General features: G+C 43.5%; 208 protein-coding genes, 2 pseudogenes, 2 riboswitches and 1 other annotated feature (1 of these 213 only partly in view). Of the genes and pseudogenes, 169 read left to right on the top strand and 41 right to left on the bottom strand.

Translation table 11 applies throughout. The features are described from left to right. The 14 genes from AC58VC_RS08175 to AC58VC_RS08110 all read left to right on the top strand — a co-directional run. A protein-coding gene (locus AC58VC_RS08175) for a creatininase family protein (protein WP_497368341.1) crosses the window boundary here: on the top strand, positions 1 to 597 show its 3' portion. Its footprint begins 189 nt before the window's first position; 597 of the gene's 786 nt are visible here — the last part of the coding sequence; the start codon falls outside the window, past its left edge; the stop codon is at positions 595 to 597. Next, entirely contained in the window at positions 597 to 1,703 is a 1,107-nt protein-coding gene (locus tag AC58VC_RS08170) for a hypothetical protein (protein ID WP_497368340.1), read from the top strand. Before AC58VC_RS08175 ends, AC58VC_RS08170 begins: the two co-directional genes overlap by 1 nt. Before the next feature lie 17 nt (positions 1,704 to 1,720). Then, a complete protein-coding gene (locus AC58VC_RS08165; RefSeq protein WP_497368339.1) occupies positions 1,721 to 3,277 on the top strand; it encodes an FAD-dependent oxidoreductase in 1,557 nt (518 codons plus the stop codon). Positions 3,278 to 3,325: 48 nt separating this feature from the next. After that, on the top strand, positions 3,326 to 4,636 hold the full coding sequence (locus tag AC58VC_RS08160) for an ABC transporter substrate-binding protein (RefSeq protein ID WP_497368338.1): 1,311 nt from the start codon (positions 3,326 to 3,328) through the stop codon (positions 4,634 to 4,636). A 6-nt stretch (positions 4,637 to 4,642) separates the two neighbouring features. Continuing rightward, a complete protein-coding gene (locus tag AC58VC_RS08155) occupies positions 4,643 to 5,545 on the top strand; it encodes a carbohydrate ABC transporter permease (protein WP_497368337.1) in 903 nt (300 codons plus the stop codon). Next, positions 5,538 to 6,368: a carbohydrate ABC transporter permease gene (locus tag AC58VC_RS08150; protein ID WP_497368336.1), complete on the top strand. Its 831-nt coding sequence runs from the start codon at positions 5,538 to 5,540 to the stop codon at positions 6,366 to 6,368. The genes AC58VC_RS08155 and AC58VC_RS08150 overlap by 8 nt, the downstream gene beginning before the upstream one ends. A 56-nt stretch (positions 6,369 to 6,424) precedes the next feature. Beyond that, on the top strand, positions 6,425 to 8,413 hold the full coding sequence (locus AC58VC_RS08145) for a putative phage tail protein (RefSeq protein WP_497368335.1): 1,989 nt from the start codon (positions 6,425 to 6,427) through the stop codon (positions 8,411 to 8,413). Positions 8,414 to 8,450: 37 nt separating this feature from the next. Further along, positions 8,451 to 8,551: riboswitch (TPP riboswitch) on the top strand. Between the two features lie 98 nt (positions 8,552 to 8,649). Beyond that, positions 8,650 to 9,912 (top strand): acetylornithine deacetylase, encoded by a 1,263-nt coding sequence (locus AC58VC_RS08140; protein ID WP_497368995.1) that lies wholly within the window; start codon positions 8,650 to 8,652, stop codon positions 9,910 to 9,912. 35 nt (positions 9,913 to 9,947) lie between these two features. Then, positions 9,948 to 10,616, top strand: coding sequence for a thiaminase II (gene tenA / locus AC58VC_RS08135; protein ID WP_497368334.1), 669 nt, complete (start codon positions 9,948 to 9,950; stop codon positions 10,614 to 10,616). A 149-nt stretch (positions 10,617 to 10,765) separates the two neighbouring features. After that, on the top strand, positions 10,766 to 11,104 hold the full coding sequence (locus tag AC58VC_RS08130; protein WP_497368333.1) for a DoxX family protein: 339 nt from the start codon (positions 10,766 to 10,768) through the stop codon (positions 11,102 to 11,104). 145 nt (positions 11,105 to 11,249) lie between these two features. Then, complete coding sequence (locus tag AC58VC_RS08125; RefSeq protein WP_497368332.1) at positions 11,250 to 11,735, top strand: MarR family winged helix-turn-helix transcriptional regulator; 486 nt, start codon at positions 11,250 to 11,252, stop codon at positions 11,733 to 11,735. Between the two features lie 141 nt (positions 11,736 to 11,876). Continuing rightward, positions 11,877 to 12,650 (top strand): pirin family protein, encoded by a 774-nt coding sequence (locus tag AC58VC_RS08120; protein ID WP_497368331.1) that lies wholly within the window; start codon positions 11,877 to 11,879, stop codon positions 12,648 to 12,650. Between the two features lie 134 nt (positions 12,651 to 12,784). After that, complete coding sequence (locus AC58VC_RS08115; protein WP_497368330.1) at positions 12,785 to 14,317, top strand: spore germination protein; 1,533 nt, start codon at positions 12,785 to 12,787, stop codon at positions 14,315 to 14,317. Positions 14,318 to 14,359: 42 nt separating this feature from the next. Next, positions 14,360 to 15,508, top strand: a complete 1,149-nt coding sequence (locus AC58VC_RS08110; protein ID WP_497368329.1) for a Ger(x)C family spore germination protein — start codon at positions 14,360 to 14,362, stop codon at positions 15,506 to 15,508. Positions 15,509 to 15,753: 245 nt separating this feature from the next. On the opposite strand, the gene AC58VC_RS08105 is transcribed toward AC58VC_RS08110, so the two are convergent. Beyond that, the gene (locus tag AC58VC_RS08105; protein ID WP_497368328.1) at positions 15,754 to 16,854 is read right to left on the bottom strand and encodes a GerAB/ArcD/ProY family transporter; all 1,101 of its coding nucleotides are present in this window, start codon (positions 16,852 to 16,854) and stop codon (positions 15,754 to 15,756) included. Between the two features lie 131 nt (positions 16,855 to 16,985). Here AC58VC_RS08105 and AC58VC_RS08100 point away from each other — a divergent pair, with 131 nt between their 5' ends. The 16 genes from AC58VC_RS08100 (at position 16,986) to AC58VC_RS08025 (ending at position 32,937) form a co-directional block, all read left to right on the top strand. Then, complete coding sequence (locus tag AC58VC_RS08100) at positions 16,986 to 17,966, top strand: hypothetical protein (RefSeq protein ID WP_497368327.1); 981 nt, start codon at positions 16,986 to 16,988, stop codon at positions 17,964 to 17,966. A 177-nt stretch (positions 17,967 to 18,143) separates the two neighbouring features. Beyond that, a complete protein-coding gene (locus tag AC58VC_RS08095; RefSeq protein WP_497368326.1) occupies positions 18,144 to 18,626 on the top strand; it encodes a DUF2975 domain-containing protein in 483 nt (160 codons plus the stop codon). Positions 18,627 to 18,636: 10 nt separating this feature from the next. Next, the gene (locus AC58VC_RS08090; RefSeq protein WP_497368325.1) at positions 18,637 to 18,864 is read left to right on the top strand and encodes a helix-turn-helix domain-containing protein; all 228 of its coding nucleotides are present in this window, start codon (positions 18,637 to 18,639) and stop codon (positions 18,862 to 18,864) included. A gap of 3 nt (positions 18,865 to 18,867) precedes the next feature. After that, positions 18,868 to 20,112 carry a DUF4153 domain-containing protein gene (locus tag AC58VC_RS08085; RefSeq protein ID WP_497368324.1) on the top strand — a complete coding sequence of 415 codons (1,245 nt, stop codon included), beginning with the start codon at positions 18,868 to 18,870 and terminating at the stop codon, positions 20,110 to 20,112. A gap of 227 nt (positions 20,113 to 20,339) precedes the next feature. Next, complete coding sequence (locus AC58VC_RS08080) at positions 20,340 to 21,482, top strand: acyltransferase domain-containing protein (protein WP_497368323.1); 1,143 nt, start codon at positions 20,340 to 20,342, stop codon at positions 21,480 to 21,482. Positions 21,483 to 21,615: 133 nt separating this feature from the next. Next, positions 21,616 to 23,040, top strand: a complete 1,425-nt coding sequence (locus AC58VC_RS08075) for a spore germination protein (protein WP_497368322.1) — start codon at positions 21,616 to 21,618, stop codon at positions 23,038 to 23,040. Positions 23,041 to 23,054: 14 nt separating this feature from the next. Then, positions 23,055 to 24,170, top strand: a complete 1,116-nt coding sequence (locus AC58VC_RS08070) for a Ger(x)C family spore germination protein (RefSeq protein WP_497368321.1) — start codon at positions 23,055 to 23,057, stop codon at positions 24,168 to 24,170. Positions 24,171 to 24,180: 10 nt separating this feature from the next. Beyond that, complete coding sequence (locus AC58VC_RS08065; RefSeq protein WP_497368320.1) at positions 24,181 to 25,272, top strand: GerAB/ArcD/ProY family transporter; 1,092 nt, start codon at positions 24,181 to 24,183, stop codon at positions 25,270 to 25,272. Beyond that, positions 25,269 to 25,469: a hypothetical protein gene (locus tag AC58VC_RS08060; RefSeq protein WP_497368319.1), complete on the top strand. Its 201-nt coding sequence runs from the start codon at positions 25,269 to 25,271 to the stop codon at positions 25,467 to 25,469. Before AC58VC_RS08065 ends, AC58VC_RS08060 begins: the two co-directional genes overlap by 4 nt. A 76-nt stretch (positions 25,470 to 25,545) precedes the next feature. Continuing rightward, complete coding sequence (locus AC58VC_RS08055; protein WP_497368994.1) at positions 25,546 to 27,066, top strand: spore germination protein; 1,521 nt, start codon at positions 25,546 to 25,548, stop codon at positions 27,064 to 27,066. Next, the gene (locus AC58VC_RS08050; RefSeq protein WP_497368318.1) at positions 27,059 to 28,144 is read left to right on the top strand and encodes a Ger(x)C family spore germination protein; all 1,086 of its coding nucleotides are present in this window, start codon (positions 27,059 to 27,061) and stop codon (positions 28,142 to 28,144) included. The genes AC58VC_RS08055 and AC58VC_RS08050 overlap by 8 nt, the downstream gene beginning before the upstream one ends. Before the next feature lie 19 nt (positions 28,145 to 28,163). Continuing rightward, positions 28,164 to 29,276 carry a GerAB/ArcD/ProY family transporter gene (locus AC58VC_RS08045; protein ID WP_497368317.1) on the top strand — a complete coding sequence of 371 codons (1,113 nt, stop codon included), beginning with the start codon at positions 28,164 to 28,166 and terminating at the stop codon, positions 29,274 to 29,276. Positions 29,277 to 29,372: 96 nt separating this feature from the next. After that, positions 29,373 to 30,551, top strand: coding sequence for an MFS transporter (locus AC58VC_RS08040; protein WP_497368316.1), 1,179 nt, complete (start codon positions 29,373 to 29,375; stop codon positions 30,549 to 30,551). Between the two features lie 46 nt (positions 30,552 to 30,597). Continuing rightward, a complete protein-coding gene (locus AC58VC_RS08035; protein ID WP_497368315.1) occupies positions 30,598 to 31,155 on the top strand; it encodes a TetR/AcrR family transcriptional regulator in 558 nt (185 codons plus the stop codon). A gap of 204 nt (positions 31,156 to 31,359) precedes the next feature. Continuing rightward, the gene (locus AC58VC_RS08030; RefSeq protein WP_497368314.1) at positions 31,360 to 32,430 is read left to right on the top strand and encodes an alpha/beta fold hydrolase; all 1,071 of its coding nucleotides are present in this window, start codon (positions 31,360 to 31,362) and stop codon (positions 32,428 to 32,430) included. Positions 32,431 to 32,463: 33 nt separating this feature from the next. Further along, positions 32,464 to 32,937 carry a DinB family protein gene (locus AC58VC_RS08025; RefSeq protein WP_497368313.1) on the top strand — a complete coding sequence of 158 codons (474 nt, stop codon included), beginning with the start codon at positions 32,464 to 32,466 and terminating at the stop codon, positions 32,935 to 32,937. 61 nt (positions 32,938 to 32,998) lie between these two features. Here the strand turns inward: AC58VC_RS08025 and AC58VC_RS08020 are convergent, their stop codons facing one another. Next, positions 32,999 to 34,282: an esterase-like activity of phytase family protein gene (locus AC58VC_RS08020; protein WP_497368312.1), complete on the bottom strand. Its 1,284-nt coding sequence runs from the start codon at positions 34,280 to 34,282 to the stop codon at positions 32,999 to 33,001. Positions 34,283 to 34,469: 187 nt separating this feature from the next. Between AC58VC_RS08020 and AC58VC_RS08015 the strand changes: the two genes are divergently transcribed. Continuing rightward, positions 34,470 to 35,810, top strand: a complete 1,341-nt coding sequence (locus AC58VC_RS08015; protein WP_497368311.1) for a hypothetical protein — start codon at positions 34,470 to 34,472, stop codon at positions 35,808 to 35,810. A 6-nt stretch (positions 35,811 to 35,816) separates the two neighbouring features. Here AC58VC_RS08015 and AC58VC_RS08010 read toward each other — a convergent pair whose 3' ends face one another. The 4 genes from AC58VC_RS08010 to AC58VC_RS07995 form a co-directional block, all read right to left on the bottom strand. Beyond that, complete coding sequence (locus AC58VC_RS08010) at positions 35,817 to 36,356, bottom strand: cupin domain-containing protein (protein WP_497368310.1); 540 nt, start codon at positions 36,354 to 36,356, stop codon at positions 35,817 to 35,819. 280 nt (positions 36,357 to 36,636) lie between these two features. Then, positions 36,637 to 37,704 (bottom strand): Ger(x)C family spore germination protein, encoded by a 1,068-nt coding sequence (locus AC58VC_RS08005; protein WP_497368309.1) that lies wholly within the window; start codon positions 37,702 to 37,704, stop codon positions 36,637 to 36,639. Then, complete coding sequence (locus tag AC58VC_RS08000; protein WP_497368308.1) at positions 37,694 to 38,794, bottom strand: GerAB/ArcD/ProY family transporter; 1,101 nt, start codon at positions 38,792 to 38,794, stop codon at positions 37,694 to 37,696. The genes AC58VC_RS08005 and AC58VC_RS08000 overlap by 11 nt, the downstream gene beginning before the upstream one ends. 22 nt (positions 38,795 to 38,816) lie before the next feature. Further along, positions 38,817 to 40,133 carry a spore germination protein gene (locus AC58VC_RS07995; RefSeq protein ID WP_497368307.1) on the bottom strand — a complete coding sequence of 439 codons (1,317 nt, stop codon included), beginning with the start codon at positions 40,131 to 40,133 and terminating at the stop codon, positions 38,817 to 38,819. A gap of 160 nt (positions 40,134 to 40,293) precedes the next feature. Here AC58VC_RS07995 and AC58VC_RS07990 point away from each other — a divergent pair, with 160 nt between their 5' ends. The 3 genes from AC58VC_RS07990 (at position 40,294) to AC58VC_RS07980 (ending at position 43,064) form a co-directional block, all read left to right on the top strand. Next, positions 40,294 to 40,947: an HAD family hydrolase gene (locus AC58VC_RS07990; protein WP_497368306.1), complete on the top strand. Its 654-nt coding sequence runs from the start codon at positions 40,294 to 40,296 to the stop codon at positions 40,945 to 40,947. 231 nt (positions 40,948 to 41,178) lie between these two features. Further along, positions 41,179 to 41,994 (top strand): alpha/beta hydrolase, encoded by an 816-nt coding sequence (locus AC58VC_RS07985; RefSeq protein WP_497368305.1) that lies wholly within the window; start codon positions 41,179 to 41,181, stop codon positions 41,992 to 41,994. A gap of 38 nt (positions 41,995 to 42,032) precedes the next feature. Next, on the top strand, positions 42,033 to 43,064 hold the full coding sequence (locus AC58VC_RS07980; protein WP_497368304.1) for an NADH:flavin oxidoreductase/NADH oxidase: 1,032 nt from the start codon (positions 42,033 to 42,035) through the stop codon (positions 43,062 to 43,064). Between the two features lie 197 nt (positions 43,065 to 43,261). Here AC58VC_RS07980 and AC58VC_RS07975 read toward each other — a convergent pair whose 3' ends face one another. The 5 genes from AC58VC_RS07975 to AC58VC_RS07955 all read right to left on the bottom strand — a co-directional run bounded on the left by AC58VC_RS07975 (position 43,262) and on the right by AC58VC_RS07955 (position 54,478). After that, the gene (locus tag AC58VC_RS07975; RefSeq protein ID WP_497368303.1) at positions 43,262 to 48,319 is read right to left on the bottom strand and encodes an OmpL47-type beta-barrel domain-containing protein; all 5,058 of its coding nucleotides are present in this window, start codon (positions 48,317 to 48,319) and stop codon (positions 43,262 to 43,264) included. 117 nt (positions 48,320 to 48,436) lie between these two features. After that, entirely contained in the window at positions 48,437 to 50,110 is a 1,674-nt protein-coding gene (locus tag AC58VC_RS07970; protein ID WP_497368302.1) for an extracellular solute-binding protein, read from the bottom strand. Between the two features lie 42 nt (positions 50,111 to 50,152). Beyond that, on the bottom strand, positions 50,153 to 51,028 hold the full coding sequence (locus AC58VC_RS07965; RefSeq protein WP_497368301.1) for a carbohydrate ABC transporter permease: 876 nt from the start codon (positions 51,026 to 51,028) through the stop codon (positions 50,153 to 50,155). 18 nt (positions 51,029 to 51,046) lie between these two features. Continuing rightward, positions 51,047 to 51,985: an ABC transporter permease gene (locus tag AC58VC_RS07960; protein WP_497368993.1), complete on the bottom strand. Its 939-nt coding sequence runs from the start codon at positions 51,983 to 51,985 to the stop codon at positions 51,047 to 51,049. A gap of 261 nt (positions 51,986 to 52,246) precedes the next feature. Then, positions 52,247 to 54,478, bottom strand: coding sequence for a helix-turn-helix domain-containing protein (locus AC58VC_RS07955; RefSeq protein WP_497368300.1), 2,232 nt, complete (start codon positions 54,476 to 54,478; stop codon positions 52,247 to 52,249). 218 nt (positions 54,479 to 54,696) lie between these two features. Here AC58VC_RS07955 and AC58VC_RS07950 point away from each other — a divergent pair, with 218 nt between their 5' ends. The 4 genes from AC58VC_RS07950 (at position 54,697) to AC58VC_RS07935 (ending at position 58,295) form a co-directional block, all read left to right on the top strand. Beyond that, a complete protein-coding gene (locus AC58VC_RS07950; RefSeq protein ID WP_497368299.1) occupies positions 54,697 to 55,479 on the top strand; it encodes an SDR family NAD(P)-dependent oxidoreductase in 783 nt (260 codons plus the stop codon). Positions 55,480 to 55,532: 53 nt separating this feature from the next. Beyond that, positions 55,533 to 56,303, top strand: a complete 771-nt coding sequence (locus tag AC58VC_RS07945) for an SDR family NAD(P)-dependent oxidoreductase (RefSeq protein WP_497368298.1) — start codon at positions 55,533 to 55,535, stop codon at positions 56,301 to 56,303. 139 nt (positions 56,304 to 56,442) lie between these two features. Beyond that, positions 56,443 to 57,333, top strand: a complete 891-nt coding sequence (locus AC58VC_RS07940; RefSeq protein ID WP_497368297.1) for an ABC transporter permease subunit — start codon at positions 56,443 to 56,445, stop codon at positions 57,331 to 57,333. Between the two features lie 2 nt (positions 57,334 to 57,335). Beyond that, on the top strand, positions 57,336 to 58,295 hold the full coding sequence (locus tag AC58VC_RS07935) for a hypothetical protein (RefSeq protein WP_497368296.1): 960 nt from the start codon (positions 57,336 to 57,338) through the stop codon (positions 58,293 to 58,295). 56 nt (positions 58,296 to 58,351) lie between these two features. Here AC58VC_RS07935 and AC58VC_RS07930 read toward each other — a convergent pair whose 3' ends face one another. Continuing rightward, positions 58,352 to 60,835, bottom strand: coding sequence for an S-layer homology domain-containing protein (locus AC58VC_RS07930; RefSeq protein ID WP_497368295.1), 2,484 nt, complete (start codon positions 60,833 to 60,835; stop codon positions 58,352 to 58,354). Between the two features lie 335 nt (positions 60,836 to 61,170). Between AC58VC_RS07930 and AC58VC_RS07925 the strand changes: the two genes are divergently transcribed. From AC58VC_RS07925 to AC58VC_RS07895, 7 genes are all read left to right on the top strand, one after another. After that, positions 61,171 to 61,881: a metallophosphoesterase family protein gene (locus AC58VC_RS07925; RefSeq protein ID WP_497368294.1), complete on the top strand. Its 711-nt coding sequence runs from the start codon at positions 61,171 to 61,173 to the stop codon at positions 61,879 to 61,881. An 85-nt stretch (positions 61,882 to 61,966) separates the two neighbouring features. Then, the gene (locus AC58VC_RS07920) at positions 61,967 to 63,196 is read left to right on the top strand and encodes a cache domain-containing protein (protein WP_497368293.1); all 1,230 of its coding nucleotides are present in this window, start codon (positions 61,967 to 61,969) and stop codon (positions 63,194 to 63,196) included. 8 nt (positions 63,197 to 63,204) lie between these two features. Next, positions 63,205 to 64,200 (top strand): helix-turn-helix domain-containing protein, encoded by a 996-nt coding sequence (locus tag AC58VC_RS07915; RefSeq protein ID WP_497368292.1) that lies wholly within the window; start codon positions 63,205 to 63,207, stop codon positions 64,198 to 64,200. Between the two features lie 201 nt (positions 64,201 to 64,401). Further along, positions 64,402 to 65,301 carry an ABC transporter permease gene (locus AC58VC_RS07910; protein WP_497368992.1) on the top strand — a complete coding sequence of 300 codons (900 nt, stop codon included), beginning with the start codon at positions 64,402 to 64,404 and terminating at the stop codon, positions 65,299 to 65,301. 12 nt (positions 65,302 to 65,313) lie between these two features. Continuing rightward, complete coding sequence (locus AC58VC_RS07905; RefSeq protein ID WP_497368291.1) at positions 65,314 to 66,189, top strand: carbohydrate ABC transporter permease; 876 nt, start codon at positions 65,314 to 65,316, stop codon at positions 66,187 to 66,189. Positions 66,190 to 66,219: 30 nt separating this feature from the next. Beyond that, positions 66,220 to 67,845, top strand: a complete 1,626-nt coding sequence (locus AC58VC_RS07900) for an extracellular solute-binding protein (RefSeq protein ID WP_497368290.1) — start codon at positions 66,220 to 66,222, stop codon at positions 67,843 to 67,845. A gap of 12 nt (positions 67,846 to 67,857) precedes the next feature. Continuing rightward, a complete protein-coding gene (locus tag AC58VC_RS07895) occupies positions 67,858 to 68,754 on the top strand; it encodes a family 43 glycosylhydrolase (RefSeq protein ID WP_497368289.1) in 897 nt (298 codons plus the stop codon). A gap of 76 nt (positions 68,755 to 68,830) precedes the next feature. Here AC58VC_RS07895 and AC58VC_RS07890 read toward each other — a convergent pair whose 3' ends face one another. The 6 genes from AC58VC_RS07890 to AC58VC_RS07865 form a co-directional block, all read right to left on the bottom strand. Further along, positions 68,831 to 69,940 (bottom strand): GerAB/ArcD/ProY family transporter, encoded by a 1,110-nt coding sequence (locus tag AC58VC_RS07890; protein ID WP_497368288.1) that lies wholly within the window; start codon positions 69,938 to 69,940, stop codon positions 68,831 to 68,833. Between the two features lie 17 nt (positions 69,941 to 69,957). After that, entirely contained in the window at positions 69,958 to 71,109 is a 1,152-nt protein-coding gene (locus AC58VC_RS07885) for a Ger(x)C family spore germination protein (RefSeq protein WP_497368287.1), read from the bottom strand. 1 nt (position 71,110) lies between these two features. Next, entirely contained in the window at positions 71,111 to 72,598 is a 1,488-nt protein-coding gene (locus AC58VC_RS07880) for a spore germination protein (protein WP_497368286.1), read from the bottom strand. 159 nt (positions 72,599 to 72,757) lie between these two features. Further along, positions 72,758 to 73,366 (bottom strand): class I SAM-dependent methyltransferase, encoded by a 609-nt coding sequence (locus AC58VC_RS07875; RefSeq protein ID WP_497368285.1) that lies wholly within the window; start codon positions 73,364 to 73,366, stop codon positions 72,758 to 72,760. Positions 73,367 to 73,378: 12 nt separating this feature from the next. Beyond that, the gene (locus AC58VC_RS07870; protein WP_497368284.1) at positions 73,379 to 74,041 is read right to left on the bottom strand and encodes a class I SAM-dependent methyltransferase; all 663 of its coding nucleotides are present in this window, start codon (positions 74,039 to 74,041) and stop codon (positions 73,379 to 73,381) included. Positions 74,042 to 74,130: 89 nt separating this feature from the next. Further along, on the bottom strand, positions 74,131 to 74,364 hold the full coding sequence (locus AC58VC_RS07865) for a hypothetical protein (RefSeq protein WP_497369030.1): 234 nt from the start codon (positions 74,362 to 74,364) through the stop codon (positions 74,131 to 74,133). A gap of 222 nt (positions 74,365 to 74,586) precedes the next feature. Between AC58VC_RS07865 and AC58VC_RS07860 the strand changes: the two genes are divergently transcribed. From AC58VC_RS07860 to AC58VC_RS07850, 3 genes are all read left to right on the top strand, one after another. Further along, complete coding sequence (locus tag AC58VC_RS07860) at positions 74,587 to 76,032, top strand: FAD-dependent oxidoreductase (protein ID WP_497368283.1); 1,446 nt, start codon at positions 74,587 to 74,589, stop codon at positions 76,030 to 76,032. A gap of 14 nt (positions 76,033 to 76,046) precedes the next feature. After that, positions 76,047 to 76,640, top strand: a complete 594-nt coding sequence (locus AC58VC_RS07855) for a TetR/AcrR family transcriptional regulator (protein ID WP_497368282.1) — start codon at positions 76,047 to 76,049, stop codon at positions 76,638 to 76,640. A gap of 183 nt (positions 76,641 to 76,823) precedes the next feature. Then, a complete protein-coding gene (locus tag AC58VC_RS07850) occupies positions 76,824 to 78,557 on the top strand; it encodes an S-layer homology domain-containing protein (protein WP_497368281.1) in 1,734 nt (577 codons plus the stop codon). A 224-nt stretch (positions 78,558 to 78,781) separates the two neighbouring features. Here the strand turns inward: AC58VC_RS07850 and AC58VC_RS07845 are convergent, their stop codons facing one another. After that, complete coding sequence (locus AC58VC_RS07845) at positions 78,782 to 79,549, bottom strand: class I SAM-dependent methyltransferase (RefSeq protein ID WP_497368280.1); 768 nt, start codon at positions 79,547 to 79,549, stop codon at positions 78,782 to 78,784. Positions 79,550 to 80,018: 469 nt separating this feature from the next. Between AC58VC_RS07845 and AC58VC_RS07840 the strand changes: the two genes are divergently transcribed. The 6 genes from AC58VC_RS07840 to AC58VC_RS07815 all read left to right on the top strand — a co-directional run bounded on the left by AC58VC_RS07840 (position 80,019) and on the right by AC58VC_RS07815 (position 92,488). Then, the gene (locus AC58VC_RS07840) at positions 80,019 to 87,464 is read left to right on the top strand and encodes an S-layer homology domain-containing protein (protein ID WP_497368279.1); all 7,446 of its coding nucleotides are present in this window, start codon (positions 80,019 to 80,021) and stop codon (positions 87,462 to 87,464) included. A 208-nt stretch (positions 87,465 to 87,672) separates the two neighbouring features. Beyond that, positions 87,673 to 88,422 carry a hypothetical protein gene (locus AC58VC_RS07835; RefSeq protein ID WP_497368278.1) on the top strand — a complete coding sequence of 250 codons (750 nt, stop codon included), beginning with the start codon at positions 87,673 to 87,675 and terminating at the stop codon, positions 88,420 to 88,422. Positions 88,423 to 88,532: 110 nt separating this feature from the next. Continuing rightward, positions 88,533 to 89,240 (top strand): response regulator transcription factor, encoded by a 708-nt coding sequence (locus tag AC58VC_RS07830; RefSeq protein WP_497368277.1) that lies wholly within the window; start codon positions 88,533 to 88,535, stop codon positions 89,238 to 89,240. A 2-nt stretch (positions 89,241 to 89,242) separates the two neighbouring features. After that, a complete protein-coding gene (locus AC58VC_RS07825) occupies positions 89,243 to 90,694 on the top strand; it encodes a sensor histidine kinase (RefSeq protein WP_497368276.1) in 1,452 nt (483 codons plus the stop codon). Further along, complete coding sequence (locus AC58VC_RS07820) at positions 90,691 to 91,845, top strand: TolB-like translocation protein (protein ID WP_497368275.1); 1,155 nt, start codon at positions 90,691 to 90,693, stop codon at positions 91,843 to 91,845. The genes AC58VC_RS07825 and AC58VC_RS07820 overlap by 4 nt, the downstream gene beginning before the upstream one ends. A 91-nt stretch (positions 91,846 to 91,936) precedes the next feature. Then, positions 91,937 to 92,488: a dihydrofolate reductase family protein gene (locus AC58VC_RS07815; RefSeq protein WP_497368274.1), complete on the top strand. Its 552-nt coding sequence runs from the start codon at positions 91,937 to 91,939 to the stop codon at positions 92,486 to 92,488. A 78-nt stretch (positions 92,489 to 92,566) separates the two neighbouring features. On the opposite strand, the gene AC58VC_RS07810 is transcribed toward AC58VC_RS07815, so the two are convergent. Then, on the bottom strand, positions 92,567 to 92,905 hold the full coding sequence (locus AC58VC_RS07810; RefSeq protein WP_497368273.1) for a glycoside hydrolase: 339 nt from the start codon (positions 92,903 to 92,905) through the stop codon (positions 92,567 to 92,569). On the opposite strand from AC58VC_RS07810, the gene AC58VC_RS07805 reads away from it, so the two are divergent. After that, positions 92,906 to 93,352 (top strand): ATP-binding protein, encoded by a 447-nt coding sequence (locus AC58VC_RS07805; RefSeq protein ID WP_497368272.1) that lies wholly within the window; start codon positions 92,906 to 92,908, stop codon positions 93,350 to 93,352. On the opposite strand, the gene AC58VC_RS07800 is transcribed toward AC58VC_RS07805, so the two are convergent. Further along, positions 93,329 to 93,991, bottom strand: coding sequence for a class I SAM-dependent methyltransferase (locus AC58VC_RS07800; protein ID WP_497368271.1), 663 nt, complete (start codon positions 93,989 to 93,991; stop codon positions 93,329 to 93,331). The genes AC58VC_RS07805 and AC58VC_RS07800 overlap by 24 nt on opposite strands. 200 nt (positions 93,992 to 94,191) lie before the next feature. Here AC58VC_RS07800 and AC58VC_RS07795 point away from each other — a divergent pair, with 200 nt between their 5' ends. The 11 genes from AC58VC_RS07795 to AC58VC_RS07745 all read left to right on the top strand — a co-directional run bounded on the left by AC58VC_RS07795 (position 94,192) and on the right by AC58VC_RS07745 (position 103,239). Continuing rightward, complete coding sequence (locus AC58VC_RS07795; RefSeq protein WP_497368270.1) at positions 94,192 to 94,704, top strand: LysM peptidoglycan-binding domain-containing protein; 513 nt, start codon at positions 94,192 to 94,194, stop codon at positions 94,702 to 94,704. A gap of 191 nt (positions 94,705 to 94,895) precedes the next feature. Then, positions 94,896 to 95,060, top strand: coding sequence for an NUDIX hydrolase (locus AC58VC_RS07790; RefSeq protein ID WP_497368991.1), 165 nt, complete (start codon positions 94,896 to 94,898; stop codon positions 95,058 to 95,060). 71 nt (positions 95,061 to 95,131) lie between these two features. Continuing rightward, positions 95,132 to 96,031 (top strand): SDR family oxidoreductase, encoded by a 900-nt coding sequence (locus tag AC58VC_RS07785; protein ID WP_497368269.1) that lies wholly within the window; start codon positions 95,132 to 95,134, stop codon positions 96,029 to 96,031. 142 nt (positions 96,032 to 96,173) lie between these two features. Continuing rightward, positions 96,174 to 96,836, top strand: coding sequence for a carboxylesterase family protein (locus tag AC58VC_RS07780; protein WP_497368268.1), 663 nt, complete (start codon positions 96,174 to 96,176; stop codon positions 96,834 to 96,836). A 36-nt stretch (positions 96,837 to 96,872) separates the two neighbouring features. Continuing rightward, positions 96,873 to 97,415, top strand: coding sequence for a GNAT family N-acetyltransferase (locus AC58VC_RS07775; RefSeq protein WP_497368267.1), 543 nt, complete (start codon positions 96,873 to 96,875; stop codon positions 97,413 to 97,415). Between the two features lie 108 nt (positions 97,416 to 97,523). After that, a complete protein-coding gene (locus AC58VC_RS07770; protein WP_497368266.1) occupies positions 97,524 to 98,462 on the top strand; it encodes an alpha/beta hydrolase in 939 nt (312 codons plus the stop codon). A gap of 142 nt (positions 98,463 to 98,604) precedes the next feature. Then, positions 98,605 to 99,141: a GNAT family N-acetyltransferase gene (locus tag AC58VC_RS07765; protein ID WP_497368265.1), complete on the top strand. Its 537-nt coding sequence runs from the start codon at positions 98,605 to 98,607 to the stop codon at positions 99,139 to 99,141. Then, entirely contained in the window at positions 99,141 to 100,151 is a 1,011-nt protein-coding gene (locus tag AC58VC_RS07760) for an AraC family transcriptional regulator (RefSeq protein ID WP_497368264.1), read from the top strand. Before AC58VC_RS07765 ends, AC58VC_RS07760 begins: the two co-directional genes overlap by 1 nt. A 182-nt stretch (positions 100,152 to 100,333) precedes the next feature. Continuing rightward, positions 100,334 to 101,125: an SDR family NAD(P)-dependent oxidoreductase gene (locus AC58VC_RS07755; protein ID WP_497368263.1), complete on the top strand. Its 792-nt coding sequence runs from the start codon at positions 100,334 to 100,336 to the stop codon at positions 101,123 to 101,125. 345 nt (positions 101,126 to 101,470) lie between these two features. Continuing rightward, on the top strand, positions 101,471 to 101,971 hold the full coding sequence (locus AC58VC_RS07750; protein WP_497368262.1) for a CBO0543 family protein: 501 nt from the start codon (positions 101,471 to 101,473) through the stop codon (positions 101,969 to 101,971). A 64-nt stretch (positions 101,972 to 102,035) separates the two neighbouring features. Beyond that, positions 102,036 to 102,115: riboswitch (ZMP/ZTP riboswitch) on the top strand. 50 nt (positions 102,116 to 102,165) lie between these two features. Further along, positions 102,166 to 103,239, top strand: coding sequence for a GNAT family N-acetyltransferase (locus AC58VC_RS07745; RefSeq protein ID WP_497368261.1), 1,074 nt, complete (start codon positions 102,166 to 102,168; stop codon positions 103,237 to 103,239). Between the two features lie 75 nt (positions 103,240 to 103,314). On the opposite strand, the gene AC58VC_RS07740 is transcribed toward AC58VC_RS07745, so the two are convergent. From AC58VC_RS07740 to AC58VC_RS07725, 4 genes are all read right to left on the bottom strand, one after another. After that, positions 103,315 to 105,174 carry an FtsX-like permease family protein gene (locus AC58VC_RS07740; RefSeq protein WP_497368260.1) on the bottom strand — a complete coding sequence of 620 codons (1,860 nt, stop codon included), beginning with the start codon at positions 105,172 to 105,174 and terminating at the stop codon, positions 103,315 to 103,317. After that, on the bottom strand, positions 105,164 to 105,919 hold the full coding sequence (locus tag AC58VC_RS07735; protein ID WP_497368259.1) for an ABC transporter ATP-binding protein: 756 nt from the start codon (positions 105,917 to 105,919) through the stop codon (positions 105,164 to 105,166). The genes AC58VC_RS07740 and AC58VC_RS07735 overlap by 11 nt, the downstream gene beginning before the upstream one ends. A gap of 152 nt (positions 105,920 to 106,071) precedes the next feature. Further along, the gene (locus AC58VC_RS07730) at positions 106,072 to 106,902 is read right to left on the bottom strand and encodes an ATP-binding protein (RefSeq protein ID WP_497368258.1); all 831 of its coding nucleotides are present in this window, start codon (positions 106,900 to 106,902) and stop codon (positions 106,072 to 106,074) included. 181 nt (positions 106,903 to 107,083) lie between these two features. Next, positions 107,084 to 107,776 carry a response regulator transcription factor gene (locus AC58VC_RS07725; RefSeq protein ID WP_497368257.1) on the bottom strand — a complete coding sequence of 231 codons (693 nt, stop codon included), beginning with the start codon at positions 107,774 to 107,776 and terminating at the stop codon, positions 107,084 to 107,086. A gap of 144 nt (positions 107,777 to 107,920) precedes the next feature. Here AC58VC_RS07725 and AC58VC_RS07720 point away from each other — a divergent pair, with 144 nt between their 5' ends. The 9 genes from AC58VC_RS07720 to AC58VC_RS07680 all read left to right on the top strand — a co-directional run bounded on the left by AC58VC_RS07720 (position 107,921) and on the right by AC58VC_RS07680 (position 117,794). Further along, positions 107,921 to 109,018 (top strand): Gfo/Idh/MocA family protein, encoded by a 1,098-nt coding sequence (locus AC58VC_RS07720; RefSeq protein WP_497368256.1) that lies wholly within the window; start codon positions 107,921 to 107,923, stop codon positions 109,016 to 109,018. A 23-nt stretch (positions 109,019 to 109,041) separates the two neighbouring features. Then, positions 109,042 to 109,851, top strand: coding sequence for a class I SAM-dependent methyltransferase (locus AC58VC_RS07715; RefSeq protein WP_497368255.1), 810 nt, complete (start codon positions 109,042 to 109,044; stop codon positions 109,849 to 109,851). A 333-nt stretch (positions 109,852 to 110,184) separates the two neighbouring features. Beyond that, entirely contained in the window at positions 110,185 to 111,264 is a 1,080-nt protein-coding gene (locus AC58VC_RS07710; protein WP_497368254.1) for a metallophosphoesterase family protein, read from the top strand. 302 nt (positions 111,265 to 111,566) lie between these two features. Further along, entirely contained in the window at positions 111,567 to 112,241 is a 675-nt protein-coding gene (locus AC58VC_RS07705) for a Crp/Fnr family transcriptional regulator (protein ID WP_497368253.1), read from the top strand. Between the two features lie 255 nt (positions 112,242 to 112,496). After that, positions 112,497 to 113,891, top strand: a complete 1,395-nt coding sequence (locus tag AC58VC_RS07700) for a spore germination protein (RefSeq protein ID WP_497368252.1) — start codon at positions 112,497 to 112,499, stop codon at positions 113,889 to 113,891. After that, positions 113,891 to 115,051 (top strand): Ger(x)C family spore germination protein, encoded by a 1,161-nt coding sequence (locus tag AC58VC_RS07695; RefSeq protein WP_497368251.1) that lies wholly within the window; start codon positions 113,891 to 113,893, stop codon positions 115,049 to 115,051. Before AC58VC_RS07700 ends, AC58VC_RS07695 begins: the two co-directional genes overlap by 1 nt. Next, positions 115,048 to 116,145 carry a GerAB/ArcD/ProY family transporter gene (locus AC58VC_RS07690; RefSeq protein WP_497368250.1) on the top strand — a complete coding sequence of 366 codons (1,098 nt, stop codon included), beginning with the start codon at positions 115,048 to 115,050 and terminating at the stop codon, positions 116,143 to 116,145. Before AC58VC_RS07695 ends, AC58VC_RS07690 begins: the two co-directional genes overlap by 4 nt. Positions 116,146 to 116,277: 132 nt before the next feature. Next, complete coding sequence (locus AC58VC_RS07685; protein WP_497368249.1) at positions 116,278 to 117,096, top strand: SDR family oxidoreductase; 819 nt, start codon at positions 116,278 to 116,280, stop codon at positions 117,094 to 117,096. Between the two features lie 95 nt (positions 117,097 to 117,191). Beyond that, positions 117,192 to 117,794 carry a TetR/AcrR family transcriptional regulator gene (locus AC58VC_RS07680; RefSeq protein ID WP_497368248.1) on the top strand — a complete coding sequence of 201 codons (603 nt, stop codon included), beginning with the start codon at positions 117,192 to 117,194 and terminating at the stop codon, positions 117,792 to 117,794. 111 nt (positions 117,795 to 117,905) lie between these two features. Here AC58VC_RS07680 and AC58VC_RS07675 read toward each other — a convergent pair. Next, positions 117,906 to 118,220, bottom strand: a pseudogene (locus AC58VC_RS07675) (MarR family winged helix-turn-helix transcriptional regulator); the annotation flags it as partial. Between the two features lie 59 nt (positions 118,221 to 118,279). On the opposite strand from AC58VC_RS07675, the gene AC58VC_RS07670 reads away from it, so the two are divergent. The 9 genes from AC58VC_RS07670 to AC58VC_RS07630 all read left to right on the top strand — a co-directional run bounded on the left by AC58VC_RS07670 (position 118,280) and on the right by AC58VC_RS07630 (position 129,374). Further along, complete coding sequence (locus AC58VC_RS07670) at positions 118,280 to 118,705, top strand: hypothetical protein (RefSeq protein ID WP_497368247.1); 426 nt, start codon at positions 118,280 to 118,282, stop codon at positions 118,703 to 118,705. Between the two features lie 244 nt (positions 118,706 to 118,949). After that, positions 118,950 to 121,556: a phosphoenolpyruvate synthase gene (ppsA, locus tag AC58VC_RS07665; RefSeq protein WP_497368246.1), complete on the top strand. Its 2,607-nt coding sequence runs from the start codon at positions 118,950 to 118,952 to the stop codon at positions 121,554 to 121,556. Between the two features lie 311 nt (positions 121,557 to 121,867). Next, complete coding sequence (locus AC58VC_RS07660) at positions 121,868 to 122,344, top strand: Lrp/AsnC family transcriptional regulator (protein ID WP_497368245.1); 477 nt, start codon at positions 121,868 to 121,870, stop codon at positions 122,342 to 122,344. Positions 122,345 to 122,369: 25 nt separating this feature from the next. Beyond that, complete coding sequence (locus tag AC58VC_RS07655; RefSeq protein WP_497368244.1) at positions 122,370 to 123,953, top strand: ABC transporter substrate-binding protein; 1,584 nt, start codon at positions 122,370 to 122,372, stop codon at positions 123,951 to 123,953. Positions 123,954 to 123,981: 28 nt separating this feature from the next. Then, positions 123,982 to 124,929 carry an ABC transporter permease gene (locus AC58VC_RS07650; protein ID WP_497368243.1) on the top strand — a complete coding sequence of 316 codons (948 nt, stop codon included), beginning with the start codon at positions 123,982 to 123,984 and terminating at the stop codon, positions 124,927 to 124,929. 5 nt (positions 124,930 to 124,934) lie between these two features. Next, positions 124,935 to 125,762: an ABC transporter permease gene (locus AC58VC_RS07645; RefSeq protein ID WP_497368242.1), complete on the top strand. Its 828-nt coding sequence runs from the start codon at positions 124,935 to 124,937 to the stop codon at positions 125,760 to 125,762. A gap of 15 nt (positions 125,763 to 125,777) precedes the next feature. Next, entirely contained in the window at positions 125,778 to 126,797 is a 1,020-nt protein-coding gene (locus AC58VC_RS07640) for an ABC transporter ATP-binding protein (RefSeq protein ID WP_497368241.1), read from the top strand. Continuing rightward, complete coding sequence (locus tag AC58VC_RS07635; protein ID WP_497368240.1) at positions 126,745 to 127,764, top strand: ABC transporter ATP-binding protein; 1,020 nt, start codon at positions 126,745 to 126,747, stop codon at positions 127,762 to 127,764. The genes AC58VC_RS07640 and AC58VC_RS07635 overlap by 53 nt, the downstream gene beginning before the upstream one ends. Before the next feature lie 2 nt (positions 127,765 to 127,766). Beyond that, entirely contained in the window at positions 127,767 to 129,374 is a 1,608-nt protein-coding gene (locus tag AC58VC_RS07630; RefSeq protein WP_497368239.1) for a gamma-glutamyltransferase family protein, read from the top strand. 451 nt (positions 129,375 to 129,825) lie between these two features. Here AC58VC_RS07630 and AC58VC_RS07625 read toward each other — a convergent pair whose 3' ends face one another. Further along, the gene (locus AC58VC_RS07625; RefSeq protein WP_497368238.1) at positions 129,826 to 130,629 is read right to left on the bottom strand and encodes a phosphodiester glycosidase family protein; all 804 of its coding nucleotides are present in this window, start codon (positions 130,627 to 130,629) and stop codon (positions 129,826 to 129,828) included. A gap of 109 nt (positions 130,630 to 130,738) precedes the next feature. Continuing rightward, entirely contained in the window at positions 130,739 to 131,641 is a 903-nt protein-coding gene (locus tag AC58VC_RS07620) for a LysR family transcriptional regulator (RefSeq protein ID WP_497368237.1), read from the bottom strand. 262 nt (positions 131,642 to 131,903) lie between these two features. Between AC58VC_RS07620 and ilvB the strand changes: the two genes are divergently transcribed. The 3 genes from ilvB to AC58VC_RS07605 are packed head-to-tail and all read left to right on the top strand — an operon-like array spanning position 131,904 to position 134,361. Continuing rightward, complete coding sequence (gene ilvB / locus AC58VC_RS07615) at positions 131,904 to 133,649, top strand: biosynthetic-type acetolactate synthase large subunit (protein ID WP_497368236.1); 1,746 nt, start codon at positions 131,904 to 131,906, stop codon at positions 133,647 to 133,649. After that, positions 133,646 to 134,158 carry an acetolactate synthase small subunit gene (ilvN, locus tag AC58VC_RS07610; RefSeq protein WP_497368235.1) on the top strand — a complete coding sequence of 171 codons (513 nt, stop codon included), beginning with the start codon at positions 133,646 to 133,648 and terminating at the stop codon, positions 134,156 to 134,158. The genes ilvB and ilvN overlap by 4 nt, the downstream gene beginning before the upstream one ends. Next, positions 134,155 to 134,361 (top strand): hypothetical protein, encoded by a 207-nt coding sequence (locus tag AC58VC_RS07605; RefSeq protein WP_497368234.1) that lies wholly within the window; start codon positions 134,155 to 134,157, stop codon positions 134,359 to 134,361. The genes ilvN and AC58VC_RS07605 overlap by 4 nt, the downstream gene beginning before the upstream one ends. Before the next feature lie 91 nt (positions 134,362 to 134,452). Here the strand turns inward: AC58VC_RS07605 and AC58VC_RS07600 are convergent, their stop codons facing one another. Beyond that, positions 134,453 to 135,364 (bottom strand): LysR family transcriptional regulator, encoded by a 912-nt coding sequence (locus tag AC58VC_RS07600; protein WP_497368233.1) that lies wholly within the window; start codon positions 135,362 to 135,364, stop codon positions 134,453 to 134,455. A gap of 354 nt (positions 135,365 to 135,718) precedes the next feature. Between AC58VC_RS07600 and AC58VC_RS07595 the strand changes: the two genes are divergently transcribed. From AC58VC_RS07595 to AC58VC_RS07545, 11 genes are all read left to right on the top strand, one after another. Then, the gene (locus AC58VC_RS07595) at positions 135,719 to 136,702 is read left to right on the top strand and encodes an SLAC1 anion channel family protein (protein WP_497368232.1); all 984 of its coding nucleotides are present in this window, start codon (positions 135,719 to 135,721) and stop codon (positions 136,700 to 136,702) included. Positions 136,703 to 136,899: 197 nt separating this feature from the next. Then, the gene (locus tag AC58VC_RS07590) at positions 136,900 to 137,595 is read left to right on the top strand and encodes a DUF7002 family protein (protein WP_497368231.1); all 696 of its coding nucleotides are present in this window, start codon (positions 136,900 to 136,902) and stop codon (positions 137,593 to 137,595) included. Between the two features lie 95 nt (positions 137,596 to 137,690). Further along, a complete protein-coding gene (locus tag AC58VC_RS07585; RefSeq protein ID WP_497368230.1) occupies positions 137,691 to 138,593 on the top strand; it encodes a hypothetical protein in 903 nt (300 codons plus the stop codon). A gap of 77 nt (positions 138,594 to 138,670) precedes the next feature. Further along, entirely contained in the window at positions 138,671 to 138,997 is a 327-nt protein-coding gene (locus AC58VC_RS07580) for an ArsR/SmtB family transcription factor (RefSeq protein WP_497368229.1), read from the top strand. 67 nt (positions 138,998 to 139,064) lie between these two features. After that, positions 139,065 to 139,318: a binding site (T-box leader), on the top strand. A gap of 70 nt (positions 139,319 to 139,388) precedes the next feature. Then, positions 139,389 to 141,074 carry a glutamine--tRNA ligase/YqeY domain fusion protein gene (locus AC58VC_RS07575; RefSeq protein ID WP_497368228.1) on the top strand — a complete coding sequence of 562 codons (1,686 nt, stop codon included), beginning with the start codon at positions 139,389 to 139,391 and terminating at the stop codon, positions 141,072 to 141,074. A gap of 127 nt (positions 141,075 to 141,201) precedes the next feature. Next, positions 141,202 to 142,068 carry a phosphotransferase gene (locus AC58VC_RS07570; protein WP_497368227.1) on the top strand — a complete coding sequence of 289 codons (867 nt, stop codon included), beginning with the start codon at positions 141,202 to 141,204 and terminating at the stop codon, positions 142,066 to 142,068. A 138-nt stretch (positions 142,069 to 142,206) separates the two neighbouring features. Next, the gene (locus AC58VC_RS07565) at positions 142,207 to 142,926 is read left to right on the top strand and encodes a helix-turn-helix transcriptional regulator (protein ID WP_497368990.1); all 720 of its coding nucleotides are present in this window, start codon (positions 142,207 to 142,209) and stop codon (positions 142,924 to 142,926) included. Between the two features lie 105 nt (positions 142,927 to 143,031). Beyond that, positions 143,032 to 144,027: a quinone oxidoreductase family protein gene (locus AC58VC_RS07560; RefSeq protein WP_497368226.1), complete on the top strand. Its 996-nt coding sequence runs from the start codon at positions 143,032 to 143,034 to the stop codon at positions 144,025 to 144,027. Positions 144,028 to 144,179: 152 nt separating this feature from the next. Beyond that, positions 144,180 to 145,130: a 5,10-methylenetetrahydrofolate reductase gene (locus AC58VC_RS07555; RefSeq protein WP_497368225.1), complete on the top strand. Its 951-nt coding sequence runs from the start codon at positions 144,180 to 144,182 to the stop codon at positions 145,128 to 145,130. 185 nt (positions 145,131 to 145,315) lie between these two features. Then, on the top strand, positions 145,316 to 146,230 hold the full coding sequence (locus AC58VC_RS07550; RefSeq protein ID WP_497368989.1) for an SDR family oxidoreductase: 915 nt from the start codon (positions 145,316 to 145,318) through the stop codon (positions 146,228 to 146,230). A 15-nt stretch (positions 146,231 to 146,245) separates the two neighbouring features. Next, complete coding sequence (locus AC58VC_RS07545) at positions 146,246 to 146,833, top strand: TetR/AcrR family transcriptional regulator (RefSeq protein WP_497368224.1); 588 nt, start codon at positions 146,246 to 146,248, stop codon at positions 146,831 to 146,833. 89 nt (positions 146,834 to 146,922) lie between these two features. Here AC58VC_RS07545 and AC58VC_RS07540 read toward each other — a convergent pair whose 3' ends face one another. Further along, positions 146,923 to 147,534 carry a TetR/AcrR family transcriptional regulator gene (locus AC58VC_RS07540; RefSeq protein WP_497368223.1) on the bottom strand — a complete coding sequence of 204 codons (612 nt, stop codon included), beginning with the start codon at positions 147,532 to 147,534 and terminating at the stop codon, positions 146,923 to 146,925. Between the two features lie 121 nt (positions 147,535 to 147,655). Here AC58VC_RS07540 and AC58VC_RS07535 point away from each other — a divergent pair, with 121 nt between their 5' ends. The 7 genes from AC58VC_RS07535 to AC58VC_RS07505 all read left to right on the top strand — a co-directional run bounded on the left by AC58VC_RS07535 (position 147,656) and on the right by AC58VC_RS07505 (position 157,373). After that, positions 147,656 to 148,222 carry a cysteine hydrolase family protein gene (locus tag AC58VC_RS07535; protein ID WP_497368222.1) on the top strand — a complete coding sequence of 189 codons (567 nt, stop codon included), beginning with the start codon at positions 147,656 to 147,658 and terminating at the stop codon, positions 148,220 to 148,222. Between the two features lie 44 nt (positions 148,223 to 148,266). Next, entirely contained in the window at positions 148,267 to 149,478 is a 1,212-nt protein-coding gene (locus AC58VC_RS07530; protein ID WP_497368221.1) for a multidrug efflux MFS transporter, read from the top strand. Positions 149,479 to 149,497: 19 nt separating this feature from the next. Further along, positions 149,498 to 150,148 (top strand): MBL fold metallo-hydrolase, encoded by a 651-nt coding sequence (locus AC58VC_RS07525; RefSeq protein WP_497368220.1) that lies wholly within the window; start codon positions 149,498 to 149,500, stop codon positions 150,146 to 150,148. Positions 150,149 to 150,256: 108 nt separating this feature from the next. Continuing rightward, on the top strand, positions 150,257 to 150,526 hold the full coding sequence (locus AC58VC_RS07520; protein ID WP_497368219.1) for a hypothetical protein: 270 nt from the start codon (positions 150,257 to 150,259) through the stop codon (positions 150,524 to 150,526). A 683-nt stretch (positions 150,527 to 151,209) separates the two neighbouring features. Continuing rightward, the gene (locus AC58VC_RS07515) at positions 151,210 to 151,863 is read left to right on the top strand and encodes a SurA N-terminal domain-containing protein (RefSeq protein WP_497368218.1); all 654 of its coding nucleotides are present in this window, start codon (positions 151,210 to 151,212) and stop codon (positions 151,861 to 151,863) included. Positions 151,864 to 151,869: 6 nt separating this feature from the next. Further along, positions 151,870 to 155,844 (top strand): beta-L-arabinofuranosidase domain-containing protein, encoded by a 3,975-nt coding sequence (locus tag AC58VC_RS07510; protein ID WP_497368217.1) that lies wholly within the window; start codon positions 151,870 to 151,872, stop codon positions 155,842 to 155,844. A gap of 26 nt (positions 155,845 to 155,870) precedes the next feature. Continuing rightward, the gene (locus AC58VC_RS07505) at positions 155,871 to 157,373 is read left to right on the top strand and encodes a cohesin domain-containing protein (RefSeq protein ID WP_497368216.1); all 1,503 of its coding nucleotides are present in this window, start codon (positions 155,871 to 155,873) and stop codon (positions 157,371 to 157,373) included. A gap of 130 nt (positions 157,374 to 157,503) precedes the next feature. On the opposite strand, the gene AC58VC_RS07500 is transcribed toward AC58VC_RS07505, so the two are convergent. From AC58VC_RS07500 to AC58VC_RS07490, 3 genes are read right to left on the bottom strand one after another with little or no spacing between them, the layout of a single operon-like run. After that, positions 157,504 to 158,481 (bottom strand): sugar ABC transporter substrate-binding protein, encoded by a 978-nt coding sequence (locus AC58VC_RS07500; RefSeq protein WP_497368215.1) that lies wholly within the window; start codon positions 158,479 to 158,481, stop codon positions 157,504 to 157,506. Next, complete coding sequence (locus AC58VC_RS07495) at positions 158,465 to 160,114, bottom strand: response regulator (protein WP_497368214.1); 1,650 nt, start codon at positions 160,112 to 160,114, stop codon at positions 158,465 to 158,467. The genes AC58VC_RS07500 and AC58VC_RS07495 overlap by 17 nt, the downstream gene beginning before the upstream one ends. Next, on the bottom strand, positions 160,114 to 161,922 hold the full coding sequence (locus tag AC58VC_RS07490) for a cache domain-containing sensor histidine kinase (protein WP_497368213.1): 1,809 nt from the start codon (positions 161,920 to 161,922) through the stop codon (positions 160,114 to 160,116). The genes AC58VC_RS07495 and AC58VC_RS07490 overlap by 1 nt, the downstream gene beginning before the upstream one ends. A gap of 264 nt (positions 161,923 to 162,186) precedes the next feature. Here AC58VC_RS07490 and AC58VC_RS07485 point away from each other — a divergent pair, with 264 nt between their 5' ends. From AC58VC_RS07485 to AC58VC_RS07440, 10 genes are all read left to right on the top strand, one after another. After that, positions 162,187 to 163,221, top strand: coding sequence for an ABC transporter substrate-binding protein (locus AC58VC_RS07485; RefSeq protein WP_497368212.1), 1,035 nt, complete (start codon positions 162,187 to 162,189; stop codon positions 163,219 to 163,221). A gap of 81 nt (positions 163,222 to 163,302) precedes the next feature. Beyond that, complete coding sequence (locus AC58VC_RS07480) at positions 163,303 to 164,811, top strand: sugar ABC transporter ATP-binding protein (protein ID WP_497368211.1); 1,509 nt, start codon at positions 163,303 to 163,305, stop codon at positions 164,809 to 164,811. A 6-nt stretch (positions 164,812 to 164,817) separates the two neighbouring features. Next, positions 164,818 to 165,849: an ABC transporter permease gene (locus AC58VC_RS07475; protein WP_497368210.1), complete on the top strand. Its 1,032-nt coding sequence runs from the start codon at positions 164,818 to 164,820 to the stop codon at positions 165,847 to 165,849. Then, entirely contained in the window at positions 165,839 to 166,810 is a 972-nt protein-coding gene (yjfF, locus tag AC58VC_RS07470) for a galactofuranose ABC transporter, permease protein YjfF (protein ID WP_497368209.1), read from the top strand. Before AC58VC_RS07475 ends, yjfF begins: the two co-directional genes overlap by 11 nt. A gap of 173 nt (positions 166,811 to 166,983) precedes the next feature. Then, positions 166,984 to 168,024, top strand: coding sequence for an ABC transporter substrate-binding protein (locus AC58VC_RS07465; RefSeq protein ID WP_497368208.1), 1,041 nt, complete (start codon positions 166,984 to 166,986; stop codon positions 168,022 to 168,024). 196 nt (positions 168,025 to 168,220) lie between these two features. After that, entirely contained in the window at positions 168,221 to 169,672 is a 1,452-nt protein-coding gene (locus tag AC58VC_RS07460; RefSeq protein ID WP_497368207.1) for an MDR family MFS transporter, read from the top strand. A 77-nt stretch (positions 169,673 to 169,749) separates the two neighbouring features. Further along, entirely contained in the window at positions 169,750 to 170,181 is a 432-nt protein-coding gene (locus AC58VC_RS07455) for a zinc ribbon domain-containing protein (RefSeq protein ID WP_497368206.1), read from the top strand. A 96-nt stretch (positions 170,182 to 170,277) separates the two neighbouring features. Beyond that, positions 170,278 to 171,051 carry an FHA domain-containing protein gene (locus AC58VC_RS07450; protein ID WP_497368205.1) on the top strand — a complete coding sequence of 258 codons (774 nt, stop codon included), beginning with the start codon at positions 170,278 to 170,280 and terminating at the stop codon, positions 171,049 to 171,051. Positions 171,052 to 171,069: 18 nt separating this feature from the next. Beyond that, positions 171,070 to 172,362 (top strand): UDP-N-acetylglucosamine 1-carboxyvinyltransferase, encoded by a 1,293-nt coding sequence (murA, locus tag AC58VC_RS07445; RefSeq protein ID WP_497368204.1) that lies wholly within the window; start codon positions 171,070 to 171,072, stop codon positions 172,360 to 172,362. Between the two features lie 174 nt (positions 172,363 to 172,536). Then, a complete protein-coding gene (locus tag AC58VC_RS07440) occupies positions 172,537 to 174,123 on the top strand; it encodes a stalk domain-containing protein (protein ID WP_497368203.1) in 1,587 nt (528 codons plus the stop codon). A gap of 147 nt (positions 174,124 to 174,270) precedes the next feature. On the opposite strand, the gene AC58VC_RS07435 is transcribed toward AC58VC_RS07440, so the two are convergent. Further along, on the bottom strand, positions 174,271 to 174,813 hold the full coding sequence (locus tag AC58VC_RS07435; RefSeq protein WP_497368202.1) for an NAD(P)H-dependent oxidoreductase: 543 nt from the start codon (positions 174,811 to 174,813) through the stop codon (positions 174,271 to 174,273). Positions 174,814 to 175,061: 248 nt separating this feature from the next. Here AC58VC_RS07435 and AC58VC_RS07430 point away from each other — a divergent pair, with 248 nt between their 5' ends. After that, positions 175,062 to 175,436: a winged helix-turn-helix transcriptional regulator gene (locus AC58VC_RS07430; protein WP_497368201.1), complete on the top strand. Its 375-nt coding sequence runs from the start codon at positions 175,062 to 175,064 to the stop codon at positions 175,434 to 175,436. Positions 175,437 to 175,528: 92 nt separating this feature from the next. On the opposite strand, the gene AC58VC_RS07425 is transcribed toward AC58VC_RS07430, so the two are convergent. Continuing rightward, positions 175,529 to 175,957, bottom strand: coding sequence for a MarR family winged helix-turn-helix transcriptional regulator (locus AC58VC_RS07425; protein ID WP_497368200.1), 429 nt, complete (start codon positions 175,955 to 175,957; stop codon positions 175,529 to 175,531). A 119-nt stretch (positions 175,958 to 176,076) separates the two neighbouring features. On the opposite strand from AC58VC_RS07425, the gene AC58VC_RS07420 reads away from it, so the two are divergent. After that, positions 176,077 to 176,664: an NAD(P)H-dependent oxidoreductase gene (locus tag AC58VC_RS07420; RefSeq protein ID WP_497368199.1), complete on the top strand. Its 588-nt coding sequence runs from the start codon at positions 176,077 to 176,079 to the stop codon at positions 176,662 to 176,664. A 26-nt stretch (positions 176,665 to 176,690) separates the two neighbouring features. Here AC58VC_RS07420 and AC58VC_RS07415 read toward each other — a convergent pair whose 3' ends face one another. Then, positions 176,691 to 178,121, bottom strand: a complete 1,431-nt coding sequence (locus tag AC58VC_RS07415) for a hypothetical protein (RefSeq protein WP_497368198.1) — start codon at positions 178,119 to 178,121, stop codon at positions 176,691 to 176,693. A 109-nt stretch (positions 178,122 to 178,230) separates the two neighbouring features. Between AC58VC_RS07415 and AC58VC_RS07410 the strand changes: the two genes are divergently transcribed. The 4 genes from AC58VC_RS07410 (at position 178,231) to AC58VC_RS07395 (ending at position 182,617) form a co-directional block, all read left to right on the top strand. Next, complete coding sequence (locus AC58VC_RS07410; protein WP_497368197.1) at positions 178,231 to 178,992, top strand: SDR family oxidoreductase; 762 nt, start codon at positions 178,231 to 178,233, stop codon at positions 178,990 to 178,992. Positions 178,993 to 179,182: 190 nt separating this feature from the next. Further along, a complete protein-coding gene (locus AC58VC_RS07405; RefSeq protein WP_497368196.1) occupies positions 179,183 to 180,496 on the top strand; it encodes a spore germination protein in 1,314 nt (437 codons plus the stop codon). Continuing rightward, positions 180,415 to 181,572, top strand: coding sequence for a GerAB/ArcD/ProY family transporter (locus AC58VC_RS07400; RefSeq protein ID WP_497368195.1), 1,158 nt, complete (start codon positions 180,415 to 180,417; stop codon positions 181,570 to 181,572). The genes AC58VC_RS07405 and AC58VC_RS07400 overlap by 82 nt, the downstream gene beginning before the upstream one ends. Beyond that, positions 181,559 to 182,617, top strand: coding sequence for a Ger(x)C family spore germination protein (locus tag AC58VC_RS07395; protein ID WP_497368194.1), 1,059 nt, complete (start codon positions 181,559 to 181,561; stop codon positions 182,615 to 182,617). Before AC58VC_RS07400 ends, AC58VC_RS07395 begins: the two co-directional genes overlap by 14 nt. Before the next feature lie 68 nt (positions 182,618 to 182,685). On the opposite strand, the gene AC58VC_RS07390 is transcribed toward AC58VC_RS07395, so the two are convergent. Further along, positions 182,686 to 182,958: a hypothetical protein gene (locus tag AC58VC_RS07390; RefSeq protein WP_497368193.1), complete on the bottom strand. Its 273-nt coding sequence runs from the start codon at positions 182,956 to 182,958 to the stop codon at positions 182,686 to 182,688. A 109-nt stretch (positions 182,959 to 183,067) separates the two neighbouring features. Then, positions 183,068 to 183,688 (bottom strand): flavin reductase family protein, encoded by a 621-nt coding sequence (locus AC58VC_RS07385; RefSeq protein WP_497368988.1) that lies wholly within the window; start codon positions 183,686 to 183,688, stop codon positions 183,068 to 183,070. 125 nt (positions 183,689 to 183,813) lie between these two features. Between AC58VC_RS07385 and AC58VC_RS07380 the strand changes: the two genes are divergently transcribed. From AC58VC_RS07380 to AC58VC_RS07300, 17 genes and pseudogenes are all read left to right on the top strand, one after another. After that, complete coding sequence (locus tag AC58VC_RS07380) at positions 183,814 to 184,521, top strand: ArsR/SmtB family transcription factor (RefSeq protein WP_497368192.1); 708 nt, start codon at positions 183,814 to 183,816, stop codon at positions 184,519 to 184,521. A 42-nt stretch (positions 184,522 to 184,563) separates the two neighbouring features. Beyond that, positions 184,564 to 185,328 (top strand): cyclase family protein, encoded by a 765-nt coding sequence (locus AC58VC_RS07375; protein ID WP_497368191.1) that lies wholly within the window; start codon positions 184,564 to 184,566, stop codon positions 185,326 to 185,328. A 19-nt stretch (positions 185,329 to 185,347) separates the two neighbouring features. Next, positions 185,348 to 185,509, top strand: coding sequence for a hypothetical protein (locus AC58VC_RS07370; RefSeq protein WP_497368190.1), 162 nt, complete (start codon positions 185,348 to 185,350; stop codon positions 185,507 to 185,509). A 192-nt stretch (positions 185,510 to 185,701) separates the two neighbouring features. Then, positions 185,702 to 186,304, top strand: coding sequence for a hypothetical protein (locus AC58VC_RS07365; protein ID WP_497368189.1), 603 nt, complete (start codon positions 185,702 to 185,704; stop codon positions 186,302 to 186,304). Positions 186,305 to 186,338: 34 nt separating this feature from the next. After that, a complete protein-coding gene (locus AC58VC_RS07360) occupies positions 186,339 to 186,863 on the top strand; it encodes a P-loop NTPase family protein (RefSeq protein ID WP_497368188.1) in 525 nt (174 codons plus the stop codon). Positions 186,864 to 186,965: 102 nt separating this feature from the next. Continuing rightward, positions 186,966 to 187,295 (top strand): PadR family transcriptional regulator, encoded by a 330-nt coding sequence (locus AC58VC_RS07355; protein WP_497368187.1) that lies wholly within the window; start codon positions 186,966 to 186,968, stop codon positions 187,293 to 187,295. Positions 187,296 to 187,311: 16 nt separating this feature from the next. Continuing rightward, positions 187,312 to 188,178: a pentapeptide repeat-containing protein gene (locus AC58VC_RS07350; protein ID WP_497368186.1), complete on the top strand. Its 867-nt coding sequence runs from the start codon at positions 187,312 to 187,314 to the stop codon at positions 188,176 to 188,178. Positions 188,179 to 188,191: 13 nt separating this feature from the next. Then, positions 188,192 to 189,436, top strand: a complete 1,245-nt coding sequence (locus AC58VC_RS07345; protein WP_497368185.1) for a serine hydrolase domain-containing protein — start codon at positions 188,192 to 188,194, stop codon at positions 189,434 to 189,436. A 216-nt stretch (positions 189,437 to 189,652) separates the two neighbouring features. Then, the gene (locus tag AC58VC_RS07340; RefSeq protein ID WP_497368184.1) at positions 189,653 to 190,018 is read left to right on the top strand and encodes a DUF2089 domain-containing protein; all 366 of its coding nucleotides are present in this window, start codon (positions 189,653 to 189,655) and stop codon (positions 190,016 to 190,018) included. 12 nt (positions 190,019 to 190,030) lie between these two features. Beyond that, complete coding sequence (locus AC58VC_RS07335) at positions 190,031 to 190,462, top strand: hypothetical protein (RefSeq protein ID WP_497368183.1); 432 nt, start codon at positions 190,031 to 190,033, stop codon at positions 190,460 to 190,462. A 6-nt stretch (positions 190,463 to 190,468) separates the two neighbouring features. Further along, positions 190,469 to 190,813 carry a hypothetical protein gene (locus tag AC58VC_RS07330; RefSeq protein WP_497368182.1) on the top strand — a complete coding sequence of 115 codons (345 nt, stop codon included), beginning with the start codon at positions 190,469 to 190,471 and terminating at the stop codon, positions 190,811 to 190,813. Positions 190,814 to 190,835: 22 nt separating this feature from the next. Further along, positions 190,836 to 191,648 (top strand): P-loop NTPase family protein, encoded by an 813-nt coding sequence (locus tag AC58VC_RS07325; RefSeq protein ID WP_497368181.1) that lies wholly within the window; start codon positions 190,836 to 190,838, stop codon positions 191,646 to 191,648. A gap of 184 nt (positions 191,649 to 191,832) precedes the next feature. After that, positions 191,833 to 192,294 carry an MEKHLA domain-containing protein gene (locus tag AC58VC_RS07320; protein WP_497368180.1) on the top strand — a complete coding sequence of 154 codons (462 nt, stop codon included), beginning with the start codon at positions 191,833 to 191,835 and terminating at the stop codon, positions 192,292 to 192,294. Positions 192,295 to 192,494: 200 nt separating this feature from the next. Beyond that, positions 192,495 to 193,046 carry a hypothetical protein gene (locus tag AC58VC_RS07315; RefSeq protein ID WP_497368179.1) on the top strand — a complete coding sequence of 184 codons (552 nt, stop codon included), beginning with the start codon at positions 192,495 to 192,497 and terminating at the stop codon, positions 193,044 to 193,046. A gap of 124 nt (positions 193,047 to 193,170) precedes the next feature. After that, positions 193,171 to 193,857 carry a nucleoside/nucleotide kinase family protein gene (locus tag AC58VC_RS07310; RefSeq protein ID WP_497368178.1) on the top strand — a complete coding sequence of 229 codons (687 nt, stop codon included), beginning with the start codon at positions 193,171 to 193,173 and terminating at the stop codon, positions 193,855 to 193,857. Between the two features lie 618 nt (positions 193,858 to 194,475). Beyond that, complete coding sequence (locus tag AC58VC_RS07305) at positions 194,476 to 196,014, top strand: peptidase G2 autoproteolytic cleavage domain-containing protein (RefSeq protein WP_497368177.1); 1,539 nt, start codon at positions 194,476 to 194,478, stop codon at positions 196,012 to 196,014. A 178-nt stretch (positions 196,015 to 196,192) separates the two neighbouring features. After that, positions 196,193 to 196,328: pseudogene (locus tag AC58VC_RS07300) on the top strand (NUDIX hydrolase); the annotation flags it as partial. Positions 196,329 to 196,397: 69 nt separating this feature from the next. Here AC58VC_RS07300 and AC58VC_RS07295 read toward each other — a convergent pair. Continuing rightward, positions 196,398 to 197,333 carry an acetamidase/formamidase family protein gene (locus tag AC58VC_RS07295; RefSeq protein WP_497368176.1) on the bottom strand — a complete coding sequence of 312 codons (936 nt, stop codon included), beginning with the start codon at positions 197,331 to 197,333 and terminating at the stop codon, positions 196,398 to 196,400. Between the two features lie 145 nt (positions 197,334 to 197,478). On the opposite strand from AC58VC_RS07295, the gene AC58VC_RS07290 reads away from it, so the two are divergent. The 13 genes from AC58VC_RS07290 to AC58VC_RS07230 all read left to right on the top strand — a co-directional run bounded on the left by AC58VC_RS07290 (position 197,479) and on the right by AC58VC_RS07230 (position 206,896). Next, positions 197,479 to 197,925, top strand: coding sequence for a GNAT family N-acetyltransferase (locus AC58VC_RS07290; protein ID WP_497368175.1), 447 nt, complete (start codon positions 197,479 to 197,481; stop codon positions 197,923 to 197,925). 137 nt (positions 197,926 to 198,062) lie between these two features. Next, a complete protein-coding gene (locus tag AC58VC_RS07285) occupies positions 198,063 to 198,650 on the top strand; it encodes a TetR/AcrR family transcriptional regulator (RefSeq protein ID WP_497368174.1) in 588 nt (195 codons plus the stop codon). 181 nt (positions 198,651 to 198,831) lie between these two features. After that, entirely contained in the window at positions 198,832 to 199,260 is a 429-nt protein-coding gene (locus AC58VC_RS07280) for an organic hydroperoxide resistance protein (RefSeq protein WP_497368173.1), read from the top strand. Between the two features lie 54 nt (positions 199,261 to 199,314). Further along, positions 199,315 to 199,743 carry an organic hydroperoxide resistance protein gene (locus AC58VC_RS07275; RefSeq protein ID WP_497368172.1) on the top strand — a complete coding sequence of 143 codons (429 nt, stop codon included), beginning with the start codon at positions 199,315 to 199,317 and terminating at the stop codon, positions 199,741 to 199,743. A 12-nt stretch (positions 199,744 to 199,755) separates the two neighbouring features. Then, positions 199,756 to 200,208, top strand: coding sequence for a peptide-methionine (R)-S-oxide reductase MsrB (msrB, locus tag AC58VC_RS07270; protein ID WP_497368987.1), 453 nt, complete (start codon positions 199,756 to 199,758; stop codon positions 200,206 to 200,208). A gap of 164 nt (positions 200,209 to 200,372) precedes the next feature. Further along, a complete protein-coding gene (locus AC58VC_RS07265) occupies positions 200,373 to 201,071 on the top strand; it encodes an ankyrin repeat domain-containing protein (RefSeq protein WP_497368171.1) in 699 nt (232 codons plus the stop codon). 133 nt (positions 201,072 to 201,204) lie between these two features. Then, the gene (locus tag AC58VC_RS07260; RefSeq protein ID WP_497368170.1) at positions 201,205 to 201,492 is read left to right on the top strand and encodes a hypothetical protein; all 288 of its coding nucleotides are present in this window, start codon (positions 201,205 to 201,207) and stop codon (positions 201,490 to 201,492) included. Positions 201,493 to 201,649: 157 nt separating this feature from the next. Beyond that, positions 201,650 to 202,345: a YjgB family protein gene (locus AC58VC_RS07255; protein ID WP_497368169.1), complete on the top strand. Its 696-nt coding sequence runs from the start codon at positions 201,650 to 201,652 to the stop codon at positions 202,343 to 202,345. Between the two features lie 214 nt (positions 202,346 to 202,559). Then, positions 202,560 to 203,864 carry an epoxide hydrolase family protein gene (locus AC58VC_RS07250; RefSeq protein WP_497368168.1) on the top strand — a complete coding sequence of 435 codons (1,305 nt, stop codon included), beginning with the start codon at positions 202,560 to 202,562 and terminating at the stop codon, positions 203,862 to 203,864. Between the two features lie 143 nt (positions 203,865 to 204,007). Beyond that, complete coding sequence (locus tag AC58VC_RS07245; protein ID WP_497368167.1) at positions 204,008 to 204,319, top strand: DUF1806 family protein; 312 nt, start codon at positions 204,008 to 204,010, stop codon at positions 204,317 to 204,319. Further along, positions 204,316 to 205,041, top strand: coding sequence for a PIG-L family deacetylase (locus AC58VC_RS07240; protein WP_497368166.1), 726 nt, complete (start codon positions 204,316 to 204,318; stop codon positions 205,039 to 205,041). Before AC58VC_RS07245 ends, AC58VC_RS07240 begins: the two co-directional genes overlap by 4 nt. Before the next feature lie 17 nt (positions 205,042 to 205,058). After that, complete coding sequence (locus AC58VC_RS07235) at positions 205,059 to 205,916, top strand: MerR family transcriptional regulator (RefSeq protein WP_497368165.1); 858 nt, start codon at positions 205,059 to 205,061, stop codon at positions 205,914 to 205,916. A gap of 53 nt (positions 205,917 to 205,969) precedes the next feature. Beyond that, positions 205,970 to 206,896 carry an NAD-dependent epimerase/dehydratase family protein gene (locus tag AC58VC_RS07230; RefSeq protein WP_497368164.1) on the top strand — a complete coding sequence of 309 codons (927 nt, stop codon included), beginning with the start codon at positions 205,970 to 205,972 and terminating at the stop codon, positions 206,894 to 206,896. 30 nt (positions 206,897 to 206,926) lie between these two features. Here the strand turns inward: AC58VC_RS07230 and AC58VC_RS07225 are convergent, their stop codons facing one another. Then, positions 206,927 to 207,805 carry a LysR family transcriptional regulator gene (locus tag AC58VC_RS07225; protein ID WP_497368163.1) on the bottom strand — a complete coding sequence of 293 codons (879 nt, stop codon included), beginning with the start codon at positions 207,803 to 207,805 and terminating at the stop codon, positions 206,927 to 206,929. Between the two features lie 110 nt (positions 207,806 to 207,915). Between AC58VC_RS07225 and AC58VC_RS07220 the strand changes: the two genes are divergently transcribed. The 18 genes from AC58VC_RS07220 (at position 207,916) to AC58VC_RS07135 (ending at position 229,951) form a co-directional block, all read left to right on the top strand. Next, positions 207,916 to 209,196, top strand: a complete 1,281-nt coding sequence (locus AC58VC_RS07220) for an adenylosuccinate synthase (protein WP_497368162.1) — start codon at positions 207,916 to 207,918, stop codon at positions 209,194 to 209,196. Between the two features lie 77 nt (positions 209,197 to 209,273). Beyond that, on the top strand, positions 209,274 to 209,882 hold the full coding sequence (locus AC58VC_RS07215; protein WP_497368161.1) for a TetR/AcrR family transcriptional regulator: 609 nt from the start codon (positions 209,274 to 209,276) through the stop codon (positions 209,880 to 209,882). Between the two features lie 262 nt (positions 209,883 to 210,144). Next, a complete protein-coding gene (locus AC58VC_RS07210; protein WP_497368160.1) occupies positions 210,145 to 211,101 on the top strand; it encodes an ABC transporter permease in 957 nt (318 codons plus the stop codon). A gap of 18 nt (positions 211,102 to 211,119) precedes the next feature. Further along, positions 211,120 to 211,995 carry a carbohydrate ABC transporter permease gene (locus AC58VC_RS07205; RefSeq protein WP_497368159.1) on the top strand — a complete coding sequence of 292 codons (876 nt, stop codon included), beginning with the start codon at positions 211,120 to 211,122 and terminating at the stop codon, positions 211,993 to 211,995. Positions 211,996 to 212,104: 109 nt separating this feature from the next. Further along, on the top strand, positions 212,105 to 212,929 hold the full coding sequence (locus tag AC58VC_RS07200) for a hypothetical protein (protein WP_497368158.1): 825 nt from the start codon (positions 212,105 to 212,107) through the stop codon (positions 212,927 to 212,929). 33 nt (positions 212,930 to 212,962) lie between these two features. Next, positions 212,963 to 214,525: an extracellular solute-binding protein gene (locus AC58VC_RS07195; RefSeq protein WP_497368157.1), complete on the top strand. Its 1,563-nt coding sequence runs from the start codon at positions 212,963 to 212,965 to the stop codon at positions 214,523 to 214,525. Between the two features lie 22 nt (positions 214,526 to 214,547). Continuing rightward, positions 214,548 to 215,459 (top strand): hypothetical protein, encoded by a 912-nt coding sequence (locus AC58VC_RS07190; RefSeq protein ID WP_497368156.1) that lies wholly within the window; start codon positions 214,548 to 214,550, stop codon positions 215,457 to 215,459. A gap of 100 nt (positions 215,460 to 215,559) precedes the next feature. Further along, the gene (locus AC58VC_RS07185) at positions 215,560 to 217,857 is read left to right on the top strand and encodes a helix-turn-helix domain-containing protein (protein ID WP_497368155.1); all 2,298 of its coding nucleotides are present in this window, start codon (positions 215,560 to 215,562) and stop codon (positions 217,855 to 217,857) included. 20 nt (positions 217,858 to 217,877) lie between these two features. Next, positions 217,878 to 218,933, top strand: a complete 1,056-nt coding sequence (locus AC58VC_RS07180) for a tartrate dehydrogenase (RefSeq protein WP_497368154.1) — start codon at positions 217,878 to 217,880, stop codon at positions 218,931 to 218,933. Between the two features lie 64 nt (positions 218,934 to 218,997). Then, positions 218,998 to 220,218 carry a mandelate racemase/muconate lactonizing enzyme family protein gene (locus AC58VC_RS07175; protein ID WP_497368153.1) on the top strand — a complete coding sequence of 407 codons (1,221 nt, stop codon included), beginning with the start codon at positions 218,998 to 219,000 and terminating at the stop codon, positions 220,216 to 220,218. A gap of 441 nt (positions 220,219 to 220,659) precedes the next feature. Continuing rightward, positions 220,660 to 221,298, top strand: a complete 639-nt coding sequence (locus AC58VC_RS07170) for a GOLPH3/VPS74 family protein (protein ID WP_497368152.1) — start codon at positions 220,660 to 220,662, stop codon at positions 221,296 to 221,298. Positions 221,299 to 221,333: 35 nt separating this feature from the next. Next, complete coding sequence (locus AC58VC_RS07165; RefSeq protein WP_497368151.1) at positions 221,334 to 221,588, top strand: MerR family transcriptional regulator; 255 nt, start codon at positions 221,334 to 221,336, stop codon at positions 221,586 to 221,588. 243 nt (positions 221,589 to 221,831) lie between these two features. Beyond that, positions 221,832 to 223,181 (top strand): ABC transporter substrate-binding protein, encoded by a 1,350-nt coding sequence (locus tag AC58VC_RS07160; RefSeq protein ID WP_497368150.1) that lies wholly within the window; start codon positions 221,832 to 221,834, stop codon positions 223,179 to 223,181. Between the two features lie 111 nt (positions 223,182 to 223,292). Next, entirely contained in the window at positions 223,293 to 225,125 is a 1,833-nt protein-coding gene (locus AC58VC_RS07155) for a cache domain-containing sensor histidine kinase (RefSeq protein WP_497368149.1), read from the top strand. Then, the gene (locus AC58VC_RS07150) at positions 225,122 to 225,952 is read left to right on the top strand and encodes a response regulator transcription factor (protein ID WP_497368148.1); all 831 of its coding nucleotides are present in this window, start codon (positions 225,122 to 225,124) and stop codon (positions 225,950 to 225,952) included. The genes AC58VC_RS07155 and AC58VC_RS07150 overlap by 4 nt, the downstream gene beginning before the upstream one ends. Before the next feature lie 130 nt (positions 225,953 to 226,082). Then, complete coding sequence (locus AC58VC_RS07145; protein WP_497368147.1) at positions 226,083 to 227,408, top strand: ABC transporter substrate-binding protein; 1,326 nt, start codon at positions 226,083 to 226,085, stop codon at positions 227,406 to 227,408. Between the two features lie 38 nt (positions 227,409 to 227,446). Beyond that, positions 227,447 to 228,784 (top strand): ABC transporter substrate-binding protein, encoded by a 1,338-nt coding sequence (locus AC58VC_RS07140; RefSeq protein ID WP_497368146.1) that lies wholly within the window; start codon positions 227,447 to 227,449, stop codon positions 228,782 to 228,784. A 60-nt stretch (positions 228,785 to 228,844) separates the two neighbouring features. Further along, on the top strand, positions 228,845 to 229,951 hold the full coding sequence (locus tag AC58VC_RS07135; protein WP_497368145.1) for a glucuronyl esterase domain-containing protein: 1,107 nt from the start codon (positions 228,845 to 228,847) through the stop codon (positions 229,949 to 229,951). 136 nt (positions 229,952 to 230,087) lie between these two features. On the opposite strand, the gene AC58VC_RS07130 is transcribed toward AC58VC_RS07135, so the two are convergent. Continuing rightward, positions 230,088 to 230,606 (bottom strand): S26 family signal peptidase, encoded by a 519-nt coding sequence (locus tag AC58VC_RS07130; protein ID WP_497368144.1) that lies wholly within the window; start codon positions 230,604 to 230,606, stop codon positions 230,088 to 230,090. Positions 230,607 to 230,686: the final 80 nt, after the last annotated feature.

The raw sequence follows: 230,686 nt of genomic DNA, 5'->3' as shown, positions 1-230,686 counted from the left end.
CTTCTATTAGCCCCAACGCTTGTAGTTGGGTGTTCACAGCATCATTTGGCTTTCGGCGGCACCTTATCCTTCACTTCATCTACTTATCTTGTCATGTTGAAGGAAATAGGTGAAAGTCTAGTGAGCGGTGGTTTTCGCAAAATCATTTTTCTCAACGCACATGGAGGCAACGAGCCTATGATGCATCAGGCGGCTCAGGACCTTGCCGTGCAGCATGACATTTGGACCGCTTCCGCTTCTTATTGGAGTTTATCTCGATCAGCTCTTACAGAGCTTGGGGCACAAGAGATGGGGATGGTCCCGGGGCACGCCGGAGGCTTCGAAACCTCACTTATCGCTTCTCTTACGCCGGATCTGCTACGTAATGAGAGATCAGATATCCCGGCACATCCGCAAAGGTCTTGGATTAATGCCGGCCCGCCAGGTTCTTTCATCGGCAAACACAGTTACTTAACCGGCGTAGATGGTTATACGGACTCCGCTCAGCAGGCTGATGCGGCTAAGGGAGCTGTATACTTGCAAGCAATCATTGAATCGACAGCACAATGGCTTGTGCAAGTCGGCAATTGGATGAATGAAGGAGTGGAACTGGCCTAATGAGCGCACGGACTGAGCGGAAAAAAGTAGCTGTCATCGTTACGGAATACCGGCCTGATTCCCATGCGGAAGTTATCATCGGACGGCTGCTGGGCATGTTCGGGTATACCCCGCAGATCGAAGTGGTTTCGCTGTATCTGGATCAGGTTCCTTCTAACGATATTGGTACTGCAGAAGCGCAAGCTCGAGGTATTCCAATCTACGCTTCCATTTTGGATGCCATTGCTGCTCCGCATGTTGGGAGTCCGATTCATGGCGTTCTTTTGATAGGCGAACATGGAGACTACGCTTGGAACGAGAAGCGTCAAAAGTTGTATCCACGCCGCTACTTTTTCGAAGAAACGTTCCGTGCTTTGGATCTATTAGGGCTGAGTGTACCTATATTTAATGATAAACATCTGTCTTATTGCATGCAGGATGCGGAGTGGATATACAGCGAGCTGATGAAGAGAGGACTGCCTTTTCTGGGGGGATCCTCTATTCCGCATACGCCTCAAGTGCCGGCTTATTCTTCAGAGAAGTTAAATCAAGTCAAGGAGATTTTCGTTGTCAGTTGGCTTGGCATTGAATCGTATGGCTTTCATGGCATCGAGGTGCTGCAGGCAGCAGCTGAGCAAAGAGCAGGCGGTGAGACGGGAATTCGGTCCGTTCAAACGCTAGAAGGCAGGTCAGTGTGGGCGGCAATGGATCGGGGAGAGGTTCCCGAGGATCTCATGATTCAGGCTCTTGGCTCATTAAGAGATGTTCTGCCAGGGCATCCGAGGGATCATGTTGATGTGCCTGTGTTGTTCATTATTACCTATACCGATGGTTTAAAAGGTTACGTGCTTCAGCTGCAGCGTTTTATACGAGAGTGGGCACTTGCTTTCCGGGAAGGAAATGGAGAGATGACAGCTGCTCGCTGTGATAGCGGAATGGGGCGTCCCTATAACCATTTTGAGAAGCTAACTAAACTGATTGAGCAGATGGTAGTGACTGGCCGTTCACCTGTCTGTGCGGAACGGACATTTCTGACAACCGGAATGATCAATCTAGCCATGGAATCTCTGCATCTAGGAAGGAAGCTAGACACACCGCAGCTGTGTTCTATCTCATATACCAATTGAACCGAGGAGGAGATCACATGAGTGCTTTTTCAAATTTACATTATTATAAGCCAAAGCAGGCTCAACCTCGACAACCTCATCGCATCGAAGCTGATCTTTGTATTTATGGAGGTACTCCTGCTGGTGTGGCAGCAGCTATCCAAGCAAGTCGCATGGGTCTTAAAGCGGTGATTGCCGAATTCAGCCAGCATGTAGGCGGAATGACGTCAAGCGGCCTAGGACGTACGGATGTCGGTAACACGATGGCTATTGGGGGAATTTCCAGCGAGTTCTATCAAGCATTAGGACAGCACTATGGCAGCGATGAGCCTGATGGGAGGACTTGGGCGTTAGAACCTCATGTGGCGGAGCGGATCTTCTCCGAGTGGTTGCAGCAAACAGGAGTGCCGGTCTATTTTGAGCAGCATTTAGAAGCAGTAGAGCTTCAATCAGGACGTATTATACAAATCATAATGGAAGACGGAAATGTGTATACAGCCCCTATGTTTATAGATGCTTCCTATGAGGGAGATTTGCTCGCACGAGCTGGCGTTTCCTATCATGTGGGCAGAGAATCCAATACTGTTTACAAAGAGATATTGAACGGAATTCATTTGGGTCATCCCAAACACAACTTTATGGCTTGGGTAGACCCGTATGTGATTGAGGGGAAGATGGATAGCGGGCTGCTTCCAGGAATAACCGATGCAGCACCCGGCGTGCAGGGACAGGGAGATGATTCGGTTCAGGCGTACAATTTCCGAATCTGCTTGAGCAGCAACCCGGATAATCAACTTTCCTTCCCAGAGCCGCCTAACTACAATCGCGATGAATTTGCCTTACTGGCGAGATATATTCGCAGCGGCGTCTGGGATGCCTTGAAGCTCAACAAGGTGATGCCTGGCGGCAAAAGTGATTTGAACAATTGGGGGGGGATTTCGACCGATTATATTGGGCGTAACTACGCTTGGCCAGAGGCGAGCTATGCGGTTCGCGAAGAGCTCTTCCAACAGCATCTTCACTATAATATGGGAATGCTTTATTTTCTGGCGAATGATGATACGATTCCAGCAGCTATTCGAGCGGAGGTTAAGACTTGGGGGCTTCCAGCTGATGAGTTTACCTCTACGGGCGGATGGCCGCATCAACTTTACATCCGTGAAGCGAGGCGTATGATTTCAGACGTAGTTATGACCGAACATCATTGTCGCCATTATCGAACAGAGGAGGATTCAGTTGGGCTAGCTGCTTACACCATGGACTCGCACAACTGCCGACGATTAGTACTAGACGGTAGGTGTATCAATGAAGGAAACGTTGAAATCAGTCCAAATGGACCCTACCCGATTTCGTATAAAGCTATTATTCCAAAAGGAGAGGAGTGTACGAATCTCGTAGTGCCCGTATGCTTGTCTTCCTCGCATATCGCTTACGGGTCCATTCGAATGGAGCCAGTGTTTATGATTCTTGGCCAATCCGCGGCCACGGCAGCTGCACTAGCGCTGCAGCACCAATGTGCATTGCAAGATCTGGATTATGGACTGCTGCGAAAACAACTGCTGCTAGATGGTCAAATCCTTCACGTGAATTCATAAAGAGATGTGTAATTGATTCGAAATTGTTCTTAATGGGAGGTCATACTCATGAGTAAAAAGACAACAGTTATAGGAGTTATGGTAGCTTTATCTCTACTCACAGCCTGTTCAACTGGTAAACCTGCGGCTACTGTACCTGGTGATTCAGGCGGAACAGCAACAGCAGCCCCCTTGAAGGATGTCACGTTGAAAATTGGCTTACCCGGTGGTTATGACATCACTAGTCAGAAGATCATTACGAATTTTCAAGCTAAGTATCCGAACATTAAGCTGGAAATCGAGGAAACGCCTTGGGCGGATTTTGTCACGAAAATCGTTACTCGCATTGCAGGGAATAATCCCCCTGATCTGTGGCTGCAAGAAAATGCAGTTGTGCTTGGTTACGGCAAACGCGGGGTTGCTGAGAATCTTGAGCCGTACATCAAGCGCGATTTGAAGACCGACGACTATGTGAGTGCTCTTACATCCGCCAAATTAGATAACAAAATATACGGGATTCCGCACGGCATTAACCCAGGCGCGCTAGCCTTTAATAAGCAGATTTTTAAAGAGAATAACATTCCGTTACCAACAGACGACTGGACTTATAATGATATGATCGAAACCGCCAAGAAGTTGACGAAAGATACGAATGGTGATGGTAAACCGGATATTTATGGCTTCCAGGCAGGAAGCAATATCACATTAGGATGGCTTCCTTGGATGAGGGCATACGGCGGTTCCGCTCTCGATTCGACATTAACCAAATCAAATTTCACAGATTCCAAGTCGATTCAAGGACTGACGGCGTGGGCCGATACAATCAATAAGCTGAAAATCAGCCCTACGCGAGAAGCTGCAACTACTGGCAAATTTTTCGAAAATGGGAAAGTAGCTATGACATTTTTCCAGTACGCAACGCAAGTCTCTCTCAATAAAAATAAACCGGACCTTGATTGGGACACCGTCAAAATGCCCATCGGTATGGATGGCAAACGCTTCGTTCCGATGGTTGTGAACCAATGGATCGTTTATTCCAAGGCGAAGCCCGAAGTGAAAGAAGCCGCATGGACATTCCTCAAGTACTATTTGAGTGATGAGGGTCAAGGCTTGTTATCAGAAAGCGGCACAAGCTTGCCTGTTAAGAAAACAGCGCTGGCTGAACTCGAGAAATCTACTAGTAAACCGGTCAACAAGAAGGCTTATACGAAAGGAATTGAAGAAGCGGGGGGTACGCTGGATGAGAACGCGTCCTGGAATGAATGGCGTGCAGCTGCAGGTCCAATCTTGAACGATATTATGGATGGTAAGCGAACGCCGGAAGAAGGCGCTAAAGAAATTCAGCAGAAGGTCCAAGGCGTACTCGACGAAAACAAATAAACCGGATTGGACTTGAAAAGAGGTGCTCCGATGCGCAAACAAGGCTGGTGGGGCTTCGCCTTCACCGTACCATTTGTCCTGCAACTGCTGATTTTCTTCTTGTTTCCCTTCGTATTTTCACTCTATTTAACCTTTACGAAGTGGGATTTATTCAACCCGCCGCAATGGATTGGACTGCGTAATTGGAACCAATTCCTACATCTGAAAGTCTTCTGGCTTTCGATGCGCAACGTTGGTTATTTTGCTGTATTGTTCGTGCCGCTTCAGACGTTCACTGCACTCATTCTTGCGTATCTGCTCAATCAGCAGATTCGTGGCAAATCCTTGTTCCGGATGATTTACTTTCTCCCTGTGATCACGCCATGGGTCGCAGGGGGGATGATCTGGCTGTGGATTTATAATAATGAATACGGCTTGCTGAATTGGATTTTACATATACTGGGACTCCGACCTATCGATTGGATACGCAGTGGGAAATGGTGGTTAGTCATTGGTTCTATTGCACTTGTGAATATTTGGAAGGGTGCCGGGTATTCGATGGTCCTTATTTTGGCAGGCATGCAGAATATATCCGAAGAAATGCTAGAAGCGGCACGGATGGATGGAGCGACAGGGTGGACGTTGTTTACGAAAATAACGATGCCAATCGTGTCCCCAATGGTGTATATGGTCATGATCTTATCCACCATCTCTGCCTTCCACGCTTTTGATGTGTTTCTAGTCATGCTGGGTGACGTCATTTCTGTAGCTGACCGCAATATGGTGCCAAACATCTTGATTTACCGCGATTCCTTCCTGAATTTCAAAATGGGCAGTGCATCCGCGATGGCTTGGGGACTGTTCCTCGTTATTCTGGCTATTACCATTGTACAGAAGGTAACGGAAAAGAGGTGGGTGCATTATGAATAATTCCTACACCACTCTGAAAGTTACTGCTTATGCGATATTAGGAATCGGGTCCGTTCTCATGCTTGTGCCTTTCTTATATATGCTCTCGACATCATTGACAGCAGCAGGCTCGGAGTTAACCTTCCCTCCCAAATTGATTCCGGAACCGTTCGTTTGGAAAAATTATCAGCAGGTATGGATTGAGGTCAACTTCCTGCAGTTCACCATGAACAGCATCTTTGTCACGATCATGGATTTAATCGGAACCGTAGTATCCTGTGCGATCGTAGCCTACGGGTTAGCATTTTTCCAATTTCGCGGCAGGAACCTTATATTTATAGCCATGCTTGGCACGATGATGCTTCCCTCCCAAATCACCATGATCCCAACGTATTTTATATGGAAATCCGTCGGTGCGCTCGATACGTACTATCCGCTCATTCTGAGGAGCTTCCTCGGTGGGGCATTTGGCATCTTCCTGCTGCACCAATTCTATAAAACCTTGCCGAAGGAACTGTACGATGCGGCTTGGGTAGATGGAGCGAACCCTTGGAAAATCTTCTATAAGATCTATCTTCCTTTAGCGAAGCCTGCCTTGTCTGCACTTGCTGTTTTTACCTTCATCAGCGCTTGGAATAACACGTTAGAACCGCTAATTTACCTACAGGACAAACAGATGTTCACGCTGCCTCTAGGGCTCCTTTTTCTGAAAAACGAAGTTCAAAACCGTATGACGCTTGTTATGGCTGGTGCCGTCATCACCATTGTCCCCGTTCTTGTCGTCTTTTTATTTGCTCAAAAATATTTCGTCCAAGGAATCGCTTCAACGGGATTGAAAGGCTGACTTAACTGAACTCCAACTAATGACCCGAATGCGGGATAAGGAGAGTGACTACAGCTATGTCCAAACCATCTAACCAATCAAATGAAATGGAAGAAGCAGCTATTCCAGTAGACACAGAGGGAACAGCGGAGAGGAAAGGACAGAAGGAGCCATTAATTAGCCGAAGGAAATTGTTAGCTACGCTAGGAATAGGAGGAGTTGCTGCTGTTTCTAGCGGTTTATGGGGGGTTGCAGGTAAGTCTACTGTATTTGCCAGTGATCAATCCGTTACAAGTTCCGTTTACGGAGTGGCGATCGGAAAACGTAGAACTGAGTTGCTTGAGATCCTGGACATGAATTTCTGCGTCGCCGTCAAGTTGGAGGAGCTGAGGGTAGAACTCGAACCTGATCCGGCACTAGCTTATTACGTAACAAACGAGATGCAGGAGGGCTTCTTTCGTTATGACCCGAATGACAGTACATCTGTAGATAACACGGGAACCGTACTTGTGTCCACTAACGGCAAGCGGTTCAAACGGATCTATGGGGATACGCTGATTGCTTCCTGGTTCGGTACGAAAGGAGATGGCGTAACGAACGATACGTTGGCTTTGCAGATGGCGTTAAATACAGCATCTGGTCACAAGTTGTTTATTCCCAAGCAGCGAGCTGGCTTTTACTTAACGGGTCAATTGTTCATTCCAAGCCAAATTGCGATTGAAATAGAGCCGGGAACCATCCTACAAGCAGTAGACACGCTAAGCAAAGTAGGGCCTGTTTATGAACGATTAATTCGTATCAAAACTGTTAAAGACGTGTATATCAACGGCAATGGTTCCACGTTGCGTATGAACAAGGCGGCGTATACGACAGGCGAACAAGCCCATATCTTCGACATCAGCGGTTCAGAGAACGTTGTGCTCGAGAATATCAACGCCAACGACAGCGGCGGAGACGGATTTTACATCGGATATTTCGAATCGACCGTGGGCTTTTGCCGAAATATTGTGCTTCGTAACTGCCGTGCGGATAATAATCGAAGACAAGGGCTATCCGTTATTTCCGTAGATGGTCTCACGGTAGAGAACTGCCGCTTCTCCAACACGAAAGGGACAGCTCCGCAGAGCGGAGTAGATATTGAACCGAATGGCCAGCTTGATCTGCTCAAAAATATTCGATTCATTCAATGTGTGGCGGATGGAAATACAGGGCGAGGTTTCCTTGTCACTTTGTTGAAACCAACTGCTGCCAGTGAGCCTATTGATATCCTTTTTGAGAAGTGTAAAACGAAGGGGAATTCATTTGGTTTCTCCATGAACTACGGAGGAGATGCTGCCAAAGCCGTACAAGGCGAAATCAAACTGATCGATTGTATCGCTGAAAGCGAGCAGTTCGCTGGATTCTCGGATTTATCCTTCTCGGCTGATAGCGCAAAGCGTTCTTATACTCGCTGCCGGGCGATTAATTGTAACACGGTTAATCAGCCGGAGGACCCCTACGGTTATGGCTCCTCGTTCATCCTCACAACGGTGCCATCACAAGTTAGAACCGTCATCGGAAATGCCGTCTATATGGACTGCGAATCCGTTGATACACGCCAGGCTCCGCTGATTAAACGTGGATTCTCACTAAAGAAAAACAACTCCGAATTATTGCGGAACGTGGCCTATTTGGGCTGCAGCGTCAAAGGTGGAGGACAAAAGCTCTATTCGATAGCACCCACAGCCGAAGATATCTATGCGGCTAAACAACCGCTGCCTATTCAAGCTTATCCTTCTTCCGGATCTGTCACCTTCGATTACATAGGCTTCAAAATCACCAACGCAGGCGCATCTGGTGAGGTTAATCTGCTTCTGCCAACAGCTAAGGCAGCCGTCACTTATACTTTTTTTGTAGAAGCGCCGTATCGGCTAAATCTGCAAACACAACCAGGGAAGACGATTCTGTCACCAAATGGAGGAAAGACGCTCATTGGAACCGACGTGCAAGGCAATTCCATCGTACTGCTGGGTCGTTCAGATGGTCAGTGGGAAATTGTAAGTATGGTAGGGGATTGGCTGATATAGAATGTTGTGGTAAGATTTGACTAGACAATTGAATCGTATTGAACACTAGGGGTGCTGTAATAGCTGAGAAAGACTTTGGTCTTAACCCTTACACCTGATCTAGGTAATGCTAGCGAAGGGAAGTGGTTGTATGTCGTTTGGATTCCTATATCATAACGCAGCCGCTTTCTATCAGAAAGCGGTTTTTTGTTTTTGAGCTGCTAGGAGGAGATCATGTGGCAAGCTTGGCCAAGGAACTGGATGTAGTGATCCAGCAAGTAGAGAAGCGTCAAGCGGAGTTGATCCAGCTTGTAGAACGTTTGGTACGGTTCGAAACGCCTGCCCCCCCAGCCAGAAATACGGCTGAAGCCCAAGGGTTTATCGCTGAATTCCTTAGGGAAAGAGGCTTTCAGATCGATCAGTGGGAGGTGTATCCGGGAGACCCGAATGTCGTTGGTACCCTGAAAGGACAAGCACCTGAGTTGTATAAAAGTCTTATCATCAACGGTCATATCGATGTGGCTGAGGTGAGTTCGGATGAGCCTTGGGAAGCTGGACCCTTCACGCCAATTGTCCGCGACGGAGTGATCATAGGCCGGGGTGTGGCGGATATGAAGGGTGGTCTCGCGGGTGCGCTCTTTGCCATTCAACTACTGGGAGAAGCGGGCATCCGACTGCCAGGGGACCTCATCTTCCAATCGGTGATTGGGGAAGAGGTGGGGGAGGCAGGGACGCTCGAATGCTGCAAACGCGGGTACCGGGCGGACTTTGCGGTTGTCGTGGACACCAGTGATTTGCATCTCCAAGGACAAGGAGGTGTCATTACCGGATGGATCACGGTGAAGAGCCAACAAACCTGGCACGACGCCACTCGCAAAAGCATGATCCATGCAGGCGGCAAGCTGTTTGGGGCAAGCGCCATAGAGAAAATGATGAAAATTGTACATGGACTGCAAGAGCTGGAGCGGCACTGGGCCGTTATGAAGAGCTATCTCGGCTGTTCGCCAGGTACTACTACGATTAATCCTGCTGTTATCGAAGGCGGTAGACATGCGGCTTTTATAGCCGATGAGTGCCGTTTATGGATTACCGTCCATTTTTACCCGAACGAAACTTATGACGAAGTGATCCAAGAAATTGAAGCGCATATTGACCGGGTTGCGCAAAGCGATGTTTGGCTGAGAGAGCATCCTCCTATATTCACATGGGGCGGCTCATCCATGATCGAAGACCGCGGGGAGATCTTCCCTTCACTTGAGGTGGACCCAGAGCATCCTGGCGTGAAAGCTTTGAAAGCTTTCCATGAGCTCGTTATAGACAAACCGGCGATGATCGATGTCTCAGCGACTGTTACGGACGGCGGTTGGTTCGGTGATGCGGGAATTCCGGCTGTCATCTACGGACCTGGCCGTTTAGAACACGCGCATGCGGTCAATGAGCAGGTTTCCATCGCGCAATTGATCGATTTTACCAAAGTGATGCTGAAGTTCATTTATGAATGGTGCCGCACGGAACGATAAGGACTAACTAAATCCATAAAAAAGGGGATACGATTATGACTTTTTCTAAGCGTTTATATGAGCGATTGCAACCGGTATGGCGGAGAAATCACACCCATCCGTTTGTTCAGGAAATGGGCGAAGGCACACTGGATTTGGAGAAGTTTCGCTTTTATATGATTCAAGACTATGTATATTTAAAAGATTATGCCAAACTGTTCGCATTAGGAGCAGTAAAGTCGGACGATTTGGCGGTAATGGGCATGTTTGCCAGTCTGCTGGACGCGACATTGAATGAAGAAATGTCTCTTCACAGAGCGTATGCGGCTCGGTTCGGCATCACCGAGGAAGAGTTGGAACTGGCGAAACCATCACCTGTTACACTAGCTTACACGCATTATATGCTGCATACGGCGCAAAATGGATCGTTAGCTGAGCTAACTGCAGCGCTCCTTCCTTGCATGTGGAGTTATTCCGAAATTGGTAAAGAGCTAAGCCGATTACCTGGAGCCAGCGAACATTCCTATTATGGAGCTTGGATTAAGATGTACAGCTCGGAGGAGTTCGGGGGCTTAGCGCAGTGGTGTATCGGGCTGCTGGATCAGCTGACCGAAGGAAAGCCGGAATCCGAGTTGATTAGGCTGGAAGAGATATTTCTAAACACGACGCGATATGAATATTTGTTCTGGGAGATGGCTTATCGTATGGAAACTTGGCCTGACTAGCTAGCACTTGGAAAGTATGCAAGGAGATTGCCACGTGGCAATCTCCTTTTTTGTTCATCTGAGGCTTAACTAAAATTATATCTTGACTAACAGATATTCTAATATTAGAATAAATAACGTTATACAAAATATATATAGGGGTGTTTCGAATGCATATTTTATCCATCGTGCTTCAAATTATTTTAGGGATTGGATTTCTGCTATTTGGTTTCATGAAGTTCGGCAAACAGATGGTAGCAGAATTCAAGAGATATCGGCTATCGTCGGGAATGAGGATTTTTACGGGTTTAGTAGAAGTGCTATCAGCCGCTATCATTATTATTGGCATTTGGGTTAGTCCGTATGCCTTAGTTGGTGCTATTCTTATGGCAATCACCATGTTTGTTGCAGCTCTGGTCCACTTGGTTCGTGTGAAAGATCCCGTTGCTAAAGCAATGATGCCTATCATTCTGTTCATCCTAGCTGTTATTGTCATCATTTTGAACTGAAGTAAGGGATAAATAAGAGCAATCATCTATTCAATTTTCTTAAGCTTTTGTGCTGAAGCAGAAGACCTTCGATTTTTTCTAATTGAAATTCCTACAGAAGTCGAATATCCTTGTGTATAAGAAAGCAAGATAAGGTGGTTGAAGTATGACTGAACGCGATAAAGAGGGTAAAGAGCTTGATTTAAGGCTAATACGCGTCATAAGAAACATGGTGAAAGAATTGTATGGCAGCATGGAGCGCAGCATTGATAGCTATGACCTGAGTATCGAAACTTTCCAAATTCTTGAGTTTCTATACAATAAAGGTCCGCACCCTATACAGAAAATTAGTGACACCTTCTCGATTCCAAGTGGGAGTATCACTTATGTAGTAGATAAGCTTGAGAAGAAGGGGTACGTGGAGCGCCTTCCAATCCCTGGTGATCGTCGTAAAGTGAATGTAGCATTAACTGGAGAAGGACGGAGCTACTTTGATACTATTTTCCCGCATCATGTACAAGCGATCTCCGACAATTTGTCTTTTGTGACGGATGAAGAGAAGGTCGAACTCATTGTGCTGCTTAAGAAAATAGGGTATGGTATTAAGAATCGTCAAAGCGATGCAAAAGAACATGAGGCTGAAAATGATTGAGATCCAATAGTATGACGTAAAAAGGCGGCCCTCACTCCAGAAGGAATGGGGATCGCCTTTTCCTTTGGCAAAAATTTATCCTATTATTATAATATCTAATGTTATATTATATAAGTATACTATAGGTGGGGAGAGATTAGAATGAATATTCAGGTTCTTGGTCCAGAGTTTCAAGGGAAAGAATCATTTGACGGAGGGAAAATTTTCGCGCAGAAACCGCTAGGTTTTTCTGGTCAAGGAGCTGCCACCGTTCGGCTTGGCCCTCTTTTTTATTGGGCATGGGGTCAGGCGCTTAAGGAAGGCGGCATCGGCTTTCATCCTCATAAGGGCTTTGAGATTCTTAGTTACGGTATAAGCGGTAAAGGTACTCACCGCGACACACTCGGCACCGAGAGTACGCTCGAATCAGGTGACGTTCAATTGATGCAAACAGGATCGGGCATGCAGCACGCTGAGAACGTCACCCCGGGGTATGAAGGCTTTCAAATCTGGCTGGAACCCTATCTCGATGATGCATTGAATCGCAAACCGATATATACCTTTTTCCAAAACGAAGATTTCCCTCGAAATTCCCAGGGGGGTATTAACGTGAAGACGATAGTAGGGGAAGGTTCTCCCATTCAAAAACTCGTAACCGACGTAAAAATGTACGATATCGAAGTTGAAGTTGGGGCAACTTACGTTCACCGACTTATGCCAAACCGTACATTCGCAGCATTAGCGTTTCGCGGGGAGACGGGTGCCATATGGACAACAGAAGCAAATCGTGTTTCCTTTAAAAATAAAGACTTTTCGATCGTACAAACCGAAGGAGAAGTAGAAGTGAATGTTCGCGCTGAAGGTGAGAAGCTCCGAATGTTTATCATTGAAATCCCGACGAATGTCGAATATCCTTTGTATAATAAAGCAAGATAAGAATAAGGGACGGAGTAGCAGCGATGTTACTCTGTCTTTTTTTGCTAACCGCCTACTGCTCTGTAAGGACATTCGTATAGGTTTTCCTCGATTCGGAATAATAGCATTGATTGTGTTAACTAGGGGGATCGTGCATGGGCTGGTTAAAATTAGGGAAATTCAGTACACACAAATATCCTCCTAGTATGAAAAATTCTTTGCTGGAGGAAGACAATCATACCCAATTCTCAGCAGATATCGAGCAAAACGAAAAGTTGTTGCAAGAAACATTTCAAGATTGTGCTGACCTGGCATACAGAAGGATCGCTGTTGACCAGAACATGCATTGGCTCATTGTTTACATAGATAACTTGATCGATAAAAAAACACTTGAAGAGAATGTAATAAAACCATTGTTAACGAGCGTAACAAGTGATACATATCCGAAAGAATTTGGGGATCTGAAAAGTGAGATGATCTCTATTGGTACCACGAGTCGCACGACAAAAGTATCTGAAGTCATTAGTAACATCCTAGAAGGTCATGCTGCTATTCTTACGATGGGCAGCAGTATTGTGACGACAGTTTCCATTCTTGGTACATCCAAGAGAAGCATTGACGAAGCGTCATCCGAGCCCGTTATCCGCGGTCCAAGGGATGGATTCATTGAAGATATTTCTACTAATGTTAGTTTGATTCGCTCCAGACTCAAAACTTCAAAGCTCAAAATTGAATATATAACTCTAGGCGAGCTTTCCAAGACTCGAATCGCCATTACCTACCTCAAAGGGATTGCACTCGAAACCGTTGTTGACGAAGTAAAAGCAAGACTGAAGCCAATAAAGCTGGATGGTGTCCTTGACTCAGGGTATATTGAAGAGTTTATTGAGGATCAACCTTATTCACCATTTCCCCAAGTCCATAGCACAGAACGCCCAGATGTCGTGGTTGCTGAATTACTTGAAGGTAAAGTAGCCATTCTTGTTGACACAACCCCTTTTGTAATCGTGGTACCGATGACATTCTGGACAGGACTCCAGGCGAGTGAAGATTATTATATTCGTTGGCCAATCGCTACCTTTGTACGTTGGATACGATTCCTCTTTATCATTTTTGCTATATTTGCTCCAGCCATGTACGTAGCTATTACAACCTTCCACCAGGAGATGATCCCCACTAATCTCGTGCTGAGTATTGCCTCTTCACGGGATGCTGTTCCCTTTCCAGCGATGATTGAAGCTTTATTAATTGAAATCATATTTGAAGCACTAAGAGAAGCTGGAATTCGTCTACCTAAACAGATTGGCCAAGCGATCAGTATTGTTGGGGGTTTAGTCATTGGTCAAGCCGCGGTTCAAGCAGGATTCATATCTGCTCCTGTCGTCATTATCGTGTCCATTACGGGGATTTCTGCGTTTACGATTCCTCGATACAGCTTCGCAAATGGGATCCGTTTACTTCGTTTTCCAATGTTATTCTTAGCTGGTACGTTAGGCCTCTATGGCATTGTTCTGGGACTTCTAGCCATTATGCTGCATGTGACCAACCTTCGTTCCTTCGGGAGTCTTTATTTTTCGCCAATTGCTCCTCTTAAGCTTTCGGCTCTGAAGGATGTCCTAATCCGGATACCGATTTGGGCGAAATTCCGCCCTTCACTAAGACCTAATCAAGAGGGGGAGCAGAAGTAACCATTCAGAGATTGAGGCGACACATGGATTGGGGGGAATGAGATGAGAATACCAAAATATATCATTCTTCTAGTACTCATCTTCATTAGCGGGTGTTGGGATCGTACGGAAATGAATGATATTGCCTTTGTTACGGCTACTGCGCTAGACCTAGCGGATAATGGGAACATCATATGTTATCTGCAAATCGCTGCGCCTTCCTCTTCCAAAGGTGGAATGAGTGGTGGAGAGAGCAGTAATAATCAAAATTCTTATGTGATATTCGCAGAAGGAGAAACGGGTAATGAAGTTCATCAAAAGCTGCAAAAGAAAAGCTCACATAGTTTGTTTTACTCTCACCGCAGTGTTGTGTTTATTAGTGAACGCTTAGCGAGACATGGGACTGATGGTTTATTGGATATCTTTACGCATGACCCAAGAAATCGTTTGAAAGCCTATATCATGGTTGTGAAAGACGGCGATGGGAAAAACGATCAGAAGATGGAGTCTCTTTTAAAGCAAATCCCAAGTGAAGTGTCCAAAGAATTGCAACTTTCGGGAGATGATGTAGCCGTAACCTTGCGAGATTTTTTTATTTCATCTGATAGTGAAGGGGTTAACCCTGTTGTAGGCTTAATTGAACCTGAGCTCGGCTCTAATCAGACGCATAAGCAGATATATAGGGTTGCAGGCGCCGCTTTTTTTAAAGGTTACAAATTATCCGGTTTATTAGATATTAACGAAACATTCGCATTCATGTGGGTGACTGACAAACTGAAGTACGGCACAATCACGGCAAAAGTACCTCAAAGTTCTGGGGAAGTCGGGATGATGCTAATCCATACCAAAGGTAAAATAATTACGCAAACGGAGCAGGAGTCCGTTCATTTTAAAATCAAGCTGGAGGGTCAAGGAAGTTTGGTTGAGAACACTTCCTCGCTGGATATCAATGATCCAAACAATATGAAACTAATTAAGAAGGCGCTGGAAGATACAGCCAAAAAACAAGTTCAAGATTTGGTATCTAAAATCCAAAAGAAATATAAAGTTGATAGCGTGGGCTTCGGCCAAGAAATTTATAAGAATAGCCCTAACAAGTGGGCTCTTTTGAAGAGTGAATGGGATACGCAATTTCCTGAGGCAGATATATCAATCGAAGTTCATTTAAAGTTAAAAGGAGCGGGAATGGTACATTCTTCCTTCTATGAATAGGAGATTCTAGAATGATCTTACTAATAGTGATACATATTATTGTGATGTTCGGCTGGACTTTCTATAAAGTTCAGACATTTATGACGAAAAACCAGCCGAAAACAGCTGGTATTTATAGTTGCTTAATGGGGATATGTACAATCCTAGGCATATTAATGCTAGCCCATATTGATATTTCAAGCACAACAGTTCCAATAAGTATTATTTTTCAGCCGATTGGTAATTTTTTTCTAAAACACTGAATGTTAACGCATGAACTTCTTCCAGCGCCTCTTCGTTGTATCAATCAGGAGTAAGGCTAGGGGCAATAAGAAATGTGAAAATAAGGCATAGCTAGGGTACGTATAATTAAGATAGTTTGACAAGTCTGTTGAATAATTGACAAAGACTGAAATCGAACCAATCACTGATAAAATCGTTATGGGGATTATAAAGTCCTTATAATTTTTAATGTTAAAAAGATGACCTAAACTTAGACATATGACAAAAAACGTCAGAGATATTTTAATAAAACACCCCATAACCCATATGGCTACCGCCAAAGCCTCTAAGCGCTCAAAGCTACCTTTTAAACCAATATACTGAATGACACTGAGTACTGGAAAAGTCAATTTTTTCGTTAACGGTCCAAAGACCATAATCAGCGGTAAAATGGTAATGGCGAGAAGGCCAGAGATAATAAACAACGAAACGAACGAAGCTTTGGTTGCTTTATTCGGTTGATTCAAAAATGGAAGAAGCCACCCCAATATAAAAAATTGACTTAAGTAAGCTGTCGGGAAAAAGGACCCTTGAAGGACGGGAACAATTCCTTTGCTCAGTATTGGACGGAGCCGCTCCGGATCTGACTCCGAGAGCATGAGGATCAAGAGGGGAATCAACAAAACAAGAATGAGCAAGGAGAGAGACTCATTACATCTTGCGATAGCTTCTATCCCCATATAGACGGCTATCCCGCATAAGATTGCTAGCGTCAGACTGATAACGATGGAAGGAGTTCTCATGAGCAGCACCGTATTGATAAACTGTACGTGCTGATTCAGAATGATGAAATCAAAATTAATCCAGTAATAAATATAATAAAAGCCTATGCATCTACCCGGCCATTTACCAAGGATTTGACAGCTGTACTGAATAATCGTTTGACCCGGGTAACGTTTCGATAAAGTTGTCATCACCCAGATACTTAATGCTCCGATCATAATCGCAGGAAAAATCGTTATCCAAGCATCTTGCTTTGAGATTGCTGCCATCAAGCCCGGTATGATAAGAATGACCGTAGGGGCTATAAAAGAAAAAATTAATAAGCTTAATTGAGTTCCTGTTATTTTTTCAGTGGACTCCATTGGTGTGCTCCTTGCAAGTCAGATCTTTCCATTATGCCCTCTTACCTCTAATAAATAAGTGAACATTTTCCAATAAATAAGGTATAATTTTCTGTGAAATGGAATCTTTATTGAGGAAAAGGGGCTAAATAATGAGTTTAGCGGGAAGTCAACATACAGCGCGGCAAATAAGTATATCTAGTCCTTCTAACAAGTCCATGGACGCTACAACAACTTCCGATCAACCAAGTTATGATAAGAAATCCATGGCGAGTGTATCGCAAATGATGATGCTTCAACGCACGATTGGCAATCAAGCTGTGGCAAATATGGTTCAAAGAAAAATCACGCCGCAAACTGCTCAAGGGACTGTCATTCAACGATCGCTTGATGATGATACCAAAGAGACCTGGTCGCATATTAAGCTTAGTGCCCTATGGACGAAAATGAGGGATCGAAGTGAAGGAAAAGATGAAATGCCGAATTACGCGGGAATAGTAAAGGAAAATATGGCGGTTTACGTGGACACATCACATACCGAAAGGGAGCTCGCAGAAATCATTGTAAATCGAGCACCTTTCAAAGCTATGTTCCTGAACCCAAGAAAAAACCAGGCTACCGATACGATCGCCGATCCCGGAGGAGCTATTGAGGTAGCGATTAAAGCGGTGTTAGCTGGAACGATCTTCTATCATGCAACGTTTGAGGAAAATGTCGCTAATATTCTTGCAGGCGGCATAAAAGCGAGTAAAGGCGGCAAAGGTTCAGGGATCAGCACGCATGGCCGTGACAACGCAGCTGCCAACGCTACTTACAATAAGTGGAGTAAGGGCCATTCTTTTATCACGAAAAGTAAAAGCGAAGCAAATGGTTACAAGGAGAAGATGGCGCTTAAGAAACCAGCAAAAATCATTCATATTTTCTCAATGCCCGCTTTTATTGATGATGATTCAATGAAAGTTGATATCGACAGCAAGGCAGGACTGAAATATGAAGGAGATCTGGACATGATTGGGGATGGCGCTCAGTTGAATGATAAAGCCCTCCGCATCATTCATACGGGATTGAAACAAATGAGTCGAACGGCGCTGGATGCCAAAATTCTGGAAGTGTACACGGCTAACTATGGGTGATAGTGAGTATGAAGGACTGAAGAGCATTTCCTTATAATGAGGAGTGCTTTTTTTTGTTTATCAACATGGAATTCAAATAAAGAATAAATATATAGCTATATTCAGCAATTATTTATTGAAAAACGATAAATTATATGTTAAATTAAGAATCGAAAATAACGAAGTGAGGTGCATGTTATGAAACGAGGATCAACGCTTTTTTTAAAGATAGTATTAATTCTGATTGGAATTCCAGTGCTGGCATTGTGCATATTTTTGGTGCCGAAGATAGCGAGTTATGCCGTAGAATTATATCCTGATCATGGTTATTTGAATTATTTAGTTTCGATTGATTTGTATGCAACGGCTGTTCCATTTTACTTTGCTCTGTATCAAGCATTTAAACTTTTAGACTACATTGATAAGAGCAAAGCCTTCTCTGAACTATCGGTTCAAGCTCTTAAGATAATCAAATACTGTGCAATTACATTCAGTGGCTTGTACGTGATTGGTTTGCCGCTTTTCTATCTTATAGCAGAGAAAGATGATGCCCCAGGTATCATTGTGATCGGGTTGGTCATGATTTTTGCTTCTATGGTAATTGCCGTTTTTGCAGCCGTTCTCCAGAAGCTTTTGAAAGAAGCTATTGATATAAAATCTGAAAATGATTTGACGGTCTGAGGTGAACCTTATGGCAATTATTATTAATATTGATGTGATGTTGGCGAAAAGAAAAATGAGCGTTACCGAACTTACGGAGCGGGTTGGCATCACAATGGCGAATCTCTCCATATTGAAGAATGGAAAAGCTAAAGCGATTCGATTCTCAACTTTAGAGGCGATTTGTAAAGCTTTAGACTGTCAGCCTGGCGACATTTTAGAATATCAAGATAGCGGCGACACGGAAGAGGAGGACTAACACATGGAGTTTAGCAATGTTATTATACAAAACTTGGCTAACCCTCATGAATTGGAGAGCATGTTCAGAAAAGATCCTGAAGCTTTCAGAAAGTCTTTCTCACACGCGTGGGAGCTAAACCCCGATTCACAAGTTCTCGCGATTTGGTATGAAAGACTGAATTTCAAGGAATCTACGCATACAGTGAAAGCATCGCTGTTCCAAAAAGATTTCATTTCCATGGGCATTTTGGCCATTCTGGCGGGGCTAGTCACCAGAATCATTTTTCAGTTTGCTGAACAGCAATCCATCGCCCATTTGAACATTGTTTTTGGAATTCTTCCTTTTGTGGCTGCCTATTTTGTATACAATAATTTCCCTAGAAAAAGTATTCTGTATATCCTTGCAGCGCTATTCATCATCTCAGGGGTTTACCTTAATATGCTGCCACTCGAGCAAAATGACAGTATTATCTTGGCTTATATCCACCTTCCCATTTTCTTATGGGTATTAGTAGGTCTGGCTTTTACTGGAAATGAATTTGGCAGAGGCCAAACAAGATTAGCCTTTCTTAAGTTTAATGGGGAATTTGGCATCCTCTATGCCATCATGGCAATCAGCGGCGGTCTGTTAACCGCATTAACCATGCAGTTGTTTCGATTTGTCGGAATGGATATAGCGGACTTCTATTTTAGAAACGTCGTACTATTCGGTGCTGCCGCGCTCGCAATCGTGGCTACCTATCTGGTATCAAGAAATCTAAAACTTGCTAAAAATATTGCACCTTATATAGCCAAAATTTTTAGTCCTCTTGTATTGGTCACTTTGTTAGCCTATCTTGTAACGGTGATTTGGGTTGGGAAAAATCCATTCATGGATCGCGATTTCCTCTTATCTTTCAATGGAGTACTTCTCATTGTTTTGGCTGTCACCATATTCTCGATTACGGAGAGTGGCAAAGACGAGAGAAAGAACATTTCTGATTATATCAATTTTGCGCTAATTATCCTTGCGCTTATCATTGACAGTGTGGCTTTATCTGCCATTGTGTTCAGGCTTTCTTCGTATGGGATTACGCCGAACAGGATTGCTGTTCTTGGCGTAAACATCCTTGTCTGGGCTAATCTAATATGGATTATGATCTCGTATATGCGTTTTCTGCAAAATAAAACAGGGCTTTCAGCCATCCAAGACGCGGTTACGAAGTATTTGCCGATCTACGGACTTTGGGCAGCTTTCGTTGCATTTACTTTTCCTTTGTTTTTTTAGTAGAAGACTCTATTATCCAAGAAGTGTATGAAATTTCATTGGTGATAGAACAAGTAGTTTGCCGCGGCAGGCTGCTTATCATTAGATCTTATTGCGAGCAACCTCCTACATGCTGTAAACTTGTTAGTTAATAGCTGTATCAACGAAGAGGTGGTTACAGCTACAACTACATACAAACACTGCTTACTGGCTAATTTGCAATTGTTTAATAGGAGAGGTGTACATTCATGGAATTTTTATTATTATCACCAGACTTAACACAACATTACTGCAGGAAAATTCTCATGCCTGAAGGAGCTACCGAAATATTGGTGGACATCGCCAATAAATTGAACAATGATCAAAAACTTTTGGATATTTATATGGAATTTTACAAACAAAATATAGAAAGTGGCTACTGGACGACAGTTTGGGAACCATTGACCCTTCATCCTTACGTGGAAGAAACCTTCGGTAAAGAAGCTTCCTTATTTTATCTGCATGCAGCCTTACAAAGACTGCCACTTGCCGAGCAGAAGTATTCCGAGTGGGGACTAAGTGAGGAGTTATTTGTAGAAACCTTAAGGGATATCGGAGTTTGGGTGCAAAATGCCTATAATCTAGTGGGCTACTATGCGATTAGAAATTTCAGCTGGATCTGGAGGCATCTCGAAGCCAGAATGTTTCGGATTGGCGGCATGCAATTTATAGCTACCAAATTTTCGGGAGTCGTCAAAGGCTTTTATAATGCCAAAGAAGAAAGTTTTGTGCTCTTATGTGGTGAAGGAATGGAGTTAAGAGCAAACGGTGATATGCAAGGTGTATGCAAAAAAGAGAAGACTTCCGATGGTTTTGTGACGAAATATGAGGAAACGGAAGATGATTTCATTGGCCATCCGATTACTCCCATTGGTAAAGGCTCACGAGACCAAGTAAAGCTTAAAAGGGATGAATGGGCAAAAGTCTTAGACAAGGATGACACTCTGCTTGAAATCCACATCCCAAGAGATACTGCTTTTAGTATGGAATCTATCAAAGAGACCTATTTAAAAGCGAAGGAATTTTATGCCACCTACTTTCCAGAGGTCCAGTACAAAGGGATGGTTTGCCATACATGGCTCTTTACTCCCCAACTTCGGGAGATGTTGCCGCCTTCCAGCAATATCATAAAGTTCCAGCAGCAATTCTACCTGTATCCGACTGCGGGTTCAGTACGTTTCCTATGGAATTTTGTATTTAATGAATTGACTGAGGTACAAGATGCCAAACCTGACACATCGCTAAGGAAACAAGTTCTTACTTATTTAGAAGAAGATAAAGAGATATTTGATATGAATGGGATCTTTCTTGATTTATGCGGTGATTTTGGAACAGTATCCTATGATAAATGAAATGCCATCTTGCTATAGAATTAGATATGAAAAAGGAGTACTGACTACTGTCGGTACTCCTTTTTCATATCTGGGAATTTATGAATGGAAGAAATGGGGATAGGGAACCTTAGCTAAAGAAGGGGGATTCTGGATGGATCAATACATACAAAGTATCTCGACAATCATTCGAAAAAGACTGAACGATTCACCTGATCTTGTTATAAAAACATACACCGTTCAGGAACAAATCGAAGTAACGTGCATGTATTTGAATACGATTACGGATCAAAAGCAGATAGATAAATTGGTCATATCTGGCATTATGGCGCCATACTCCCCGCTGATGGCTAGCCAAGACCCCTTTCATTGGTTACTTGCAGCATTTAAACAAGCGGATATTAAAGAAGTGAGCGGCGCGGATACGTTTGTTAAAGAATTGCTAAAAGGGCAATGTATTGTGGCCTTACCCGGACAAAATGGAGTATCCATAAGTGTCTGTAAGCAAGAACTCCGCAGCATAACAGAGCCTGAAACAGAATCTGTCGTCCGGGGACCGCGTGAGGGCTTCGTCGAGGATTGCTGGCGCAATGTTTCGCTCATTCGTAAACGCCTTAAAAGCGAAAAATTGGTGATTGAGGAGATGGTGATTGGCACCGAAACCAATACAACGATTTGTTTCCTCTATATGAGTGGGATTGCTAAGCCTGCATTAATTGATGAATTTCGTAAAAGATTGAAGGCCATCCAAACAGACAGCATTCTCGAGAGTGCCTACGTTGAAGAATTTATTCAGGATAAGACGCTGACGCCATTTCCTCAGTTCATGTCATCAGAAAGGCCCGATGCCATCGTTGCAAGATTGCTTGAGGGACAGGCTGCCATCATTACGGACGGGACACCTAATGTTTTAGCAGGGCCTATTACTTTTTTTCAGTCATTTTCCACGTCCGAGGACTACTACCAACGAGCTGATATTGCGACCTTATTACGCTGGCTCCGTATGCTTGCCTTTGTTATATCTGTTTTTACGCCTGCTTTATTTATTTCCCTGGCAAGCTATCATCAAGAAATGCTCCCCTCGTCGATGCTTGCTAACCTATCATCCCAAAGGGAAGGAGTGCCATTTCCAGGCGTAGTAGAAGCTTTCGGGATGATGGTTATCTTTGAAGTCCTTCGGGAAGCCGGACTGCGCATGCCAAGAATATCCGGTCAAGCGATATCCATTGTAGGCGCACTGGTGCTTGGCCAAGCAGCGGTAGAGGCAGGTATCGTGTCGGCTGCAATGGTCATTGTTGTATCGTTAACCGCGATTGCTAATTTCGTTGCTCCGAATTATGGGTTTGGTATTGCTCAGCGGCTCATTCAATTTGTCTTTATGTTTTTAGCTGGTATATTAGGCTTTTTTGGCATCATGTGCGGCGTTTTTGTACTGCTCATCCATTTGGTATCGCTTCGGTCCTTAGACGTTCCGTATTTTTCGCCGGTTGCACCGCTGAAGATTTCGAAATGGAAAGACACCTTTATCCGTATAAATCGGCCATTAATGAACCGTAATCGAAGTAAGGGGAATGGGTAAGGTGATTTGATGTGATGAAAAAACTCCTAATTCTTATATCCGTCTTGTTAGCTTGTCCAGGATGCTGGGATATGAAAGAAATTAACCAACTAGCTATCGTCGACATGATCGCCATAGATCGGGATGAGGAAGGAATCTTCCATGCTTTTTATCAAATTCTTAATCCACCCAGTATTGAAGCCCGTAGATCAGGCCCGTCTAAAGCAGCTGTTTACACGTATGAGACTGTCTCCCCAACCATGGGGCGTACATTGGAACAAACCGGCGCAGTCATGTCCAGAAATTTATATACCTCGCATCTGCAGTGTTATGTCGTATCAGAGCGTATGGCAAGAGAAGGCTTATTCAAAATGGCTAATTATTTGGAAAATTACAAGGAACGGCGAACGAATGTTTATGCGATTGTATCTGAAGATCCCGTTTCCAAAGTGATAAATACGTTCACCTTATTAGACCGGGTTCCAGGGAGAAATATCCGTTTATTATTGGATTGGCATGCTAGAAGACTGGGAATTAACAAGTTGCCAACGAGGATGAAGGATATTGTTGCAGGAATTCCTTTCAGCAGACCGACCATTATACCCATTATTCACTATACAGGGGATGCTTCTGCCTCTCTATCGGATCGTCTGGAAGACATCAATGCAACGAAGCAAAGTTTAAAATTTAGTGGGGGAGCCGTATTTATAGGGGCTAAGATGGTCGGAAAGGTCAGTGATGAGATCAAGACCGATTATTACGTATTAAACGGATATGCGAACCGTAAACCAGAATCGTTTAAAGTAAATGGCGAAACAATTGCGGTAGAGATACGTAATATTCAAATCAAGCGGAAATGGTTAACGAAAGACAGACTTCAATTTCGAATGCATACCAAAATGGGCTTAATAAATAATGAGCAGGACAAAAAATTAACCGTCCAAAACATTAGGGAAATCGAGCAAGAATTTAACAGATCATACCAAAAGAAGTGCGAAGAGTTCGTTAAGCTCGCTATAAAGAAAGATTGGGACATGCTTGGAATCGGCGACACGGAACAAGGCCGAAACAGATGGAAAGATATTCAAGTCGAATTTGAAATCCGTTCAAAGCTTAACTTTGTAGGAAACACCATTACACCGTATGAATAGGAGAATTGCGTTGGAACAAACTGCATTAAGCCCATTCCAAATGTTTTGTGTTGTGACATGTTTTGTCGTGGGGACTACCTTTATTATGCTGCCAAACGCCACGATCGCAGATGCAAAGCAATACGGATGGCTTGTTCATTTATGGGGTGCGGCTTTTGGTGTTCTTGTTGGGACTGTCTGGATTTACATTTCTGGAAAACATCCGGGTCTTTCTCTTGTACAAATATTGAACAAACTATTTGGTAAGTATACAGGCGGTTTCATCTCCGTCTGCTATATTATTTTCTTTCTCCAGATTGCTGCGTGGATAACGAGAAATGTAAGTGATTATTTACATGTGACGATGATGCCAAGGACACCTCAAACGGTCTTTCATCTTATGACCCTTGTGGTGTGCGCTTATGCGGCAGTGAAAGGGATAAGATCGATATCGCTTGTTAGCATCTTTATCGTACCCTACATATCCATTTCCTTCTGGCTTCCTTATGCCGTCATGTTAAAGGAATGGGAGTGGCGAAATTTTCATATTCCTGCTGATTTTCATTTTTGGCAAACGCTTGTTGAAACCAAATATGCCCTTGGCTTTCCTTTCTTGGAGACAGTTGCTTGTATGATGATATTCCCACTAGTTCGATCAAAGCTGAAGTTAGCCGTTCTGGGCGGGACGCTCTTTGGAGGCTTTCAACTCGCACTTTCTGTTTTTTTCGCGATTGGAATTCTAGGTGTCTACAGGTCGTCCCATCTCCTTTATCCGAAGTATACAATATTTCGTGAAATGGAGTTTTCCAGCTTTATTGAGCATCTTGAATCCATCATTTCCATGAACATGCTGTTAGTTGTCTTTGTAAAATTGAGTGCCATATATTACTTTGCTGTAACGGCTATTTGCCAAGTATTTGCCATCCGTAGTCGTGCCGTTGTTGCCTTCCCTTTGATAGGTTTTATCTCCGCTTATTCGCTATTGTTCTCAAACATAGCTGAGAATGCGTTGTGGATTCATGATTATTTGTTTATTTATTATGTTCCGTTCGGTATCGGTTTCCCCATTCTAATGCTAGTGTTTACTTGGATGCGCAAAGGAAGAGGTGAAAGTGCAATATGATTGGTCTCGTTGGAACGTTTACAGCATTTTTAGTTGTGGGATTCATAGTCTTGCGATATCTGCGCATGCATGCCAGAGAGGTGTGGGTATTCACTATTATTACGTGTATTGGCTTCGTGCTGTGGGCAAGCATCGTTCTCCATTCTCCTCTTGATCTGAACAGAGCAATTGGCTGGATGATTGATAGCATACAATAAAAATACGGAAAGGGATGTTCTCAGAACATAATGGTTGGTGTTAACTCACATTACAGGTGTACGCAAGGAGCAGAAGATGAAGCGGCATAATGAACCTGTTAGGGATTCAACTGAACAAAATAAAGATCCCCGGCGAACGATAGCCGAGGTTTTCCAATTGGCAAGCAAGTCCAGTGACTTTCATCAATTTTCCCCGCTTGAAAGTGACTTTGCTATTCAGATTCAAATCAGTTATTTTAGAACACTTGTGGATTGTCATAAAATAAACCGTTACATCGTTGCGGAAATCCAAAAAAATATCGCAGATATTCATAAACTGGCAGATATTCAAAACATCCTTCCGTTTGAAGATGTGAAAGTGACTGATGATGCGGCTGAGGTAGAGAAAAAGCTAATTAAAGGTTACGTGGTCATCCAGCTTAATGATTCCGATCACGAGTTCTTCTTGGTAAACGTGAACCATTTAGAGCTTGGCCATCGCCAAAATAATGAAACAGAAAATGAATTTAGCGTTGTTGGACCTAAAGTAGGGTTTGTGGAGAACATAGAGCTTAATATTCATCTCATACGGCAGCAAATTGCTGTGCCGGAATTGGTGTTTGAAGAAATAACGGTCGGGTCCATCTCAAGAACGAAAGTGATGATCGTGTATCTGGAAGGAGTGACGAACGACCAGCATGTGCAGACGGCTCGGCAGCGGCTTAAAGCGATAGATATGGATATCGTTTTCGACAGTTCGTTTCTAGACCAAATCATTTCGGATCACACCAATACACCGTTCCCACTGTTTTTATCTACGGAAAGAGTAGATCGGGTGGCCTATGCGATAACATCTGGACAAGTCGCCATTTTCGCTGATGGATCGCCTTATGCGATTACAGGGCCTTCTGGTTTTCTGGATTTTTTTATGTCGCCAGAGGACTATTATGTGCCTTGGATCGTTGGGTCCTTCTTTCGAATTATTCGAATAAGCAGTGTCTTTTTCTCCATATTCGCTACTCCCTTATATGTTGGCGTATTAACCTATCATTACGCAGTGCTGCCAGAGTCCCTGCTTGAGCCACTAATCATATCGCGAAGCCACGTGCCATTCCCACCTGTTTTTGAAGCTATCTTTCTAGAAATCACGATCGAGCTGCTGCGGGAAGCAGGGGCCAGGCTTCCGACAAAAATCGGACAAACGCTGGGAATCGTTGGCGGGATTGTCATCGGACAGGCAACCGTACACGCGGCGTTGACTAGCAATATTTTGTTAATCATTGTCGCACTAACCGCTTTAGCCTCGTTTACGACTCCAATATTCAAAATGGCGAATACGATCCGGCTATTAAGATTTCCCTTTATCCTGCTTGCAGCTTTATGGGGCGGCTTGGGTATTGCTGGCGGGTTTCTTTTACTCGTAGGTCACTTACTACGACTGAAATCATTAGGGACACCGTATTTGGTTCCGCTATTCCCGTTTCGCACCGGTAACTTTGCAGATAGTTTCATCCGTGCTGCACTGCCATTTATGACGAGCAGAAGCAAGCATTTAAAGCCGAAATCAGTTGAACGTTTTCATCCGAAGGAAGATAAGGAGGATATTAATAATGAGTAGTGTGAAACGACTTCTATTTCTTCCTGTAATGACCATGTTTGTTCTTACTGGATGCGGGAATGAAGTTGTAGTCGATCATATCCGCAGCGTAACCCTACTCGGTTTCGATAAAAATGAATCTGGCTATCAGGCATCGGCTTTGTATTCGGACTATGAGGAGAAAGGGAAAATAAAAATACTTCAAGGTAAATCGAAGCAAACAAGGATTATGTTGAACGAAATCGCGTTCCAATCCGCACAGCCAATTCGGATGGATAAGTTGAAAATGTTAGCTTTTAGCAAGGAAGTAGCTAGTGGAGGCATCGCGACATTTTTGAAAACAATTTGCAGAGACCCTATCATCAGTTATTACATAATCATGGCTATTTTTGATGACTCGATGGCATCTGCATCCGAAAGTCTGGTAGGTAAAAATAGTCTAGAGTTTCCACATCATTTAATTGAGCAAAATATGAAGCAAGAAATGATTCCTAGAACGAATGTTTCAAATATTCTGTTTGAATATTACGGCCTCGGACGGGACGTATCGATGCCTTATCTCAAGTTAAACTCGAAAAAAGAGATTGAAATTGCCGGATACGGAATCTTCAAGGAAGACCGGTTGAAGCTCATCTTAAGTCAGGAAGAAATGCTATTTTTCAAATTGCTGCAAGGTGAAGCATTGCGTGGAGATGTTCCCTTTGTCATAAACAAAGGCTCGAGTCAATCACCAGCTATATTTAGCATTACTTCCGGCAAGATGAATAGGCATGTATCGTTTGAGCAAAATGAGACGAAGGTTACCTTTAACTTTGTGTGGAGCGGGATGGCCAATGAATATCCGGATTGGTTTTCATTAAATGATGAGGAAAATACACAATTGTTTGTTAAGCAACTGAATAAGCAAAGTGAAAGCCACCTTGTTTCCCTGCTGCGCAAGTTTGTGAAGGAGGGAGTTGACCCGCTCGGAATTGGTGATTTGGTGAGGTCTCGCCAAAGAGACTGGACGGAGGAGAAATTCTATGCGTCTGATTATGAAAACATGACATTCGATGTTCATATCGAAACACATTTAAGTAAATCTGGAATCGGAGAATAATTCATTAGGGGGATATCCGGTGGGAAAACAGGTAAAGGCTAGCTTAACTCTTTCTCCATATCTTCTATGGATTCTATTACATTGTACGCAAATGCGCATCACCTTGATCACTTTCCAAAACCACATCATTCAAGGGGCTGGGACTGACTCTATATTTTCTTTGGCGGTTGTGGGGATAAGCTTGCATTTGATTGTTGTCATGATGTATTTTCTGCTGCAGAATACACCTGATGGCGATATTATATCACTGCACAGACTGTTATTCGGCAAATGGTTGGGTAGCCTACTGACTTTTGTGTTCTATGGTTATATCCTTTTATTCATCGTAAATGAATTAAGATCCTACCTAGAAGTTATACATGTTTGGCTTTTCCCTAATACACAGCTGTGGAGTTTGTCGGTCTTGTTACTACTGTTTGCCGCGTATATTGTTTCTGGAGGTTTGCGAGTGATCACTGGGATTTCTATTATTTGCGTCATTATCCCGACAATGATCATTCCTTCACTATCTTTCCCGCTAATGCACGCACATTGGACGAACTTTCTACCTTTGTTCAATCATAATGGCTATCAATTTGCAGAGTCGGGCTATCACTCGTTAAGCACGTATTTGGGCATTGAATTTTTGCTTCTTGTATACCCTTTTATTAAAAATCAAGAAAAATCTAAGAAGTGGGCTCATATCGCCGTTGCTCATTCCACTTTAATTGTCTTAATTTTAGCCTGTGTAAGCTTTGCATATTTTAATATTCAAGAGCTGGAGCATACGACCTGGCCAACGCTTATTTTGTCCAAAATCATACGGTCTCCCATCCTTGAACGTTTTGATTACATATATATTTTTATATGGTTTTTTGTTGTTATCTCTGCTAGCTGCGTTGGATTGTGGGGAGGGGTACGAATTTTAGTAAGAACAGTAGGATTGAAGGCAAGACCTTCCTTATGGATTACCATCTGTCTTGTGTTTATTGTTATGCTTCCATTGAATAGTCCAATGACTATCGATAAGCTGGATTCTTTATTGAACTTATCGGGGTGGATCCTATTGTATGGTTACATTCCACTTTTATGCATATGGTTAGGCCTGAGGAAAATGTTAGTTAAAAGTGAGAGCGTCCACACAGAGAGTTAGGATATTCTATTGACAACTTACCAACTAGTAAGATAGTATGTAGCCATTGCTCAGAAACTTATCAACTAGTAAGTAAAATTAGAGAGGGGTTCTTTTATGAAAAAAATGCTTTGGGTAGTTCTTATGATGTCTTGTGGGGCTACATTTATCTCGTCGTTATTCCCATTGTATGGCGAACATTTCCGGCTCAGTAGTCTGGAAATTACGATATTATTTGCCGTTTATGCCGCTGTGTTGCTGCCAACTTTGCTTGTCGTGGGGGCAAGAGGGGGCGCATGGGGATTGAAAAAAGTGCTTCGCTACAGCATTTGGATCTCTATTGCATCAACGTTACTCTTTATAGTCAGTTCTAACGTAATGATGCTTTATGGGGCAAGGATTTTGGAAGGTATCGCATATGGAGCTTTTACGGGTACTGCCAGCGCATTCTTATTAAAACAAACCGCACAAAATAAAGTAGGTACGGCTATTAAGTTATCAGGTATCATCGTAAACATTGGTTTTGGACTAGGGCCTGCTATTTCAGGTTTAATCATTCAGTATGTCCATATGATGCCGCTTCGTTTGCCTTATTGGTTTCTGCTCGTTATGTTAGTGAGTTCTTTGGTTGTACTGGAGATATTACCGAATCATGAAGAAACTCAATCCCAGAAACCAGTTAAAGCCAAAATTTCATTAGGTGTACCCGACAACATTCGTTCCCAATTTTGGTCATTTGTTGGACTTCCTATCTTTACTGTTTTCACGTTGGGCGGGATTGTATTTTCGCTTATTCCTTCATTCGTCAAAAATGTCATTCACACCAATAATCTCTCCACTTCGGGGTTATTAATTCTTGTACTTCTAGGCGGCGGAGCTTTCATGCAGTTTTTTCCTTGGCCGCGCAATCCCGTCACACGGATGCGTTTGGGAATCCTAGCTCTTATTATCGGATCGTGGATCATTGTATTTTCTGGTCAGCAAGGGAGCTTGTTTTTGCTATGGGCAGGTATTCTCATTCAAGCAATAGGCGCGGGATGGACATTCCAAGTTGCATTGAGGTTTGCCAGCCAGCTGCCGAAACCAGAAGAACGTCCGCGAGTTATTTCGGCCTTTTATTTTAGCGCCTATTCCGGGTTCATTGTTCCACCTATTGGTGTTGGCGTGCTGACACAATTTTTTAGCTTGAACTTTTCGTTGGTACTTTTAAATTTGTTTGCTGCACTAATCGTTATCTACGTGTTAATGTATTCGGTCAAGTTTAAACGTTATTATTCACGAATTACTTCACAATAATCTTAGCAGCTTGACACCTTATCAACTAGTAAGTTAGAATGTCCGTATGAAAAATAGAAAAACTCAAATACTTGATTTGTTTCTGGATTTGATTCGCGAAAAAGGGTATGTTGCCATTAGTTATGACGATATATCCAAGCAACTAGGGGTAACGAAGGCTAGCATACATTACCACTTCGAAAAGAAGGAGGATTTAGCTGTCGCTCTAGCGGATAGAATTCATCAGTTTTTGGAGCGTTTAGTAGTTTCTCTGAGACATGATGCTGTATCTGTTGAAGAGAAAATTAAAAGCCTGATGACTAGACAGTGGGAGCTGGGCGGGAATGGCATATGTCCAATTTCATCACTTCAAACGGATTTTGAGTCGCTCCCGGAAGTCGTTCAAGGAAAAGTGCAAGAATTAAGCCACTTTGAATGGAGCAGTTGGATGGAGCTACTTGGAGAAGCGCAAAAAGAAGGCCTAGTGAAAAGTTCGGTTGATGTCGAAGCTTTGGCCTATACGGTTTTGTCAGCGATAAAAGGTGGATTGCAGTACAGACGTGTGGTAAAAAAAGACATATTCCCTATAATCACTGATCAAATAGAAAGATTAATTAAGTGCTAAATTTTTTTTGATAAATACTTATCAACTAGTAAGTAGAATAATTGAAATATCATTGCTGCTTATGTATGTCTTGTTCAAAGCAGGAGAACATAATCCAAGCAGGTTAATCCTATTCGATTTCCATTTCCTTGTCTTTGGGTTATTCGACAAAAACCAGCGGAGTCGTAATTTTAATATGGAGGGATTGTTATTTCCAGAAATAAATTGAGACTATTCGAGTTCATGGCAATTACGGTGATTATAGCGTTGCTTCTCTCAGCTTGCACAGGAAACAGCCTCTGGCAAGGTCAAGATGAAACGGCTTCAACCTTACAAGTTTCACCGGTATCGTATTCACTGAATTCGAAAAGTGAACCTGTCGTTGACAACAAGGCATATTCTGATGAGGAGCTTGTCAAGACTCTTTCAGGTTTCAAAAATGGCTATAAGAAAGTCAATGGAATTACGATTCACTATGTTGAAGGTGGAAAGGGCGAACCGTTATTCCTTCTTCCCGGCTGGCCGCAAACATGGTATGCCTATCATAAAATAATGCCGGAACTAGCAATGAAATATCATGTTTATGTTGTTGAGTACCGAGGCATGGGCAGTTCCGACAAGCCTGCATCAGGTTATGATAAGAAAACAATGGCTTCAGATGTTTATGCATTGGTAAAAGAGCTTGGCTATGACAAAGTAAATATGGCAGGACATGACATTGGGGCAATGGTCGCTTACGCTTATGCAGCGAATTACCCTCAAGCGACGACAAAACTAGCGATGCTGGACGTTCCTCATCCATTTGAAGGTTTCCTGGAAATCGCACTTTTGGCACCGCCAGGCGCATACGATGTGAGTACGAAAGATCATCAAATTTACCCTTGGTGGTTTGCGCTCAATTCTGTGCCGGAATTGCCGGAGAAATTGCTAGCGGGAAAACAAATGCGTGTTTTTCAAGATTGGCTATTTGACTATTTAGCCTATGACAAGCCTCCTATGACTAATGAGGTCAAAGAAATTTACTATGTAGCATATACAAATGCGGATGCGATTCGTGCAAGTAACGGCTGGTACAAAACGTTTAGACAAGATATTGAAGACTTGAAAAGTTATCCAAAGGTGACGGTGCCCGTTCTAGGAATCGGAGGGTTTGACTCCACTTTGCATACCCTAGATGCATTTTTGAAACTGCATGCAACGGATGCGAGAACGGTGAAATTAGATAAAGCTGGTCACTGGATTGCCGAACAGAAGCCTCAAGAAACGGTTAAGATGTTTGCAGACTTTTTCCAATAAATCAATCAAAAATACACCTAAGGAGACTACAAAATGAGAAAAGAGTTTGTCTTTCATTTATATAATGTTGAACATGATAATTTTATAAAGCTGCTTGAGAGATGCCCGGAGGATCTGCGCAAAGTGGCTCCTAATGGTTTTAACACCAGTCTATATTGGCATTTGGGCCATGTCCTTCGTATCACGGAGTTTCATGTGTTTGGTCTTTCGCAGCAACCTCTGACACTTCCGGAAAATTATACAGAACTATTCCATTATGGGACGAGTTCCAAAGGCTGGACGGATGAGCAATTGGCTGAGCATCCTGAATGGGATTACATGATTACTCAGCTGAAAGAACAACGTGACTATATGTACAAAACATTGAAAGATAGATTGGAAGAGCCCGTACCTGAAAACTTCAAAAAAGGTGAAAATTTCGGAGAATTGATTCTTACAACTGCCACGCACTTATCGAATCATAATGGTGTTGTTGCTGCAATGCTGCAGGTGCTTCAACAAAAATAACACAAGCGGGGAAACATGTGAATGAAAAAAAGACCGCTGAATGCGGTCTTTTTGCTGTAAGTCACTTCTTCTCGGGTGAAACGTCGAAGGCTAGAAGCTGAGTGACTTGTGATGCGCCGAAATTGTTGTCAGAGACAAGGATAAGGCTGTCATGCCCATTTTGCAGCTTAGGTCCCCAAGCCATGCCTTCCACGTTATCAAGCTTGGGCAAGCTGAGTGTATTCAGATCAAGGACGAGCTTCTTGGTAAGAGGCGTAAATTGACCGGCTGGTAAAGAGTCAAGATTGTTCACATTGGTCGCTTGAGCGGTTTCCGCTTCATAAATGCGAATATAATTGGAATAATTACCATCGGCAGCTTGCACGCCGGACCGTTCCAAGATGAGGAACTGATGATCATTTATCGCAAGCATTTCCGAAACACCGTTATCTGCGCTTTTGCCTTGTCCGGGCTTAGCCGGGATGGCGTCAATCGGATAAGCATACTGCGCGATAATGTCGCCACTTCGATTGTACTTCGTTATACGGGAATAAGAGCCAGCATCAACCGTCGAGATTTCGCCGTCTTGATAGAGCGCGGCTTCCATGGAAGTAAAGTAGTATTTGCCATCGGGAGAGAAGCTGCTACCCTCCAGAGCCAGATTGTTGCGGAAGCCTTTCTGTGTGGTACTACCGCTGGTTTCATCCATTTGGAAAGCTTTAGGAGTCAGGATCGAAGACAAGTATTTGCCTTTTAATGTTGCTTGGCGGATGAAAGGGTTCAAGTTAAGGCTGCGATCGCCTTCGCTCGTATACCAGATCGTTTTGCCGCTGGGATCAAAGCGAATCGATTCCAGATCAGGGACAATACCTTGTTTATTAGCGGTGTAATCTTTCTTGTTCGGATACGTTGTGCCATCCTCTTGCTTGAACTGCGTCATCCCCGTAAATTCGACCCCGTAGAAACTTTTGGTATCGTATTTCAGTTTAGCACTGTAAAAACGAGCAGGAGCGTTGTCCGAACGATCATCGCTGATAAGTATCCACTGATGCGTCCTGGGATTGTAATCAATACCGGATAATCCGCCTACTAGCGTTTCCTCGAACTTTAGATCATTTGCAATTCGTTGCTCACCGATAAAAGTAAGTTGTCCGACAGTGTGATTTTGAGCATGCTTATCTTGCTTATGAGGCTTCGCTGCTTTTCGTTGTTGGCCTTCAGCCATTGGAGCTTGTCCAATTGGTTCTGTCGTGGCGGCCGAAGCGGCAGCGAGTGGTACGGAGGCCAGCAACAAACCAGCGACTGTACCTGCGGATATGAGCTTTCTTACCTTCACGTCAACACCTTCTCTCCCAAATTCATCCATCAGTAACGATGACACTCTCATTATATAGAAGTGCTTCGGAACGGGACAATAGGATATAGGGAAATTTACATAAGCTTAACGGGCATACGACAATCATGCTAATAAGTGCAGCTCTAGCGTGGTAAATTGTGGTACTATAAATGATATCAGACCTATTGCAATCCATGTAAGGAGGCTCGAATCCCGTATGCATGCCCGTGCATCTTCCAAATCAACTCGAACGAGCAGTTCGTCGTTCGAGAAGCAATCAAATTCCTCAAAAAATGCGGACCAGCCTTCACCATATGGCATGTCGATGAACACTGCGTCTGTTCTTCAGCTTCAGAGAACGATTGGCAACAAAGCGGTAACACGCATGATGTCGCAAGAGCAGACAGCGCCTGCCATCTCGACTAAGCAACCTGTTATTCAACGAAAACTAGTAGCACAGTACAGTGACAGTTTGAAACGCGGCGCAACGACAAGCGACTTATTGCAGGCTTTCGAGCTGATTGGGATGAAGAGCCAAATCCTTTCGGCCAAAGCAAATGCAGGCGTGAATCCTTTTACGTTTAATGCGGTATTGGAGCAGGAAATTGATGAAGCGGACTTCACCGTGCAATTGGCGAAAGATAAATTCGAACAGTCCAGAGACCAAATTAGCCAAATGGCCAGCAATGTGCTGCAAAAGCTGTACCTGGACCCATCTGTCTCTAATGACGATGGTGAGAACGACATCTTCTATGATGCGGTTGAAGATCATACAAGTAAGGAAGATATACTGCCTCGCTTGGAAGATTTGAAATTGCATATGAACATTCTTCCCGGTGATATGAAAACACGGCTACTCAGTTACTATTCCATGGCTTCTTTATCCAAGCCTGATACGCTTTTGACTATTGACACGGCAGCCATTGATGAGATGGACTTATACGTGCTGGACTTCTCGAAGGATATTCTACAAGAAGTGAAAAGGTTGACCAGCCGAATTGCCCAAGATACGATGCTTGCAGAGCTGGCTCCTCAGCTTCAAGATTTTTTAAATACCTATCTATATGTAAAAGCTGAGGATTTAAGCGCATTTCCTCTGAAGGAACTGTCAGATAACTTGGCATTCCTCTCCCGGCGTATTGAGATCTTAGAAGCGGATTTCAATGCTGAGCCAAAACCGGAGGTTTATATTCATCAGGATGCAACAGATGAAGCACTCGATAAATATGTTTCCATGGTCCACAATAACTGGAATGCCGGACGAAACAATCCAACCCGTGATACGCCGGCCAAGCATACACATGTTGATGGCTATAGCACAAGCATGATTTTCTCCATGCAAAATGGCAGCAAAGATCTATACATACATGGCGTCGCTGCCTTCCATATGGACAGCAGTATGTCCTCCTCTGATGCAAGGAGCGCATCGGATATGGAAGATCGATCTCAGACATTGGCGAACTTCATTCCTTACATGCCGTCCGGCACTTCATGGATTACGAAAGAGCAGTGGTATCTAAATAAAATAAAGCAGTATTTTACAGTTGAGTTTTTATAATGGTTGTTACTCATATTTCTCTTTAAAACCAAGCAACCTAGCAAGGGGAGATAGGATAGTAAAGACGATTTTCTGCACGGACCATGGAGGATTTACAACCTGAATTTCATTCTGATAATTGAGCATAGGTAGAGACATCCGGACCAAGTTAGGCGTGCCTTTCGCGTTAAGCCTACCGTCTCTTGCAAGAGCGAAATAGGTGCGGAAAAATCCTTCAATTTCCAGTGCTGGTGTAAACTTCTGAATCGTGTGAGCTTCTGCAGCATCTTCATTCCAGAAATAATGGGGGACCCCAGCAGGAATCTCCAAGAGATCTCCTGGTCCTAGAACCCGGGTCTCGCCGTTTATATAGAAGTGGATTTTGCCAGTAATCACTTCTAATGAACTTATTTGTTTCGGATGAATATGTTCGGGTTCTTTCTCTTTTGATGAGGGATTAAAGCTTTCAATTTCCAAAAGGGCACCACTCGTCTCTTTCCCGGTTATACGGAAAATCATCCTCTGACCGTTGCGGGGATTCGTTATTTGCCTGTCCAAAGTTGTCATGACAGCCTCCTTATTTAATGGTTCAAAGTCAGCTAACGCTGGGAGTCATTCCGCTTCGATTTCCAAGAAAAGAGACATCCCAGCTTCATGGTAGCCTTCCAATTGTCTATCGTCAATACGCTGAATCAATTAACAAAATTAAAATAATCAGGGGGACGATTGCTGCTTATGCTAATCAATTCTCATGATTTACATTGTCGAGAAAAACTAATGGACTGTTTGGATAGCCACAGAAAAATAGAGGCTTAAAAAGCCTCTATTAGGTATTTGCAGCTCAGATTTAATTTTCTGACACATCTCCGCTATTTGTGATGATGCTTCCAACTGTCAGATCGGTTTCCAACTTCGGATAATAATCTTGACGCCAATGCTGGAGCTGATCGAAGGGAAGCTTGTTTCTGAAATATTGTCCTGTACCTAGAGCATCGGATCCAATCGTTTTTAGCTGATTAAATAGTACCTCGTACCGTTCTTTCATATCTTTTGAGAAGGCTTCCTCGATTTGTTTTTCATTCAAACTACCATTATTTTCAATAAGATGTAAGGAAAGTTGCATATCCATTCGAAGTACGGGATGCTCGTCACGCCAATCGGTATGTATCCGGTTTTTACATTTTACAATAGCTACGCTCGCCCGATTCGTTACTTGAACAACCGAGCCTTGAAACAATTCTTCATATAAATTGATTAACAGAGATTGTTCTTTTTTAATTTCACCTTTCATCTTCCCTTTGGCCATTACGGCAGAGCCTTGAAACTCCAACATCGTTGATTTCCCCGACCGCAGAATGGGTATGGTGACGTCTTCCGTGTCAGAGTGGATTGCCCCATAGATTTTCCAAACATACGCTAAATTAATCTCAGGACTCCACCCCGCATTTTTATTGAAAAAATTCATGAGTGCGCTTCCGTCAGTTTGAATGACACGCCCAGTATGAGCTAGAAAAGCTCCTATTTCTTCGGAAGTGATGGCCACGAGCGCTTTGGTAGGTAGTTGCTGGCTTCTCGCTATGAAGGCTATCGCTTCTTGAATCCCATCTTCGGCAAGTGTACGATCAAATACGATTAACTGCACATGCATGAAATCTATGCCGGCTTCAATATCTGTATCAATCTCAGTAAGTGCTTTACTAATCGTGTCGGCTTCTTTGAAGTAAACCTTGGAGGATAATCCTTGCTTTTCTGGATATGGAATTTGAATGTGGATTCGATATGTATTGGTTTTACCATAGGAGATACCCATGACAATGGGTAGAACTCGGTGATTGACGTCCTTAATGTCCCAGCAGCCGGATAACAATGCTGCACAGGTGATTAGTAAAGCTCCAGTTTGAAGCTTACGCATCATTTTTGAAAACCTTCTTTCTGTACGCTCTTTGGATGAAACCACCTCGTAAATAGACAACAATGGGTATCGCCAAGAAAACAAAGATACGGAACCAAATATCCACTGTGTATATCTTCACGTAGGAATTCCAGTTTGGAATCATCGAGGCTGCGACAAATACAAGCAAGCAAAGTATGGGCCGAATATAGGATTCCTTCCAACTCGGCATCATTTTCCGAACTAACACAGCGGAAGACCAGAGCGCATAGGAAGTAATTAACAATACGAAAGCAAGCAGAGCAACGGCATAGAATAATGAAATTCGGTTAAATATAGACCAGGTAATATTGACAGTGTCAATACTTGTTACCAAGGGGAAATTCATTAGTGTAGCAGCATTGATCCCATATATAAGAATTGGAATATATATAATGACCACATATAGGACTGCCAATGGAATCATGGTAATCAGGATAGGCTTCATCCGAACTTTGATAACAGGAGGCAGCATACCCAGAAGTAGAAAAGGGCAAATCGAAAATAGAGGAACGAGAAACTTTTCATGCTGCAAGAAGTCAAAGCTTGTATTTACAAGCGGGAAGATGTTGGTAAACCTTGAGTTAACTGTACATCCCAGCAGTGCGAATAAAAGAGCAGGGAAATGTAGAATGGATATTAAGGTGCTAGCTCTTAAGATGCCTTTGGGGCCAATGGATGATCCAAGTAACGTGATGAAACAAAGTAATAACAAAATTGAAATTAACGGTGATCGCACAACGAAAACGATAATCATGAGTTCGGCAAAGCCGCGAATTCCCATAACCCCGATTAGGAGGATATAGAAAATAAGGGGCAGAAGCAGGACAGTACTAATCCATCTACCTAGAGGAAGAAGTAAATCTGCATAATCCAAATTCCCTGCTTTGTTCAGTCCTTTAATCAAAATGACCATGAGGAATAACTCAATAAGCAAATAGATCATCGCTGGTTCCCAATGCCCATATTTCGTTGTGTGCAACAATGCTCTTGGAAAAAGCAGAAACATGATACTGCTGTGAGAACCGACGAAGAATAAAGGAACAGTCAAAGTTGAAATCCATCGAGAACTCAAAGGACTCACTCCTTTCCGAGTGTTAGGTTTGTCTTAATTTCCGGAAATCGAGAAAGCTCATAAACGGTATACCAAAGTGTTCAATTCTGCACACATAAAAGCAAATGGCTATAAAGCCAGCGAACAAACCGAATACACCAAAAATGCCAGAGAGCACAACGATGGCAGTTCTCATGATTCGAATATTCAACGTGTTTAAGTAATTAGGAAAAGCAAAGGTAGCAGTTACGGATACAGACAGTACAATGATAACAAGACTGCTTACCAACTTTGCATCTACGATGGCTGTTCCAAGAACAATACCACCAATGACCGTAATGGACGCTGCAATGCTTTTGGGTAGCCGCTGTGTAGATTCAATACTGATTTCGCTAACCATCAACAAAAATGCCATTTCTAAAAATGTAGGGAGCGGGATGCCAATTCGGCTGCTTGCAACAGAGAGGGCAAGTTCGATACGGAGCGTTTCTGGATTCACCGAGACAAGAGCTACATAAAGTCCAGGTGTCAACAAAGAGATTAGCAAGCTCAATAAACGCAAGTATCGGAGACCGAGCATAATGAGCAGGGGAAGTTGTCTATCCCATTGGATAGATATAAAATCGCCAAATAGCAGAGGAAGCACGTAAGCTACGGGCTCTCCATCGATCAGCAAAATCACTCTCCCTTTCATCATCGAAGAGATCGCTTGCATCGGAATTTCTGTTTTATAAAAAGGAGACAGTAGGTCAAAACGATTGCAGCCGAGTATTTCCATCAGGTCTTGACCCGTCTGTAAATCTCTGTTTGAAGCTTTTTGTAAATAACTTTTGACTTGACCCAGCAGTTCCTTATTCACTAGCTCTGAATGGTAAACTAAGGTCGCCTCTTTTGTAGCTGCTCCTGTAAATGTGAAACCTTCAGCAATTAAGTATGGCGAATTCAACGCTTTTCTAATGAGTCCGATATTTGTGGTTAATGGCTCCATGAAGGCGATTGCTGGGGCAAATGGCATCGATTCGTTCTCGGGCTTATCAACAGCTCGGGAAAGTGAAGCGGGTTTTCCTTGGAAACTGAATGCTCGTTCTCCATCGGCACTAATTAAAACGACCCGTCCTTGCTGAAGCACATTCATCTCCTCTGGGCTCCATGCCTTGCCAACCAATCGCGTGCGAATGTCGTCGAAAGAAACTGCTGGTGTAATTCCGGAATTCCAAATAAATTCAATGGTTTCCTGCGAATTCACAACGGAGTCATAACAAACGAACCACATATACTCCGCTCCGAGTTGCAGTCGTTCGATTTTTAGATCACGATGTAATTCTGTTTTTTTAAGGATGATCTCTAACAAATTGCTCATGGCTAACCTCCCAGAGGTAGTGTTTACTATAAATTGGGAATTATTCAGCAGGATCACTGCCGGACCAAGCTAAAGGATTCTTAATGAACGAGTAGGATAATTGGCTATTCGTGTGGAATACATCAGGATATTTATGGATTCCCAAAAAAGGAGCTATTTCATGAAGAGTCTCATTCTATTTGATTTTGATGGCACACTGGCGGATACATTGCCTGCTTCATTCGCTGCATTTCGAGCTGTTTTCAAAAAATACGATGGGCAAGATGTTACGAGTGAGCAGCTCATTGCCATGTTCGGTCCAACGGAAGATGATATTATTGCGCGGAATTTCAATCATAAAGAATTCGTTCAGGAGGCTATTAATGAATACTATGATTTGTATGGACGAGGACACTCTGGAATTAATGAAATTAATTCAATTCTAGAGCTGTTAATACTTCTTAAAGAAAATGGAAAACAGATGGCCATAATTACTGGCAAGAGTCGAAAGGCATTTCATATCTCATCCGAAGCTTTGAATCTATCGGAATACTTTGATTATGTCGTATCGGGTGATGATGTTGAAAAACCTAAACCCGATCCAGAAGGGATTTATCAAGCTATGGATTTCTTTGGAGCAAAACCTGAGGAAGTTGTCTTTCTCGGTGATAGCAATGCTGATATTCTTGCGGGGATATCTGCAGGTGTTCAAACCTACGCAGTCCAGTGGTTGTCAACCTATCAAAGCACAGATTATGAAGTAAAACCGGATGCTGTTTTCAAACATACATCAGAGTTTATTAAGCTTTTAAAAGAGAATGGTTCCTTAAGATAAGGAGTTAATCGAGAATGAAATAATGAGCGGTGGACGATATGTCCTCCGCTTTTTATCATTTCTGCACGTTTTAAGGTGCAGGGACTAATGTGACAAAGTTACGGATAGTTTGGATTGTCCCTGATAATATCGTAAATGTGAAAAGCAACAAACAACACAATGACAAGCAAGGGGTAATGGATCATTTAGCAAATCTTCAACCAAAATCCAGTAGATGAAGGGAGAATGTATATGAATTCCAATACGAATCAATCGAAGAAACCTGTTATTGTTTTCATTCATGGCGCCTTTATGACACCGGATAGCTGGTCGCCAATGGGGGACTATTTTATCAAGCAAGGCTTTGAGACAATGGCACCCGCTTGGCCATACCACGACCGTAGTATCGAAGATCTTAGGAATAACCCAGCAAAAGAACTTGGTAAACTTGGCCTTGCGGAGATCGTTGATCATTATGCCAGCATTATTCAGGCGTTACCGGTGAAACCAATTCTAATTGGGCATTCATTTGGCGGTTTGATTACTCAGATCCTTATGGATCGCAACTTAGGAGTAGCTGGAATCGCTATTGACCCTGCTGCTCCTAAAGGGATCAACGCTGGAGCCTACAAGACGGCATCTAAGTCGGTGGCTTCGATCCTATTAAAACCATGGAAAAAGACCGTAGACCTGACTTTTGAACAATTTCAATATGCTTTTGTCAATAACATGCCTTTGAAGGATCAAAAAGATGCGTATCGTTATTCTGTCCCCGAAACAACCAAAATATTTTTCCAAAGCGCATTGGCTTCCTTTAATTCCAATAGTCCATTAACGATTAACTTCGACAATGGCAATCGGGGGCCGCTTCTGATCATTGCTGGAGAAGAAGATCATATTGTGCCTGCGGCAATGGTTAAGAAGAATTTTCAGCTATATAATCAAAATTCCGGAGCTACAACTCAATTTGTCCAGTTCCCCAAACGGTCACATTGGATCATTGCCGACAACGGCTACGAAGAAGTCGCCGATAACATAATTAACTGGCTTCAAGATCAATTAAAGTGATGATTTACTACTAAAATAATAGAATCGAGGGATTGATAATGAATCATTTATTTACACCATTTCATATAAAAGGACTAGAACTGAAAAACCGCGTGGTGATGCCACCGATGTGCCAATATGCGATCACAACGAATGATGGGATTGTAAACGATTGGCATTATAACCACTATGTAAGCCGTGCAATCGGAGGGGCAGGCCTCATCATTATAGAGATGTCCGATGTTGAGCCGGATGGCCGAATTACGAATAGCGACCTTGGGCTATGGTCCGATGAGCATATCGCTCCTTTAAAGCGAATCGTTGACGCTGTGCACCAATACGGCGCTAAAGTTGGCATTCAGATTGCCCATGCGGGACGTAAAGCGGAAGATGCAGAAGTACCAGTAGCACCATCCGCCATTCCGTTCGATGACAAAGCTAAGATGCCGCGGGCTTTAACGACAGAAGAAACGAAGCAGATGGTTGAGAAATTCCGTTTGGCTGCAGAACGTGCGATTAAAGCTGGCGTGGATACGATCGAAATTCATGGAGCTCATGGCTACTTGATCCATCAATTCCAGTCTAAATATACAAATAAACGTACAGATGAGTATGGTCAAGATTTAACTTTGTTTGGTAAGCAGGTTATCCGAGCAGTTAAAAGCGTCATGCCTGATCATATGCCTCTCATGATGCGAATTTCTGCTAGAGAATATGTCGATGGCGGTTATGGCTTGGAGCAAAGTATTGCATTTTCCAAAGCATATAAGGAAGCGGGAGTAGATATTTTCCACGTTAGCTCCGGAGGAGAAGGCCCTATTCTTGCACATGGAAGACCTGGTACTCATGTCGCCTATCAAGTACCAATGGCAAGAGAAATTAAGAAAGCATTGGACATCCCTGTCATTGCTGTCGGACGTTTGGAAGAGCCTTCATTGGCAAATTCCGTTATCGGAAATGAAGATGCGGATCTCGTGGCGGTAGGTCGTGGTATGTTAAGGAATCCCTATTGGACTCTTGAGGCAGCGACGAAGCTTGGCAAAGAAACAGAAATTCCAGGCGTGTATGGCATTGGTTTTGGTGTGAAATAAATGGTATGTGAATCCTAGAGAATGAAGGTATCATTCAGCTAGCTAGAGGGAAAATTACGGTTAGATAAAATAAACGGTTGGTCGATACAAGAGATTATTAGCTTCCGTGGCATGTTTATCAGGTGAAATTGAAAAATCATAAAAAAGGCTCTCCCGCGGTCATTTGATGACGTTGGGAGAGCCTTCTTATTTACTGTTCACTTCCCTAATTTTTGCTTCAAAAATTGTAAGGCATCCTGAAGTGCTTTAGAGGTCGTACTGTCCACATACTTACTGTCTCTAATGACAACATCAAAGATCGCTGGATCTTTAAGCTGACTTTGGCCAAGCAGTTTCTGAAGCACAGCAACCACGTTTTGCAAGCTGTTATAGATGTTTTGGTTCTGGAAATAACCCAAATTCCATAATAACCGAAGCAGATCGTCCAAATGATCAAGATCCATGATTACTTTCAATACATAGGTACGCACAATCGTATTGCCCGCGCTGTCCGTTGCTGTTACTTCAATTGTGTGCTGACCTAGCCACAAGCTGAGCGGCGGGAGGTTAATGTTAGGGCCGACAACGACGCCGTCCAGTTTAACGTTAGATGAAGCTACTCCACTTAAAGCATCTGTGATCCCAACATTCATGACAATCGGATCCGTCCAAAAAACAGTTAAAGGACCGGTCAAGTTGATTGCAGGAACTTCCGGATCAAAGCGAACTACCGCAGAGTGACTATCTTCTTGATTGCCAGCAGCATCCATGCTGTAATAGTGAATCGTGTTCACACCGTAAGTGCTTACTGTAACCGAGGTTCCAACAAGGGGAGTTCCTCCATTTAACGTGTAGTAGGTCATCTGTACACCACTCAAAGAGTCATAAGCCGCTAACGTGACGGTTTGTGGTATACGCTGCCAACCATCTAATGAGGTGTGTGTGGTTGTTGGAGCGGTTTTGTCGATGCCAATAATCAAATCATTGGGCAATTCCTCGTTATTCATCACATCAATTGAGCGGTATTGGATTTGATAAATGCCATCATCTGAGAAGATAACCGGCTGATCTGTGACGGCCTGCCAGGTTTCTGTTCCTCCCAGGATGCGGTACTCTGTCCGCTCGATTCCTACGCCAACAGTCGGATGTGCGGCTGTAAACGCAACTTGCACATTTTGCCTGTTGAACGTTCCTGAACCCGTTGTTCCGTCCGCTGTAGCTGTTGTCACAGGAGGAGAGACATCCCTTTTAGTCACCTGAAACGTAATCTCTTTGGTGTTGTTCGTACGATCCATCTCCGTGAATCTCCCGATATCATTGATATTGACGCTTAGTTGGTAGGTGGCATCTCCATTAGGCACTTCCCAATACCCATTTTCACCGCCTGCATTCGTATACAAAGTAGCACTGCCGCCGACTGGGATGGATTGATTATACGTATCCGTATAGCCGAACGAACCGCCATTTAGACCGAATACAGCTCCAGTTATTAGGCCAGCTGGGGTGGGGAGAAGGCCGACATTTTTCACTGTGACATAGAAACGTACGCCTGTTTGCCCAGCATAAGGATTAGCTGGATCCGTTCCAAGGTCGGTAACGATGAGATCAGGGCCAGGTGTTAGGGGCTGACGTTCCAGACTCAAAAACTCAAACGACTGATGGATAATGCGGCCGTTTTTAGCGACAATTTTGATGATATGGTTGGCCATAGGCAGACCCGTTTTTTCGAAAACGAGCTTCTTCGCACCTTGTGTGTTTGCCGTTTTCAAATCGACAGTGGCTTGCAGGACATCATCGATATAAACATCTGCCAATCCTAAAGTAGACTCAATATCGGAGTACCAACGGATTCCCGTACCTTTAAAACCTATAGCCGCGTAATCACCGGGTGTTGTCGTTTCATGAAGATCCGCTCCATTAACTCCGGGAGCGAAGGTAGTGGCGGAATAATAGGTATTTGTGCTGGAATGAACGACATTGGTCCAAAGGGTTTGAGGCGTTTCATCCAAGAGACCTTCTTTCAACTCGAACCAATCGAAGTAGCCGAAGACATTATCGCTGCTCTTGACAATGGACAGCACTAGGTTGCTTACGTCAGCAGGCATCATGACATTGTATTCGATTGTTGTATAGACGTTAGGCTCTGTCCCAGGCAAATCAATAGACCGAATCACCTGATTATTAACAACGAGATTGACCTTTTTGTTCGCTGCTGAACTGTATTTGAGCTTAAGAATATAATTGGTATTTGCTTTGACAGGAGGTTTCAGCATGTTCATTCGACCTTGTGTATAATACATCCCAACGAATGTGCCATGATGTGACACACCCTCCAGCTCCGTTTGTTCCGCTTCAACATGCAAAGCTCCTGTAGACGTAGTGCTAAAAGGGGAGGCTGGCAAAGTTAAGGTAGATAGGGATAAAGGGACACTCGGCAAGGATTCGTTGCCCGAATCATCATAAGCGATCAGTGTATAGGAGTGTGCACTTTCTGGACTGACATCTTGATGTGAAAAGCGTGTTACTGCTCTAGGAAGCTTAGCAAGGAGAACGCCGTTATCGTACAGTTTATAACCGGCTACCTCAGCATTATCCGTAGAAGGTTGCCATGTCAGCTTGATATTTTTGTAGGAAACGGCACGTGCTTGCAGTGTAGGTGAGCTCGGTACGGAATTCTCATACGGCGTCAGAATGTATTGAACGGCTTCACCGGGCTGGATCGTTTCCGATAACTGCGCACCAGAAGCGGCGTCAACAATGGAAAAACTGCGTGCAGCCGCATACGTGTTGCCTGCGCCAAAGCGTTCTGCTGCATATTGAACGTTAGCGGGCAGGGTAACATTGACGTTCATCGTAACGGGAGTCGTTTCGAAATTAACAAAGTTGAGTAGAATTTTATTAGATTTTGCACCGGTATTGCTCACACCAAGACTTGATGTATCTACCGCACGGAAATAAGCTTTTTTCCCGGCAAGCTCATTCTGATTGGTATACACGTAAGGGAGTGGTTTCCCATGTGTACTGTAGGCAAGCGCTAAGCGGCGGAAAATTTTCAAACGCGTTTCGTCAGGATCACTAGAGTTAAGCCATGCTTCAGCATCGTCAGCTGATTTCATCACGATATCTTCTTTGAGCAAGCTGTACTCTCGGAAGTAAGCGGCATGCTGCATAATGTAATCCAGATAGCCAATCGTACTGCGCGTTTCCCGATCGAAGATGGAGGCGAAGCGATGGGTGAAGGTGTCATATCGGTTATTGTCGGTATGAAAATCATTCGCTCCCGTTTCGCTCATCATCATCGGCCTTGCAAGACCGTCACCTTGATAGTCAGGAAAGGTTTTGAGGGTCTCTACAAGCGCGCCGCCTTCACCACTTGAAATACCGCTTAAGGTATAACTGTGACCATTTGTCATATCCGTATAATCTTCAATCTGTTTCCGATAGGCAGGGTCACGCTCCCAGCCATCAGGAATGCCTTTGGAAGGCCAATAGGCCCAACCTGGAGAAACCGCTTTCAACCATGGGTTTAGCGATGATTTTTGCTCACTAACATATTTGGCGAGTGCCAAATCGGCCGCAAAGGCATTGTTGAATACACCAGGTTCATTATCAAGCTCCAGGTATTCAAATAAATCCCCATTTTCAGCAATGAGGTTGTTGTAATACTCTTTCAGCTTCTCTGGGACAACGCCAGACGAAAGTTCAGGGTCCTTGATGTAGGTTCCGAATGGCAGCAGAACGGGTGCTAAATTCAAATCGCGCAAAGCCGACAACCATTCACGTGAGAATTGACTGGAACGAATGACGTTCCCGCTGTAGGCAAGACCCAGCCACTTGGTTACTTCCATCGTTTGCAAATCGCGGTCTTTCAACACATGCGAGACTAGCGCTGTTCCCAGACGGATATATCGTCCGTGAATGGGTTCTGTTGCGGGAGCTCCCAGAGCTTCAAGTTTGGCATAATCCCACTCGAACCAATGAAATTCATCGCCTTCAGTTCCTGCATACAAACCTCGATCGAGCGAGAGCTTCAGCTCATTAGGTCCAACCTTCAGCATTTCCTTAGGAATATACAGCTCGTAAGTTTCTTTGAATTTCCGGGTCGTATTTCCGCCGCTGAGGCCAACAATCTGAATTAATCCAGCCATTGTATCATTGGAAAATACAGCTAACTGTGGAACGGAAACAAAAGCATCGAGGCTCCTGAAGCTGAATTGTACGCCATAATCCGGAATCGCCGCGAGGTCGTAAGTAATAGTCATCGTACCGTTACGACTAAGGTTTAAGCCTTTGGATAACGAACTCCAATCTGTACGAGTAGCCCAGTCAGTAGGGAGGTTGAAGGACTCAATAGGAGTCGTTTGATAATCGCTAAATTCAGTTGAGAGTTGATTATCAAGTCCAATCCGCCAAAGCGTCGTATACACGGGTGCAGGCTCCACGGCTTTAGTAAGCGTGTAAAATGTAGTTGAAAACAGGGTATTTCCAACTGGCTGTGCAGATGTTTCTTTCAATCGAACTTGGATTTGTCCTGTCGTGTAATTGATATTATCCAGCTGAAGCGGGTTCACAGTTACGGTTTGCCAGGTGTAACCGCGATCCGTGCTGTATTCATAGGCTGCCAGGTCCGAATAACCGGGAACAGGCGTCCATCCGAAAGTATTCGCTGTGTCATCCTGCACGGGATTCGTTGGTGCATCAGGCAGTACATAAGGTGTCAAGTAGGCCCCAGGTATCACCTGTTGGGCTATTCCCGGACCTTGCCAGGAGACAGCCAAGTTGTCATTTGAGGTATTTTCCTTGTGCAGCGCTTCGATATAATATCTTTTGCCACTTGATAGCGGAATGACCACTGATTTCTGTGTGGGAGACTTGTTCCACTCTCTAGGCTTGGCGAAGACAGTGTTCCACGCTATTTTCTCCTTGTGCGCAGGATCGCCGTCTGGACTAAGCCATAATTCAGAGCTGTCATCCGCAGCAATCCAGAAGATGTAACCACCGCTAACTGGTGGCGATAGAAACCCATAAACACGAGAACCATAGAGATCCCCCGTATTGTTCGGGGTCTCAAAGCTTGTGAGTACCCTCGAACCCGAAGGTGGAGCCTTTAATGGGATCTGTTCTACTTTCCCGCCAGGAATATTATTCCAATAGTCCTGGGTAATACCTGTTCCCGCGGCCAAAGCACGGTAAGCAGGGAAGATGGGGAGCAGTGAGACAATGATTGCAGACAGAAGGATTGAAACAAGGAGTTTTGACTTGTGTAGGGATCTCATAATTACCTCCAAATGAACGAGATTATCAATAGGATTCCCTAATCCTATCCGGGGTCTACGTCATGTGTAGGCGGTGCTCCGACACAGCTAACCTAAGAGCACCGCTCCTCCTTCGTTTTATTTCAACTCATTCTGGGACTGCTCAGCGAATTTATACAAATCATCAATACTAAATATTTTGGTTTTATTGCTCTCATACCATTTCGCATAATAATCATCAACTTGCTTGCCTCCAGCTTTGTCCCATACATCCTTAGCATCCTTAATAGCTTGCTGTGCCGTATAGCTTGTGCCGCCTACTAAAGCTTTCAACCAAATGTCACCTTTGTCGATATTGTTGGATTTGCTTGTGCTTTTGACAATCGCTTGGAGGTCATCAGGCAAGACCGGTAAGAAGTCATTACCCAGCGAAGGAACAGGACGATCTTTGTTGATATAGATTTCTTTGGATTTGAGATTGATGTCGAGCAGTTCTTTCTGCGTAGGCACCTCAGGACGAAGGTTAACCAGATACACTTCCGCGCATTTGCCGAGCAGTAAATCGGATCTCATCATGTTCAAATCGTCGGTGTAAAGCTCTTTCTTATTCTTCTCCGTATCGATAGGCTGCAAACAGCCATTCGAACCTTTCTGTGAATGCGTACCCTCGATGCCGTTTTTGAGCAAGCTTGCATGCTCGGGATCTACCATCCAGTCAATATACTGCATGATGGCTTTCGGATCTTTGGCTTTGGCGTTAACGACACCGACCATTTGCACAGGTGTGCTGATAATCGGGCTGAATTGACCGAATTGGCTTTTCGGTAAAGCCATCGGAATGACCTTAGCCGTAGGGTTGTTCTTCTTCAAAGTTTCATAGTTCGAGATGGTAAACCAGGCACTGTCGATCGCGAAAATCCCTAATTTGCCATTCATGAAATCCTGAATGCCTTTTTGTCCGTTTTTATCGGTGAGAAAATCTTTATCGACCAACCCATTGTCAAACAGTCGCTTCTGGAATTCGACAGATGCTTGAAGACGCTCCCAATCATGAACAAATGTCCCGTTTTGTTCGGCCCAATCGATCGAACGTCCGAAGATATGGCTGATCACGGAGAAACCGACACCACTCAGGTTGATACCGAACGTATCCTTTTTACCGTTGCCGTCTGGATCTTGGTTCACGAATGCATTGGCCACATTATACAATTCCTCAGTCGTTGTAGGGACTTGCAGGTTCAGCTTCTGGAGCCAATCCTCACGGATTAAAAGACGATGATGTGGTGCAACGACATTTAAACGTCCAATTTCATACAATTTGCCGTCTTCCTTGGTTCCAATCTTACGCAGCAGGGGGTACTTCTCGAGAATTTGTTTGTAGGTTGTGCTGTATTTGTCAACCATTTCATCAATCGGCATCAGCAATTTCTGTGAGTACCAGCTGTTCCTGTAATTGGCATCATACTCGAGAATCAAGTCAGGTGCACTTCCTGAGGCAAATAAGGCATTAAATTTCGGGAACGATTCCCAGCGGGGAACGGGTGTATATTTAACATCGACGGGACCGTTCTTGTTGATCCAATCTACCCAACGGTTTTTATCCCAGTTGCCTTCCTCTGGTGGAATATTCCCCCGATCATACACGGAAACGTTTATCGCTCCTCTTTTCGCAGATTCGGCTGCCGGGCTCGCATCTGGACTTGATACAGCCCCTGGATCCTCGACTTTGGGAGTGGAGCAGCCCGCCAAAACAGCGACACAGACGAGTGTGGATAGTATTGCCTTTCGATGACCCTTAAGTACCCTAAACATGGAAATACCCCCTTAGATAATTCGTTTTCAAGGTCTATTGTCCTATCCTTTAATTGCGCCGATCATAACCCCTTTTACAAAATACTTCTGCAAGAAAGGATAGACGATTAACATAGGCACAATGAGTACGATCACACCGGCCGATTTGATGGATTCTGGTGTCATTTGCTGCAAATCATCCGGTCTCACGGAATTAAGTTCTTGAAGAATGGATTGACTGGCAACCATTTGTTGAATCATAACCGCCAAGTTCATCCGAGTGCTGTCATTGATAAACATGAGTACATGTAGAAAGGAGTTCCAATATCCGACGCCATAAAATAAAGTTAATGTTGCCAAGACTGGGAGGGATAGAGGGAGAATAATCCGAGTAAGAAGTCGCCATTCGCCACAACCATCCATACGTGCTGCCTCTTCAAGCTCTTCAGGTACATTCATAAAGAAGGTCCGAAGTACAAGCATATTAAAAGCGCTGATCAGTCCCGGCATCCAAATTGCGCCGTAAGTGTCCAATAAGCCGAGACTTTTTACAATCAGAAAAAGAGGAATGAGTGGCGTCCCGAACAGCATGGTAAATACGATAGCCAGTGTAAAAAAGCGACGTGCATAGAAGTATTTCTTGGCTAACGGATAAGCCGCCATGATGGTAAACCACATGCTGAGAACAACGCCTACAACGGTTATAACGATACTATTGCGGAAAGCTTTTACCATATTTGTGCCACTATATAAGGCTTTATACGCTTCAATTGTCCAACCTTGCGGCCAGAGAGTTACATGCCCGGATACAATTGCCTGATAGCTGCTCAGAGATAGAGATATGATATGCAGTAAGGGAAGGATGCAGCTTAAGGCTGCAAGTCCTAGGAACATATAGTTGATTGTATAAAAGACTTTCTCATCCCATGTTGATTTCATGAGGGGGAGGCTCCTTTCTTACCACAGTCCTTGATCGAATTTACGGGCAAGTTGATTCGCAAGGACGACGAAGAAGAAGCCGACCAGAGATTCAAATAACCCAACTGCCGTAGTCAAACTGAACTGTCCTCCCTGGACACCTACGATAAAGATATAGGTGCTGATGACGTTTGAGACATCCGAAACAGCGGCATTTTGAAGTGTGTATACATGATCAAATCCGACTTCCATGACGTTCCCCATACTCAGAATCAGCATGAGAATAATCGTGCTGCGAATACCGGGCAGCGTGACATGCCGGATCTGCTTCCATTTGGATGCACCGTCGATACTGGCAGCTTCGTATAGATGCGTATCGATTGAGGTCAGAGCTGCCAGATAGATGATCGCTCCCCAGCCTGCTTCCTTCCAGATCCCAGAACCGAGGAAGATCGCTATCCAGCTGTGTTCCTGATACAAGAAAGCAGTGGTGTGTCCCGTCCATAGCTCTAAGAGCTTGTTAATGATACCAGATTGTTGGGAGAATATCGTAACGACAATGCCTCCGACAATAACCCATGAGAAGAAGTGAGGCACATAGATCAGCGTCTGAACAATCTTTTTGAAGCGTATGGCACGAACTTCATTCAAAAGAATGGCAATAATGATTGGAAAAGGGAAGCCGGCAACGATACTTAACAAGCTCAAAGTGATGGTGTTACGGATGATGGTCAGGGTCTGGGGTTGGGTGAAAAGTGCCTTGAAATGTTTGAGGCCAACCCATGGGCTTCCCCAGATGCCGTCCATCAGGTTATAGTTCTTGAAGGCAATAATGTTACCTAGTATTGGAAAGTATCGAAAGATAATGAAGTAAGCAATAACCGGCACAAACATAATCAATAAAGGCATATTTTGTTTGAAACGTCGACGGGGCTGCAGCAACTTGGAAGTATGGCGAATATATCTTCGAGTTGTCATGATGGGGGCTGATTGCGTACTATCTAGCGGTGTTTGTGGCACTCAGTGGCACCTCCTTTCGTGGATAGATTGAACCATCTAGTAGCTCCTTTGCCGTCGATGGAATCAATGTACCTCAGAAGGATAGCCATTCTCAATATACATGAATTAAAGTATAAACTCTCTTGAAACCCTTGCTGTACAAGGCTTGAGTGAATTCGTGCAGAGGTGAATAAACAACAATTAACGATATACTTTTCTTGATGAATGGCGTTGTTGCGATTACTTCCGATAATCGCCAGGCGTAACACCCGTATATTTCTTGAAAGCGCGAATAAACGAGATGGCATGTGTGTACCCGACTTTAATTCCGATGTCCTGGACGGAGTAACGACTGCTTTGGAGCAAAAGTTGTGCTTGTTCCATCCGGATCTTAACGAGATAATCGACGAATTTTTCCCCGAATTCCTCTTTGAATGCACGGCTGATCTGCGAGCCATGAAGCTGAAATTGCTCACTTAGCGAGGTAAGCGACAACTCAGGATCTGAATAATGGGTTTCCACGTAGGCACGGATTTGGCTCATGATGGCATGCGTGCTTCTGACTTCGCGAATACCAGCCATCTGCTGAGAGACTTCTTCTAATAAGTGAAACCAATCGGCATATAGTTCTTCAATCGTATCGAACTGTTGGGTAGCGTCGTTCAGCTTGGGCAGAGCGATTTGCAATGACTCTTGCAACTCGGTCGACAGCTCCATCATCTCTCGGTGTAAATAATAAGCAAAGTAATTCATGAGATTTCGGATCTCATCGTAGGAGAATAAACCAACTTTTAATTCGGTGAAAATTTGTTCCAGGGCCAGCTTCCAACCCTTGTCCCCCAAGCGAAACGACTGAGCCAGTGATTTAATCAGCGGCAAGTGCTTATACATTTCCTTCTCTTCGGACGCTTCGGCTTCCCAGTGGTACAAAACCCTATTCGTCCCTAAGGTTGATTTAAAACGAAGCACATAGATGGCAGCCTCATAGGAATGAACCAGCTCCTGTACTTGTCCAACCATATGTCCGACACCCAAAGTAATGCGAAAAGGCAGATGCTGCTCGACCCAGGAGCGAATATTTTCACACAGGTTGGCTGCATGTTTCTCACTGCTTTTCACATTCTCTTCAGCAAATATCACAACACTAAGCCTATGAGTAGCCATCCATTCCGCCCACACGGTGAGGCCAAGTGATTCAGCAGTTTCATAAACGACACGACTTAGTACAAATTTCAGAAGTTCTTGATCCTTCTGAGAGAACATTCGGCATATTTCCATGTATTTATCCATCTCAATGACTGCTGCGGCTAGCTGACTGAAGCCAGAAGGCAAGTGCAGCCGATTCATCTCGATCTTCCAGTCTTCATAATGGACTGTGCGGCTGCCTTCCAGCCATTCTTTGAAAAAGTGCCTCCGCCTGAACACGATATCTTCCTCATGCTGCTTCTCGTAGCGGCTGGATAATTCCATGAGATTGCTTATGGCGCGATCGATATACTGGAATTCATCTTTTTTCTTTCCCTCGATACTCATTGGCTGCAGATCGGAAAAGGTGCGGATACGCGACATAATTAGCTCAATCGGCTGGTAATTACGATGCGTCACATAGGTCATCCAGACACCGCCAAGAACAACCATAACCAGCCCCAATCCAATCCATACATAAGAGAAGACAGAGGTGAAGGTATACAAATATTCATCGTTGAGTCCACTGCGGTATTCCCAGTTCGTATAGCCAGAATGGATACGGGTGAGCTCAGACCCTCGTTGCCTAGATCCTGAAGCTGCATGTGTATTTCCGGAGGCTAACAGCTGATTGCCTGCGGGATCATAGACTTGGATGAAGCTGATCTTTGAATTGGTCATATCACGGATCATTCCTACAATAGAATCCATACTGATATTGACGACAATGAAGCCTTTTTGCCCGGATAACAGTGGAAACTTTCGTACTAAAGAAATGACGACCTTACGCCCATCCATCTCCGTAAATTCTTTGAAGACTCGCTGGTTTGTCAGTTCATATTGCGAAGGGCTCTTCATCATCTCATCTATAAACCCTTTATCGCCGAAACGGTCTGCCGCTATCATTGTGTTGGGACTAATGACCATTTGATCTGCAGCTCTGTAAAAATAAACGGAATCAATGAACTTGTTGTAATTCATCATCCCCCGAATTAATTCTGTGATTTCATAAGCCGAGTAATAAGGATTTCCCTCCAACTTGTTGTCAAAGAACTGGTCAATTCGCTGATTTGTCTGCAATTCCTTAATGACATATTCGTCTATCGTCTTCAAGGTATAGTCCACCGACTGCATGATATGTAAAGCATATGTTTTATTTGCATTTTCAGCTTCTCTTTTGGACAGTTGGCTGATGGAAAGAATAATAAGCACAATGAGGACGGAAGTAATCATGAAAAAGACAGGCAAATAAGAGAATAGAAGACGATAAAACCATGGTTTTGTCATAAAAACGCTCCTCTAAAATAATACATAGGCATTGAAATAACACTTCCGCCACGTTCGTATTGCGCTCACTGTCGTACGTTATATGCCAAATCTTCATAGATCATGCTTGTATTAGGTAATCCGATCGTTATCAATCATAGATTGTCGAATGAATGATTTTGAGAAATTAATACAATATTAAACTTTGCAGATGATTTACAAACATTGGAGGAGAATCGATGACTAGCCATCAATCAATAGGAATACTTGACAAGAAAGTAGTGCTGATCACTGGCACTGGAGGTGGAATGGGCCGCGTCGCGGCGCAGGTTTTTGCGCGAGAAGGCGCAAAGGTCGTTGGGTGCGACATCAATGTGGATGCCAACAACGAGACAGTAGAACTTGTTCGTCGCTCCGGCGGTGAGATGAAGGGCATCGCACCGATTAATCTCACGATCCCCGAACAGGCCCAGCAGCTCGTTCAAGAAGCGGCGGCAGCGTTCGGCGGACTCGATGTGGTCTACAATAACGCGGCTATGCAGCGCTTCGGTCCTATGCCTGATTTCTCTATTGAAGACTGGCGGACGACCATAACCGGTGAACTCGATATCCCTTTCTTCGTGTCCAAGTTCGCATGGCCGCACCTGGTTAAGCGAGGTGGGGGAGTCATCATCAACATCGCGTCCGTAGCCGGCATGATCGCTGGCGAAACCCCGCCGATGATCGCGCACTGTGCAGCGAAAGCAGGGGTTATCGGCATGACGCGACAGCTCGCGCTTGAAGGCGCACCCCATGGGATTCGCGCGGTGGCGATCAGTTCGGGGCCTGTCTTGACCCCGGCCAGTGACCGCGACCTTGGTGACAACCAAGCAGCCCGAAATGCGATAACTAGTAAGACGCTACTGAAGCGATTCGGTCAACCTGAAGAGATTGTGGAGCTCGCGGCTTTCCTTGCCTCAGATCGTGCGGCCTATATCACAGGTGTTAACTACGCGGTTGACGGTGGAGCTTCTGCTTGGTAACTGGTTATAGAAGGTAGGGAATCGGATACACATCGGATCAAAGGAGTGGTGAAATGGGAAAACTTGATGGCAAAGTGGCTTTAATTACAGGAGGTAATAGCGGGATTGGTTTGACAACCACGAAGCTTTTCATCTCAGAAGGCGCGAAGGTCGTAATTACTGGCCGAAATCAAACGACGTTAAATGAGGTAGCAGCTGAACTTGGTCCGAGTGTCCTTGCCTTTCAAGCGGATGCAACAGATCCTGAGAGCATGGATCATGCATTATCCAATGCCGTCGCAACCTTCGGAGGACTAGACATCGTATACGCGAATGCCGGCATTTCGTCTGCTACACCTTTAGGAGGTACTGAGCTTGCGGTTTTCGATGAAGTTCTAAAAATTAACGTGACAGGTTCCTTCTTCACGGTACAATCCGCTCTGCCGTATCTGAAGGAAGGGGCTTCCGTTATCTTGACCGGTTCAACGCGAGCAACAGACGGTGCGCCTGGAAGAGCCGCTTACGCGGCGAGTAAAGGAGCCATCAGCAGCATGGCAAGAGTGTTGGTATCCGAGTTGTCGCCGCGGGGCATCCGTGTAAACACGGTAGTGCCAGGGGCAACGCGCACCCCGATTTGGAAAAAATCGACGCCTGAAGAAACCGCGAAGCTTGAGGGTTCACAGGCGCGTACAATACCGCTTAACCGAATGGGCGATCCAGAGGAAATAGCCAGTGCGGTATTGTTCCTAGCCTCCGATGAATCATCTTTCGTGCAAGGAGCAGAAATTACCGTGGATGGGGGAGCGCGCTCAGCACCTTTAGGAGCTCCTATATATCGAGGTTAGCAGGTTATTGTCAGTAAAACAACGGCAGCGGGTATTCTCGCTGCCGTTATTTCGTTATTGGCGGCTGGTTATGTCACACATAGAAGGCGCCAATTGTCCTATTAGTATCCAAATATAGATACGTAGGAGTTTGAGCATAATGAGAGTCATTATGAAGTGGGGTTTACTTAGCCTCTTTACAATAGCAGTCGTATTTCTAATGAGCCATGTTAATAAAGCCTTCATTCATGTGGTTCCTGACAGATTGCAGGAATCAGGTATTTCATTTCAAACCTATTGGGTTTCCGTCAAGGACTCCTTACATGCCTACTCACTTGGTAATTTAGGGATAATTCGCACCGGAGATTATGAGATTTCCGTAACAAGTATTTTAAAGAAAACGATCGCCCGCACTTGCACTTACCTAATACCTGGCCTAATCACTGGTGTGTTCTTGTCTGTTTTGCTATCACTTCTGGCTTCGATGTGGCGGGCGATAGGGAGATTGATAGATTCGATCCACGCCGTATTGAGCGGGCTCCCGGACTTCCTGCTGATTGTGCTCATTCAGCTTATATCCATTTACTTGACTCGAATGACAGGAAGAAACGTTATTCTGGTTGCGCATTACGGCAATCATATTCCGTTCATGATACCGTTTCTTGCGATCGCATTCATACCTGGGGTCTTGATTTACGGTACTTTGCGATTGGCGATCGAACGCGAGATGACGCAAGAGTACATCACGACGGCGCTTGCCAAAGGATTGACATGGAAGGAAGTTCTAGTTCATCACATTGTCCGGAATATTAGGGTCGACCTGCTGACTGTGTTGCTCAAAGCGACGACTTTGGCGCTTGCAAGCATGGCAGTGGCAGAAGCAATGTGCGATATTCTTGGACTTGGCGGATACATTGTAAGTCCAAGAATGCAAAATATAAGCGCCACACCGATCTTTTGCATCGTTCTGGCGACTCTGGCCATTCTTTTTCACATCCTTTATGCGATGCTCGGCAAGTTCTTTGTCGTGCAGAACAGGGAGGGGGCATGACCATGAAAAGGAAATCCACGAAACCGTTTTATTTCGCTTGCGCAATACTTGTATTCATCATTTTAGTAGCGGTATTCGGCGGGATACTGAAACCTCATGGTCTTACGAATGCGGATAAAGTCGTCTTGCACACGGAAATTATCAACGGTAAAATGACTTTCAGTACACCCCCTTTCTCACCGAATGCTACTTATCTTCTTGGGAGCGACCATAGAGGATTTGATATTCTGAGTTTACTACTGAATGGCTTGAAATACACATTGGTGAATGCCGCATTATTAACGGCTTTAAGATTTATATTTGCTGTCCCACTTGGCATGTGGTCGGGGACGACGGGTAGAGGAGCCGGGGCGTTGCGAGCCATGCAATGGGTCATCTCTGCCGTGCCAGCGTTCTTGTTTCTGTATCCGCCGCTAGCAGGCATGTTCTTCGGGCTTGGCTTAAACGAGATAGACAAAGCGAATCCACACAACCTTCTGCTGTTTACGATTGTCTTTTTCGTCATGGTGACCGTCCTAGGCGTCTTTCCTCTAGCTTACCAGATTGCGGAAAGAGCTCGCTTTTTCAATCAGAAACCTTATGTAGACGCATCTCGTTTGATGGGCGGGACGCCCGTGCACAGGATCTTAAAGCATATCTTTTCCAGCATGCGACTTGAGTTGCTTTATATGGCGATAAGCGAATTCATCCTTGTGCTCTTCCTTATGGGACAATTGGCGATTTTCAATATTATTATCGGAGGTTCAGAAACGTTGGTGATGGTAGATAAGCTAGTGCCAGGGGAGGTGCCCTACCTTATTTATCAGACGAAGACTGGCGAGTGGAGCGCGATGATTGCTTACGGAGCAAAGTATATCCAAGTTTATCCTTATATCGTAATCGTATCAGGATTAGCTTTCGCTATGTTGATACTTTCGTTGCAATTTTTCCTGTATCAATTCAAGAAATGGTCTCAATTGTAGCAACCAAAGAAGAGAAAGACGCCCTTTCGCTATGGGAGAGGGCGTCTTTCAATTTCTTAATAACCTAATGTAACGTTACACCATGCCCGCTGCATGGAGGGAGTAATGAGCTCGATGCTGAAGCTTTGCAAATTTTTCTTCGAATAGTCTATGGACCCATCTGATTTCCGGGCAGCAGGCTCATAATGAAGCCGGAACTGGTCATCAATCCAAATTTTATCCTTTAATGCCTCATCATTGACGCTCCACTTAGGTGGATATTTATTATCGGTATCAATGGTCACTTGAACTTTCAGCCTATCAAGGTTATCTACGAAATCCGTGATTTGACCATCACTGGTGTTCTGATATTTGTAGCCGAATTGGTCGGTTGACTGAATAAAATATTTAAAGAAACCACTTTCGGTTTTCACACTCTGACCATTATTGTCACTAAACTTAAGAAGTTCCCACACATAGGGGTTACTTTCGAGATAGTCGGAGCCTTTTATCTGTTCCGATTTTCCGTCTGCTTTAAGGATGGTATAAAGGGTATTTAAGTTGAATTGTAGGGTTGTATTTTTCAACGCTACCGCTTTGGCTACCGGCTCGCCAGTGTCGACTGTCACTTGTTGTTTCGTTAATGTTTTTAATCCGCTTGGTGTGTAGAAGGTTACGTTGACGTTAAATAATTCCGTCGGTTGGATGCCATACGCTTTATACACGGGAATGCCTGATGAATTAACGCTTGGGGCGGCTAAAATGGAATCGTTTGTATCGGTTGAGACTTGTTGAATGACGGAAATCGGCTTGCCTTTATCATCTTTGCGTACCTTCGTTATTTCGATTCTTCTGTTCTTGTCGTCAGAAGCGATAATGTTGATTTCTTTTCCATAATAGTCATATTTCGTATTCATCGTTGCAACATCATCCGGGCTACTTATTAATTTGCGGTCGAACAAATATTTTCCTGCGGCAAAATGATCATCAAGCATATCCAACTCGTACTTCATGAGGGGATCGTAATCCTTCCAGTTATATACTGCTAAATCAGCAGTAGCCGAGGCGATCGATTCAGCGGTATTTTTATTGATTACGGCAGCTGTGAGTGTATAATGTGAGCCTTCTGGACTTACCGCTTTCTGGTTTGGTTTGAACATAAATTTATTCAGATCACCGCTTTTGTCTACAGGCAACTGCCAAGTTAGGATGTGCTCGTCCGAATCGGCGGAACTGGCTTCATCCCATGGAGATGCAAAAATCCCCCCGGCGCTTTGCAAACTTGGCCCACCCGAAACCCTTTCTAGCTTATATTCGATCATGTATGGCGTGCTATCGAGAGCGGATGCTGCACTGAATGCTTTTCCATATTGGTCTTTAATTGTAAAAGCGAATCCTTGCGGCTGTTCATTCTCTGCGAGTACAACCATATCCTTGGTATTAGCTTCAATGCTCGTGGGAATGCGCATTGGTGTGACTTTAATGGTTTGACTCGCGGTTGCATCGCCAACATGAGTAAGGCTAGCTGTGATTGAAGCATCTCCCTCAGACTTGACCTCCTTAATGACAATTTTACCAAGTCCGGTATAGCTTTGACCGATAACGGGGTTATCGAGTACAAGGCCTCCTGAAGCCGATATATCCAAATAACCACTGTTGTATAGAGTTTCAATTTGGCTCAGGGTAAACTCGTAATTATCCGGCCCCGTCACTTTCAGGCCGATCACCGGCGACTGCCCCGTTGTCGAAACTCTTCCATCGGCGTCATAATAGTTATCCCCAGCACTAAGATTAACCGATTCATCGAGTTCAATCTTTGTGGGCAGCACGGTAATGCCAGGAGGTAAACGCTGAGCAACAGCTGGACTGCCAGAGGCAGGGCTCGCATGAGTCTGGAAGGCAAGTCTCGCTTCAAAGCTGGCTAGCGCTAGCGTCTTACGAGTGGAGGGAGCTTGACCTCCGAAGCTTCCGACGGCTACATTCGTCATGAGCTTATTCTGAATCGCCAGCGTGACATAGCTTTTCGCCCAGTCGTCTACTGTGCTGTCTGTCGTCGGTGTGATCCCGGAATCCTTCCATTTCAGCCCGCGGATCAAGAAAGCAGCTAGCTCTTGACGGGTTACCTGGCCCGCCGGGTTGTACAGCTTGCCATCCGCGTCGACGCCGTTCGTAAGCCCGGCTGATCTTAATGCTTCGATATAGGGAAGGGCATAGCCGTTAGCTGGGTCATCAGCATGCACATCGGCAAACGACGATTGTGTAACAGTGGTAGGAATCGGCAGTGCAAAGATAATGGCAGCAACCTTGGCAAACTGAGCCCGATTCATTTTCTCGTTCAATCCAAACGTATGGTCCGAGACGCCATTAAACACATTTTCTCGAATCATAACGTCAAATTTGTCTTTCATATCCTGCGGTAAATCAAATAAATCATTAAACTTCTCTGACTGTTGTTCCATTGAAGTTCGGTTTACATGAACGTCGTCATTCTCCGCATGTGTAACCGGGAGTAAAGTTAAGCTAATGAGGACTAACGACAATATGGATAAAAGCCACTTCATTCACGACACCTTCTTATCCCATGATTTCAATACGATTGCAAAACATCTAATTTGAACAGTTCGTTCTTAGTACAGTATCCTATCCGCCCCTTTCTCCTAGTACTTACAAGCTTACATAAAAATTATAGTTAGATAGACAAAGAATTTGTAAGCGATTTCAACTTAAATATTAGGCTGAATCAACCTTTTTTGTGGTCTATTTGTGCTGCATCCGGTAAACGGTGAAAATCAAGAGTTTCTCACGCTGAGGGCTATTAGATCCCGAGCTAATTGCAGATAGGATCTTTTCATTTTATACTAGTAAAATTGAAACCAGACATCAGGGGGAGAACGAGATGGAAAGAATGCTTGTCATCAGCGATATTCATGGGGAGCTCGAGAAGTTCGAAGGATTGCTGGAAGTGGCTGGGTATGATCCCGCAAAGGATCAACTGATTCTGCTTGGTGATTATGTAGATCGTGGTCCGAATGCGAAGGGAGTCATAGATAAAGTTATTGCTCTAAAAGAAGCCGGAGCGCTCGTACTCAAAGGTAATCACGAGGACTTAATGATTAAAGCATTAACGACAGAGGATGAGCGCGCTTGGAAGCGATGGGCGCAAATTAACGGCGGCGATATGACACTTAGAAGCTATGGGTTTACCGAAGCTGATTTCGCGGTCGATGAACAGGCAGAAACGTTCATAAAACCAACGCTGCAATCGGAAATTCTAACACAGCACTTGGCATTCATAACGAATCTTGAGCACTATATGGAAATGGATGAGTATGTCTTTGTACATGCCGGTGTACAGCCAGGAACTCCTGTTTCCGAAACGGACCCGCATACATTGATGTGGATTCGAGATGAATTTCATACGGGATATTCCGGTAAAAAAATCGTGATCTTCGGCCACACATCCACAGATACGCTGCATGGCAACTCAGACAACTTTCATGTTTACTTTGGTGTGAATCGGATTATCGGTATTGATGGTGGTGCCGTTTATGGAGGACAATTAAATTGTCTGGAGCTGCCAAGCCAAGCGGTATATCTGTTTAAGTAAGTTTTTGTTGGAAGGAGTTTATGTAACTTATGGAGAATTTATTTTAGTTATAAGTTACTCTAACTGCCGTTATAGGGGGAAGACCATGCAAAGAAAGTGGTTTTACCGTCTGCTGTTATCGTACATGCCGTTTTTCGTATTTGTTGTATTGATTCTCAGCATGGCGTTTTATTACAGATGGAATGTAGAAACAAAAGAACGAATTCAAAATACGAACGATGTTTTTACCGCTCATGTGATGAATGTCGTGGATTCCTCCTTCCAAACCATTGAAAATTATATCGTTCAACAAATGCTGACCGACGAATGGATTAGAAATTATTATAACTCGCATGAACTGACGTCACCATTCGCTGCATACGAAATTACGCAGCGGTTAAACGAACTGAAAACGCTGTTTCCCTTTGCTGGAGACGTGTATATATACAAGAAAGAAAATAATGAAGTAATCACAGATAATTCCATATTTAAGCTCAATCAATTTGCGGATGCCGACTTTGTGCAAAAAGCATTTAATGGCACTTTGGGCAGCAAATGGACGTCTCCGCGCAATTACAATCAATTTCTCGGCGAAGTACGTCCAGGTCAAGTGGTCTCGCTCGCCAAGCAAATTCCGATTACGTCATCTGTACCGAGCGGTGTAGTCGTGATTAATATTCAAGTGGGTTCCCTTAACAGCATGCTGCAGACGATTAAGGCGAACGCTGCCGACTCCATTCAATTAGCGGGGGCTGATGGCGCTTCGTTCTTTGAACGGAATTTACCAGCCAAAAGTTCAAAGTCGGATACCTGGGGCACCAGCAGTGTGCAATCCCCCTATACGGGGTGGACACTTGAGGTCAAAGTACCTCCGTTAGAGCAAGCGAGCTTGCTTTCTGTTTTTTTTGAAGCGTGGATGCTGCCTGTTCTCGGGTTGATGCTTCTTGGTATTTTATTTTTAACTTACATTACTCATAGAAACTATAAGCCGATTGAAGAAATCATGATTCGAATTGATCGTTATACGCTAAAAAGAAGCTTGTCGATGGGTAAAAAAACGGCGCATGACGAATTTCAGTTCATTTCTTCTGCTCTAGATAATTTAGTGGAAAACTCACATCAGTACGAAAAGAGATATCAAGAGGATTTATCGATTCGCAAAAAATATTGGTTCTACGAGCTTCTGGAAGGCAATTTCTCATTGAGTCCAGATGAATGGATGCTGGAGGCTGATCAACTGAAACTCCCAGAGACATTTGAGTCGTCCATTGTCATGATTGTCGAAATCGATAATTATCAAGATTTTCGCAGCAACTACTCCATTCGAAGTTTGTGATTCATGGGGTGATACAAGAAATTGCGCAAGGTGAACAGGTGCCAATTTGGTTCGAGTGGAAGGAAGCCGACCAGTTGGTTGCGATCCTATATGTCCACCCGGATCAGTCCTATTCATCCGTTGATACCATTGCCCAAGCTGTGAAAAGTTGGGTTTCATTGAATTTACAGTTTACGGCATCCATTTATGTGGGGACAGAAGCGAATGAGGCAGAGGAGATCAGCCATTCGTACCAAGATGCGCTGAGAGCCGGGCAATTCCGGACTGTTCAAGGTTATAATAATATCTATTATGCCAGAGAGTCGCAGCAGCATGCTCGCGGTGATTTGTACCGACAGTTACAATTTGTGAAGTCTTTAGTGAAAGCGGTCAGAGCAGCAGAACCGGGCTGGCGAGCTCATCTTGATGACATGTTTGCGGAGATGAAAAACGGTCAATTTCCACGGGAGAAAGTCCTCGATGTCATTCAATACATCTTTGATGAACTTGAGAAATTGAAGCAGGATATGCCGGATCGAGGAGAGAGCAACAGGTCGCTGCAGCTTTCAGCAGAGGCAATGTCTGAATTGACGCATTACGATCTCATCGATGAGATTCAGGAGGGCCTGGCATCGTATCTTAATGAGCTTGTTGCATCCATGCAGCAATGGCAGAATACCCAAGATTATCACTCTTTGATCAGTGAAATTAAGTCCTATCTGCTAGAAGCCTATAGTAATCCGGATTTGTCCCTTCATTATTTAAGTGAGAAATTTGAGCTGCCCTCCCGGGTGCTGAGTAAGCTGTTCAAGGCGGAGACAGGCGAACGTTTCGTCGATTACCTGATTCACATTCGGGTCGAGGAGGCCAAACGAAGGTTGATCCATACAGCGGATTCCGTCCAGTCCATCGCCGAGTACGTGGGGTATCTTCAGGTCATTTCGTTCATTCGGACCTTTAAGAAAAGCGAAGGGGTTACTCCAGGCGAGTTCCGTAAGCTGAATCAAGCCCATGTACAAACATGATTATCGGGGAAAATTGTTTATTGCCTATTGAATGGAACCGCCCTTCATGCCTAGAAGGGCGGTTTTTACGTCTTAGTAACACTTTTGTTTATCGAGGAAAAATGCAAATTGAAGCATCAGCGAGCGTTAACGTATATTGTAAGAGTGCTCAGGAAAGTACCTGCAGGTGATACTGGGGCATCAAGAATGAAGGAGGTGAGCATGATTCGCAGCGCCATCTGGAGACGCAACATTCCGTTATATCTCATGTTTGCGCCGATTATTGTTTTTTTTATTACCTTCAAATATGTGCCCATGTTTGGAAGTATAATGGCTTTTAAACATTACAATTTTGGCGATGGTATTATGCACAGTCCTTGGGTGGGGCTTGAGAACTTCCGTGTGTTATTCAGCACGCCAGCCACTATTCAGATTATTAGAAACACGCTTTTGTTAAGTTTATTATCGATTTTCATCGGCTTCCCATTTCCCATCCTGTTAGCCATCATGCTTAATGAAGTTAGAGCAATGTGGTTTAAACGAATCGTACAGACACTTATTTTCTTGCCTCACTTTTTTTCATGGATTATTGTCGCCGGGATTATCGTTACGGTGTTTTCTCAGCAAGCCGGAACGGTTAACGTCTTATGGAAGTATCTCTTTGGAGAATCCTACGCGTTTATGTATCATGAAGGGTCATGGCTTTCGATTTTTGTAGGATCTGGTATTTGGAAGGAAGCCGGCTTCAGCGCCATTGTGTATTTAGCAGCACTCAGCTCCATCGATGCAAGCTTATATGAAGCTGCAAGCTTGGACGGGGCGAACAAATGGAAGCAGATTTGGCATGTGACACTGCCAGGTATAAGCACAACGGTCGTTTTAATGTTTATCTTAGCTATGGGACGCGTGATGGAGGTTGGCTTCGACCAGATCTTTATGCTGCAGAACTCCACGGTTTCCAATATTTCGGAAGTGATCAGCACGTATATTTACAAGATTGGTTTAATGGGTTCTCAATTTAGTTTATCGGCGGCTATTGGCTTGTTCGAGTCCTTCGTCAGTCTGATTCTTGTCGTCATCACCAACCGGATTGCACGCAAATTCGGCAATGGATTATGGTGAAGGAGGCTTATCATGCAATTATCTGCGAGTGAACGGAGCATGGTCTTCGTATTTTATGTATGCCTTACGATAGCAGCCCTTGCGTGCTTGTTTCCATTGATCCATATCGTGTCTTTATCTATCAGTGATACGCATGCTGTGGCTTCCGGGTGGGTGTCGTTATACCCAATTGGCTTCTCTTTGCAGTCATACAAGCAGCTGTTCATGGGAACACCGATTGTGCACGCTTTTCTCAACAGTGTCCAGATAACAGGGGTTGGGGTCGTGCTCAGCATGACATTCACGATTCTGGCAGCCTATCCGCTAACGCGCACCTATTTTTATGGACGCAAATTGTATACGTTTGCAATTGTGTTTACATTACTTTTTGGCGGCGGCCTGATTCCTACGTATTTAACAGTCAAAGAGTTAGGTTTATTAAATACTTATTGGGCGCTTTGGCTCCCAGGATTGGTCAGTACCTTTAACCTGTTAGTACTCAGATCTTTCATGGAAAATATCCCAAGTGAGCTCGATGACGCAGCACGCATAGACGGATGCGGAGATTGGATGTATTTAACCAAAATTGTGCTTCCGCTATCCATGCCAGTCTTGACTACGCTCGCGCTATTCTATGGCGTAGGTTATTGGAATTCTTTCTTCAATGTCCTGATTTATATGAATGAAACAACAAAATACAATTTATCCGTATTGGTTCAACAAATGATTCAGAGTCAGACGATGCTTGCGCAAATGAATAGTTCAGATGCTGCGGATCAAATTCGGCTGACACCGGAAGAAATCAATTCGGCTGCGATCATTGTCATGGTGGTTCCGATTATGATTGTGTATCCGTTCTTGCAAAAGCATTTTGTAAAGGGCGTTATGATTGGTGCCATTAAAGGATAATTCAATTTCACGTAGAGGGGTATGGGGGCAATGAACACTTGGAAAAGAAGAGCCGTAACGACTGCCACTTTGTCATTAGCTTGTGGATGTCTACTGGTTGCATGTTCGAATAACGGGGGCAATAAAGAAGGGGAAACACCAGCAGCCGCCCAGAAGAAAGGTAACATTTCGGTTACCATTTATGACCGTGGCAACATTCCGCAAGGGATGGGGACGATCGATAACAACAGATGGACGAAATGGTTGAATGAAACAGGGCCGGCAACGGCTAAATATGTGCCGATTCCGCGGGGCGAATCTGTTCAGAAGCTGAACATTTTGTTCGCATCCGGCAATGCCCCAGACGTCATCGAAGAATTCGATGCTAACTTCAGGGATCAACTTGTTCAGCAGAAACAGATTATGCCCGTTGATGAATTAATTCAGAAATACAGTACGACATATAAGGAGTTAATGCAGAAATACCCGGAACTCAAGAAAGCCAGCACGAAATCAGACGGCAAACAATACGAATTCGGGCGTGTACAGAAATTGACCGGCTTCCAGGCTTTGTTCATTCGTGAAGACTGGTTAAAGAAGCTTGGGCTGAAAGAGCCGGAAACCGTGGAGGACTTGTTTAAAGTAGCTCAAGCTTTTACAGAGAATGACCCGGATGGCAATGGCCAAAAGGATACCTATGGGATTGCGCTAAGCGGTGAAACTGGCGGTACGATTAGTACCATGTTTCAGGATGTCTCATGGGTTGTAGAGGGCGGCAAACTCGTCCACGATTGGGAAAGAGCCAAAGCAGCCGTAACGTTCAAGAAGCGGTTATTTGATGCGGGATTAGCGGACAAAGACTTCTTGACGGATAAAAATGGTCAGAAAGCACTGCAGGATTGGATTAACGGAAAAACAGGTATTTTTGTCGGTCGTACCGTAGATCCCCTTAACTACTCTACCTACTATGAACCGCTGAAAAAGAATGTACCTAACGCAGAGGTGAAAGCCATTAAGCTGCCGAAATCCCCATACGGCCGCTTCGCTGTTGGCGTGAACAACCCTGTGCAGATGACAACTGTCGTCAATGCGAAAGCGAAAGATCCGCAAGCTGTGATGAAATATATTGATTTCATGGCATCGAAATCAACGGGGGAAATGCTTCGCTATGGAACGCCGGAGGTCGACTCTGCGAAAAATGCGAATGGTTGTTATGTACCGAAAGATATTCAACAGTTCAGCAAAGAAGTATCTTGGAATAACGATTTCCAACTGCTGCTTCAGCAGATTGAAATGGAACCGTGTGCTAGTGTTGCAAGTCAACTCGATGCAAGCCAACCGCTGCAGAAAGATTTCATCGAGCTCATTAAGCAGAATAATGAAGCGAACCTAAGCTCTGATGTGCAGTATGCTCCAATTACATATGGTGAGCATATGCCGGCGCTGCCAGAGGATCTCAAGGTTGTGAATACGAATGTTTCCAAGATTTCGGATTTCTACAGCAAAGCGATTGTTTCTGGTTCGTCTTACGGTGTTGAACAGGCTTTCACGGATGCCAAGGATATGTGGCAGAAGTCAGGGGGAGCGAAGTTAGAGGAGTTCTATTTGAAATGGTACGACGAGAAGAAAGATACCGCTTTTTTGGCAAAAGATATGTGGAAATTCATTAAAAACTAAGGAGTGAAAGCGTTGAAATTTGCAGATTTGACGGCAGGTATCCCATACGCCAAGGATCCCGCGGTAGTTCGTTATCAAGGAAGATATCTGTTGTATTATTCCAGAGGTCCGTTCATTGACGGTCGTTGGGGGATCGGCATAGCGGAGAGTACGGATATGGAGAATTGGGTCAAAATCGGGGAAGTTCCCATCGAACAGGCGTGTGAAGCAAAAGGGATATGCGCACCTGGGGCGATAGTTCTTCAAGATCGTGTTCATTTGTTCTACCAGACTTATGGCAATTTTCCTAAAGATGCCATCTGTCACGCCGTATCGGATGACGGCCTGACTTTTACGAAGAATCTAACGAATCCAATCTTCGCGCCTAGCGGAGACTGGAACAACGGCCGAGCGATTGATGCGGATGTTCTTGTACATGATAATCAATTATGGCTATATTTCGCTACTCGCGATCCGAAGGGTGACATTCAGATGCAAGGCGTGGCGACAGCACCGCTGGAATCCGATTACGACAGAGCTTCATGGACACAAAGGTGTACAGAGTCTATTTTGAAACCGGAGCTGGATTGGGAAGGGGAATGTATTGAGGCTGCTGCTATGCACAAGCGGGATGGCAAGCTCTATATGTTCTATGCGGGTGCGTATAATAACGAGCCTCAACAAATTGGCTGTGCAATTAGCCAAGACGGTATTCGGTGGGAGAGGATGTTCCAGGAGCCACTACTTCCGAGTGGACAGCCGGGAAGCTGGAATGAAAGTGAATCAGGGCATCCCTTTTTCTTCGCAGATGAGGATGGGCGAACTTATCTGTTCTTTCAAGGGAATAACGACAGAGGAAAAACGTGGTATCTCTCCAAAGTAGAAATTGGCTGGGCAGAAGGCATCCCTTATTTGGTGGAAAAAGCTTGAAGTTGCAGCGTAAGCATTAACCTATATCGATGACCCGAGCGCGGGGCTCTATGAGAGCTCCGCGCTTTGTGTCCTTTCAGGGGGAGGGTACTTTTGTTTGTTGGGATTGTTTCATCCTAAGCCGGGCATTCCCGATGATCCAAAGCAGCAACGGGATAGCGAAAAGGAAAATTGGAAAAGCGACATCTTTCCAAAAGAGTGGAAACTTCTCTTGGGATTCGTTCACACTTCGAGGGTACAGTGCGACGATGAAGACAATTATTCCGACGATCCAAAGCATTTTGCGCCAGTTTCGAATCACTAACAATTGAGCCGTTCCGTAGCTGGTCATGAACATATAAAGGCATAACTTGATGAAAATGCTAAAGATCGTGCCTACAACCATCAAAATATCAAGGTTTTGGATAAATTCCATGATGGAAATGTATTGAATGACCGAATATACAGGGTATTGAAGTTTCGCGGGAACGGTATTATCCAGTATCATCAACACATTGATGACACCATACATAAGGATCATGCAGGTAACTCCCACGCCCCATAAACTGGAGGATAACGCCTTTCTCTTATCTGCAAGAAAGGCAACCAGCATGACGATTAGGAACGATTCGCTCAGAAAAGAAGCCGGCGATTCGCCTCCTTTTAACACGGCGATCCAACCCTCAGTTGGAAACAGAGGAAGCAGTCTCGATGGGCGTAAATTTGGAATGCTTAGGAGCATAATCAAGACGATGCTAAAGAGCAAGAAAGGCCCGATGAGTTCGCTGCAACGACCAACGATATGTAGGCCTCCGTGCACCGCATAGATCACAACTAACACCATGCACAGGACAAGGACCCATAACGGAGTTGCCGAGAATAAGGTCATATGGACGAAGTCCGCGTATTGGCGGAGGATGAAGCCGGCGTGGACAATCCACAAAAGCAGATAAGCCAAGACAATAGTTTTGCCCAACCATTTGCCTACAATTCTAGGTACATATGTAACGAATGTCTCCTCTGGATAGAGAAGGCTTAGTTTGGCTGCGATAAAGGTAACCAACACAGATGCGACAGCAGCCAGGCACATCGCTAGCGGTGCTCCTTGTTTGGCCTCCTTGAACATCGGGGCAAACGTTAGCAGGTAAGTCAATCCTATTTCCGTCGAAAACAACAACCAAAAAAATTGATATTTCGTAAGCTTCATATCAAGCTCCTTGCGGTTTATTTGATATTAGGAGGAGGCCCTTGAAGCCCAATTTGCTTGATTTTCACATGGGAATGAACCGTGATTTTTGCATTGGAAAAGGCTTGCTCCCACTCGGAATTCAGTTCTTCCCACTTATCTGGATGCTGCCTGCTGATCGCTTTACCGAAATGAAAGACATCAACTTTGAATTGCTTCTGCGCTTTTTGAATAACGTCCAAAATGGCAGTTTCGACATGGCTATTTAACTCTGCTTCGTATGTCAGCAAATGATCATCGTTTCGAAGATCCAATGCTGTATTGCTTTCCTGAACGATAGCGTTGCCTTTCAAGTTGACATCGATTTCAACTTTCCCGTCATTGACTTCGGTGAGCACTTTGCATGTCGTACGTTGGACTTCGACGCTAAATGTTCCTTTTTCGTTCGACTTGTTTACTGAGATCGGCATGCGTTTCGTTTCACCAACAACCCATAACCGATAAGCGGATTCCATTGCATTGTAATAGCCGGCTAACTGTTGTTTACGGTTAAGAACCGCACGGCCATATACATGCAGCGTTTTTTTACGGAGTTTCGGATCATAAATGATTTCAACGGCTGGAAGTGTTGGACCACTTCCTTCAACGTTTTCCTCGATTAATATCTCCAGTACGGAGTTACCGACTCTCTTGCCGATAATTTCTCTTAATTTAGACAGAGCGATAGCCGGCATCTTCTCAAGGGGAAAAGACATTTGCATAAACTCGAGGGCGGTCGTCCCTTTTACGACCCAGATATCCGATCGAAATCGGCTATCTGGATCTCGGGTTACTGAGTCCAGTAAGTTCGAGATGCCGGACATTGCCATCTTTTCTCCGATGTAGATGTTATGGCGATGTCCACGAGTTATTCTTCTTGATAACTTTAGTTGCATGTCGAAGAGCCCATCGAAGGCGTCTTTTCCAATCCCCGTCTCAATAAAGTAGGATTGTTTCTCACCGCTACTGGCTTCACCGGATTTCGTCGGAATCATGAACTGACCTATCATCAATACTTTTTCTTCTTCGAGCTGGTCGACACCAGAACCCAATTCGAATAAGCGGTCATTCAATTCGCGGCGATCCCAACATCCGCTTAACGGAAATATAAGAAGAATGACAGCTAGCAAGCCAAGTCGTTTAATCAGCATTTTACCTCCTTGAAAGCTTTCCAATAACCGATGCTTTAAGAGAAGCCAATTTCCACCAAGGAGCGCGGATGAGTACGTCTTTGATTTTGTCCGGCTGAAAAGGAGCGATTGGGGATAGAAAGGGAACACCGAACGACTCTAACTTGGTCATGTGGACTATGAGGATGAGCGTCCCCATAGCGATTCCAAACAAGCCAAGCGCTCCCGAAATAAGAAGAAGCGGAAATCGAAGCATTCGAAAAGCAATCCCCATGTTGTAACGGGGGATGGCAAAAGACGCGATCCCGGTTAACGAGACGATGATGACCATCGGCGCAGAGACGATTCCGGCCGTGACCGCTGCTTCACCGATAACGAGGGCACCGACGATGCTGACGGCGGAACCAATGGCTTTTGGCAGGCGTATTCCCGCTTCGCGCAAACCTTCAAACAGAAATTCCATTAAAAGCGCTTCGATGACGCCTGGAAATGGAACCCCTTCACGAGCTGAAGTGATACTCAATAAAAAGTTTGTCGGGAGCAGCTGCGGATGAAATGTCGTAATCGCCACATACAAGGAAGGCAGGTACAAGGAGACAGAGAACAAGATAAACCTTGTCCACCTAATCAGTGTAGAAAATAGAAACCGTTCATAATAATCTTCGACGGCTTGAAAAGCTGTCCAGAATGTCATTGGAACGAGCAGAGCTTGAGGCGTTCCGTCGGTTAAAATAGCGATTTTTCCTTCCATCAGATTAGCTGCAACAACATCTGGGCGCTCGGTATTCATGACTTGAGGGAAAGGGCTGAAAGATTTGTCTTCGATGAATTCTTCGATATAGCCGGAATCCAGCACGAGATCGATTCGTATTCTGGATATTCGCTGTTTAACGAGCTCGACCAAATCCGGTTGTACATGTCCTTCCACGTAGACGATGACAACTTTCGTCTTGGAAAACGTGCCAAGAACGACAGAATCGAGCTTTAGCTTTGGCGTTTGAATTCTTCGACGTATAAGGGATGTATTGATTAGAAGTGTCTCGGTAAAGCTCTCTCTTGGTCCGCGAATGGCCATCTCAGAGGCCGGTTCTTCAACTCCCCGATGCTCCCAGCCAGACATGTCCAAGAGCATCGCTTCCACTTCGCCATCGACGAATACGGCCAAATAAGCTTGCAAAACCGACTCAATTATTTCTTGCATGCTACTTTCGTAGCGGATTGGTCGAACGACGGCAAAATGCTCTTTTAGGATCGGATAGTCGACGGGTTCACTGTCTTTGTGGGTTTTCTCCAACAACCATGATTGAAACAAGGGCGATTTGAAAGCATCCTTATCGATCATTCCGTCGACGAAAACCATAAGAATCCCACATTTATCTGACAATTCAACCCGTTGAAAGGTGATATCGAAGCAATGCTCGAATATTTGCCGAAGCAAGGCTTCATTTTCGTCCAGGTTGGCGCTGATCGTTTCCCGGGGATAAGACATTGGATTCCGCGAGGATATCATGATCATAGCTCTCCTTTAATTTTTCCCTATTATCCTCCAAATATTGGTTTATTATTCAAATCTCTTGAATGGCGAAAGAAGACAGCCAATCAAAATTGTCAAATTGATCAGCTATCTTAGTTTTGTTATTTCGTTTATGGTGTGAGAATCCAGAATGGATCAAGAGAGAGAAGAAGAAACGCGCTCCAATAGGATGAAGTGGGAAGAAGACAGATGAGGGTGGCGCTGCCGAATGATTTCCGTCATTTTAAAATCAGCATACTTGGCTAAATACGACATAATATCCCGGTCTAGAATAGTAGGTACCTCCTGAGGTTCTAGTCCTGTTGTAATCTTTGTATATAAAACGACCCATCGGTTCGAGCATTGGAATAAATCATTTAAAGTTGAGCAGAAATCCTGCTCATCCGTAATATGGTAGAGCACATCCAAGCAAACAACGAGATCTGCCCTGAAAAATCCGCGGTTAATAAGGAAGCCAGGCTTATAGAGCATGAAGCTTTTGTTCCTGTCATCCTTATAGTGCTCCTTACACAAGGTTATGGAAGATTGTGCGACATCCAAGCCCAAGTACTGCGAATAATTCATGGTCTGAAGCTGATTGCCATCCCCGCATCCAAATTCGATGACGGTGGTAATTGCGTGCTTCTGAATCATATCATTGATAATTTGGGATTTGAATTCAGCCAATAAGCCATAGGAGCCGCTGCCGGAATTGCCCCCTAAGCTGTAATTCTGGTTCCAAAAGTCAATATAATCAAAACTCATCCAGATTCCCCCTTAAGCAACCACTCTCTTCTTCAGGACAGCACGAAAACAATACAATCCACCCCATAAATCGGTATGGAGCGCATTAGGAGGAAGATCGAAGTTTGTTTCGGAGAGGAAATCCAGGCCAGAATTGTGAACGATGGTTTGAAACATGCCTAAGTCAACAGTAGGATAATCAAGTGTAATAATCAGGAGTCCATCGTCCTTTAAGGTTCTTCTGAATTGCTCCAAGCTCAGCAGCATATCGTCAGGATTTAAGTGTTCGAGCACCGAAATACAGAAGATTTTATCAAAAAAACCGTTAGCATAAGGAAGTTGAGTCAGGCTCGCTTGACTTAGAATTGTTTCCGTGTAGTCACCCTTGCTTACAATTTCAGCTGCTTCTTCATTGATTTCCGAACGAATGGACGCTAGCAAACTTTGTGTTGATACCATCCGGGCATCCCAATCACAGGCATACGCTTGCTTACATCTACGACCGAGTACAAATTTGAACGGATGGGGGAGACCGCAAGCTGCATCCAAAGCGATATCGGTTTCCTCGATAAAGGAAGCGCACCAGGCGTATTCATAAGGTCGGCTCCACCAAGTCTCAGGTAAACGGTAAAGAAACTCTTGCTCCATAGGATCAGACTGAATAAAAAAGCGAGTTTGGAGTAGGGAACCAGGCATGATCTAAGGCCTCCTTTTTCCTCAAGCGATTACTTCTGCAATGAAATATTTATGCAAAATTGAATGGCATTAGAAGATCTTATGTCTGTTTAAATGGTTCTGGCCGCAAAAGTATGCGAGTTCGTTGTTCCATTTGTAAATAGGTCTGGTACCTTGCGAAAGTAGTTGACCATCGTAGGCACCGTATTCGGCGGTAGCCAGAACATATCCGAATCAAACGCATCCTTCGCAATGCCGTTCGTGGCCGGGTAGATTTGTAGTCCGCCAAGCGCCAATCTCGGGGCTTTCGTAGATGGGAGGATACCGCTCTTCATCGACGACAATCAGGAGGAAGTTCGGCTTCTAATCATATGTACACCCCCAAATTTACCAGATCTAAACCTAGTTGTATGCGCGGAAGGCGATCACCATGCTCAATCCGACAGGGATGGTTGTTTCGACCGACGGATTTATTTAGGGAAATAGCTTATTGACTTTAGGAAAATAATGGTTTAATCTATTGTTGACTGATTGAGTCAATCAAATAAATCCCTGAGGTGAATCCTATGAATTTTATTGAAAAAGAAGGCAAGGCTATCGTGATCGGAAGCAGCATGACAGGTTTAATGACGGCAAGAGTCCTCTCGTCGTATTATGAAGAAGTACTGCTTATCGATAAGGATGAATTTCCGCAGCATCCCGCAGATCGGAATGGGACTCCGCACGGTTTTCATCCCCATAGGTTCACACAGCGTGGTAAAATGATTACAGAACAGCTTTTTCCTGGCTATGAGGAAGAACTGGTGGCACTTGGTTCACCAAGCTCACTTAATAAAACCGTTCATATGATGAATCAATATGGAACGGTAGCCTTCCCCTACCAGCGGAACGACATTAAGTTCAGCCGTGCCGTGCTGGAATGGGTGATACGTGGACGTGTAACGAAAATTCCCAATGTACGAGTGCTAGCCGAGCATGATGTCATTGGGCTGCATACGACGCCAGATCATACTGCCGTTACAGGCGTGCAAGTCCGTGAACGGGGATTAGGCGCGAAGCATGATTACATGGCAGATCTTGTTGTAGATGCCAGTGGCCGCTCCTCGAAATTGACGCAATGGTTGAAGGAGTTTGGCTATGATGTACCTCGCCCTGATCGGATGAAAGCAGCTATCGGCTACAGTACACGCCGGTATAACGTTCCTGCCCATATGAAGCATCTAATTGAGAAATGGGATGTGATCAATATCATGGGCCAACCTGTGAACGGAACATTCACGGGAGTATTCTCCTTTATAGAGAACCAAGTGGCAGAAGTGTTGCTGTATCGACCAGGTGGGAATTATCCACCAACGGATGCCGATGCGTTCGAACAGGAGGTCGCGCAGCTTCCTACTCCAATGATTGCAGAGATCCTGAGTGAGCTCGAACCGATCGCTCCGCCAAAGGGGTTTCGTGTACCTGAACTATACCGTCATCATTATGATAAAATGGAAAAATGGCCGGACGGATTGTTAGTGTTGGGAGATGCCTATTGCATCTATGACCCCATTTTTGGTCAAGGGATGACAGTTGCTGCCATAGAAGTGGATCTGCTGGACACCATGCTGCAGGAGCAACTAAATAACCCTGTGCCACATTTCGAGCAAAAGTTTCTACGTGAAATCCAAAATAAAGCGATTGCACCTGCTTGGTGGTTAAATTGTGCGGTGGATTTGCAGTGGGACGGCGCCCGATATGAAGCTGGCTTAGAACCGCTCAAGGGCGTTGATTTTGGCAGCAGGTATATGAATTTGATCTTGAAAGAGGGGACGGCGAATCATAACTTCAAACTATTCGGTTTGTACTGGGGTGTTAATTCGTTATCATTACCTCTGCATGAGTTGTTTCATCCCCAGATGGTCAAGTCGGTTCTTGAGTCATCGGAGGAAGGACAGCAATTACTCGCAGATCTGCTGAAAGAATACGATCTGCCCTTAGAAGAAGCACTGATCAGATTGATTCCAAGTTAGGAGTGAAGGATGTTTTGTCTCCATTAAATGAAGAACAACAGCTGCAGATTCGAGATGAACGCAGAGAGCAAATTATGAGCGCTGCGCTTAAAGTTTTTGCAAGACGCGGGATTATTGGGACGAAAATGAGCATGATTGCCGCTGAAGCACAGATTAGTCATGGACTACTTTATCATTACTTTACGTCGAAAGAGGAGCTTTTCACAACACTCGTAGAAAAAGCGATGTTGGCTTCGGATGAAGCTATGCAAAGTGTTTACAAGCTTCCGGGCTCGCCGATTGATAAAATAAGAGCATTAACGCAAGACATGTTGGATGAAGGCGGGACGGACTATTTTCTACTGATTCATCAGGCGAGAATCTCGGATGGAGTGCCTGAGAAGGTCATGGAGTTAATGGAGCGTTACTCCATGGACAATTATGTCAAGCAGTTGAAAGCCTTATTCCGAGAAGGACAGCAAGCAGGTGAGCTAGTGGATGGCGATTTGGACGAAATGATTTCATCGTACTTATCGGTCACTTCCGGTCTGATGGTGCTAAATGTGCAAAAAATTGGCGGCTACCAGCTTCCGAGAGTTGACGTGCTGTTAAGAATGATTGCTCTTTAAAAGGTAATAGGATAGGGCAATTAAGGGCTATTTCCAAGTAGATGAATCTACTTGGAAATAGCCCATTTTTTTATGTTGGAATCATGAAAAATCAACGTATTCCACCAAAAAAAATGTGGTATAATTTGAAATGTTGTACCGGAAATTGCCAATACATAAGCCGATCAACAAGGAGATTGAGAAATGATTCTAAGGCAAAAAATGATTGGAATGGTAGGCATGGTTATTTGTTCTGGGCTGATGTTTGGAACTTCGGTGCTTGCGGAGACAGGTAAATATCAGGATGTACCAGATGGCTATCTGTATAAAAATTACATTGAAGAGTTGTCTGCGAAGAAGTTAGTTGAGGGTACAGCGGATGGACAATTTTCCCCTGATTCACCACTTACCAGAGAACAATTCGCTAAGCTAGTCGTTATGGTGTTTGGTTTGCCAGCCGCAGATGGTAACATGCCGTTTCAGGATTGTAATGAGGTGTGGTCGGTACCCTACATTTTAACAGCTTACAAAGCAGGGATTATCCAAGGGACAGGCGAGGAGAACTTCTCTCCAAAGCAGTATGTGAGAAAGCAGGAAGCGGCAGTTATGCTAAGCAGGCTTTTTCCGGGGGTTGTGCAACAAAATGAACAGGACTGGGCTGGAGGGGCACTGACATTCATCCGACATGATATACTCCCTGCATCGTTGCAGTCCATATTGGACGACACGCAGGCACCTCTAAGTCGTGGGGAGGCAGCAGCATTGCTCAGCCTTTCGTTGCATGCTTCGGAGCGAGGGAAGTCATCGGCTGGGCCAGCGGCGTTGCCGTCGCCGGGACAACCTGGAGCTGTCTTAACAAGCGCTATTGATACGATAAAAAAGAATGCCCTGATGCTTGACCCGGCTCAAAAGAAAGAAGTCACACTGAGTGTTAATGCCGGTGAGCCCTTATATATCCAAGCAGAATTGAAGAAGAATAAGACATATGAGTTAGAGGCGTTTGGAGAAAATCAGTCTGGGTTTAGCATAGAACTGTCAAATGCAGAGGGGATTGTCCTGAATCAAGGGAACGTTAGTACCATGCAAATTACGGCAGAGGCAGATAGTATCGTTTATGCAAAGGTACGAACAGAACAGCAGAAGGGAACAGTTACGCTCAAGTTAGTTGAGGCTGGTTTGGATTCGGATCATCCAATTAACCTTAGGGCAGGGCGATTCGATCAACTATTTCCTATTGGTGAAAACCTCTACTTCAAAGCAGTGGCGACTCCCGACAATCCGTTAATAGTTCTAGCCAAAGGGGCGATTAGCTATCAACTACTGCAGGTGAGCAAGTCAAAGGCTCCTCCGGATAAAGATGACCGCTACATCTATATACACGGTCATCAAGTAAAGATTAATCCAGAACCCGAAATCATTAATATGGATTTTTCAATTTCTACTCGGAATGGGGATCCTTATACAATCAACTGTGAGTGTTTGGTAAAGCTAACAACAAAAGTGAGCACGGCCGTCTCATTTACGGTAATGGATGGAAGCTCCAAAGATAAGGCATATGCGATCGGATGGGGAAGAAGTAAATGGGAGAGTGGATATAAGGGCAATTCGATCGGGGGACTTTTTTATCAATTGGGGTTGGAGGAAGGGAAGGATTACACGATCGATATCAGCGAAGAAATGAAACCAGTAATGATTAACAAGGATTATATAGTGAGTTCTCAGATTCCTCCTGCTTATACGACACCTGAACTTGACAATACCGTAGTTGTAAATAGAAAATTGACGGTATTCGGGCCTGATGGCAAGGAAGTGCTCGTCGACGAGAAACTGACGGGACCTATTCCCTTCAAGGCCACCACGACGGGTACCTATTTCATAAAACTGGAATCGGATGCTCAGGATCGCACAACGGAAATTCGGGTGAAAGGCGCCAATTGATTAGTGGTCCGCTATTTTGAATTTGTTGGTGGCTGAATAGGTGGAAGTTGGTTGTATGGTGAAGTGGGAGATGGAATGGTGGGGGTTAGTAAGTAGCAACCACTTGAGGCTGTCTCAAAAGGTTCAAAAAAGAGGCGCTCCTTCGGTCATTGGATGACTTGGGACAGCCTCTTTTTTATGTCGTAAAAAATACCCTCCCACACATGGTGGAAGGGCAATGACATTTAATTTCTTACCGCTTCAAATGCAAATATCTGCTCCGCATGGGATGGGGCTTTGTTAGGGTCAAAATCAGCTGACACAACCACATCCGTAAATCCTATGTTTTCTAAAACGAGCTTAAATTCCTCGATGCCATACCAACGCAAAGCATAGCGCTGTAATTCGGTTTGAATCAATGCACCATTGCGCCACTTTTCATATTTTATATAGGAAACTTTATATTGATTGAATAAATCTGCTTCGACTTGCTTGCCTTCCATTGTGATTATGTCCCCGCTTGGTAAGCTGAATGTCGACGTGCCATCCCATTGTCCACACTTAAAGTTAGGATCAGGCAGGAAAAGATCAAGCAAGAGACGGCCACCTGGCTGAAGATGTTCATAGAGGCGCTTCAAGGCTTTAAGTGACTCTTCTCTTTTTTCAATTAACAAAAATGAACCTGCTGGAATAATAATTGCTTCATATTTATCAGGCAAAGAAAGCTCTTGTAGACTCGACTCATACAAATTAGTGAGTAAATCACGTTCCATACAACGCTGACGACAAGAATTCAACATATCCGGAGAATAGTCAACCCCATCCACGAGATGACCTGACTCAAGAAGCGGAATGATTACACGTCCAGAGCCGACCATTGCTTCAAGAATACGTCCCTTACAATGTTTGAGTTTAGCCTGATAATAAGCCATATCACCGTCAATAGATTGACCAATTTTTTTGGTGTGGTTATAGACTTCTGTACAAAGTTCTCCGTAATAACTAAACGACATTGACGTTTCCCTCCGTGGATTGAAATTTAATCAGAAGGGCTAAGTAGTCATTAACCCTTCCGTACCTCAGTAATGGACGAAACAGTTTTAAGCATTGACATTAGAATCACTCGCCTTCGTTAAAGTTAAATCTATTATAATTTGCATGGTAAAATTTGGTCAATGTGAAAAGACAATTAAAACGAAACTTGCCGTTACAGACAACGTGTGTGCGGAAACCAACCCCAAAAAAACACATACCACCATAATAATCTCCATTGTCTGATTCCAATATCAGCAATAGAGTGTAGCTATCCGAATGATTGGAAGTACTTCCAGACAACGGTTAATCATACGTTCGTCTTACTTCTATTCTTAGGTGAACGCGGTTGGCTAACAGACTGTTTTGATAATAAGTAAGGGGGGGATAACTTTCATTGATTGGTCCGCTGGAATGATGTTTTTGAAGCTATCATAAGGAGGCACTAGGATGCTCACGCAACAAACTATGAAGAGAATTGTAAGCGCTATTCTAACATTTGTTATGATGCTTACGCTTTTGAACCCTTTTGGGTTCTCTGCATCGACGGTTCATGCCGCATCGGGAGAGACGTTAAGCCTTTTTGAAGTCAAAGTCAGCAAGCCGGTAAATGCAGTGGTAGACGTTCCTAATGCAACCATCGGGATCTCGTTGCCCTATGGCGCTTCTTACCAAATGCTGAATGTAACGACGAATTCAGGCGTTACGCCAACCGTTTACAGAAGCGATGAAATAACAGCAATTTCATTCGCTACCAGTGGGATCAACGTAGGCGATGCCAAGCTGGATCAATTTTCGCCGAGTGGAGTATCCAGTTACTTTCTTATGCTAACGGATAAGAATGATAGCAGCAACAGTCGAAAATACACCATTACCGTAACTGTAGAGAAGGATCTGCCGACGTCAATAGCAAACTCTATGGGTCCTAATGACAAATATTCTCCTCTGAATATTAAAGCAGGCGAACAGGCATGGGACGTGCTAGGCGCTTCCAAAATGGGTTTTGGCAGCACGACAGGCTCGATTGAAGGGCCAGGGAAAGCCTCGTCTTACAGCGGGAAAGATTGGTTTGAATCGGTTTATGACCGTTCTGGAAACTACCCGGCGGCTCAGAGTGTTCCCGACTCCTGGCTGGGAGATAACATGTACCTGCAGACAATAGGCAAAACAGATTTGAATGCGCTTACGAAGTACGGGATTGAGGCTAGTGCTGGACTGGACAAGCTTAATACGGACATTTTGCGTTATCATGAATTTTTACCATTCAAAACGCCAGAAGGAGTAAGCCGAGACGATGGTGATCGGGGCGCAGTTAACAGCGACCGTCAGCGGCTCGAGATTAAGAGCAACACCAGCGCGTCGAATATCGATGCCAATAGTGTGGGTGGAGACATTATGACCCATCATTGGAAGCTGATGCTCCCTTCGGAAACGATCAAGTATCAGCTGGATGCCGCCGAGAAAGAAGCAGGTGACTTCATTGCTCCACGACGCTTCTTCCACATTTTTCAATTAAAGGCGATTGAAGGCGATGAGGCCGGTCAGCCGGTCACCACGCTTACACTTGTTTCTGTCAATGGTAAAGGCTACTTGGAATTCAGAAACAATCCAGATGGGCAAGAAGCGCACCGGATCAAGCCACTGTTTACGATTCCACTCGAAGAGGTCGCAGACCGTTGGCTGGATATGGAAGTGACGATTCTAAGCGCCGATAAGGGTTATGTTTACGGTAAACTTGTTGACGTAGCAACCAATACAGAGCTATGGAAAGGCGGCATGACGGCGGAAACTTTGAGACGCCCCGAGGTCTTGAACCCGGATACGGGTAAAAAAGAACGAGTCGACCTGCCTGCAGTCCCTGGACAACAGAATCGTTCTAAATGGGGATTGTACCGGGGGATGTACAACACTGTGAATGAATCGGTCTATGCCGATGAATTTCAGGCTGCAACGATGTATCTATCCGATATTTACTTAATCAAAAGGGATGCAAACACCTATGTATTCCCTGACGGATGGGATCCAAAAATCCAATCTAAAGATATTGTGGCATGGGACAGGCCTACGGTCGTTTCGGCGGCGCCAGGCACAGCATTCGAGAACTTGGGCTTGCCTGCGCAATTGGATGTTACCTTAAGCACAGGTAAGATCGAAAAGGTAAATGTCACGTGGAGCCCGGCGGGTTACAATCCCGATGGTACGGGGACTTACAAAATCAATGGGGAATTTACCGGAACCGGCATTACGAATACCAAGGACATCAAGCCTTATGTTGATGTCAACATTTCCGGGATTAAGAACTGGGCTGTCACCCCTGGTGCTGAAATTAAGGTCGTTTCACAAAGTGGAGGCACCAAAAATAACTTTATCGACGGCCAGTCGGATACGGCATGGCAAGCGAACAGTTCATTGACCAAAACAGAGGGATATCAATACTGGGCTGCCGTCAAACTGGAAAAAAGCATCGAGGTTAGCCAGATCCAGCTTGAATGGACCAGCAACAGCAAGTTCCTAAAAAATTACCAGCTGTACTATACGAATGATGCTGCGGCATATGACGAGCTGAAGGAAGGCACCTCCGTCTCGCCAACCTCATCGGCAACCAGGAAGCCGCTCTTAACAGAGCATGGGTCCTCTTGGATGATGATCCCTGGTGCAGGAAAAGCGACGGACTTGAGCAACAATGAGAAGGCCGATTTGACACTGAGCGAAAAGGTGGATGCTCAATATGTGCTGCTTGTTGCCGATCTCACACTTGATAACAGTGCCGGCTCAATTAAAAGCAATGTATTTAACATTATCGGTCAACCTTCTCGATCCATAACACAGCTGGAAGACCTGAAGGTGGACGGGATTAGCCTTACTGGTTTCTCACCAAGTCAAACCAGTTACTCCCAGGCTCTTGCAAGTAGCGCGAAAACACTGCCTAACGTGACGGGAGTCGCACCTGCCGGAATCGAAGTGAAAGTCGAATATCCGGCTGATTACCGATTGAGCCCTGTGAAGATTACAGCTTATGACCCTACAGGGAAACTCAAGGAAAAGGTATATATGATTACCTTTAGCACTACATCCCAGGATGTAATTGCGGTAAGCTCAATTCAACTCAAAAGCAGTCAAAACCTTGCTCTTGGCAAGAAAACACACCTACTGGCTGATGTCCTGCCAAAGGATGCGACTTATAAGACTGTAACCTGGGAATCGAGCAACCCAGCGGTAGTTACGGTCGATACCAACGGACTACTAACTGGGGTAAGCAAAGGCACAGCTGCGATCTCGGCTAAGATTGGAAGTTTAAGTCAATCCAGTACGGTTACCGTCATGGATGCAGCTGATATTCCTACGGCGTCCGGTTCAGTTAATCTGTTGGCACCATCGCGCTTCACACCGCAAGATGGCGTGAATCTCAAGGTAAGCTCTGAGCAACCTGAACATCCTGGATCAGACGCTCTCAAATCGGGCGGCACTGGGTACTGGCGGAACTCGAGCTCCAATGTATATAAGGAGAATTATGCGCCATCATCCTTGGCGTTAACCCTTGATTTGGGATCACCCAAGACAGTAGATAAGCTGTACCTTGAAATTCCAAATGCTATTGCGAATATTCAAAAAAATGCTAATCGATTCGAAGTCTACTACTCCAATGATCCTCATTCATGGGAAAGTAGCCCAATAGCTTCGGATATGGCTAGCAACTATGATTGGGAAGGCAACGGCTGGAAGCTGGCCGGAGGCACAGAAACCGAAGGTATGTGGTCCTATGTGACATACAACGGACAGCAGTGGGGCTTCGATACCAAATCGTTTGTATATCCGATCACAGCGCGGTATGTGATGATCAACACGGTATTGGTTGGTCCACGTGACCGCCGTACCGATGATAATCTTTCGGCTATGGGGTTATCCGGATTGGTCATTTACGGAAAAGATCCGTTATCCAATGTGACGACTCTTACACCTTCCAAAGCTGTCTATAGCACATGGGATCAAAGCGAACCGATCAGCACAACAGTTAGTCTCGTTAGCGGTCAGACGATGACGGGAATAACGAATGCTCAAGGCAAAGAGCTTGTTACAAGTACAGATTACAAAGTAACAGGTAATTTGGTTACGTTCCAGCCTTCGTATCTAGCTAAGCTGCCGCTGGGTACGAATGAATTCACTTTCCATCTGAGTAGCGGTACTCCGTCTATCTTTGCATTGGATGTGACAGCACGCGGTCTTGGAGAAAATAGTAAAACCATCAAGATGAATGCCATTGACGGCGTTTCTCCTTATAATGTGCTTGGCGGTGCGATGGGAACTGATGAACCCGTTGAAGGAGTTACCAAGCGGATTCGAGATGCGTATCACGAATATTATGGTGATCTTCCTGAAGCGACTCTAGCGGACAACCATGTTCAGAGCGTCTGGGACAGTACCCTTCAGAAGAATGTGTTCAAGGTCGTTGCCCAAGGCAGAGGCTTGAATACGGAATTCGAAGACAAAGTCCGTGATGGCGAATATGCACACAAAGGTGTTTTTGACTGGGACAAAGGTTATGTAGTCGGCGGTGCAGCCATCAACGATAGACAAAGAATTGAAATTCGTCCGAGCGAAGATTCAACCAAGGATTTTACAGCTTATAATGGCGATATCGTTTCCTATCAATGGCTGTGGAACATTCCGGATGGTAATCAGTGGAATCAGCCTAATTTCAGGCATATTTTCCAACTGAAAGCAACGAATGCCCAGGCAGCGGATACTTTAGCGGGAGGCAATAGTGCCGGTGAAAATGGAGCCTATATTCTCGCTATGTCGATTACTGGAAAAGACACTAGAGAGTTAATTGTCAATCATAACCGTTATGACGGCGATAAAACGCTACTGAGAATCCCGTTGAAAGAAATCGGCAGCCATTGGATTAAGGTTGAGCTTAACGCATTGATCTCCGATTCCGGCTGGTTAACGATCAAAATCACGGATACCGTTACTGGGAAAGTTTATACCTTTGACAGTCCGGATGTGTATCAAACATTTCCCAAACAAGGGGCAGGCGACGGTGTGAAGGACTTGTGGAGAAGACCGGAAAGAAGCATCAAGGTCGGAAGCGCTAATGTCAACTTCGAGACGGAGTACCCGGCAACTTTCGACCAATATTTGCGTCCGAAGTGGGGTATTTACCGCAATTCTAACGGTACCACCAACTCTGCATACGATGCTGAATTGCAACTTTCTGACATCACGATTACCAAAGTTGCAACTGGAGTATCTTCCACCAACTTGGCGCTGAATAAAAAAGCCTATAATGTTGGTTCGGCAGCAGGTGCTAACCCGCTCCAACTTGCATCCGCTAATGCCAATGCTTACGGTAATGCGAACAAACTGACAAGCGGTGTGCTGGAAGATCCGATGGTTTGGAATGTAAGCAACGTTACCAACTTAGACCAAATCGGAAATTACTCTTGGTTGGGTACGGATGGAGCTAGGAAGGGCAGTTTTGTCCTAGACCTTGGTCAGGCCATGGATTTCAGCCAAATCAGGCTATTTGCCAAGTCAAATAGGTTGAAAGGCGCAACCGTATCTGTATCTGATGATATAAGTAATCATTCATCGGCTGCTGATTGGGACGCCATGACTTTCAATCAAGTTAATCTCAAAACTGAAGAAGGCTATACCTATGCTACAGGCAATCTAAACGGAGGGGATGACACAACAGATGCATCCTATGCGTTAGATCTTGGCAAGACCTACCATTCCCGATATATCAAAGTTATGGTAGAGAACGCATCGGGCGGCAACGCTGGCACGGATTTAACGGGACCTCCTCGGCTAACGCAGGTTCAAGTCTTTAACGCTCCTACGCCACCACAGAATTTGAAAATAGGAACCAGCGGATCGGCTGCGGTTCTAAAGTGGGATTCCAATGTTCGGAGCGAAGGCTTCACGGTGTATAACGGGACAGCGGTAGTTGCCGAATTGCCGGCAGATGCGACTAGTTTTGCTTTACCGGCTAATTTGTCCGATACGTCCGCTATTTCTGTCAGGTCGAAGGGAACGGATCCGTATTCCCGCAAACTTATGATTTCGGCTCCGGCTAAACCGGAGACTTCGGATGTCAATCCTGTCCTTGTCAGCATAGTTCCTGAGAATATCGTGACCCAAGTAGGGACAGCGCCGGTCATGCCGACAGTTGTGAGTGCTGTATATAGTGACAGCTCGTCCAAAAAGATGCCTGTAGCATGGGATCTCATCGACCCTGCTCAATATGCGGCACCAGGAAACTTCACCGTTGAAGGAACAGTAACTGGCTCTGTGTATAAAGCTTTGGCTAACGTTGCCGTGACCACAGGAACGGTCACTTGGCCGGCTCAATCGCTTCTAACCGTTTCAGAAGTTGGAGAAACAACTGCCACCTTGCGATGGACTGCGGCGCAAGCTGTGAGAGGTGTGGGCGGATACAAGATATACAGTGTAACTGGCAGCACTTACTCTGAAATCGTTACGGTCGGCGATGTTCTTACTTATAAGCTCACTGGTCTGACTGCGGCTAGTAATTACACCTTCACAATTCAAGCATTAGACAAGGATGGTGTTAAGAGCGAGTACGGACCAGTAGCTAGCTTCCGGACAAACAATGAATCTCATGATTCTTCTGGTTCTGGATCGGTCTCAGGATCTGGTTCTGGTTCTGGTTCTGGCGCTGGATCGCCCGCAACACCAAATGAATCCAATACGAATCCAGGCACCATTGATCTTGAGAAAGACGCCAAAGTAACGAAAGAAACGGCTGCGGGTGGAGGTACGGTAACCAATGTCGCCGTAGATGCTAAAGCTTTGGAGAAAGCATTAGCCAGTCCAATTGTCCTCATAGACGTGAAGGGCAGCGACTCGGCTATTAAAGTGGAGCTATCAGGCAATGCCATTCTTGCAGCTGCGGATAAACAAAGTAAATTGGTTATTCAATCGAACGGGATTCGTTATGAATTACCTGTAACTTTGTTTGCGAATATTCAGAAGGATTCAACCGTTGTTGTTTCGTTTGCGAAAGTAGCCGGTAAAGCTGGAGACGATGTGAATGCTGCGGTGAATAACCTGAATGCGAAACAAGTGATTACGAATCCGATCGAATTTAAGATTACGGTTAACGGTTCAGAAATCACAGACTTCGGCGGAGCATATGTCGACCGTACCATTAACTTGGGCCAACTGACGATGAACCCTGTCACTCTGACCGCAGTCTGGGTAGACTCGAACAAAGAGCTTCATTTTGTTCCGGCTTTCTTTACAACAGTGGACGTTTCCACAGAAATAACGATCCGGTCGCCTCACAACAGCGTATATACCATCATACAATCGGAGAAGTTGTTCACTGATTTGCAAGGACATTGGGCTAAAACAGACATTGAATTGCTTGCAAGTAAACTGATTCTTAACGGTATGACCGATGAGCAATTTGCACCTGAGGCTAACGTGACGCGTGCCGAGTTTGCGGCCATGCTGGTTCGTTCATTTGGGTTAGTGGAAACCAAGAATAACGCGTTTCAAGATGTTCAATCCACCGATTGGTTTGCTGGAGCCGTAGGCTCGGCCTCAAAAGCTGGATTGATTGATGGCTATGAAGACGGTACCTTCCAACCTAACGCAATTATTACTCGCGAACAAATGGTTGCAATGGTGATGCGAGCTATGAAAGTCGGCGGTAAGGAAATTCAGGCCGATAGCTCGGTATTGAACAAGTTCACGGACGGTTCGGAAATCGGGGATTGGTCGAAAGCAGCCATTTCGCAAGCGTTGAAAGCCGGACTCATCCAAGGCATGTCGGACACGGTCTTCGCTTCGAAGGAGCCTGCTAATCGAGCACAAGCTGCCGTGATTCTGAAGCGTGTGCTGCAGTTCTTGCAATTTACCAACTAATGTTCTCATGATTGTCCTAACAAACAACCGCTCCCGGATCTCGGGGGCGGTTGTTTTGATTCTATTACATAAGATGTCCTTGATAGAAACGAATAGTTAACAAGTTAGAAACAACTGAACGAACGTTGGAAAGAACTATTTTCTACAATGAAAGCATGATGTTCAACATCATAAAAAAAATCAATCATTGAAGAGGAGTGTTTGGGACATGAAAAAAGTATTAATTCCTACCGCAGTTTTCGCATCACTAGCCATTGCATCAGCTACTGCCTTCGCGGCAGTAAATTCAACAGGTGACATTAGCCGTCAACCTGCAAAATCAGCAATTGTATCCGTTGCAGCCGTTACTAGCAACAGTGTTGGTACGGTCGAGTACGCGAAGAAAACGCTGTATAATCCTGATGGCAGTCTAGCAGCAGTCGATGAAACATGGGCAGATTCGGCAACTCATAACCAAAGATCAAATTATAAAGAGGCTGCAAAAGGTACGGATTCATTGAAAATAGTCGGTGGTACTTATGTGTTAGACAATGCCAATAGATTCCTAAAAGTTAGTACCAATGACGAGGGAAATCTTGTCGGCTTTGAACTGAAAGCCACAACGGCCGAACAGAATCAGAATTGGTCATCTCTTATAATCGCCGAGAAACAAGATTATATAAATGAATATAAAGAAGGCACGCGGAATAAAGGATGGACTGACGCAGGGAATGTGAAGACGGCTGATGGCCAAAATTTGAGAAAACTTACCAGGACCGATAAGTCGGATACATTTAACCAAACGTTCACGGAAAACGTCTTATTGAATGAGAACGGTTTGCCGGTACAAGGGGAGATTTATGAGATAGTGAATGACAAACCGAACTTATTGTATACCTATGATTATTCGTTCCAAAATGTTCCATATAGTGAAAGCTTGTTCGATGTAACAGGAATCCAAATACAGGCAATCAAATAGGTAAATAATTGATAATTTGATCAAGTTTTAAAAAAAAGAGGGGAAGTCACCCCTCTTTTTCCCATGATCTATGACAAAGTGAAGCATGTAAGAGGATAGGGGGAATCTAAATGGGTAGCAAAAAGATACTTATTATCGAGGACGAAGAGAATATCTCGGATATTCTATCGCATTACCTGAGAAATGATGGCTTTCAAACCAAGGTGGCTAATTGTGGCATTCAAGGGCTGCAGCTTGTACAAGAATATCTTCCTGATCTTGTATTGCTTGACTTGATGTTGCCAGATATCGACGGGTTTGAAGTGTGCAAGAAGATTACGGCTAGTTATTCAATACCGATCATCATGATTACTGCGAAATCAGATGATATTGACAAAATACTGGGGATGGAGCTTGGCGCGGACGACTACATTACGAAACCTTTCAATGTAAGGGAGGTCAGTGTGAGAATTAAAACCATATTCAGAAGGATCGATTTAATTTCTGTATCCGCAACCGCCCAAGATCATAAGTTGTTAAAAATCGGCAGTGAGATAGATATTTATAAAGAAAGACATGAAATCTATAAAAATGGTGAAAAACTTGAATTTACGAATAAAGAATATGAGTTATTGATCTATCTGGCGGAACACCGCGGGAGGGCGATTACTCGGGAAGAACTTCTGGATCAAGTCTGGGGATATGAATTTATGGGGGATGGCAGAACGGTTGACATCCATGTCCGAAGGGTTAGAAAAAAGCTGGGTGAAGATAAGCTCACCTCCATCATTGAGACTATTTTTGGCGTAGGATATAAACTTGTCTTTGAGAAGGTATAGGAATGAGATACTCTATTCAGTTAAAAGTATTGATTTATTTTTCGATGATTATATTCGCGGGTTTTTCTGTCCTCACTTACGCTGCTTATCATACGACGGAACAGAATACAAAAAGTGTAATTGAAGAGGATATGATCGAAATAAAGCGGAATCTCGATATTGCCTTGAACCAATATCTATTAATTAACAATATGGACCTGAGCGCAACCTCCATTCGCACAGAAGGAGAGAGCATATCCAAGCAGCTAACGAAACAAGTGGGAAATCCGGTTGATATCTATGATAGCAATGGTCAGAAATTATCTTATATCACAGCGCCGAATGCTGTCGTTGAAAACTCTGAGGATCTGGTCAAAGCAATGAAGGGGGAGATTTCGTTCACAACAAACTTTATAGGAGATAAAGTTATTGTGAGTTTATCCTATCCAATCCTGCCATCCAAAGCCGGTATTATTCGCTATTACAAAGACTATACCGAGTTATATACCTATAATCAGAAATTCAAGCATATGATGGGGCTTTTTGCCAGCTTGATTTTTGTTTGTATTTTTGTAACGTCCTACTTGCTGTCCAGGCGATTCACGAGGCCAATTATTAAGCTTGCAGAAGCATCCAAAGAGATTTCGAATGGGAATTTTCAAGTGGATATAGATGTGAAGTCGCAAGATGAAATTGGGTACTTAAGCGCCAACTTTAACATGATGGTTCATCAACTCAGCGAGCAAATAACGATCATAAGAGAGGATAGAGATATGCTCGAGGACATGCAGAAGCAAAATAAATCTTTCTTTGACAACGTAACGCATGAGTTGAAGACTCCTTTAACTACGATCACGGGATATGCCCAATCGATTGAGGATTTAGGGATAAAGGATGATGAGTTCACTAGAAAAGGACTTAGAAGCATAATCAACGAAAGCAATCGATTAAATAACATGGTGATTGAGCTTATTGAGTTATCCAAGGCTACGTCTAAAAAGGTAAACTACAATTTTGCTGAAATAAATGTAAGCGCGTTGATCCAAGAAACTTGTGATGAGATGATGATCAAAGGGAAAAAGTATAACATCACGATCGATGTTCACGCACCTACCAATGTCTATCTAAGAGCAGATAAGGATCGATTAAAAGAAGTAATGATAAACCTTATTGATAATTCTATTAAATATGGCAATGTAAATTCGACTATTCATATTCATGCCTATCAACGGCAAAGTGAAATCATCATAAAAGTAGAAGATCAGGGTGTTGGGATTCCTAAAGAATCCATTGAAAAAGTATTTGATCCATTTGTCAGATTGTCTAAAAAAACGTCAAGTGAATTAGGTAGTATGGGTCTTGGACTGGCTATTGTCAAAGAAATCGTTGAACGTCATGGCGGTACTACTGAGATTGTAAGCCGATTAAATCAAGGAACCGAGGTCATTCTACGATTCGGAAGTGAAGTTGTATGAAAACAACCAACGCATTAAGTAAAGTTAGAAGTTTAGCGATATGTTTTCTCACCCTCCTAGTATTTATTACGGGATTTTATCTGTTAAGTAATGCTACCTTCCGAAACAAAGATTCCTACTTAACCATATTGGATAAGGGATTGTTTCTATCACAATCATCGAATAAGGATGAACGGCCTTTTGCTGTAAGTAAAATCATTGAATTCAACCCTCCATTTCAGATAGAGGAATCTGCTCTGCTGAATTTAGATACATTGGCTTTCACAAGTTCAACTCCAGGGTCTAGTAATTTGGTGCAAACTGGTATTTACGACTTATCAAAAAAGGTTATAAGCACTAAGCTTGATCAACAAAATCAAGTTATGGATAGTCATATCAGCATTTCAAACGATGGTAAAAGGATCATGTCTTCTTATCAAAATAAAGAAGATGGATTAAGCGAAATTTTCATATATGATGCTGCAACCAATAAAAAAATAAATACTTATCATGATGTATTTGTGGCTGAATGGCTTCCAGATAACGTTCGATTCGTAGGGATGGACGACTACTTGTTTATTCAAGATATACAAAGTGGAAAAAGAGAAAATGTGTTGAAAATTTCAGATGTTGTTGGGACAGTTCCCCTAAATTTTTTGGAATTGAAGGTAATGAAAGATGGCCAGACGGTAGGCATCATGTACAATACGGTAGGCGTTATTAACGTAGTAAAGGTGGATTTAATTACTAGAAATCACGTGAAGCAAAGCTTAAATGGACAATTTTTTTATGCAAACCCAATAGATAATAAAACACTGGCTTTTGTAGCACGATTAAATAATCTATCTGCCCTGTATCGTTACGACATTACCAGTAATTCAATAGAACTTCTAATTGATTTAACAAATCAGAAACTATTTGCTATTAGCGTATCAGAGGATGGTAAGAAGATTGCTTACAGCGTTATGAATGCAAAGACAGGCGGCTTTGAAACCGAACTACATGCAGCCTACTTGGATCATAATCAAATACAGAGCAATGAGGTAATTTATAATGATTTAACTCATTTCATAGATGAACTAATTTGGACGAAAGACAACCAGATGCTGTATGCCATTCAACGGAATACGGAAGATACCACCATATTGCGGATTATTTTTAAAGACCAATAGATAATTTGCAACTATCGTGTAAGACTATGACATAAGTTGACATACTTAAGACCTATAATAGGATTAGATCAACGAAAGGAGTTAACGAGTCATGAACCGTAGAATCATATTAGATTTAGCCGTTACTTTAGATGGTTTTATTGAAGGGAATAATGGGGAAGTTGATTGGTGCGTGATGGACGCTGAGATGGGGTTCATATCTTTCCTAAATCAAATTGATACCATTCTATATGGAAGAAAAAGCTATGATTTATGGGGGCAATATACGCCTGATTCTGACAATGAAGAGACTGACAATGAACTTTGGGATCTAGTTCATAGTAAAGAGAAGTATGTGTTTTCAAGAACCCGAAGAGGGACGGATGATAAAGCCATATTCATTAATGATCATATTCTTGAAGAAGTAAATGAATTAAAGAGTAAACCAGGTAAAGACATTTGGCTATATGGTGGAGCCAGTCTTATTACAACTTTTATCCAATTAGGACTTGTTGATGAGTTTAGATTATCTGTGCACCCTGTTGTATTGGGAAAAGGAAAACCGTTGTTTACGGATATCAATCAGAGGTTGAATTTAAAAATGGTTAATACCCGAACGTTCTCCTCAGGGGTCGTACAACTAATCTACCATTTGAATAGGTAAAAAAGGAAAGAAGAACCAACCGGTTAACCGGTTGGTTCTTTATCGTACACACCTTGCAGTGAAGCCACATTTGATTTATTAACGAGCAAGAAGCTGAACATTATCTGCTGCGTTGAATACCGAGCGCTGTTTCCCTTCATAAATAACGGCGGACTGTGCTGGGATCGCATCGTTATCTACCTTCACTTCATGCTCCGAGAAGTTGGCAACGACCTTAATATCGTTGCCATACTGGGCGCTTTGAACAAGTCTATCGTCCGTCAACACTGTGAATTTGCTCATTTTTTGAGCGACAGCTTGTTGATGGAAGGGGGACCAAACCTTCAAATAGTTAAGGATACTGGCTTTCTCTTGCTCCCAAGTTGCACGGTTCAAATGATATAAAGATATCGTTATGAAGTTATCAATTATAAGCATTTGCTTGCTGAGACAATTGAAGCTTATCGAACACCCTACCATCAATGCGGCTTAGAGCTTGAAGCCAACATTCAACTTCCTACCGAAACATGGGTGATGGCTGATCGTTCAAAGCTGGAATCTGTTCTTCATAATTGGCTTACGAACGCAATGAAGTACACAAGTGGTGTAAGAGTTAACGTTACATCGGTAATCAAGGGGGATTCTGTATGTTTCGAGATTGCTAATTCAACGGATTTAGGCGAGGACATGCCTTGGGATCTTGTATGGGAACCGTTCTATGTCATGGAAAGCTCTCGGAGTAAGAGATTCAGCGGTACGGGTCTGGGCTTATCCATTTCAGGAACGATTCTACAAAAACATAAAGCACAATTCGGACTCGAGGTTAGGGATGGCGTCATCGCATTTTATTTTCAGATGCCATTATTTATAAAGGTAGAGAAATAAACTAATCCCCTCTTTTTTGATCGTGTAGTTCTTAAAAGGGGTTTCTTGTAAAAGCAACTCCAAATCTTTTACGGAGTAAGCACCTTGCTTAAGGAAAGTTTTAAATGCAAATTTGACAAAATGCTTGTCAAATCCTTTCATTCCTGTCTCGCTAATCTCATTGTTAATATCCTCAGGAGTCGCATTCTGATTCATGTCGATAATTAGGGACGTTCCACCTTCTTTGAGCACACGATGCATTTCACACAGCGCCTTTACGGGATCCTTGAAGTTCTTGAATGCAGCACTGCAGATTATAAAATCAAAAAAATGATCTTCGCATGGCAAATGATCTGCGTTACCTTCTTTAAAATCAACGGAAACATTTGCCTCATCTGCATTCTTGTTCGCAATCTTCACAAAGTCGGTGCTGATCTCGACCCCTGTAACGTTAAACCCTTTCTTAGCGAGCTCAATCGCCAAATAGCCAGGCCCAGGTGCAACTTCCAAAACGCTAGCAGGGTCGCTAACGATAGAGGCTACTTCATTCGCATATTTTTGCATTTGCGTCATGCGGCTTTTGCGAGAATTTTTATCGTACCATTTTGCCGTGAAGCCATATATGCCAACGTCCTTGTTTTTCCGCATACTTTTCATCATAAAAAGGTCTCCTTTAAAATGACATCGTTTTCTTCGGTAGCTTATGACTTCATTATAGGAGATCGGTCTGTACGTCTGAACCATCCGGCGGATGAAATGCATCTCCGTCTTCAGACGGAGCCGTCATCAAATGGAAAGTAACAAACGCCCACTTCCTACATAATATGTGGTAAACCAATGTCAGGAGAGGGGCTTTAACTTTGCAACACTATTTCTATAGACAGTGCCCTGCAGGTCATCATCTTCATACTCTTCAACCGGGTGATACGTTATATCACCTTGCGCAAATCTATCACATATCAGTGACAGTTATTCTCCAAGCAAACCCAGGAATCGATCCGTACAATCTTAGAGTTGGTCAGCAGTTGTGTATTCCGACTTATACGTCTCCATCAAACAACAACTTTATGGAAACGATGCAGGCCATGCAAAACGATATTAATATGTTAAAAGCAGAGAGCCAGGCTCAGCAAACGCATGAATCGAACTTCGCGGCATCTCAAAAAACAACACGTGTGGTGAAGGTCACGGCTCAGGAGTTGCAGTTTGACGCTGTTCCAGTGTCATTCCCTGGTAATTATACAGGGCATTATACGATGGGAAGCAGTTATCCGTACTATTTAGATGCAGCAATGGGAGGAAAGCGCGGCATAACGGCTAAAGATAATTTTGGCGTGTGGCATACGTTCGTATTTCAAGAAACAACCCCATAGAGGAACACAGGAGGATAACATAGCATACAAGAGGCTGTCCCGAAAGTCATTTAATGACCGAGGGACAGCCTTTTGTGTGACCTTGTGGGAGCGCCTCTTTAGATGAACGGGAAATACTACCGCTAAATCGTTCAATAACACAGTTACAGGCATGAATAAATGGAATTTCTCCCGCTAATTGATTTGGCACCATAAAAAAAGAAGCCATCCTGGTTAAGCATAGCTATGGCAAAAACATTTGGGATCTGCCTGGTGGAAAAGGGGAAGACAAGGAGTCCGCGGAGGAAACTGCCAGAAGAGAAGTTCTTGAATCAGTAGGGTTGGTTCTCGGAGTGGGGAAATTAACGGGCATATAATAATTAGGTGGAACCAATAATTAAGTAGGCGAATACCCTATCGTACAAAGAAGTGCAGAGGAGTATTCAAGATGATTCCCATGTATCCTTATTTCGGTTATGAAAAACGCTGCCATCTGCAGCCGTTAACTTTTCCGCCTCAACATCAAGACGTACAACCCGGATTAGAGTATTTAATGACGCCAACTCCGATTTCTGATAATCCCCATTACAAAGGTAGCGGCAAGTTAGCCGGCAAAGTTGCCATCATTACAGGAGGCGACAGTGGGATTGGCCGCGCGGTAGCAATCGGCTTTGCAAAAGAAGGTTCAGATGTAGTGATTGTTTACTTGTACGAGAAGGAAGATGCGATTGCAACTAAGCAGATGGTTGAGAATTATGGCGGTCGATGTCTGTTAATTGAATGCGATTTAAGGCAGCCATCAACTTCTAAAGCAGTGGTTATGCAGGCCTTAGAGCAATATGGAAGGCTGGATATATTAGTTTTGAATCAAGGTGTTCAATTTCCACAGGAAAGTATCTTGAATATTTCGGATGAACAATTGGAAGACACGTATCGTACAAATATATTTCCAATGTTTGATATGACGAAAGCTGCACTTCCCTACTTGCAACCAGGAAGTGCTATCATCTCCACCGCTTCTGTTACTGCTTATGCTGGGGCACCGTTGCTTGTCGATTACTCTTCGACCAAAGGCGCGATCGTATCCTTTACTAGATCGTTATCTCTTCAATTAGTGAGCAAAGGAATTCGAGTCAATGCTGTAGCTCCAGGTCCTATCTGGACACCGCTTATTGTATCTAGCTACTCAGCTGAGTATGTGAAAACATTTGGGATGGAAACTCCTATGAAGCGAGCTGGTCAGCCTTTTGAGCTTGCACCGACCTATATTTATTTGGCATCAGACGATTCATCGTATGTGACCGGTCAGGTTCTTCATGTTAATGGCGGGATTATGACTGAAACGTGATGTTTGAAAATTTATTATTAAAAGCCGCGGATATCGCGGCTTTTTGTTTTTTACGATTAAAACAATAACGGATGCAGGAAACGCTTTAATTTTAAGGAATTAATTGTAAAAGTGATTTTCGAAAGTGAAGGAGGGGCTAAACATGTCTGTAACAAATCATACATTCTGCGAGGACATTTTATCTAAGGTGAATATGAATTATCAAATGTATTTACCGCATGATTTAGGACTAAAACGTGAAACTAAATATCCATTAATCCTATTTTTGCATGGTGTTAAGAAACGTGGTGAAGATATTAGTTTGTTAAATAACTATGGTCTTACTTGGTTAGCAGATAAGCAAATAGACTTCCCATTTATTGTGGTTACTCCACAGTGTAAGGCAGACTCTACTTGGAGCCAAGAATACCACCTTGTCAAGGCACTTGTTGACGAAATCATTAAGATTTATCCAATTGACGCGGAGAGAGTATATTTAACTGGATTTAGTATGGGTGGAAACGGAACATGGGATTTTGCTTCAAGGTCACCTGAGTTTTTTTCAGCTATAGTGCCAATTTCGGGGTGGTTTGAACCGGATAAAGCTAATCATCTAAAGGATGTACCAATTTGGGCCTTTCATTGTGTGGACGATGATGTTGTTGGAGTATCAGGGACAGAAGATATGGTTAGTTCGGTCACAGATATAGGCGGAGACATCAGAGCGACATACTACTCAGAACTAGGTCACAGCCACAAAGTCATGGAAGAGACATATACCAATCAAGACTTATATACCTGGTTGTTAAGACACAAAAGAAAATGACCGTCAGATGATTCTAATTAACGGAGGCGCGGAATAATGACATTTTTCAATAAATCAATAGAGAGTGAACGTTTATTACTAAGAAAACTAACATTAAATGATGCGCTTGATATCTACGAGTATGCGTCGGATGTAGAAGTTTCTAAATTCACTACGTGGGAAAATCATGAAATTATTGATGATACATACACTTTTTTAAATATGGTTCTGCAGAAATATGAGAACGATCAGCCAAGTGACTGGGCGATAGTCCATAAGGATACTAACAAAGTAATTGGCACGTGTGGGTGGGTGTATTTGAATGAAGTACATCATCGTGCGGAGATCGGTTATGCCCTTTCTCGCAAATATTGGAATCAAGGATTTATAACAGATGCAGTGCGTATCATTCTGGCTTTTGGTTTTAATGAATTGCATTTAAATAGAATTGAAGCAAGATGTATGGCTGAAAATGTTGGTTCTGAGAGAGTCATGCAGAAGGTTGGCATGCACTACGAAGGCTTGATACGTGAGCAAATGTTTGTAAAAGGGAGATATGTTGATCTTAAAATATACGGCATCCTAAAAAGTGAAAGTTAACAGAGCTTCTTCGGAGAGTTCTCTTCTTAAATTACTAGATTGATTTCATTGCGAATAGGTTAATACTTGGGGACTACAAAATGAAAGTAATAGAAAGGTGGTTCCAAAATGAAGAAGATCGTACTTGAACAAGCTGCACAAGAATTTGTAGAAGCGACTGCTAATCCACCATTCCTCTTTGATTTAGGACCAGAAAAAGGCAGGAAAACGGTAGACGAGGTTCAAAATGGACCTGTAACCAAACAACCCGTAGATGTGGAGAACGTAACAATTCCGGGAGGACCCAACGGGGACATTTCGCTAACCATTCTTCGTCCTCAAAATAACTCGGGTTCATTACCGGTGATTCTCTACACCCATGGTGCGGGCTGGGTCTTCGGAAATGAACACACACATGACCGATTAATTCGCGAATTAGCGGTTGGGTCGCAATCCGCGGTTGTTTTTACTAACTACAGCCTATCACCAGAAGCAAGATATCCCGTTGCGATAGAGGAAGTATTCACTGCTCTACAATGGGTTGCTGAACATGGCCGAGCAAACGGATTAAACTCAAGCAACATAACTGTTGCAGGGGATAGTGTCGGCGGCAACATGAGTGCTGCTATAACATTAATGGCCAAAGAGCGCGGAGGCCCGCATATCCGCAAACAGTTGCTCTTTTATCCAGTAACTGACGCATCCTTTGAAACAGAATCCTATAAGGATTTTTCAACCGGATATTTCCTCCGCAAGGATGCTATGAAATGGTTCTGGGATCAGTACACAACTAACACTAGCGAAAGAGCAGAAATTACAGCTTCACCACTAAGAGCTTCGATCGAACAATTGAAAGGACTTCCAGAAGCTCTAGTGATTACTGCCGAAGCAGACGTGCTAAGGGATGAAGGAGAAGCTTATGCTAATAAATTAAGAGAAGCTGGAGTACGGGTAACTGCTGCACGCTTCCAAGGTACAATTCATGATTTCGTCATGCTCAATGACCTAGCGGATACAGGTGCAGCAAAAGGAGCTATGCTTCTGGCGAATTCTTGGCTTCGCGAATAACAGATTCCCAAAAAGTGAAAGCACAAAGGCAGCCGGTCATAAAGATTGGCTGTTTTTCTATGTTTGTGCACAGGAAACGGCAATTTTTAAACGAAATCATTACTTACATTTATATATTGTTTTTGAGAAGGAGGAAGTTGAATTGAATATAGAAGATATGTGTTTTGAAATAAAAGAAGCAGAAGAATCTCAGTTAGATCTCCTTATTACTCAGTTTTCACCAGGAAATCCTATGTTTCAACATAACCGATATGCAGTTCAAAAGATCGGTGAGGGATTGTACTTAATCGCTTGGAAGAATAAAACGCCCATAGGCCATTTCCTCCTACGATGGAGTGGTCCTAACGATGAGCCTGTAACAAAATTAGTGGATATTACCCATTCTGCTTTCTTAGAAGCAGGGTTAACTGTAACGGAATATCGGAGGCAGGGTGTAGCAACAGCCATTATCCAAGAAGCCGAACGATTAGCAATAAAGAAAGGTTGTATTAGCATGGGGTTAGAGGTGGGAAAAGATAATCCAGATGCCAAACGACTTTATGAAAAGTTGGGTTATGTTGATTGGGGGCAAGGGGAATTTACAATTAGTTGGGAGTACATGGACGAGAATCGAAATAAAGGAATTGGAACGGAAGTAGTGATTTATATGCAAAAAGATTTGAAGGAGATCCATACGTAATGAAATCTGACCGTATCAAACTTCCGCCGGGATTTTGGACAGGATTGCAACAGATGGGAATGAACCCACTCGATATAGCTCGTAAAGCACAGCTGCCACTTTCGATTATTACAGAACCAATTCCAGTCACCACTGCGCAATATTTCAAAGTCTGGCAGGCATACTCCGATCTCGTTGGTGACATTGCCACGGGGGTTATCAATCTTGTAACTGCCTTTGAAACGACACAGTACCCTCCGACTGTCTTAGCGACCTACCATGCTCGTGACTATCGCGACGCTCTTATGCGTATGGCTAGATACAAGCAACTGTGCCCTCCGGAAAGCTTGCAAATAACAGAAGCGGGTGAGAGTTGTACAATCGAGTTGGCGTGGATGAATAGTGAACAACCAGGTCCACCCGTGTTGGTTGGAACCACTTTGGCCTTTCTTATAGAGCTTGGGCGCAGGGGCACGAAGCAGCATATCCATGCACAGAGCGTGGAATTTTCTCATTCAATGGGTGATGTAAAAGCCCTTGAAGCTTATTTCGGATGCCCTATCCGGATGGGTAGAGCCAGTAATCGTTTGATACTTCATCGTAGAGATCTGGATCGACCCTTTATTTCGTATAACAAAGAATTGCTGGAGATCTTGAGTCCCGTATTGGATCAATCATTGGATGAACAGCGCGGTCGTACGATCTCTGAGATGGTTAAATGGATCTTGAAGCGCAGCCTAACAAGTGGACGCCTCGATATACGTACAGCGGCGAGTGAGTTGGGAATGAGCGATCGTACGCTGCAACGCCGTCTCACTGACGAAGGGACAACTTTCACAAATTTGCTGACACAAGCTCGGCATGAACAGTCACGAGAATACTTAGCAGACGATAAACTCGATATCAAGGAGGTGGCTTTTCTAGTTGGCTTTGAAGACCAGAATTCGTTTTACCGGGCCTTTCGCACTTGGGAAGGCAGTACGCCTTCAAATTGGCGGTCGAACTATGTAAAGACACAGTCGACTTCATAGCATTTTGAATCTAGCCACTTTCTTAAGTTTCATGATTTGGCGCGTTAAACTAGAAATATGGCGTTGTATGCTAGTTACCAATCGATGCTGACAAAGTAATATTATCTCTATCCGGAGCACTAGGATTTCCAAGAGTACTTCGAATCAGCTTGCTACGAACGACATCAAAGGAGACGAAATGAATGGATATGGGATTAAGGAACAAGACAGCTCTAGTAACAGGATCAACGAAAGGGATAGGAAAAGCAATTGCCATAGAACTTGCAAGAGAAGGTGTCAATGTCCTTGTTAATGGACGGAATCATGAAGAGGTAGATCGAACCGTACAGGAATTGAAGTCGGAGTTTTCGGATACCTCCCCTCAGAGTGCTACAGCTGATATTGTGGATAAGCAGCAAAGAGAAGCTTTATTTGCCAAATATCCATCTATCGATATACTGGTTAACAATATGGGCATTTATGAAATTATGTCCTATGAGGATGTTGAAGATGAGGTTTGGGAGAAATATTTTCGCACGAATGTACTTGCCGCTAATGGTTTATCCAAATATTATTTGCCGAAAATGTTGAAAAATAAGTATGGACGAATCATCTTTATAGCAAGTGAAGAAGCGATTATGCCTTCAGGTCTAATGCCGCAATACGCCATGACCAAATCGATGTTATTATCACTGTCCAAAAGTTTATCTAAACTTACGATAGGAACGGAAGTTACATCCAATACGATCATGCCAGGTCCAACGCTTTCCGAAAATGTGTATCAAATCATTGAAAGTTTATTTCCCGAGAATATGGCATTTAGTGAAAAAGAGAAAAAGTTTATGGCAGCCAACCTGCCTCACTCCGAAATACAGCGATTTATTCAGCCTTTTGAAATAGGCAGACTTGCTGCATTCGTATGCAGTCCTTATGCGTCCGCGTTTAAAGGAGCTCCAATACGGATGGATGGGGGTATGGTGCCGACCATCTTTTGATACCTACAGAAGGAAACCATTCCCGTATTTTGCTCATCGTATTATTCTATTTACGTGGGCGAATGCTCATCTTAGGAGATAATGAGGGGGGCACTTTGTATGATTACACTCAGAAAAATCACACTTGAAAACCGGCGTTCCATATTTACGACTAATGATTGATAAACGATACCAGAACCGGGGGTATGGCCGGGAAGCCATGGAAAGCTGCGGGTTCCGCGACAATGGGGAAGTTTTCAACAGTGAGTCAATTACTGTATTATCACTCTAATTTGCGTATACCCTTAAATGGATTAGGGAATTATAACTTGTAAAACGAAAGATTCAGTGTTATGAGGTAATCAAATGCTTTTCATTGCTATGGCAATAATAATAATACTTGCAGCATGGCGTTGGGGAGACTGGCGAAATTGGCAAAAATACCATGCTACGATACTGTATTTCTTGCTTGGAGACATATTCTATTTGTTGCTTACCTATCATTATCCGCTATGGCAGCATCAGCCAAAACCGCCAATTCATAGTTATATCGGTACCGAGATGTGCTGTTTGGTATGTTTCGCAGCCACAACACTGATATTTCTAGGTAAATATCCTAAAGGAATTGCGAAGTCAACTTTATGGATTGGATTATGGGTGGTCATTTACTCTTTTATTGAGGTCATTTACTTGCTCACAGGAGCGATTATACATTTTAACGGTTGGACGATGCTTTATTCCGTTCTCTTCAATATCATCACCTTTCCTTTGCTTCGGTTACATTATTGCCGACCATTAGTTGCGTACGCGATTACTATACCAATTGTTATAGCATTATTATTTATATTTAAAGTTCCAATTCGATGAATCAAGGAAAATGGTGTTTTCATCTAGACGACTTTCATTTTTCTAAGTATAATAAAAGGGAATTTCTGGTACGCGTAACTGGCGAAACGTAGAGGACTACGGGGGAGCGCGTATGACGTACAGCCGATCGCCTGGGCAGAGCGTTTGATCCAATGGGTCAGATGCTCTTTTTATTTTCTAGGGAGATGATGACGATGAAGAGGGCAAGGAATGTCGGAGTTCTGTTGTATAAAAGGGTAGATACGTTGGATTTTACCGGTCCTCATGATGTGTTTGGAGTCGCTGGGTACTTGGGTAGCGAATTTCAGGTCTTTACAGTTGCCGAAAAAGAAATCCCTGTGACAACCGTTAGCGGCATCACGATCACGCCACGGTATAGCTTTGATGACTGCCCAGCGATTGACATTCTCATCGTGCCCGGAGGGTTGGGAGCCCGTACAGAAATAACCAACTCAAGACTGATCACCTGGATTCGCGAGGTGGCGAGTCAAGCCTCAATTGTGCTTTCGGTATGTACCGGAGCGCTGTTGCTGGCGAAAGCTGATTTGTTGAAGGGGCTTCGAGTGACAACGAACCGGAAAGCATACGACCTTTTACGGGGCATGGTGTCACCAGATACAAAAGTTGTTGAGAATGTCCGGTATGTCGATAATGGCAAAATTGTCATGTCCGGCGGTGTAACAACAGGGTTCGACGCTGCCTTACATGTTGTGGCGCGGATGTCTAGCGAAGCATTGGCGCTGGAAACGGCTGCGCTTTTAGAATACATTTGGCATGGTAGGTTGGACATACGAAGAGCGATGTTGGAAGATGGAGAAGCGGTGCGTAATCTATTGGTCAGTGCGGCACGGTGGATTGAGCGGACCCAGGGTATTGTGCAGTGGCGCGAAGAAAGGTTTACACAGGCCTATGTGTCCGAACTGATCGAGCAGAATGAGTTATTTGTGGCGCATATGGAGGGTGTGCCTGTCGGCTGCCTATCCGTTCATTGGAAGGATGAAGAGATTTGGGGGGAACGGTTCCACGAAGATGCTGGGTATGTACATCGACTTGCCGTTTCCCGGGACTACCCTGGTATGGGAATAGGTACACGGCTACTCAATTGGGCAGAGGGTTATGCCAGAGAACAAGGCAAATCCTGGCTGCGTCTAGATTGCATGGCTGGCAACGCGGCGCTCAATCGCTATTACATCCGTGAAGGATTCACGTTTTGTGGTCGCTATGAAGCTCAAGGCTGGGCCGCAAGCTTGTACGAACGACGTATTTAAAGTGCGCTACAATTGTTTGAGCATGTAAAATGCCATTGCTAGAAGAAAACTTCTATCAATGGCACTTTTTTTGCTTCAGCTGAAGTTTAGATGTCTTTTTATCACATTCAAATAATTTTTTCTAATAAACAAGAAATAAACGATCTGAAGGAACAAGAAGATGCCCATGACGGTGAACGCGGCTGCACCAACTTCCAACTTAAATATCCTTTGCAAGGCTCCTAAAGCAACGACGGAATGCATAGTGGCCACGAAGTAAGGAAACAGGAACAATACACCAATTTCGATTGAAACAACTTTTTTCATTTCTTTAAAAGTTAAACCGATGTTATGCAATTGCTTATATTTCTGTTTATCACTTTCCTGATCCATGTAAAACTTGTTGTAAATAAAACTTCCTGAAGCTACGAAGAAGATGACGCCTAAGAATATCGATAAGAACATAATTGTGCCGTATGCTCTTTTTTCAGTTTCATAAATATGAGATTTGGATAAAAATAACGCTCTCTGACTATCGCCATATTTCTTCTCATATTCATCATAGATGACGTAGGTGTCAGACCAATCCTTGACATGAAACGCATACTGGGGTTGGGCTTGTTCAACCTCTGCAATGCGATCAAATACCTGATCGGTAACGACATAAATCGTTTGAAATTGATCTTGTAATAAATTCACTCGTACTTCGTCTATGATTCGGATGTTATTTCCTTCAAACGATAGGCGATTTGCAAGATCGTTTTCCGTAGGAGGGACGATTTTAATGGCTTCTTGCTCTTGCAGTGATACGGTTTTCAAGTTTAATTGCTTCGCGAATTGATTATAAAGGCTTGCTTTTATAACGGGAAACGAAGATTCATCCTCTTGGGTAAGATGTTTCATAGTCACAGTTATTTTTTCATACTGAAAATGATTATTCTTTAACTGATCTTCAATAAATCGGATCTCGTCTGCCGCGGATGGATGATTACCGAATGATTGATAAGTAAATGCCAGCGGATATCGAGTGTCAATATCATGAAGTGTATTCGCCCAAAAGGCATAAGAGGCGCCGCTCAAAACCACAGCTGCTGTAGATGTGATGGTAATAATAAAGAACATTCTGGCATTGTCCCGTATGCGATAGAACAAATTGGATACCCAGATTAGATTTGTGCTTTTTAAATAATAGAGCCTGTTCTTTTTTAATAAATCAATTGTATAAACGCTGAACTGCGAAAATAATAAATAAGTGGCAAAGACGATGATGCCGATGATCATTAAAATTAATTTCTCCAGATTCCCTTTTATCGGAATAAAGGATAAGACATATCCAACAATTAGTAAAAGTAATCCAAAGATAGCAATGAGTTTTGAAAATTTAGGAGCGGGCTTAGCGGCCTTCGTCGCTCTTAGCAGACGTAAAATATCTTTCTCCTTTACGATCCATGATGTAAATAAGGAAACAAATACCCCTAGCAGCAAGAAGCATCCAAGCGTGATAAGAATTGCTTTTAACGGAAAATAAAAAGGCAAAGATTGAAGTCTCAAGAGTTTCTCGATGATGATCAGAAATAATTTGGAGAACACTAAGCCCGTAATGATGCCGCCGATTGTTGCCGCGACACTGATGATCATATTTTCAATGGTGATCATCTTGAGATGCTGCCTCCTGGATATGCCGAGGATATATAGAATACCGAATTCCTTATACCTCTTTTTCAGTAATACACCAATTGAATAAAACACAAAGAAAAACAAAAATAAATAAGCAATGATTTCAGCTCCCAAAAGGGATACCTTGATGTAGGATTTAAATATTCCTTTATCTGGATGAAGAATGAACATGGTCAAAGAGAAGAATAAGGTAACGGAAATCAATGTACTTAAGAAATACGCGAAGTAGGCTTTTCCATTGCGCAGGACATTTCTGGTCGCAAACTGTTTAAAATCCATGAGTTGCTCCTCCCAAAAGTGAAAGCACATCGATAATCTGTTGATAAAATTGCGGTCTTCTGCCGCCGTTATGAATTTCATTAAAGATGGTGCCATCTTTGATGAAAATGATCCTGCCGCAATAACTGGCAGCAACAGGGTCATGCGTCACCATAATCGTAGTAAGCTGTTGTTCTTTGTTAATCTTCTCAAATAGTTCCATAACGGTTCTTGCTGCTTTTGAGTCCAAATTTCCCGTTGGTTCATCAGCGAGTAGAAGAGAGGGATTATGGATAATGGCTCTGGCAATAGCCGTTCTTTGAGCTTCGCCTCCGGAGACTTCGTAAGTTCTTTTGTCTAGAAGATGTTCTATACCCAAAGTTTTGGCGATACTTTGCAATCTTCTATCCTGCTCAATCAGAGAAATTCTATCCAGGGTAAGAGGTAAAACCACATTCTCCCCAATGGTTAAGGTATCAAGCAAATTAAAATCTTGAAATACAAAGCCAAGTTCTCTGCGTCTAAAGAGTGCTAATTCATCTCCCTTCAACTCTATAGGATGGAGGCCATTAATTAAAATGTCTCCTGTTGTGGGCTGATCAACCGTAGAGATCATATTTAGTAACGTCGTCTTACCGCTGCCGGAAGGTCCCATCACTCCTACGAATTCTCCGGGTTCAACGGATAAACTAATTTGATTTAAAGCATGATACATGACTTCTTTACCATATGTTTTACTTAAATGACTGACTTTTAAGATTTCCATTTATAACGACTCCTTTATCATTGTCTTCCGTATATACACTACTTCGTCTCGTCACTTTAAGCGATTCACCTTTCTTACTCCAACCTTACATTGTTGTAAGGTTGGGAATAAGTAAAAAAACATGCACCACGGAATAGGCATGTTTTCTAGTATTAGTTATGATCCGTTTTGATATTATCAAATAGAATGCTGACTTTTGTACCTTGGTTCATTTCGGATTGAATAGTAATCTTATGATTTAAGTTTTCGCATATCTTTTCCGCAAGATACAACCCCATTCCCGTAGATTCCCCCAGAATCCTTCCGTTATCACCGGTAAAGAAGGGCTGAAAAACCCTCTTGATATCTTTAGAATGTATGCCAATGCCCTCATCCTTAACTTCCAGCACGGTATGATCTTTCGTTTGAAAGGCGGAAACAGTCAAATATTTTCCTTTGCCTCTGGAATATTTGATGCCGTTTGATATCAATTGCTCGATCACAAATTTAAGCCATTTGACGTCAGTATAAACCTGAATGGTGTCGTTAACATCTACTTTAGGTAACATATTGTTTTTAATAAACAGCTTTTTATCCTGGCTGATGCAATCCAAAATTAGCGGTTTCAGATGTGTCCTTTCGATAACGAAATCTCTTTCAAAAGCATCAATACGCGCGTAATATAGTGCCATATTCAGACCTTTTTCCAATTTATACACTTCTTCGCTCATCCCATGCGCGTAAGGTTCGCCTGCGTGCGCATCAAGCTGAAGTCGGATGACCGAAAGGGGTGTTTTCATTTGATGTACCCACTGATTGATAAAGGTTAAATGTTCTTGATGGTTTTTGTTGATTTGGTGCATGTTCCTTTCATATAAACGATATTGCTGTTTTAATAGAGATGAGATATGGTGCCCCCAAAAGGAGTTTCCTTGATCCAAGGAGGTTTCTTCGATGGCATTGAAATTTCTATTTAGTAATCTGTAGATGTCCTTCGTCTTCACATATTTCCAGCCGAGAAAAACAAGTAGAATAAAAGAATTGAATAAGAATACATATAGAACGTCTAAAAAGGTAAAGTCGCTTGCAAGAACACAATAAAAAGTGGATAAAATAACGGAAAAATAAAAAACAACGAGATAACTCGTTTGCTCCTTTATAAATAAACTCAAATGACATCATCTCCTACCAGTTTTTATTTAATTTGTAACCTAATCCTCTTATTGTTTCGATTCCATTCTCAATATTAAGATCTTGCAATTTTTTTCTTACTCTGGTGACATTAACGTTGAGTGTGTTTTCTTCAACGAAATCGGAGTGATCCCACATTTGTTCCAAAAGATAATTTCGATTAACCACCTTAGGATAAGTCTGGATCAGACTTTCGAGCAAAATGGCTTCTTTTTTAGTCAAAATGGCCGTCTTTCCTTGACACTCCAATTCTAATCTTTCGGGGTACAATTTCAATCCTTCCAATTCAATGACACGCTCGCTTATTGAAGGGGCATAATCCCCAAAGACTCGTCTGATATGGCTGTTAATTTTGGCCATTACGACCTCGTAAGAGAAGGGTTTCGTGATGTAATCATCCGCACCGTTTTCAAGAGCTCTCACTTGATCGATCCCGCTCTCCCTTGCAGATATAAAAAGGATAGGCACTTTGGATGTTTCCCTTATCCTTCTGCACCAATAAAATCCATCAAACTTAGGCAGATTAACATCCAGCAGGACGAGATGAGGACTCAGAAGATGAAATTCTTCTATGATGTTTTCAAAGTTTTCCGCAACGGATGCAGAAAGACCATATTTTTCAATCTGCTCTTTCAGTAGACGACTTATGGATATATCATCTTCAATAATATAAATCGTATAATTCATAACAAACGCCGCCTCCAAGTTTAAGTCAGCAAATATTTAATTTTTTGCCAAACAATGTTACTCTCATAGTATCATCTTAACCAATAGACTTAACAATCATAAGAATTGTCTATTTGTTATTTAAACGAAAGCGAGGGAACGATTATGTCTTTAATTGAATTCGGTATTGTTGGTAGAGGGTGGAGAGCTGATTTTTATTTACGTATTGCAAAGGCGCTGCCACAGCATTTCGCCGTACGGGCGATGCTTGTCCGTGATGAGGAACGCGGTAAAGAGATTGAGGATGAATGGGGTGTGAAAACCTATCGGGATATGGCATCTTTCGCTTCAAGCGGGCCGCTCATGTTCGCGGTCGTTTCTGTTCCGTGGGATGCTGCGCCTTCCTGTACATTGGAGCTGGCTGAGAGGGGCATTCCGGTATTGACAGAGACACCACCGGCTAGGGACATCCCAGGCATGATTGCCTTGTACGAGTCGCTGCGCAAACTGAAAGGGCGTGTACAGGTAGCTGAACAGTATTTATTTCAACCTATGCATGCCGCGCGTATTGCTTTCGTGAGATCAGGTAAACTAGGTGACGTTTCACAAGTGCAAGTCTCGGCCGCTCACGGTTATCATGGAATCAGTCTGATCCGAAAGATGCTTGGTATTGATTTCGAGAATGCTATCATCAGGGGACAGAGGTTTACGTCCAAGCTTGTGAAAGGACCGGGGCGTTATGGGCCTCCGGAAAATGAAGAAATTGGCGATTCTGTACAGGATATCGTTACACTAAGCTTTGGAGACAAGCTGGCTCTGTTTGATTTTACAGGTGATCAGTATTTTTCATGGATTCGCAAGAATCGTGTTCTTGTTCGAGGAAGCCACGGAGAATTAACGGACGAATCGTTCCAGTATTTGCAGGACTTCCAGACACCTATATACGGAGACCTCCGAAGAGTTGATACTGGGCATAACGGTAACCTGGAAGGATATTACCACCGAGGGATAACAGCTAATAATGAATGGGTGTATATAAATCCGTTCGTTCTTGGTCGTTTATCTGACGATGAAATCGCCATAGCTACAAGTTTGGCTAGGATGGCGGACTACGTTCAGGGCGGGCCTGCATGCTACGGGTTGGAAGAAGCTATGCAGGATCATTATCTATCTATCATGATGCAGGCGGCAATCGAGTCGGGTGAGGAGTTGACGACGACAACTCAGCCCTGGGCGTATGGAAGTGAACAGGCAACTTCATAAAAGAGCAGAGGAGCGATTCATCCATGACCGATTATACGGAACAGAACCGCATACACTGGAACGCCCGCACCGCCATCAATGCCGCCAGTACAGCCCGATATGATATCGCTGGGTTCAAGGCAGGCAAGTCAACCCTAGGGCCGATTGAACGCGAGGAACTGCACGATGTGGCGGGTAAGTCGTTGCTGCACCTCCAGTGTCACTTTGGTTTGGATACGCTCTCGTGGGCTCGTCTCGGTGCACAGGTTACTGGGGTAGATTTCTCCGAGGATGCTATCGCGCTCGCTGAACGTTTGAGTCAAGAAACAGGGCTAGACGCGCGTTTTCTCTGCACGGACATTTATGAACTTCCACAGGTACTCGATGATAAGTTCGATATCATTTATACATCAGGCGGAGTTTTGTTTTGGCTTTCTGATCTTAATCGGTGGGCGAAGATTATTGCGCATTTACTCAAACCTGGCGGCATCTTGTATCTACAGGAGGAGCACCCGTTTCTCAATGTCTTTGATGATGCTGCCGATGTGACCGATTTGCTCACACACTACCCTTATTTCCATACGAAGGAACCGATTCAGATTGATGGCCTTCTGCCACATTCAGATCCAGCGGCCAATCAGCGCGGTGTCGAGTATGTCTGGAGTTACAGCTTCAGCGATATATTGAATGCCTTGATAACCGCAGGACTTCGCCTAGATTATCTCCATGAGTTCTCCTATGGGAGTAACCGACGATTCCCATTCATGTCGCAAGGCGAGGACGGACAGTGGCGATGGATAGACGCCACAAACCATATTCCACTCACATTTTCGCTGCAGGCAACGAAAGGTTGATGTGGGAGATCTGACGTATGAGGCGTATGTTTCGTCACAAGACAAGACCCTGTAATTCCGCACAACGAGGAAATAACTTATTTTTATCGAAATAGAAGACCACATTTCCACATGAACCTTCAGGATTTCCTGAAGGTTTTTTTTTTATATCGTGTCATTTGCGTGAAGTCTCCAACATAATGAGTCAAATCCTGCCCAGTTGTGTAAAGATAATGTAAACAAACCTCGGGTCGTTCATATAATCTTTAGCTGCGCCAAATCCACTGCTTACATTCACACGGTATGGTAATGCATATCAGATTTCATAATGGAAGGAAATGGAGTGTGGTAAGAGTGAAAATAGGTTTATTAAGAGTTGGATTGTCACTAGCATTATTCACTGTTCCCCTCAATGCGATGGCAGAGGAGAAGCCTGAACTGTCCTTCCCCGTTATTAGTGATATTCATGTGCAGTCTTGGGATAAGCAGTCCCAACATAAGTTCGCTGCCGCACTGCGTGACTTAAACGAGCTGAATCCGAACTCCGATACCCTCATTATCAATGGGGACTTAACGAACGGAATGTCATCCGACTATGACAAATTAACTGAACTAATGAAGTCAAATCCGCATCCGAAGAACATGGCGATGACGATGGGGAATCATGAGTTCTATCAAGCATGGTTCGATACAAACAAAGTATGGAATGCGAACACTTTCCCCAACAAGGAGTCGGAGCAAGCCTCCATACACCGATTCCTACAGCTTACGGGAGAAAAGCAAGTCTACTATGACCGAAGCATTAAGGGGTATCATTTTATTTTTCTTGGATCCGAGCAATATCGTCAATCTAGTGAGACAAACTTGGAAGATGCCTACCTATCGCAGAAGCAATTAGACTGGTTGAGTGCGAAGTTGAAGGAAGATGTCGATGTAAACAAGCCAATCTTCGTGTTCTTACATCAACCCTTACCCTATACGGTTGCGGGCACACATTTCTGCTGTACGAATAACAGAGCAATCGTTCAACATGAAGAATTGAAAAAAATATTGTCAGATTACCCGCAAGTGATCTTCTTCTCCGGCCACACTCATTGGGAGTTGAAACTGCCGAATACGATCGTGCGGGATAAATTTACGATGGTCAATTCATCATCCGTGGAACAGCCTTGGACAGACGACGGCCATGGCGGCGAAAAGGCATTGGGGCCAGAAGAAAGTGAAGGCCTGTATGTTGAGGTATACAAGGATAAGCTGACAATTAAAGGACGTGACTTTTTCCGACACCGTTTTATTCAAGAAACACAATACTCAGTAGCATTGGGGGGAAATGATAAAGGAACAGAGCGCTTTCACAATGTGCAACAATTACCTGTAACGGAGCTATTTCGTTGGCTAATTGTAGTTGGAAAGGATTGGTTTAAAGGTAGTTAATCCGTGAATTACGAATTAGGGGTAACCGTAAAAAGCCGCCATATCTTTGGCGGTTTTTTAATTGTTTCACATATGTCGAGTGGAACTGTATGGATTAAAGAAACTAATGTGACAAAGTCACGGATAAATATGAATTGAGCTGGTAGTATTCCTAGTGAGCGAAGAAGCAAATACGAATAATTATTGAAGGTTGTTTCAATGAAAAACGTTGAGGCGCCGATCGAGTTTTTTGCATCATTATGGGAATCATTTTATTATTAGTTAATGTAAATTTCGTTAAGAAGTTAAGGGGGGAGAACGCATTGATTTCATCCGTACAGGCAGAACTGCCTCGTATCCTAGAATTGTATCCAAGCTTAACGGATATTGCTAAAACAGATTGGGAAAAAGATGGCGTTCAACTGATTGAGCTAGAGCCCAATTTCATGATTGAAGAGGGGCAATTTCTAGAACATGCGGTTCTGCTTTTGGAGGGGACTGTTCGTATGTTCAAATTAAGCCAGAGTGGTAGAGAAGTTACCTTGTATCGTATTACTGAAGGGGAATGCTGTCCTCTTATGATGACAAGTATTTTGGGAGAGACGGAATATGAGGCCACAGCATGTGTCGAAGATACGTGCTTAGCTTTGGTTATCCCTGCAACCATGTTCAGGCAATGGATGGATCACTACAGTTCTTTCCGGCAATTTATATTTAAAATGGTTGCAAAACGATTAATCTTAATGTCAAATCTCCTCGATAGTATTAGTTTCAAAAGTATTCCAGGCAGAGTTGCAGAATATCTGCATCAAATGACTTCAGCTGAAAAAGACACTCTCTACGTTACACATGATGCCATATCTACAGAACTTGGAACGGCTAGAGAAGTCATTAGTCGAACTTTGAAATCGTTTGAAAACGAAGGAATTGTTAAATTGTCTCGGGGGAAAATAACACAAATTAATCGGCAGAAACTCGAAAACTACTTGGAGTACTAAAGTAAGTGTGATCAAGTGGGGCTGCCGTCTCAAGATTCTAAAAGTGCATCAAATAAACATTGTTGGCCGCAAAGTCAACTATGTTTTTGATGCACTTTTTTCTGTTATGCTGCCGAGCTGGATTCCCCAATGTATGTGTGATTATTTTAACAAATAATTGGAAATATTATTCATGGCTCGCAATGCATGACTGAGACAAATGTCAATCATTTGCCAGATGTAAGGATTGGTGTTATGGGAAAGGGGGGAATTGACTTGGAAAAAAGTATGCAAGTAGATGTGCATGAAAAAGTACAGATGAATCATGATGCGTTACTACATATTTTTAAAAACTGTGCGGATATCGTATTTAGACCGTTAAAACTCATGGATCAATCGGATATTCTACTTGTTTATATTGATGAGATGACAGACTCGGATAGATTGGAGCAGATCATTTCGACTTGTATGATTAGCCGGGATTCTGATCGTTTGAAGCAGTATCAAACTGTTTTTCAATTATCAGAGGTTGTAGCAAAGGTCTTAAAGGGCTGTACGGCCATTTTTCTAGACGGTAAGCCTTTTGCTTATTTAGCAGATCTGGCTTCAATTAAACAACGCGCAATTGCTGAACCATCGAATGAAGCATCTATTCGCGGTCCGCGTGAGGGATTTACCGAAGACCTGAGAACAAATTTAAGCATGATTCGAAGAAAAATAAGTCACCAAACATTAAAGTTCGAAATGCATCAAGCAGGAGATCTGACCAATACAGAGTTTGTCGTTGCTTATCTCGAAGAGCAGGTTAAACCAGAGTTACTTCTCGAAGTCAGAAGAAGGCTTCAGTCCTTTCAGACGAATCAACTGCTGGACTCTGGCTATATTGAGGAATTTATCGAGGACAAGTCTTTATCCTTTTTCCCGCAAATCCAAAACACAGAACGTCCTGACACCGTAGCGTCCAGTCTACTCGCAGGCAGAGTAGCCATCATCGTCGATGGGTCTCCTAATGCTTTATTGCTGCCTATGACATTTTGGTCGGGGTTTCAAGCCGCTGAAGACCATTATGAGCGCTTCTTGTATGTTTCAGCAGTCAGAATTATTCGGTTCTTGCTAGCTATTATGTCCTGCTTACTTCCTTCCGTATATGTTGCGCTCACGACGTTCCATCCACAGATGATTCCTCTTGCTTTAATGCTTAGTGTTTCAGTATCTAGAGAAGGGATTCCGTTTCCAACCGTGATTGAAACATTATTGATGGAGTTGATGTTCGAAGGACTGCGGGAAGCCGGTCTGCGGCTGCCTAAAGCCATTGGTTCAGCTGTGAGTATCGTAGGGGCATTAGTTATTGGGGAAGCGGCCGTTCAAGCTGGATTTATCTCAGCTCCGATTGTGATGATTGTTGCGGGCACGGGAATCGCTTCGTTTGCATTTCCGAGCTATAGTCTGGCATTGCCGTTTCGAATTCTGCGGTTTCCACTGCTGATATTAGGCGGATTCTTAGGTCTGTATGGTGTCGCTATTGGAATCATGTTCGTCATGATTCATCTTGTATCGCTGAAGTCATTCGGCGTCCCTTATCTAAAACCAGCAGCCCCAATAGGACAAAAATTTTGGAAGGATACGCTTATACGAATGAATAAAAAATACGTTTCGGCGCAGCGAAAATAATGAAGAAAATGTGTTTAATTCTGTTGATGGTAGTAACCTTGTTCATTTCCGGTTGTTGGGACAGGAATGAAATTAATGATTATGCTTTCTGGATTGGAACTGCCCTTGATTTATCAGAGAACGGTAAGCTTACCAAAAGCGCTCAGGTTGCAGTCCCGGCTGATTTCAAAAGCAGCAAAGGGGGAGGGGGCGCCGAACAAAGGGCAAACATTGTCCTTACAGCGACAGGAACTTCCATCGTTGATTTGACACAACAGATTCAAGATAAGCTTCCCCGGAGGGTGTTTCTTGGACACCGCAGGTCCATTTTCATAGGCGAAAAGCTTGCTAGAAAAGGGATCGTTGATATAATGGATCAATTTACACGAAATACAGATACGCGTATGCGAACGGATATCTTCGTAGTAAATAATGGAGAAGGCAAAGATATATTAAAAATTAACAGTCCGTTTAATCAATTCTCCGCCATTGTGGCTGTAGATCAAGACCGATTTTGCCGTTTAGGAGACACGGCCTTACGAGATGTCCTGCTTGATATAGGAAGGGACGGCATCCGACCATCCATGCCGATGGTTGAGATTTCACCGAATAATGAACAAGAGAAAAATGAAACCATTGAAGTAAAATCTGTTGCTATCTTTAATAAAAACTTGCAAATGGTCGGAAAAGTGACGGGGAGAGAATCGCTGGAAATGTTCTGGGTTAAAGGTGTACTAAAAGATCAATTCCTGACAGAAGAAACCGAGGAAGGCAGCATATCTTTATACGAATCCAACTTAAAAAAATCCATTCATACCGAAATAAATGGACATACAATTAAAGCTTTCGTGGAGCTAGAGGGAACAGGGAGAGTCCTTGAAAACAATACAGATATTGATGTTTCTGTCTCGTCAGAACGTATTCCTTTAGAGCGAAAGCTTAATGAAATGAAAGCAAAGAAAGTAGAAACAACCATTAAAAAAATGCAGGCTCAGTATGGACAGGATGTGTTTGGAATCGGAGAAGAAGTTCATAAAGAGCATCCTTACCAATGGAAAGAGCTTCGGAACCAGTGGGATCAGATTTTCCCGACTGTTGAAGTATCGGTATCCGTTGAATTGAAAATTCAGAATACGGGTGATATTGGCAAACGGATCCCAGGGATAGGAGGAAGAAAGTGAAAATCACGCCATGGCAGTTGTTTTGGATGCTCACAACCTTAGAGATATCAATGAGTATTTGGCTCACTGTTTCTCCTACGATCGAGATAGCTAGACAAGATGCATGGATCTCCCTACTAGTAGCAGGTATTATTGGGCTCGTTATAACATTGATTTTAGTACGCGTGAGCCAGCGGCACTCTGCTTTCACCCTAGTCGAGTTTACGCAAAAGCTTTGTGGGAAGTGGGTGGGAAAGTTAATAGCTGCCTTGTATATTCTCGTGTGGTTTTCAGTATCTGCAGATATTCTGCGAATATTCTCCTTATTTATAAAGCAATTTCTTTTCCATGACACGCCAATCTGGGTTATAGCAGCACTAATGGTTGCGGCAATGGTTTATATCAACTACGCGGGAAGCATCGAAGCCATTGCTCGCTTCAGTGAATTGGCGGGTCCTTTGCTTTTAGTCGGTATTCTGATTACCTTTGGATTAAATTTAACGAATTTGCAGCCAGATTTAATTTTGCCTGTGTTTGCAGACTCTGGGATCATGCCTATTTTGAAAGGTTCCTTCGTGAATGCATCGTTTCTAGGTGAGTCCATGATGATTATGATGTTAACACCTTTTATTGCGAACTCGAAAAAGATGCTTAAGCCCGCGCTGCTTGCGATTTGCATTCCTTCTTTGATTGCTGTAGTTACGGCGATTTTTGTTATTATGACTTTTGGAACGAATATCGGATCAACCTTAATCTATCCATATTTCAGCATGGTTCGATTTATTAATTACTTAGAGTTTATTCAAAATATGGATGTCTGGATCATGTTCATCTGGATCTTTAGCGTGTTCGTAAAGTTAGCCATCTACTTGTTTATTAACAGCTATGGAACTGCACAATTGTTAGGTGTTAAGAACTGGAAGGTACTTATAGGATTTGCAGCGGTAATCATTTATTCGATTTCCTTATTTCCTGCCAATATTATTGGTCTTTTAGATTTTGCGAAAATGGTATGGATAATTTACATATTTCCAATTTTCATAGTAGGATTACCGATTATTTTATTGCTCGTTAGCTTACTTAGGGGGCGCTCACTCGTGCATGAACAGAAATAAAGGATGAATTACATGGATAATTTTTTAATTTGACAGAATCATTTATTTGATCAATAATTAGAATGAACGTTCGATCTGATGGCGTTCGGCCTTCAGAAATGTAACGTTAACTATTAATTAGGAGGCTTTATCATGAATAAAACAGTTTTTATTACAGGAACAAGTTCAGGTTTGGGTAAACTAACAGCGATTCGATTTGCTCAATTGGGCTGGAACGTAGCGGCTACAATGCGTACACCTGAGTCAGAAACGGAGTTAACGGCTTACGAAAATATAAAAATTTTCAAACTGGATGTCACGAAAGTAGACCAAGTTCAAACCGCGGTGGAACAAGCGACTGCCGCATTCGGAAAGATTGATGTGGTTGTTAATAATGCCGGTATGGGTACTTACGGTCCCTTAGAATTGGCCAAAGAGGAAGCAATTGATTGGCAGTTTGCAGTGAATGCTCGCGGCCCAATTAATGTTATTCGTGGATTTTTACCGCATTTCAGAAGCAACGGCGGAGGCATGTTTATCAATATTAGTTCGTTCATGGGGGTTACAACTGCTGTACCGCTTGGTTCACTTTATAACATGTCCAAGTTCGCATTGGAAGGGTTGACGGAAGGTCTTTATTATGAACTGAAGCCGCTCAATATCGAACTTAGATTAATCGAACAGGGAGGTTCTAAAGGTAATAATTTCATAGGAAATATCACATGGAACAAGGATGAAGCGATTAAAGATTACGATGAGATGATGACAAAAGTAGAAGCGCTTATGGCTAACTCTGATACTAGTCGATTGGACGATCCTCAGACTATTGTGGATGCAATTGTAGCTCAGGCAACAGGTGAAAGCACAAAATTCCGTACCGTCATCGGAGAAGCTGGCAACAATCTGTTAGCGCTGAGAAACTCCGTGCCGATTGAAGAATACTTGGAAACTATAGCTAAAAGTTATATGTAACTTCAATAATATCCTCAGTGTTGACTAAAGGAAATATGAAGTGTATTTTAAAATAGATTGATCGTTCAATTCATTTGTTGGAAAGGAGGGGCAGAATGTTTGTTGAATATAACAAGGTGCAGCAGGCCGTTCTAGAAACGACACTTAACGTCATCATTCAGAAGGAACTACAAGCTACTTCAATGGCGCTAATTGCTAAAGAATCTGGTGTATCAACGGGGAACATCTATCATTATTTCAAAAGCAAGGAAGATATCGTTAACGAACTATATAAAGCTATTGTCACATTTAATGGAAATTATGTGCGCGAAGGCTTACAACAGGGCAAAACAATCCGTGAAAAGTTTGAACTGGGCTGGAATCGAGTCATTGACTTGGGCAAAAAATATCCGCAGGGTTTTCAATTTATTGAGCAGTATTCCTTCTCGCCATACATTTACGATGAGGTGAAGCGAGAAGTTTATACGGGTGGCTGGTGTAAACCGATAAACCAATTATACGAAGAAGCCATTAATCAAAAGTTGTTTATCCCGATGGATCCGAAGATAGTGGTCCAAATGCATTATGGATCATTCGTCTACATGTTGAAAGGTCAATTGTATGGGATTTTCGAGTTAACAAATGAGAGTATCAACGATGCAATCTGTTCCTGCTGGAATGCCGTTTCTCTTAAGGCTGAGAAGGTAGTAGATAATTGATAGGTTCGATTCGTCGAACCTGCTTATCCTTTCAATAATAGAATGAATGTTCGTTCTATAGTTTTAAAGTATTATGAGCAATAGGAGATTCTCCTTATGATAAGAATCGTTTCACAAATAGCCGCATATCGCGGCTATTTTTTTATAACAACTCATTGGTCTAGAATTTTGCTCGCAAGGGCTGCCATTTGGTGATCGCTCAAATGGGGTTAGAACCGTAGTGATTCCATTTAGTTGACTATAAATCTCTTGACCAACAACTTGAATAAGTTGCATCCCAGCAGGAGTCACCTTAACATTGAATCCGCGACGGTCGTTAGGAGATATTGTACGTTGGACGAGCCCGCGTCGTTCAGCTCGATCGACTAAACCGGTAATACTAGATTTATCAAGGTTAAGGTACTGGGCTAGTTCTAACATGCTTGGTTCTCGGTGCCGGTCGTGATGAGAATAGCCTTAATTCCCTAACAGATCTGGGAGCTGACATGACGGTTTCTCTTGCTGGTGATCCGGAAGAAGCTGCCAATCAACTGGGAGAGATTGCCTCCGAAGTCGACGTTGTGCTCGACTATTTGTGGGGGAAACCAGCAGAACTTGCTATGATTCCATTGTTGACGAATAGATCGGATCGGAGCCGGGAATTGTCTTGGATCCAGATTGGTTCAGTTGCTGGTCCTACAGCAGCTGTGCCTTCCGCCGCGCTTCGATCTGCCAACTTTCGACTGCTAGGCAGCGGCCAAGGTTCAGTCTCGACCTCTGGTTATGTAGCTGAACTTCCATCACTAATCGATGTAATTGCGGCTGACAAGCTTAAAGTGAATTCCGTATCTATCCCGCTCTCTAAAGTGGAAGAAGTATGGAGTGACTCCGCATATTCCGGGCAACGGGTTGTATTGGTTCCGAGGGGGTAGGTGGAAGGAGACTTTAACTGTGGATCTATACTGAATATAGAATGCACCTATGCAAATCAAAAAAGAACCTGGATAATAATCTCAGGTTCTTCCATATTGCATATATACATACACGATGATATAATCAGATCACGACTGGTTTTAATGAACAAGACATAAGTAATTCATCTTACATTTTAAGTGTACCATGTCGGCAAACCCTTGTCAAATGTTTTCTCAATTTAATGGTTAGGAGAGATGTTGAATGAGTTCTTTGGTTCTCGGTTTTCAGGAAATGGAGAAAACACAGCTTTCACTCGTTGGGGGAAAAGGGTTGAATTTAGGGGAATTAACAAAAATTCAAGGCATACAAGTACCAGAAGGCTTTTGTGTTACGACAGTGGGTTATCAAAAAGCCATCGAGCAAAACGATGCTTATCGTGGTTTATTGCAACGACTATCCACGCTGAAAGTTGAAGATCGTGATCAAATTAGTGAAATCAGCAGCAAGATTCGGCAACTGATTATGGAAGTAGAAATTCCCTCCGATGTTGCGAAAGCAGTTGCACATTATCTTGCCAAGTTTGGCGAGGGGCATGCTTATGCCGTGCGTTCCAGCGCAACTGCAGAGGACTTGCCACATGCTTCCTTTGCTGGTCAACAAGATACCTTTTTAAATATCATAGGTAAAGAAGCCATTTTACTGCATATTAGCAAATGCTGGGCATCCTTATTTACGGATCGTGCGGTCATCTACCGGATGCAAAATGGATTTGACCACAGCCATGTTTATTTATCCGTTATCGTTCAAAGGAAGATTTTCCCGTATGCTTCAGGGATTTTATTTACTGCTGATCCGATTACTTCTAATCGAAAGCTGTTGTCCATCGATGCCAGTTTCGGACTTGGAGAAGCGCTAGTCTCTGGCTTGGTATCTGCTGATAGTTATAAAGTACAAGATGATGAAATCGTCGATAAGCGGATTTCACCCAAAAAATTGGCCATCTATGGACGAAAAGAGGGCGGAACAGAAACGCGGCAGATCGAACCCAATCAGCAAAAGACGCAAACACTTACGGAACAACAAATTTTGCAACTGGCACGCATAGGAAGACAAATCGAAGCTTATTTCGGTTTCCCACAAGATATTGAATGGTGTTTGGTTGATGGTATGTTTTATATTGTCCAGAGTCGGCCAATCACAACCTTATTCCCGATCCCTGAAGCGAATGATGAAGACAATCACGTCTATATATCTGTCGGACATCATCAAATGATGACCGATCCCATTAAACCATTGGGATTGTCTTTTTACTTATTAACGACTCCTGCACCTATGCGTAGAGCTGGTGGGAGGTTGTTTGTTGATGTCACCAAAAACCTGGCTTCACCCGCCGGCAGAGAACAGCTGCTTAATGGGGCGGGACAATCCGATCCGCTCATTAAAGATGCACTTTTGAACATAATAAATCGTGGAGAATTCATCAAATCGTCTCCAGAGGATGAAAAAAATCAGAATCTTACGAACAGAAACAAAGTTGTGCCGTCTTCGCAACAGATCGAATCTGATCCGTCAATCGTTGCAGATTTGATTAAGAAGAACCAAAACTCAGTAGAAGAATTAAAACAAAACATCCAAACGAAATCAGGAATAGAATTATTTGATTTCATTTTAGAAGATTTCCAGGAATTAAAGAGGATTTTATTTGACCCGCAAAGTACAGCAGTATTTATGGCTGCAATGAATGCTACAACATGGATCAACGAAAAAATGAACGAGTGGTTGGGCGAAAAAAATGTTGCAGACACGCTCACTCAATCTGTGTCTAACAATATTACTTCCGAAATGGGTCTTGCGCTAATGGATGTCGCGGATGTGATTCGTCCTTATCCAGAAGTCATTGATTATTTACAACACGTTAAAAATGAAAGCTTTTTGGATGAACTCGTTAAGTTTGAGGGTGGACAGGAAACCAGTGACGCTATTCATGCTTATCTTAAGAAATACGGGATGCGCTGCGCTGGCGAAATCGATGTGACGAAAACTCGTTGGAGTGAAAAACCTCTTACACTTGTTCCTATGATTCTCGGAAACATCAAAATTTTTGAAGCTAATGCTGGCAAAAGGAGATTTGAGCAAGGGCGACAGGAAGCTTTGGAGAAAGAACAAGAGCTGCTAGATCGTCTAAAACATTTACCGGATGGTAATGAAAAAGTCGAAGAGACTAAGCGAATGATCAGTCTAGTTCGGAATTTCATCGGGTATCGTGAGTATCCCAAATACGGCATGATTAATCGCTACTTCGTATATAAACTGGCTTTACTGAAAGAAGCCGAACTGCTTGTACAAGCTAGTATTATTCGTGAAAAAGAGGATATCTATTATCTCAGTTTTCAAGAACTTCACGATGTCGTACGCACAAGCAAACTGGATTATCAGATCATCAGCAAACGAAAAGAGGATTACAGATTTTTTGAAAAGCTAACTCCCCCACGTGTAATCACATCTGATGGTGAAATCATTGCTGGTGAGTACAAACGTGAAAATCTACCTGTCAACGCAATAGCAGGTCTTGCCGTTTCTTCCGGTGTTATAGAAGGTAGAGCACGTGTCATTTTAAAAATGGAAGATGCTAATCTAGAAGATGGTGATATATTGGTCACTTCCTTCACTGATCCAGGCTGGACACCGTTATTTGTATCTTTAAAAGGATTAGTCACCGAAGTTGGTGGACTGATGACTCATGGAGCTGTTATCGCGCGTGAATATGGCTTACCGGCAGTTGTTGGCGTAGAGGATGCTACCAAACTAATAAAAGATGGGCAACGCATTCGTGTGCATGGAACAGAAGGGTATATTGAAATTTTATGATAGTTGATAAGTTGGGATGCCATTAAATGATAATGGCATTTCGGTTTCTCAAGGTGCCTCTATTGTAACGATGTTGGATGGATGTCCAATATCATAGCGATAGGGGTATTTTTCTGTGAATTGTATGTTATATAAACTAACATAATTTAGTTTTTATGAAATATTAAGAATTTTATGTTACATATATTGACATCATTAAGATGCAAGCGTAGTATTATTTACAAAAAGAATGTTAGAAATCCGTACTATTTTTCAAGAAAAATGATGTGAAGGTTCAAAGATTTATCTAAAAAGTACGAAAGGAGCGAAACATGGAAGAGAAAGTTAACCGGCAACTATATTCAGACCTAGATGATTTGGATTACAGAATTGTTAAGTTCTTAGAGGACAATGCGCGTATGCCTTTTACGCAGATAGCAAATGAATTAGGTGTTACTGAAAGAACAATTCGAATGCGAGTGCAGCAAATGCAAAGCGATGGAATTCTCAGTTTGGTAGGCGTCGTTAACCCTATAAAAGCGGGTATTCGCATGCAGGCTTTGATCCAAATCGCTGTAGATCAGAACAAGCTTCATCTAGTCGTAGAAGAATTGATGAATACATATGAAGCGCGGTTGGTCGTACTAACATCGGGTGATTATCAATTGATGATTCAAGTTTTTACGCGTGACTATGAAGAGCTTTCGGAGTTTTTGATGAATAAACTCAATAGGATTGACGGAATTACAAGAACGAATGTGATACTTGAGCTAAAAGTGTTGAAATCTCGCCTGAAGTTTATTCGCTAGACTAATAGTAACGGAGGAGAAACCTATGTTCACAAAAAGGTATATTCGTTTGTTATTAGCCACATCTGTAGTTGGTACAATGTTTACTCTTACTGCATGTGGCGATAGTTCTACTAATACGATGGGTTCTACCAGTCCAACCCTAAGTGCAACTACGGCAAGCAATGCTGCTCCATCCGGAACAAAAATACTCAAGATCGGTTTAAAAGCAGATCCACCAAACTTGGATCCATATGGGTCATCAGCTCTAGTTGATCGTATGGTTCAAAATAGTATTTTCGATAAACTATTCGACCTTGATAAGGATGGCAAGATTATCCCGATGTTAGCAGAATCTTATGAAGTCGACAAAGCAGGCAAGACCTATACGATTAAACTGAAAAGTGGCGTGAAATTCCAAGATGGGACAGACTTTAATGCAGATGTTGTAAAGTTTAACTTTGAGCGCAATAAAGAGGACAAGTCCAAGCGCAAAAACGAGTTGAAGTTCGTTGATAAGATAACAGCTGTAGAACCAACCACCGTTCAAATTGAGCTATCTCAACCATTCTCTCCTTTTATTTCGGTACTAACTGACAGGGCTGGAATGATGGTTTCACCTGATGCTGTAAAAAAATATGGGGATGACTTTCTTAATCATCCAGTTGGTAGTGGCCCATTCATTTTCGTTGAACACGTGAATGGCGATCATGTCACATTGAAAAGAAATGATAATTATTGGAATGGGATGCCAAAACTCGATGGAGTCGAATTTAAAGTGTTCACGAATGGACCTGCTGCGATTCAAAATTTGAAGTCGGGTCAGCTGGATTTGCTGGATGATCTTACTGTAGCAACCAAACTTATACCGAGCATTAAGGAAGATGCCAATTTAACCGTTATCTCAAATCCGGGCATGGGGTATCAAGGCATTCATTTAAATACAACCAAAGAACCATTTACGAACAAATATCTTCGTGCAGCTGTCGACAGTGCGATTGATCGCGAAACCGTTATTAAAGTGTTGATGGATGGATATGCCAGTCCAGCTAATTCACCATTCGCTCCAGGGAATCTGGCATATGGTGATTCAGACAAAGTTGAAAAGCCAAATCCTGCAAAAATTAAAGATTTGCTAGCCAAAGGCGGAAAACCAGACGGTTTCTCCTTCAAGTTCCAAATCGGGACTTCTCCATCCCAAGAACAGTTTGGAGCTGTCGTACAAAACATGCTAAAGCCATATAACATAACAGTTGAACTGGAAAAAATAGAGTTCGGACAGTTGTTAGAAAACGGTGATAAAGGCAACTTCCAAGCCTTGCAAATTGGCTGGTCAGGGCGTCCAGATCCAGATCAAAGTTTCTATGATTTCGTTGTAACAAAAGGGCCGCAAAACTATTCGCATTCATCTATTCCGGAGATTGATAAATTGGCTACCGAAGGAAGACAAGAATTAGAAGATACCAAACGTAAAGCCATCTACGACAAAGCAATGACTATTCTGCATGATGAAGCTAATTATGTGTACCTTTACCATATTAACAACGTTTTTGGTCTATCCAAAAAAATAAGCGGTTTTAACTATGTGCCTGATGGTGTCTTCCGCACCGCAACTTTAGATAAGAAGTAATCACTTTGATATCAAGGGGAGGACTTGCATGAGTTTCTTAATTCGCAGAATTGTACTCACTATTCCAATACTCTTCTTGGTGTCGATCATGACATTTTCCCTGATCCATTTAATCCCGGGCGATCCCGCTCGGGTCATCTTGGGTCAGGAAGCGACACCGGAAACGTATCAAGCCTTAAGGCACGAATTGGGGTTGGATCAACCCATTGTTATTCAGTATGTTAACTGGTTAGGGAAAGTGCTGCGTGGTGATCTAGGGATGTCCATTACCGATCATGTTCCCGTGATTCAGTTAATCTCTCAACGTTTACCGGCAACGATAGAATTGACTATCGGAACATTTATTGTGGCTGTGCTCATTGCAATTCCTACTGGCATTCTTGCGGCATCGCGAAGAAAAACTTGGATTGATTATACAAGCACATTCACAGCGCTTGGCGGAATGAGTGTGCCGAACTTCTGGCTCGGCATGATGCTTATCATTTTTTTCTCGGTAAAACACAATTGGCTGCCCTCATCCGGATATACACCGATTACGCAAAATTTGGCACAGAATTTAACAGCTATGATTCTCCCATGCGTTGCAACAGGACTTCGGGAATCTGCCGTATTGATGAGAATGCTTCGCTCAAGCTTGCTTGATGTTGTCAATTTGGATTTTGTAAGGACAGCAAAAGCAAAAGGACTAAGTGAGTTTCATACAATCATAGGACATGTGCTGCGCAATGCGATGATACCTGTTGTAACGACATCTGGAATTATGATTGCAGGACTTCTTGGAGGGCTTGTGATCACGGAATCGATCTTTTCAATTCCGGGCTTTGGTCGCTTGATCGTTGAATCTGTTTTCAAACGGGATTATGTTACTGTTCAAGGTGCCATACTTATTTCCGCTGCATTGGTTGTACTTGTCAATTTATGCGTAGACCTGCTCTATGCTACTATCGATCCTCGCATCAGGGCAGGAGAGGGGTGAGAATAATGAAGGAATTCAAGAAGTTTTTACGCACAGGACTAGGATTAATTGGCGCTGTCATCATCCTGTCCTTACTTCTTGCAGCTATTTTTGCTCAACAAATTGCCCCGATTGACCCTAATGCTCAAGACTATAACCATATTTTAGAGAAGCCGAGTAATGATCACCTATTTGGTACGGATGATCTTGGTCGTGATATATTCTCACGCGTTATTCATGGGGCGCAAATTTCTATTAAAGCCGCAGTGATCTCCGTTGGCATTGCCTTACTTATTGGTATTCCTATCGGTCTGTTATCTGGGTATTATCGCGGTTTTTGGGACGAGTGGATCGTTATGAGGTCTGTTGACGCCATGCAAGCATTCCCTTTCCTCATATTGGCATTAGCCATAGCAGCGGTTCTAGGGTCAGGCTTCGGCAATGCAATGTTGGCTATTGGAATTGGCTTTGCTCCATCTTTTGTTCGCATTACTCGCGGTCAAGTCTTAGCGCTGAGAAATCTGGAATATATTCAAGCTGCGAAGGCAATTGGCGTTAAAGATCGAAACATTATCTTTGGTCATATTCTTCCAAATGCATTAAGTCCAATTATTATTCAATCTACCTTAGCAATGGCATCTGGTATTCTGGCCGAAGCTTCCTTGTCTTATCTGGGTCTTGGCGTGCAGCCGCCGGCACCATCTTGGGGAAGCATGCTGAATCAAGCTCAAGGTTTGCTGTCAGCAGCTCCTTATGCCGCTTATTTCCCTGGTGCTGCAATCTTCCTTGTTGTTCTAGGTTTTAATTTACTTGGGGATGGTCTGCAACAATATCTAGATCCAAAGGTAAAGTAATAGGAGGTGCAGCTAGTGAGCTTACTATTAGAGGTTGCAAATCTAAGAACAAGTTTCAGGACAGATCATGGAAAGATAACTGTTGTGGACGGAGTGAACTTCAGCGTTCTCCCCGGTCAGACATTAGGAATTGTAGGTGAATCCGGAAGCGGCAAGAGCGTGACAAGTCTGTCGATTATGGGTCTTCTTCCTCAGACAGGATATGCTGAAGGTCAAATTCGATTCAATGGTCAGGACTTACTTACCTTCTCAGAAAAACAGATGCAGCATATTCGCGGAAACGAAATTTCCATGATTTTTCAGGAGCCCTTAACCTCCTTAAACCCTCTACATACCGTTGGCCGACAAATTGAAGAGTCAATCCGCATACATCAAAAGCTAAATAAAGCTAAAGCGAAAAACAAAGTAATAGAATTGTTAAAGGCTGTAGGTATGCCGCGACCCGAAGAAATCTATGGTGAATATCCATATCAATTATCCGGTGGGATGAGACAAAGGGTTATGATTGCGATGGCTATGGCCTGCGAGCCTAGGCTAATTATTGCGGATGAACCGACAACTGCGCTGGATGTTACCATTCAAGCACAAATTCTTGATCTTATGCGGGAATTAAAGGAGCAGACCGGTACTTCTATTTTGTTAATTACGCATGACCTTGGCATCGTAGCAGAAATGTGTGATCAAGTTATCGTCATGTATGCCGGGCAGGTCGTCGAAGAGACAGATGTAAATACTTTATTTAGTCCGAAGCATCCGTATACGATAGGTCTTATGAACTCGCTGCCCGATATAAATAAGGATATGGAATATTTGGATACCATTTCGGGTTCCGTTCCACTTGCTCATCAAATGCCGCATGGCTGTAGATTTTCTACACGATGCAGCCAGGTGATGGAACAGTGTTTGTTAGAGCCGCCGCCATTATTTACAAAAGCAAATCATAAATGTAGATGTTGGTTGTTTACAGAAGGGGGACATGAGCATGAACAAACCGCTCCTGGAAGTGAAGGGATTAACCAAATACTTTCCTACTAAAAAAGGTTTTTTCAACCGAACGAATGGTTATGTAAGAGCTGTGGATGGTGTCAATTTTCAGGTATCCTCGGGAGAGACCCTAGGCATTGTTGGTGAGTCTGGCTGCGGGAAATCAACGACAGGGCGGAGCATTCTCAGATTGATCGAGCCGACCGCAGGAGAGGTACTATTCGAGGGTAAGGATCTAGCCAAGCTTTCCAATGAAGTCATGCGCAGAATGAGAAAAGATATTCAAATTATTTTCCAAGATCCTTATGCATCGTTAAACCCGAGAAAAACAATCCGACAAATTTTATTGGAGCCGCTTCATGTTCATCACTTGGGCACTAAGGCCGAGAGGATTCAAAGTATTGAAGAGATGATAGAAATTGTTGGTTTGAAAAAGGAACATTTGGATAGATATCCGCATGATTTCTCGGGCGGCCAAAGGCAGCGTATTGGGATTGCACGTGCACTTATTGTTAAACCGAAGCTTATTATCGCGGATGAAGCGGTTTCGGCGTTAGATGTCTCCATTCAAGCTCAAATTTTAAATTTGTTAAAAGATCTTAAAAAGAAATTGAATCTTACTGTTATATTCATCTCTCACGATTTATCCGTCATCAAACATACTTGCGATCGCGTAGCGGTCATGTACTTAGGGAAAATTGTTGAGATTGCTGATAAGCAGGAACTTTTCCGAAATCCATGCCACCCGTATACGAGAGCGCTGCTTTCAGCATTACCCATCGCAAATCCGCTTGCAAAAAAAGAGCGCATTATTCTTAAAGGTGATCTGCCGTCTCCTGCAAATCCACCGTCTGGTTGTTCGTTTCACACGAGGTGCGAGTATGCTAAGGATATCTGTAAATCGGTCGCTCCCTCACTTATCGAAATATATACGGGCCAAGAGGTTTCTTGCCACTTCTTTCAAGAAGGAAATCATAACTCAGCGAATTCACGAGGATACGTGGAGAAAAGAGGTTAAACATGAATTATGACGCGACACAGTATCCTTATTCGTCAAGAAGAAATACCGTTTTTTCCAAAAATGGCATGGTGGCTACTTCTCAGCCGCTTGCTGCTCAAGCAGGACTAGACATTCTGAAAAAAGGAGGCAACGCGATTGATGCAGCGATTGCCACAGCCGCCTGTTTAACGGTTGTTGAGCCGACATCAAATGGAATAGGAGGAGATGCGTTTGCATTAGTATGGGTAAAAGACCAATTATGTGGACTGAATTCCAGCGGGCCTGCACCCAAATCCATCACAATTGAAGCGGTTAAGAATGCGGGTTATGAAGAAATGCCGAAGTATGGATTTATTCCTGTGACGGTACCAGGAACGCCGGGTGCTTGGGCGGCTTTGTCCAAAAGATTCGGTAGGCTGCCACTAACGGAGGTCTTGAAGCCAGCTATCGAATATGCTGAACATGGATATCCTTTATCGCCAACTCTAGGAAAGTACTGGGCGGCTGGATTTGAAAAATTTAAAACGGAAGCTGTTGGTGAACAATTCGAAAGTTGGTTTAAGACTTTTGCGCCTGATGGCAGAGCGCCTCGCATCGGAGAGGTCTGGAAGTCACCGGATCATGCCAGAACGCTAAGGCTGATTGCAGAAACCGAGGCAGAAGCCTTTTATCGCGGGGATTTAGCTGACCAGATCGACCAATTTTCTAAACAATATGGCGGTTTTATAACCAAAGAAGATCTTGCTGATTTTTATCCAGAATGGGTAACCCCCGTTCATGTCAATTACAGAGGCTACGATGTATGGGAAATCCCACCCAATGGGCAGGGGATGGTCGCTTTGATGGCACTTCAAATATTGAAAGGGTTTAATTTTACTGCCAAGGATACCGTTGATGTGTACCATAAACAAATTGAAGCGATTAAGTTGGCTTTTGCCGATGGATTGCGCTATATTACGCAGCTTGATAAGATGACGGTTTCCGTTGATGATCTGCTGTCCGAGAATTACGCTGAACGCAGAAGAGCGCTACTTAACGATAATGCTGCACGACCTGTAGCAGGAGAACCTCCCAAAGGCGGCACTGTTTATCTTTGCGCGGCGGATAATGAGGGAAATATGATCTCCTATATTCAAAGTAATTATATGGGATTTGGATCTGGTCTTGTCGTTCCAGGGACTGGAATTGCCTTGCAAAACCGTGGTCATAACTTCTCACTTCAGCCTGATCACAACAATTGTTTAGAACCAGGTAAGAAAACATTCCATACGATTATTCCAGGATTTTTATCTAAAAACGGAAAAGCAGTTGGTCCCTTTGGTGTGATGGGCGGTTTTATGCAGCCACAAGGCCATGTCCAGATTGTTATGAATATGATAGATTTTCATCTTAATCCACAAGCGGCTCTAGATGCACCTAGATGGCAATGGATTAAGGATAAAACCATACTTCTGGAGCATTCCGTTCCGGAACATATTGCACAGGAATTGGTTAAAAGAGGGCATGAAATTGAATGGGCTTTGGATTCAGGTTCTTTTGGTAGGGGGCAAGTTATTATTCGTGATGAACACAATGTTTATGCTGGAGGAACTGAGCCAAGAACTGATGGATCTGTAGCAGCATGGTAAACTTTAATACTTGTTATCACTATGGAGCCGTGTAAATCGCGGCTTTTTTTATGGTAATATGTTAAAGAGTATGTAGCTCCTACTTTAGAAGGAGGATGAAGGTGAAGTATTCGGTCTATTTGGGTATACTCTCGTCATTAGTATCAGTAACGCTATGGTTAGTTCTTAACTTCTACAACCCATACAATCCTGAGCAAGTAAGTAATGACGTTATATTAAGAACGGGTTTGTTCCTTTTGGCACCAGCATGTGCAGCACTCATAGGCTCAATTATTAATATGCGTTTCATAATGTTCTTAGCCTTCTTCTGGTCGCTTCCTCTAAGCCTTTATTTAGCTATGACACCCAGTATCTTTAAATTGTTCATAGTCACTTCTATTTGCTACCTTCTGACTGGCATACTTATGAGGAAGCGACAGGAAAAAAGCGGAGGGCTGCCGCACGACTTGGGCTAAGAAATCAGCGTCAGCATCTGATAAACTTGGCGTTGATCTCCTTTTAACCGGACATAGCGACATTGCATTTGGGAGGAACCATCACCATCCAAGTAGATGCCGTCTACTAATCTTCGGTCGCCTAGCTTTTCGAGAATGGCTGCTCGGAACTCTGCTATTGTACAGTTTGTAGGTGTAACAATCATATACATGTTCTCCTGGTTATCATAAACAATCGCCGTACGCATACGACTTTCGTCATAAGCAGGCATCTGCTCAGAAATCATATCATTTTCCCAACCAAAGCCATCGCTAAGCCTCATACTGACACCACCCTGGGCCCAATAATGATGCTTATCTGTAACGTTCAGCTCTCCGGCATGAGTGACTACCTGAATCGAGAAGTGCTTCGTGACCTCATCCCAAACGAGTGTTCCACGTCTTAAGTTAGTGTCGATGCCTGTGTTGTACCAGCCAGAACCGTAATCACCAGGTAATCCTTTCAGTGGTTGATCGTTGATAACCGCAATGCTGAGCAGAGCTCCCTCCCAGAAGAATCCGCCGTTAATGCCGTAGTATGGCGTTTTGGTTACATTGGAATCGATGGCTTGAAGTCGAATATTATCCGGGGTAGTCTGAATAGTATGTAATACGACTCCATTTGAGGCTTTCTGTTTTTTAAAATGATAATTATGGGGAAGTGTATAATCCTTTTGATAGTAACTAATTAGTGAAACAAGCAATATGACAAAGGCAATAAGAATCAGATGATTACGATTAAATTTTGTAAGTAACAGTTGCGATAATCTCGAATTGTTCACTAGTTACTCCTTAATAGATCTTCTATATTTGTTCCAACAATATCATGAATTAGCGATATATGTATATAAAAAAGGCTGCCGATCCAGTATCGACAGCTTTATTCATTTTCTATATCTTCTCGAAAGAGTAACTTTCTAGGACGAATGACTGGAATAATTGGGCTGGGTAATTTAGTTCCCTATCTTTATTTACAATAATTCCATGGGTGGAAAAAATCCCTGACGATAGCGGCAGCGATTGGAAGTCTCCTTCATCTAACTCTTTTTCTGCTGCGATCTTTGGAATGAGTGCAAAACCTATGCCGCACTGTACAGCTTTTTTTATCATTTCGATACTCGGATATTGAATAGCATGACTCGTTTCAACCCCAGTTTCTTCTAATATCATGTTGGCATGGGTATGATACAAACAACTGTTACCAAAACTGATCACGGTTTCATTGTTTAGCACTTTCAAACCATTCGTCTCGACCTTATTAGACAATTCATGTGAGGCAATGAAAATCAATTCTTCCCGCAGCATGGGGTAAAAAATAATGTCATCTCGCTCCGGATTGCGAGGTACAACTCCAAAATCAACAACATGCTGCGACACATCATCGATAACATCTTGATGATATCCCGTCTCCAGTTTAAATTTAACCATTGGATGCTCAAGACGAAATTTCTGTAGGAGCGAAGACATTCTCGTTACAAAAAAAGACTCATGCATACTTAGGTGAATCGTCCCTTTTGGTTGATTGGACTCACTCATGGCTTCTTCTAAAGTCAGCCCTAAATGTACAAACTGATGGGCAAATTTAGCAAGCTTTAGGCCTGCTTCGGTCGGCTTAACGCCTCTTGATAAACGGTAAAAGAGTTTTTGACCACAAGCCCGTTCCAGTTGTTGAATATGGTTTGTAACCGTAGATTGAACATAGCCTAATTTTTCTGACGCACGATTAAAGCTCTTTTCCTCCATCACGGCAATGAATGTCTTGAAAAATCTCCCCTCTAACAAGTCAATCATCATGCTTGCATCCCCTTAGTTATTTGGTTTTGAAATAACAGATATTGAATCTTTCCATAACTGAAATAGATGACCATATGATAACATAACGTCTAAGCAAATAAGAAATTTGTAAATTATTGCTTGTGATGTGGTTAGAAAACGTAAAATTTCCAGTGAATTTAAGTGGTTTTACCAAAGGCTCCTTTAGTCCCTAATTGCTGTATAACAACGCAAACGGATTGAAAGGAGTTTTAATTTTTGGGGAAATTGGGAGGTAGACAGAATGAAAACGATTGAGGGGCCACACACAGAGAAAGTAAGTTTCAATAGGCTTAGGAAGAATGATAGGGTAACAGGTTCGGAGGCAATTGTCAGAAGTTTGCTGATCGAAGGTGTGGAGTGTGTTTTTGGTATTCCAGGAGGAAGTGTCCTGAACATTTACGATGCCATTCATGACCTTCCAGAGTTAAAACATATTCTAGCACGTCATGAGCAGGGGGCCATTCATGCAGCAGACGGTTATGCACGTGCTACAGGAAAAGTTGGGGTTTGTTTTGCAACATCGGGGCCTGGGGCGACTAATCTAGTTACGGGAATCGCCACCGCGAATATGGATTCTGTTCCATTAGTTGTGATTACAGGTAATGTCTCGACCGAATTACTTGGTACTGATGCGTTTCAGGAAGCAGATATTACTGGCATCACGATGCCGATTTCCAAGCACAACTTCTTAGTTCGTGATGTTAATGAGTTGCCAAAGATCATTCATGAAGCCTTTTATATAGCTTCCACTGGACGAAAGGGGCCAGTTTTGATCGATATTCCTAAGGATGTAACGAGCCAGCAGATGGTATTTCAATATCCAGTAGATAAACCTGAGATTCGGGGATATCACCCTGATATTGTTCCCAATTTAACGCAAATCGATAAGTTACTCATGGCTATCGAAAATGCTGAACGTCCTGTTATTTTGGCTGGCGGAGGCGTTATCTATTCAGATGCATCCAAGGAATTACTAGAATTTGTAGAAAAGACCCGAATACCGGTTACCACGACTTTGCTTGGATTGGGAGCATTCCCTAGTGCACATGAATTATGGATGGGTATGCCCGGAATGCATGGAACCTACACAGCAAATAAAGCCTTGCAAAATTGTGATCTTCTTATCAGCATTGGAGCACGTTTTGATGACAGAGTAACGATGAAAACTAGTGGATTTGCTCCAAAGGCGAAAACGATCGCACACATCGATATCGATCCTGCAGAAATTGGGAAAATCGTGCAAACGACGATCCCTTGTATTGGCGATGTGAAATTGGTGCTTCAAAAGGCAAACGTTCAAGCAAAGCCGGCAAAATCAGAAGCATGGTTGACAGAGATTCAAGCAAACAAAAGAGAGTATCCACTTCGATATGAGGATTCGGAAATGATTTTAAAACCACAATACGTTATTGAAATGATCAGTGAAACAACGAGTGGTAAAGCGATTGTTACTACAGATGTTGGCCAAAATCAAATGTGGGCCGCACAGTTTTATAAGTTTAGGCATCCGCGTTCGATCATTACCTCAGGCGGACTTGGAACAATGGGCTTTGGTCTACCTTCCGCAATAGGGGCACAAGTAGGTAATCCAGACAGACTTGTGGTGTCCGTCAATGGCGACGGAGGGATTCAAATGTGTACGCAAGAGCTTGCGATTTGCGCAATTCATAACATACCCGTAAAGATCGTTATTCTGAATAATCAGGTTCTAGGCATGATACGGCAATGGCAAGAAATTATCTATGATAATCGTTTTAGTCATATGGAGCTCTCTGGTAGTCCTGACTTCGTAAAACTAGCAGAAGCTTATGGTGTTACAGGGCTCAGGGCTACGAATAAAGAAGAGGCACGTGAAGTGTGGAAAAAAGCGATGGACATACAGGGACCTGTTCTTATTGATTTTGTTGTCAGTCAAGAAGAGAATGTCTATCCAATGGTTGCCCCGGGTGGCACGATAGATGAAATGATAATGGGGGAAGAAAAATGAAACGTCACACGATTTCTGTGCTTGTAAACAACCATCCGGGTGTTCTACAGAGAGTTGCGGGCTTATTCGGGCGTCGCGGTTTCAATATTGATAGTATCACGGTAGGCCAGTCAGAAGATCCTGAATTGTCCCGTATGATCATTGCGACGTCAGGGGATGATAAGATGCTTGAGCAAGTTCACAAACAGCTTAATAAACTAATTGATGTTATTCAAATTATTGAATTAACAGCATATCCACTGGTGCACAGGGAACTTGCGCTTATTAAAGTAAGTGCAGTGTCCAAACTGAAACAGGTTATTTTGGCTATGGTAGAACCTTTTCGTGCCTCCATTATCGATGAAGGATCCGAGAGTATGATCGTTCAAGTTGTTGGAGATCAAGATAAAATTAATTCATTAATTGAGCTGCTCAGACCCTATGGTATCTTGGAGCTGACCCGTACTGGTTTGACGGCAATGACTCGCGGAAACCGCATAGATGAAGTAAGGGAGGTAGAGATATCATGACAACACTCCATCATGACATTGACTTAGACAATGCCATTTTATTTTATCAATATGTAATGGTCATGAAGGACGGGAAAATGATCGGAGGAGGGCTTATTGGAGCCTACAATGAAAATGAGATACAGGTGGGTAATAACCTATATTCACGTGTGAAATCAACCTTTATTGCTGCACCAGCTCCTCAAGCTTCCATTTATTTGTGATGCCTTTCTATGATAAGTCAAACTGAAATAAGGAACCACCAGAAGGTGGCTCCTTATTTTTCGTGGTTGAAATTGGTAATTTAGCAGTGCGCTAACTCTGAACGGTAGCTTTATCGGCCAGCTTTAATTCGATAATATGATTGGATAATAAGTCCATAAATAGTCGGGTAACCTGGCTTATATATTTATCTTTATGGTGGATGATGGCAATTTCCCTGCTAAGCGTTGGATTCACGATCTTAATGGCTTTTAACTGTGCATCGTTGTACAAATTCAAGTACGTTCTAGATAGGGCAGTCACTCCGGCACCAGCTTTTACAAGGCTAATAATGGTTTCGATCGCAGTCGTTTCGATGATTGGTTCAATATTAAAGCCAGAGGTGCTGCTGGTTAAATCAATAATTTGACGGCACTTGTGAGTTTGAGGAAACATGATGAAGGGATATTTGCTGATTTCGTCAAAGTCAATGCTTTCTCGGTCGGCCAAAGAATGGTCTTTAGAAACCGTCAAATAAATATCTTCTTTGTACAAGGGGTATTTGACAATCCGATCATCTTCGATAGGAAGAATGGTAATGGCCAGATCAATCTGATTTTGAATGATCCTTTCTACAATATCATCAAAATTTACGATTTTAATTTGCACATCCGGATAAATGTTGTGAAAATCGATCAATAAAGACGAAACGAGCTGCGTGAGCTCTCCGGGGAGTGCACCTATGGATAAAGTTCCTCGTGTAACCTTCTGGAGCTCCATAATTTGCACTTTAACATTCTTCAAAGATGAAAAAATCAATTTGCATTCGTTTAATAGAATGTGGCCTGCTTCCGTTATGGCAATTTTTTTACCGATTCGGTCAAATAATGGAACCCCAAGCTCATCCTCTAGCATCTTAATTTGATGACTCAGGGTCGGCTGGCTCATTCCCAGTTTCTCCGAAGCCCTTGTGAAATGCAATTCTTCACAAATTGCCGAAAAATATTCCAATTGTCGAAACTCCATGGGTATACCTCACTTTTTGTGTTCGTCTAGACAAATATTAGTATGTACGACGTGAAAATGATTAATGAAATGAATGATAACGATAGAATATTGAATATTGATACTTTTCATCAATTCATCAATAATGATACGTATGTTGGTGGAAGGAGTGATTTTATCATTTATACAACCTTTACCTTTGAAAAGCAAGATCAACTAAATATTTCTTATATTATCTACCTTTTAATAGGTAAAACAAGTAGGGGGTTATCCATGGAACATTAGCTGAGAAGGTAGTGACTTATATTTTCACAATCATTGAACTCGCATTTGAAATTCCACAATAATTTGTATAGAAAGTAGTGACCATTATTCATGCAAACCATAACTGCCGTACAGAAACAAAAAAGCTTAGGTTCCGTACAATTCTTACCCGTTAATCTATTTGCGTCGGTTATGGGAATTTCAGGACTGGCATTGGCTTGGAGACAAGCAAGTAAGCTATTCGGTACATCACTCCTAGTCGCTGATATCATCGGGATTATAGCAATTGTAGTATTTATCGCTTTAAGTTTAGCTTATATTTCAAAATGGGTTCTATATCCACAGAAAGTCAAAGCCGAATTCATGCATCCGATCACGGGCAATTTTTTCGGTACTATCACAATTGCTATTTTATTGTTATCTTCCGTAATAGGTACTTACAGTCATATATTAGGACAAGTGGTTTGGATAATCGGAACCGTCTCGACATTAGCGCTTAGTTATATCATTGTTACGCGCTTGTTGAATGGGAATATTGAGCACGGTCATGCGGTACCTGCTTGGTTGATTCCTGGGGTAGGGACCCTTGATATTGCCGTTGCCGGCGGGTCAATGCCATTGCCTTGGGCACATGAAGTTAATTTGTTTTCGCTAGCGATTGGCGGAGTTGTTGCCTTAATTTTTCTTACCATGATCTTGTCTAGATTAATTCACCATGATCCCATGCATGCAGGATTAACACCCTCGATGCTTATCATGATTGCGCCGTTCGAGGTTGGTTTTCTCGGTTATGTGAACTTCGAGCAACGCATTGATCAGTTCGCTTCCATCCTGTTTTACTTTGGTTTATTTTTGTTCATTGTGTTGTTTTTCAAAGTATTCAAGAAATCGATCCCATTTGGAGCCTCTTGGTGGGGGGTAAGTTTTCCGCTTGCTGCTCTTAGCAATGCAGCCTTGCAATACGCGATGTTCGTAAATTCATGGCTTTTAATCGCGATTTCCACCATTATTCTAGCTTTGTTAAATATCGTTTTGATCGTTCTCTTTGTTCGCACACTAAAGTCGCTGTTTAATGGGACTTTACTTAAAGGATAATGGACTGCTTCTTTATCACCAAACAACAGCCCAATGGATTTAGAAATAAATCTTTGGCCTGTTGTTCATTTCTAATAGGCCTGATTATAATGCCCACCATAGAAAATCCGCATCATTATGATAGAAAATAGGACATTGATGGTTAAGTGATGGCTTCTTATAATTAGGATACATCGCGAGAAAAGAGAGAACATGAGATGAATGTTTCGGTTGTAAAGAAAATAACAAACAGTTCAAAAAGGAAATCCTTATTTCACTTCACGAGAGTGCGCAACTTAGCTTCAATTGCTCATCTTGATGCTTTGTATGCATGTCTTGAAGTTGATCCTAGCTTATCAAGCGAAAGACGGGTTGTCCGTAAAGAAATTCAATTTCACGGTCATGTTTTTGTAGCAAACGCTCATCTTCGAATCTCGGATCAAGTTATGGATCCACAAACCACTCATGAAGAGTTTCATACTTATCTGGATCAGCATGTATTTTTTTGGCCAACACAAAGAGATTGTCTTAAAATGCTGCAGATTTATTCAAAAAGAGAGCCAGATGAAGCTTATGCTATCCTTCAATTAGATGCAGAGGCCTTGATCAGTAACTGTTATGACGCTGTTAAGTTGAGTAAATACGATTCGGGAAGCTCGCCGCGTTACCCCAATCGTTGTTCCTATAAAAAAAGTTTGCAAATGTTTTTGCCACTAGACCAATTTGAGATTGCACGCGAAAATGATGTGCCCACCAAACCTTCTGAGATACGCGAGGTTCTTGTGGAAGAGAAAGTGACGAACTTGTCGCAATATTTAGAAGCTATTTATTGTGAAAGTAGTGAAGGACTTGCAGAAAGATGGCTGAAATATGCACAAACGTTTCAGGAATTTAAGAAAGCTTTCATGATATAGGATTCGTAATTAGCCGAGTATTTTATTGAGTACGATTGGAAGAATAATAAAATATGATAGATGAACGGAATTGCATTGAAAGGAGAACGATTAAAATGATTTGGAATACCCTACTATCTAAAAGGTTCTTGTCAGCATACATTTTAGTTATTCTCATGCTTGTCGCGGCAGTGGTTCTACAACAGAAGGATATCCTCTTCCCAGAAATTGCTGGTATGGCGATGGGGGTTATGGTGTTTCCAGTAGCACATTGGATAAAGAAGCCCGTTCACTTATGGCTTGCTCCAACATTAGGTGCGTTCATTGGTACTGCTTTGAATGACGTGACTCTGACACCTCAGTCTAAAATATTGCTTGGTCTCGTAATTATTGTCATTCTTATGCATATATTTCGCGTCAATTTTGGACCAACGATTCCTGCAACCTTGCTGCCGATTTTTTTAGGCTTGCATGACTATGTTTTTGCAACAACAACGGCTATTTTTACGTTTGTGATTATGTTAGCCGCTTTTAGAATGAGAAATTCAGAAAAGTTGCCTGATGGTCCAGAAAAGTTTCGCAAGAAAACAGATACGGTTATCATAACCATTGTTTTAGCTCTTTGGATTGGGCTGGCATTCGCAACAAATCTAGAAGTTATCGTGGTTCCGCCTGTATTTGCCCTTATTTTTGAGGTCTTTCATGCGGAGAACTTTAAATGGAAATTGATTCCATCTCGTTTAGCTGTATTGACGGCAACAGCCATTCTTTCCGTTGGGGTCATTCATTTATTGCCTGGTTCAATCATTTGGGTTGGTATCATCAATGTAGTGATTACACTCCTTCTTTGTAAATGGTTTAAAGCACCTGTTCCTGTTGCTTTTGGTGTCTCGTTGATGCCGCTTATCTTCCCAGCATGGGGGACTTGGGGTTTTCCAGTCGGCGTTTTTGTCACAACAGGAGTTCTAATGTGCATCTGTGCAGCCTATCGTCAGTTTAGAAGTAGACAAGCAGTTTAATAATAGCTATTTAATGGACAAGTATCCATCACTGGTGCGTGCATGGAACTAACCAAACTAGAAAAGAGTGTCGTGTTATGAAAAATGATGAAATGCTTGCTGTGCTGAAAGCATTGTCTAATGAGACGCGGCTCAACATCCTTTGTTGGCTGAGCGAACCGGACAAAATGAACCAAGAATTGCCGAACGTAATCAAAGTTGAATTTCCAGGGGGAGTTTGCGTGGCAAGTATTCAGGAAAAAGCCGGATTGGCACAGTCCGTTATTTCCACTTACTTGTCCTCTATGCAGAAAATTGGGTTGCTGGAGTCTCGTCGTTATGGCCAATGGACATATTACAGACGTAATGAGCAGGCCATTGATCATTTCTTGGAGAATTTTGCCGCTGGCATGCAAGCTAAGTAAATATAGAGCTTCTGGGCAGAATACAGTTTACAAAAAAGGGAATCATTTGATATTATAAGGTCAATATTCAAACGCGATGATTAGAAGAGTAAGGGAAAAAGATCTTACACAGAGAGCTCCGGCAGCTGAAAAGGAGTAAAGAGCCTTTCCACGAAACAAGTCTATGAGCAGCATGTTGGAACCTTCTAAGGGGATGGCATGACGGGAGCTCCCGTTATTGAGCTAGAGTATAAGCATTGTCTACAATGCCGTACTTGAAGAGGTTAATATGGCGACATATTAATGAACCTGGGGTGGTACCACGAAAATTTCGTCCTCAAGACTGAAGGTCTTGGAGGTGAAGTTTTTTTTATTTTAACACCACTTTCGCGTTTATTAGGAGGAGTCGACATTGGACAATAAGCAAGAGCATGTAACCGAAAAATTTATTGTCAAGTTAATTCGTGAGGAGCTTGAAGAGAAAGCATTTGGCAGGGATATGTGCACAAGATTTCCTCCTGAGCCTAACGGCTATCTTCATATTGGAAGTGCCTATGCCATACACACGAATTATACAATTGCCCATATGTTTAACGGGACGTTTCATCTACGCTTTGACGACACGAATCCTCTTAAGGAGGATATCGAGTATGTGAACGCAATTATTGAGGATATCAGATGGCTTGGTTACGATCCGGGGGAACATATCTACTATGGTTCGGATTACTCGAACAGTATCTATAACGCGGCTATCACTTTGATCAAACGTGGGAAGGCCTACGTATGTGATTTAACGCCAGAGGAAGTAACCGAGTATCGAGGAACATTGACGGAGCCAGGGAAAGACAGCCCTTATAGAAACCGAACAATCGAGGAAAATCTAGAGCTTTTTGCGAAAATGAAAAAGGGAGACTTTCCAACTTCCTCTAAAGTTGTTCGTGCCAAAATCGATATGCGTTCATCGAATCTAAATTTAAGGGATCCGGTCATTTATCGAATCATTCATGCTGAGCATTATAGAACGGGAAATGACTGGTGTATCTATCCTATGTATGATTTTGCTCATCCTATTCAAGATGCGATTGAAAGTATCACCTATTCTTTGTGTTCTATTGAATTCAAGGATCATCGGCCTTTATATGAATGGGTCTTAAAGGAGCTTGAAGTCCCTGAACCTCCACGGCAAAGGGAGTTCGGTCGGCTGAACTTAACAGGTGTCGTGACGAGTAAACGCTTTTTGAGGCAGCTGGTAGATGGGGGACACGTGGATAGTTGGGATGATCCCAGACTTCCTACCCTTCGAGGATTAAGAAGGAGAGGTTTTACACCAGAAAGCATTCGCAGCTTTATTGAGGAAATTGGCAGCATCCGGACCCAAAGCACGGTAGACATTTCGCTCTTGGAACATTGTCTGAGGCAGGATCTAAAAGAAAAAACAGTCAATATGATGGCTGTTATGCAACCATTGAAGGTAGTCATTACCAACTATCCCGAGAATGCCGTAGAGATGTTGTTGATTGAAAACAACGGTGAAAACGAGGCACTAGGGAAAAGAGAGGTTCCTTTTGCTAAAACAATTTATATCGAACGTGACGATTTCATGGAGGTACCATCTAAAGGCTTTCACCGACTTAGTTTGCATGCAGAAGTGAGGTTGAAGGGGGCATATTTCATTCGGTGCGAGGATATCGTAAGGGATCATGTTTCGGGTGAAATCACTGAACTCCGTTGCACCTATGACCCTGTCACCAAAAGCGGTACAGGGTTTACAGGGCGTAAGGTAAAAGGGACGATCCACTGGGTTTCTGGGGAGCACGCCGTTAAGACAGATGTTAACCTTTATGAGAAACTACTTCTTGACCAGGAAGTTCCGAAGGACAGCGAAGATTGGACGAAATTAATGAACCCTGACTCGATGGTTACTATAAAAGATGTATTAATGGAACCTTACGTTGAGCAAGCACTCCCTGAACACAAATTCCAGTTTTTACGTCATGGATATTTTTCGCTAGATGCTAAAAAGTGTAGAACAAGTGACCGTCTTGTATTTAACCGTGTCGTTCCGTTAAAAGATACTTGGAGCAAAAAAATGAGTTAACAAGACAAGGCAGCCGATTATTCCTGACGGCTGCCTTTGTCATGGGTAGCATAGTTGGGTAAAACCAAACATTATCTTGTATCCCTCTTCGAAAGCACCCTATGATGTGTACGAGGGGGAATGAAGAATGTTAGAAAAAGTTGATCTTAACTACATTATTAATACTCTTAATCAAGAAGGAATCATAGATAACAATGTTAGTGCAACTATGAATAAGAGCGGAACTACGGATGGTATTGTTTATTTTCTTTCTGAGTGTGAAGAAGTAAAATATGTTCTAAAAATTGACCAGCCGCATCAAATTGCTTTGACCGAACAATTTCTTGGAACTTATAAGAACATTGAACTTTTGCCAGAAGTTGTCTTTACTGATCCAGCAGTAGCCTATATCGTGTATTCGTACTTAAAAGGTACAACTCATTATAATCGAGGATCAAAGGTAAATTGGCTGACAATCTTAGTTAAGGAATTCTTTAATAAGTACGAAAAAGTTGCCGATACCGACAACTGGGGAAGGATAGAGTCACCGATTCAATCTTGGCGCGAGTGGAATTACCGGAGTTTGGTGGGTACGAGAAAGGATTGGGGAAGCCTTTTAGACACTCAGGATTATAATAGGGTAGAATCTATATGTGAGAATATCTCGAAGAATGAGGATCAGAGAGTCAGATATTTGCTGCATGGGGATACGGGTGTACATAATTTTGTGTTTAATGAAAGTTCGTTGGTCGGTGTGATTGACCCGTCGCCGATGATTGGTCCTAACTTATACGATTTTACTTATGCTTTTTGCTCATCTCCAGACGATTTGAATTTAGAAACGTTGATGACAGCCTTTGAATTGCTTCATCATGAGCCGATTGAAAGTTCAAGGTTAATTGAAGAAGTAATCTTTCAACTTTACTGTCGAATTGGGATCTGTATAAGATTACACCCACATGATTTGGAGGATTATTTAATAGCATGGGAATATTGGAAGTCGTTTTCATTGTGAAAGGTCAAGGAGGATTGGCATGACTGCTGATAACAACAGGCTGAAGGTCTTGGGTGAGTTCCTGAAGTCCAGAAGGGATCGCTTGCACCCCGAGCAGGCTGGCATTCAGAATTCGTATGGCCGGAGGAGAACGCCGGGCTGCGGAGGGAAGAAGTCGCCATACTGTCCGGCGTTAGCGCCACCTATTACACGTGGCTTGAGCAAGGCCGAGAGGTGACTGCTTCCAGGGAGGTTATTGAAAGCATTGGAAGGGCATTGCAATTGTCCCCGGATGAACGGCTGCATCTGCTCCGTCTGTGGAGTCCAGACAACTCTGCTGCACCTCTGAGGCAGGAGAGTATGAAGCCGGAATGGCAGAATATCATTGATCAAATGGCTTTCCCGGCTTATATTGCTAATGACAGAACGGAAGTAATCGCATGGAACCATGCGGCTTGCAAGATCATCGCGGATTTTTCAACAATGTCTGATCAAGACCGGGTCCTGATGAGGATTTTTTTCATGGAGCCGTTTTTTCGCAATCATATGGTGAACTGGGAAGAGTTTGCGCGGTATTCCGTGGCAGTCTTCCGTTCTTATTTAGAACGTAATGATGGTGATGTATGGTTTAAAGAAACGGCTGAACGTTTGGCGAACGATAGTCCCGAATTCGACTTGTTATGGCGTTTGCACGACATTCAGCTGAAAAAGACAAGCCAATTCATTCTAAACCACCCTCGGGCTGGCGAACTGGCGTTTGAAATCAATTCCTTCGTCAGTATGAATGCTGATTCTGATCTTCATTTCTGTATTTTCACGCCTATAACGGGTACACCAACAGAGCAAAGATTAAAGAAGTTTCTTGAGGCTTCCTTATAATATCACCTTATCCTAGTAATCTGGTTATCAGTATAAACATACTGTGGTTACCTCCTTTTACGTTGATTATACTGAGTTCATAGTCAACCAAAGGAGGCTTTTACTATGAAAGCTATTGTGATAAATCGTCCATGTGAGTCGGTAGAACTTGAAGTGAAGGAGCTTCCGGAACTCCAACCTGCACCAGGGATGCTCACCATAAACGTTGCCTATGCAGGAGTAGGGTATGTGGATGTATTGTTGCGCCGAGGGGAGTTCGGATCTCTCATCCCGATGCCGGTTGTGCCGGGGCTTGAAGTATCAGGGTTCGTTAAAGCTATAGGTGAAGGTGTGCAAGGCTTCTACGTCGGACAGCCAGTAGCTGCGATGACCCTTATGGAAATGGGGGGATATGCATCGGTCGCCCAGGTAAGGCCGGATTTGACAATCCCACTGGATCAGCTTGGGGGGAAGCTTGACATGGCTTCAGCAGCGGCTGCTATCGTCAATCTAACGACGGCGTATATGACGATAAAGAACGTAGCTAGCATGCAAATAGGGGACAACGTGCTAGTTCACGCGGCAGCAGGGGGGCTTGGCAGCTTCTTGGGGCAAGTGGCGAAATATTTCGGAGCTGGCAAGGTAATGGGAACAGTCGGGAGTATCGAAAAAACAAAGCTAGCCGCTTCTCTAGGTTACGACGAGCTGTTCCTTCGTTCCGATTTCATGGAGTCAATCAAGAAAAGATCAGGTCCGCGGGGAATTGATATCGTACTTGATCCGGTAGGTGGCGGTATGCGTACGCTTAGCCAGGAACTGCTGCGTCCTATGGGACAAATAGTGATGCTAGGAAATGCAAGTGGGGCTGAAGATGTCGCACAATTGTCCAACGATATTTGGTTATCTAACAGATCTATAAAAGGATTTAATATCGGGGCATATAGCCAATATGCTCCTGCTGAAGTCGGTAAGGCAGCGAAAGAGGCGCTGAGTCTTCTAGCCAAAGGCCATATCAGAGCGGAAGTGTTTGGCGTCTTTCCATTGGAGAAGGCTTCTGCAGCTCATGAGCTTCTTGAGGAGAAGAACACGGTGGGCAAACTTTTGCTGAAAGTAAGAGAGTAACAGGCTGGTGCAGATTCGAAATTTGTTATAGCTTAAAACTATAACAGGATATAGGAATTAAAAGTTACCTTCTAGCAGACGGTCAATGGTATCATTACTCTTATAAGGAAGATGAGGTATGGGGTACCATAGTTCTGGAGGGTAAAGTTGATATGCTAAAAGATAAAATACTAGGTAAAGAGGCTGGCATTTTGACCTATGGTATGACGCCTCCGAAAATTACGAATAGCTCGGATAGGGTAGCTGAGATTGCACAGAAGCAAGTTGAAAGAATAAATGATCTCGATATAGATGCATTAATTCTTTATGATGTTCAGGAAGAGACGGATCGTGTTGAACAGCAAAGGCCATTTCCTTATTTGCCAACTATGGATCCTGCAGTTTATAGCGAGGAATATCTAAATCATTTACGAGTACCCCAAATTATTTATCGCTGCGTAGGGCGGTATAGTGAAGATCAGTTCGTCAAATGGGTAAAAGCCGATATGGATAGGGATAGATATTCTGTATATGTAGGTGCCTCTTCAAGTAAGCAGGAGATTAACTTGGATCTTTCTGATGCTTATGGCTTAAGCAGGGAATTAAATAGTAATTTGACTTTTGGGGGAGTTGTCATCCCTGAGCGGCATATGAAAAAAAACGATGAGCATATTCGAGTTAATAGGAAGACCCAGAACGGATGCTCCTTTTTCGTATCACAAGCGACCTATAATGTGGAAGCTTCGAAAAATTTCTTATCCGATTATTATTACTACCATACGAATAATGAATTGGAAATGGTGCCTATTTTATTCAATCTTGCACCATGCGGCTCCGAAAAAACGTTAGAATTCATGAAGTGGTTAGGAATAAGTATTCCGACATGGCTAGAAAATGAATTGAAATATTCAAAAGATGTACTGGACAAATCATTAAGATTGTCACTGGGCATCTTCGAAGAGATTTTAGATTTTGCATTGGAAAAAGGAATTCCTATTGGATGCAGTGTTGAAAGTGTCTCAACAAGGAAAGTAGAAATTGAGGCATCGGTTCAACTCGTTAGAGACATAAGATCCATGTTAGATAAAAAACTGCAAAGATACGCGATCAGTTCATTTCGGTAATGTTTACTAAGTGTAGCTTAATGATAGAAAACTCAATTTGGAGCAGTTCTGCCTCGGCAGGATTGCTCTTTTTGCTTTTTCAAAAATTAATGATAATGGCCAATTGACATTTCCAGGATGTGGGAGTACCATGAAATCAATAAATGAATGAATCGTTCATTCAATTCGAGAGGGGACAGATGATCATGGTGGAGAAATTGAAAAATGAACCGTGGAGTGCAATGGGGAAATATGTGCTCATTACAGGAGCAACTAGCGGCATCGGGCTTGCGGCTGCCAAAGAACTGGCGGTTCGAGAAGCTGACTTGGGGATTGTGGCGCGGAACCAAGCCAAGGCGAAGGAGACTGTCGAACAGATCAATGCGCTGACTGGAGGCCGATCGAAAGTGGACGTCTTCCTGGCAGACCTAACTGATCAACAGTCGATTCGTGGCGTTGCGTCCGAGATTTTGACTCGGTGCCCTCGAATCGACGTACTGATTAACAACGCGGGTGCAATGTTCGTGAAGCGGATCTTGACCAGAGACGGCATCGAGAAAACCTGGGCAGTTAACCATCTCGCGCCTTTCTTGCTAACAACGTTGCTCCTTGACCGGATCAAGTTGAGTGGCGAGGCCCGGATTATTACTACTTCTTCCCACGGACACAAGATGGCGAAAAAAGGCATCGCTTTCGACGATTTGTCCGCCGAGAAGCGCTATAGCTTCCCGCAAGCTCTGATGGGCGGTGCTAACTTCCGATACGGAGAAACGAAGTTGGCGAACATTTTGTTCACCACGGAGTTAGCCCGTCTCCTTGAGGGAACCGGAGTTGTCGCGAACTGTTTTGATCCCGGGCTCGTCGTTACCAATTTCAATCAGGACAACGGCACGCTGGCCCGGATGACGATGGCGGTCATGAAACGGTTCTCTCGGCCGGTGGAAAAAGGAGCAGAGACGCTCGTCTGGCTTGCGGATTCGAACGAAATTAATGGAGAAAGCGGTAGATACTATGCCGATATGAAGGAAGCGATTCCTGCTGCTGCTGCCCGCAGCAAGGAGTTTGCACGGAAGCTATGGGAAGTCAGCGAGAGTCAAATTCGAAATTCGGAAATCGTATAGAGGAGAGTGACGAAGATGTCGCAAACGAACAACCCGCCTGAGCGCAACCAAGACGAACGAAGAGAGCAGATCAAAAAGGCTGCACGCAAAGTGTTCGCAACCAAAGGAATCGCCGGTACTAAGATAAGTATGATTGCCGCGGAAGCCGGTATCAGTCAAGGACTTACTTACCGTTATTTTCAGTCCAAGGAAGAACTGTTTACGCTGCTTGTTCATGAGGCTGTAGAAGAAGCGCAAGCCTCGATACGGAACGTTCCCTTGCTTCCCGGAACACCACTTGAACAATTCAAAACGTTGACATGGAACATGTTAGATGACACGCATAAGCACTACTTCTTACTCATTCAGCAAGCTCAAACTGCGGAAGGAGTGCCAGAGCAAGCCAAGCTAGCAATCTCACGATATCAACCTCAAGATACAATGGATTTGCTGGTTCCTATTTTTATTAAAGGGCAGGAACTTGGTGAATTCGGAGAAGGTGATCCGCGGCAGCTGCTCTTCCTTTATTTTTCCGTCGTCACAGGATTAATGATACAAGAGACTCATGCAGGCAAGGGGTATTGGCAGCGGGAAGTGGACCGGTTGATCAAACTCCTGACTTGACTGTCAGACAAGAGGCTGTCCCAAAGTCATCCAATGACCACGGGAAAGCCTCTTTTAGCTTGTTTCATCACATCTTCGTGTCCGACCACTTAGGGAAGCAAATTAAACGTTAACCGAATTTGTTCCAAAAACGTTTCCGACGAATACCCTCGCTCTTCTTTTTGAAAAGAATAGGAATCACTACTTAAAGCCATGAGCAGCATGTCAGCCTTGAAAATGTTATTTGGCTGGGGGGGCTGACCGCTGGATGATGTTATTTCGTCGAAAAGTTCCACCAATAGTTGATGTAATTCCAGGTACAGAGGGCTCTGAGTTCGGGATCGAGAGCGATTCGTTGAAGCGGAATCCTCTACGCCCTTAAGTAATTGGGACTTTTTCTCTCTGAAAGCGATAAATAACTCGAGTAGACCATTCAGTCGTTGATTTGGCGGAGCTGAGCGGTTTTGCTGCATGTACGATTCAATATTTTCAAAGAGGAGAACGATGTTCTCTTTCATTAAATCCAGACATAACTCACCCTTGTTGCGATAGCGGCGATAAAGAGTACCAGGACCGATCTGTGCTTCCGCGGCAATTTGGTTCATACTGACTTGTTCGACGCCATTCTGATCGAACAATCGAAAGGCCGCATCCAAGATGCGCTGGCGATTCTCCGCTGCGTCGCGACGTTCCGAACGAGGGGGCCTTTCTGAATCAAACATGATAATCATCACTTCCTATTGTGAGTGTATTCGTTGTCTTGACAAGCGGAGAGGTCTCCGTTTATTATAAATGGAGAGTTCTCCGCTTAATATTATCATAAGGAATAGGAGTGTACAAGACATGCCGAATTACAACAAAAGTTCATTGTTGATCATGGATTTACAGAACGGCATCGCATCTCGTTTCGCAGATGAGGAGTTGCTTCCATTTCAAAAAGCGATCGTAGCCGCTCGCAAGAACGATATCCCGGTTATTTATGTGCGAATCGCGTTTCGCGAAGGATACCCTGAGCTTAACCCGCGCAACAGGATGGCAACAAGAATTTCGCAATACGGTGGCATGACTACCTCAGATATAGCGACACAAATTCATGAATCTGTGAAGCCAGAGCCAGGGGAGCCAATCGTTACGAAGCTCCGCGTTAGCGCATTCTCTGGCAGCGATCTAGAGATCATCCTCCGATCCCTCCAAGTTGACACATTAATTCTTACTGGTATTGCTACCAGCGGTGTTGTGCTGTCGACTTTGCGAGAAGCTGCGGATCGTGATTATACACTTAAAGTTCTTTCAGATGCGTGCCTTGATGGCGATCCCGAGGTTCACCGGGTTCTTGTTGAGAAGGTATTCCCTCGTCAAGCAGAAGTACTGACTACGGATGCGTGGATCAATTCTTTAGAGGCACGTTAAGAAGTTAGTTCTGCAGCAAGAAAGTAGAAAGAAGGCTTGTTTCGATGCCAATTTGGAAAAGAAATTTATTCGTTTGTTGGTTTGGCATGTTTGTGACAGGCGTGGGCTTAAGTCAGATTGCGCCTGTTCTGCCTCTTTTTATCCAGCACCTAGGTGTAAATGATGCGAGTTTAATTGCCCAATTTTCAGGCATTGCTTTTGGAATTACCTTTATCGTTTCTGCTATTTTCTCACCCATATGGGGTGCAGCGGCAGACAGGTTTGGACGTAAACCCATGTTATTGCGAGCAAGTCTAGGCATGGCGATCGTTATTGGCAGCATGGGCTTTGCCCCCAATGTCTATGTGTTGATAGGGCTGCGATTATTGCAAGGCATAATAACGGGGTATGCGACGGCCTGCACGACTTTAATTGCAACACAAACAGATAAGGATCACGCGGGTTATGCTTTAGCTACCTTGTCAACAGCAAGCATTGCAGGTTCATTGCTAGGACCCTTGATTGGGGGATTTCTCGCAGAGAATTTCGGCATAAAAAATGTATTTTTTATCACAGGTGGGCTGATGATGCTGGCGTTCATTACGACGGCCATGTTCGTGAAAGAAACGTTCACTCGTGAAAATAAACAAGTACAGAGTACCAAAGAAATTTGGGCGCTTATTCCTGAGAAGAGTCTAACGATAACGATGTTCATCACCTTTTTTATATTAACCGTGGCGCTTTACTCCATTGAACCGATTCTCACCGTCTATATTACCCAGCTGTCCCATAATCTTAATCATGTCGCTCTGGTCTCGGGGATCACATTCTCAGCGTCGGGATTGGCTAATATCTTTGCTGCTCCAAGGCTAGGAAAGCTGTCCGATCGAATAGGGGCACATAAAGTTATGTTAATTTCGCTTATTGCTGCTGGCATCATTTTCATCCCTCAAGCTTTCGTTACAAATCCTTGGCAGCTGATGCTTCTTCGCTTTTTATTAGGGCTCACGGCAGCTGGTTTGACCCCTACGGTCAATATATTAATCAAGAAAATCACGCCGTCAGCGATTACCGGAAGGGTTTTTGGCTTTACAATGTCGGCAGGTTATTTGGGCGTATTTGCAGGTGCTATTCTTGGCGGACAGGTAGCGGCTTGGTTAGGCAGTAGATATGTATTTATTGTCACGGGGGCTTTGTTGCTGATCAATGCAGGTTGGGTCTATTTTAACGTGTATAAAAAGCTTCAAGCCAAAAGTGCGCTGACTATTATCCAGTAAACAAAAGGGGATTGGTTATATGCTGATTAAATGGTTTGGTCATTCTTCTTTCATGCTAACCTCTGAATCGGGAACGCGCATTCTCATTGATCCTTACTATAAATTTCTTGGTTATCGCATGCCGGTTCCGATTGAAACCGATATTGTCGTCGTTACGCACAATCATGCTGATCACAATAAAGTGCAAGCGGCATCGGGCGACTACTTGCTGGTTAATCAGCTCAAATCATACAACCACGGCGATGTGAGTATCGACGGATTCAAGACGTTCCACGATAAGGTAAATGGCAAGAAACGAGGGCCAAATCTTATTTTTCGATTCAAAATAGATGGGTTAACGATCTGTCATTGTGGTGATCTGGGCCATCTTCTCACAGAGGAACAGATTCAGGAAATCGGCAAAGTGGACATTCTCATTGTTCCCGTTGGAGGAAAAATGACGCTGGATGGTGTGGAAGCTGCTCAAGTGATGCATCAATTGCAAGCGACCGTTGCGATCCCGATGCATTATCGTACAAAGGCATTAGGTCTCCTGGGAAAAATTGTTTTTGCAAAGGTAGATAAGTTCATTGAGGCTGCAGGAACGCGCAGGACAGAGGTGAAAACATTGCAGATATCTAAGGAAAACCTCGCTCAATACAAAGGTATCGTTACGATGCAATATGAATAATCCGCGTAAATCGCGGATTTTTTGCTATCACATCAAGTGTGTAATCTGGTATATAATGGATTTGAGTTAGCGTTTGAACACGTAATTTTAAGTATAGAGGAGGTCGCAATGCTAAGTGTTACCTTAGTAGCTTTAATCGTCCTGACTCTGTTAGTTATTTCAATTTTTTATTTATTTCTATTATTGGACTTTATTAATCCAAGTGCTCTTCAAGTTCAACTTTTAGGCGTACATATTATTCTGTTTGGAGTTGTCGTTTTGCTGGCTTTTGAAGATTCTTCTCGGTATGGGTTTACTTTTGGGTTAATTGGTTTTTTTGTTGGCATTTTTGGTTCTTTTAGAGAATCTCAAAAAGCTCAGAAAGACCATGTTGATTGAGTAGTGGGTGAACGATAAGCTAGTAAAAAGATAAGGCAAATGTCATTGCCACATAAAAACAAACTGAACAAGTAAAAGTTTACAATTACACTAAACGAATAGTTTACCCAATTGCATATAAGGTTAAAAGTCGCATAGCTGCGGCTTTTTTTGTACTTAAAAAAATCAATTTTCCAAATAAAATATTCCATTGAGTTTTAAACTTATTTTTCCTAGAATTGGTTAAAACAGACGCCAAACGTTAGCGAAGGGACAGAACGGGAGGGAAGGGAAGGAGACTACTCCGATATAGAAGCTATTAGTTGTTGACGATTAACCGGGACAACTTAGGGTGGACATTTTTTAGTTGAGTGGACTATTTGAAGTTATGATAAGAAAAGTCCACAAAACCAAAATCTTTTGAATTTTATAATGTAAGCGCATTCTATATACTACGGGTAGTAAGAGATTGGAGGTATACCATGTAAAAAATCAATATTTGATAACGATAATCCTCAAACTTTCTACAGAGAACCTTCTATGTACACGATCCTTTACCTCGACCAGTCAACATGATCTAGGATTGCTGTCCCTAAGCATTTACCAAACACCAACGTTGGCAAACAACACCTATATGAACTTCCATTCGATCACCAGATTACTAAAGGAGAGGAGGTTCTGCTCTCGAAAAGGGGGAATTTACTTTGGCTGCTACCAAGAAAGAACTTCAGCATGTTGCGCTGTGGAAAGGTTTATCGATCGTATCGTTTGTTTTGTTGATTGCAACGTTATTAATTGTCTTTCTATATAAAGGGCGTGACATTCCTGTTGCCACAGTAGATGGCGTAAAGATTAGCCAAAATCAGCTGTATAAAGCGCTTGTCGATTATGAAGGTCCGAAAATACTGGAGAAACTCATTTTAGAAGATTTAATCATGAAGGAGTCCAAAGCGGCGGGGGTGAGTGTGACCGAAAGTGAGTTTCAAGCCTCATTCGATAAAGTGCGAACTGCTTATGTCACGGAAGACGAATTTCTAGAAAATCTGAAGAAAGACGGGTACACGGAGCAATCACTGCGTACGGAACTCAGAACTCAGTTATATATTCGTAAACTGCTTGAGCCTCGCATAGCGGTCGATGACAATGAGGTGAAAGCGCATTATGCGGAGCACATGTCACATGATACGGCTGCTAATACTAAAAGTGAGGCACAAGTGATTGCAGAAATTCGAGATGAACTGGTGAATAAAGAAATCCTTGATCTCATGGAACCATGGTTTGAAGAACTTCGTTCCCGAGCTAATATTGCGGTATCGTTACCGGGGATCCAAATGATTTCCCCAAAAGGAGGAAGCTAAACAACAATGATAACCTACTCATTGAAGAGAGCTGTTTCTATTGTTAATATTCTTGTTATTTTTGCTGTAAATTTGCTGCTTGGTTTCACAGATATCACGCCTCATGCACACGCTGCTGGAACAACGGACGGTTTAATTGCGTGGTATAAGTTTGACGATGTGAGCGGGAATGTAATTAAGGATGCTTCAGGAAATGGTAACAATGCAACGGCAGCAGGAGAAACTTATAGCTTTACGGATTGGGAGCAGGGCAAAGCGATTAGCTTGAGCGGCGGACCGAGTGCAACGGGTGCTAATGTCAAGCTGCCAAATGGGATATTTAACGGCGTTAACAATTTCACAATATCTACATGGGTGAATATGCGTGCGACAACGAGTTACATGCGTATTTTCGACTTTGGTGTAGGGAATACGACCAGCTATATGTATTTAACACCTACTGGGAATAACGATGGAGCAAAAGGATTAGCTTTCGGGATTACGACGAGTGGCTGGTCAAATGAAGAGAAGGCGCAAAAAGGCACAGCGCTTACGACTAACATTTGGAAGCATGTGACGGTTGTTTTAAATGGGCATACGGTTACACTTTATGAAAATGGGTTGAAAGTCGGCGAAAATACTTCGTTAACTTTGACTCCAGCAAGTCTTGGCGCAACGACAGCTAACTATATTGGGAAAGGGCAGTTTGCTGATCCTACGATCAATGCGTTGTTCTCAGATTTTCGTATTTATAATAGAGCCCTTGGTGCTTCCGAAGTAGCCGGGTTAATTAATAAGCCTGACAGCGAATTAGTGTCTGCTGACATGGCCGCCCTTCTTGCGGGGGTTAATCTTAGAACTGTGGACACAGATCTATCATTAGTAAAAAAGGGGCCATACGGTTCCGATATTGCATGGCAATCCAGTAATACGAGTGTCATTGCGACAGATGGCAAGGTCACTCGCCCTGCTCCAGGTCAATCTGACGCAGCTGTTACACTAACGGCAACAGTGACGAAGGGAGCTGCACATGATTCTAAAGTTTTTGAAGCCATAGTGCTCGCTCAATTATCTGATCAACAGAAACTGCAGTTAGATAAGGAAGCTATTAGTCTGGGGAGCATAAGTGCAGTAACCAGAAATTTGGATTTGCCAACGGAAGGACGTAATGGCTCCGTTATAACTTGGCAATCCAGCAATACGAGCGTAATACATAATGACGGAACTGTCGTCCGACCGGCGGCACGATCTGGCAATGCGGTCGTTAACCTCACAGCTACGATCAAGAATGGGAGCACTACGGATACGAAAACTTTCGTCGTGACAGTGCTGGAAGAGCCATTCGTGTTGACATTAAGCAGTATTGAAGCAGTAAACATCGATACGGTTGTTGGCACAGCGCCAGTCCTACCGAGTAATGTTATTGCAGTTTACAATGACGAGGAAACGACAAGACAACTAAGCGTAACTTGGGATAATGTTAACCCAACGGAGTATGCTGCTGAAGGTTCTTTCACTGTTCAAGGGACAGTAGAAGGAACAAGCATCAAAGCAGTTGCCCATATCAAAGTGAGAACACTTAGCTTTCAATCAGCGTTCAATATGAGCAGCCTGAATGGCAGTCAAACACTTACTGCAACTGTAACTGGAACGAATAAGGGAAGTAGAGATGTTGCTTCTTTGGTAACACTCGCGCTTTATGATGCAGCTGGCAAATTGGTGGATAAAACGCAAGTGAGTAAAAGTGTGACGAAAGGTGATCCCGTCACCTTAACCGCAAATCTGACTTTACCTGCTGATGTAACAGGTTATTCAGCCAAGGTGCTTGTTTGGGATGGAACTGATTTGCAAACTTCGCATTTGCAGCCCCTTAGCGGCGTAGCGAAATTGACAAGCGCACCAGGCATTCCGGCTGGAATTACCGCTACACCGTCAGAGACCATTCCACAGATTGAGATTGCCTGGCAGCCAACGCCTGAGGCAGCAAGTTATGACCTGGAAATGGATGGAACAACCATTAATAATGTTACAAGTCCATTTATCCATCAGGGATTGCTGTATGGCTCCAAGCATACGTACGCGGTAAGGGCGAAAAACAGCACTGGCACCAGCGCTTGGAGCAAATCCATCAGCGGACAAGTGACGTCGACACCAGGTGAAGCAAACCTTGTTGTTCAGCCATTTGGCTTAAGTGATGTTACTCTACAAGACAGTATTTTTACAAAGTTAAGAGACAGTGAATATTTATATCTGGACGGTTATAATTTGGATAAATTGCTTTTCGCCTTCCGAGCTGCTGCAGGACTTGATACCAAAGGAGCCACAGCAATGGGCGGTTGGGATTCGGCAGCGGGCAAATTAAGAGGTCATTCCACAGGACATTTCTTGTCTGCTTTCGCTCAGGCTTATGCCAGCAGTGGCGAGGCAAAATGGAAAACAAAAATTGATTACATGATCGACGAATTGGCAAAAGTCCAGGATGCGTTGGCAACACAACCGAATGGCATGGAGAAATCAAACCTCGGGAAAAATAATCCTGCCTTAGTGGGGAATAACTCTCTTGGCTTTCTAAGTGCTTACGGGGAATGGCAATTCATTTTATTGGAGAATGGTGCTGTATACAACGGGAATGAGTCTGATTTCAATACGATCTGGGCTCCTTACTACACGCTGCACAAAATCATGGCAGGTTTACTAGACAGCTACAAAGCGACCGGAAATGCAAAAGCCTTAAGTATGCTTGTTAAAATGTCGGATTGGGTGGATAGTCGATTGAGCAAATTGCCGCAATCCACACTAAACAGCATGTGGGGCAGATACATTGCCGGTGAGTTCGGTGGGATGAACGAAGTTTTAGCAGAAATTAGTACAATTACTGGCAACACTAAATATTTGGGAACAGCCAAAATGTTTGATAATTCCAAGCTGTTCACGCCAACGGCAAATAATCAAGATACGTTAAATGGTATTCATGCTAACCAACACATTCCACAAATTATTGGCGCATTGAAAGTGTATGATCAAACGAATGACGCTTCCTACTATAAAGTAGCTCAAAATTTCTGGGGCATGGTGACGAATCATCGCCAATTCAGTAACGGCGGCAGCGGTGTAGGCGAGTTGTTCAAGGAATCTGACAAAATTGCTTCCTATATTCTGGAGGGTGGTACCAGCAAAAATAGTCAAGCCGAGGACTGTGCAACGTATAACATGCTGAAGCTGACTAGAGAACTATTCTTCCACAATCCGGATGCGAAATATATGGACTTTTATGAAAGAGGTTTGTATAACGGTATTCTTCCTTCCAAAGATCAAAGTGCTTCCAACAATGGTGTTGTTTACTTCATGCCATTAGGTCCGGGCAGCACGAAGGGATATGGCCGCACTAGCTTTACCTGCTGCGCAGGAACGGGCTTGGAAAGCCAAACCAAATACCAGGATTCTATCTATTTCCGCTCAAGTGATAAGAAATCTTTGTACGTCAACTTGTATATGCCATCAACATTGAATTGGGCTGAAAAAGGAATATCCGTTGTCCAAACAACGAACTTCCCCAGTGAGGAAGGCAGCACGCTTACCGTTAAGGGCAGCGGTCAGTTGGATATTAAGCTTCGCGTACCTTACTGGGCTGTTAAAGGCTTCACGGTTAAGGTAAATGGTGTAGCGCAAAACATGACCGCAACACCAAGCACGTATGTCACAATAAGCAAAGTATGGGCTGACAACGACAAAATTGAGATTTCAATGCCGTACAGCTTACGTGTAGAAAAAACACCAGATGATCCTGCGATGGGCAGCATTTTCTATGGACCGCTTCTCATGGTCGGCAAAAACAGCAGCACGAAGTTTATTAACTTGAATTTGAACGAAACCGATCTTTCCCAGTCCATTACGCCAGTGGCAGGCACACCGCTGAATTTCACAACGAACGGAATTACGTTAGTGCCTATGTACACAGCTTATAATTTTGCCTATCATGCTTATTTCAAACTTAATCAGTAATGAGTTATCGAGAAGGAGGGGAACGTGTGTCTAAAAGAATCATTTCTGTTGTCGCAACTTTGGTGATGTTCATCTGTATGCTGGCAATTATTCCTGCGCCTAAAGCAGCTGCGGCTGGAACAACGGCTGAGATCAATCAGGTAGAAACCACGGTCGATCAAACAACACAAAAGGTCACTTTTCAAGGAGTAATCAGTCTTGGCATGGGCAAGGATGTCACGATGATTGTCAATAACCCTCAGGGACAACTCGAGTATTTGAACCAAACCAGCAGTGGAGAGGGTGGCCACTTTGCCTTTACGTACTCACCAAATGGTTGGTTAGGAGGTACGTATACGTTCAAAATAGGCGGCGAAGGCGTGGCACTTCCCTATTCCGGAAGCTTCCAACTTTCAAGTTCGTCATCGCCATCGGCAACATTAACTGGACCTGCTTCTGTCTTAGGCGGTCAACCGATCGATTTGAAGCTGGGTGTAAGTAATCATACATCTACCTTCTCTATTTTAAATGTCGTGCTAAATTACGATCCCAATCTGCTGCAATTTGAAACAGTGACGGATAATGGACTTATCTCGTTGGCGGAAGCGTCGATCGGTTCACTGAAAGAGAACTTTAAGGTGCTTGTTACAGGAGTTAAGCCGGAAAAAGGTCAAATATTAATCCTAATGTCCAGTATTGGCTCAGGGAACGAGGTGGCTGGCGGTGATCTGCTTAGCCTGCATGCGAAAGCCAATCTCGTTACCACTTCGGTTACCAGCAATGTTTATCTGTCTGATGCCGCCGTATCTTCAAATGGGGCAAAGGTAGATCTGGACGGAGCTTCCTTGACTCTTCAAATTCATGCTTTGGATAAAGAAGCGTTAAGCACCATGATTGCGTCGGCTCAGAGCCAGCATGATGCGGCTGTTGAGGGCACTGAAGTCGGTCAATATCCAAACGGTTCCAAACATACATTATTGCTCGCTATTAACGATGCGAAAGTTGTTCGTGACAACGCTGGAGCAACAGAAGCGGAAGTACAAACAGCTTTGAGCAGTTTGGATGCTGCTTTAAGAACATTCATTAAATCGGTGAATACTTCAACTGGTCCTGGTCCAGGTCAAGCAGACAAAGAAGCACTCGGCGCATTGCTTGTTAGCGCTCAGAGTAAGTTGGATGCTGCTGTCATTGGTACTAAGGTTGGTCAGTATGCTAGCGAATCGAAAGCAGCCTTGCAGGCAGCTATTACAAGTGCAAAAGCTGTGTTCGATAACTCATCCGTCACACAATCTCAGGTGGACACTGCGAAAGATGAGTTGGCTGCAGCGCTGCAGCTGTTCTCGAACAGCATCATTACCTTGGTTCCTGGTGCAACGAAAATTACAATTAATGACTTGTCTATGATTGCGAAATACTATGGAGCTACTTCGACAGATGCGAACTGGAGTCAAATCGAGAAGGCAGATATCAATAATTCGGATACGATTGACATTCAAGATCTGGCAGCAGTTGCTAGAATGATTATCGACGAGTGGCTTACAGAAGAGTAAGCTAAAAAAAGAAGCTGTCCCAGCGTTGTATGTGGCTGGGGCAGCCCATTCTTTGCATCAACGTGTTCACCAGCGTATGCTGAACACCAAAAACATCCCTTCCTGCAGGCATCTGCGGGAAGGGATGTTTTTATTTTACTTCTAGTGAATCCTTCGTCATCTCTTTATTCCCGGTATCCATATAAACCGGAATCGTTTCTCCACGTGCTGCGGGCAGCAATTGTGCAATAATATAATCTCCCCAGACTTGTTCATTCTGAGAGATAACGGAGGTAATCTGACCGTTGATAAGTGCATCTTTCACATTGGGCATCATCCCGAAAGACAAGGCATTCCGTTTCAGTCCTTTGGCCTTCCATAAGAGGATCGAGGCGGAGCTAGATAAGATATCAAGAGTGATAAGAGTGTCAAAGTGAGGGTGGTCATCAATCATACGCTCCATGTCAGACAGAGCTTTATCGGAGGAGCCCTCGTTATAACCTACTTCAAGCACTTGAATAGCTGTATTTCGAGACAAGTAGTCGAGCATGCCGGAAAGCCGGTTTTTCTGAATAGGTGTACCAGACATCCCCGATTCAACTAGGACCATGCCTTTTCCTTTCATGAGCTTGCTGGCGACTTCACCCATTAAAGCCCCACCTTCGTAATGATCAGGTCCGATGTAGGATAGGCGCCGACTTAAAGGTGAGTCGGTTTCGAAACAAACAACCGGTATACCAGCTTCTACAGCTTTATTAATAGCAGGGACAAGGGCATCTGGATCGATTGGAGCAATCGCAATGCCATCTACCTTTTGTTTAATCATGGTTTCCATCATTCGAATCTGCTGTTCTAAACTAACCTCTTCCGGCGCTTTGACAATTAACTGAACGGAATTGGAAGCAGCAGTCTTTTCAGCTAGTTGAGTAATGACTTCATAAAAAGAATGGGCCATTGGATAAATAATCCCAAATGTATAAGCGGGAGGACGTTCACTTTTTTGTGATGATGATGGAGTTACCGTAGAGAACAAAGCAGCAGCTGAATGATTGGTATCCTGGCAGCCTACGGTTGTAAAGAGTGAGAAGAACACTAGGATTAAAAGGGATTTCCTAAGAGTAACTGACAAAGCCCTTATGCTCCTCTCTCTCAGGTGTAGGCAGGTCTTTGTTATACTGGCCATTTTTGCGGAACTGTCTTGTCGTCATACCGGTTACTCGCTTGAATAGATTTGAAAAGTAGTGAGCATCATTATAGCCAACAAGGAAAGCGATCTCATAGGATTTGGCCTGTGTTGTCTGAAGCAGTTCCATCGCTTTGCGGATTCTTGTTTGTGTTAAATATTCAATGAACGTTTGACCATTTTCTTGACTGAACACTTTGCTTAAATGACCTGAGCTTAAATTGACATGGTCAGCAGCATCTTGAAGAGAAAAGTAATCTTTATCATAATGCTCATGGATATATTTCTTCACTTTAATCAACATATCGCCATGTTTATCAGAGGCTCCGGATCGCCACTGCCAATAGTGTTCGGCAAGTTTAATCAAGAAGGAGCGCGCTTCATCGAGTGTCCGTATCGATTCTATGTCCATCTGCAACTCATGAAGTGTCATATCGAAGTTCGCTATGTTGGGGTAAGAATCCCTTGCTGATCGAAATACTTCCAACGTCAAATCGTTTAAAATATAATAGCCAATAAGTGAAGAGTGCCAATCTATATGCTGAAGGATGGAGGCAAAAGAATGAATAAACGTTTCTGCATTAGCCGGTGAGCCGATCTTCAGAAATTCTACAAATTTGGCCCGGTCTAAGAACACGGACTGCTCGAAGGAACCGTTTCTTGATTCCAGCATCGCATGGCGATTCTGACGGGATAAACGGCGCCAGTGCATGTCTTCCATGGCTTCAAGGAAAGAAACATGAATGCCCTGCATCCGGTCTTGAACACTTCCGATACCAATGGAAATGGAGTAGGAGAGATGCTCCATCGATTGGTTTTGAGCTTGTTGAACCGTATCTAATGCTTGTTTGGTTTGTTCTGGTGATTCATATTTCAATATCCATACACATTCCGTTTTACTTCGTTTGAACATCAAGTGGCTGTTGCCATCCAGCTTGAGATTCAGATTATGCTCGGCTTGCTTCATATCGTCAAAGATGTCTTCCGAACCGGAACCAGGAGGAGCTAGTTTTCGGAAGTCGGCGGTTACAACAACATAGTAACGAGAGAGCAGATTCAAGTGCAATTTGGAACTTAAATGAACAGCTTCCGACGTTGTAATAAATCCGCTGCACAAATCATTAAGCAGCTTACTTTGGGTTAAACTGGCTTGCCTTTTTTCTTCCTGCTTTAATTGCTCGATCTCCAATTTCTCCAAACGTGCAGCATCAATCTTGTCGCTAACCTGACGAAGAGTCAGGAGTAAATCGGCCGAGCTAATCGGCTTTGTGCAATATTCCTCTATGCCTAGACGCAGAGCTGTTCGTGCATATTCGAAATCGCCATGCCCGCTCAGGATAACAATTTTGATATCAGGCATATTTTTCCTGACAAATGAACTGAGTTCCAAGCCATCCATGAAGGGCATTCTAATATCTGTAATGAGAATATCAGGTTGATACTGCTCGATCATCGGAAGGGCGACTTCACCGTCTGAAGCATCTCCGCAGTAAATAAAACCTTCCTTCTCCCATTGGATCGTATCACGTATCGTTTCGCGGATTAGGATTTCATCGTCAACCAGCAATACTTTTTTCATTACATATTACCTCCTGTCAGGGGGATTCGAATGGAAACTTTCGTTCCCTCATTTTGAATACTATCGATACTCACACCGTACTTATTCCCGTAATACAGTTTAATTCTTTGTTGTACATTATGCAGGCCGAACCCTCCGGATACTTCATTGCCGGTTTCCTCAGGAAGTTGATCGTTTGTTAAATACTCGCGTGTCTGTTCAAGCTTCTCCGGTGACATCCCGATCCCGTCATCTTCTACAATCAGTACAATGTCTTCCTCGTTCTCAATCAGGCCGTTAATTCGAATCATACCTTTTCTTCGCTTGTTTTTTAAACCATGATATAAAGCGTTTTCTACAATGGGCTGCAGGATCATTTTCAAGATCGGATAAGGGTTCAAACGGGAGTCAATCTGAATCTCATAATCCAAAATATCGCGGTAGCGCATTTGTTGAATGACTAAATAACTATGTACATGCTCGACTTCTTTAGTAATAATAATCCAGTCACGGCCCTTGCTTAAAGAAATTCGGAAAAGCTTGGATAGCGATTGAACCAACTGAATGACTTGATTATTCTTGCCTGCTTCGGCCATCCAAACGATGGAATCCAGTGTGTTATACAGAAAGTGGGGATTAATCTGTGCTTGCAATGCCCGCAATTCCGCCTTTTTAATTTCCTCTTGCTCTTTAATGCTTTGTTCGAGCAGCTTTCGAATTTTGCTAAGCATAATATTAAAGCTTTTGCCGAGTAGAGCGACTTCATCGTTGCCCTTTGGAACGACTTTGGCTTCCAAGTAACCTGAAGCGGCGAGCTGCATTTTACTTTTTAAAAGATGAAGAGGATGTATCAAGCGGTTCGAAATGAAAAAATGAAGGGAAACCGCAAAGATAAAACTTAACACAACGGTAATGATGATGAGTTGTCGAATGGAATTAGCTTCTTCAACAATCTCTTGGAGAGGTACGTAGCCTACAATACTCCAGCCTGTCATCTGCGAAGGAGCTACGTAGACGAATTTCGGTTTGCCTTCGGATGAGTCTATGTAATTCGTGTCAGTTCCGTTTAGTATGTGTGATAAATCTGCAGGAAGCGGGAGCTTGACTTTTGCTTTGAGCGTTGATGGCGTAAAGATGGGGGTGCCGGATGAGTCGACAACAAAGTAGAATCCTGACTGACCGATCGTAACGTTATCGCAAAATTGCGTGACAACTTTATCATCTACATCGATGACGATAAATCCAATTACTTCATGTGTAATTTGCTGCTTCACGGCGGCCATGATCGAGATGACATTCGTGTTACTGTATTGAAAGCCGTCGATTCTGTCCAGCGCAGAAGCTTCAGAAGGAGGGACAATTAAGACCTCGTCCGGGTTTTTAGTCAAATGAGTCAAGTGTAAGTTGCGCAGCGGATTCTTCTCAAGCTGAAACAACCCCTTTCTTTCACTAATGCCTCGGCCGTACAAGTTCACCATGGTTATATTGAGAACGCTATCATATTGGTACGTTTGTCTGTAGGAATCCATTGTCCTTAGGATTTGTTTGGTATCCTCGTAGGTATCTTCTTGGGAAAATAAGAACCGAAGCACTTGTGTGTTTTTACTAATTTCAAGCAGCTTTCTTGTGTCTATAAATTGTGTGTCAAGATCTCTGGCAAGCTGATCTGCGGATAGCATGGCGGCTGCCTTACTGTTATTAAAAACGGTTTTGAATGATTTCTGGTAGGAGATGAGTCCAACCGCGATAAGAGGAATGCACGTTAGAATGATAAACATTGTGAGCAATTTCGTTTGTAAGCTCGATGAAATCCATTGGATTAATCTCATAAATGTTTAAGTAACCTTTCTAATGCGGAGGTAGTAGTCTCCATATTACTATAACAAATTGTCTTCCGTGCGGATATGGCAACGTATACATACAACCACAAATAACAATTTTCTCTTATAAAAACAAACTTTTCTTGAAAAAGTCACGGCAATTCACTAAAAAATTTATAAGAATTGAGCGTGAAACTCCGTATAAAAGGTATGTGAAAGCGTTTTATAATGAGGTCACACCGAACAAGAGGTGAACGATGGGGAGGAAAAAACATGATTATTACGAAAAAAATGGGGGTTCTCGTTGTGGCTTCCTGTCTAATGCTACTCACAGCAGCCTGCGGGGGTAGTACTACAACAGGGTCGAGCACAACGGCTCCAACAACGAACGCAGGAGCTACTGCAGCTCCAGCAGCACCTGCTGCTGCAAAGAAAATCTCGCTTGGCTTTGCTCAGGTTGGAGCGGAAAGCGGATGGCGAACAGCGAATACGAAGTCAGTCCAAGATTCAGCCAAAGACGCCGGTTTTGATTTGAAATTCTCCGATGCTCAGCAGAAACAAGAGAATCAAATCAAAGCCATTCGTACCTACATTCAACAGAAAGTGGACGTCATTGCGTTCTCTCCAGTCGTTGAATCCGGTTGGGATACGGTATTGAAAGAAGCGAAAGATGCGAAAATCCCGGTCATTCTGACAGACCGCGCTGTTGATTCCAAAGATACATCTTTGTACGTAACGTTCATTGGCTCTGATTTCGTAGAAGAAGGCAAGAAAGCTGGCAAATGGGTTGCCGATAAGTACAAAGATTCCAAGGAAGATGTGAACATTGTTGAGCTCCAAGGAACAACAGGCTCCGCCCCAGCTAACGATCGCAAAGCAGGTTTTGCTGAAGAGATCAAGGGCAATGCTCACTTGAAAGTGATTGCTTCTCAAACAGGAGACTTCACACGAGCAAAAGGGAAAGAAGTTATGCAGGCGTTCCTGAAAGCTCATAAAGATATCGATGTGCTATATGCCCACAATGATGATATGGCGCTTGGAGCCATTCAAGCGATTGAAGCTGCTGGCCTTAAGCCAGGTCAAGACATTACCATTATTTCCGTAGATGCGGTAAAAGACGGTATGACAGCAGCAAGCGAAGGTAAAATCAACTTTATCGTTGAGTGTAATCCGTTACTTGGACCACAACTGATGCAAGCTGTTAATGATGTTATTGCCGGCAAACAAATTGAGAAACGGATCGTAACGAAAGAAGGCGTGTTTACTTCAGAAGACGCGAAGAAAGTCCTTGCTGATCGCCAGTACTAATAACTAAAGAGAAAAGAAGAAAGCCACTCCATACAAGTAGCAGGTGGAGTGTCTTTTCTCTATTTGGAGAGGAGTCTTTCGATGAGTGATAATCAGCCGATCTTGCAAATGACCGATATTAACAAACAATTTCCCGGTGTCAAAGCGCTGTCAGGTGTTAACTTCCAGTTGTTCCCCGGAGAAGTTCATGCGCTGATGGGCGAGAATGGGGCGGGGAAATCTACCTTGATCAAGGTCCTCACCGGTGTATATGCCATTGACCAAGGATATGTAGAGATGGATCAGAATCCGATCAAGATCAATAGCCCTTTGGACGCGCAGCAAGCGGGAATCAGTACGGTGTATCAGGAAGTCAACATGTGTCCAAATCTTTCTGTAGCGGAGAATATGTTTATTGGCCGTGAGCCACGCCGCTTCGGTCGTATTTTATGGAAGAAAATGAACCTAGATGCTGCGGAACTGCTGAAGAAGAGAATGAATTTGGAGATTGATGTGACATTGCCCCTGCATAACTATTCGGTAGCCGTGCAGCAATTAATCGCGATTGCGAGAGCAGTCAGTATTTCCGCTAAGGTGCTTATCCTGGATGAGCCTACTTCCAGTCTGGACCGGGGAGAAGTTACGCAGCTATTTACCGTCATGACAAGGCTGAAGAATGAAGGCTTAGCCATCCTATTTGTGACGCATTTCCTTGATCAGGTGTATGAAATCTCAGATCGAATAACCATTCTTCGTAATGGAGAATTTGTTGGAGAATATATGGCTGAGAAACTCTCCCGCATAGATTTAGTTTCCAAGATGATTGGCAAAGAACTGCATTTGCTGGTGGATCTTCCGAAGAGTACGAACGATAAAGGTATGAATGCGGAAGTATTAATAGAGGCCTATTCACTAGGGAAAAAGGGCTCCATTGAAGCCACGGATTTGACCATTCATAAGGGGGAAATTGTTGGTTTGGCGGGGCTTCTAGGATCTGGAAGGACTGAGTTTGCGAGATTGCTTTTTGCCGCAGATCGAGCCGATTCAGGTAAGCTGAAGTTCACGGATTCGAATGAAGCGATCCATTCACCGAGACAAGCGATTGACCAAGGTATCGCATTCTGCTCCGAGAACCGGAAAACGGAAGGCATCATTGACGATCTCACCATTCGGGAGAATATTATCCTTGCGCTGCAAGCAACACGTGGCTGGTTCAATGCGATTCCCCGCAAGCGCCAGAATGAAATTGCGGAAGAATATATCCGCGCATTGAATATCAACCCTCCTAATCCGGAGCATCTCATCAAAAATTTAAGCGGAGGCAATCAGCAGAAAGTGCTGCTGGCCAGATGGCTGCTCATGAATCCTAAGCTCTTAATCTTAGATGAGCCAACAAGGGGAATCGATATCGGTGCAAAAGCGGAGATTCAGAAGCTTGTCCTATCGCTTTCCCAGAAGGGGATGTCGGTACTGTTCATTTCTTCCGAGCTGGAAGAAGTGCTTAGGGTCAGTCAACGCATTGCCGTATTGCGGGATCGAAAGAAAGTGAAGGAAATATCTGGCGAAGAAATTAGTCAGCGTAATGTCATGAAAGCGATAGCGGGAGGCTGAGGAAACATGGTTAAACATCATTTGTTTTGGCCAGTATGCATGTTAGCCGTGCTGCTGTTGTTCAATTTCATCTATTCGCCGAGCTTCTTCTCGATTCAAGTGAAAGATGGCCATTTATATGGAAGTTTAATAGATATTTTAAATTTCGGATCTCCGCTAATTCTAGTGGCTATTGGCATGACCTTGGTCATTGCAACGAAAGGCATCGATCTTTCCGTTGGCTCCGTGGTGGCCATTTCCGGGGCACTGTCTTGTTTAACGATTAGCAAAAGCAGTGATCAGAACGCCGTGGGCGTACTCATCCTGTCGATTATCATTTCACTCGTGTTATCACTGCTGCTCGGATTGTGGAATGGCTTCCTGGTTGCGAACGCGGGCATTCAACCTATCATCGCTACCCTGATTCTGATGGTGGCCGGAAGGGGAATAGCTCAGCTCATTACTGGAGGGCAAATCATCACGGTAACGAGCTCATCGTACAAATATATTGGCGCAGGCTCACTAGCCACTTTGCCGTTTTCCATCTTTCTGGTCGCTATCGTGTTTGCAGCAGCAGCAATATTGACGCGCAAAACAGCGCTCGGACTGTTTATAGAATCTGTTGGCTGCAAGCCTACTGCTAGCCGGTTAGCGGGCATTCGCTCCCGGACGGTCATGCTCGCAGTCTATATCTTCTGCGGCGTATGTGCGGGGATTGCCGGCTTGATCTTGAGCTCGAACGTGTCCAGCGCTGACGGTAACAACGCTGGTTTGTGGTACGAGCTGGACGCGATTCTTGCTGTCGTCATCGGCGGCACTTCGCTTAATGGCGGAAGATTCTATCTGACGGGCACATTGATCGGAGCACTCATTATTCAAACATTGACGACAACCATCTATATGATCGGTGTTCCTCCTGAAATTACGCTAGTAGTCAAAGCCTTTGTCGTACTGGCCGTCTGTTTAATTCAATCGGAGGCCTTCCGTCAGTCCATCGTTACCCGCTGGAAGAGTCGTCATTATCCAGCTGAACGGGAGGTCAAACGGCATGTTGTTTAATCGCAAATATATTCCGATTTATGTAACGATCTGTTTATTCGCCATGATGTATATCGCAGGTTCTTTCCGGTATGCAGGCTTTTTCTCTCTGCAAGTTCTGCTGAATCTGCTTATCGATAATGCCTTTTTATTGATAACCGCTGTGGGAATGACCTTCGTTATTATCTCAGGCGGGATCGATCTCTCGGTCGGTTCCGTCATTGCCCTAACGACCATGATTTCCGCTTCGCTCGTGCAAGCAGGCTGGTCGCCAATCCTTGTTATCCCGCTCGTACTCATCTTAGGCGCGTTGTTCGGATGGGGTATGGGTGCCATCATCTACTATTTCAAAATCCAACCCTTCATCGTCACATTGGCTGGGATGTTCTTAGCGAGGGGTTTATGTTATGTGATCAGCATTAACACAATTACTATCGATGACCCGATATACACGAGCATGGCTCAAACCAAAATTCCGCTGCCTGGCGGCAACTTCATTTCAATTAGCGTTGTCATCGCCTTACTCGTCGTTGCTATTGGCATGTATATGGCACATTACACGCGCTTCGGGCGCAATGCGTATGCCATTGGAGGGAGCGAGCAGTCGACGATCCTGATGGGATTGCCTGTAGCGAGAACGAAGATGGGCGTGTATGCGTTCAGTGGTTTCTGTTCAGCGCTAGCTGGTGTTGTATTCACGTTCTATATGTTATCCGGTTATGGCTTACATGCAATGGGGATGGAGCTGGATACAATCGCAGCTGTTGTGATTGGCGGTACGCTATTGACTGGAGGAGTAGGCTATATTGCAGGCACCTTCTTCGGGGTTCTGATACAAGGGGTCATTCAGACAATCGTAAGTTTCGAGGGAACACTTAGTTCGTGGTGGACGAAAATCGCGATCGGCATGCTGCTTTGCCTATTCATTTTACTTCAAAAGGCACTAAGTGAGCGGAATTGGTTTACCAGAAAAAGCACATAACATTTTTTGTTGAAGGGGCTTTGAAGGACAATGAATAATTGTCAAGATAAGCCTTTTTTCCTGTATGCATATTGTTACTTTCTTGTAAGCGTTTTATAATACAAACATAGGAAGTAGAAGTAAATTTTTACTAAAAGGAGATTCCGATGCTGGGGAGATCATTCAGCTCATTAATGAGAAGCAAACTGTTGATTATCTTGTTTCTGGGTATGATTTTGATTTTATATACGTTTGATTCTGTTCATAATTCCTCCACTCGTTTTACATCGAGCGAGGATAAAACAGCCGCTAAAAACGTAGTGAATCATACAGACCAAGATCAAGGGCTCGTTCGTCCGATCGTACTGGGATTCTCGCAGCTAGGATCGGAAAGCGCATGGAGGAATGCGAATACGATATCCATTAGAGAAGCAGCGGAGGAAGCAGGCATTGAACTGCATTTTGAGGACGCAGATCAATCACAATCCAAGCAATTTGAAGCCATTCGTTCTTTTATTAAACAAAAAGTAGATGTTATCGCGATCGCGCCTGTTATCGAGTCAGGCTGGGAACCGATTTTGAAAGAAATTAAACAAGCTGGCATTCCGTTAATTATTCTAGACCGATTAGTAAATGTGAGTGATTCTTCTTTATATGTAACCTACATAGGTTCAGATTTTTACGAAGAAGGTAGAAAAGCCGGGAAATACGTGATTGATAAACTGAGCAGGCCTAAAGATACGGTTGGCATCGTTGAACTTGGTGGCACTGAAGGGTCGACCCCTTCCATAGCCAGAGGTAAAGGTTTCCGAGATGTCATTAAGGAACATGAGAATTTAAAAATTCTAAAGAGCGAGGCGGCTGATTTTACTTTTGCCCAAGGGAAACAAGTCATGAAGTCTTTTCTGAATAAAATGGGTAGTGAAATTAACGTCCTATATTCGCATAATGACGATATGGCTCTTGGTGCAATTGAGGCGATTGAGGAGTTTGGCTTGCGTCCTGGAAAGGATATTATCATTGTATCTGTAGATGGTACGAACAAAGCATTTGAGAAAATGGCTGAGGGCAAAATTAATAGTGTCGTGGAATGCAACCCTTTGTTAGGCCCTAACTTAATGCAAGCTGTTAACGAACTTATGCAAGGACGGAGCTTGCCCAAAAGAATTGTAACACCTGAGAGTGTTTTTACGGAGACGATGGCTTTAGAGGAAGTTGGTAAAAGGAAATATTGAGGTATGGGATTAGCCACCATTCTGGGTGGTTTTTTTGTTATGCTTGTGAAGCGCAACATCTCGTTCATGCTTGATCACCTCATACATATATTGACTAATAGACATGTAGTTGTATAATACATATATTAACAAATAATTGCATCATACAATCATATCCAAAGTAAACCATTCGTTATCAGTGAAAAGGGGAAATGAAGTGACGAGCAGCTCATCCAGCCGATCGGCGTTTTGGTTCATTATTTTAGCTATCTTTTTTGGAAACTTTATGTCCATACTTAGCTCGACTACAATTAACGTAGCGTTCCCCATATTTATGAAAGATTTCGACGCTGAGCTCGGCAAGGTTCAGTGGATGATTACTGGCTTTTTACTCGCTACGGGAGTTGTCGCTCCTATTGTGGGCTATTTCGGTGACAGATTTAGCTATAAAAGATTATATATTTTCGCGCTGTCGGGCTTTACGCTGTTCTCCGCATTATGCACGGTAGCCTGGAGCATCGATTCGCTCATTCTTTTCCGTATCCTGCAAGGCGTGTTCAGCGGTTTAATTATACCGACGACTCTGACGATGATTTATCAGTTTATTGAAAAAGACAGACAGCCGTTCGCGATGAGCCTATGGAGCTTGTCCTCCATGTTGGCGCCTGCATTTGGTCCGACTTTGGGAGGCGTGCTAACGGAATATTTTGGCTGGCAGTCGTTATTTTTGCTTAATTTGCCATTTGGAATTGCAGCAATAGTCGTCGCGTTCAAATGCTTGCCTTATCATAGTATTAATGCGTCGAAGACGTTTGACTTTCCCGGATTTATTACCGTGCTGCTCAGCAGCTCCTTTATTATTCTTTCTTTTACCGAAGGGAACGGATGGGGCTGGACCAATTGGAAAACACTCTTCTTTTTTCTTGTGGGAGTGGCGGCTCTCATTTACTTCATCCGCAGGGAACTGCGCGTAGCTAACCCGCTGCTTAACCTTAGTGTGTTCCAAACGGGCCGATTTACGTACAGCTTGATCATTAATTGCATCATTACCGCTTCGCTGTATTCGGGCACTCTATTAATTCCCGTGTTTGTGCAGGATGTCCAGCATTCGACCCCGCTAGTTACAGCGCTCATTCTGCTGCCCGGTTCAATGGTCATGGCGCTCTGTTCCCCCATTGTGGGTAAGCTTTACAGCCGAACGGGACCTTTTCCTCTTATTGTGGGCGGTGTAGCTCTCTTAATTATATCCAATTGGGAGCTGAGCCATATTAGCTTGCATGCTTCCCATGTGTATGTCGCGGGCTGGATGACCATTCGTTATGTTGGTATTTCGCTGGCATTCATGCCGGTGATGAATGCGGGAATGTCGTCCATTTCGAAGGAAAGGTCAGGGCACGCCTCATCTGTGACGAACTGGGTGAGGCAAGCAACGGGGGCGCTATCAATTGGCGTGTTCAGTTCACTACTTGCAGCAAGGTCAATCGCTCACCAGAAGGAACAAGGCGGAGATGTGTCAGCAAGCGCATCTTTCATACGGGATCAGGGCATGACATTAGCGGTTCAGGACGTTTTCCTGATCGCTGTGTTTATATGTATCGTGGCTATTCCTCTTACTTTTATTCTGAAAGAGAAGCGAAATAAGCATCTGCCTGTGGGTCTCCAGGAGTAAAAAAGAACGCATGGGAAACCATTTGCGTTCTTTTTTTGTTTGGAATTCATAGTTAACGGCAATCACACTTCCAATATGTGTTAAAATTTGGTTACAGATTGTTAGAAAGGAATGAAGGTTTAATGATTGAATGCCCTTGGTGTCATCAACTCGTTCATTTGAAAGATAACGTATGCCCAAATTGTAAGCAAGAAGTTCTTCCAGAGCACTTAGTAGATGAAGCGCATGCTGCAGACAAGAATTATAGCGTTGATGTTGAGGAACTCAGTATTGAGGATGCGATAATTAATAAATTCAAATGTGCTAAGTGTGGAACTCGGGAATGTTTGGTCAAAGAAGTTGCCATGAATGGCACAGGTTTTAGTAAGATTTTTGATATCGAAAATAATCATTTTTTATTTGTTTCTTGCTTGAATTGTGGCTTTGTAGAAGTTTATAATCCGGATGTACTAAGAGGACATAAGTCGGGTAAGTTAGGAACCATTATGGATATATTATTCGGGGGCTAGTTATTGCATCTGCGGGATAATACTTGCGAGCTGAAGACGGCTGTTACTGAAATGTGAGCGAGGCGTCAGTGTCAAGAGGTTTTAATCAGTCTCATTTTGAGTTACCATAATAATAGAGGGCATTTTCTGTTTGAAGAAGTAAAGCAGCATCAGCAAGAGGAGGGAAGTAAACTGGAAAACTTTGCATGCTTATACATCGTACGCGGTGAACCTTATCGATCGGGTACCTGCGTGAATCTCAGTGAGGATGAAACACTGGTCGGCCGGGTATCCAATCAGTTAACTCCGGATTTGCCCCTCACGAACGCCTTTATTTCCCGGGAGCATCTCGTCATCCGGAAAGAGCAAGACAAGGCGGTTCTATATGATTTAGGGAGTCGTCACGGAACAGAGATCAACGGTGTATTGCTAACGCCGCACACCCCATATACGTTGAAAAATTTTGATATCATTAAGCTCTCTAAGGGGATGACCGTCATCCACTTTTCTTATATGTTTGCCGATCAGACCTTAGAAATCGAACCGCTCAGCATCACCAGTCATCTGGAAATACCGGAATTGCCACTCATGATTCACTGGGAGAGAAGAGAATGTGTCGTGGAAGGCAAACGAATTCTAATGTCCGAAAAAGAATATTTACTGATTCGTGTGCTGCATGATAACGCCAATCGGCTCGTTCCGCTCGAGGAAATTAAATCTAGAGTATGGCCGGAAAGATCTACAGGAGCAGAAGGCTTCTCAGACGTGACACTGGATGAACTGAATGCCCTGATCTATCGGGTGCGAAAAAAATACGGAAAAGCGACCTTTCTGATTAGCGCTGTCCGCGGCAGTGGCTACATGCTAGAAACTGAATTGAAATCGTCATAAGGAAAGTAGGGACACTTCTTGAAGTATATACAGGCAGAATATTCTGGCCCACTTAACGGAACGGTACATATTCCGGGAGCGAAGAACAGCTCCCTTGCTTTACTTGCCGCTGCTTGTCTGGCAGATAACATCGTAACTTTCGAGGGGATCCCACGCATAGACGATGTCCGTGTTATTGCGGAAATTGGGCGAGATATTGGCATGAAGTTACAACAGCAAGGCGGACAAGTCATCATTGACCCGCGATGGATTCACAGTTCCGTGATTGATCCAGGTAAAGCTTCGAGTTACCGGGCGTCTTATTATTTTGCAGGCGCGTTGCTTTCCAAATTCGGCAAAGTCACAATCGGGTTACCTGGTGGCGATGACTTCGTTTCAAGGCCGATTGATCAACATATCAAGGTATTTAAAGCGCTTGGAGCGCAAGTAAATCTCTTCAAAGATTATTACGAAGTCGAGGCTGCCGAGCTGAAGGGGGCGGAGATTTATTTCGACACCATTACTTCTGGCGCGACGATTAATGCCATGCTGGCGGCTGTGCTGGCCAAAGGGCGGACACAACTACATAATGCAGCTATGGATCCGGAGGTTTGCGATACGGCAAGGTTCCTCAATCAATTAGGTGCGCGAATCTACGGAGCGGGAACGGAACATATTCGAATTGAAGGCGTCTCGTATTTGGATGGGGGCACACACACAGTCATTCCAGACAGGCTAATTGCCGGAGCTTTCCTGATGTCTGCTGGGCTCCATGGGGGACAGGTTACTGTCATGGACGTCATCCCCGAGCATCTGGGATCCTGTCTAGCTAAGTTGGAGGAAATAGGGATGTATGTGGAATGTGGTGATAGTCAGATTACGGCATATGGAACGAATTCGCTGAAAGCGACGCGTATCCGTACAGGCATGTATCCAAGCTTCGCCACCGATTTACAGCAGCCGATGACCGCACTTCTGCTGCAAGCCAAGGGCAAGAGCATAGTTACAGACCGTGTCTATCCTAAGCGGCTTGCGCACGTTCCACAGCTGCGGCGGCTTGGCGCCGAAATTGATTTACGTAACGAAAGTGCCTTTATAACCGGAGGACGACCATTGCAAGGTGGCTGGGTGCATGCCACAGATGTGCGTGCAGGCACTTGTTTGCTGATGGCGGGTTTAGCGGCAGAGGGGAATACGTTTATTACCGGCGTTGAGCACATCGAGCGCGGATATGAGGATGTTATTGGCAGCTTCAGATCCATTGGGGCTAAACTTTCGATGCTAGAGATGGATGCGCAGGAGCACCTTAGTCAGATCAGCCAAAGAATATAATCGGAAATCTAAAACATCGCCTTCGAAATTGGCGGTGTTTTTTTATTTATTTCAAAAAGATGTCTGGTACCAAGATCGAATGCGAATTTTCACTTTTATTGGGAAAGAAAGCAACCTTTTCCGGCCGCCATAGTCTAATGTCTTAGAATGATTGAGAAGATGGAGGCAAAAATCATGAGAAATCGAAGGATTGCTGTGATGCTTTTAGCTTGCTGCTTCGTTATCTGGGACGGCCGGTGTCTGGTGGAGGCTAGCTCAGTTGGGGAACGTGTTGGTGAAGTGGTTTCTACCGATATCGCCGCTTATGTAAATGGGAAGCCGGTACATTCCATGAATATCGCGGGTGAAACGGCCATAGCCGCAGAGGATTTGCGGGAGAGCGGCTTTGAAGTGTCGTGGTCGCCGCGTGCGAGGACGCTACGGATTGAACCGAAGGTAGGGGGAATCCAGGCTACGAAAGAATCAAAGCTTTGGAAAGATCCTGACGGGCTTCCGATAGGAACACACCTGAAGGATGTACTGTACACCGACATCCAAGCCTATTATGGCGATACCCTACTCCGTTCCTTTAATATCGATGGACGGACGGCCATCCTTCTGAATGATCTCGATGCCTTCGGCACAGTAGTTTGGAGCGAGTCGGAACGGACGATCCGCTTCCAATCGAGGCCACTTGCAAAAGAGCAGACGCAGGAATCCTGGCGGGAAGAGGGAGCGAACTATGTGCTCCACTCGGTGAAGGATGTTGGCCTATCCTTGGATTTCAGGGAAGAGGGGCAATTTTATGAGGAAGAGCAGGTGGGCTTCGGGGAGAACGGGTTGCCTTATATGAAGCTGGATTTTTTTGCAGACAAATTTGGGTTTGCGAAAATTCAGAATAGAGGCAGCAAGAGCATTGAGCTAAGTGACGGGCTCTATTCTTTCTCCATACAACCTGGGAGTAAACAGGCGATCACATATTGGGGAGGGCAGGCTGAACACACGTACGAGCTGATCTTCCCGCCGCAGGTGAAAAATGGAGAAATTTATTTATATAGCATAGATTTGGAGCGCTTGTTCGGTTACATCGGAAAATGGAACCAGGAATCCCGGAATCTATTGATTCGGTATACGAGCTACGATGTGAAGGATTATGGCTTCCCTTCTCAGGAGGCCAGCGACAAGCTGACCGTGAAGGCTGTTGTGACGGAGCCATCGAGAGACTTCCACTTCAACGAAGGGATAGCTCTGAAACTGGATAACGACAACATCTTCGGCAATCTCATCTCGGCCATGCAGAAGACAAGTGCTGATGGAGAGAGAGTCTCCTGGATGGAAGTGCCGATTCGGCTGCATTTGGGGGATAATGGCATTACTGCAGAGCTTGTTCAAGGCGAACGTATCCTATATTCGGCTTCTTTCCCGGTAAGGAGCAGCTACGAAACGGTTCCGCTGAATGTAGGAATCCCTGGCTTCAAGCTAGATCAGAGCGAAGAGGGCTATTTGAAAACGGATACCTCAACTCCGATATTAACTGGGAAGGCGGATTCCAACTTTGCGTTTGGAGTTTCCAAGTTTGAAGAAGGTAAAGGCTTCGTTTCGTTTGCGTCCCCGGATCTGGTGGGAGTAAACGCTGGAACGTTCCGAATACCACTTACCTTAAGTAAAGGCAGCGGATTGTATCAAGTGCAGTTATACAGTCCGGTAGCCACACCGCGGGGGCCTGGTTACAGCAACGAAGGTTATTTCTATGTCATGTTGTTAGAACCCGAAGGGAGTTGAGACTCTTTTCATGGAGGACAAAATATGAACAGGTCCGAGTACAAGGATTTTTAGGCATTGATCATTCAAAAGGAGAAGTAAAAAGAGAAACCCCAGTGGACCAGATAATAATCGTACTGATAAGTCCACTGGGAATTATGCTTAAGCTTAATGAATGAGCAAGCTTGAATTAGTTTGAATATATTCAACATATCTTTTAGCTTCAAGTGAGAGGTAGGTATCGTTATCCTGTGAAGTTGCACGATAGGTTACAAAAGCAGGAAGATAGGTTCCATTACATTTTGTAATCGTTCGATGGATAGGTTTTAAAAACTCACTAATTGTGAACCAATTGTCTCCACCTGCTCGATAGCAGTTCTCCGTACCTCCCGTTGTTGTTGCAACAATAAATTCTTTACCTAACAAATAATCACCTCCTGGTCCATAAGCCCAGCCATATGTAAATACATCATCGAACCATTTTTTTAAAAGTGGCGGACAACTGTACCAGTAAAATGGAAATTGTAAAACAATCCGATCATAGGCTAAAAGTAATTGTTGCTCCTTCTCGATATCAAACTTCCAGTTCGGATACTCGTGATATAGGTTACGAACATCTAAGTGGGGGTTTTTACTAATTTCAAGCAGGAATGCTCGATTTGCGCGAGATGTCTCTAAATGGGGATGGGCAACTAATATCATAGTTTTCATTTTAAAACCTCCTGGATTTTACAAGTTAGCTTTACTACACCTCCATTATTGAGTCGAATGAAACTTTTGAAAAGTACGCTCTTTTTTCATACTAAGTCTGGAAATACATACGATTACAATCTGATTTACTTTGAAATAGTACGTTTTACCATACTAAGTACGTAAAAAAATAGTACTTACGAAATTCAGGATACTTTGGTAAAGTCGGTGTATGAGCTTCGGAAATTGCGTTACAAGGAGTTAAAATCATGGAAGTAGATAGAAATCAAACGTATCGAACACAGGGGATCGTGACTACTTTACAAACGATAGGTGGAAAATGGAAGCCGTTGATATTGTTTATTTTGATGAAAGGGGGGACCAAACGGTTTGGTGAATTGAGACGCATGCTTCCCGAAGTTACACAAGGTATGCTTACCAATCAGCTCCGTGAAATGGAGAAAGATAAACTTATTATTCGGCAAGTATTTCAGACGATTCCGCCAAAGGTCGAATATTCACTGTCTGAGCATGGAAGAACATTAAGCTCTATTTTGACCGATATGTGCGGGTGGGGGTTTCACCATATCGAATTTATGAACGGAACGCATGACATCCATGAAACTAAACTGGAAACCGAATAAGCGTCTACTAATTATGGTCGTTAGAAGGGATTTCCAAAAAGAAAAGCCACTTGCGGATGGTTATTTCCCGCAAGTGGCTTTTTTGTTGACTTTTAATAAAATACTCTACTCATCAGAACATCCAATGCACGTTCAATCTCTTTCAATTCTTCATCGGATACAGTTCCGATTCTCTGGGTGAGCTGCGATTCAATATGTTGAAAAACTTCGCCCATCATCGCATGACCTTCATTTGAAAGTCGGATCGACTGCTTGCGACGATCTTCGGCATCAGCAATCTTTTCACACAAATGTTTTTCAGTCAATTTTCTAAGCTCACGGCTTGTGTTAGGCATAGACATATGCATACAATCACTAATTTCGCTAAGTGTAACGGGCTGGCTGACAGCAATGTATTCTAGAATCTTATATTGAACGGGAGTAAGGGATTCTGATCTCACATCTTTCGTCATATCATGCGTTACTTGGTGCACTGCGGTCGTAAAGGTTACGAATTTCTGAAACAGTATATTCTTGTCCACATGATCACCTCATACTGAAATATTAGCATATTAATTATCATTTAACAATTATCATTTGACAACTAAAAAGGATGTGTGCTACGATTTACTTGTCAAAAGATAAGTAAAGGAGTGTTACAATGAAAACGTTGATCATTTACACGCATCCGAATCATCAAAGTTTGAGTTATTCATTTTTGCAGAAAGTCGTCCAGGGAAGTAGTGAGAATCCGAAAATAAGTGAAATGAGGGTATTGGATCTCTATGAGGAAGGATTTAACCCGATCCTGGTTTTTAATGAACATAAGCGTAGGAGGGATATGCACATCGACCCTGATCTTGCCATCTACAGGGAGCAGCTCAAGTGGGCTGACAAAATTGTATTCGTGTATCCGATCTGGTGGGGACGACCTCCAGCGATGCTTATGGGGTATATTGATCAGATGTTTGCTTCGGGATTTGCTTTTCAGGATAAGGGAGGGTTACTGGCCGAAGGTCTTCTGAAGGGGAAGTCGGTGGTGTGTATTTCAAGTATGAAGGGACCGGTCCTATACCCACTATATTGGCTAAACAATGCTCACAAAGTATTAATGAAAAAAGCGCTATTTAGCTATGTTGGGATCAAAAAGGTCAAGTTTTTTGAATTCGGCAGTATGGAGAGTCCGCGAGGCAACCACCAACGAAAATTAGAAAAAGTATATAACTATTTTAAAACGGTCGCTCATTAATTCTCGTGAAGTAGACTGCCGCTATTTTAATACTTGCGTTTTTTAATTAGTTGCCGTAGAGAATCAATGGCTAAACTAATTCCGATGAGAATTCCTGACACAGCAACTAATAATGCAAAATACTGAAATACCGAATAGTCATGCATTTTTCTCCAGTTAATAGGTCCTTTTAAATCTTCAATTACTTGATTCATGCCGTATATGCCGCTTATTACGGTATAGATTGTTAAAATGCGAAGCATATAACTGGCGCGTTTATTCGTATAATTGGATTGATATTCAAACAGATCGGTCAGCGTCCGTTTTACTTCAACAAAAAGCTCATCGTTCCCATAGAACTTGCGAAGCTGAAGGAAGATTTCTTTCCCTTGGGACTGAGAAACGACTTCTATAAAATAATACTTTGCAGAAAAATCCGTAATGGAACGAATCAGTTCTTCGATTTTACCCTGGTTTTGCTCCAAACGAACTTGTGAGTATTGGTTAGAAATTTTAAGCAGTACGATTTTGTGAAATAAATTAAGTAACAGACCATAATAATACTCTCCGTACATTTTATTGGCTATTTTGACCGCTGTGGGATGAGATTGTTTGGTGATACATGAAAATGCATTCTCATCAGTGATAAAATAAGTATCAGGACCCCACCTGTCATAAGAGTGCAGCTCGCTATATGATTTGATATAGTTCAAATTAGTTGCACCAATAAAAGGCTTGCCTTCTTTATCCAACCCATCGATACGTGCAGCTCGGTAAATGTCCACTAAAGAGATTTCTGAACCTTCAGCTAACGAATAAAAACATTCTACATACATGCATTCATCAAGAAAGAAAGGCAGCTTCTCAAAGTGGACTTCGTCCAACCGACTCTTGTCCAAAAACGCCAAGGTGTTTGGTCCTAAAATATGGAAAATAAACGATTCACTTTCTTTAAAAGTCATATTGTTGTTTTGAATATAGGATTCGTCATCTTGCTTATTCATATTTTGAAGCACTCTAAAACGCTTTGCGAATTCCAGTGCCAGTGAATAAGTGAGATCCTCACATTTTAGTTCTGTGCGAATCGTGATAAATCCAAGATCAAAAGGGCAAAGAATAACGTCAATCGAATGAATCGTAAAAGCTAAATTGTAATACGGGGAATGAAGGGAACATGCTATATTCATTTGTTTTGAATAACGTCTAAAGCCCTCCTCGTAACCTTCCTCATGAGGAAATAAGAAGCTGCTTGTGAAAGGTAGATAATATCGCTCTATTTCCCGGTGAGACACTTGGTACCCTGGTCCATAATAACGATCTTCTTGCTCTGTCTCGCATATAAAAAAAGGAATAAATTCATCTTTGTGCAATTGTTCCTTAAAACGTTTTTGAGAGTTTTGATTGATGGAAAAAGGGAAGATAAATTGATGCAATGCCACATGCATTGTTTTTTCAGTTATTGCCAAACGCTGCTCCATTTCTAGACCCCCCACAATTAAAATATATAAGTAATATTCCCAAATAAAGGTGAAAATACAAAATGCGTCTGGGAAGATTTATAGATTAAACAATGAAAGAGGGAAAATAATGAATATTTCAGGTAATGTGATACTTATTACAGGCGGTAGTGGTGGTATTGGATTAGCTTTTGCTGAGCGATTTGTCAAATTAGGCAATCAAGTGATCGTGTGCGGAAGACGTGAAGATGCTCTTCAAAAAGCAAAAGAACAGATTCCTGATCTTATTACTCGAGTATGCAATTTGGATAATGAAACTGATCGCATAGCCTTGTTTGAGTGGGTAACATCGAACTACCCTGAAGTTAATGTTCTTGTGAACAATGCGGGGATTCAGCAGCGTTTTAACGTTCTGAAAGTAGATGCAAGCAGTAATTGGAGCTATTTCAGCAAAGAAATCGCAAGTAATTTGGATGCACCTATCCATCTTTCCTTACTGTTTGCGCCGTTTTTTGCTGCAAAACAAAAGTCGGCAATTATTAATGTAACTTCAGGACTTGCTTTTACGCCTTTGGCGATTGCTCCTATATATTCAGCTACAAAAGCGGCGCTTCATTCCTTTTCGATCAGCCTGAGACAACAACTGTCGGCTACATCGGTTGAAGTCATCGAGGTTGTTCCTCCTGCAGTTAATACAAATTTAGGAGGCGCAGGGTTGCATACCTCTGGGGAACCGCTTGATGCCTTTGCTGATGGAATTTTCAAAGGCTTGAATGAGGGCAAGCAGGAAATCTCATACGGCAGTGCTATCGCTCGCTTACGCATGTCACGAGACGATATTGATCAGACAACTGAAGCTCTTTGGATTGCTACGAAAAGCTCGATTGAATAATAATCAGCCTCATATGCAGGTTGTTGGCAATGTGAATTACTTCGTCTTGAATCCGTATATCTTAGAGGATCAAGTTCTTGTCCGAGCCCCAAAGACAAGAACTTGATCCTCTTTGCTATCGTACATTCCTGTATAAAAATCCCATTCGCCGCTCAAACTAGTATCACGTCTAAAACTAGGGGTTTAATTCATGCTTAATTTGGTCCAAGAAATTAAATCCATATTCGCCGATCATGATGATTTTTTCATTCAGGAAGAGCAATTTGATCAAACAGCCATTTACCTTCTAGGATTTAAAACGCTGATAGACTTCACTAATTCAAATTTATATATTCGACAAATGGCGAAAACGTCATCTTCTATTACCGAACTATTCACTAACCTTAGTGATCAGCTTGACGTTGATGCAGAGCAAATCACAAAAGCGGTTGTTGAAGGCAAATTAGTACTGTTATCAGAAAGCAATCACAATGCCGTACTGGAACCAATCTCCCGTAACCTAAGTCGAAGCATTGATCAGCCTAAAAATGAAAGTATCGTTCATGGTCCTTTGGATGCATTCGGAGAGGATATCGATGTTAACTTGGGGTTGCTTCGAAAGTGGCTGAACACGGAACGTCTGTGCCATTCTTCTTATCAAGTTGGAGAGCTGGCTAAGCGAAGGATTTCATTGCTGTATATTAAAGGAAAAGCTCCAAGTACACTTATTGAAAAAGTTGACCGGCAGTTAAAACAAATTGTATCGGATATTGAAACGATTGATGACTTGAATAGGCATTTTGGTCAACGTAAGTTCAGTCCTGTGAGTTATCTATTCTCAACGGAAATTCCGAATCAAGCCATCGATTCGTTAAAAAAGAACAGAGTCGTTCTTTTTTTAGACAATTATCCCTTCGCGCTTGTTTTTCCTCATCTGTTTTTAGATATGTTGAGTACTGTAAACGACCGCAATTTCCCTTATGGGCTGTCACTAATGATCCGAACGCTAAGGGGATTGGGAGCCTTGGCCACACTTATACTTCCCGCTTTATATGTTGCGTTAACATCCGTTAACCCTGATGTCTTAAAAATCGATCTCGCCTTGTTTATCTCAGAAAGTAGAGAAGGCATTCCACTAACACCCATCATTGAAACCCTTACCATGGTTGTGATCGTCGATTTAATCATTGAAGCGATTGTGAGACTTCCGAAAAGTGTAGGACCTGCGATTACAATGGTTGGAGGAATTATCCTTGGCCAGGCGATGGTTGAAGCGAAATTAGTCAGTAATTTATTAGTCATTGTGATCACCGCGATGCTGATTGCAAGTTCAGCGGTAGTTGGCGTGCAAAATTCCTTGTACATTCGTGCTCTAAAGTACCCCATTTTAATTTTGGCATCTGTTTACGGTATTTTGGGTTTATTTGCTGGTTTAACTTTTGTATGTATCTATTTGGCGAGTTTAACGTCATGCGACATTCCGTATGTGACATTTCGCATAGAAGGAAAGGGCGACACAAAGTGACTTCAAGGTTGCAGTTTGGATTGGTTTTTATTATCATGCATATGGGTTTCGGTTATTTACAATATCCTAATCTCATATATAAGTTAACGAAAACCGGTCATTGGGGAGTGGTTCTTTCTTACGGATTGATACAACTGATCTTAATGTTAATCTACAAGAAAGGTTTAAATTATTTCCCTCAAAAAGATATGATCGACATTTATTTGAAGATGGGAAGATGGGTTGCATTCATTTTCCTAATCCCCTGTATACTCAATTTGACTGCGGTGGTTGCGATGAGCCTTCGTCATCATGCTGAAGGCATTGGGTCCATTTTTTTAATTCGGACACCTAGCTGGGCCATATTGATTCTTCTTCTCGCCATTTCAACCTATACGGCTATAAAAGGTTTAGGCACGATATTGCGATCCTCCGTATTCATTTTCTTCATTGTTAATCTTATGGTGATTTTTGTCGTTATTTCCTCGGTTGTAAACTTTGATTTTAAGAACGCCTTACCGGTATGGCCGTCATCTCTCGATTTCTTAACGGATATAAATTTCTTCTATCTTGTGGGATTCTCGTCTTTATTTTTAGGATTTGTACCTCCCGAAACCAATTTGACGTTCGGTCAACTTACTGGGGTATGGGCTTATGTGATTTGTTTCTATCTAGCTGTTGTGTATATTCCGCTCTTCATTTTTGGGCAAGAAACTGTCGTTACATTTCCTTTCCCTACCAAAGAAGCAGCGGATTCCGTTGATATGAATTGGTTTGTATTCAACCAGCAAACGATGTTTTTCGGTCTATCATTGGTCGGGTTCACAGTGATATTAAATGCTGTTTTACTATGGATGATTGGTCAAATCATACAGAAATTGTTCAATTGGCAGAGAAGCAAAGCCTCTTATTGGATTAGTGCCTTTTCACTTATTGCATTCATCTTCGCTATATCTGTTCCAAGTCTGGCCTGGATTGAAAAATTTGCTTTGTGGGCTGCAGGCTCTAATGTTTTTTTTATAGTTATTATTCCTTTTACCATTCTTATCTATGGTTTCTTAACTGGTAAGGGGAGGTTGGGTTATGAAAAGAACTAGTTATTTCAATTTCAAAAATGTTATTGTTCTTATGTCTCTATCCCTTCTCAGCGGGTGCTGGGATATTAAAGAAATAGATAAGCGTGACATTCCTTTAATCATCGGGATTCGCAGGGAAAACGATAATCAATACAAAGTGACCTTGTATATTCCAGTAACGGAGAAAGGCAGTAAATTATCAAGAACAGTAACCCGAAAAGGTGCAAGCGTTTCAAGCGCTTTGGAACAGTTAAAAACAAATACGGAAGATGCCTTGTACTACAAGCAGGTACGATTAATTCTTATCCAAAGCAATTTGGCAAGTGACAATGAAGATATAAGTGAGGTGATTAAGTTTTTAATGAAATCAAAGGAATTACCTTCAATCGCATTGCTAGCCATTACAGATGAAAATATCGAGAAAATGTTTTCAACTATTAACGAGAAACTTGATGCCCATGCAACCTCTGTCATTGACTACTTTTATAAAGGGGTTGATTGGGCACCGGAGATTTCGACCACCCGCATTTGGGAAGCTTATCAAAGCTTGTTTTCATATACAAATGATATAGCCGTTCCAGTTGTTAATTCCGGAAAAGATACATTATTAAGTTTTGAAGGATCCGCGGTATTGAAAAATGGCAAGATTATGGAAAGAATTAACCCAAGTGAAAATCAATTCGTTAATTTGTTTCAAAACCATCAGACAAAGGGAAAGATTGAGAGTCTTGGCTACGCCAGCATCATGGTAAAAAATAGCTCCTTACAAATTAAACCGTCAATGAAAACGGATGAGCTGATGGTGTCAAGCGATTTATCTTTAAAAATAGAAATTCTAGAAAAAAAGGAAGACGTCTCGAATGATCAGATACAAAGTGATCTTGAGAAGTTGATCGAAAAGCGATTTTTCAGTTTGTTCGAACAAGCCCAAAGAAACAAAGCGGACATTTTCGGATTTGGCCAACATTTCCGCAATAAAATTCCTTATTCTGAGTTGAAAAACTGGAGAGACGAATATTACCCTAGTTTAAAAGTGAATTTTCAGGTTCATGTAAAAATAGAATAAAAAAAACAAAGGGGTGATCCCCTTTGTTTTTTTTTATAGCTAGATGTTCAAATGTAAATTAGAATATGTTATTCCAAGACTATGGAACCTTCCGGTAAAACAGCATCCGTATCGACAGCGATTAATCCTACCCCGCCTGGGACATATACAGCTACCGTATCTTCACTAACATTTACATAATTTCCAGGAACATAGGTACCATTAACTAAAGTTTGAACAAATCCATCCTTATACGTGTGAATTGGCATTTCGTCCGTTTCGGTTGCAGCGCTTATGACGCTCGGAACCATTAAACTCGAAATTGCAAGAAGTAAAACCAATTTTGTTTTGAATGTACTCATCTTGTACCACTCTCCCAAGGTATGTTTTATTGTACTGCTACATAATATCTGTAAACAATTGGGGATATAATTGAAACATTTAACAAAGAAATTTTTGGAAATGTTAATCTTATATTTGTGCTCGGTAGCTTTTCCCAAGTGCGGTACCTAAAGGATAATAATGACGGAAATTATAAATAAGAGGTTGCCAGCTTGACGGGTTAATGTGTGATCCGCTTGTCACGATGGCCGGGATGGCGTGAACCTGCTTCGCTTCGACTTCGACGACAGCCATTGAAGGAGCATAATCAGGTACAGTTATTTGTCTGATTTCGCATTCGATTTGTAGTGGGCATTCTCTTATCCGATCTGGCTTCACTACGTGTGATACTTGGGAGTTAAGACCAGCAGCAGAGAATTTGTCTTTTTCATAACGAATGCCCATCTGCATTTTACTTTCAGGAACCGGATATTTACCCGTAAGGTGTGCCAGCTTCTCAACATTCTCCCATTGGGAGCTATCTGGTATGTTGATTACAAGCTGAGGAGTATGCTGGAGATTTTCAAATGCTTTCCCATTCACGCCGATCCCGAGTACAAGATATTGCCCGAGCGCCCAAGAAGAGGAAATCGGACTGATATTGGTCGTGCTATCTTCATTTATAGTCGTCAGCAAAATTACTGGCATGCCGTAGTACAGGATTTTAGGTTGGATGGGTAAGTGGTCGTCATGACCGTACATTTCGTACATCATTGTATGCCTCCGATTCGAATATGTTTGATTTGATATATCCATATCCATTGTAAAACATAGACATTTCAACTATCATCGAAATATGAAATACAATATGCGAATGATAGAAAGGTGAGACACGTATGGGACATGAGTCAAATATTTCCTCAGTTGCTTCCCTGCTAGCTGACTCTTCTCGCGCTGCGATGATTGCTCTTCTAATGGATGGGCGTCATCATCCTGCTGGTGAACTGGCCGCTGCTGCTGCAGTGACCCCTCAAACGGCCAGCTTTCATTTGTCAAAAATGGTTGAGACAGGTATAGTTATGGTTGAAAAACACGGTCGTCACCGCTATTACCGCATCGGCAGACAAGAGGACGCTGTAATTATCGAGCAAATACTTACGCTTGTGAAACCAGTAGAAGTGCGTTCTCTGCGGGAATCCGTGCAAATGCGGACATTGCGCCACGCTCGCTTCTGTTACGATCATTTAGCTGGTCAAGTAGCTGTTGCGATAACGGAATCGATGGTTGCGCATAACTACCTGCATATAGAAGGTATGGACTACATCATCACCGAGAGTGGAGAGACGTTTTTCAAGGATTTGGGTATTCATCTCAAAGATGTACGCAAGAAGCGGAGATCTTTCTCTCGCTGCTGCCTCGATTGGACGGAAAGGAAATACCATCTGGCTGGATCTCTCGGTCATGCATTAACTGATCATTTATTCCAACTCCAATGGCTTATAAGGCATGATTCGGGTCGTGGGGTTCATGTGACAAAAGAAGGGGAAGCGGGCATTTACCGAACTTTTGGTATTGACCTGCGGGGGATCCGGGAGGGCCTCTGAGTTGTTCAGACTACCAAGAAGATAAGAAGAGGTGTAATTATAGTGAAACTTATCGATTTAAGTGTCCCTATCAGTCCACGAATTAGGGAGCCATTGCCAGCAAAAATTGATTACTCCACTCATGAGGACGGAGCACTCCAGGCAGCAACTGCGCTAGGTCTCTCACCTGAGGATTTTCCTGAAAAGAAGGCATGGGCAACAGAGACTGTCACATTAAATACGCATTCTGGAACACACGTAGACGCACCATGGCATTACTGGCCGACTTCCGAAGGCAAGCCCTCAAGAACAATTGACGAACTTCCGCTGGAGTGGTTTTATTCGGATGGGGTGGTACTTGATTTCAGCAGTAAACCGCCGGGTTATGAAATTACAAAAGACGATCTAATTACAGAGTTGAACCGGATCAGCTATACCCTGAAACCACTGGATATTGTACTCATTCGCAGCGATGCTGATAAACGAATTTACAACGAACATTATGCATTCCTGCATGCCGGCGTTTCACCTGAAGCGACACTTTGGTTGCTCGAATGCGGGATCAAGGTAGTTGGAACGGATGGATGGGGTTGGGATATTCCGTTGAATTTGCAGGCTGAGGAGTATCGGAAAAATCCAAGAGAAGGTGTGCTATGGGCGGCACACTATCTAGGTAAGGATAAGGAATATTGTCAGATTGAAAAACTTGCGAATCTTGATCAACTGCCCAAGCCATTTGGTTTCAAAGTATCATGCTTTCCTGTGAAGGTAGAGCGGGCAAGTGCTGGTTGGGCGAGGCCAGTTGCAATCTTTCTCGATCATCTTTAAAATTTCGGAGGTATGTAATATGAGATCTGAAGATCAAATTAAGCGCATGATTAATCAGTTGGAACAGACAGCGCAGCGGCTCAATTCTGCAGACAACGCTGAAGAAATAAATGCGATTCGTTCCCAAATTGAAATTCTGGAATGGGTATTAAATGCACCAGTCGGAAAATATCACGCTTGAAAGTGGTAAATAAGACTGTAGACAGCATGAATGTGGGGCCGCGCGGAGTTTGATCCGGCGGTCTTTTATCGTTTAGTGGAGCAATTGAGTGCTAAGCACTGCTACATGAATTGGTAATTGAATCTGGGAAAACGTTACCAAAATATGCTAGTATGGTGAAGAGCAGTTTAATAGCCATTGAAGGAGGATTCGATGAAACGGATGCCATTTGAGCGACCGACGGAGTATTATGACGAGCGATTATTTCCTATTGATGAACAAATTTGCGAATTGCTAAAACAACGCAAAGAAATTTCGAGCAATAATCCAGGTTATCCGCACTTTGAGAATATTGAGAAGTGGGCTATTTCTTTTGACCTCTTTGAGGATTATTTGAAATCAGTCTTCCATGTATTGAGAAACGAGGAGCTTTATAGACCGACCGTCGAGCCTTCTGGCTTTCAAAAACACGTCCCAATTCTGAATTCAGTGGAACGTGATGAGTTTTTCTATACCTTGATCGCGATGCGGCAATACAGTAATGCGAGTGTTATTACTTTTAATATTGATTGGGATGTACGGAGTGATGACTCGCAAAAGTCTAATAGACCTAAACATTTCGAATTGTATCTAGGAGATAGTTACCATTGTCACACCGAAAGTGGAGGAGGTAGCTCAGGACATTTTTCCTTTAACTATGTTGTATCACCAGCATTACCTGACGATATCTCGGGGATGAAGTTTGTCTTTAGGGATTTGGGTACCCTCATAAGGGATAGACGAAAAGAGGATGAAATCGTCTTTCATATCAATTAATTTTAACGTTCATGTTCATGTGGAGGGAGCTTGAATGGCTGATTTTAATAAAATTCCCATGAAAAAAGTGCATATTATAGGTTCCGTGGGAAGTGGTAAAACAACATTAGCCAGAGATTTATCAAATAAACTGCTAATTCCACATTACGAATTGGATAATGTTGTTTGGAAGAGGCATAAACCAAGAGACATTAGAAGAACTGATGAAGAGAGAGATCAGCTATTCAGATCAATTGTTCATTCCAATAGTTGGATTATAGAGGGGGCTCATTATAACGAATGGGTTTTCCAAAGTTTTCATAATGCCGATTTAATTATATTTTTGGATACGAATTATTCGAAACGAAAGTATCGAATAATCCGAAGATTTATTTTACAGGTACTCAGAATAGAAAAATCCAACTATAAACCGAATTTGGACATATTCAAAAACATGTTTATCTGGAATGATAATTTTGAAAATAATATTAAACCAAAAGTTATGAATAAGTTAGCAGAACATTCTTCTAAGTCCATAACACTAAAAGATACAAGTGAATTTATAAGCTCTCTAAACTAACGCGTAAATCGTTACGAAAGCGCTTTATTCAGTAATATAATGAGAGTAGTACATTGACAGGTATAGTAGTATGCCTTATTATACAGCTATGGAGGTGATTGTATGAGCGAGAACAAGATCACATCCGACCTGTTGCGAGGACATACAGATACAATGATACTACGGCTTTTGGCCGAAGCTGATCGTTACGGTTACGAGATTGTCAAGCTGATTGCCGAGCGTTCGGGCGGCGAGTATGAACTTAAAGAAGCCACGATGTATTCCAGCTTCCGGCGGCTTGAAGCAGATGGCGACATCGAGTGGTATTGGGGCGATGAATCACAGGGCGGAAGGCGCAAATATTTTAGGATAACCGAAAAGGGTAAGAACACTTACGATCGCAACAAAAGCAATTGGGAGTATGCAAAACGCGTGTTAGAGAGCTTAGTATAAGGAGTGATTTGATAGGATGAATCCCAAATTAACGAATTATCTGAACAGCGTATTTACACCATACGACGGAGTGAAGAGTGTCGCCGAGTTAAAGGCTGACCTGCTTACCGATTTGCAAGAACGATACCGTGAACTCAGAGAGGAGGGAAAAGATGATGAAACAGCATTTAAGATGACAGTTGAGAGTATCGGCGACATCGAGCAAACGATTCTGGAGGTCGCCAACCTCTCCCGCTCACTGGAACGGCAAGTACTGACAAACTTTAGTGGAAGCAATCTGACAGATAGTGATTTTGCAGGCGTTACGGCGCATAAAGGGCAGTTTAAGGGCAGCGCACTGCACGGTTCCGACTTTTCGGGTGCAGATTTGACTGGCAGTACTTTTAAAGCTAGTGATGTGCGCGAAGCCAATTTTGACGGTGCGAATCTGACGGACTGCAGCCTAGACGCGCTTGATTTGAAAAATGCAAGCTTCAATAAAACCATTCTTGTACGAACTAATTTCAGCAAGTCGGGACTTGACGGTGCCAAATTCACTGATGTAAGACTAACCGATGTTACGTTAACGATGACCGATCTTAGAAAAACGATTTTTGAAGGTTGTTTATTTGATGGGGTTGACTTCAAATACACGGATCTTTCTGGGCAACGTTTGGATGGACAGACATTTATCGGTGTTAAGTTTGACAAAGCAGCCTTAACCGAAGTCTCTTTCAGAGGCGCTACATTTAATAATGTTTCTTTCCAGCCTGGGTTTACTCTCACTAATAAGTACTATCGTATGATCAAAACCGTCATCTTCGACGGGGCAACAATGGATAAACTGACTTATGCGCTGCTCAAAGGTATGGGAGCCGATCTATCCAAAGTTACGATTCGATAAGGAGGGAAAACAAATGACAAAGATCACAACGGAACCAACTAACAGCGGCTTCTCCAAAACAGGGCTTATCAGAATGCGCGATGTACTGGAACGGCATGTCGAGTCAGGGAAGATTCCTGGGCTCGTGGCTCTAATCAGCCGGAAGGGTGAGACGCACGTCGAAGCGATCGGTACAATGCGCCATGACGGTGGTGCGCCAATGAGCCGGGACACGATCTTTCGGATGGCGTCCACTTCGAAACCGGTCGCTGTTGCGCCTGTGATGATCCTGCTCGACGAGTGCAAGCTGCGGCTAGACGACCCGGTTGATCCATGGCTGCCAGAACTCGCCGATCGGCGAGTTCTGAAACGGGTCGACGGCCCGCTGGACGACACTGTGCCGGCGCGGCGGCCGATTACCGTAAGGGACCTGTTGACCTCCACGTTCGGGCTCGGCATGGATATAACGTTGCTGGGCACTCCGATCATGGGCGCAATCTTCGAGCAGGGACTCACGCCGGATCTGCCGACGCCGATGCCCGAACCGGATGAGTGGATGCGCCGACTCGGCACGCTTCCATTGATGCACCAGCCTGGAGAGCGCTGGCAGTATCACATTAGCAACGATGTACTCGGCGTGCTCGTCGCCAGGGTAACGGGGCAGTCGTTTGAGACGTTCCTGCGTGATCGCATTTTCGACCCTCTGGGTATGAAGGACACTAGTTTCCACGTGCCCGACAACAAGATCGACCGGCTGCCGCCCCTCTACGCCCCTAACCCACAAACTGGGGAGTTCAACGTGTGGGATGAGGCGAAGGGTGGACGCTACAATCTGAATCCGGCGTTCCAAGGCGGAGGAGGAGGACTAACCTCCACCGTGGATGACTATCACGCCTACTACCAGATGCTGCTGAATGAGGGGATGCACGGGACCGAACGGATTCTGTCCCGGCCAGCCATTCAGCTGATGACAACCAACCGCCTCACGCCGGAGCAGCAAGCGGTCCGAAACGCCATGGCCATCAACAACGTCCATTTGTCATTCGGCCAAGGTCAGCACGGCGGTTGGGGATTCGGCATGGCGGTGCGCACCTACCGTGGTGACTATGCGTCCATCGGCCAGTTCGGTTGGGACGGCGGAAGCGGTACCTCGACTTACGCCGATCCAGACAACCAGCTCACTGGATTCCTGCTTACTCAGGTCGGGATGTCCACTCCGGATTCAGCGAGGCTTATCCACGACTTCTGGACTACGGTTTATCAGGCAATCGAAGACTAACAGCAAGCCTTATGTGTTGTCGCTTGTTTATAAGAAGGCCGATGAATGTCATCGGCCTTTTTGTGATGGATTAGATAATGGCACCCTTGACGTTCAATGAACAAAGATAGGATTTGGAAAATTAATATTATCAATTTTTAAGTTAATAAAATTAACTTAATGTATTCATATATTCAATTATTTGAATTATAATTTAAATAAAGAAAGGAGTGGAGTATGAAATATCCTATTATCACACAGTGTCCTGTATGTGACCATTCGCTGCACGCCGTCAAACTGGCATGCGGACATTGCCGGACGACGATTGAGAACACATTTGAATTATCAAAGTTGGCTCTACTCTCACCCGAACAGCTCCATTTTGTGTACACCTTTCTTGTGAACAGGGGCAACATTAAGGAAGTTGAGAAAGAGCTGGGCATATCTTACCCGACGGTGCGCGGCAAGCTTAATGATATCATCACAGCCCTCGGATACGAGACGCGCAAGAAGCCGGAATTCGATGAGAAGAAGATCATTTCCATGCTGGAGAATGGCGAAATCACTGCGGATGAAGCGGTCAAAATGTTGAAAGACGAATAAGGAGGAACAACGATGAAAGAAGAAATCAGCAGAGTGTTGTCCATGATGCAAGAAGGCAAAATTGATTCAGTCAAGGCTTCGGAGTTGATTGACGCGCTAAAAGAGAAGCAAACGGCTCATTCATCGCAAATCATGCAGGTGATGGGTAAACCTGACTATTCGAAGAAACTTTCATCGGTATCAAGCAGATATTTAGACAAAACATTGAAAATACGTGTAACCTCCCAAGAAAACGATAACGTCAACATCAATTTGCCGATTAAACTGGTGAAAGCAGTTTTCGTTGCGGGGCACAGTATCGCGTCCAATATTCCGCAGGCTGCGAAATATGTGAAGGATATCGATATCAGCCTGTTGATCGATGCCATCGAGAACGAACTTGACGGGCAAATCGTTGACGTTCGATCTGGTGAAAATGATACAGTCACCGTAGTAATTGAGTGATCGGTCATGATCATTGTGAAGGTTAAGAACAAAAAGCTCGCTTTAACGATTCCAGTCCCTTATTCTGTATTACGCATGGGAAGTGGTATCCTGACTTCCTACATCATTCAGCGCAAAATGAGGGATTGGCTGTACCAGCAAGACCAACATGTGAGTTGGCACTCGAGTCCCAAGCTTGAGTTCGATTGGGACAGCAGTCGGTTTGGGTTTGAGCTGGTACTGTCAACTCTTGAAAACCGAAATACGAAGCAAGCAATCAGGCGGCTCATTAACGAGTTGCAACGATGTAAAGGGACGGTTCTGGTTGATGTCCAGGCCAAGGACGGTACGGAAGTGTTGATTAAATTGTAGGCCTTCTTGAGGAGCAAATCGCATGCGAAAGAATAGCAAATTGATTTTGGTTGAAGGGTTGTGCGGCACGGGCAAATCAACCTTAGCAGAGCGATTGCATCGCTACTTGTTACAGCAAGGCAGTTCTTCCCTTTTCTATGATGAGGCTGCTAAGGGACATCCTGTGAGCCTGAATTGGCACGCTTTCTTTCGAGAAAAGGAATATCCGGAACTTCTGAAGCGATATCCGGACGTAGCTAACGACATCCGTTCGCGTGTCATTAACGATGGCAGTAATTATTTGCTTCCCTACCGTGAAGTCCAAGCGTTCACTGAGCAGGATGCGCTTTACGCCGAACTGAAATCTCACGAGCTATGCTGGACAGATTCACCGGTAGCGACTCTTTCAGAGTTTACCTCTTCAATCCAGAGGCAATGGAGACGTTTCACTGAGGCTGCTAGTACTTCAGATGAGGTTATCTATGTGCTGGAAGCGGTGTTTTTTCAGCATCAGATTCATGATTTATTAGGGCACTATCAAGCAGATGACCGCCAAATCGAGTTACATATACAGGGAATCGCGGATCAGATTGCTGCTTTGAATCCTGTGCTGATTTATTTAACTCAACCGAGTGTGAGAGATCAACAGGTTTGGATTTCCACTATTCGTTCAAAACCCCGGTTCGCAACGGAAAAGAACATTAAATTTATGGAAAATCGGAAGCGGATTGAATGGATGTTGCTAGATCGTCTTTCTTTTCCAACCTATAGGATTGAAAATACGTTTGTAAATGTAAACCAATTAAACTGGGATGATGTCTTCAATAAAATGGTAGACTGTATATTTAAAAATTAAAGGCAGCTGGCGAAAATAAACCAGCTGTTTTTTTGTTATTCATTTGTCTAGCAGATCTATTCTGTCTTATAAATATTTTTATGTTTTACTAATCATTTCATAATTTGTCGAGGATTCAATAAGATTTTACACTGAAAATTCGGAATAGCAACATAGAAAATCAAATGGATAGGGGAACAACACCATGAAAATTACTGGTATCGGAGCGACGAACGACCATGCCCGTTTAATCATTGCTAGTTACGAGCGCTTAACAGGGAAGAAACTGTTGGAAGAAAAGCCATTACCTGGAACGGAACTCGATAAGCTTTATCATCTCCCTTTCATCGTCCTTTCCCATGGACGGGAGCCGGACCCGGTGCTCAATTTCGGCAACCTAACAGCACAGAAGTTATGGGAAATGGATTGGCATACGTTTACGGTCACACCGTCGCGATTGACAGCGGAGCCGATGGAACAGGAGGCGCGAGACCATTTCCTGAGAACCGTCAATGAACAAGGCTTCATCGACAACTACACGGGAATCCGGATTTCCAGTACGGGCCGACGATTTTATATCGTGGATACGACGGTGTGGAATCTCATCGATGAGACCGGTCATAACCACGGACAAGCCGCTACTTTCCGGAAGTATCGGTATATTTGAACTAACAATCCTGAATATGTGACCACTACAAGATTACGCGTCACTTGGAAGCCTCCATTCAACCTGGTGGTATTGATGTGCTTCGGGACTGGGTTCTTAGACACTATGGTTGAAAAAGGAAAATACAAGATAACCTCGAATATCTAGTGTAATAGTCATTTAATAGCTATGGAATTAACGTATATTTACGGAGGATTTTAGTGAGGAAAGTTGTTTGTTTTTTCTTTTTGATTGTAGTGTTATTATCTTTGGTTGGATGTGAGAAAGATCATGCCAAACAAATTGCTGATTGTAACAATGTTGAGCCGCCGATTAACTTAAGTTCAACAGTTCCAAATTGGGAAATAAGACCAAATATGTTGCTTTATGAGGCCAAGCCTATAAATGACCCGAAGCCGTTATCTATTGTTTCTTATGAGGTAAATCTAAAAAATCTCGGTACGGACGCGGCAAGAAACATACATGTGTATGTCGGCAACCGACTGTTTGGTTGGGAACGCATGAGCTTTGATTCTAAATCGAAATTGGCATGTTCAGAATTACAGCCAAATCAATTCAATATTTGGGAATGGTCACATGGATGGGACACACACCTTGATCCATCATGGCGCTCTACGATGGAACAAACTGCAGAGTTACGGATTGTGTGGGAGGACTCAGAAGGATGGCATCAGGTTCAAGGACATTTGCCAAGTCAATATGGCAGCCAAAGTTTCATGGCAAATGATTTAGGCCTGTTACCTGAAAAGTAAACAGTCACCCATATGAGAATGGGCATACATGTTTTATTATGGTCATGAATCTCGTTGCTGAGATAAAAAAGATTGACCCAACCTTATAGCCAATTCCTTTTCCATACGTCTAAGGGGGGTTACAATGTCTATCACACCTAATGCTTCAAGAAGTTCAGTAATCAATGCATTAGCTGAAGCAATTGTCTTATTACACTTGGACCATCCGACGAGAGTGGCTGTGGATGGACGTTCAGCAGCCGGCAAGACAACACTAGCTGATGAACTGGCAATAGCAATTCGCACTCATAATCGTGGTGTCTTGCGAGCATCCATCGACGATTTCCATCTACCAGGGCATAAATATCGTTCGCAGCGTGGTGAATGGACACCTCGTTCATATTATGATCAGGGATTTGATTATAGCGAAATTAGTAACTTGCTTCTGCGACCACTTAGCACTGGCGGGAATCGAAGATGTAGAACTGCACTTTGGGATTCATTTAACGATGCAGAGGTGCCAGAGAAGTGGCACCAGGTGAGTGACCAGGATATTGCCATTATTGACGGTGTCTTTCTTCAACGCCCCGAGTTGGCTAGTCACTGGGATTATGTTATTTGGCTTGACATTGATTTTGAAACTATGGTAATTCGTGCCAAGCAAAGGGATGTGAAGTGGGTTGGCTCTATAGAGGTTGTTGAGGAGAGATACCGACGGTTATGGGTTCCAACCCACGAGCTCTATGAAAAACTTACCGCACCAACATCTCGCGCACATGCTTTTATCGATAATCGAAATATTGAGATCCCCATACTCCAATGGCAATTTTAGCAAGTAAACTATGGAGCAGAACATAACTAGCTGCTGCAGCTCCCCCTTAGATTAACGGGAAATACTACCGCTATTTATTTGAGTAACAAAGCTACTGGGTGAATACATGGAATTTCTCCTGTTAATGGAGACGATTGAGCCGGTAGTAGGGGAGTCGGAGTGAATTAGCGGTATTTTTTCCAGTTATTTGTATTTATTAGCCGGAATTGCTTGAAATAACGGGAGTTTTTCCCGCTAATCTTAAAATAAACACTATAAGAGGCTGTCCCAAGTCATCCAATGACCGCGGGAGAGCCTCTCTTTTGATCTTTTGGGACAGCCTCCACTTGTTTGTGCGGAAAATAGAATAGAATCAGAGAAATTCCACTAGTCGCCACCTCCAAGTGTTGGATGCGTTCAGTGCTCTTTGAAAATAGTATGTATTATTTAGTATTTTTGGGGAGGTGGCTTATGTCACATAAGGATAAAGATAAAAATAAAGATAAATGTTGTCCCTGTCCTCCAGGGCCAGCGGGACCTAGAGGACCTCGTGGAATCCGAGGACCAGTAGGACCCAAAGGCCCCCCTGGTCCGGTGTTTACTCCTGGTTGTCATACACAATCTTTAGGTCCGTGTTCATTGGCTGAGGGTTCTTCCACGAAGTCTATTGGATTTGCTTCCCATGCCGAGGGATATTCAACGGTTGCTAATGGTTTAGCCTCACACACAGAGGGAACGAAAACTAAAACAACGGTTACCGGCATATTTGCGCATGCGGAAGGCGAAGGGAATACAGCCAGCGGAAGGGCTTCCCATGTTGAAGGAGGAGGTGTGGATTCCGTTGGAACAGCATTCCCTAATTTAGCAAGCGGAAATTCTTCACATGCAGAAGGTCTTGGAAATATAGCAAGCGGATTGGCTGCACACGCGGAAGGCGTAGTTGTCACGGCAAGCGGGGATGCTTCCCATGCCGAAGGTGCGGAGTCAACAGCAAGTGGTTTCGCAGGTCATGCTGAAGGTCAAATTGGAAGAGCTATGGGGGACGCTTCCCATGCGGAAGGGTTTAATACAACAGCGAGCGGATTAGCTTCGCATTCAGAAGGACGGTTGACTACAGCAAGTGGCAGGTCATCACATGCGGAAGGCTTTACCACAACAGCGAGTGGAATTGCTTCACATGCGGAAGGTCAAGGTACAATTTCAAGTGGAGTGGCTTCCCATTCAGAAGGAGAAGGCACTATTGCGAGTGGAGAGGCTTCGCATGCGGAAGGAAGTTCTACGAACGCCAGCGGTGTTGCGTCACATGCCGAAGGGAATGGAACGCAAGCGAGTGGACCTGTCTCCCATGCGGAAGGTGCCGGTACGATAGCAAGCGGACTAAATGCCCATGCCGAGGGGATTTTAACAACAGCTAGCGGAACTGCTTCCCATTCTGAAGGGATTCAGACAAGTACCAATGGATTCATAGGTGCTCATATTATGGGAACAACCGGACGAGCAGACAGCGATTTTTCCTGGTTTTTAGCCAATGGTCTTGATAATGATGGTACAGGAAACAATTTGGCGGCCAAAATCATTGGTTCAGGCACCAATAATGGGAAGGGTTTTGCGGATGTCGGTTGGTTTGGAGGCGGCGCTGACTTCGCAGAGATGTTTGAAGCCATTGACGGACAGCCTATAGATGTCGGTTACATGGTGACTTTGGACGGAGATGGTGATCGAATCCGAAAAGCGAAGTCAAATGATAATTATCTATTAGGGATAACGAGTGCAACTCCTTCTTTTTTGGCCAATAGTGGAGAGTTGAGATGGAAGGACAAATTTATAACCGATGAATGGGGCAGGGTTCTGATGCAAGATGTTCTTATACCCGCAGTGTACGATCAAAAAGGTGAAATTATCATTCCTGAACGTATGGAAACCCGTCCGCTGATTAATCCCAAATATGATTCTAAGCAAGAATACATGGCAAGGTTGAAGAGGCCTGAATGGGTCGTTGTTGGACTATTGGGGCAAATTCTTGTTCGAGACGACGGGACATGCCATCCAAAGGGTTATTGTAAGCCGAATGATGAAGGGATTGCTACTGCTTCAAACGATGGATATCGGGTTATGAAGCGTACAGGACCGCATCAAATATTAGTTATGGTTCAACCTGTTCAGTTGGCTAAAGAGTAAAGTTATTCAAATGTCATCGAGAGTCACAGGAACCCCGAGTGAAAAATAAGGCATCAGAGCAGAAGAGGAGGCTTGCTTTGAAAGTTTAGTTTGAATTTATTGCGCTGTCTACTAATTCATTTTAGTATACATTAAATAGGAAATTCAAACTTTGTTAAAGCGTGGGGAGAACGATAAAATGGTTCCAAAACACATTGTATCCGCGGCAACAATTGTAGTTAATGAGCATAACGAAATATTATTGATAAAAGAGGGCAAGTTGAAGAAGGAGATTCATGAAAAATGCTGCAATAAGGGAAACAAAGGAACTTAGCTAGAGAGATATGAACGAAGGGCAACTATATTACGGTAGCCCTTCACTCTATTGATGGTAGGATACTAAGCTATGTCGAACGAAACTCATAGAATATGCTTAAAGGTAAGTAGGCTGAAACAATCCAGTTAGGCGAATCTACGATCTCGCTGATCTTAAGATCCACAGCAACGGAACACAGATGATAGGACTCCTCTCGTGTTAGATGGTAGGTTCGCACAAGATAATCGATCATATATCTGATTGACTGCTTTGCTGCCTCCATCAAATCAGGTTCGATACCAGTTGTAGCAAAGTAACCTCTGGTGTCAGCTTTTGTAAGAGGACTAGGCGTGATAAATTGAGGTGCAGGAATCGTAAGACCTTTGCGGAGTTGAAATCGCAGGGTAACCTGCATAGGCGCCTCGATGCCGGTAATGCAGACTTCGCCATCACCTTGAGCAGCATGGCAGTCTCCGGCGGAGAAGAGAGCGCCCTTCACATATACGGGAAGGAAGAGGGTCGAGCCTGCAACGAGATGGCGAATGTCCAAGTTTCCTCCTGAAACTCGGGGAGGGGTTGTGTCGTGTGGTCCAGGTTCATCAGGCGCGACCCCCATACAACCGCAGAAAGGTTCCAAAGGAATCCGAATACCTGGCTTGAAATCGGAAAATCCCTCCTTCAGTTCCCATAGGGTGATATAATCTGTGAATTCGCCTGGTAGTAGACCCCCAACTGGAACACAACGAGTCCATCCCCAACCCTTGTGTTGAAATTCTAGGATTTCAACGGCAATACTGTCACCAGGTTCTGCGCCCTCAATGAATATGGGGCCAGTTAAGGGATGCCCCTTCGTTTCTCGCGGACCGAGCATTTCTTTGATAGGACGATCCGGTCTAATATAGCCATCTGATGCTTCTCGGCAGTCCATAGTAACCATGTCGCCTGGCTTGATCGTCAACCTCGGTTTGAGAGATTTATCCCAAGTGTAGTGAACGAAAGAATCGTCGAGAAAATGGGCAGTCATAAGCAGCCCCCTTATATTTTTTACTTATATTCTATATATACTTTGAATATATATCTGCTTATGACAGTTGAAGGAATCATATGACAGCTTAACATCGACAGGCTGCGAAATTTATACGAATACATATCATAAAGGAGCGAATCGAATGGAAATTACAATTATCCAATATGATCCTTCCTATGCTTTGCAAACGGTTAAGATGTGGAGAGAGAGCAAGGAACAGGCGATTGGGCAAAAAGAGATACATTCTTTTGAAAATCATCTAAATTTTCTGACTAACATTTTGATCAAAAATAATAAGGTTTATCTTGCTATTGAAGCTTTAGGAGAGCAGGTAGTAGGTATACTAGCTTGTAACGAGAATTGGGTTAATCAATTATACGTTCATGCACAGTATCAAGGGCAGGGAGTTGGGAAAAGGCTGTTAGACCTCGCCAAGCAGCAATCGGAGGGCAGCCTTTTTTTATATACTTTTGAAGTTAACAAGAAAGCACAGAAGTTTTATGAGAGCAACGGATTTAGAATTATTGATAGAGGAAATGACAATGAAGAGCAACTTGAAGATATAAAGTATGAGTGGACGAAGCTTTGAAGTATATGATTCCAAAAACTAATAATTACTATGCGTTTTGGAACCGAAGGTCATAAAAGAATGACCGTTCAAAAATATTTCTTGACCGATCGTTCTTTATATAGTAAATTGTTGTTAAGAAAGGAGGGCACAACGATATGGCTAGGACAAAAGAATTTGATGAAGATGCTGTTTTGCTAAAAGCTATGCTGTTATTCTGGGAACAAGGCTATGAGAAGACATCTATGCAAGATTTGGTTACTTGTATGGGGATTCACAAAGGAAGCTTGTACGATACTTTTGGTGACAAGCACTCCCTATACATCAAAGCTTTGAAGAAATATATTGACATGTTTGACCAAGTGGTTAAGCGCCCGGTTATGCGGCGTATGGCTGATACCAATTCTGCCAAAGAAGCAATTCGATTCATACTTGAAATGATTGTTCAACCAGAATCTGGCGTACCTGATGGTTGTTTCATGGTGAATACCGCGACTGAGTTGGCAAAACAGGATCCTATATCAAGGGATTTAGTTCTTTTGGGCTGGGCCAATTTCGAACAATTTCTTCGTGAGATTATTGAGGAAGGCCAACAATCGGGAGAAATTTCCAATACGCTCAACGCGGAATTTTTGTCTTATTATTTTAACAATACTTTAATAGGACTTCGTGTATTAGTTAAGGCTATAAGTGAAAAAGAAAAATTTGAACATATTATCAATATGAATCTGTCGGTGCTGGACTAAAACAGTGTGATGCAATAAGGGAAGCCTGTTTGAAAGTGGCGACATGATTCTGGCTGGTAATTGTTATTTTATACTCATTTTTGAACGATCGTTCAAAAATACATTCGGCCTATCAGGCCTTCAAATATTCAAGATGGCTAAGTGCATAAAAAAAATCAGTATCAAGAGGAGAGTTCAGGAAATGATAAAAATGGAGAAAAAATTGTATACAGCTACGGTAAATGTTCAAGGTGGAAGAGATGGCAAAGCTGTTTCGAGCGATGGCAATCTTAACTTGGACTTGAGATATCCGAAGGAATTAGGGGGTAACAGTGCAGGAACAAATCCAGAGCAACTCTTCGCTGCAGGATTTGCGGCATGTTTTGAAGGTGCGATGGGGACTATTCTTAGAAAAAAGAATATTAAAACAGAAGGTATAACAATTAATTCTAACGTTACGCTTGGCAAGGATGCAGATGATGGCTATGTATTAGCTATGAATATGGACATCACAATAAAAGGTGTAGAAACTAGTGTAGCTGAAGAGATCGTCGCGGAAGCCCATCTGGTTTGCCCTTATGCTAAAGCAACTCGCGGCAATATTGAAGTCGTAACGAACGTAGTAGGTTAAGCAGCGAACAATCGTATAAAATAATAATCCAATTCTAAAAGGAGTGTTCCGAAAATGGTAAAAATGGAGAAGAAATTGTATACAGCTACGGTAAATGTTCAAGGTGGAAGAGATGGCAAAGCTGTTTCCACTGATGGTAATCTTAACTTGGACTTGAGATATCCTAAGGAACTAGGGGGTAACGGTGCAGGAACAAATCCAGAACAACTCTTCGCTGCGGGATTTGCCGCATGTTTTGAAGGCGCAATGGGGACTATTCTTAGAAAAAAGAATATTAAAGCAGAAGGTATAACAATCAATTCTAACGTTACACTTGGCAAAGATGCGGATGATGGCTATGTATTAGCTATGAATATGGACATCACAATAAAAGGTGTAGAAACTAGTGTGGCTAAAGAAATCGTCGAGGAAGCCCATCTGGTTTGCCCTTATGCCAAAGCAACTCGCGGCAATATTGAAGTCATAACGAACGTAGTTGGTTAAACTGAAGTGAAAATACATGTTAATCAAAGTATCAAGGTCGATTTTAACAAGCAGGAACGGCTAAAAACTCTAACCAAACTTCAGTACGACGTAACACAGCATGGCGCGGACGAGAGGCCATTTAACAACGAATATTGGGATAATAACGAAGAAGGTATATACGTAGATATTGTTTCGGGTGAGCCGTTGTTCAGTTCGAAGGACAAGTATGATGCGCGTACAGGCTGGCCTAGCTTTACAAAGCCTTTGGATCCAAGCAGCGTTGTGCTTAAAAGCAAATTCTTCGCTTTTGGATACGAAGCCAGAAGTGCGGAGGCCGATTCCTTTCTAGGTGACGTCTTCAAAGATGGGCCAGGTCCAGCGGGATTACGATTTTGTATGAATTCAGCAGCCATGGCGTTTATTCCGAAAGCTGAACTTGAAAAAAGAGGATATGGCGACTATACAGATTTGTTTAAAGAATAGTCGTCGGATGACAAGAAAACAGCCCCCAACAAATTCCGCCTCAATGGCGGTTTTTCTTTTTATCTACTTAACTAAGGAGGTTTTTCTTGATGGCGTGTTAAAATAATTGTAAGTTGACCTCTTGCATACATACAGGAAGAAAGAAAAATCAAGGAGCGGGAACTATGGAATCATTCGTACGTGCAATTCAAACGGGCGACGTGGATGAACTGCGTTGTTTTTTAGAAGAATTTCCAGACTTGGTCAACAAAAGAGCCATTGATAACAAAGGCAGTTCTCGTACAGCCCTGCACATTGTTAGCGACTGGCCAGGATATTTCCCTAACGGTCCCATGACCGCGAAAATACTCCTTGCAGCTGGAGCTGACTCAAACGCAACAATGATTGGGGGCAGCCATTCGGAGACACCGCTACACTGGACCGCCAGCAGCGATGATGTTGATGTTGCTTCTGTTTTAATCGCTGGGGGTGCCGATATTGAAATGTTAGGCGGCTCAATCGGTGGTGGTACTCCCTTGGCTAATGCAGTCGGCTATGGATGTTGGAATGTTGCTCGGCTACTGGTAGAGCGCGGGGCTCGAGTTGATAGGCTTTGGCAAGCGTCAGCTTTGGGAATGATGTCTCGCGTAGAGGAACTTATTGACAGGAATCCGTCGCCTACGCAGGAAGACTTGACCGTTGCTTTCTGGCAAGCGTGCCATGGAGGGCAACGGAGAGTGGCCGAATACTTGCTGACGCGAGGAGCGGACATCAATGGTATTCCTAGCTACAGCAGTAAGTCGGCTCTCTATACAGCGGGTGCTCTAGACACTCGGAGGGCCACAATGGTTGCCTGGTTGAAAAGTAAAGGGGCAAAATCCTGAAGCAGATGAAGTTGTTTTAAAAAGCTAAGAGAAGTTTAAGTACGTTTTATCCATTCATTTATTAGGGAATGTTAGCTCAAAAGTCTTATCGCTGGATGCATAATTAAACTATTTATCGTCTTTGGAGGCAAACATGAAACTACTCGCATTTTTTACTCGCACGATATTAGTGCTCGTAACTCTCGCCTCGCTACTTCTGCTGGCCATATCTTTTCTATTCAACGATACCGGCGAGCCAGCTATTAGACTGCTTGCGATTTGGGGAGTATATCCACTTATTGGAATCATTCTTATCATTGTGAACGAGTTTTTGCTACGACGGGCTTTCGCAAATCGTTCGTTTCGGAAGGCTTACGGGATTTTTTGGGTATGCGTCGCGGTCGTGGGCGCTTGCGTTTGGGCGATATCCGCCTATTTCTAAACCGTTAGCAAATCGTTCTTAACAGAGGAACCCAATGTCTGAAATAGAGACCTTGGTTTTTTTGGTATCTGAAGAGCAAAAATATGTTGCAACAATAGTTAACTGTTTATCGTTTATATATTGTAAGCACTCAAACAACTAGGAGAGAAGACATATTATGAGAAGTAATAGTAAAAAAGCAGCAGTGGTATACCCAATGTTAATCGCGAGTATGGTCATGTTTACAGCATGTACATCTACTGAAAAACCTGTAGCGAACGCAGCTACTCCAATAGCAAGCAGCACACCAAATGTAGTCGTTGAACCTTCAGCTACACCTAGTGCAGATCCGACAACTACTTCAACGCCGACATCAACGCCTGTATCAACGCCTAGTGGCAGCGTAAATGTAAAACCAGTAACCTCTGAGACAACGACATCCGTTACTAAGCAAATTAAAGATATGTTTGAACTGGCGAAGGTAGGTAAGGTGGCTGGCATAGAATTTGCTGGAGAAACTAGTTTCTTCCAGGATGTGGAGAAGGCGTGGGGGAAATCGGATAGTAAAGATGCTGCTGGAAGTGGCATATATGCGACCTACACGAAGAAGAATGCAGTCATTGGCTTCAATAAAGGCGATCAAATCATTGATATTCGTTCCAACGATCCCAAGCTGCAAACTATAACATTAACTCAAATTGAACAAGCACTAGGAAAGCCAGCTGATACGAAGGTTAACGGGAATGATACGATTTATATTTATAAAGCATCCGATATGTTTCAACTTAAATTTATTATTCCCAAATCAAGCGGAAAAGTTGACCACATATCTGTTTTTGACACCAAGCACCTAGTCAATAACATGGCTGGCTGATGTACCCTCGATTGGAGTAAATGAAATTAATAAATAACCATAACGCGGCTGCCGGCTTAGATCGGTGGCCGCGTTGTGCTAACTGGCCGTTTACTTATACGTACATGTGAAAAGATCTTTTTTATTATGTTGAGCGATTTCCGCATAAGAAATGCGTTTCGGATGGAACTTAATGTTAGATCGTCACATTGGTTTCTAAAAGGAGCGTTACTTCATGAAGCTCAGATTACCTTTTCTTCGTTCAGCAATGATTTTAAGTCTGACTGTGGGCTTGACGGTTTGCGGTCCACTTACTAAAGAGGCTAACGGAAAGGCGGAAGCAGCCCCTCAAAAAACGGCAGTGGACAAGACCGCCATTCGTCCGTTTCACGTACATTTCCCGGAAAGTAATCTTGTTGATTTACGTAGACGCATACTTGCGACAAGATGGCCTGATAAGGAAACGGTTTCGGATCAATCTCAAGGCGTGCCGCTGGCAACGGTGAAGAAACTTGCGGACTATTGGGCGAATAATTATAGTTGGTACAAGTTCGAGGAGAAGCTGAATGCCTTACCGATGTTCGTCACCAACATTGATGGGGAGGACATCCAGTTCATTCACGTTAAGTCGAAGCATGAAGACGCTTTACCAATTATTCTTATGCACGGCTGGCCTGGATCCATTATTGAGATGCTGAAAGTTATAGATCCGCTTACAAATCCCACGGCCTATGGTGGAAAGCCATCGGACGCCTTCGATGTTGTCATTCCTTCAATGCCTGGCCACGGATTCTCAAGTAAACCGACTGCAACCGGATGGGGCCCTGACCGAATCGCGAGAGCATACGGAGAACTAATGAATCGTTTGGGATACACGGGTTATGTGGCGCAAGGCGGCGATTGGGGTGCTATGATTGCTGATTTGATGGGTGTACAGAAGCCAAAGGGACTGATTGCTATTCATACAAATATGCCTGGTGCAGTTCCAGCCGAAATTGAAAAGTCGATTCAGGCCGGCAAAGGTTGTCCATCTGGACTTTCAGGTGATGAGAAACGCGCGTGCGAGCAACTAGCCTTCTTCAACATGCAGCTAGCTTATTCGCAGTTGATGAGTTCACGTCCTCAGACGTTGACCGGACTAGCAGATTCACCTGTAGGCTTAGCGGCTTTCATGCTCGATCATGATGCGAAGAGCCTGGAACTCATGGCAAATGCGTTTGAAGGAAAACCAGGAGGTCTCTCGCGAGACGATATTCTTGACAATATTACGCTCTATTGGCTGACGAACACGCCGATCTCGTCAGCGCGTCTCTATTGGGAGAATAAATATCCCTTCTTCAGCATCAAAGGTGTCACGTTGCCGGTTGCCGTAAGCGCCTTTCCTGACGAGCTTTATCAAGCGCCGAAGAGCTGGGCGGAGAAAGCATATCCGAATCTTATCTATTACAACAAGCTAAGTAAAGGTGGTCACTTCGCGGCATGGGAGCAGCCGAAGCTATTCGTGGACGAGCTTAGGAATGCCTTTAAACCACTGAGATGAATAAAGATTGATAGATGAAGCTGCCGACACAATTGGCAGCTTCATTGCTTTTACGAGTAACCAGTTATTTCTTTTGAATGATGAGCTGTGATACGATTATGTAGCAATGAAATATAAACCTTTCAGAAAAGAGAATCTAAGCGATGATCAAAATAATCAGATCGAAAGTAGAAGCCGAGCTTCAGGCCTTCATAGGGACTGATGTTTATATTCACAGTGAAGCAACGTCATTTGTATTCGTACGCAATTTCAAGGTCAATGTTACTCATGCATTTCTAGCTGGCGAAGGTCCATTTCGTGCTGCTCTCCGATTTGATGGGCATGGCTGGCTTCGAATGGAGGCGCTCACGCATTATGAGATTGATGCGAACAGCCGTCTTTTATTAGCCGGGTATGATGACAGAGGTCGGATGAATGTTGCTCTGCACATTGGAAAGGAGCCGTTTCCAGAATGAACAATACCGATAAAGGACCATTGAAAAAACTCCTCGCAGTGTTTGCTCATCCCGATGATGAGTCGTTTATTTGTGGAGGTACCCTTGCCAAATATGCCAGTGAAGAGGTTGACATAACGCTAGTGAGTGCAACGCGTGGAGAAATGGGGCGACGCATGGGCAATCCGCCTTATCTCAATCGTGAATCAATGGCCGCTGCTCGTGAAATGGAACTGCGGAATGCCTGCGACAGCTTGGGAATACGGCAACTCCTATTTTTTGATATCCGTGACAAGACGGTTGAGTTTGCAGATGAGAATAATTTGACAACACGAATTGCGAATCTCATCCAAGAAGTTGATCCGGATGTCGTCCTTACTTTTCACGAAAAGCTGGGTGGACACCCAGATCATTGTGCAATCGGCAAAGCGACGACTGCGGCTTTTCAAAGATCAGGGCAACGAGGTGCATTATATTTCATTACGTTTGGTGATGCGATGGAGCGTCCAGAACGATATGGGTATACCCGCAAGGATGTTGTCAAAATCGATGTGCATGCTCATCTAGATGCAAAGATTGCCGCGTTTCGTGCTCATCGGTGCCAAACCGAAATTGACGAATGGGTATGGCTGCCCGACCATGAGGCAAAAGCGAGATTCGGTAAATATGAATACTTTTTGAAAGCGGATAGGGTGTCTTCGGCAAATAGCTTCGATGATTTGTTTAGCAGGGATATTCCTTAAAAGGGGTTGTAGGGAATATGAGTAATGATCAATATTACTCCATAGGTCAAGCAGCAAAAATTTGCGACTTATCCGTTCAAACTTTGCGTTATTACGATAAAATCGGATTGGTGATTCCCAATCATACGGACAAATTTACCGGTTATCGTTATTACTCTAATCGAGATATTCTAAATATCAAGATCGTTCAGGACATGAAAATGCTGCAATTCTCGTTAGACGAAATTGGGAAGATGTTGAAGAACGACAGCTTGGACAGCCTGTTTATAAAACTCAAATCCAAGCAAACAGAAATGTTAGAAGAGATTAGTAGATTGGAGCAGACTGTGAAGTCGATCGAACAAAGAACGGCTAGAATCGTTCTGCTTCAGGAAATAGGAAATGGTTTGAAAGACCTTGATGTTCTAGTGGAGTTGAAGCGGTTCCCTGACCGGTTTGTCGTTTCTGATCGAGGGCTTTATGCTTGTGGGATGGAACCCTCGATTGTAAAATTCACAGAGCTTTTTGGCAAGATTGATGCTAGTAGTTTAACACCAAATCATATTATGACTGTCTATCATGAGAACATTATGACCTTTGACCGCGAGGAATCAGACCTGGAATACTGTATCATTCTTGAGCATGCAGGCCCTGGAACGGAGTATACACGGATTATTCCAGAAGGTGATTATATTACTGCTCTCTATTCCGGAATCCCTAATGATGTGTCATGCAAACGGATCTATCGTAGACTTCTACAATGGATTGAGGAAAACGGATACGTTGAAAACGGTGCTTCTATCGAGGCGTACATCGTCGATGCTGCACATTTGATGAAGCCGGAGGAGTTTATTGTCGAGCTGCAAGTCCCAGTTAGAAAAGTATTGACCCTATAGTAGCTATAGGGTTTATTTTGTTATTATCCAGCATGTATATGAGGAGGATAATAATGAATTTAATTTTAGGGACTGGACCGTTAGGAATGTCTGTGATGCGTGAGCTAATCGCCCGTGAAGAACCAGTTACAATGGTTAGTTTAAGTGGAAGAGCCTTCGTCCCACAGGGGGTAAGGGTAGAAAAAGCCGATCTAATGGATAAAGATCAAGCAAAGGAAGTCATAAAGGGATCCAAGGTCATTTTCCAATGTTCACAACCCCCGTATCATAAGTGGAGCAAGATGTTTATACCTTTTCAGGATCATATCATTTCAGGAGCTATTGCTACGGGTGCCAAACTTATTGCAGCTGAGAATTTGTATATGTATGGGCTAGTAAAAGGAAGCATGCACGAGAATTTACCGTATTCCGCTACAACGAAAAAGGGACAGATCAGGGCAGACATGTCCCGCATGTTGACAAAATTACATCAAGACGGAACTTTGCAGGTGGCAATGGGAAGAGGTGCAGATTTTTTTGGTCCGAACGTTCACAATTCTTCCGTAGGTTCAAGGCTTTTTCATTCAATCAGTAATGGTAAAGCCTGCATGGTGTTGGGAAACCCGGACCGGAAGCATACGTACACATTTATCGAGGATTTCGGAAAGGCGCTCGTTGTGCTGAGCAAACATGATGACGCTTATGGACAAGTGTGGCATGTACCGAATGCGAACACCGTAAGTACAAGGGAATTTGTAGAAATGGCGTATCAAATAGCTGGATTTCCTGCGGTAATTCGAACGATGGGAAAAGGGATGCTCAGATTAGGTGGGCTGTTCATACCTGAAGCGAAAGAGAGTATAGAAATGTTGTACCAATTTGAAGAAGATTTCACTGTAGACAGTAACAAATTTACTAAACGGTTTGGTATTCACGCCACGCCTTTGCAAGATGCCTTAGAGAAAACCCTGCATTCGATTAGTCGTAACAACGACAAGTAAACTGGTTAGGTTTTCCCTACTCTCATGGGATTATGGCAAAAACTCAAGGAGGCGTCTTGAAGCAGCTGAAAGCGGCACGCCCTTGAGTGTTGCAATCCCAACGTGGCGCTCTGGCACAGGAGGGAACAAGGGGATTTCCACCAGTTTGCCTGAGCTTAACTCCTCAGTTACGTAATTGCGTACAATAAAAGTTAGGCCAAAGCCACTTTGTGCGAACTGTACAAGAAGATCAAGACTGCCTAATTCAAATTCTGGCTTTAGCTGTATGCCGTGAGATATTGCATAGTTGTCAAGAAAACTTCGTGTACTGCCTCCTGGCTCTAGGAGCAACAAAGGGTATTGATGAAGCTGCTCCAGAAGGAAAGTGGTTTCCGCTAGAGCAGCATATTCTTGATTTCCAACGAGGCAGTCCTGCTGGGGAGAACTTACACGGAAGTTAATGTTCGGATCCATCATAGGTAAGTTCACAATTCCAAAGTCAATTTTCCCCTCTTTTAGAAGCGTGATTGTTTCCGGGGTTGTTCGATTGGTGACATGGATCTTGATGTCTGGGAATTGCTTATGGAATTTCTCTAAATGTCTTAGTAGATAATGCTTGCAGAGCGTGTCGCTTGCGCCGATGTTAATCTCCCCGTAAATAAGTTCATGCATGGCCGTAATATTTTTCTCCCCAATTTCAATAAAATGGATTGCCTGCTCTACGTATTTGAAAAGCACTTCACCCTCAGTTGTTAACGTTACTCCTTTTTTAGTCCGAAAAAAAAGCAATCCACCAAGACTTTGTTCGAGTTGCTTCAGTGTGTGACTTACCGCAGGTTGAGTTATATGTAGTTTCTCTGCGGCCTTCGTTAAACTGCCGAATTTTGCCGTCCAATAGAAAACGCGATACCATTCCATATTGAAATTCATAGACATTACTCCTGTTTATGATGATTATTATTTATATCAATTTTACTAATGTTATTACTGGAAATTATAATAATGGATGTAGAAAAATTCAAGTGGCGGAGGCGAGGAAATTGACGGTTACAGCGATTGTAGGAGCAAATTGGGGAGATGAAGGAAAGGGTAAAATGACGGATGTCCTTTCTGCAGAATCGTCTTATGTTGTTCGTTATCAAGGCGGGAGCAACGCGGGGCATACGATTATAAACGATTATGGAAAATTTGCGCTACATATGCTTCCATCGGGCGTGTTTTATCCAAAAGTTAGGAATGTGATTGGTCCAGGTGTTGCGTTAGATGTGGATGCTTTCATTAGAGAACGAGAAGAGTTGCTTGAAAGAGGTGTTCCAGAACCACATTTAAGCGTGTCTGATCGTGCGCAAATTGTGCTTCCTGTACACCGTTTATTTGATAAGCTGGAAGAAGAACGATTAGGCGTTCATAGTTTTGGTTCAACGAAACGCGGGATTGCTCCTTTTTACATGGATAAATATGCAAAGCTCGGTATTCAAGTGTCCGACTTGTACGATAAACATAGATTATTGTTTCGACTAAAACAATCACTAGAGGCAAAGAACGTCCTACTTGAGCATCTATACGGGCGACAACCGATTCAACCAGAGGATTTACTACCGGAATTATTAGGACAAGCAGAGAAACTCCGCCCATTTGTTCGCGATACCACTATCATGCTTCATAAAGCATATGAGAAAGGTGAGGCGATATTGTTAGAAGGCCAACTCGGTGCATTGCGTGACCCCGATCATGGTATATATCCTTATTCCACATCATCTTCTACTCTTGCTGGATTTGCACCTGTCGGTGCAGGATTGCCACCTTATGCCATTACGAAGGTTATGGCTGTGGTCAAAGCGTATTCAAGCTGCGTAGGTACAGGACCCTTTGTATCCGAATTGGATGGAACAGAGGCTGATGAATTGCGACGCTTAGGAGGGGACGCGGGGGAGTACGGTGCAACCACTGGTCGCCCTCGTCGTGTTGGTTGGTTCGATGCTGTGGCAACTCGTTACGGCTGCCTGATACAAGGAGCGACGGAAGTCGCTTTGACAAATCTTGATGTACTTGGATACTTAGAGAGCATTCCAGTTTGCGTAGGATATGAACTAGAAGATGGGACGATAACTGAGGATTTTCCAGTGAGTGCAAAGATGGATAAGGCAAAGCCTATTTGGCGACAATTAAAGGGTTGGAAATGTGATATTTCAAAAGCACGTTCTTTTGACGAGCTGCCTATTGCTGCACAGCAATACGTCGCATTCATTGAATCTGCCATCAATGTGCAAATCATGTATGTCTCGGTAGGACCTAGACGCGAACAACTAATAGCCCTATGAGCAAAGTCTTGCCAACTCCCCGAATTGACTAACCAAAAAAATATACGTTATAGTTGTAGGTGCGGAGGGGTTGCGGAATGAAGGATAAGGAAACGAGTCGGTACCTGAAGGGGAAAGCCACGAAGAAAAAGATATTCGCTGTAGCGAAGGAACTCATCGTAAGCAAGGGATATAACAACGTTACGGTTGATGAAATTTGTGAGAAATGCAGCCTTTCCAAAGGGGCATTCTATGTTCATTATAAGTCGAAAGAGGATATCGTCAGAAAATTGTACCGAGACGATTATTCCGAGTATATGGAAGAGAATTTCGGGAAGTATATTCTTGAAAACAAAGATGCTTCTCCTGTTGATAAAGTTAAAACTTTTATAGTGGTTGCACTAGGCTTTCCATTAATCGTTGGTGTAGAACTAACTAAACTTACTTTTGTTGTTAATCTATCCTTAAAATCAAGCGAAACCTCATTTTTTTCAGACTGTATTGAGCAAGACCTGTTCTTTGAAGCTATTCAAGAGGGAATAGATAAGTCATTATTTAGAAATGATTTATCCGTCGAAGAGATCGTGAATTATCTTTACTCTTTTTTGACGGGAGCCTTCATGACCTGGTGCCTGTCAGACTCATCTTACGATATGCTCAGAGCGAGCGAGAAATATGTGGATGCGCTAATAAAAGGTCTACGATAATAAAGTGGAATAGGAAGGCTGCCTGCAAGAGAGGCAGCCTTTTTGGTCTACTACCATGAAGTTTGTTGCGGAAGGACAGAATACAGAATAAAGAATAAGCTTTATAATGATTATCCGATGTTATCTGATGATTATTGATGGCCGTTATCCCCCGTATTGTAAGCGTATACAACTGGCTTTCTGATGATTGTATCCGGTTACTCCATACGATGCTATGATCATTTTATTCAAACGCACCATGCAGAAAGGAAGGTCATCTCACATGAAGGCAACGACGGTAGACGCCGGCGTCAAACGAGTATCTATTTTATCCTCGAACGTACTGAAGAAAAGACTGCTCAAAAATCGCTGGCTCTATTACATGCTTACCCCAGGTGTACTGTATTTTCTAATTTTTAAATATGCACCGATGTGGGGGGTACTGATCGCATTTCAGGATTACTCACCTTTCAATGGGTTTTGGGGGAGTGATTGGGTCGGTTTTACCCACTTCCGGACATTCTTTAGTGAGCCCGAGTTTGCGCTACTATTCAAAAATACGTTTGTTCTAGCGATCTACAACATCTTATTCTTCTTCCCGTTACCGATCCTTGTTGCACTCATGCTCAATGAAATTCGTAAGGAAGTGTTCAAGCGAACTGTGCAAAGCCTCATTTATATACCACATTTCATTTCTTGGGTCGTTGTTGTCGGATTGGTCCATATTCTGTTTACAACGGAAGGCGGTATTCTTAACGAATTGATCGCATCCTTCGGTGGACAGAAGATGAACATGCTGCTGGACAAAGACTGGTTTAGGCCATTTATTATTGGCGAAATGATTTGGAAAGAAACCGGTTGGGGAACGATCCTGTTTCTTGCGGCACTTGCTGGCGTCGACACACAGCTGTACGAAGCTGCACGGATCGATGGTGCAGGAAGGTGGAAACAGATGATTCATGTGACGTTACCAGCCATCCGCAGCACGATCGTTGTCCTCCTGATCTTAAGGCTCGGTTCATTTCTGGATGTTGGCTTCGAGCAAATATTCCTGATGTTAAACCCGATGAATCGCGAGGTTGGTGAGGTCTTCGAGACATATGTGTATGAACGCGGTATACAGCAAGGGGACTTCAGTTATTCAACAGCAGTGAATTTGTTCAAATCGGTCATAGGAATTGTGCTGGTGGTTGGCGCCAACCACTTGGCCAAAAAAGCAGGTGAGGAAGGCATTTATTAATAAGATGGAGGAATCGATATGAAGGAATCACTTGGCGGTAGACTATTTGACCTTTTCAATTACACCTTTTTGGGATTGTTTGGCTTAGTGACCATCCTGCCTTTCATTTATGTAGTCGGCGGTGCATTTACCTCGCCGCAGGAATATATCAGCCGAAGGATAGTCTTGTTTCCGCATACGCTATCACTTGAAGGATTTAAGTATATTTTCTCAACCCCGGTGCTGTTGACTAGCTTGAGTGTAACTATTTTCATTACGGTAGCTGGCACGCTGATCAACCTGGTGTTCACCTGTTTGATGGCATATCCGCTGTCGCGCAAAGATTTGGATGGACGAAAGTTCATTCTGCTCGGTGTCGTTTTCTCGATGCTGTTCAGTGGGGGGATGATTCCGCTCTTTCTAGTCGTCAAGTCGCTCGGAATGATCGATTCCTTCTGGTCGCTGCTGCTGCCTGGGGCAATTAGTGCGTTCAATCTAATTGTGCTCAAGAATTTCTTTCAGCAGATGCCGGACGGGCTTGAGGAAGCAGCAAAAATAGATGGCTGCAACGATCTACGTATTCTGTGGCAAATTGTGCTGCCACTGTCGTTACCAGCTATCGCAACGTTCTCGTTGTTCTATGCAGTCAACCATTGGAACTCGTTTTTCTCCGCCATTCTTTACATTAATGATAACTACAAATGGCCGATTCAGGTATGGCTGCGACAGATCGTTATCCTTTCGTCCGGGGGACTCGGTGATTCGGCGACATTTGATTCCAACTACATTGTGCCGCCTGGACAAATTATCAAGATGGCGGTTATTGTCATCTCCACCGTCCCCATACTCTGTGTGTATCCATTCTTGCAGAAGCATTTTGCCAAAGGGGCGTTAATCGGATCGGTCAAAGGCTAAATCCAAGGAGGGTCTATGCAAAATGGACGAGTGCCGGAACGCTCCCCCCCTGGTAGGGGATATATGGTCAGACTCAGAAACACCAATATGAACTTATGGAGGATGAACTATGCTTGAGAGCCTAACCCGGACCGCATTAGTGGATGATTGCTTAACGATTATGAATGCTTCGGATGATATTTGCGAAGCATTCAAAGAAGTAATTCGCACTCACCGCCCATTCGCCCAATTCGGCAGCCTAACGCGATCAGATGATCGGATCGCGTTCGAATTACTAGCCTACTATAGAAACGATTGGGAGTCCCATCGCACGGTGACAGAGGAAGTTGGTTTCCGCTCGGCGCCGCTTGTCCCCAAGACACAAGCGGAGTCTTCAGTTGCATTAGCGCTTGGATGGATCGCTCATCGTGCAGCGAGGGCGCATTTGACACCGGACTCAGCTGAGGCGGAACTTTACCAAGATGCTGAACTGTTCCGCAAGCGGTATGTAGGTGGATCAGGCATCAGCCGAGAGGAACTTGCTGAGCTATTCAGTGTGCTGCAGCAGCGTTTTTTTATTGAGATGCATACCTTCGTTCCGGATGTTGATGACATCGAGGGCTGGTTTGACCGGCTGGACCAGATGATTGGTGAATGGGAGGGGAACATGGAGCAGTTGGCCAGCGCAGTGGTCGATCCCGATTTAGAGAAGGCGCAGCGGTATGTTAACGAATCGAATTTCTATGACGAAGATGACGCTTTGATCCGTCTGGCCGACTCTATCCGCAGTGGCGGGCAACCATCGCAGGGTGAAATTAAAGCGGTACTTTCGGCTGAACCACAGAGCGGGTACGCAAGCGCCTTGCATCAAGCGATTCGCAGCCTGCGCAGTGCCAGCGTATTTTTTACCGGCTCGAGCGATCTAAGCTCGTTCGAAGAATTCTTGGCAGTATAAAGCTAAACCACAATAAGCTAAGGGGGATCTTTCATGGCTAATCTTATGGGGAAATCCAGCATAATGGGGATTGTAGGGAGTTTGTTCGTCACCGCCGCTCTTGCCGGCTGCAGCAACACTCCTCCAGAGGCGTCCACAACGAATCAGCAAGGCACAGCGGAGAGTACCACACAGGCGAAAGACGATAAGCCCTTTGTCATTACAATGATGAATTTGTCCGTCCTGTCTGAGCCGCCTAAGGAGACTGACCCCATTATTACCGCGGTTGAGAAGCTGACCAATACGGATCTGCAAATTCAATGGGTGCCAAACGGTACTTACGAAGAGAAGGTAAATGCCACTATCGCCTCGGGACAATTACCGATGGTTCTGCTGGTCGGTACCCCGGTGCAATCCAATATCAAAAATGCAATGAGAGCCGGTCAGTTTTGGGAAATTGGCCCTTACCTCAAAGACTATCCGAACTTGCAAAAGGCGTTAAATCCAGAAGTGCTCAAGAGCACCGCGGTTGGCGGCAAATATTATCAGATTAACCGGGCTCGCTCTTTGGTCGGAGATGGCATGATCTATCGCACGGATTGGCTGGATAAGCTTGGCATGAAGCCTCCGACAAACCTTGATGAGATGTACGAGGTTATCAAGGCGTTTGCCACGAAGGATCCGGATGGCAACGGAAAGAACGATACGATCGGTCTCGCCGAAGAGAAGAGCATTCGCGGTTTCAAACTCATATTGGCTGCGACAGGCGGAGGAAACGTGTGGGATATTAAAAACAATCAAGTCGTACCCTCACATGAAAGTCAAGCCTTTGTGGATGCAATGAACTGGTATAAGCGTCTGTACCAGGAGAAGCTGATCAATCAGGACTTCGCTATTGCGGAGCGGGTTCAGAATATTGATAACGGTAACAAAGGGCTGTTCGGGTTCCGCCTTGGTGACAATGACTTTATTTCCCGTCACTCGGAGCTTTTCAAGTTAAATCCGAAAGCCGAACTCGATACCTCCAGTATTCTTAAGGGAGTGAACGGCACCAAGCTGCTGATGGATAGCGGCCTTTCGGGCAGCTTCGTTATTCCGAAGCAGACGGTGAAAAGCGATGCCGAATTAAAGCGCATTCTGCAATATTTTGATAAGCTGTCTACGCCAGAGGGACAAAACATTTTCGAATGGGGCGGAGAAGGCATTCATTATACCGTGAAAGACGGCAAAGCTGACCGGACACCGGAGCAAGCCGCCAAGTATGCGTCGGAGGTCATTCAGTTACAGCAGGCCATGCAGGTTTCCGATGGGTCGCTCGCTATGGAAGGAACGTACGATAAATATACGGGCAAATTTAAAACGGCCAAAAAACAGGCAAGTGCCATTGCAGATATATTTGTAACAAATCCGGCAGCTGCTTACAACTCACCGACATTAGATTCAAAGCGCACGCAGCTTGATAAAATTATCAACGATGCCCGCGTTAAGTACATTATGGGTGAGATAGACATGACTGGCTGGAAGGCTGCGCTTGACAACTGGCATAAATCCGGCGGAGATAAAGTGCTGGAAGAGTTGAATAAAGAGTATCAGGCGGACCCTAACAAAGGGAAATAAACCATTATACGGAGGATGAGATATGTCGGAGAATGTAACCCACACCGCAGTAGTGGAAGATTGCTTTAACCTGATGCTTGCATCGGAACGCATTTGCAGCGCCTTCAAAGAGGCTGGCAGAGACCATATCCGATTTATCCAATTCGGCAGCGTAACCCGTTCGGGTGATAAATTTACGGTCAACCTGCTGGATAAATACAGGTCGATCTGGGAGACACACAAGGAAAAAGACCGACTTGGATACAAGCTAGCGTTTGTACTCGGTTGGCTGTGCCATCGCGCAGCGGACCGGCAGATGAAGGTCGTATTCCGCGAGGCCGAACCGGAGTCACGCGAGTTTCCAACCGATTGCAGTATTTATCATGATGCGTTCATTTTCCGCAAGTTGTACGACGGCAACGGGAACACGCCATTCCCTTACAGAACTGCTCATTTCGAGAGGCAGTTGGAGAGCTTGTCCGCAGCGGCAGTGGTCGATGTTAATGGGGTCACGGATGCTTACCGATCCATATGGCAGCGGTCACTGTTGGGACTTCAAACGTTCGTTCCACAGACGGAGGATCGGGAGGGATGGTTGAGTAAACTTCATGCCAAGCATCAGGAGCAAGTTATTCACCTGGACCGCTATGCTGAGGCGGTTGTCACGCCGATTCCATCCAAAACTCAGCGGTTTATTATTGAAACGAACTTCTACAACAGCGAAGATGCGATTTTGCAGTTATGCGAGGAGCTTCGCCATGGTGTGGTACCCTCACAGAAGGAAATCGATGAAGCCTTCGAGGCGGAGCCGACCAGTCATTATGCACACGCCGTCCGGATGGGCTTTGGTTATCTGATGAGCGCGAGCAGCTATTTTACTGGTGCCATTGATGAAGGGACGCTCAAAGATCAACTCGATGTAGGCAAAAAAGGCAGGGACGGCTTAGCCGTATAACTTTTCCCCGAAATTATGATGCACCGGCTCGGCCCATTGGACGGTCCGGTGTAGTATAATTATGGCGTGCAACAAGAGAACAAGGCTGAGGGGGCGGATTATGTTCAGAATCAACCGGTACCTTACAAAGATGATTGTGTTCTCGATAGGTGTAAGCACGCTGCCTATCATCCTGCTCGGGCTTTTCTTTTATGTGAAAACGTCTAGTACGATTCAACAGAAGGTCAACGATGGCAATGTGTTGGTGCTAGAGCAGACGCGTCTTCGAATCGAGCAGGTGCTAGGTGCGCTGGATTTGCAGATCGAACGACTTTCTGAGAGCACCTTTGTGACAGAGGCACTGGAAACTGGCATTACCCCGTCTCATTTTACACTTGTCCAAAATTTGCTGAGATCGATGTCCCAAGTACAAACATTCGATGTAGGTGTCAGAGATGTTCATCTGATTGATGTTAGCCGGGGAGGGATTTTAAACTCAGAAGGATACAATCCGCTGACTCCCGAGAAGGCATCCGTGATCGACCATTATCTGCACATCGACCGAAACAAGTTTTGGAACGTAGAGAAGGAAAGCTTGCTTCGCAGTCGAAATACAGACAATGCCTTGACATTTAGTCTGGTTAAAAAGGTTCCGGCTTTCACTGAGAAGCCACTTGGCATGTTGATCGTTGAAATAAACGGCGGGCAGCTTCGCCATTTCCTAGCCAAAAATAATACACTCGGTGAAGTCATGATTCTAGATGAAGATTATTCAGTACTGACGACTCAAAGCGAGAATAGGTTGGTCGATACGGCAACTTTACAGACGATTATAGGGAATTTGCGTGGAAATGAAGAAAAATCCGGTTTGTTTGAATCTTTGGTAGGCGGCACCCAGGTTGGCGTGGCGTTTCAACGATCCTCGTTCAACGGATGGATCTATCTGTCCTTGATTCCTATTGAACAGATCAGGTTCGAGTCGCGGAGAACCGGGTGGATTATATTGGCTACTTGCGTAACCATGCTATTGCTCGCTGTATTGATTTCATGGGCTGGCTCCCAACGGATGTACGCACCGATACAAAGGCTCTATCTGTCATTGTTTTCACAGCAGGATCCTCAGCGTAAGCGGGTAGATGAATTTAGTATGATCAATGAGGGGTTCATGAAGATGCGCAGCGATCAGGTGCAGATGGCAGATCAGTTGAGAAGCCATACGCGCCAGCTAGAGGAGTATTACTTGCTAAAGCTCGTTCGCGGTGACTTCAAACCGTCCGAAATCAATGAAAAGCTTGGCGTCATGAACGTTGCTGGCCGGCGCATGGCAGTGCTAACGATTCAGATGGATACGCTCAAGGGTACTCGGTACGAGGAGCGGGATAGTGAACTGCTGTTATTTGCGATCAACAACATGGTCAGCGATCTTATACCGTCGGCGCAGAGGCTGCTGCCGATCGTCTTGCAATCATCGCAAGTGACGCTTGTATTTGAGGAACCGGGGTCGACAGAGGACTTCCGCACTTACATATATTCGCTGGCCAAAAATGTGCAGGATACGCTCGAGCAATATTTAAAGCTGCGGATTAGTATCGGAATCAGCAGGTCCTATGACGGGTTAAGGTATGCTAACCAGGCCTACAAGGAAGCGATAGATGCATTGAAATACCGAGTAATGTACGGACAAAAGACAATTCTGCATATCGACGACGTCCAGCCAGCACACAATGTAACGACGGTATATCCGAAGGAGTTGGAGCGACAAATTCGCGATTCAGTTAAAATGGCGGACCGGGACAAAGCCCAGGAGCTGCTAAATGAATTTTTCGAGGAAATTTCTCGCCAGTATTTAAACTATAACGACTATCAGATTGCCGTCACGAGGTTTTTCGTCAACCTGATCTGGCTGCTTCAGGAGAGCGGGAGTGCGACGATCGATATACCCGAAGGGGAGCCGCCGCTTCTCGAGCAGTTGAATGCGCTATCATCCGTGGATGAAGTGCGGCATTGGTTCAGAAGCAAAGTGATCGAGCCAATCATCCGAGTCTATGACGAACAGCGACGGACAAGACATAAGTCGATTTCAGAAGAGATCACACAGTTAATTCACAGTAACTTCGATAGTGAAATTAGTTTGGATTCCTGCTCCACCCTGCTCAACTATCACCCGAGTTACATCAGCAAGGTGCTTCGGCAGGAGCTCGGTATCAGCTTCAGCGACTATTTACTACAATATCGCCTGTTGAAAGCAAAAGAAATGCTTGAAGAAACTGACATGAAAGTATCAGAAATCGCCCATAAACTTCAATATAATAATTCCCAGAACTTCATCCGTTCCTTCCGTAAGCTGGTTGGGATAACCCCTGGCGCTTACCGGGAGGATAGGCTTAATAATATGCAATATCAAACACACAAGCCTTAATAAGAGGAGGGAAATGTACCATGAAACGGTTCGAGATTGCAGTTATTCCTGGTGACGGTATCGGTAAGGAGGTTGTTCCTGCGGCGTTAGAGGTGCTGAATGCGGCGGCGGAGGTACACGGCGGAATTTCGTTCCGGTTCGATTGCTTTCCTTGGAGCTGTGATTATTATGAACAGCACGGCAAGATGATGCCTGAGGATGGATTGCAAACGCTTCAAAACTTTGAGGCGGTGTTTCTCGGGGCTGTCGGCGACCCAACGCGTGTACCCGATCATGTATCATTGTGGGGACTACTCATTAAGATCCGTCGTGAGTTCCAACAGGTGATCAACATCCGTCCAGCAAAATATTTCCGCGGTCTTTCTTCGCCGCTGCTCCAACCAAACGATTTTGACCTTCTCGTCGTAAGGGAGAACAGTGAAGGCGAATACAGTGAAATTGGCGGTCGCATTCATAAAGGCGACGATGAAATTGCGATCCAGAATGCCGTGTTTACACGCAAGGGAACCGAACGGGCGATGAGATATGCGTTCGATCTCGCCCGTAAACGTCGGGGTCATTTGACTAGTGCTACCAAATCGAACGGTATCGTATATTCCATGCCGTTCTGGGACGAAGTATTTAAGGATGTGCACAAGGAGTATCCCGATGTGCAGACAACTTCGACGCATATTGACGCGCTGGCTGCCTTTTTTGTGACGAAGCCGCAGGTGTTTGACGTTGTTGTGGCGAGTAATCTGTTCGGCGATATTCTGACTGATATTGGCGCCGCCATTATGGGGGGCATTGGCATCGCCCCTGCTGCCAACATTAACCTGAACGGTAAGTATCCGTCGATGTTCGAACCGGTTCACGGCTCCGCTCCGGACATTTACGGACTAGGAATTGCCAATCCGATCGGACAGATCTGGACGGCCAAAATGATGCTGGACCATTTCGGCTATCTGGAGCTGGGGCAGCATCTCTTAGAGGTGGTTGAGAGCGTAACGGATGCGGGGACTAAAACGAAGGATATCGGCGGTACGGCCACTACGCGTGAGGTAACATCGGAAATTATTCGCAGATTGAAGAAGTGACGAAGATTTAAATGGCGGGTCTACTAGATTCATGATTTCAATCCAATTGAGGAGGCAACTTCATATGGGCAAACCATATCGTGATTTATCTTATTTGTATCTCGATAGTTCTGAGCGGAGAGCTGCAAGCGGTGTTTCCACTGCGGAATTGGAGGAAGCGGCAAATTCCAAGGTGCTTAATGTTGATGCGATTACAAGTCCTGTGGTCATCGAATCGATGGAGCTGCTATTTAACAATGGACTATATTTTCTGCGCACGCGTTCCAAAGACGGCTCCGAAGGGGTAGCGGTTGCCAGTGAACGGGCGGCTTATTTGTATCCGCTGCTTAAGCAGCTCATCATCCCTTATTTTATAGGCAAGGATGCACGCGAACTGGAGAAGTTGCTTGATGGCGTCTACGTGTACGAGAGCAACTACAAGTTGTCGGGCCTTGCTTTATGGTGCTGCATCTCCTGGGTGGAGGCGAGTCTTCTCGACATGTTGGGACGTATTATCAACAAGCCGATCGGAGATTTGCTAGGCGGCGTTATCCGCTCAGAAGTGCCGATCTATGTGGCTAGCGGCAACCGGGGGACGACGCCGGAAGAAGAGATCGAGGTACTAAAGCGGCGGATGGATGAAACAGGGGCGAAGGCAGTCAAATTTAAGGTAGGCGGCCGGATGAGCAAAAATGCCGACTCCCTCGCCGGCCGCTCGGAGGGACTAATCTATATGGCCCGCCGGGAGCTAGGTGATGACATCGCCATCCACGCCGACGGCAATGGCTCTTACGATCCTCCGGTCGCGATCGAATACGGCAAGATGCTCGAAGAGATCGACGCCTTCTTCTATGAGGAACCGTGTCCGTTCGAGCATCTTGAGGATACGAAAGAGGTCGCTGACAATCTGGCGATTCCGCTAGCCTTCGGTGAGCAGGAGACGAGCATGCGCCGCTTCCGTTGGATCATCGACAACGATGCAGCGCAGGTCATACAACCGGATTTGCAATACAACGGCGGCTTTATCCGCAACACCCGTATCGCACGAATGGCAGCGCTTAAAGGTATTCCGGTAACCCCGCATATTTCCGGTGGGTTTGGCTATGTCTATGTACTGCATTATGCGTCATACATCCCGAACATCGGCAAATTCCAGGAAGACAAGTCAGGTGTCAAGACGACCGGTTTCTTGTTCTCTCCGCCGAAGGAGTCCAAAAACGGCGTCATTTATGCACCATCAGGACCGGGGCTTGGTATGGACGTGGCGACAGTGAATGCAGTACTGCGTAGAGCACTACAGGTTTGATGAGTTTCAGATGATAAAAGAGGCGGTCGCTCGGTCATTATATGACTTGAGATCGCCTCTTTTTTATTGAGCAGAATCGAATAGCGGGAAAAACTCCATTTATTTTAAGCAAGTTATCACAATAAAAACCTAATAATTGGAAAAATTCCAGTTAGTTCTCTCCTTTATCCTGTTTCCAAGATCAATCGTCTGACATAAGTTCCTTACAGCTGTGCCATATCGGCATCGTAGCAATGCCAAACCTTATCTGTTTTTTATCCATAATAGTATTGTTAGATCGCTGAATGAACATTTAGTGGCAGCGCTCCTTTTTGGTATGATGAATCCTTTGACTTTTCGCGTTTAGTACAATATGATAAGTAGTAAGTAGTAAGTAGTAAGTAGTAAGTAGTAAGTAGTAAGTAGTAAGTAATTGTCTTCGAAAGGTAGGAGGATACTACCATGGTAAAAAGTTTATCAATTCCCCAAGAGTTTGTCTTACTCGCATTAGATCGTGAAACAAATAAACTAAAGTCTATGTTTCGTATGCATGTTGCCTTATATACGATAATGGCTTGTATCGTGGAACTTTCTATAAATGGGAACGTTACTTTTGATGACGATGATACGATCAGAATTGCTAACTCAGCATCCACAGGTGAAAAGTATCTTGACAGATTACTCGAAATTATAACTGCTGAGAAACCAAAGAAGTTGGAGAAATGGGTTTCTTACTTTTACTATAGACAAAAAGAAATTTATAAAATGGTTGTACAAAGCCTTGTAGATCAAGGAATTCTAGAGATTGAAAATGCGGAAGTCTTATTCGTTGTTCCAGTAAAAAAATATTCGGATGTAGCAAATAAACGGAATCACATCGTGGAGAGAATTCGAGCTGAGTTATTAGAACAGGGGAATGTAGAAGAACATACAGTAGCCTTAGTGCTATTTTTAAACATTAAACATATGTTAACTGACTATTTTTCTGATTACGAACAAAAAACGTTAAAGCAAAAGCTAGAGATATTGCGTAAAGACGATATTTATAAAAAAATTAGAACAGTTGATAAAACTATCCAGAAGATTGAATCAGGATCATAACTTTAAGTGTTGCAGCATTCATAGGGGAGTAAAATATGGGTAGAAAAAGAAGTTTAGATAAAATTTTATCATCAGAGTATGTGAGTATCAGTGAGTTGGTTGAACTTTCTGGAGTTCGATACAGCACCATTAAATATTACACGGAAGAGGATATGATCACATTTGAGCAAGAGGATACAAGACTGACAAGAAGGTACCCACGTGAATTAGCACTAAAGCGACTTGAGGAAATTCGTGTTATGAAAGAAGCAGAAGGATTGACTATTAAACAAATTAAAGAAAAATTATAATTACAGACATTGGCATAATCGGATTTCTCTTAACGAAAAAGGGAACCGATTTTTTGCGTTGTGGACAAACACCTCAAGAAGAAAAAGATGGAAGTAATAACCTATAAAAATGAAATAGCCCCCTAATTTATACGAAGTGAATTCATAATAAAGTTAAATAAAGATTTTTGAGAGGCAAGGTATTAAGAAATCTTCTGTATCAACTAAATCTAAAGCGTTTTCAAATTCGGAGGGATACCATTCATGAAAAAGTTTCTAGCTGTAGTTGCTGCACTAACGCTTTTGGCAGGTTGTGAGCAAGGAGGAAGCCCCACCTCGGTTGCAGGGGAAGGAGAGGGAGTAAGCAAAACAGCCGCTGCTGCTCCAAGTAATGAGTTGTTTATTTATACGGTCAATCCTCCCTATTTCGCTAAAGAAGAAAATTTCAATAAACAAATCGGCGATTTCCTCAAAAAGAAATTCCCGGATGTGGAGATCAAGCACGTTCACTGGGATAACCCTGGAAGACAGTACAAGGATCTTATTGCAGCGGGTACAATTCCTGACCTCATCATTGATAACACGCGTATGAACGTGCAGCGTTGGATCTTTGACAATGACCTGGAATATGATATCAGGGATCTTATCAAAAAGTATAATTTTGATACGACCAAATTAAATCCGTCCCTTATGGCCCAAATGGCTAACCTGAGAACGGATGGCAGCATCTACGGGTTGCCGTATAATAATAACGATTTTGTACTCTTTTATAACAAAGACATCTTTGACAAATTCGGTGTCGACTATCCAAAAAACGGGATGACCTATGACGAGATCTATGAAATCGCAAAGAAACTAACTCGAGTAGATGGGGAAGTCACTTATAAAGGCTTTTCTCAAAATCCAGGTCATTATATGAATTATAATCAGCTTTCGTTGTCTCCTCTAAGCTTATCTGAGGACAAGGCGAGCATGAGCTCTCCCGAGTGGAAGAATGTTGTCGACAACTTACGCCGGTTCTATGATATTCCTGCTAACCAGTTTGACACGGTAGAGACTTTTGCGACGAAAGCTAACATTGCGATGGCTGTAGCGACGGTTGATCATTTGGTTTCGTATTATGAGCAAAATAAGAATTTGAACTTTGATATTGTATCCGTGCCATCTTTTAAGGAGGCAATGGATACGAGGTATCAGCCAAATGTATATTCCATGTATATTGCAAAGCAATCTCAGAAGAAGGATCTTGCTTTCCAAGCAATGGCGGCTCTGCTTTCCGAGGAGCATCAAATCGATCTTGCAAAAGAAGGCGTCATTGTACCTATGGAATCCAAAGGCGTGCAAGAAGCGTTCGGACAAAACTTGGTACAGATGAGGGGCAAGAACACGAGCGCAATCTTTTATGGTAAAACGGCGATGCCGCCAGCTGCACGTGCCAATGGTTTAATCTGGTATGATGTTCCAATGCAGAACGTATTTGCGCCCCTGATTTTCAAAGAATCAAAAGACACGGTTACGGCGCTGCGTATGATCGAAGAGCAATCGACGAAAGCGATTGCGACTACGAAAGCTGCGAAAGCAAACGAAGCTACAGCTGCTGAAGCGAAGAAATAAATGAATTGAGGTGGGCTGCGAGCGTTGAGCTTGCGGCGTCCGCCTCTTTTTTCTGGTGTTTCGCAAGCGACTTCATACTGTTGGCTTAGGTATGCGAGTCATAGGAGGAATATGCGAATATTTAGAAAGCTTGAACTAAACTACAAAAACAAACTGATGCTTACTTTTGTGCTGGTGGCTTTTTTGCCGTCCATTTTCATGCATTATATGACGTATATGAACTCGACGCGTGCCATGAATGCGAAAATAAATGAACTCGTTACCTCGAATTTGATTCAAACCAATAAACATTTAGATTCCAGTCTATCTCAGTATGAGGATGTCTTGTATCAATTAATCATTAGTAATGACGTGATTACATCAAGCAAAAAATTACTTTATGGCACCGACTTCGATCAGCTGACTTATTCAGACACACTCATCCAGATTTTTTCTGGCTATTCCAATTCCAAACCAGGAATTCGAGGGTTCACCTATTTCGATAATAATGGAAATATTCTAGCTTCCTATGACAAACTAACAAGTTCATCCTTATGGGCTGAGGAGAAGAAAAATATCCCTTATTTGCTGATTATGAAGATGAATAATATCCAGCAAGGACCTCTTATTACGTCGACGGAACCTATGTTTGCAGACGGAAGTGATTCTCCCATCGTGTTCCATATTGCCCGAAGGCTATATGGTATTTCGTCCGACCGTCTGGAGAAGATGGGCTACATCGTGATGACTTTGGAAGAGTCGGTTCTCGCCCAAGCATGCCGTATTTCGCTCATGGATCCGAATGATCCGGGAATGAGCAGCACCAATATCCTCATCGATCATGCTCAGAATATCGTGTCATTCCCTTCCAAAGATCGAATCGGATCGAATTTTGCCAGCGTTCTAGGTGTGAAAGAATTGGCTGTGGATCATTTTCCTCAGAAAGGAATTGTACTCGGGCACCCCTCCATTATGAATTATTATCCGAATGAGAAGACAGGCTGGACAATCGTAAATATTACAAACGAAGAGAAAATGTTCGGTGAAATGTATGCTATGCAAAAAATAAATGTTTGGACAGGATTCGTAATGTTCCTGATCAGTACATTGCTCATTGTCTATTTCTCAGGCTTATTGACCAAATCGATTCATAGAATTGTGAATGCAATGAAGCAGACGGAGCTTGGTGACCTCAACGTGAAAATCGAAGATAATACGGGAGATGAAATTTCGATCATCGCCTCCAGTTACAATAACATGATGACCACAATTAATGAGTTGATGAAGAAAACAAAGCTTGCTGTGCAAAAACAGAAAGAGTCTGAGATCCGATCTTTAGAAGCACAAATCAATCCTCATTTTCTGTACAATACATTAGATTCCATTAACTGGATGGCTATCGAGAAAGAGGAACATGAGATGAGCCGAATGATTAAAGGGCTAGCCCACATTCTTCGCTATAGCATAAGCCATAGCAATAAGAGGGTAAATCTCGCACAAGAGCTCGAATGGCTCGAGCACTATTTGACTTTACAACGCAATCGTTTCAATGACTCCTTTCAATATTTCATTCATGTTCATCCGAGTCTGAAAGATGTGAAATTATATAAGCTATTGCTTCAACCCTTCGTTGAAAATTCGATCATTCATGGCTTTGCCGGTAAAATAACCGGTGCTGAACTACACATTCGGGTCCGGTTCGAAGCTGAGGGCTTCTTGTGCATTGAGATGCAAGACAATGGATGCGGCATGGACGATGCAACCGTAAGAACGATGCTGGGTGGCGGTACGCCAGAAAATGCAGCTATTGGATCCGGGATTGGTATACGGAATGTGATGGATCGGCTGGATTTGTACTATGGAGATCAAGCAAAGTGCTTCATTGAAAGCACATTAGGCAGGGGCACTAAGGTCATTCTGCTTTTGCCGACTATTGCGGACGAGCTAAAGGAAGGTGATTTATGAGAATCGTTGTTGTGGAGGATGAAGAGAAAGTACGCAAAGGTCTTATCCGTTTAATTCACAAATTAAGTGATACCTATCATGTTGTTGGAGAATGTGAAAATGGTGAGAAGGGCAGGGCAGTCATCCTGGAAACGATGCCGGATCTAGTCATTACGGATATTCGAATGCCTGTCATGAGTGGGATCGGCATGCTGGAATCGTTGAAAAAGGAAGGAAACACGACCCAAACGATCATCTTAAGTGGGCATTCTGAATTTGAATTTGCCCGTAAAGCGCTCCAGATGGGTGTCGTGATCGAATACTTATTGAAACCGATTACAGCCGAGGATTTAAAACAAGTGCTGCTTCTAGCGGAGAAGCACATGACAAACCAACTGCTGAGCGGGATGCTGCAAGGTCAAGCGGCTTCAGTTATGGAACTCCAAGAGCCCAACGAATTGCGTAAAGCGCTGCTCGAAAGTGCTGATAAAATTGCCGAGCAATTGTTGAAAATACCCAAGAGTTACAGTCTATTGATTCATAAATCCTTGAAAATCATTCAGGATAAGTACTGCAGCGGCATTTCATTAGAAGAATTGGCCCATGCTTTGGGCATTACGCCGGAATATTTAAGTTCATTGTTTCAAAAAGAATTGGGAATTTCCTTTACAGCCTATATCAAGAATATACGAATGAAAGAAGCTAAGGAATTGCTGATGAGTCCTATGAAAGCGTTTGAAGTTGCGAAACAGGTAGGCTACTCAGATGCCAAATATTTTACTCGTGTATTTAAAGAGGCAACCGGATTAACGCCTGGCGAATTCCAGAAGGTATACCGCAAAGAATGACCGACATCAGAAAATTTACTTTAAAACAATCCACCTATCTTAGAATATTAGAATTACCTACTGGCACAGTATGGATTATGATTATATTGCTTCACAGAAATGGAACAAACTACAAGTGTGGAGGGAGATTATGAGAAAAAGCACCATCCTTGCAATATTGCTCGCTGCTATATTCAGTACGGGACTCGTGGGTTGCACATCCAGTCCAGCTAGTGAAGAGGTGAAGGAGACTCCTGTCAAGCCTGCTGAGAACGAGTTGTTCATCTATACGGCATGGCCCGCCTTTTACGTCAAAGAAGATATTTTCGAGAAACAGATCGGCCAATTTCTTAAGAAGAAGTTTCCGGATGTCAAGATCAAGCATATCGCTTGGGATAACCCAGGCAGAAGGTACGAGGATTTGATCGCTGCAGGTACGATTCCTGATATCATCTTCGATGAAGTAAGACGTAATTCCTATCGACAGGTCGGCAGGTTTAAGATGGAGTATGATATGACGGATCTGATCAAAAAATACAATTTTGACATCAGTAAACTATATCCATCCGATATCCAGCGTTCCATCTCCGCTTCCGAAGGGAAATTATATTCACTGCCTTTTAATAATAATGAGTGGGTACTGCTTTATAACAAAGACATATTCGATAAATTCGGCGTGGATTACCCCAAAGATGGCATGACATGGGATGAAACCTATGAAATGACCAAGAAATTGACGAGGCAGGAGGGTGATGTGACCTACAAAGGTTTTCAAATGAATCCCGCTCACTATATGAGATTTAATCAGCTATCAGAGCTAGGACTCGACCCCAATGAAGACAAGGCAGCTATGAATTCAGACAATTGGGTAAAAATTGTAGATAACATTAGACGCTTCTACGAGGTTCCTGGCAATCAATTGGTCAAAACGAATCAATTCTCCAAAGGGAATGTTGCCATGATCGTGGACTCTTTGGAAAATGCAACAAGGTTGATTGGCGAGAACAAGAATATTCATTTCGATATTTCTTCGGTTCCTGTATTCCCTGAGTTACCTAAGTCTAAATTTCAGCCCAACACGAATGGTATGTTTATTACGAATCAATCCACTAAGAAGGATCTGGCATTTCAAGTGATTGCTTATCTGCTGTCGCCGGAGTATCAAATCGAATTATCGAAGCAAGGTGTCATCACTTCACTTATGGAGCCTGCTGTTCAGCAGGCTTTTGCAAAAGACTTGCCGGAATGGCAGGGCAAACACACCCCATCCATTTTCTATTTAAATAGCGCTAAATCCCAGCTGCGCAAACCTGGTCTGACATTTATTGATACGAATTCAGACAGTGTCTGGAATCTGATTGCCCAAGAATCCAAAGACAGTCAAACGGCGCTCCGGATGACCAATGATTTGATGAACAAAAATATTCAAGAAGCTAAAGAGCTAGAAAAGCAAGGTGGTACAAACCCGTATCAATAACATTCATCCCTAAAGTTGTAGAGGAGGTTTGAAAAGTTATGAAAAAATTGTTCCCCCTAACGATATGGCTTGCTGCGGCGTTCATAGCGGTGAACGGTTGCGAGTCAGAATCTGCTATTTCCGGCCAAAGTCCGGCAGCTAATCCGTCTTCTGCATCGCCAGATAATGAATTATTCATCTTTACAGGGGACCAGTTATTTAACAAACGTTATTTAAAGGAAGAAAACTTCGATCTGCTCATAGGTCAATATATCAGGAAGAAGTTTCCGGATGTCAAAATTAAACACGTGCAGTGGGATAATCCCGGCAGGCAGTATCAAGATTTGGTCGCTGCGGGCACGATTCCAGACATTATCCTAGAGGACGCACGCCGAAATACATACAGATCGATTCGGAAATATGACTTGCAGTGGGACATGACCGATCTGATCAAAAAGTATAATTTTGATACGAGTCAACTGAATCCAGCGATGATGCAGCAATCGATTAACACTTCGGATGGAAAGCTATACTCGCTTCCGTTCGAAGGCAGTGATTATTTGTTGTTCTACAACAAGGATATTTTCGACAAATTCGGGGTTGATTACCCCAAGCCTGGAATGACCTACGATGAAGCCTATGAATTGACCAAGAAGCTGACGCGTCAAGAAGGAGATATTACCTATAAAGGCTATCAGCAGCATCCTGAGTATTACATGACTTATAACCAGCTGTCGGAGCCTGCTCTTGATCCTAATGAAGATAAGGCAAGCTTGGTTTCGAACAAGTGGGTTCGGATCGTAGACAACCTCAGACGGTTCTATGATATTCCAGGCAACCAGTTCACTACGGTTAAGGACTTCCCTAAAGGGCATATTGCCATGGCTGTAGATGTGGAGGAGAGTATTGTCGATTGGAGTCAAAATAAAGACCTGAACTTCGATGTCTCGACAGTCCCCGTATTCCCGGAGGCGTCATCATTTAAATATCAGCCATATTCTGTGGGGGCATTTATTACGAAGCAGTCGACCAAGAAGGAACTTGCGTTCCAAGTGCTCTCCTATCTGCTCTCGGAAGAGGTTCAGATCGAACGGGCTAAGCAGGGCATCAGCTCACCTCTGATGACCAAAGCTGTCCAAGAAGCTTATGGACAAGGTGTTCAGCAATTGAAGGGGAAGAATCTTCAAACGCTATTTGCCTTGAACAATGCCATGCCAGCTCCCCGCAAGCCGGGTCTGATCTTCATCGATCCCAAAACATCATCGGTTTTTCCTCTGATTTGGAAGGAGTCCAAAGATAGCCAAACGGCCTTGCGGATGACCAACGATGCCATGGATAAAGCGATTGAAGAGTCGAAGGCTCTTCAAAAGGAAGGTGTGGCAAGTCCTCACCTGTGAGGGACGCCATAAAGAGGTTATGGTATGATATGGAAAAGTGCAGGCGGGAGGGGGAATTAGATGAATACGACTAGGGGAGTACTGCCAGAGACTTTCGTATGCAGTAATGGCCTTCAGGTTAGGACGGCCCAGGACTGGAGAAGTTTAAGACGTCCGGAAATTGTAGAATTATATCGTGAGTATGTTTATGGAAGAGAGCCGGTTGGCCGCCCCGCTTCCTTACGATTCCATGTCGTGATGGAAGAGGTGGTTATGCAGGGAACTGCTTTGCATAAACAAATCGATATCGAATATACAGGACGGGGCGGCGAAGGCCGTATTCGCATACAACTCTATATCCCAATAACGAAATCAAAGGTTCCAGCATTTATCTACGCGGCAATCAAAGGTCAATCTGTGTTAGAAGTAGCACTAGAGGAATGTTCAGCTTATTGGCCGGTAGAGGATATTATATCCCGAGGTTATGCAGCCATATCTTACTCAGTGGAAGATTTGGATCCTGATTTCTTTGATGAAGGCTACCAGAACGGGGTTCATGGCATATTCGATTCGCCAGATCAGTCACGATCACCGGATGCCTGGGGAGCTATGTCCGCATGGGCATGGGGGGCGAGCCGTGTGATGGACTATTTGGAGTCAGACTCCCGCATTGATTCGGAGCGTGTAGCAATTGTCGGTTATTCTAGAAGCGGTAAAGCCTGCTTGTGGGCCGGTGCTCTCGATGAGCGATTTGCCTTAGTTGTCAGCAATAACTCCGGTTGTTCGGGGGCGGCTATCTCACGAGGCAAGGCAGGGGAAAGGCTCTTGAACATAAACCGTGGAAATCCGCATTGGTTTAACGATAACTACAAGAAGTTTAATGAACGTGAGGATGAACTACCGATAGATCAACATCTATTGCTGTCGCTCATAGCCCCCCGGCTTCTCTATGTAGCAAGCGCGTCAGAGGACAATTGGGCAGACCCTGAATCCGAATTTCTAGGTTTACTTCTGGCGCAGCCGGTTTATACGATGCATGGCTTCAAAGGCTTAGATGTAGACCAGATGCCGCCTGTTAATTCTTCTGTATTTGGTGAGAGAGTGGGTTACCACCTCAGAGAAGGAAAACACGACATTACTCGCTATGACTGGAAGTGCTTTATGGATTTCGCGGATAGAAAGCTTTAGCATGTGGTGAGCTAAATGAACAAATAAGCATTGATCGTGTAAAAATACTTTATGGAAAATGAGTGAACAATAGTTCAAGCACGATACGACGGCAGCCGGCACACGATCGGCTGCCGTTTATGATTTTTTGTCTAAATCATTGACTGCATTTTGAGCATATACCGATCACCTTACCAAGAAAATCTGTTGTTGATAATTTACGAAAGGTAGTAGCAGGATTGCTTCTGGACCAATCGTCACCAATAACAAATACTTCGGTATTATTGAGGGTTATTTCAGATTGATCTTTCTTATAGATCTCATTTATTAGATTTTGTTTAGCCGGTTCTTCACTATCGCTATTCTTAAACTTTTGATAGTCATACCCTCTAATATGGGCCGACCCATAGAAGGTATCTAATTTGGCCTCATTAATCGTTATTTGTCCATTTGTTATTTTCATTTTTTCATTTGGAAGGGCAATTACACGGGCTACTTGATTGTCCCCAAAATAAACAATGTCTCCCCGTGTTACAGGTTCGGTTTTATAATAAGAAACATCTACGACGACATTTGTTGAATATTCGTGATTTCCCTGATCCATGGCATCGCTCAAGGGATTAACGATGGTGTGATTGCCCTGTAAAACCTCAGTAATCGATTTCTGGGTAGACATATCAGTAATTATTTTCTCTGAGCATGCAGTAAACATGATAAGAAGTAGGCAAGCGGTCAAAATATGTTTGATAACTATCC

It is taken from the genome of Paenibacillus sp. J22R67, from assembly GCF_059692175.1.
The sequence above is the reverse complement of the archived record's forward strand: the minus strand, read 5'-3'. Positions and strand labels throughout refer to the sequence as shown.

Coding starts and splice junctions, on each gene's coding strand:
- AC58VC_RS08170 (WP_497368340.1), top strand. CDS start 597: ATGAGCGCACGGACTGAGCGGAAAAAAGTAGCTGTCATCGTTACGGAA.
- AC58VC_RS08165 (WP_497368339.1), top strand. CDS start 1,721: ATGAGTGCTTTTTCAAATTTACATTATTATAAGCCAAAGCAGGCTCAA.
- AC58VC_RS08160 (WP_497368338.1), top strand. CDS start 3,326: ATGAGTAAAAAGACAACAGTTATAGGAGTTATGGTAGCTTTATCTCTA.
- AC58VC_RS08150 (WP_497368336.1), top strand. CDS start 5,538: ATGAATAATTCCTACACCACTCTGAAAGTTACTGCTTATGCGATATTA.
- AC58VC_RS08145 (WP_497368335.1), top strand. CDS start 6,425: ATGTCCAAACCATCTAACCAATCAAATGAAATGGAAGAAGCAGCTATT.
- tenA (WP_497368334.1), top strand. CDS start 9,948: ATGACTTTTTCTAAGCGTTTATATGAGCGATTGCAACCGGTATGGCGG.
- AC58VC_RS08130 (WP_497368333.1), top strand. CDS start 10,766: ATGCATATTTTATCCATCGTGCTTCAAATTATTTTAGGGATTGGATTT.
- AC58VC_RS08125 (WP_497368332.1), top strand. CDS start 11,250: ATGACTGAACGCGATAAAGAGGGTAAAGAGCTTGATTTAAGGCTAATA.
- AC58VC_RS08120 (WP_497368331.1), top strand. CDS start 11,877: ATGAATATTCAGGTTCTTGGTCCAGAGTTTCAAGGGAAAGAATCATTT.
- AC58VC_RS08115 (WP_497368330.1), top strand. CDS start 12,785: ATGGGCTGGTTAAAATTAGGGAAATTCAGTACACACAAATATCCTCCT.
- AC58VC_RS08110 (WP_497368329.1), top strand. CDS start 14,360: ATGAGAATACCAAAATATATCATTCTTCTAGTACTCATCTTCATTAGC.
- AC58VC_RS08105 (WP_497368328.1), bottom strand. CDS start 16,854: ATGGAGTCCACTGAAAAAATAACAGGAACTCAATTAAGCTTATTAATT.
- AC58VC_RS08100 (WP_497368327.1), top strand. CDS start 16,986: ATGAGTTTAGCGGGAAGTCAACATACAGCGCGGCAAATAAGTATATCT.
- AC58VC_RS08095 (WP_497368326.1), top strand. CDS start 18,144: ATGAAACGAGGATCAACGCTTTTTTTAAAGATAGTATTAATTCTGATT.
- AC58VC_RS08090 (WP_497368325.1), top strand. CDS start 18,637: ATGGCAATTATTATTAATATTGATGTGATGTTGGCGAAAAGAAAAATG.
- AC58VC_RS08085 (WP_497368324.1), top strand. CDS start 18,868: ATGGAGTTTAGCAATGTTATTATACAAAACTTGGCTAACCCTCATGAA.
- AC58VC_RS08080 (WP_497368323.1), top strand. CDS start 20,340: ATGGAATTTTTATTATTATCACCAGACTTAACACAACATTACTGCAGG.
- AC58VC_RS08075 (WP_497368322.1), top strand. CDS start 21,616: ATGGATCAATACATACAAAGTATCTCGACAATCATTCGAAAAAGACTG.
- AC58VC_RS08070 (WP_497368321.1), top strand. CDS start 23,055: ATGAAAAAACTCCTAATTCTTATATCCGTCTTGTTAGCTTGTCCAGGA.
- AC58VC_RS08060 (WP_497368319.1), top strand. CDS start 25,269: ATGATTGGTCTCGTTGGAACGTTTACAGCATTTTTAGTTGTGGGATTC.
- AC58VC_RS08055 (WP_497368994.1), top strand. CDS start 25,546: ATGAAGCGGCATAATGAACCTGTTAGGGATTCAACTGAACAAAATAAA.
- AC58VC_RS08050 (WP_497368318.1), top strand. CDS start 27,059: ATGAGTAGTGTGAAACGACTTCTATTTCTTCCTGTAATGACCATGTTT.
- AC58VC_RS08040 (WP_497368316.1), top strand. CDS start 29,373: ATGAAAAAAATGCTTTGGGTAGTTCTTATGATGTCTTGTGGGGCTACA.
- AC58VC_RS08035 (WP_497368315.1), top strand. CDS start 30,598: ATGAAAAATAGAAAAACTCAAATACTTGATTTGTTTCTGGATTTGATT.
- AC58VC_RS08025 (WP_497368313.1), top strand. CDS start 32,464: ATGAGAAAAGAGTTTGTCTTTCATTTATATAATGTTGAACATGATAAT.
- AC58VC_RS08020 (WP_497368312.1), bottom strand. CDS start 34,282: ATGGATGAATTTGGGAGAGAAGGTGTTGACGTGAAGGTAAGAAAGCTC.
- AC58VC_RS08015 (WP_497368311.1), top strand. CDS start 34,470: ATGCATGCCCGTGCATCTTCCAAATCAACTCGAACGAGCAGTTCGTCG.
- AC58VC_RS08010 (WP_497368310.1), bottom strand. CDS start 36,356: ATGACAACTTTGGACAGGCAAATAACGAATCCCCGCAACGGTCAGAGG.
- AC58VC_RS08005 (WP_497368309.1), bottom strand. CDS start 37,704: ATGATGCGTAAGCTTCAAACTGGAGCTTTACTAATCACCTGTGCAGCA.
- AC58VC_RS07995 (WP_497368307.1), bottom strand. CDS start 40,133: ATGAGCAATTTGTTAGAGATCATCCTTAAAAAAACAGAATTACATCGT.
- AC58VC_RS07990 (WP_497368306.1), top strand. CDS start 40,294: ATGAAGAGTCTCATTCTATTTGATTTTGATGGCACACTGGCGGATACA.
- AC58VC_RS07985 (WP_497368305.1), top strand. CDS start 41,179: ATGAATTCCAATACGAATCAATCGAAGAAACCTGTTATTGTTTTCATT.
- AC58VC_RS07980 (WP_497368304.1), top strand. CDS start 42,033: ATGAATCATTTATTTACACCATTTCATATAAAAGGACTAGAACTGAAA.
- AC58VC_RS07975 (WP_497368303.1), bottom strand. CDS start 48,319: ATGAGATCCCTACACAAGTCAAAACTCCTTGTTTCAATCCTTCTGTCT.
- AC58VC_RS07970 (WP_497368302.1), bottom strand. CDS start 50,110: ATGTTTAGGGTACTTAAGGGTCATCGAAAGGCAATACTATCCACACTC.
- AC58VC_RS07965 (WP_497368301.1), bottom strand. CDS start 51,028: ATGAAATCAACATGGGATGAGAAAGTCTTTTATACAATCAACTATATG.
- AC58VC_RS07960 (WP_497368993.1), bottom strand. CDS start 51,985: ATGACAACTCGAAGATATATTCGCCATACTTCCAAGTTGCTGCAGCCC.
- AC58VC_RS07955 (WP_497368300.1), bottom strand. CDS start 54,478: ATGACAAAACCATGGTTTTATCGTCTTCTATTCTCTTATTTGCCTGTC.
- AC58VC_RS07950 (WP_497368299.1), top strand. CDS start 54,697: ATGACTAGCCATCAATCAATAGGAATACTTGACAAGAAAGTAGTGCTG.
- AC58VC_RS07945 (WP_497368298.1), top strand. CDS start 55,533: ATGGGAAAACTTGATGGCAAAGTGGCTTTAATTACAGGAGGTAATAGC.
- AC58VC_RS07940 (WP_497368297.1), top strand. CDS start 56,443: ATGAGAGTCATTATGAAGTGGGGTTTACTTAGCCTCTTTACAATAGCA.
- AC58VC_RS07935 (WP_497368296.1), top strand. CDS start 57,336: ATGAAAAGGAAATCCACGAAACCGTTTTATTTCGCTTGCGCAATACTT.
- AC58VC_RS07930 (WP_497368295.1), bottom strand. CDS start 60,835: ATGAAGTGGCTTTTATCCATATTGTCGTTAGTCCTCATTAGCTTAACT.
- AC58VC_RS07925 (WP_497368294.1), top strand. CDS start 61,171: ATGGAAAGAATGCTTGTCATCAGCGATATTCATGGGGAGCTCGAGAAG.
- AC58VC_RS07920 (WP_497368293.1), top strand. CDS start 61,967: ATGCAAAGAAAGTGGTTTTACCGTCTGCTGTTATCGTACATGCCGTTT.
- AC58VC_RS07910 (WP_497368992.1), top strand. CDS start 64,402: ATGATTCGCAGCGCCATCTGGAGACGCAACATTCCGTTATATCTCATG.
- AC58VC_RS07905 (WP_497368291.1), top strand. CDS start 65,314: ATGCAATTATCTGCGAGTGAACGGAGCATGGTCTTCGTATTTTATGTA.
- AC58VC_RS07900 (WP_497368290.1), top strand. CDS start 66,220: ATGAACACTTGGAAAAGAAGAGCCGTAACGACTGCCACTTTGTCATTA.
- AC58VC_RS07890 (WP_497368288.1), bottom strand. CDS start 69,940: ATGAAGCTTACGAAATATCAATTTTTTTGGTTGTTGTTTTCGACGGAA.
- AC58VC_RS07885 (WP_497368287.1), bottom strand. CDS start 71,109: ATGCTGATTAAACGACTTGGCTTGCTAGCTGTCATTCTTCTTATATTT.
- AC58VC_RS07880 (WP_497368286.1), bottom strand. CDS start 72,598: ATGATATCCTCGCGGAATCCAATGTCTTATCCCCGGGAAACGATCAGC.
- AC58VC_RS07875 (WP_497368285.1), bottom strand. CDS start 73,366: ATGAGTTTTGATTATATTGACTTTTGGAACCAGAATTACAGCTTAGGG.
- AC58VC_RS07870 (WP_497368284.1), bottom strand. CDS start 74,041: ATGCCTGGTTCCCTACTCCAAACTCGCTTTTTTATTCAGTCTGATCCT.
- AC58VC_RS07860 (WP_497368283.1), top strand. CDS start 74,587: ATGAATTTTATTGAAAAAGAAGGCAAGGCTATCGTGATCGGAAGCAGC.
- AC58VC_RS07850 (WP_497368281.1), top strand. CDS start 76,824: ATGATTCTAAGGCAAAAAATGATTGGAATGGTAGGCATGGTTATTTGT.
- AC58VC_RS07845 (WP_497368280.1), bottom strand. CDS start 79,549: ATGTCGTTTAGTTATTACGGAGAACTTTGTACAGAAGTCTATAACCAC.
- AC58VC_RS07840 (WP_497368279.1), top strand. CDS start 80,019: ATGCTCACGCAACAAACTATGAAGAGAATTGTAAGCGCTATTCTAACA.
- AC58VC_RS07835 (WP_497368278.1), top strand. CDS start 87,673: ATGAAAAAAGTATTAATTCCTACCGCAGTTTTCGCATCACTAGCCATT.
- AC58VC_RS07830 (WP_497368277.1), top strand. CDS start 88,533: ATGGGTAGCAAAAAGATACTTATTATCGAGGACGAAGAGAATATCTCG.
- AC58VC_RS07825 (WP_497368276.1), top strand. CDS start 89,243: ATGAGATACTCTATTCAGTTAAAAGTATTGATTTATTTTTCGATGATT.
- AC58VC_RS07820 (WP_497368275.1), top strand. CDS start 90,691: ATGAAAACAACCAACGCATTAAGTAAAGTTAGAAGTTTAGCGATATGT.
- AC58VC_RS07815 (WP_497368274.1), top strand. CDS start 91,937: ATGAACCGTAGAATCATATTAGATTTAGCCGTTACTTTAGATGGTTTT.
- AC58VC_RS07810 (WP_497368273.1), bottom strand. CDS start 92,905: ATGCTTATAATTGATAACTTCATAACGATATCTTTATATCATTTGAAC.
- AC58VC_RS07800 (WP_497368271.1), bottom strand. CDS start 93,991: ATGATGAAAAGTATGCGGAAAAACAAGGACGTTGGCATATATGGCTTC.
- AC58VC_RS07785 (WP_497368269.1), top strand. CDS start 95,132: ATGATTCCCATGTATCCTTATTTCGGTTATGAAAAACGCTGCCATCTG.
- AC58VC_RS07780 (WP_497368268.1), top strand. CDS start 96,174: ATGTCTGTAACAAATCATACATTCTGCGAGGACATTTTATCTAAGGTG.
- AC58VC_RS07775 (WP_497368267.1), top strand. CDS start 96,873: ATGACATTTTTCAATAAATCAATAGAGAGTGAACGTTTATTACTAAGA.
- AC58VC_RS07770 (WP_497368266.1), top strand. CDS start 97,524: ATGAAGAAGATCGTACTTGAACAAGCTGCACAAGAATTTGTAGAAGCG.
- AC58VC_RS07760 (WP_497368264.1), top strand. CDS start 99,141: ATGAAATCTGACCGTATCAAACTTCCGCCGGGATTTTGGACAGGATTG.
- AC58VC_RS07755 (WP_497368263.1), top strand. CDS start 100,334: ATGGATATGGGATTAAGGAACAAGACAGCTCTAGTAACAGGATCAACG.
- AC58VC_RS07750 (WP_497368262.1), top strand. CDS start 101,471: ATGCTTTTCATTGCTATGGCAATAATAATAATACTTGCAGCATGGCGT.
- AC58VC_RS07745 (WP_497368261.1), top strand. CDS start 102,166: ATGAAGAGGGCAAGGAATGTCGGAGTTCTGTTGTATAAAAGGGTAGAT.
- AC58VC_RS07740 (WP_497368260.1), bottom strand. CDS start 105,174: ATGGATTTTAAACAGTTTGCGACCAGAAATGTCCTGCGCAATGGAAAA.
- AC58VC_RS07735 (WP_497368259.1), bottom strand. CDS start 105,919: ATGGAAATCTTAAAAGTCAGTCATTTAAGTAAAACATATGGTAAAGAA.
- AC58VC_RS07725 (WP_497368257.1), bottom strand. CDS start 107,776: ATGAATTATACGATTTATATTATTGAAGATGATATATCCATAAGTCGT.
- AC58VC_RS07720 (WP_497368256.1), top strand. CDS start 107,921: ATGTCTTTAATTGAATTCGGTATTGTTGGTAGAGGGTGGAGAGCTGAT.
- AC58VC_RS07715 (WP_497368255.1), top strand. CDS start 109,042: ATGACCGATTATACGGAACAGAACCGCATACACTGGAACGCCCGCACC.
- AC58VC_RS07695 (WP_497368251.1), top strand. CDS start 113,891: ATGAAGAAAATGTGTTTAATTCTGTTGATGGTAGTAACCTTGTTCATT.
- AC58VC_RS07685 (WP_497368249.1), top strand. CDS start 116,278: ATGAATAAAACAGTTTTTATTACAGGAACAAGTTCAGGTTTGGGTAAA.
- AC58VC_RS07680 (WP_497368248.1), top strand. CDS start 117,192: ATGTTTGTTGAATATAACAAGGTGCAGCAGGCCGTTCTAGAAACGACA.
- AC58VC_RS07670 (WP_497368247.1), top strand. CDS start 118,280: ATGACGGTTTCTCTTGCTGGTGATCCGGAAGAAGCTGCCAATCAACTG.
- ppsA (WP_497368246.1), top strand. CDS start 118,950: ATGAGTTCTTTGGTTCTCGGTTTTCAGGAAATGGAGAAAACACAGCTT.
- AC58VC_RS07660 (WP_497368245.1), top strand. CDS start 121,868: ATGGAAGAGAAAGTTAACCGGCAACTATATTCAGACCTAGATGATTTG.
- AC58VC_RS07655 (WP_497368244.1), top strand. CDS start 122,370: ATGTTCACAAAAAGGTATATTCGTTTGTTATTAGCCACATCTGTAGTT.
- AC58VC_RS07650 (WP_497368243.1), top strand. CDS start 123,982: ATGAGTTTCTTAATTCGCAGAATTGTACTCACTATTCCAATACTCTTC.
- AC58VC_RS07645 (WP_497368242.1), top strand. CDS start 124,935: ATGAAGGAATTCAAGAAGTTTTTACGCACAGGACTAGGATTAATTGGC.
- AC58VC_RS07635 (WP_497368240.1), top strand. CDS start 126,745: ATGAACAAACCGCTCCTGGAAGTGAAGGGATTAACCAAATACTTTCCT.
- AC58VC_RS07630 (WP_497368239.1), top strand. CDS start 127,767: ATGAATTATGACGCGACACAGTATCCTTATTCGTCAAGAAGAAATACC.
- AC58VC_RS07620 (WP_497368237.1), bottom strand. CDS start 131,641: ATGATGATTGACTTGTTAGAGGGGAGATTTTTCAAGACATTCATTGCC.
- ilvB (WP_497368236.1), top strand. CDS start 131,904: ATGAAAACGATTGAGGGGCCACACACAGAGAAAGTAAGTTTCAATAGG.
- ilvN (WP_497368235.1), top strand. CDS start 133,646: ATGAAACGTCACACGATTTCTGTGCTTGTAAACAACCATCCGGGTGTT.
- AC58VC_RS07605 (WP_497368234.1), top strand. CDS start 134,155: ATGACAACACTCCATCATGACATTGACTTAGACAATGCCATTTTATTT.
- AC58VC_RS07600 (WP_497368233.1), bottom strand. CDS start 135,364: ATGGAGTTTCGACAATTGGAATATTTTTCGGCAATTTGTGAAGAATTG.
- AC58VC_RS07595 (WP_497368232.1), top strand. CDS start 135,719: ATGCAAACCATAACTGCCGTACAGAAACAAAAAAGCTTAGGTTCCGTA.
- AC58VC_RS07590 (WP_497368231.1), top strand. CDS start 136,900: ATGAATGTTTCGGTTGTAAAGAAAATAACAAACAGTTCAAAAAGGAAA.
- AC58VC_RS07585 (WP_497368230.1), top strand. CDS start 137,691: ATGATTTGGAATACCCTACTATCTAAAAGGTTCTTGTCAGCATACATT.
- AC58VC_RS07580 (WP_497368229.1), top strand. CDS start 138,671: ATGAAAAATGATGAAATGCTTGCTGTGCTGAAAGCATTGTCTAATGAG.
- AC58VC_RS07570 (WP_497368227.1), top strand. CDS start 141,202: ATGTTAGAAAAAGTTGATCTTAACTACATTATTAATACTCTTAATCAA.
- AC58VC_RS07560 (WP_497368226.1), top strand. CDS start 143,032: ATGAAAGCTATTGTGATAAATCGTCCATGTGAGTCGGTAGAACTTGAA.
- AC58VC_RS07555 (WP_497368225.1), top strand. CDS start 144,180: ATGCTAAAAGATAAAATACTAGGTAAAGAGGCTGGCATTTTGACCTAT.
- AC58VC_RS07550 (WP_497368989.1), top strand. CDS start 145,316: ATGGTGGAGAAATTGAAAAATGAACCGTGGAGTGCAATGGGGAAATAT.
- AC58VC_RS07545 (WP_497368224.1), top strand. CDS start 146,246: ATGTCGCAAACGAACAACCCGCCTGAGCGCAACCAAGACGAACGAAGA.
- AC58VC_RS07540 (WP_497368223.1), bottom strand. CDS start 147,534: ATGTTTGATTCAGAAAGGCCCCCTCGTTCGGAACGTCGCGACGCAGCG.
- AC58VC_RS07535 (WP_497368222.1), top strand. CDS start 147,656: ATGCCGAATTACAACAAAAGTTCATTGTTGATCATGGATTTACAGAAC.
- AC58VC_RS07530 (WP_497368221.1), top strand. CDS start 148,267: ATGCCAATTTGGAAAAGAAATTTATTCGTTTGTTGGTTTGGCATGTTT.
- AC58VC_RS07525 (WP_497368220.1), top strand. CDS start 149,498: ATGCTGATTAAATGGTTTGGTCATTCTTCTTTCATGCTAACCTCTGAA.
- AC58VC_RS07520 (WP_497368219.1), top strand. CDS start 150,257: ATGCTAAGTGTTACCTTAGTAGCTTTAATCGTCCTGACTCTGTTAGTT.
- AC58VC_RS07510 (WP_497368217.1), top strand. CDS start 151,870: ATGATAACCTACTCATTGAAGAGAGCTGTTTCTATTGTTAATATTCTT.
- AC58VC_RS07495 (WP_497368214.1), bottom strand. CDS start 160,114: ATGAAAAAAGTATTGCTGGTTGACGATGAAATCCTAATCCGCGAAACG.
- AC58VC_RS07490 (WP_497368213.1), bottom strand. CDS start 161,922: ATGAGATTAATCCAATGGATTTCATCGAGCTTACAAACGAAATTGCTC.
- AC58VC_RS07485 (WP_497368212.1), top strand. CDS start 162,187: ATGATTATTACGAAAAAAATGGGGGTTCTCGTTGTGGCTTCCTGTCTA.
- AC58VC_RS07480 (WP_497368211.1), top strand. CDS start 163,303: ATGAGTGATAATCAGCCGATCTTGCAAATGACCGATATTAACAAACAA.
- AC58VC_RS07475 (WP_497368210.1), top strand. CDS start 164,818: ATGGTTAAACATCATTTGTTTTGGCCAGTATGCATGTTAGCCGTGCTG.
- yjfF (WP_497368209.1), top strand. CDS start 165,839: ATGTTGTTTAATCGCAAATATATTCCGATTTATGTAACGATCTGTTTA.
- AC58VC_RS07465 (WP_497368208.1), top strand. CDS start 166,984: ATGAGAAGCAAACTGTTGATTATCTTGTTTCTGGGTATGATTTTGATT.
- AC58VC_RS07440 (WP_497368203.1), top strand. CDS start 172,537: ATGAGAAATCGAAGGATTGCTGTGATGCTTTTAGCTTGCTGCTTCGTT.
- AC58VC_RS07435 (WP_497368202.1), bottom strand. CDS start 174,813: ATGAAAACTATGATATTAGTTGCCCATCCCCATTTAGAGACATCTCGC.
- AC58VC_RS07430 (WP_497368201.1), top strand. CDS start 175,062: ATGGAAGTAGATAGAAATCAAACGTATCGAACACAGGGGATCGTGACT.
- AC58VC_RS07420 (WP_497368199.1), top strand. CDS start 176,077: ATGAAAACGTTGATCATTTACACGCATCCGAATCATCAAAGTTTGAGT.
- AC58VC_RS07415 (WP_497368198.1), bottom strand. CDS start 178,121: ATGGAGCAGCGTTTGGCAATAACTGAAAAAACAATGCATGTGGCATTG.
- AC58VC_RS07410 (WP_497368197.1), top strand. CDS start 178,231: ATGAATATTTCAGGTAATGTGATACTTATTACAGGCGGTAGTGGTGGT.
- AC58VC_RS07405 (WP_497368196.1), top strand. CDS start 179,183: ATGCTTAATTTGGTCCAAGAAATTAAATCCATATTCGCCGATCATGAT.
- AC58VC_RS07400 (WP_497368195.1), top strand. CDS start 180,415: ATGTATCTATTTGGCGAGTTTAACGTCATGCGACATTCCGTATGTGAC.
- AC58VC_RS07395 (WP_497368194.1), top strand. CDS start 181,559: ATGAAAAGAACTAGTTATTTCAATTTCAAAAATGTTATTGTTCTTATG.
- AC58VC_RS07390 (WP_497368193.1), bottom strand. CDS start 182,958: ATGAGTACATTCAAAACAAAATTGGTTTTACTTCTTGCAATTTCGAGT.
- AC58VC_RS07385 (WP_497368988.1), bottom strand. CDS start 183,688: ATGTACGAAATGTACGGTCATGACGACCACTTACCCATCCAACCTAAA.
- AC58VC_RS07380 (WP_497368192.1), top strand. CDS start 183,814: ATGGGACATGAGTCAAATATTTCCTCAGTTGCTTCCCTGCTAGCTGAC.
- AC58VC_RS07370 (WP_497368190.1), top strand. CDS start 185,348: ATGAGATCTGAAGATCAAATTAAGCGCATGATTAATCAGTTGGAACAG.
- AC58VC_RS07365 (WP_497368189.1), top strand. CDS start 185,702: ATGAAACGGATGCCATTTGAGCGACCGACGGAGTATTATGACGAGCGA.
- AC58VC_RS07360 (WP_497368188.1), top strand. CDS start 186,339: ATGGCTGATTTTAATAAAATTCCCATGAAAAAAGTGCATATTATAGGT.
- AC58VC_RS07355 (WP_497368187.1), top strand. CDS start 186,966: ATGAGCGAGAACAAGATCACATCCGACCTGTTGCGAGGACATACAGAT.
- AC58VC_RS07350 (WP_497368186.1), top strand. CDS start 187,312: ATGAATCCCAAATTAACGAATTATCTGAACAGCGTATTTACACCATAC.
- AC58VC_RS07345 (WP_497368185.1), top strand. CDS start 188,192: ATGACAAAGATCACAACGGAACCAACTAACAGCGGCTTCTCCAAAACA.
- AC58VC_RS07340 (WP_497368184.1), top strand. CDS start 189,653: ATGAAATATCCTATTATCACACAGTGTCCTGTATGTGACCATTCGCTG.
- AC58VC_RS07335 (WP_497368183.1), top strand. CDS start 190,031: ATGAAAGAAGAAATCAGCAGAGTGTTGTCCATGATGCAAGAAGGCAAA.
- AC58VC_RS07330 (WP_497368182.1), top strand. CDS start 190,469: ATGATCATTGTGAAGGTTAAGAACAAAAAGCTCGCTTTAACGATTCCA.
- AC58VC_RS07325 (WP_497368181.1), top strand. CDS start 190,836: ATGCGAAAGAATAGCAAATTGATTTTGGTTGAAGGGTTGTGCGGCACG.
- AC58VC_RS07320 (WP_497368180.1), top strand. CDS start 191,833: ATGAAAATTACTGGTATCGGAGCGACGAACGACCATGCCCGTTTAATC.
- AC58VC_RS07310 (WP_497368178.1), top strand. CDS start 193,171: ATGTCTATCACACCTAATGCTTCAAGAAGTTCAGTAATCAATGCATTA.
- AC58VC_RS07295 (WP_497368176.1), bottom strand. CDS start 197,333: ATGACTGCCCATTTTCTCGACGATTCTTTCGTTCACTACACTTGGGAT.
- AC58VC_RS07290 (WP_497368175.1), top strand. CDS start 197,479: ATGGAAATTACAATTATCCAATATGATCCTTCCTATGCTTTGCAAACG.
- AC58VC_RS07285 (WP_497368174.1), top strand. CDS start 198,063: ATGGCTAGGACAAAAGAATTTGATGAAGATGCTGTTTTGCTAAAAGCT.
- AC58VC_RS07280 (WP_497368173.1), top strand. CDS start 198,832: ATGATAAAAATGGAGAAAAAATTGTATACAGCTACGGTAAATGTTCAA.
- AC58VC_RS07275 (WP_497368172.1), top strand. CDS start 199,315: ATGGTAAAAATGGAGAAGAAATTGTATACAGCTACGGTAAATGTTCAA.
- AC58VC_RS07265 (WP_497368171.1), top strand. CDS start 200,373: ATGGAATCATTCGTACGTGCAATTCAAACGGGCGACGTGGATGAACTG.
- AC58VC_RS07260 (WP_497368170.1), top strand. CDS start 201,205: ATGAAACTACTCGCATTTTTTACTCGCACGATATTAGTGCTCGTAACT.
- AC58VC_RS07255 (WP_497368169.1), top strand. CDS start 201,650: ATGAGAAGTAATAGTAAAAAAGCAGCAGTGGTATACCCAATGTTAATC.
- AC58VC_RS07250 (WP_497368168.1), top strand. CDS start 202,560: ATGAAGCTCAGATTACCTTTTCTTCGTTCAGCAATGATTTTAAGTCTG.
- AC58VC_RS07245 (WP_497368167.1), top strand. CDS start 204,008: ATGATCAAAATAATCAGATCGAAAGTAGAAGCCGAGCTTCAGGCCTTC.
- AC58VC_RS07240 (WP_497368166.1), top strand. CDS start 204,316: ATGAACAATACCGATAAAGGACCATTGAAAAAACTCCTCGCAGTGTTT.
- AC58VC_RS07235 (WP_497368165.1), top strand. CDS start 205,059: ATGAGTAATGATCAATATTACTCCATAGGTCAAGCAGCAAAAATTTGC.
- AC58VC_RS07230 (WP_497368164.1), top strand. CDS start 205,970: ATGAATTTAATTTTAGGGACTGGACCGTTAGGAATGTCTGTGATGCGT.
- AC58VC_RS07225 (WP_497368163.1), bottom strand. CDS start 207,805: ATGAATTTCAATATGGAATGGTATCGCGTTTTCTATTGGACGGCAAAA.
- AC58VC_RS07215 (WP_497368161.1), top strand. CDS start 209,274: ATGAAGGATAAGGAAACGAGTCGGTACCTGAAGGGGAAAGCCACGAAG.
- AC58VC_RS07210 (WP_497368160.1), top strand. CDS start 210,145: ATGAAGGCAACGACGGTAGACGCCGGCGTCAAACGAGTATCTATTTTA.
- AC58VC_RS07205 (WP_497368159.1), top strand. CDS start 211,120: ATGAAGGAATCACTTGGCGGTAGACTATTTGACCTTTTCAATTACACC.
- AC58VC_RS07200 (WP_497368158.1), top strand. CDS start 212,105: ATGCTTGAGAGCCTAACCCGGACCGCATTAGTGGATGATTGCTTAACG.
- AC58VC_RS07195 (WP_497368157.1), top strand. CDS start 212,963: ATGGCTAATCTTATGGGGAAATCCAGCATAATGGGGATTGTAGGGAGT.
- AC58VC_RS07190 (WP_497368156.1), top strand. CDS start 214,548: ATGTCGGAGAATGTAACCCACACCGCAGTAGTGGAAGATTGCTTTAAC.
- AC58VC_RS07185 (WP_497368155.1), top strand. CDS start 215,560: ATGTTCAGAATCAACCGGTACCTTACAAAGATGATTGTGTTCTCGATA.
- AC58VC_RS07180 (WP_497368154.1), top strand. CDS start 217,878: ATGAAACGGTTCGAGATTGCAGTTATTCCTGGTGACGGTATCGGTAAG.
- AC58VC_RS07175 (WP_497368153.1), top strand. CDS start 218,998: ATGGGCAAACCATATCGTGATTTATCTTATTTGTATCTCGATAGTTCT.
- AC58VC_RS07170 (WP_497368152.1), top strand. CDS start 220,660: ATGGTAAAAAGTTTATCAATTCCCCAAGAGTTTGTCTTACTCGCATTA.
- AC58VC_RS07165 (WP_497368151.1), top strand. CDS start 221,334: ATGGGTAGAAAAAGAAGTTTAGATAAAATTTTATCATCAGAGTATGTG.
- AC58VC_RS07160 (WP_497368150.1), top strand. CDS start 221,832: ATGAAAAAGTTTCTAGCTGTAGTTGCTGCACTAACGCTTTTGGCAGGT.
- AC58VC_RS07155 (WP_497368149.1), top strand. CDS start 223,293: ATGCGAATATTTAGAAAGCTTGAACTAAACTACAAAAACAAACTGATG.
- AC58VC_RS07150 (WP_497368148.1), top strand. CDS start 225,122: ATGAGAATCGTTGTTGTGGAGGATGAAGAGAAAGTACGCAAAGGTCTT.
- AC58VC_RS07145 (WP_497368147.1), top strand. CDS start 226,083: ATGAGAAAAAGCACCATCCTTGCAATATTGCTCGCTGCTATATTCAGT.
- AC58VC_RS07140 (WP_497368146.1), top strand. CDS start 227,447: ATGAAAAAATTGTTCCCCCTAACGATATGGCTTGCTGCGGCGTTCATA.
- AC58VC_RS07135 (WP_497368145.1), top strand. CDS start 228,845: ATGAATACGACTAGGGGAGTACTGCCAGAGACTTTCGTATGCAGTAAT.
- AC58VC_RS07130 (WP_497368144.1), bottom strand. CDS start 230,606: ATGTCTACCCAGAAATCGATTACTGAGGTTTTACAGGGCAATCACACC.